General features: G+C 53.3%; 210 protein-coding genes, 1 tRNA gene and 2 pseudogenes (2 of these 213 cut by a window edge). 84 read left to right on the top strand and 129 right to left on the bottom strand.

Features of this window, described 5'->3' with window-relative positions; all coding sequences use genetic code 11:
• Positions 1-161, bottom strand: the 5' end (the start) of a protein-coding gene (locus tag ACO6S1_RS09435; protein ID WP_422346038.1) for a hypothetical protein. 331 nt of this gene lie to the left of the window's left edge; 161 of the gene's 492 nt are visible here — the first part of the coding sequence; the start codon lies at positions 159-161; the stop codon falls past the left edge of the window.
• 362 nt (positions 162-523) lie between these two features.
• Here ACO6S1_RS09435 and ACO6S1_RS09430 point away from each other — a divergent pair, with 362 nt between their 5' ends.
• Genes ACO6S1_RS09430 through ACO6S1_RS09345 form a run of 18 tightly spaced genes read left to right on the top strand, consistent with a single transcriptional unit; the run spans position 524 to position 18550 of the window.
• On the top strand, positions 524-832 hold the full coding sequence (locus ACO6S1_RS09430) for a hypothetical protein (protein ID WP_422346037.1): 309 nt from the start codon (positions 524-526) through the stop codon (positions 830-832).
• A gap of 30 nt (positions 833-862) precedes the next feature.
• A complete protein-coding gene (gene traL, locus ACO6S1_RS09425) occupies positions 863-1150 on the top strand; it encodes a type IV conjugative transfer system protein TraL (protein ID WP_332041246.1) in 288 nt (95 codons plus the stop codon).
• Between the two features lie 11 nt (positions 1151-1161).
• Complete coding sequence (locus tag ACO6S1_RS09420; protein WP_422346036.1) at positions 1162-1761, top strand: type IV conjugative transfer system protein TraE; 600 nt, start codon at positions 1162-1164, stop codon at positions 1759-1761.
• On the top strand, positions 1758-2582 hold the full coding sequence (locus ACO6S1_RS09415) for a type-F conjugative transfer system secretin TraK (protein WP_422346035.1): 825 nt from the start codon (positions 1758-1760) through the stop codon (positions 2580-2582). The genes ACO6S1_RS09420 and ACO6S1_RS09415 overlap by 4 nt, the downstream gene beginning before the upstream one ends.
• Positions 2579-3898: a TrbI/VirB10 family protein gene (locus tag ACO6S1_RS09410; RefSeq protein WP_422346034.1), complete on the top strand. Its 1320-nt coding sequence runs from the start codon at positions 2579-2581 to the stop codon at positions 3896-3898. Before ACO6S1_RS09415 ends, ACO6S1_RS09410 begins: the two co-directional genes overlap by 4 nt.
• Entirely contained in the window at positions 3895-4770 is an 876-nt protein-coding gene (locus ACO6S1_RS09405) for a DsbC family protein (RefSeq protein WP_422346033.1), read from the top strand. Before ACO6S1_RS09410 ends, ACO6S1_RS09405 begins: the two co-directional genes overlap by 4 nt.
• Positions 4767-5501, top strand: coding sequence for a conjugal transfer protein TraV (locus ACO6S1_RS09400; RefSeq protein WP_422346032.1), 735 nt, complete (start codon positions 4767-4769; stop codon positions 5499-5501). Before ACO6S1_RS09405 ends, ACO6S1_RS09400 begins: the two co-directional genes overlap by 4 nt.
• Positions 5498-8068, top strand: a complete 2571-nt coding sequence (traC, locus tag ACO6S1_RS09395) for a type IV secretion system protein TraC (protein WP_422346031.1) — start codon at positions 5498-5500, stop codon at positions 8066-8068. The genes ACO6S1_RS09400 and traC overlap by 4 nt, the downstream gene beginning before the upstream one ends.
• A complete protein-coding gene (locus ACO6S1_RS09390) occupies positions 8061-8462 on the top strand; it encodes a hypothetical protein (RefSeq protein ID WP_422346030.1) in 402 nt (133 codons plus the stop codon). Before traC ends, ACO6S1_RS09390 begins: the two co-directional genes overlap by 8 nt.
• On the top strand, positions 8459-8854 hold the full coding sequence (locus tag ACO6S1_RS09385) for a TrbI F-type domain-containing protein (RefSeq protein ID WP_422346029.1): 396 nt from the start codon (positions 8459-8461) through the stop codon (positions 8852-8854). The genes ACO6S1_RS09390 and ACO6S1_RS09385 overlap by 4 nt, the downstream gene beginning before the upstream one ends.
• Positions 8851-9360, top strand: a complete 510-nt coding sequence (locus ACO6S1_RS09380; RefSeq protein WP_422346028.1) for a S26 family signal peptidase — start codon at positions 8851-8853, stop codon at positions 9358-9360. The genes ACO6S1_RS09385 and ACO6S1_RS09380 overlap by 4 nt, the downstream gene beginning before the upstream one ends.
• Complete coding sequence (traW, locus tag ACO6S1_RS09375) at positions 9357-9992, top strand: type-F conjugative transfer system protein TraW (RefSeq protein WP_422346027.1); 636 nt, start codon at positions 9357-9359, stop codon at positions 9990-9992. The genes ACO6S1_RS09380 and traW overlap by 4 nt, the downstream gene beginning before the upstream one ends.
• An 11-nt stretch (positions 9993-10003) precedes the next feature.
• Entirely contained in the window at positions 10004-11023 is a 1020-nt protein-coding gene (gene traU, locus ACO6S1_RS09370) for a conjugal transfer pilus assembly protein TraU (protein WP_422346170.1), read from the top strand.
• A complete protein-coding gene (trbC, locus tag ACO6S1_RS09365) occupies positions 11020-11796 on the top strand; it encodes a type-F conjugative transfer system pilin assembly protein TrbC (RefSeq protein WP_422346026.1) in 777 nt (258 codons plus the stop codon). Before traU ends, trbC begins: the two co-directional genes overlap by 4 nt.
• Complete coding sequence (locus ACO6S1_RS09360) at positions 11793-13526, top strand: conjugal transfer protein TraN (RefSeq protein ID WP_422346025.1); 1734 nt, start codon at positions 11793-11795, stop codon at positions 13524-13526. The genes trbC and ACO6S1_RS09360 overlap by 4 nt, the downstream gene beginning before the upstream one ends.
• Entirely contained in the window at positions 13523-14398 is an 876-nt protein-coding gene (locus ACO6S1_RS09355; RefSeq protein ID WP_422346024.1) for a conjugal transfer protein TraF, read from the top strand. The genes ACO6S1_RS09360 and ACO6S1_RS09355 overlap by 4 nt, the downstream gene beginning before the upstream one ends.
• A complete protein-coding gene (locus ACO6S1_RS09350) occupies positions 14388-15830 on the top strand; it encodes a conjugal transfer protein TraH (RefSeq protein ID WP_422346023.1) in 1443 nt (480 codons plus the stop codon). Before ACO6S1_RS09355 ends, ACO6S1_RS09350 begins: the two co-directional genes overlap by 11 nt.
• A 17-nt stretch (positions 15831-15847) precedes the next feature.
• Positions 15848-18550 (top strand): conjugal transfer protein TraG N-terminal domain-containing protein, encoded by a 2703-nt coding sequence (locus ACO6S1_RS09345; RefSeq protein ID WP_422346022.1) that lies wholly within the window; start codon positions 15848-15850, stop codon positions 18548-18550.
• A gap of 4 nt (positions 18551-18554) precedes the next feature.
• Here ACO6S1_RS09345 and ACO6S1_RS09340 read toward each other — a convergent pair whose 3' ends face one another.
• Positions 18555-18770 carry a hypothetical protein gene (locus tag ACO6S1_RS09340; protein ID WP_422346021.1) on the bottom strand — a complete coding sequence of 72 codons (216 nt, stop codon included), beginning with the start codon at positions 18768-18770 and terminating at the stop codon, positions 18555-18557.
• 886 nt (positions 18771-19656) lie between these two features.
• Between ACO6S1_RS09340 and ACO6S1_RS09335 the strand changes: the two genes are divergently transcribed.
• Positions 19657-20205: an excalibur calcium-binding domain-containing protein gene (locus tag ACO6S1_RS09335; protein ID WP_422346020.1), complete on the top strand. Its 549-nt coding sequence runs from the start codon at positions 19657-19659 to the stop codon at positions 20203-20205.
• Positions 20206-20241: 36 nt separating this feature from the next.
• Here the strand turns inward: ACO6S1_RS09335 and ACO6S1_RS09330 are convergent, their stop codons facing one another.
• The 3 genes from ACO6S1_RS09330 to ACO6S1_RS09320 are packed head-to-tail and all read right to left on the bottom strand — an operon-like array spanning position 20242 to position 26760.
• Positions 20242-25017 carry an NACHT domain-containing protein gene (locus ACO6S1_RS09330; RefSeq protein WP_422346019.1) on the bottom strand — a complete coding sequence of 1592 codons (4776 nt, stop codon included), beginning with the start codon at positions 25015-25017 and terminating at the stop codon, positions 20242-20244.
• Positions 25010-25918 (bottom strand): nucleotidyl transferase AbiEii/AbiGii toxin family protein, encoded by a 909-nt coding sequence (locus ACO6S1_RS09325; protein ID WP_422346018.1) that lies wholly within the window; start codon positions 25916-25918, stop codon positions 25010-25012. Before ACO6S1_RS09325 ends, ACO6S1_RS09330 begins: the two co-directional genes overlap by 8 nt.
• A complete protein-coding gene (locus ACO6S1_RS09320) occupies positions 25912-26760 on the bottom strand; it encodes a type IV toxin-antitoxin system AbiEi family antitoxin domain-containing protein (RefSeq protein ID WP_422346017.1) in 849 nt (282 codons plus the stop codon). The genes ACO6S1_RS09325 and ACO6S1_RS09320 overlap by 7 nt, the downstream gene beginning before the upstream one ends.
• Before the next feature lie 259 nt (positions 26761-27019).
• Here ACO6S1_RS09320 and ACO6S1_RS09315 point away from each other — a divergent pair, with 259 nt between their 5' ends.
• The 3 genes from ACO6S1_RS09315 to ACO6S1_RS09305 all read left to right on the top strand — a co-directional run bounded on the left by ACO6S1_RS09315 (position 27020) and on the right by ACO6S1_RS09305 (position 32730).
• The gene (locus ACO6S1_RS09315; protein ID WP_422346016.1) at positions 27020-30913 is read left to right on the top strand and encodes a hypothetical protein; all 3894 of its coding nucleotides are present in this window, start codon (positions 27020-27022) and stop codon (positions 30911-30913) included.
• Between the two features lie 79 nt (positions 30914-30992).
• Positions 30993-31736 carry a hypothetical protein gene (locus ACO6S1_RS09310; RefSeq protein WP_422346015.1) on the top strand — a complete coding sequence of 248 codons (744 nt, stop codon included), beginning with the start codon at positions 30993-30995 and terminating at the stop codon, positions 31734-31736.
• A 358-nt stretch (positions 31737-32094) separates the two neighbouring features.
• Entirely contained in the window at positions 32095-32730 is a 636-nt protein-coding gene (locus ACO6S1_RS09305; protein ID WP_422346014.1) for a S24 family peptidase, read from the top strand.
• Between the two features lie 23 nt (positions 32731-32753).
• Here ACO6S1_RS09305 and mobF read toward each other — a convergent pair whose 3' ends face one another.
• From mobF to ACO6S1_RS09280, 5 genes are all read right to left on the bottom strand, one after another.
• A complete protein-coding gene (gene mobF / locus ACO6S1_RS09300) occupies positions 32754-35681 on the bottom strand; it encodes a MobF family relaxase (protein ID WP_422346013.1) in 2928 nt (975 codons plus the stop codon).
• A gap of 43 nt (positions 35682-35724) precedes the next feature.
• Positions 35725-37998, bottom strand: coding sequence for a type IV secretion system DNA-binding domain-containing protein (locus ACO6S1_RS09295; protein WP_422346012.1), 2274 nt, complete (start codon positions 37996-37998; stop codon positions 35725-35727).
• The gene (locus tag ACO6S1_RS09290; RefSeq protein ID WP_422346011.1) at positions 37988-38320 is read right to left on the bottom strand and encodes a hypothetical protein; all 333 of its coding nucleotides are present in this window, start codon (positions 38318-38320) and stop codon (positions 37988-37990) included. Before ACO6S1_RS09290 ends, ACO6S1_RS09295 begins: the two co-directional genes overlap by 11 nt.
• A 572-nt stretch (positions 38321-38892) precedes the next feature.
• The gene (locus tag ACO6S1_RS09285; RefSeq protein ID WP_390584802.1) at positions 38893-39114 is read right to left on the bottom strand and encodes a hypothetical protein; all 222 of its coding nucleotides are present in this window, start codon (positions 39112-39114) and stop codon (positions 38893-38895) included.
• A gap of 304 nt (positions 39115-39418) precedes the next feature.
• Positions 39419-39820 carry a single-stranded DNA-binding protein gene (locus tag ACO6S1_RS09280; RefSeq protein WP_390584805.1) on the bottom strand — a complete coding sequence of 134 codons (402 nt, stop codon included), beginning with the start codon at positions 39818-39820 and terminating at the stop codon, positions 39419-39421.
• Between the two features lie 403 nt (positions 39821-40223).
• Here ACO6S1_RS09280 and ACO6S1_RS09275 point away from each other — a divergent pair.
• Positions 40224-40996, top strand: a protein-coding gene (locus tag ACO6S1_RS09275; protein WP_156170621.1) for an IS5 family transposase whose coding sequence is annotated in 2 segments (ribosomal slippage) — positions 40224-40542 and positions 40542-40996 — 774 coding nt in all. Because the reading frame shifts where the segments join, the coding sequence is not laid out codon by codon here.
• Here the strand turns inward: ACO6S1_RS09275 and ACO6S1_RS09270 are convergent.
• On the bottom strand, positions 40964-43630 hold the full coding sequence (locus ACO6S1_RS09270) for a PAS domain S-box protein (protein WP_422346010.1): 2667 nt from the start codon (positions 43628-43630) through the stop codon (positions 40964-40966). The two genes, ACO6S1_RS09275 and ACO6S1_RS09270, sit on opposite strands and share 33 nt — an antisense overlap.
• A gap of 89 nt (positions 43631-43719) precedes the next feature.
• Between ACO6S1_RS09270 and ACO6S1_RS09265 the strand changes: the two genes are divergently transcribed.
• Positions 43720-44067: an Hpt domain-containing protein gene (locus ACO6S1_RS09265; RefSeq protein ID WP_390588783.1), complete on the top strand. Its 348-nt coding sequence runs from the start codon at positions 43720-43722 to the stop codon at positions 44065-44067.
• Here the strand turns inward: ACO6S1_RS09265 and ACO6S1_RS09260 are convergent.
• The 7 genes from ACO6S1_RS09260 to ACO6S1_RS09230 all read right to left on the bottom strand — a co-directional run bounded on the left by ACO6S1_RS09260 (position 44064) and on the right by ACO6S1_RS09230 (position 58640).
• Positions 44064-44681 (bottom strand): response regulator transcription factor, encoded by a 618-nt coding sequence (locus ACO6S1_RS09260; RefSeq protein WP_390588786.1) that lies wholly within the window; start codon positions 44679-44681, stop codon positions 44064-44066. The genes ACO6S1_RS09265 and ACO6S1_RS09260 overlap by 4 nt on opposite strands.
• A 389-nt stretch (positions 44682-45070) precedes the next feature.
• Positions 45071-48568: a hypothetical protein gene (locus tag ACO6S1_RS09255; protein WP_390588789.1), complete on the bottom strand. Its 3498-nt coding sequence runs from the start codon at positions 48566-48568 to the stop codon at positions 45071-45073.
• Positions 48568-53937 carry an SdrD B-like domain-containing protein gene (locus tag ACO6S1_RS09250; RefSeq protein ID WP_422346009.1) on the bottom strand — a complete coding sequence of 1790 codons (5370 nt, stop codon included), beginning with the start codon at positions 53935-53937 and terminating at the stop codon, positions 48568-48570. Before ACO6S1_RS09250 ends, ACO6S1_RS09255 begins: the two co-directional genes overlap by 1 nt.
• Position 53938: 1 nt before the next feature.
• Entirely contained in the window at positions 53939-55186 is a 1248-nt protein-coding gene (locus ACO6S1_RS09245; protein WP_390588506.1) for a hypothetical protein, read from the bottom strand.
• 213 nt (positions 55187-55399) lie between these two features.
• Positions 55400-56614 carry a tyrosine-type recombinase/integrase gene (locus ACO6S1_RS09240; protein ID WP_390588505.1) on the bottom strand — a complete coding sequence of 405 codons (1215 nt, stop codon included), beginning with the start codon at positions 56612-56614 and terminating at the stop codon, positions 55400-55402.
• Entirely contained in the window at positions 56611-57861 is a 1251-nt protein-coding gene (locus ACO6S1_RS09235; protein ID WP_390588504.1) for a tyrosine-type recombinase/integrase, read from the bottom strand. Before ACO6S1_RS09235 ends, ACO6S1_RS09240 begins: the two co-directional genes overlap by 4 nt.
• 425 nt (positions 57862-58286) lie before the next feature.
• Positions 58287-58640: a single-stranded DNA-binding protein gene (locus ACO6S1_RS09230; protein WP_422346169.1), complete on the bottom strand. Its 354-nt coding sequence runs from the start codon at positions 58638-58640 to the stop codon at positions 58287-58289.
• A 501-nt stretch (positions 58641-59141) separates the two neighbouring features.
• Here ACO6S1_RS09230 and ACO6S1_RS09225 point away from each other — a divergent pair.
• Positions 59142-60257 (top strand): hypothetical protein, encoded by a 1116-nt coding sequence (locus tag ACO6S1_RS09225; protein WP_422346008.1) that lies wholly within the window; start codon positions 59142-59144, stop codon positions 60255-60257.
• A 319-nt stretch (positions 60258-60576) separates the two neighbouring features.
• Here ACO6S1_RS09225 and ACO6S1_RS09220 read toward each other — a convergent pair whose 3' ends face one another.
• The 6 genes from ACO6S1_RS09220 to ACO6S1_RS09195 all read right to left on the bottom strand — a co-directional run bounded on the left by ACO6S1_RS09220 (position 60577) and on the right by ACO6S1_RS09195 (position 65261).
• Positions 60577-61932: a dihydrolipoyl dehydrogenase family protein gene (locus ACO6S1_RS09220; protein ID WP_422343426.1), complete on the bottom strand. Its 1356-nt coding sequence runs from the start codon at positions 61930-61932 to the stop codon at positions 60577-60579.
• A gap of 236 nt (positions 61933-62168) precedes the next feature.
• Positions 62169-62543, bottom strand: coding sequence for a hypothetical protein (locus ACO6S1_RS09215; RefSeq protein ID WP_422343425.1), 375 nt, complete (start codon positions 62541-62543; stop codon positions 62169-62171).
• A 32-nt stretch (positions 62544-62575) separates the two neighbouring features.
• Positions 62576-62923, bottom strand: a complete 348-nt coding sequence (locus ACO6S1_RS09210) for a MerC family mercury resistance protein (RefSeq protein ID WP_422346168.1) — start codon at positions 62921-62923, stop codon at positions 62576-62578.
• Positions 62924-63044: 121 nt separating this feature from the next.
• Complete coding sequence (gene merA / locus ACO6S1_RS09205) at positions 63045-64472, bottom strand: mercury(II) reductase (protein ID WP_422343424.1); 1428 nt, start codon at positions 64470-64472, stop codon at positions 63045-63047.
• A gap of 35 nt (positions 64473-64507) precedes the next feature.
• Complete coding sequence (locus tag ACO6S1_RS09200; RefSeq protein WP_422343423.1) at positions 64508-64852, bottom strand: heavy-metal-associated domain-containing protein; 345 nt, start codon at positions 64850-64852, stop codon at positions 64508-64510.
• A 10-nt stretch (positions 64853-64862) separates the two neighbouring features.
• Complete coding sequence (locus ACO6S1_RS09195) at positions 64863-65261, bottom strand: mercuric transporter MerT family protein (RefSeq protein WP_422343422.1); 399 nt, start codon at positions 65259-65261, stop codon at positions 64863-64865.
• Between the two features lie 64 nt (positions 65262-65325).
• Between ACO6S1_RS09195 and ACO6S1_RS09190 the strand changes: the two genes are divergently transcribed.
• Both ACO6S1_RS09190 and ACO6S1_RS09185 read left to right on the top strand, forming a co-directional pair.
• Positions 65326-65724 (top strand): MerR family transcriptional regulator, encoded by a 399-nt coding sequence (locus ACO6S1_RS09190; protein WP_422343421.1) that lies wholly within the window; start codon positions 65326-65328, stop codon positions 65722-65724.
• A gap of 281 nt (positions 65725-66005) precedes the next feature.
• The gene (locus tag ACO6S1_RS09185; protein ID WP_422346007.1) at positions 66006-67028 is read left to right on the top strand and encodes an IS110 family transposase; all 1023 of its coding nucleotides are present in this window, start codon (positions 66006-66008) and stop codon (positions 67026-67028) included.
• Between the two features lie 576 nt (positions 67029-67604).
• Here the strand turns inward: ACO6S1_RS09185 and ACO6S1_RS09180 are convergent.
• The gene (locus ACO6S1_RS09180) at positions 67605-69488 is read right to left on the bottom strand and encodes a winged helix-turn-helix domain-containing protein (protein ID WP_422346006.1); all 1884 of its coding nucleotides are present in this window, start codon (positions 69486-69488) and stop codon (positions 67605-67607) included.
• A gap of 226 nt (positions 69489-69714) precedes the next feature.
• Here ACO6S1_RS09180 and ACO6S1_RS09175 point away from each other — a divergent pair, with 226 nt between their 5' ends.
• The 3 genes from ACO6S1_RS09175 (at position 69715) to ACO6S1_RS09165 (ending at position 72356) form a co-directional block, all read left to right on the top strand.
• A complete protein-coding gene (locus ACO6S1_RS09175; protein WP_422346005.1) occupies positions 69715-70188 on the top strand; it encodes a hypothetical protein in 474 nt (157 codons plus the stop codon).
• Between the two features lie 97 nt (positions 70189-70285).
• Positions 70286-71515 carry an aromatic ring-hydroxylating oxygenase subunit alpha gene (locus ACO6S1_RS09170; RefSeq protein ID WP_422346004.1) on the top strand — a complete coding sequence of 410 codons (1230 nt, stop codon included), beginning with the start codon at positions 70286-70288 and terminating at the stop codon, positions 71513-71515.
• A 193-nt stretch (positions 71516-71708) separates the two neighbouring features.
• On the top strand, positions 71709-72356 hold the full coding sequence (locus ACO6S1_RS09165) for a hypothetical protein (RefSeq protein WP_422346003.1): 648 nt from the start codon (positions 71709-71711) through the stop codon (positions 72354-72356).
• Between the two features lie 337 nt (positions 72357-72693).
• On the opposite strand, the gene ACO6S1_RS09160 is transcribed toward ACO6S1_RS09165, so the two are convergent.
• Both ACO6S1_RS09160 and ACO6S1_RS09155 read right to left on the bottom strand, forming a co-directional pair.
• A complete protein-coding gene (locus ACO6S1_RS09160) occupies positions 72694-73575 on the bottom strand; it encodes an SMODS domain-containing nucleotidyltransferase (RefSeq protein ID WP_422346002.1) in 882 nt (293 codons plus the stop codon).
• Positions 73572-74915 (bottom strand): hypothetical protein, encoded by a 1344-nt coding sequence (locus ACO6S1_RS09155; RefSeq protein WP_422346001.1) that lies wholly within the window; start codon positions 74913-74915, stop codon positions 73572-73574. The genes ACO6S1_RS09160 and ACO6S1_RS09155 overlap by 4 nt, the downstream gene beginning before the upstream one ends.
• A 61-nt stretch (positions 74916-74976) precedes the next feature.
• On the opposite strand from ACO6S1_RS09155, the gene ACO6S1_RS09150 reads away from it, so the two are divergent.
• Together ACO6S1_RS09150 and ACO6S1_RS09145 are read left to right on the top strand one after the other, a co-directional pair.
• The gene (locus ACO6S1_RS09150; RefSeq protein ID WP_422346000.1) at positions 74977-76266 is read left to right on the top strand and encodes an SMODS domain-containing nucleotidyltransferase; all 1290 of its coding nucleotides are present in this window, start codon (positions 74977-74979) and stop codon (positions 76264-76266) included.
• 10 nt (positions 76267-76276) lie between these two features.
• Positions 76277-76879: an SLATT domain-containing protein gene (locus ACO6S1_RS09145; RefSeq protein ID WP_422345999.1), complete on the top strand. Its 603-nt coding sequence runs from the start codon at positions 76277-76279 to the stop codon at positions 76877-76879.
• Positions 76880-76933: 54 nt separating this feature from the next.
• Here ACO6S1_RS09145 and ACO6S1_RS09140 read toward each other — a convergent pair whose 3' ends face one another.
• The 3 genes from ACO6S1_RS09140 to ACO6S1_RS09130 form a co-directional block, all read right to left on the bottom strand.
• Entirely contained in the window at positions 76934-78145 is a 1212-nt protein-coding gene (locus tag ACO6S1_RS09140) for a tyrosine-type recombinase/integrase (RefSeq protein ID WP_422345998.1), read from the bottom strand.
• Positions 78132-79220: a tyrosine-type recombinase/integrase gene (locus ACO6S1_RS09135; protein ID WP_422345997.1), complete on the bottom strand. Its 1089-nt coding sequence runs from the start codon at positions 79218-79220 to the stop codon at positions 78132-78134. The genes ACO6S1_RS09140 and ACO6S1_RS09135 overlap by 14 nt, the downstream gene beginning before the upstream one ends.
• Positions 79221-80032: 812 nt before the next feature.
• Positions 80033-80254 (bottom strand): hypothetical protein, encoded by a 222-nt coding sequence (locus ACO6S1_RS09130; protein ID WP_422345996.1) that lies wholly within the window; start codon positions 80252-80254, stop codon positions 80033-80035.
• A 342-nt stretch (positions 80255-80596) separates the two neighbouring features.
• Here ACO6S1_RS09130 and ACO6S1_RS09125 point away from each other — a divergent pair, with 342 nt between their 5' ends.
• Positions 80597-80842 carry a DUF6437 family protein gene (locus tag ACO6S1_RS09125; protein ID WP_422345995.1) on the top strand — a complete coding sequence of 82 codons (246 nt, stop codon included), beginning with the start codon at positions 80597-80599 and terminating at the stop codon, positions 80840-80842.
• Between the two features lie 84 nt (positions 80843-80926).
• On the opposite strand, the gene ACO6S1_RS09120 is transcribed toward ACO6S1_RS09125, so the two are convergent.
• Positions 80927-81316, bottom strand: coding sequence for a single-stranded DNA-binding protein (locus ACO6S1_RS09120; protein ID WP_422345994.1), 390 nt, complete (start codon positions 81314-81316; stop codon positions 80927-80929).
• A gap of 16 nt (positions 81317-81332) precedes the next feature.
• Positions 81333-81557: a hypothetical protein gene (locus tag ACO6S1_RS09115; RefSeq protein ID WP_422345993.1), complete on the bottom strand. Its 225-nt coding sequence runs from the start codon at positions 81555-81557 to the stop codon at positions 81333-81335.
• Positions 81558-81949: 392 nt separating this feature from the next.
• Between ACO6S1_RS09115 and ACO6S1_RS09110 the strand changes: the two are divergent.
• Positions 81950-82267, top strand: a pseudogene (locus ACO6S1_RS09110) (integrase); the annotation flags it as partial.
• Positions 82268-82350: 83 nt separating this feature from the next.
• Here the strand turns inward: ACO6S1_RS09110 and hpaH are convergent.
• Both hpaH and ACO6S1_RS09100 read right to left on the bottom strand, forming a co-directional pair.
• Entirely contained in the window at positions 82351-83157 is an 807-nt protein-coding gene (gene hpaH / locus ACO6S1_RS09105; RefSeq protein WP_422345992.1) for a 2-oxo-hept-4-ene-1,7-dioate hydratase, read from the bottom strand.
• A 20-nt stretch (positions 83158-83177) separates the two neighbouring features.
• Positions 83178-83951, bottom strand: a complete 774-nt coding sequence (locus ACO6S1_RS09100; RefSeq protein ID WP_422345991.1) for an HpcH/HpaI aldolase family protein — start codon at positions 83949-83951, stop codon at positions 83178-83180.
• Positions 83952-84113: 162 nt separating this feature from the next.
• On the opposite strand from ACO6S1_RS09100, the gene ACO6S1_RS09095 reads away from it, so the two are divergent.
• Genes ACO6S1_RS09095 through ACO6S1_RS09060 form a run of 8 tightly spaced genes read left to right on the top strand, consistent with a single transcriptional unit; the run spans position 84114 to position 91430 of the window.
• Positions 84114-84764: a TetR/AcrR family transcriptional regulator gene (locus ACO6S1_RS09095; protein WP_422345990.1), complete on the top strand. Its 651-nt coding sequence runs from the start codon at positions 84114-84116 to the stop codon at positions 84762-84764.
• A gap of 2 nt (positions 84765-84766) precedes the next feature.
• Entirely contained in the window at positions 84767-85651 is an 885-nt protein-coding gene (locus tag ACO6S1_RS09090) for a VOC family protein (RefSeq protein ID WP_422345989.1), read from the top strand.
• On the top strand, positions 85648-87120 hold the full coding sequence (locus ACO6S1_RS09085) for an aldehyde dehydrogenase (RefSeq protein WP_422345988.1): 1473 nt from the start codon (positions 85648-85650) through the stop codon (positions 87118-87120). The genes ACO6S1_RS09090 and ACO6S1_RS09085 overlap by 4 nt, the downstream gene beginning before the upstream one ends.
• A 10-nt stretch (positions 87121-87130) precedes the next feature.
• Positions 87131-87988, top strand: a complete 858-nt coding sequence (locus tag ACO6S1_RS09080; RefSeq protein ID WP_422345987.1) for a fumarylacetoacetate hydrolase family protein — start codon at positions 87131-87133, stop codon at positions 87986-87988.
• 28 nt (positions 87989-88016) lie between these two features.
• Positions 88017-89267 carry a cytochrome P450 gene (locus ACO6S1_RS09075; RefSeq protein WP_422345986.1) on the top strand — a complete coding sequence of 417 codons (1251 nt, stop codon included), beginning with the start codon at positions 88017-88019 and terminating at the stop codon, positions 89265-89267.
• Positions 89267-89710, top strand: coding sequence for a PaaI family thioesterase (locus ACO6S1_RS09070; protein ID WP_422345985.1), 444 nt, complete (start codon positions 89267-89269; stop codon positions 89708-89710). Before ACO6S1_RS09075 ends, ACO6S1_RS09070 begins: the two co-directional genes overlap by 1 nt.
• Positions 89710-90174: a DUF3237 family protein gene (locus ACO6S1_RS09065; protein WP_422345984.1), complete on the top strand. Its 465-nt coding sequence runs from the start codon at positions 89710-89712 to the stop codon at positions 90172-90174. The genes ACO6S1_RS09070 and ACO6S1_RS09065 overlap by 1 nt, the downstream gene beginning before the upstream one ends.
• Entirely contained in the window at positions 90171-91430 is a 1260-nt protein-coding gene (locus ACO6S1_RS09060) for a flavin-dependent oxidoreductase (protein ID WP_422345983.1), read from the top strand. Before ACO6S1_RS09065 ends, ACO6S1_RS09060 begins: the two co-directional genes overlap by 4 nt.
• Before the next feature lie 223 nt (positions 91431-91653).
• On the opposite strand, the gene ACO6S1_RS09055 is transcribed toward ACO6S1_RS09060, so the two are convergent.
• From ACO6S1_RS09055 to ACO6S1_RS09035, 5 genes are all read right to left on the bottom strand, one after another.
• Positions 91654-92586: a DUF2493 domain-containing protein gene (locus ACO6S1_RS09055; RefSeq protein WP_422345982.1), complete on the bottom strand. Its 933-nt coding sequence runs from the start codon at positions 92584-92586 to the stop codon at positions 91654-91656.
• 244 nt (positions 92587-92830) lie between these two features.
• Positions 92831-93568: an RES family NAD+ phosphorylase gene (locus ACO6S1_RS09050; protein WP_422345981.1), complete on the bottom strand. Its 738-nt coding sequence runs from the start codon at positions 93566-93568 to the stop codon at positions 92831-92833.
• Entirely contained in the window at positions 93540-93917 is a 378-nt protein-coding gene (locus ACO6S1_RS09045) for an MbcA/ParS/Xre antitoxin family protein (RefSeq protein ID WP_422345980.1), read from the bottom strand. The genes ACO6S1_RS09050 and ACO6S1_RS09045 overlap by 29 nt, the downstream gene beginning before the upstream one ends.
• Positions 93918-94020: 103 nt before the next feature.
• On the bottom strand, positions 94021-94446 hold the full coding sequence (locus ACO6S1_RS09040; RefSeq protein ID WP_422345979.1) for a hypothetical protein: 426 nt from the start codon (positions 94444-94446) through the stop codon (positions 94021-94023).
• A 20-nt stretch (positions 94447-94466) separates the two neighbouring features.
• A complete protein-coding gene (locus tag ACO6S1_RS09035) occupies positions 94467-95405 on the bottom strand; it encodes an ArdC family protein (RefSeq protein WP_422345978.1) in 939 nt (312 codons plus the stop codon).
• Positions 95406-95536: 131 nt separating this feature from the next.
• Between ACO6S1_RS09035 and ACO6S1_RS09030 the strand changes: the two genes are divergently transcribed.
• Entirely contained in the window at positions 95537-96703 is a 1167-nt protein-coding gene (locus ACO6S1_RS09030; RefSeq protein ID WP_422345977.1) for an ATP-binding protein, read from the top strand.
• 88 nt (positions 96704-96791) lie between these two features.
• On the opposite strand, the gene ACO6S1_RS09025 is transcribed toward ACO6S1_RS09030, so the two are convergent.
• The 3 genes from ACO6S1_RS09025 to ACO6S1_RS09015 form a co-directional block, all read right to left on the bottom strand.
• Positions 96792-98771 (bottom strand): ParB/RepB/Spo0J family partition protein, encoded by a 1980-nt coding sequence (locus ACO6S1_RS09025; RefSeq protein ID WP_422345976.1) that lies wholly within the window; start codon positions 98769-98771, stop codon positions 96792-96794.
• A 145-nt stretch (positions 98772-98916) separates the two neighbouring features.
• Complete coding sequence (locus ACO6S1_RS09020; protein ID WP_422345975.1) at positions 98917-103164, bottom strand: strawberry notch-like NTP hydrolase domain-containing protein; 4248 nt, start codon at positions 103162-103164, stop codon at positions 98917-98919.
• 98 nt (positions 103165-103262) lie between these two features.
• Complete coding sequence (locus ACO6S1_RS09015) at positions 103263-104171, bottom strand: DUF7146 domain-containing protein (protein WP_422345974.1); 909 nt, start codon at positions 104169-104171, stop codon at positions 103263-103265.
• Between the two features lie 409 nt (positions 104172-104580).
• On the opposite strand from ACO6S1_RS09015, the pseudogene ACO6S1_RS09010 reads away from it, so the two are divergent.
• Together ACO6S1_RS09010 and ACO6S1_RS09005 are read left to right on the top strand one after the other, a co-directional pair.
• Positions 104581-104973, top strand: a pseudogene (locus tag ACO6S1_RS09010) (lytic transglycosylase domain-containing protein); the annotation flags it as partial.
• Between the two features lie 18 nt (positions 104974-104991).
• Positions 104992-105207, top strand: coding sequence for a DUF5818 domain-containing protein (locus ACO6S1_RS09005; RefSeq protein WP_422345973.1), 216 nt, complete (start codon positions 104992-104994; stop codon positions 105205-105207).
• 153 nt (positions 105208-105360) lie between these two features.
• Here ACO6S1_RS09005 and ACO6S1_RS09000 read toward each other — a convergent pair.
• From ACO6S1_RS09000 to ACO6S1_RS08980, 5 genes are all read right to left on the bottom strand, one after another.
• A tRNA-Arg gene (locus ACO6S1_RS09000) sits at positions 105361-105437 on the bottom strand.
• Between the two features lie 41 nt (positions 105438-105478).
• On the bottom strand, positions 105479-105991 hold the full coding sequence (locus tag ACO6S1_RS08995) for a DUF1178 family protein (RefSeq protein WP_422345972.1): 513 nt from the start codon (positions 105989-105991) through the stop codon (positions 105479-105481).
• On the bottom strand, positions 105988-106824 hold the full coding sequence (locus tag ACO6S1_RS08990; RefSeq protein WP_422345971.1) for a carbon-nitrogen hydrolase family protein: 837 nt from the start codon (positions 106822-106824) through the stop codon (positions 105988-105990). Before ACO6S1_RS08990 ends, ACO6S1_RS08995 begins: the two co-directional genes overlap by 4 nt.
• On the bottom strand, positions 106825-107082 hold the full coding sequence (gene grxC, locus ACO6S1_RS08985) for a glutaredoxin 3 (RefSeq protein ID WP_422345970.1): 258 nt from the start codon (positions 107080-107082) through the stop codon (positions 106825-106827).
• 87 nt (positions 107083-107169) lie between these two features.
• Complete coding sequence (locus tag ACO6S1_RS08980) at positions 107170-107868, bottom strand: ComF family protein (protein WP_422346167.1); 699 nt, start codon at positions 107866-107868, stop codon at positions 107170-107172.
• On the opposite strand from ACO6S1_RS08980, the gene ACO6S1_RS08975 reads away from it, so the two are divergent.
• Both ACO6S1_RS08975 and ACO6S1_RS08970 read left to right on the top strand, forming a co-directional pair.
• Complete coding sequence (locus ACO6S1_RS08975; RefSeq protein ID WP_422346282.1) at positions 107757-108095, top strand: hypothetical protein; 339 nt, start codon at positions 107757-107759, stop codon at positions 108093-108095. The genes ACO6S1_RS08980 and ACO6S1_RS08975 overlap by 112 nt on opposite strands.
• Positions 108059-108814, top strand: a complete 756-nt coding sequence (locus ACO6S1_RS08970) for a methyltransferase domain-containing protein (RefSeq protein ID WP_422345969.1) — start codon at positions 108059-108061, stop codon at positions 108812-108814. Before ACO6S1_RS08975 ends, ACO6S1_RS08970 begins: the two co-directional genes overlap by 37 nt.
• Here ACO6S1_RS08970 and mutT read toward each other — a convergent pair whose 3' ends face one another.
• Entirely contained in the window at positions 108815-109225 is a 411-nt protein-coding gene (gene mutT, locus ACO6S1_RS08965) for an 8-oxo-dGTP diphosphatase MutT (protein ID WP_422346166.1), read from the bottom strand.
• 83 nt (positions 109226-109308) lie between these two features.
• Between mutT and ACO6S1_RS08960 the strand changes: the two genes are divergently transcribed.
• Together ACO6S1_RS08960 and ACO6S1_RS08955 are read left to right on the top strand one after the other, a co-directional pair.
• On the top strand, positions 109309-109491 hold the full coding sequence (locus tag ACO6S1_RS08960; protein ID WP_422345968.1) for a Flp family type IVb pilin: 183 nt from the start codon (positions 109309-109311) through the stop codon (positions 109489-109491).
• 114 nt (positions 109492-109605) lie between these two features.
• Positions 109606-109770: a Flp family type IVb pilin gene (locus ACO6S1_RS08955; protein WP_422345967.1), complete on the top strand. Its 165-nt coding sequence runs from the start codon at positions 109606-109608 to the stop codon at positions 109768-109770.
• A gap of 81 nt (positions 109771-109851) precedes the next feature.
• Here ACO6S1_RS08955 and ACO6S1_RS08950 read toward each other — a convergent pair whose 3' ends face one another.
• From ACO6S1_RS08950 to ACO6S1_RS08930, 5 genes are all read right to left on the bottom strand, one after another.
• Complete coding sequence (locus ACO6S1_RS08950; RefSeq protein ID WP_422345966.1) at positions 109852-111357, bottom strand: M48 family metalloprotease; 1506 nt, start codon at positions 111355-111357, stop codon at positions 109852-109854.
• A 131-nt stretch (positions 111358-111488) separates the two neighbouring features.
• Positions 111489-112436 carry an acetyl-CoA carboxylase carboxyltransferase subunit alpha gene (locus tag ACO6S1_RS08945; protein ID WP_422345965.1) on the bottom strand — a complete coding sequence of 316 codons (948 nt, stop codon included), beginning with the start codon at positions 112434-112436 and terminating at the stop codon, positions 111489-111491.
• A gap of 31 nt (positions 112437-112467) precedes the next feature.
• Positions 112468-113364: a tyrosine recombinase gene (locus tag ACO6S1_RS08940; RefSeq protein WP_422345964.1), complete on the bottom strand. Its 897-nt coding sequence runs from the start codon at positions 113362-113364 to the stop codon at positions 112468-112470.
• Positions 113365-113424: 60 nt separating this feature from the next.
• On the bottom strand, positions 113425-115275 hold the full coding sequence (locus ACO6S1_RS08935; RefSeq protein WP_422345963.1) for a hypothetical protein: 1851 nt from the start codon (positions 115273-115275) through the stop codon (positions 113425-113427).
• Positions 115276-115278: 3 nt separating this feature from the next.
• Positions 115279-115413 (bottom strand): hypothetical protein, encoded by a 135-nt coding sequence (locus ACO6S1_RS08930; protein WP_422345962.1) that lies wholly within the window; start codon positions 115411-115413, stop codon positions 115279-115281.
• Positions 115414-115517: 104 nt separating this feature from the next.
• On the opposite strand from ACO6S1_RS08930, the gene ACO6S1_RS08925 reads away from it, so the two are divergent.
• Positions 115518-116081 (top strand): shikimate kinase, encoded by a 564-nt coding sequence (locus tag ACO6S1_RS08925; RefSeq protein WP_422345961.1) that lies wholly within the window; start codon positions 115518-115520, stop codon positions 116079-116081.
• The gene (gene aroB, locus ACO6S1_RS08920) at positions 116078-117178 is read left to right on the top strand and encodes a 3-dehydroquinate synthase (protein WP_422345960.1); all 1101 of its coding nucleotides are present in this window, start codon (positions 116078-116080) and stop codon (positions 117176-117178) included. The genes ACO6S1_RS08925 and aroB overlap by 4 nt, the downstream gene beginning before the upstream one ends.
• 9 nt (positions 117179-117187) lie before the next feature.
• Here aroB and ACO6S1_RS08915 read toward each other — a convergent pair whose 3' ends face one another.
• From ACO6S1_RS08915 to radA, 4 genes are read right to left on the bottom strand one after another with little or no spacing between them, the layout of a single operon-like run.
• Positions 117188-118936 (bottom strand): monovalent cation:proton antiporter-2 (CPA2) family protein, encoded by a 1749-nt coding sequence (locus ACO6S1_RS08915; protein WP_422345959.1) that lies wholly within the window; start codon positions 118934-118936, stop codon positions 117188-117190.
• A gap of 24 nt (positions 118937-118960) precedes the next feature.
• Positions 118961-119401: an iron-sulfur cluster assembly scaffold protein gene (locus tag ACO6S1_RS08910; protein WP_422345958.1), complete on the bottom strand. Its 441-nt coding sequence runs from the start codon at positions 119399-119401 to the stop codon at positions 118961-118963.
• Complete coding sequence (locus ACO6S1_RS08905) at positions 119398-119910, bottom strand: CvpA family protein (protein WP_422345957.1); 513 nt, start codon at positions 119908-119910, stop codon at positions 119398-119400. Before ACO6S1_RS08905 ends, ACO6S1_RS08910 begins: the two co-directional genes overlap by 4 nt.
• Positions 119911-119919: 9 nt before the next feature.
• A complete protein-coding gene (gene radA / locus ACO6S1_RS08900; protein WP_422345956.1) occupies positions 119920-121284 on the bottom strand; it encodes a DNA repair protein RadA in 1365 nt (454 codons plus the stop codon).
• A 104-nt stretch (positions 121285-121388) separates the two neighbouring features.
• On the opposite strand from radA, the gene ACO6S1_RS08895 reads away from it, so the two are divergent.
• Positions 121389-123743 (top strand): patatin-like protein, encoded by a 2355-nt coding sequence (locus ACO6S1_RS08895; protein ID WP_422345955.1) that lies wholly within the window; start codon positions 121389-121391, stop codon positions 123741-123743.
• A gap of 8 nt (positions 123744-123751) precedes the next feature.
• On the opposite strand, the gene ACO6S1_RS08890 is transcribed toward ACO6S1_RS08895, so the two are convergent.
• From ACO6S1_RS08890 to ACO6S1_RS08875, 4 genes are all read right to left on the bottom strand, one after another.
• Positions 123752-124702: an MBL fold metallo-hydrolase gene (locus ACO6S1_RS08890; RefSeq protein ID WP_422345954.1), complete on the bottom strand. Its 951-nt coding sequence runs from the start codon at positions 124700-124702 to the stop codon at positions 123752-123754.
• Between the two features lie 33 nt (positions 124703-124735).
• Positions 124736-125350, bottom strand: coding sequence for a DUF6445 family protein (locus tag ACO6S1_RS08885; RefSeq protein ID WP_422345953.1), 615 nt, complete (start codon positions 125348-125350; stop codon positions 124736-124738).
• A 183-nt stretch (positions 125351-125533) separates the two neighbouring features.
• On the bottom strand, positions 125534-126175 hold the full coding sequence (locus tag ACO6S1_RS08880) for a glutathione S-transferase family protein (RefSeq protein ID WP_422345952.1): 642 nt from the start codon (positions 126173-126175) through the stop codon (positions 125534-125536).
• Between the two features lie 12 nt (positions 126176-126187).
• The gene (locus tag ACO6S1_RS08875) at positions 126188-127372 is read right to left on the bottom strand and encodes an acyl-CoA dehydrogenase family protein (RefSeq protein WP_422345951.1); all 1185 of its coding nucleotides are present in this window, start codon (positions 127370-127372) and stop codon (positions 126188-126190) included.
• A 149-nt stretch (positions 127373-127521) separates the two neighbouring features.
• Between ACO6S1_RS08875 and ACO6S1_RS08870 the strand changes: the two genes are divergently transcribed.
• The 3 genes from ACO6S1_RS08870 to ACO6S1_RS08860 are packed head-to-tail and all read left to right on the top strand — an operon-like array spanning position 127522 to position 130966.
• Positions 127522-128994: a peptide ABC transporter substrate-binding protein gene (locus tag ACO6S1_RS08870; protein WP_422345950.1), complete on the top strand. Its 1473-nt coding sequence runs from the start codon at positions 127522-127524 to the stop codon at positions 128992-128994.
• Complete coding sequence (locus ACO6S1_RS08865; RefSeq protein WP_422345949.1) at positions 128991-130511, top strand: ABC transporter substrate-binding protein; 1521 nt, start codon at positions 128991-128993, stop codon at positions 130509-130511. Before ACO6S1_RS08870 ends, ACO6S1_RS08865 begins: the two co-directional genes overlap by 4 nt.
• A gap of 32 nt (positions 130512-130543) precedes the next feature.
• A complete protein-coding gene (locus tag ACO6S1_RS08860; RefSeq protein WP_422345948.1) occupies positions 130544-130966 on the top strand; it encodes a DUF4112 domain-containing protein in 423 nt (140 codons plus the stop codon).
• Here ACO6S1_RS08860 and ACO6S1_RS08855 read toward each other — a convergent pair.
• The 10 genes from ACO6S1_RS08855 to ACO6S1_RS08810 form a co-directional block, all read right to left on the bottom strand.
• Positions 130963-131667 (bottom strand): ribonuclease T2 family protein, encoded by a 705-nt coding sequence (locus ACO6S1_RS08855; protein WP_422345947.1) that lies wholly within the window; start codon positions 131665-131667, stop codon positions 130963-130965. The two genes, ACO6S1_RS08860 and ACO6S1_RS08855, sit on opposite strands and share 4 nt — an antisense overlap.
• Complete coding sequence (locus ACO6S1_RS08850; RefSeq protein WP_422345946.1) at positions 131664-132053, bottom strand: hypothetical protein; 390 nt, start codon at positions 132051-132053, stop codon at positions 131664-131666. Before ACO6S1_RS08850 ends, ACO6S1_RS08855 begins: the two co-directional genes overlap by 4 nt.
• A gap of 110 nt (positions 132054-132163) precedes the next feature.
• A complete protein-coding gene (locus ACO6S1_RS08845) occupies positions 132164-132571 on the bottom strand; it encodes a hypothetical protein (RefSeq protein WP_422345945.1) in 408 nt (135 codons plus the stop codon).
• Positions 132572-132744: 173 nt separating this feature from the next.
• The gene (gene nadC / locus ACO6S1_RS08840) at positions 132745-133593 is read right to left on the bottom strand and encodes a carboxylating nicotinate-nucleotide diphosphorylase (RefSeq protein ID WP_422345944.1); all 849 of its coding nucleotides are present in this window, start codon (positions 133591-133593) and stop codon (positions 132745-132747) included.
• A 247-nt stretch (positions 133594-133840) separates the two neighbouring features.
• Complete coding sequence (nadA, locus tag ACO6S1_RS08835) at positions 133841-134854, bottom strand: quinolinate synthase NadA (protein ID WP_422345943.1); 1014 nt, start codon at positions 134852-134854, stop codon at positions 133841-133843.
• A gap of 54 nt (positions 134855-134908) precedes the next feature.
• On the bottom strand, positions 134909-135997 hold the full coding sequence (locus tag ACO6S1_RS08830; protein WP_422345942.1) for a Kelch repeat-containing protein: 1089 nt from the start codon (positions 135995-135997) through the stop codon (positions 134909-134911).
• The gene (locus tag ACO6S1_RS08825; RefSeq protein ID WP_422345941.1) at positions 135997-136698 is read right to left on the bottom strand and encodes a DUF4230 domain-containing protein; all 702 of its coding nucleotides are present in this window, start codon (positions 136696-136698) and stop codon (positions 135997-135999) included. Before ACO6S1_RS08825 ends, ACO6S1_RS08830 begins: the two co-directional genes overlap by 1 nt.
• Entirely contained in the window at positions 136695-137573 is an 879-nt protein-coding gene (locus tag ACO6S1_RS08820) for an MBL fold metallo-hydrolase (RefSeq protein ID WP_422345940.1), read from the bottom strand. The genes ACO6S1_RS08825 and ACO6S1_RS08820 overlap by 4 nt, the downstream gene beginning before the upstream one ends.
• A 113-nt stretch (positions 137574-137686) precedes the next feature.
• Positions 137687-139819, bottom strand: coding sequence for a M56 family metallopeptidase (locus ACO6S1_RS08815; protein WP_422345939.1), 2133 nt, complete (start codon positions 139817-139819; stop codon positions 137687-137689).
• Positions 139816-140184 carry a BlaI/MecI/CopY family transcriptional regulator gene (locus ACO6S1_RS08810; RefSeq protein WP_422345938.1) on the bottom strand — a complete coding sequence of 123 codons (369 nt, stop codon included), beginning with the start codon at positions 140182-140184 and terminating at the stop codon, positions 139816-139818. Before ACO6S1_RS08810 ends, ACO6S1_RS08815 begins: the two co-directional genes overlap by 4 nt.
• A 471-nt stretch (positions 140185-140655) precedes the next feature.
• Here ACO6S1_RS08810 and ACO6S1_RS08805 point away from each other — a divergent pair, with 471 nt between their 5' ends.
• Positions 140656-141093 carry a YidH family protein gene (locus tag ACO6S1_RS08805; protein WP_422345937.1) on the top strand — a complete coding sequence of 146 codons (438 nt, stop codon included), beginning with the start codon at positions 140656-140658 and terminating at the stop codon, positions 141091-141093.
• Positions 141094-141123: 30 nt separating this feature from the next.
• Here ACO6S1_RS08805 and grxD read toward each other — a convergent pair whose 3' ends face one another.
• The 7 genes from grxD to leuC all read right to left on the bottom strand — a co-directional run bounded on the left by grxD (position 141124) and on the right by leuC (position 145461).
• Positions 141124-141459 (bottom strand): Grx4 family monothiol glutaredoxin, encoded by a 336-nt coding sequence (gene grxD, locus ACO6S1_RS08800; RefSeq protein WP_422345936.1) that lies wholly within the window; start codon positions 141457-141459, stop codon positions 141124-141126.
• A 39-nt stretch (positions 141460-141498) separates the two neighbouring features.
• Positions 141499-141732 carry a BolA/IbaG family iron-sulfur metabolism protein gene (locus ACO6S1_RS08795; protein WP_422345935.1) on the bottom strand — a complete coding sequence of 78 codons (234 nt, stop codon included), beginning with the start codon at positions 141730-141732 and terminating at the stop codon, positions 141499-141501.
• A gap of 11 nt (positions 141733-141743) precedes the next feature.
• Positions 141744-142070, bottom strand: coding sequence for a DUF1476 domain-containing protein (locus ACO6S1_RS08790; RefSeq protein WP_422345934.1), 327 nt, complete (start codon positions 142068-142070; stop codon positions 141744-141746).
• 89 nt (positions 142071-142159) lie between these two features.
• Positions 142160-143161 (bottom strand): NADPH:quinone oxidoreductase family protein, encoded by a 1002-nt coding sequence (locus tag ACO6S1_RS08785; protein ID WP_422345933.1) that lies wholly within the window; start codon positions 143159-143161, stop codon positions 142160-142162.
• 37 nt (positions 143162-143198) lie between these two features.
• A complete protein-coding gene (gene leuD, locus ACO6S1_RS08780; RefSeq protein ID WP_422345932.1) occupies positions 143199-143792 on the bottom strand; it encodes a 3-isopropylmalate dehydratase small subunit in 594 nt (197 codons plus the stop codon).
• A complete protein-coding gene (locus tag ACO6S1_RS08775; RefSeq protein WP_422345931.1) occupies positions 143789-144022 on the bottom strand; it encodes a hypothetical protein in 234 nt (77 codons plus the stop codon). Before ACO6S1_RS08775 ends, leuD begins: the two co-directional genes overlap by 4 nt.
• 8 nt (positions 144023-144030) lie before the next feature.
• A complete protein-coding gene (leuC, locus tag ACO6S1_RS08770) occupies positions 144031-145461 on the bottom strand; it encodes a 3-isopropylmalate dehydratase large subunit (protein ID WP_422345930.1) in 1431 nt (476 codons plus the stop codon).
• Between the two features lie 112 nt (positions 145462-145573).
• On the opposite strand from leuC, the gene ACO6S1_RS08765 reads away from it, so the two are divergent.
• Positions 145574-146095 carry a sterol desaturase family protein gene (locus ACO6S1_RS08765; protein ID WP_422345929.1) on the top strand — a complete coding sequence of 174 codons (522 nt, stop codon included), beginning with the start codon at positions 145574-145576 and terminating at the stop codon, positions 146093-146095.
• On the opposite strand, the gene ACO6S1_RS08760 is transcribed toward ACO6S1_RS08765, so the two are convergent.
• From ACO6S1_RS08760 to ACO6S1_RS08735, 6 genes are all read right to left on the bottom strand, one after another.
• Positions 146070-146930: a DMT family transporter gene (locus tag ACO6S1_RS08760; RefSeq protein WP_422345928.1), complete on the bottom strand. Its 861-nt coding sequence runs from the start codon at positions 146928-146930 to the stop codon at positions 146070-146072. The two genes, ACO6S1_RS08765 and ACO6S1_RS08760, sit on opposite strands and share 26 nt — an antisense overlap.
• Before the next feature lie 41 nt (positions 146931-146971).
• Entirely contained in the window at positions 146972-147604 is a 633-nt protein-coding gene (locus ACO6S1_RS08755) for a glutathione S-transferase family protein (protein WP_422345927.1), read from the bottom strand.
• 127 nt (positions 147605-147731) lie between these two features.
• Positions 147732-149249, bottom strand: coding sequence for a SulP family inorganic anion transporter (locus ACO6S1_RS08750; RefSeq protein ID WP_422345926.1), 1518 nt, complete (start codon positions 149247-149249; stop codon positions 147732-147734).
• 123 nt (positions 149250-149372) lie between these two features.
• Entirely contained in the window at positions 149373-150059 is a 687-nt protein-coding gene (locus tag ACO6S1_RS08745; protein ID WP_422345925.1) for a glutathione S-transferase family protein, read from the bottom strand.
• On the bottom strand, positions 150056-151018 hold the full coding sequence (locus ACO6S1_RS08740; RefSeq protein ID WP_422345924.1) for an NAD-dependent epimerase/dehydratase family protein: 963 nt from the start codon (positions 151016-151018) through the stop codon (positions 150056-150058). Before ACO6S1_RS08740 ends, ACO6S1_RS08745 begins: the two co-directional genes overlap by 4 nt.
• Positions 151018-152181, bottom strand: a complete 1164-nt coding sequence (locus ACO6S1_RS08735) for an isovaleryl-CoA dehydrogenase (protein WP_422345923.1) — start codon at positions 152179-152181, stop codon at positions 151018-151020. Before ACO6S1_RS08735 ends, ACO6S1_RS08740 begins: the two co-directional genes overlap by 1 nt.
• A 134-nt stretch (positions 152182-152315) precedes the next feature.
• On the opposite strand from ACO6S1_RS08735, the gene ACO6S1_RS08730 reads away from it, so the two are divergent.
• The 3 genes from ACO6S1_RS08730 to ACO6S1_RS08720 all read left to right on the top strand — a co-directional run bounded on the left by ACO6S1_RS08730 (position 152316) and on the right by ACO6S1_RS08720 (position 157045).
• The gene (locus ACO6S1_RS08730) at positions 152316-153359 is read left to right on the top strand and encodes a quinone-dependent dihydroorotate dehydrogenase (RefSeq protein ID WP_422346165.1); all 1044 of its coding nucleotides are present in this window, start codon (positions 152316-152318) and stop codon (positions 153357-153359) included.
• Positions 153356-155104 (top strand): gamma-glutamyltransferase, encoded by a 1749-nt coding sequence (gene ggt, locus ACO6S1_RS08725; protein ID WP_422345922.1) that lies wholly within the window; start codon positions 153356-153358, stop codon positions 155102-155104. The genes ACO6S1_RS08730 and ggt overlap by 4 nt, the downstream gene beginning before the upstream one ends.
• Before the next feature lie 183 nt (positions 155105-155287).
• Positions 155288-157045 (top strand): AMP-dependent synthetase/ligase, encoded by a 1758-nt coding sequence (locus ACO6S1_RS08720; protein ID WP_422346164.1) that lies wholly within the window; start codon positions 155288-155290, stop codon positions 157043-157045.
• Between the two features lie 16 nt (positions 157046-157061).
• Here ACO6S1_RS08720 and ACO6S1_RS08715 read toward each other — a convergent pair whose 3' ends face one another.
• Positions 157062-157481, bottom strand: coding sequence for a hypothetical protein (locus tag ACO6S1_RS08715; RefSeq protein WP_422345921.1), 420 nt, complete (start codon positions 157479-157481; stop codon positions 157062-157064).
• 73 nt (positions 157482-157554) lie between these two features.
• Positions 157555-158277, bottom strand: a complete 723-nt coding sequence (gloB, locus tag ACO6S1_RS08710) for a hydroxyacylglutathione hydrolase (RefSeq protein ID WP_422345920.1) — start codon at positions 158275-158277, stop codon at positions 157555-157557.
• Between the two features lie 112 nt (positions 158278-158389).
• On the opposite strand from gloB, the gene ACO6S1_RS08705 reads away from it, so the two are divergent.
• The gene (locus ACO6S1_RS08705) at positions 158390-160132 is read left to right on the top strand and encodes a sensor domain-containing diguanylate cyclase (protein WP_422345919.1); all 1743 of its coding nucleotides are present in this window, start codon (positions 158390-158392) and stop codon (positions 160130-160132) included.
• Between the two features lie 13 nt (positions 160133-160145).
• Here the strand turns inward: ACO6S1_RS08705 and ACO6S1_RS08700 are convergent, their stop codons facing one another.
• Positions 160146-160586, bottom strand: a complete 441-nt coding sequence (locus ACO6S1_RS08700; RefSeq protein ID WP_422345918.1) for a VOC family protein — start codon at positions 160584-160586, stop codon at positions 160146-160148.
• A gap of 112 nt (positions 160587-160698) precedes the next feature.
• Between ACO6S1_RS08700 and ACO6S1_RS08695 the strand changes: the two genes are divergently transcribed.
• Positions 160699-161433, top strand: coding sequence for an SIMPL domain-containing protein (locus tag ACO6S1_RS08695; protein ID WP_422345917.1), 735 nt, complete (start codon positions 160699-160701; stop codon positions 161431-161433).
• 87 nt (positions 161434-161520) lie between these two features.
• Here the strand turns inward: ACO6S1_RS08695 and ACO6S1_RS08690 are convergent, their stop codons facing one another.
• Positions 161521-162618, bottom strand: coding sequence for an acyltransferase family protein (locus ACO6S1_RS08690; RefSeq protein WP_422345916.1), 1098 nt, complete (start codon positions 162616-162618; stop codon positions 161521-161523).
• 91 nt (positions 162619-162709) lie between these two features.
• Positions 162710-163591, bottom strand: a complete 882-nt coding sequence (locus ACO6S1_RS08685; RefSeq protein ID WP_422345915.1) for a LysR family transcriptional regulator — start codon at positions 163589-163591, stop codon at positions 162710-162712.
• Positions 163592-163710: 119 nt separating this feature from the next.
• On the opposite strand from ACO6S1_RS08685, the gene ACO6S1_RS08680 reads away from it, so the two are divergent.
• Complete coding sequence (locus ACO6S1_RS08680) at positions 163711-164484, top strand: DUF1330 domain-containing protein (protein WP_422345914.1); 774 nt, start codon at positions 163711-163713, stop codon at positions 164482-164484.
• A 35-nt stretch (positions 164485-164519) separates the two neighbouring features.
• Here the strand turns inward: ACO6S1_RS08680 and ACO6S1_RS08675 are convergent, their stop codons facing one another.
• From ACO6S1_RS08675 to ACO6S1_RS08640, 8 genes are all read right to left on the bottom strand, one after another.
• Complete coding sequence (locus ACO6S1_RS08675; protein WP_422345913.1) at positions 164520-165137, bottom strand: hypothetical protein; 618 nt, start codon at positions 165135-165137, stop codon at positions 164520-164522.
• Between the two features lie 152 nt (positions 165138-165289).
• Positions 165290-165796, bottom strand: coding sequence for a DUF3617 domain-containing protein (locus ACO6S1_RS08670; protein WP_422345912.1), 507 nt, complete (start codon positions 165794-165796; stop codon positions 165290-165292).
• A gap of 77 nt (positions 165797-165873) precedes the next feature.
• Positions 165874-166734: a tetratricopeptide repeat protein gene (locus ACO6S1_RS08665; RefSeq protein ID WP_422345911.1), complete on the bottom strand. Its 861-nt coding sequence runs from the start codon at positions 166732-166734 to the stop codon at positions 165874-165876.
• Positions 166709-167455, bottom strand: a complete 747-nt coding sequence (locus ACO6S1_RS08660) for an alpha/beta hydrolase (RefSeq protein ID WP_422345910.1) — start codon at positions 167453-167455, stop codon at positions 166709-166711. The genes ACO6S1_RS08665 and ACO6S1_RS08660 overlap by 26 nt, the downstream gene beginning before the upstream one ends.
• 59 nt (positions 167456-167514) lie before the next feature.
• On the bottom strand, positions 167515-167868 hold the full coding sequence (locus ACO6S1_RS08655; RefSeq protein ID WP_422345909.1) for a hypothetical protein: 354 nt from the start codon (positions 167866-167868) through the stop codon (positions 167515-167517).
• A gap of 148 nt (positions 167869-168016) precedes the next feature.
• Complete coding sequence (locus ACO6S1_RS08650) at positions 168017-168208, bottom strand: helix-turn-helix transcriptional regulator (RefSeq protein ID WP_422345908.1); 192 nt, start codon at positions 168206-168208, stop codon at positions 168017-168019.
• The gene (locus tag ACO6S1_RS08645) at positions 168205-168636 is read right to left on the bottom strand and encodes a hypothetical protein (RefSeq protein ID WP_422345907.1); all 432 of its coding nucleotides are present in this window, start codon (positions 168634-168636) and stop codon (positions 168205-168207) included. The genes ACO6S1_RS08650 and ACO6S1_RS08645 overlap by 4 nt, the downstream gene beginning before the upstream one ends.
• Positions 168633-169049 (bottom strand): hypothetical protein, encoded by a 417-nt coding sequence (locus ACO6S1_RS08640; RefSeq protein ID WP_422345906.1) that lies wholly within the window; start codon positions 169047-169049, stop codon positions 168633-168635. The genes ACO6S1_RS08645 and ACO6S1_RS08640 overlap by 4 nt, the downstream gene beginning before the upstream one ends.
• Positions 169050-169420: 371 nt before the next feature.
• On the opposite strand from ACO6S1_RS08640, the gene thrS reads away from it, so the two are divergent.
• From thrS to infC, 3 genes are all read left to right on the top strand, one after another.
• On the top strand, positions 169421-171427 hold the full coding sequence (gene thrS / locus ACO6S1_RS08635; protein WP_422345905.1) for a threonine--tRNA ligase: 2007 nt from the start codon (positions 169421-169423) through the stop codon (positions 171425-171427).
• On the top strand, positions 171424-171900 hold the full coding sequence (gene copM, locus ACO6S1_RS08630; protein ID WP_422345904.1) for a CopM family metallochaperone: 477 nt from the start codon (positions 171424-171426) through the stop codon (positions 171898-171900). The genes thrS and copM overlap by 4 nt, the downstream gene beginning before the upstream one ends.
• A gap of 111 nt (positions 171901-172011) precedes the next feature.
• Positions 172012-172551: a translation initiation factor IF-3 gene (gene infC / locus ACO6S1_RS08625; RefSeq protein ID WP_108811070.1), complete on the top strand. Its 540-nt coding sequence runs from the start codon at positions 172012-172014 to the stop codon at positions 172549-172551.
• A gap of 210 nt (positions 172552-172761) precedes the next feature.
• Here infC and msrA read toward each other — a convergent pair whose 3' ends face one another.
• The 6 genes from msrA to pabB form a co-directional block, all read right to left on the bottom strand.
• Positions 172762-173490 (bottom strand): peptide-methionine (S)-S-oxide reductase MsrA, encoded by a 729-nt coding sequence (gene msrA, locus ACO6S1_RS08620; RefSeq protein ID WP_422345903.1) that lies wholly within the window; start codon positions 173488-173490, stop codon positions 172762-172764.
• A gap of 27 nt (positions 173491-173517) precedes the next feature.
• The gene (locus ACO6S1_RS08615; RefSeq protein ID WP_422345902.1) at positions 173518-173676 is read right to left on the bottom strand and encodes a hypothetical protein; all 159 of its coding nucleotides are present in this window, start codon (positions 173674-173676) and stop codon (positions 173518-173520) included.
• Between the two features lie 178 nt (positions 173677-173854).
• Positions 173855-175057 (bottom strand): pyridoxal phosphate-dependent aminotransferase, encoded by a 1203-nt coding sequence (locus ACO6S1_RS08610; RefSeq protein ID WP_422345901.1) that lies wholly within the window; start codon positions 175055-175057, stop codon positions 173855-173857.
• Between the two features lie 288 nt (positions 175058-175345).
• Complete coding sequence (locus tag ACO6S1_RS08605; RefSeq protein WP_422346163.1) at positions 175346-175648, bottom strand: alkylphosphonate utilization protein; 303 nt, start codon at positions 175646-175648, stop codon at positions 175346-175348.
• A complete protein-coding gene (locus tag ACO6S1_RS08600) occupies positions 175648-176922 on the bottom strand; it encodes an O-acetylhomoserine aminocarboxypropyltransferase (RefSeq protein ID WP_422345900.1) in 1275 nt (424 codons plus the stop codon). Before ACO6S1_RS08600 ends, ACO6S1_RS08605 begins: the two co-directional genes overlap by 1 nt.
• A gap of 28 nt (positions 176923-176950) precedes the next feature.
• Positions 176951-178729 (bottom strand): aminodeoxychorismate synthase component I, encoded by a 1779-nt coding sequence (pabB, locus tag ACO6S1_RS08595; RefSeq protein WP_422345899.1) that lies wholly within the window; start codon positions 178727-178729, stop codon positions 176951-176953.
• 72 nt (positions 178730-178801) lie between these two features.
• Here pabB and ACO6S1_RS08590 point away from each other — a divergent pair, with 72 nt between their 5' ends.
• Together ACO6S1_RS08590 and ACO6S1_RS08585 are read left to right on the top strand one after the other, a co-directional pair.
• Positions 178802-180757, top strand: coding sequence for a S9 family peptidase (locus ACO6S1_RS08590; RefSeq protein WP_422345898.1), 1956 nt, complete (start codon positions 178802-178804; stop codon positions 180755-180757).
• Positions 180758-183409, top strand: coding sequence for a DUF2339 domain-containing protein (locus ACO6S1_RS08585; RefSeq protein WP_422345897.1), 2652 nt, complete (start codon positions 180758-180760; stop codon positions 183407-183409).
• Here ACO6S1_RS08585 and ACO6S1_RS08580 read toward each other — a convergent pair.
• On the bottom strand, positions 183406-184284 hold the full coding sequence (locus tag ACO6S1_RS08580; RefSeq protein ID WP_422345896.1) for a LysR family transcriptional regulator: 879 nt from the start codon (positions 184282-184284) through the stop codon (positions 183406-183408). The two genes, ACO6S1_RS08585 and ACO6S1_RS08580, sit on opposite strands and share 4 nt — an antisense overlap.
• A gap of 110 nt (positions 184285-184394) precedes the next feature.
• On the opposite strand from ACO6S1_RS08580, the gene ACO6S1_RS08575 reads away from it, so the two are divergent.
• From ACO6S1_RS08575 to ACO6S1_RS08555, 5 genes are all read left to right on the top strand, one after another.
• On the top strand, positions 184395-185435 hold the full coding sequence (locus ACO6S1_RS08575) for a zinc-dependent alcohol dehydrogenase (RefSeq protein ID WP_422345895.1): 1041 nt from the start codon (positions 184395-184397) through the stop codon (positions 185433-185435).
• A gap of 33 nt (positions 185436-185468) precedes the next feature.
• Positions 185469-185894: a response regulator transcription factor gene (locus tag ACO6S1_RS08570; protein WP_422345894.1), complete on the top strand. Its 426-nt coding sequence runs from the start codon at positions 185469-185471 to the stop codon at positions 185892-185894.
• A 94-nt stretch (positions 185895-185988) separates the two neighbouring features.
• Positions 185989-186540, top strand: coding sequence for a DUF4199 domain-containing protein (locus ACO6S1_RS08565; protein WP_422345893.1), 552 nt, complete (start codon positions 185989-185991; stop codon positions 186538-186540).
• 32 nt (positions 186541-186572) lie between these two features.
• The gene (locus tag ACO6S1_RS08560) at positions 186573-186947 is read left to right on the top strand and encodes a VOC family protein (protein ID WP_422345892.1); all 375 of its coding nucleotides are present in this window, start codon (positions 186573-186575) and stop codon (positions 186945-186947) included.
• Between the two features lie 65 nt (positions 186948-187012).
• Complete coding sequence (locus tag ACO6S1_RS08555; RefSeq protein WP_422345891.1) at positions 187013-187399, top strand: DUF1304 domain-containing protein; 387 nt, start codon at positions 187013-187015, stop codon at positions 187397-187399.
• 33 nt (positions 187400-187432) lie between these two features.
• Here the strand turns inward: ACO6S1_RS08555 and ACO6S1_RS08550 are convergent, their stop codons facing one another.
• Together ACO6S1_RS08550 and ACO6S1_RS08545 are read right to left on the bottom strand one after the other, a co-directional pair.
• The gene (locus tag ACO6S1_RS08550) at positions 187433-188095 is read right to left on the bottom strand and encodes an MBL fold metallo-hydrolase (RefSeq protein ID WP_422345890.1); all 663 of its coding nucleotides are present in this window, start codon (positions 188093-188095) and stop codon (positions 187433-187435) included.
• Between the two features lie 68 nt (positions 188096-188163).
• Positions 188164-189036 (bottom strand): LysR substrate-binding domain-containing protein, encoded by an 873-nt coding sequence (locus ACO6S1_RS08545; RefSeq protein ID WP_422345889.1) that lies wholly within the window; start codon positions 189034-189036, stop codon positions 188164-188166.
• A 116-nt stretch (positions 189037-189152) separates the two neighbouring features.
• On the opposite strand from ACO6S1_RS08545, the gene ACO6S1_RS08540 reads away from it, so the two are divergent.
• The gene (locus ACO6S1_RS08540; protein ID WP_422345888.1) at positions 189153-190643 is read left to right on the top strand and encodes an NADP-dependent isocitrate dehydrogenase; all 1491 of its coding nucleotides are present in this window, start codon (positions 189153-189155) and stop codon (positions 190641-190643) included.
• A 78-nt stretch (positions 190644-190721) separates the two neighbouring features.
• On the opposite strand, the gene ACO6S1_RS08535 is transcribed toward ACO6S1_RS08540, so the two are convergent.
• Positions 190722-191348 (bottom strand): TetR/AcrR family transcriptional regulator, encoded by a 627-nt coding sequence (locus ACO6S1_RS08535; RefSeq protein WP_422345887.1) that lies wholly within the window; start codon positions 191346-191348, stop codon positions 190722-190724.
• Positions 191349-191474: 126 nt separating this feature from the next.
• On the opposite strand from ACO6S1_RS08535, the gene ACO6S1_RS08530 reads away from it, so the two are divergent.
• The 3 genes from ACO6S1_RS08530 to ACO6S1_RS08520 are packed head-to-tail and all read left to right on the top strand — an operon-like array spanning position 191475 to position 195982.
• Positions 191475-193793, top strand: coding sequence for a TonB-dependent receptor (locus tag ACO6S1_RS08530; RefSeq protein ID WP_422345886.1), 2319 nt, complete (start codon positions 191475-191477; stop codon positions 193791-193793).
• Between the two features lie 8 nt (positions 193794-193801).
• Positions 193802-194707, top strand: coding sequence for an alpha/beta fold hydrolase (locus ACO6S1_RS08525; protein WP_422345885.1), 906 nt, complete (start codon positions 193802-193804; stop codon positions 194705-194707).
• Entirely contained in the window at positions 194708-195982 is a 1275-nt protein-coding gene (locus tag ACO6S1_RS08520; protein ID WP_422345884.1) for a spinster family MFS transporter, read from the top strand.
• 339 nt (positions 195983-196321) lie between these two features.
• Here ACO6S1_RS08520 and ACO6S1_RS08515 read toward each other — a convergent pair whose 3' ends face one another.
• The 18 genes from ACO6S1_RS08515 to ACO6S1_RS08430 form a co-directional block, all read right to left on the bottom strand.
• Positions 196322-196996, bottom strand: coding sequence for a transposase (locus ACO6S1_RS08515; protein ID WP_422345883.1), 675 nt, complete (start codon positions 196994-196996; stop codon positions 196322-196324).
• A 168-nt stretch (positions 196997-197164) separates the two neighbouring features.
• On the bottom strand, positions 197165-197326 hold the full coding sequence (locus ACO6S1_RS08510; RefSeq protein ID WP_422345882.1) for a hypothetical protein: 162 nt from the start codon (positions 197324-197326) through the stop codon (positions 197165-197167).
• Positions 197327-197334: 8 nt separating this feature from the next.
• A complete protein-coding gene (locus ACO6S1_RS08505; RefSeq protein WP_422345881.1) occupies positions 197335-198204 on the bottom strand; it encodes an RHS repeat-associated core domain-containing protein in 870 nt (289 codons plus the stop codon).
• A 97-nt stretch (positions 198205-198301) separates the two neighbouring features.
• On the bottom strand, positions 198302-198757 hold the full coding sequence (locus ACO6S1_RS08500) for a hypothetical protein (RefSeq protein WP_422345880.1): 456 nt from the start codon (positions 198755-198757) through the stop codon (positions 198302-198304).
• Positions 198758-199350: 593 nt separating this feature from the next.
• On the bottom strand, positions 199351-199845 hold the full coding sequence (locus tag ACO6S1_RS08495; RefSeq protein ID WP_422345879.1) for a tetratricopeptide repeat protein: 495 nt from the start codon (positions 199843-199845) through the stop codon (positions 199351-199353).
• Positions 199846-200116: 271 nt separating this feature from the next.
• The gene (locus tag ACO6S1_RS08490; protein ID WP_422345878.1) at positions 200117-200329 is read right to left on the bottom strand and encodes a hypothetical protein; all 213 of its coding nucleotides are present in this window, start codon (positions 200327-200329) and stop codon (positions 200117-200119) included.
• Between the two features lie 7 nt (positions 200330-200336).
• On the bottom strand, positions 200337-204479 hold the full coding sequence (locus ACO6S1_RS08485) for an RHS repeat-associated core domain-containing protein (RefSeq protein WP_422345877.1): 4143 nt from the start codon (positions 204477-204479) through the stop codon (positions 200337-200339).
• Positions 204480-205245: 766 nt separating this feature from the next.
• Complete coding sequence (locus ACO6S1_RS08480) at positions 205246-206166, bottom strand: hypothetical protein (protein WP_422345876.1); 921 nt, start codon at positions 206164-206166, stop codon at positions 205246-205248.
• A 535-nt stretch (positions 206167-206701) separates the two neighbouring features.
• Positions 206702-207085, bottom strand: a complete 384-nt coding sequence (locus ACO6S1_RS08475; protein ID WP_422345875.1) for a TrbC/VirB2 family protein — start codon at positions 207083-207085, stop codon at positions 206702-206704.
• Positions 207082-208113, bottom strand: a complete 1032-nt coding sequence (gene virB11, locus ACO6S1_RS08470) for a P-type DNA transfer ATPase VirB11 (protein ID WP_422345874.1) — start codon at positions 208111-208113, stop codon at positions 207082-207084. Before virB11 ends, ACO6S1_RS08475 begins: the two co-directional genes overlap by 4 nt.
• Positions 208110-209216 (bottom strand): TrbI/VirB10 family protein, encoded by a 1107-nt coding sequence (locus tag ACO6S1_RS08465; protein ID WP_422345873.1) that lies wholly within the window; start codon positions 209214-209216, stop codon positions 208110-208112. Before ACO6S1_RS08465 ends, virB11 begins: the two co-directional genes overlap by 4 nt.
• On the bottom strand, positions 209213-209896 hold the full coding sequence (locus ACO6S1_RS08460; protein ID WP_422345872.1) for a TrbG/VirB9 family P-type conjugative transfer protein: 684 nt from the start codon (positions 209894-209896) through the stop codon (positions 209213-209215). Before ACO6S1_RS08460 ends, ACO6S1_RS08465 begins: the two co-directional genes overlap by 4 nt.
• A complete protein-coding gene (locus tag ACO6S1_RS08455; RefSeq protein ID WP_422345871.1) occupies positions 209893-210720 on the bottom strand; it encodes a virB8 family protein in 828 nt (275 codons plus the stop codon). Before ACO6S1_RS08455 ends, ACO6S1_RS08460 begins: the two co-directional genes overlap by 4 nt.
• Positions 210717-211928 carry a type IV secretion system protein gene (locus ACO6S1_RS08450; RefSeq protein ID WP_422345870.1) on the bottom strand — a complete coding sequence of 404 codons (1212 nt, stop codon included), beginning with the start codon at positions 211926-211928 and terminating at the stop codon, positions 210717-210719. The genes ACO6S1_RS08455 and ACO6S1_RS08450 overlap by 4 nt, the downstream gene beginning before the upstream one ends.
• On the bottom strand, positions 211928-214300 hold the full coding sequence (locus ACO6S1_RS08445) for a VirB4 family type IV secretion/conjugal transfer ATPase (RefSeq protein ID WP_422345869.1): 2373 nt from the start codon (positions 214298-214300) through the stop codon (positions 211928-211930). Before ACO6S1_RS08445 ends, ACO6S1_RS08450 begins: the two co-directional genes overlap by 1 nt.
• Positions 214279-214512, bottom strand: coding sequence for a type IV secretion system protein VirB3 (locus ACO6S1_RS08440; RefSeq protein WP_422346162.1), 234 nt, complete (start codon positions 214510-214512; stop codon positions 214279-214281). The genes ACO6S1_RS08445 and ACO6S1_RS08440 overlap by 22 nt, the downstream gene beginning before the upstream one ends.
• A gap of 56 nt (positions 214513-214568) precedes the next feature.
• Complete coding sequence (locus ACO6S1_RS08435) at positions 214569-214883, bottom strand: TrbC/VirB2 family protein (protein WP_422345868.1); 315 nt, start codon at positions 214881-214883, stop codon at positions 214569-214571.
• Between the two features lie 283 nt (positions 214884-215166).
• Complete coding sequence (locus ACO6S1_RS08430) at positions 215167-216063, bottom strand: IS481 family transposase (RefSeq protein WP_422345867.1); 897 nt, start codon at positions 216061-216063, stop codon at positions 215167-215169.
• 410 nt (positions 216064-216473) lie between these two features.
• Here ACO6S1_RS08430 and ACO6S1_RS08425 point away from each other — a divergent pair, with 410 nt between their 5' ends.
• On the top strand, positions 216474-216887 hold the full coding sequence (locus ACO6S1_RS08425; RefSeq protein WP_422345866.1) for a hypothetical protein: 414 nt from the start codon (positions 216474-216476) through the stop codon (positions 216885-216887).
• A gap of 133 nt (positions 216888-217020) precedes the next feature.
• Here the strand turns inward: ACO6S1_RS08425 and ACO6S1_RS08420 are convergent, their stop codons facing one another.
• Complete coding sequence (locus ACO6S1_RS08420; protein ID WP_422345865.1) at positions 217021-217305, bottom strand: hypothetical protein; 285 nt, start codon at positions 217303-217305, stop codon at positions 217021-217023.
• 338 nt (positions 217306-217643) lie between these two features.
• On the opposite strand from ACO6S1_RS08420, the gene ACO6S1_RS08415 reads away from it, so the two are divergent.
• The 3 genes from ACO6S1_RS08415 (at position 217644) to ACO6S1_RS08405 (ending at position 222141) form a co-directional block, all read left to right on the top strand.
• Positions 217644-218081, top strand: a complete 438-nt coding sequence (locus ACO6S1_RS08415) for an ion channel (protein ID WP_422345864.1) — start codon at positions 217644-217646, stop codon at positions 218079-218081.
• Between the two features lie 34 nt (positions 218082-218115).
• A complete protein-coding gene (locus ACO6S1_RS08410) occupies positions 218116-220095 on the top strand; it encodes a hypothetical protein (protein WP_422345863.1) in 1980 nt (659 codons plus the stop codon).
• Between the two features lie 120 nt (positions 220096-220215).
• The gene (locus tag ACO6S1_RS08405) at positions 220216-222141 is read left to right on the top strand and encodes a S1 family peptidase (protein WP_422345862.1); all 1926 of its coding nucleotides are present in this window, start codon (positions 220216-220218) and stop codon (positions 222139-222141) included.
• A 54-nt stretch (positions 222142-222195) separates the two neighbouring features.
• Here ACO6S1_RS08405 and ACO6S1_RS08400 read toward each other — a convergent pair whose 3' ends face one another.
• Genes ACO6S1_RS08400 through ACO6S1_RS08390 form a run of 3 tightly spaced genes read right to left on the bottom strand, consistent with a single transcriptional unit; the run spans position 222196 to position 224775 of the window.
• Positions 222196-222519 (bottom strand): hypothetical protein, encoded by a 324-nt coding sequence (locus ACO6S1_RS08400; protein WP_422345861.1) that lies wholly within the window; start codon positions 222517-222519, stop codon positions 222196-222198.
• A gap of 29 nt (positions 222520-222548) precedes the next feature.
• On the bottom strand, positions 222549-224465 hold the full coding sequence (locus tag ACO6S1_RS08395) for a TIR domain-containing protein (RefSeq protein ID WP_422345860.1): 1917 nt from the start codon (positions 224463-224465) through the stop codon (positions 222549-222551).
• A 55-nt stretch (positions 224466-224520) separates the two neighbouring features.
• Positions 224521-224775: a hypothetical protein gene (locus ACO6S1_RS08390; RefSeq protein WP_422345859.1), complete on the bottom strand. Its 255-nt coding sequence runs from the start codon at positions 224773-224775 to the stop codon at positions 224521-224523.
• A 225-nt stretch (positions 224776-225000) separates the two neighbouring features.
• Between ACO6S1_RS08390 and ACO6S1_RS08385 the strand changes: the two genes are divergently transcribed.
• The 3 genes from ACO6S1_RS08385 to ACO6S1_RS08375 form a co-directional block, all read left to right on the top strand.
• The gene (locus ACO6S1_RS08385; protein WP_422345858.1) at positions 225001-227628 is read left to right on the top strand and encodes a TonB-dependent receptor; all 2628 of its coding nucleotides are present in this window, start codon (positions 225001-225003) and stop codon (positions 227626-227628) included.
• 72 nt (positions 227629-227700) lie between these two features.
• Positions 227701-229698, top strand: coding sequence for a tetratricopeptide repeat-containing sulfotransferase family protein (locus ACO6S1_RS08380; RefSeq protein ID WP_422345857.1), 1998 nt, complete (start codon positions 227701-227703; stop codon positions 229696-229698).
• Positions 229695-230686 carry the 5' portion of a BCCT family transporter gene (locus ACO6S1_RS08375; RefSeq protein ID WP_422345856.1) on the top strand. Its footprint extends 637 nt past the window's final position, so only the first 992 of its 1629 coding nucleotides appear in the window; the start codon lies at positions 229695-229697; the stop codon falls past the right edge of the window. The genes ACO6S1_RS08380 and ACO6S1_RS08375 overlap by 4 nt, the downstream gene beginning before the upstream one ends.

Below are 230686 nucleotides of genomic sequence, written 5' to 3'. Positions count from 1 at the left end.
TCGCGCTTACCTGCCAGAATACGCCGCATCGTGCCCCGGTCTATTTGAGCCTCGCTTGCAATGCGCACTTGAGAACGGCCTGATGTCGATGCTGCCTGATTGAGCAGCATAGAAATGCCGACTTTTATATGCGCCTCAGAAATTCCATTGGTTTCAGTCATGTCATTCATCCTGTCTTTAAGAGAACGAATCACCTGATATCTTGAAGGCGCACCTGTAGGAAAATGAAAAGAACATAAAAAGAACGAATAGGAAATTGCGAATCACCGAATCCCGGTTTCCTGTTTTGCAGAGAACAGTTTCTGTTCATATGAAAACAACCGCTGTGCTGGCCTGAACAGTTCCGGACCAAACGAGCACATCGACTGTTCAATACCGCTCAATTCCCCTCCAGATTGTCGTTTTTTGCTTGGAAGATATACGATTTTCCATTTCCTGTTTTCCTACAGGCGGATCACCGATGCACATAGAACATACAGCGAACACATGCTGTTTCATGTTTCTCAAGCGAAAGTGATTTTCCATGACCAATATTTCTCAAACACGCCGGCGCGTATCCGACTACTTCATTCCGGCAGCTGTTGGGCTATTATGTGCAACGGCTGCCTATGCAGGCGCGGACAACACCTTTGATCCTGCGCTGGCAAAATTCACCGATTTTCTTGAAGGCTCGGGCGGCAAGATCATTACCGTCCTTAGTCTTGCTGCCGGTCTCATTGGACTTGCATCCGGACGCTTTTCATTGGGGCAAATCGCGGTACCCGTAGGCGTCGGTATCGGCGTCGGGACCGGCGTTCCCATCGTCACCTCTGTTGTCACGGCAGTCATTTAACGACTGCGACCGGCAAGGAGGGCGGCACAAATGGCTGACAGATATCTTTTGCCCCGGCGGCTTGATGATCCCGAACTCATCGGATTTTGGACGATCGACGAGTTTCTTGGTCTGATCATCCCGTTCGCCTGGGGCATATTAGCGCAGCATATTTTTGTGGGAATCGCTTTAGCATTTGTCGCCTGGTTTGCCCTTCGAAAAGCAAAATCTGGTGGGGCAAGCGCGCAGCTCCTCCATGCTGTCTACTGGTATCTTCCCGGATCGTTTCTGGGATTGAAAGCCACGCCGCCCTCCTGTTGCCGACTTCTGGCCGGTTGAAGGAGGAGAAGATGGAAGCACAAATAGCACATCAATCAGCCCAGCGCCTGCTCCGGCAGCGCAACTGGCTGGCCCTTTTAGCTGCGGGACTGGCGGTGACAAGTCTGGTCGCCATTGCAGCTGGGTCAATGCAGTCGCGTGAAATCGTGCTGGTACCGGTGACCGGACAATCGCTGACTTTATCGAGCGCGGGCGTGTCCCGTGAATATTTAGAGCTCGTCACCCGCGATACCGCTCTCATGCTGCTTAACCGCAGCCCTGAGGGGCTGGATTACTGGATGGAGCAGATTCTCAAACTAGCCGACCCCGCAGCCCATGGGCGCCTCAAATCAGAATTGGTCAAAATCGTTTCCGAACAACGCGGCTCCGATATTGCCCAGGCATTTGTAATCCGTTCACTCGTAATCGACCCAAAGGAACTCAGGTCAGAAGTAACCGGAACGCTCAAGACGTTTGTCGGCGCGCAGGTAATCGCCAGCGAGGAGCGTAAATTTGTCTTTCGCTGGACCTACTCCGGTCTTCGCCTTGCGCTGACCGGTTTTTCGCAGGTCCCAACCGAGCGCGAACAACAAATTCAGCAAAAATCAATCGAAAAGGATGCCTCGTCATGAGCAGCATATTAACAACCCTGCCCGCCTGCCTGCTGGGCAGCGGCATGGCGAGCATCAGTTGGGGCGTTACACGGCTTCCCGATACCGGATTCAAAACTCTTGGCGCGGCATTACTTATTACCGCCCTTTCATTAAGCGCATCACCGGCATTGGCAGACCAGTTTATCGAGGCGGCGGACAATGCCAAGATTGACTGTAGATTGTCGCGCGACGAACTCACGCGCATAGCGCTGGTTGGCGACGAATTTTCAAGCGTTTCAAAAATTGCCTCGGGCTATCCTTATAATGATTTCGGGGTGACCCATGAACCGGTGCGCGGCGATATTTATATTTCCGTACCGCCCAGCTTTGCCAGCGATAGTGTTAGCTTTTTCGCCACCAGCAAACAGGGTTTTGTCTATAAATTTTCCTGTCGCACGGCCCCTGTGGAAGCGCATCAGCTTTTTATTACCAACCCCGCCCTTGCAAAACCGGAGGCGGCGACATGGGAAAACGAAAGAAGCGAAGAGCAGACCATCATCGCTTTGGTAAAAGCTATGGCAGAGGGCGCAGCGCCTCCCGGTTATAGCGTGCGCCAGCGGATGACGCGCCCGGTTCGAACGGGATCCATCGAAGTCCAGCTCATCGCGGAATATCGCGGCGCCAATTACAACGCGCAACAATTCATTCTCACTAATCGCGGAAAAACCACAGTCGAGCTCAATGAAGAAGAGCTCGCACCAAAATCCGCGCGCGCAATTTCCTTTGCCCAAAACACATTGGGGGCCGGAACGAGCACATCCGCCTTTGTCGTCACCGCGACCCGGGGGGCAGACCAATGAGCGAGGTCAAAACGGCAGCCCAAGCACCGGATAAAGAAGCAGAGCAGGGCCATGCCCGCGCCGGTCTCAACAAGCAGATCGCGCGGCGACAAAATATGTTGCTGGCCGGTGTTGGCAGTCTCGCACTGATCGCTGGCGGTTGGTTTCTTTTTGCCGGTGACGGCGATGATATAGCCGAAGACGAAAGCGGCATCGCTACCATTGACGCTGGCAGTCTGGTCAACCGCAATCTCTCGCAGCGCGAGTTTGTCGCGGCGTATGAAAACCGGCTTAATAAACTCACCCAAGATCAAAAGGCGCTCAAGGAAGCGCAGCTCCCAACTGATAAAATCGAAGAACAAATCGAAGCTCTTCGGCTTGAAAACAGCCAAATGCGCACCAACGGGCAAGCGGCCATCGATGTGATTTCAGCGGAAAACGCAGGACTCAAATCGCAGCTGGAAGAACAGGCCGCAACACCGCCGACGACAATTCCACCAGCCTATGGTCCGCAAGGCGGGGATTTTAACCGCCAGTCGGCATCGCTTGGATCACCCGATGGTACAGAAATCACGCCCGGTGGGTCTCCATCTGGCGCAGTTAAAATTCTCAATTTCGGAAGCACCGAACAGGAATCAAAGTCGGCCAAGAAGCGTACATCAGAAACATCACCGCTGCTGGTTGAAGACAGCCCGGAATATTTGCCGCCCAATAGCTATGCACCGGCAAAAGTAATCGTCGGCGTTGATGCCTCGGTTGGCGTTGCCAGTCAGAGCGATCCGCTTCCGGTGGTGTTGCGTATCACCGGCCCTGCCCGCTCGGTGGTCAAGAACGGCAAGTTGCTTACCACCAATATCACTGGATGCATTGTGAACGGCGCGGCGCGCGGAGATCTCTCAAGCGAAAAAGTCTATGTGAAGCTCGCCCGCATGACCTGCGATCAGCCCGGCGGTCGTGTCGCTGTCAGCGAGGTCAAAGGATTTATCACCTTTGCCGGTAAATCCGGCGTGCGCGGACGTGTTGTCAGCCGTGAAGGCAGTCTTGTCAGTCAGGCCTTGCTTGCCGGGATTGTCGGCGGGTTCGGGCGCGGCTTTTCGGCCAATGCCAACGGCATTTTTACCGGCCAGATTGGTACGGACGGGAAACGCGATAGCCTTTCGGGCGCGGACATATTGACCGGCGGCCTTGGCCAGGGCGCAGGGGATGCCGCCGATACCGTCTCCAAATATCTCATCGAACGAGCCGAACAATATCAACCTGTCGTCGAGATGCCGACCGGCATCGATGTCGAGATCGTCTTTCTCGACGGCGTCCATGTAAGGAGTGAACAAAAGTGAACTTTTCCAATTTCAAAACCGAGGTACGGAGTTTCAAGTCTCGGGCCGCCGCCATTACGCTTGCCGTCGCAAGCGGCGGGATGGTTTCCGGCCTTGTTGCAGCCAGCTTCATCTCTGCTCCAGCCAATGCGACAGCAGCACTTCAGGATGTTCGAACGGCTATCGAGCTGCGCCTCCCAAAAACGCCTATTACCAGCCTCACCTGCAAAGGCTTTGGCGGTCTGTGCGAGGTCGTATCGGAAAAGACATTATTCTATATTGATGAACGCGCGCGTTATCTATTTGTCGGGCGTCTGTACGATATGGAAAGCCGGGCCGATCTGACGGCTGCAAAACTGCTCGAGCTTAATCCGCAGCTGCTTGTCGCAGGAGCAGCAGGCGCAAATGCGAGAGGACCAACTGCAGCACGGCAGCCCGCGGGTAAACTTGCATCCAAAGTTCCCGTCGCGGACTTAATGCCGTCAGGCGCGGTCCATTGGGGGGCCAAATCCGGGCCAAAGCTTATAGTTTTTTCCGATTTGAATTGCAGCTATTGCAAGCGGCTGACGGTTGAACTTAAAAAAGCAGGCGTGCGCGTCGAAGAGCGGCCAGTTTCGATCTTTGGCGAAAAAAGCCGGAAACTGGCCGAAGCGGTGATCTGCTCGCGTGACCCTGCTAAGGCATTGCATCAAGCCTATTCCGGCGACGCGCCAAAACCACAAAATTCATGCGACACCTCGGGTCTTGATGCCAATGAGGCCTTTGCACGCAGCCACGGTTTTTCCGGAACGCCGGTCATGGTGCGCGCAAGTGACGGCGCGGTGCTCGAAGGGTATCGCGGCGCTGCCGAAATCCGCGCGTTCCTTGGCTCTAATCCAAAAGGTGCGAAATGAAACGGGCGCGCTTTCCATTGGGCGTGTTAGTGCTTTCATGCGTCTCACTGTCGTCCTGCGCTAGTCTGGGCAGCAATATTAGCGGCAGTTTTGATTGCAAGGCACCGGGCGGTAGCTGCGCACCAACATCGCAAATTGATGCAGCGGCGAATGCGGCATTGCTGGAACCATCTCCATCAAGCGGCAGGCGAAACCTGATATCGGCGGCGCAAACCGCGCGAACCGGCGAGCGTGTGCTTAAAATTGTGTTTCCCGGATTTGTCGATGCGTCAGGCAATTTGCATGAAGCCCGCAGCATGCATGTAGTTGCACGGTCTCCCGACTGGGCTGCCACATTGGCTGGCGGGGACATAAATATCGCCAAGCAAATGGCGCGCGATATTGCAGATCAAGCCAAGCAAGCATCCAAAGACAATTCTGGCGGCGCTCTTAGCGCAGACGATGGCGCCAGTGAAGCGCCGTCAGAATCAATGGACGCCACTGACCCATTTCTCAAAAGTTCTTATAATTTGCCCTCGCGTGGTTCGTACCCCTTGACCGTGCGAGAGGCAATTGCCGGTGCAAACATGCCGGCAATCGAGGGGTTCGATGGGCTCCCTCCCCCAGCAAGTCGAACCCCTCACCCTGTTTTGGAGGCATTCCCGAAGGATGGTCTACCGAGTATTGAGGCCATTGAAGCTGCCAAGATACGCGGGAGCAAAAGACAGCCCAGCCAGGAGAAGGGACAATGAACTTCTCCATGACTGGCGCGCGTGCCAAACTCTTATCGGGTCTGTTTGGCGATCAGAAAACTGCTGATCATCAAAGACCAAGAATCGCGCTCGATATGCTGTCAGACTGGCTGCCCTACCGGGTATTTGATTCAGGACCGCGCCTTTACCGCAATGCGCGCTCCAAAGGATTTATATTATCCGCCGCGCCGCTGATCGGCGCGGATGAACGCACCGGTGAAATTTTGGGGCAGTTTTTCTCCGAAGGCATGCCCGAAGGCGCATGCTTGCAAATATTACATTTTGCCAGCCCGCGCATTGGCCGGGTCGTCGCCCCCTGGTTTGCCAAACGCTATGCGCAGGGCGGCGTATATGAGGCGATGGCGCGCCATAGATCAAAACGGCTTTATGATCTGGTCTGGGAAAGCGGGTCTGCCCATGCGCCGTTTCATGCCCGCTGCCATAATCTAGTAATATCGCTGGGCGTTCCAGACACCGCAAATGTGGGTGACAATGAACTCGCGCAGTGCCGCGAGGGATTGATCGGCGTGCTAACCTCGCTCGGCATTGATGCAAATGAAATGGAACCGCAGGAACTCATCGCGCTCGTTGATGATCTGACCTCTCCTACGACGGCACCGCAAGAAGACCGAACCGAATATAATCCACTCGACGATATCGCCAGCCAAGCGATCCGCCGTGATATTGAACTCGAAGCCCACGATGACCGGATGATCCTGCGCACCGAACGGTTCCGGGAAATTGGCCGAAGCGCTGATGGCACACCTGAGATCGGCGCCATTTATCCTGATGCCTTTGACATCCGGCATTTTGGCGTCAGGCAAATGCCCGAACGGTGGGCACCGTGGGAATGCGCGCGGCTAATCGGCGACATGTTCACCGACAAATTGCGCTTCCCCTGCCCGGCTGCGACCATGCTTTGTCTGGTCTATCCCGACCGCCAGGGCGCGTCGGCAAAAGCCGGTTTCAAATTTATGCGCACAACCAGCCTCAGCCAGTCCAAAAGCGCGCGGTTCCTGCCCAAACTTGCTGAGCAATCTTCCGAATGGAGCCATGTCCAGGCAGAATTGCAGGCCGGGAAACGCCTCGTACAACTTTTTTACGGCGTGACCAGCTATTCACCGCTTGGCCTCGGCGATGCTCATGAACGCTCGATCAAGGCGATTTATAAGGCTGCCGGTTGGGACTTGGCCGACGAGCGTTTTCTCCAGCTCCACGGGCTCATTGCCGCCATGCCCATGACACTGGCCGATGGCCTTGCCCATGATCTCAAACGGTTAAAACGCCTTAAAACCATGCTCTCGACCAGCGCGGCTCATATTGCGCCGTTGCAGGGCGAGTTTCTGGGCGGGCCGTTACCACATCTGCTGCTGGTCGGCAGGCGCGGGCAGCCATTCTATTGGTCGCCATTTGAAAATGACGCGGGCAATCATAATGTTGCGATATGCGGTAAATCCGGTTCGGGCAAATCGGTATTGCTGCAGGAAATGTGCGCGAGCCTGCGCGGCGCGGGCGCGAAAGTCGTTGTGATTGATGACGGGCGCTCGTTCGAGCATTCGGTTAAATTGCAGGGTGGGCGCTTTGTCGAGTTTACCCTCAAATCCGGTTTCTCGCTCAATCCCTTCTCGATGATTGATGATGTGCGCGCTGCTAAAGACGATGATTATAAACTCGACTGCATCGCGATGATCAAAGCGATTGTCGGTCAAATGGCGCGGCACAGCGACCGGCTTACCGATACAGAGCGCGGTTTGATCGATCAGGCTGTCACTACAGTTTGGGAAGCGCTTGGTAGCGGCGGCACCGTCAATGATGTGGCTGCAGCATTTGCAGGGATTTCCAATCCTGTAGCGGATGATCTGGGCGTTGCCATCGGACCCTATATGAGCGGCGGAAGCTACGGCGGCTTTTTCGAAGGCCAGGCCAGTATCGCGCTCGATGATGATTTTACCGTATTTGAAATGTCTGATCTGGCGACGCGCGAGGATCTGAGATCTGTCATTCTTTGCGCGATCATGTTCATGACAAGCCAGGCGATGACCCAAAGCCCGCGCAGCACCAAGAAATTACTTCTCATCGATGAAGCATGGTCGCTCCTCAAAGGCGGCTCGATGGGCGAGTTTGTTGAAACCTATGCGCGTACGGCGCGCAAATATGGCGGGGCGCTGGCAACAGCCACGCAGTCGCTCAATGATTATTATAAATCGGACGGCGCAACCGCAGCGCTCGAAAACAGCGACTGGATGCTGGTGCTCCAGCAAAAACCGGAAACCATTGCCGATTTCCGCAAGAACGATCGCCTCGACATGGATGATCGCACCGAAACGCTGATCCGCAGCTTAAAGCGTTCGGGCGAGGAATATAGCGAGGTTTTTATCAAAGGTCCGGATAGCGAAGCGGTCGGCAGACTGGTTCTCGATCCTTATTCCGCCTGCATCTATTCGTCTTCGCCCGATGTTTATGCGGCCATCGAAGCTGAGCAGGAAGCGGGTGCTTCTCTAGCACAGGCGATTGCCCGCGTGTCCGGTGTTGGCGCCGACGATGAGAAGAGCAGACACAATGCCTGACAAAACCGACACGCTATTTGATCAATATCTTTCCCTTGGGACAAGCAAGGACCGGCGCTGCAAACGCGCACCTTTTCCACTAAAGCAGTTTTTTCAAAACGCTTGCCACATCATACTGGAAGCATCGCTGTTCGCGATGAGCTCGGTATTGATGGCGCTCGGTCTGCCGCTTTGCTTTTTCCTTATCTTGTCAGGTTGGGACTTGCTCGGGCTGTTCACGCATCTTGATAATTTATCCGTTCGCTATCTTCAAGCGGACGGGGTGCGCAGATTGGCGTTTTCCAGCGATCTTAAAATCATATTCTTTGGGTCTACTGCTCTAATTGCGGCGCTGCGGATGCCAGGATTTATCACGCGGATAGCGAGTGATTTTCCCGAAAGGAGCAAGACATGAGCAAACTGGCAATTTCATCAGAGCATCTCCCAAGCGGGCGATCCATTATTGTGGTGCTTCTGGTAACGGCTGCGATTTTGTGGATCATCTGGGTCAGCTTGCGTCTGATCGAACCCAACAAACAACAAATAGTGCAGGTTCGCATGTCCAAAATTATGCGCGATTTCGTTGACGCAGAAGCAAAGGGCAATGCTGATCCGGAAGTGACCCGCGAGGCCATTGCCCGGTATCTCAAAGCAACGGAAGCGGCGGTGGATGATTTTAGCCGCAGCGGCCATGTGATTTTGGTTGCCGAAGCCGTGCTTTCAAAGAACACGCCCGATGCCACGTTGCAACTTAAAGCCAAAATCGCCCAAAAACTGGAAAACGATAGCCGGGAGAAACCGCAATGAGCGCTCTCATATCCCGCCTGAAACGCCCGATCATTTTAGCAATGCTGGTGGCGATCCCGTTTCTCTATGCGCCGATAGCCAAATTTAGCGACGATCATGCGTTGCTGATCAACGCCTCTCCCAGCCTCCCCAATTGGGCATTCTGGCTGGACAAGAATTTTACCCCTTCTCGCGGCGTATTGATTTTTTTCGAGCCGCCACGTTCCAAACTGCTCATCAACCACTTTGGCGAGAAGCCGCAGGTTTTTGGCAAACGCATATTGGGCATGCCCGGCGATCGGGTTCGCCATGACGGCAAAAATGTCTTCATCAATGATCATCTTGTGGCGCGTACCAAACCAAAAACCCGCAAAGGGGCCGCGCTAACCAAAGGCCCTGAAGGCATCGTTCCGCGCGGCTGCTATTATGTCGGAACATCCCACAGACACGGCTTTGATAGCCGCTATGGTGAGATCGGTTTCATTTGCGCGCCCCGGATTATTGGCACCGGGAGGGCAATATTGTGAACAGACTATCGTTGCCTTTTCTCATTGCAGCCTTGCTGTCCTCACCGGCATTGGCGCGCGACTATGGCCAGCAGGGTACGCATTTCCCGATTATCGAACCGGATTTACTCGAACAAATTCAGTCGCGCCTTCAGGCCATGGACAAGAACGGTGACATCGACCGGATCAACCAGAAACTCAAATCCCGCACGATAGCGCGGGTAAACCGCCCCAAGCCAGTCGCGGGATTGGTGAGAGCGACAAAAGCCGCAACGCGCCTGTTCGATCCGACCATCACATTGCAGGCCGATATACTAGATCACGACAAACGCAGGATCTGGACCAAAGGAACCAGAGTAAATCCCCTCGATACCGTTCCATTGCGCGCGGCATTGATATTTTTAGACGGCGATGATCCAGCCCAGCTCGAATGGGCATTTGCGCAAAAACCAAAGACAGCAAAACTCATTCTGACAAACGGCGCGCCGCTTAAACTTATGAAAGCGCGCCAAAGGCGCTTCTATTTTGATCAGGGCGGAAAGCTGACCGAGCATTTCGACATCAAAGCACTTCCGGCGATGGTCGATCAAAAGGGCCGAATGCTGCGCATCCGCGAGTTTGCGCTGTCCGAAAAGCGGAGGTCAACCCAATGATAAAAGGCTTTTTGAATAGCTTCAGGTTGAAGTCCGTATTGCTATTGTTCCTGCTGGCATTCAGCCTGCTTGTTTCAGCGCCAGCGCGCGCCGATGCAGGCCCTGGCCGCTGCACCGGCAAATTTGTCAATCCAATCACCGATATCTGCTGGTCGTGTCTTTTTCCGCTTTCGATTGGCGGTCTTGATATCTGGCCATCGAGCAGACCTGATCCTAAAAACCCAACGTTGCCCGTTTGTCTTTGCGGTTTGCGCCCCGGCATTGCCATGGGGTTCTGGGAGCCAGTCCGGCTTGCCGACGTCAGCATGAAGCCTTGGTGCTTTGTCAATCTCGGCGGGCTCAAGATCGATCCCGGATTTGATATTGGCTATCGTTCCATCTCGGGACCGTCCGCAATTGGCGGCGCGAGCCAATATTATTCGAGCTGGCATGTTCACTGGTATGCCTATCCGCTGATCTACTGGATGGAGATTGTCGCCGATTTTCTCTGTCTTGAAGCTGGCTCGGTGGATATCCTGTATATCTCCGAGATCGATCCGCTCTGGCAAGACAGTGAACTAACCGCAATCATCAATCCTGAAGCAGTGCTGTTTGCCAATCCGCTGGCACTGGCTGCCTGCGCGGCCGATTGTGTTTCCGCCACGGTCAATCTGCCGCGCGATGAACTCTTCTGGTGCGCTGGCTGTCAGGGATCAATGTATCCAATGAACGGCAATGTCTCTGCCAGCATCGGCCATGTTCAAGCCTCGCGACTCGTACTGTCGCGCTTTGCTTTCAAATTACACCGCCAACTGGTGTCCTGGGGAACCATGGGCAAAAAAGGCCTGTGCGGCAAATATCTGATGCCGATCATGCGCAAGCAACAATACCGCCTCCAGGCAACCAACCCCAACCCGGCGACAAAGGGCCGTTATGCTTGCCCGCCCATTGGAGCCTCCACCACCTTTCAATCTGCCGGACAGGTCATTCCCGCCATTGGCGAGGACATGGGCTATCTAGTCTGGCGCAAACGGAATTGCTGTGCATTATGAAGAACTTCGTTCTCTTTTCGATTTTGTTCACGATCTCCGCATCCACCGGTTTTGCCGCCGCGCAAAGCGTGAACTCGGAGCCCCTTGATGTTGAAGCCATACGGGCATCAGCCAAAACATATGCCGCTGAAGCAGAAGCACTGGCTGAAAATGTCCGCCTGCGAAGCGAAAATTTGCGAAGTGACGCCCGTCAGACACAAGACCAGGCAAGGGCTAATCACCAACGATACACGAAGACTGTCGAGGGGGAACACTCCGCCAGCAGGGACAATAAAAAAGACGAAGTTTTCGATTTCGACCGGATGATTTCAGACCATGCAAAAATGGTTGAAGCCAAACTAGGCGACGCGGCGCGTTTCATTGCCTTTGCAAGCCTGTCGATGCCGCCGCAGTCTTTAAAAAAACTCGTTCGCGACACATCGGCGGCAGGCGGGGTCACTGTGCTGCGCGGTTTCCCCGGTGGCAGCGCCAAACAGCTTACAAAAATGCTTACCGCCATGGCATCAAATGGCGAGCAATTATCCGCGCTGGGTATTGATCCCAGACTGTTCCGGGCGTTTGACATCAAGGCTGCGCCCAGTTTTGTCATGGCCTCTTCCGATTTTACCCTGTGCGATGGCTTCGATTGCAAAAGTGCGGTCCCACCCCATGACCGGATGTCCGGCAATGTCAGCGTAGAATATGCGCTGGAAACATTTGCGGGCGGCGCTGGTCCCGGATCGCGTCTCGCTGCGTTGCACCTTGCGCGTCTAACCGATGGCGCTGAGCGATGAAGGTTTTGAACACAATACTGCTCGCTGTCACGGCCATCAGTTTTTCCGCCGGATCACCACTGGTCGCGCAGGAGCGCGGGGCGGCCAGAGAAGACGGAAAAGCTTTTGCCAATCAACAGCAGGAACGCGCGCGCGCAAATGCAAGCACGCAGCCCGATGCTTCGCGTATTCCCGGCTACACATCAAATCCTGCTGAGGCGGGTTATGCCGATAATCCGGACCGCATTGAAGGCGATGCAAGGGCCGTAGCGCACAGCCACGAAGGCATGAAAGCGATAAAAGACTCAAATGCCCGGCGCGCGAAGTTTGAGATAGATGAAATCAAAGCGGTCACTGCGCGGTCTAAATCGATCAACGAAGACCCACTTGCCTATACCAGCGGAATGGAAATTGGCGGGGCGGAAGGACGCTGCGTTCCGCTTCCACCTTCTCCCGGATCGCCGGGCCGCTATACAGCAACCTGTAATAGCGGGGTGTCGCTGGAGGAAAGAAACGAGAGTTGCAGCATCTATCTGGATGTAAGCGTCGAGCAGCGGACCCAATATCATTATCTGTGCAGCTATATCAGCCCATATGGTTTTGGCGGAGTCCCGTCTTGCGAGATATTTAACGCAAATGGATGCCGTAGGACCGGAATACGTCCAGGGCCATGTTTGCAATGGCATAACGACGGATATGGCCCGAGATACTGCGTTGAACCCGGCGAACCCTATGTTGAAATGAGCTGCAGCGCTCCTGTTGCAGGAGAAATGCCTTATGCGACGTCATCAGAAAACATTGTGCAGGAAAACCAAAATGATGCCGCCTGTCGGACTTTCGCGGATGATGCCGATTGCGAACAAACAACCGAAACTTGTAGCGACAGCGACCCTGTAACCCGCATCATAAACGGTGTGCCGGTGACAAAACCCTGTTGGGCATGGGAGCGGGCCTATCAATGCAATACCCGGCGCGCTGCCAATGATTGCGAGGAACTGGATAATAATCCCGCCTGCCAATTGCTCCGCGAGGATTGTCTAGGCGAAGATAATCCCTGCTCGACCACCGAACGGGTTTATGATTGCCCGCTTCCAGATACGGAAGGCTCCGGAAGCCAGTATATTTGTGACGGCGATGTCTATTGCATCGATGGATCATGCGAAACAATCGAACGTACGCCCAATGACGAATTCAAGGATGCCGCTGTTGCGCTTCATGCAATGGACGATGCACGCGGACAATTTGATCCCGATACATTGACGCTTTTTAAAGGCGAACGCGAGACTTGCGGCTCCAAAGTCTTTGGCGTGCTCAATTGCTGCAAGGGCAAAGGCTTCCCGCTCATTCCCGGCATCAGTTTGCTGGTTGCACTGGGCTGCAACATCCAAGAGATCCTTCTTCACCAGCGCGATGCCAATGGACTATGCGCCTATGTCGGCAGCTATTGCTCGAAGAAAATCCTCGGCATCTGTATCACCAAGAAGAAAGCCTATTGCTGCTTCACATCCAAATTGTCGCGTATTTTGCAGGAGCAAGGCCGCGCGCAGCTTCCCAAACCCTGGGCGAGAGCCAAAGACGAACAATGTCATGGCTTCACAATCGAGGAATTTGCGCAGCTTGATCTTTCCAGAATGGATTTTTCCGAAATCTATTCTGAATTTACCGGAGCTGCCCGCCTCCCCGACGAGCTCGAAGCGGCCAATGCCATCCAGCAGAAAATTCAAAACTTCTACGAGAGATCAGGCCCATGAAAAATATTTTTGGCTCTACGCTTCCCCTGCCCTTGACGCTCGGCGGATTGGCCGTGCTTGTCCTCGCAATCCTATTTTTTATTGATGCTGTGCTCAGTCCGGTATTCGCGCAAGGCGCTGCGGCCGACGCAATCAATCCTCCGACCAATGCGGCGCGAACCAGCGCGGATGAACTCTACTGCGAGAAACGCAAACTGGGTTACTGGTTCTACTGCACCAAGCCGAAACCGACTGAAACGGAGGGCCTGCCGCCAGAACCACAGACAAGCGCAAGCGAGAAACTCGATGCGGTCACGAAGGAATTGCGCGAGCTTAAAGCCAAAGCCATCCTCCAACCAACCCGCGAGAATGTTATCGCATACATACGTTTCCAGCGCGAACAGCTCGACCGCGCGTCGCTGTTTTCGGATGTTTGGCAGCGCGCGATCTGGCAGCAACCGGATTTGGATTATACCTTGGAGCGCCCGGTTTCGACGCTGGCCAAAAGGCAGTGGCAGGATGCGCGGAGCGCTTCGCGTGATACGCTCATGGCCAATCTTGGGAAACGCTACGGGCTGTTTTACTTTTTTGCGCAGAGTTGCGGGGCCTGCGAGGTCATGTCGCCAATCGTAAAATCAGTATCGGGTCGCTGGAAACTAACGGTTCGTGCGATCTCAACCGATGGCGGGCCATCGCGGCATTTCCAAAATTACACCGTCGAGGCCGGTCAACGCGCGCGCATGGGATTGAAGCCCAAAATTACCCCTGCCCTGGTACTGTGGGATAGCGCGCAAAGCCGCGCCATTCCAATCGGTTACGGCATTATCTCAGCGGATGAACTGCAGGACCGTATTTATTTACTCACATCAAAGGAAGCCGGACATGATTACTAAAAAAGCAATCGCTGCGATCACAGCCGCAAGTCTGATCGTTACACCTATTGCTGGGCCCCTTTCTGCCAATGTCGGTGATAGTATGGACCGGTTCATGGATGATATGGGCGGCGCTGCCAATGTCACCGGACCCACGGCGTTCGAAGGCCAGTCAGCCGGCTATTATAGTCTCGGCAATGTCTGGACGCGCTTTCCCCAGAAGACGACCAATATTGCGAACTTGCAGCTACCCTCTGCCAAAGCGGGCTGCGGCGGTATTGATATTTTTGCTGGCAGCTTTTCGTTCATCAATGCCAGCGAAATTGTCGCGATGCTCAAAGCCGTCGCGAACAACGCTGTCGGTTTTGCCTTCAGCCTAGCCATCGACACCGTGTGCCCGGAATGCTCGAAGATCATGCAAGAGTTTTCGCAAAAAGCGCAGCTCATGAATAATCTCAACATCAATAGCTGCGAAATGGCGCAGGGGTTGGTGGGCGGTATCTGGCCAAAGGGTGATCTAGCTGACAAGGCAATCTGCGAAGCTATAGGTAACTCAGAAGGTATTTTTACCGACTATGCCGCCGCCAAACATGGTTGCGGGACCAAGGGTCAGCGCGATTCAACGAACGATTCCGCAGGCGCGGACTATGCCGATGTAAATCCTGGCGTCGCGCGCAACTACACATGGCATATCCTCAAAAAATCCGCCTTTTTCAATCCTGGCGGCAGCTTTGACCGGGAACTCGCAGAATATGCGATGACGCTCATTGGAACGATTATATACGTGCCGCCCAGAGATGCATCTCCGGGCAAGTTCGTACCTTTCGCAGGCGATGCCTCCTCGACATTGGTAACTGCATTGCTGGACGGCACATCAGGTCAGACCATCAAGGTCTTTGATTGCGATGATGCCGATCAATGCCTCGATCCTACGTTTCGCAATATGAGCCTTGCTAGCTCAAAAGCCATTCGCCCTCGTGTCGCCGCACTGATCACCAGCATGGTGGAAGCAATTCGAGCAGATACGGCAATCGGCAATGCGGAAAAGGAATTGCTGCAGGTCGCATCGGTGCCGCTTTATAAAATTCTTACCGTTCAGGCGGCTTACGGTCGCGGCATGCCAACCGATGACCGCGAGACGCTTGCTGAGATTGCTGCGGTTGATCTGCTCTTTGCAGTTCTCGAACGGATTGTTGGCGAAGCGGGTCGTTCGATGTCCACCTTCATCGGCGCGGATGAAGCCAAGCTAGCCATGTGGCAGGGCCAAATGAGCGAAGTGCGCCGCGCCTTGGCAGACAGACAAGCAAATAGTCAGGCCAAGGTCAGCGCTATCATGCAGATCATTGAAAAAACTGCGATGATTGAGAATATGCTCTCGGCATCCATGTCGCCGTCAATGGCGGCAGCCCTCGACTGGTCGCGCGCGGTTCAAAACCGCTCGCTGACACCTTGAGCGGAGTATCAGCATAGATGGTCGAGATATTCACAATAGGCGGCGGAGAATATATCGTCAATGTCCTCAATGCCGTTGCGGCATGGACCGGAGCGGGCGGTTATAAAAGCCTGATACAGGTTGCTATGGTCATGGGGCTTGCATTGTCGGTGATAGTGGTCGCGTTCAACCAGGACTGGCGCGCATGGCTCCACTGGTTTTTAGGCGCAACGTTGATCTACATGTGCTTGATGGTGCCGCGCCTCGATGTCCACGTCACCGACCGCATCAATCCATCACTGGCTCCAGCCGAAGTTGCCAACGTTCCCTTGGGCCTTGCTCTTATGGCAAGCTTCACCAGCCAGGTCGGCGACTATCTGGTCCGCTCCTCCGAAACAGTGTTCGGGCTACCGACTGATCTCGATTATTCCAAAAATGGAATGATCTATGGCTCACGGCTATTTGATGCGACGCGCAGTTTGCGTATCTCTGATCCTGAATTTGCCGCCAATCTCGACGAGCATTTCCGGCAATGCGTATTCTATGATCTGCTTCTCGGCCGCTATTCGATGAAGGAACTGTCAGCGAGCGATGATATCTGGGCGGTGATTGCGCCAGGAAGCGCAGCGCGCGCGCAAAAGTTCCTGACCCGCAATCCCGATGACAGCGTCAGCGCCAATATCATAACCTGCCGCGCGGCTTACAATGATCTGAATTCCCAGTGGGTCGCTATGATTGATGAAATGGGGACTATCTTTGGCCGCCAGCTCTATCCCAAACAGACCGCGGCGCTGGCCAAAGCCAAGCTGTTTGCTGATCTGCCCATCGCATATAGCTATTTGAGTGGGGTTTCTAGAAACGCCAGCGAGATCTTCCGGCAAGTGCTGACCATCAATGCGATGAAACAGGCGATGCACGGCATGGCGGGCTCCAGCGGTACATCGAACGTCGATGTTTTTGCCCAGACCCGCGCTGATATTCAGACTGAACGCACATATTCATCGATTGCCCAAAATGCGATGAAATGGGTGCCCATCCTCAATATCGTTCTGACAGTAGTATTCTATGCGCTGTTTCCGGTGCTGTTCCCATTGTTCCTCATGCCAAAAACCGGACCAACGGCACTGCGGGGCTATATAACAGGCTTCTTCTATCTAGCTGCCTGGGGGCCATTGTTTGTCATATTGCACATGATCCTGATGTTCAAAGGTGCCTCTGATGTTGGCGGTGCAGCCGGCGGGACTGGGCTAAGTCTGGCTAACTTCTCCGGTATGGTTGATGTGAATAATGATATCGGCGTGCTGGCAGGATATCTGGTTGCTTCCATACCGTTTCTCGCCGGCGGTATTGCAAGAGGTGCGCTCGCAATCTCAGGCCAAGCCACATCCTATCTCAATCCATCTCAAAATGCGGCAGAGGAAGCAGCGCGCGAAGCGAGCACAGGCAATGTGTCGCTTGGAAATAGCAATATTGAAAATTCGAGCGCGTTCTCGAAACAATTTGCGCAAGGCTCGATCGCGCCGAATATCTCCTATGGCGCAGCGCAGACACGCGGGTTCAGCGCCAGCGGGACGCAAACGACAAGCTTTCCCGAAAATTCCTTTGATCAGGTTCCGAATTCTGCCTATCCATTCACACCGACATTGGGGCAGGATTTTACCTCGAGGCTTTCCACACTGGCATCCAGCAGCCGGTCACAAAGTGAGACCTTCTCCAATCTTGCCCAGCAATCGACCAGTTCGGCAATCACCCGATTCAACGAGCTCAGGAACACCTACAGCCAGGGGAGTTCTTCAGAAACCGCAGTCGGTACAAACGAAAGCAACAGCGTCAACAAGGCGTTCAGCGAAGTGGACTCTGCATCAAGAAACTTGCAGCGGCAATATGGACTGTCACGCAGGGCGGCCGACGATATTACAGTTTCATGGTTTTTGAATGGTGATGGAGCTCTGGGCGTTAAAGGCGAAAAGGGAGCTGGAAGTGCTTCTCTAGGTATCAAGGGCGGACGCAACCAAAGCTGGACAGATAGCGACATTGGAATTGCTTCGGAAGATCGCAACCGGATCATGGGCAGTCTAAACCAGATTTCTGATAGCAGGAACTGGTCCAATACCCGTGATGGATTTGTTCGAAGTGTCAGTTCCAGTAGCAGCTCGGCGATATCCAGCAGCGCATCTGGTCTCACAACATCGCTCACGGAAGCGCAAAGCTACACGGTCGAAGCGAGACGCGCAGAAGAACTCGCCAGCCGCCTCGAAGATCAGGCAACATGGTATGAGAGCAACAATGCCGCCGGATCGCTCAACCTGAGCCAAGCTTACCGTGAATGGGGCATGGCAGAGATGGAGAGTAATCGCGATTATTACGGCAATGCCCGGTTCGATGATATCAACTTCCAACTCAGCGCCGAAGGTCAGGAACTGCAAACACGCTTTGTCGCCGGTTATGCGGACCGGCTGCACGACGATATTGAAGACAAGCTGACATTGCCGGAATTTGCACCCGTTCAACGACCAAATATCGGAAGTGCCTCGGATGTACGCGGAAGCGTCTCAACAGGTAGCGGAGGTTCAGAATCGGTCGGTGCAGCGCCGGATGTCGGGGCAATCCGGGATGAAGTAGCCGGTGCTCAGTCGCGCGGAAAGACACGGATCGGGACTGTTGAGAACGCAATGAAACGGAAAACCAGAAATGCGCGTGGTGCGAGCGAGAAGGCGGCAGACGATATCAAGGAATGGTAGGTGATTAAATTGATATCCAGCCTTCATAGATTGTTACAAAAATCGCAAAAGCGAATAGTCCGAGAAAAATCGTAATTAGTTTTAATCGTCCCCAAGGATCAGCCCAAGTTTTTTTCCATGTATAAGCCGTAAGGCGGTTTTCTGCGAGCGCCTTGTCAATCTCTGACAAGCCGGGCCAGTTTTGTTGATCATCAGATTGAGTGTTTTTATCCTCGGTCATTTTTCAGTCTCCAAGATCATGATTCACCCGGAACCAAGCCCCCTCTTCTCTTCAACCATAGCGGAAACGCTGCGCGTCGTCATTTTGAAAATAACTGGTCAAAATCGGCCAATCCAATGTTCCAACTTGAGTTTGCAACCAATGCGGTCACTATCTCCATTCATGAAGTTAAGATATCTATGGGCGAAACATGGGTTTGATTGAATTACTACTATTGGGTTCGACCATCGTTAGCGCCGGGCAATCCTTCGAATGCACGCCTACCCGTGTCTGGGATGGCGATGGTCCAATCTGGTGTGCAGAAGGTCCAAGAGTTAGACTCTCAGGCATTGCCGCACGGGAAATGGACGGAACTTGTTCAGCTGGTCACCCCTGCCCGAAGGCATCTGCAGAGGCGGCAAGAGACGCTCTAGTGAAATTGGTTGGCAAACCTTCTGGACGGTCAAGGGAGGGTCATGTTCTGGTCTCTGGGCCCACATTAAAATGCCGGTCCGATGGTGGCGCAGGTGGCAAGCGCACTGCAGCATGGTGTGTGTCACCAAAATCCGGAGATCTATCGCGCGCGATGGTAAAAGGTGGTTGGGCACTCAAGTGGACCAGATATTGGAAGGCGCACCGCTGTGATGGATAGTCGGGTCTCCTTGAAAACAAGAATGGCAAATTTGCTGTTTGGCGCAGAAATCTGTTTTTTGCATGGATGATTATTGGGTGGCCGCTCTGGAGTTTGGTTTCATCCTGGATGAAATGACTCATGCGCCTTGCATGGCTATATTCGAAATGTTGTGGAATGGGAGAATGGAATTTGAAGTGGCTCACTCAATTTTGGCGATTAGTTGCTGTCGATAGAATAATGTAGATGTCGTCCTAGGGGGGTATTTGACGCGGCATGGCAAAACCAGATCAAAACAACGGATGTGGATGGGCGATCGCAGTGGTTCTGGGTCTTTTTGCGCTTGGACAATGCTCGAAGGACGGATCGAATGATCAATATGCTGACACTGAATCAACTCTATACGATCAGAGTTCAGAAATATCCTCAGAAAGCATTGAGATGTACGTGACCGCCGGATCGGTTAATTGTCGATCCGGTCCGGGAACAAATCACGGAAAGCTAAATTCCTTTTTATATGCGGAACCAGTAACGGTCCTTGAAACGCGGTCAGGTTGGTCAAAAACTGCGTCTACCGACTGTTGGATTGCTTCAAGATTCCTGAGTGAGGACAAGCCTGAACCCTCTCCGGCTGTTCAACCCCCCAGATATTCGGAACCATCGCGGTTGTTTGAAGCTCCAGCCCAATCAAGCGGATCATGCGGAGCGAAATGGAAATGTGGCCAAATGAATAGCTGCAGCGAGGCATATCACTATCTGAACAACTGCGGTTTAGGTCGTTTGGACGGAGATGGTGACGGCGTACCTTGTGAAAGTATTTGTTAGACAGTCAGATATCAATAATCTGCTGTCCGAAGATATTTATCGGACAATCGGCCAACATTCGCCACTTTCGATCATAGGGTGATAAGGTTCGACCAGAGGTTTCCCATAATAATCACGCAGATGATCGATTGCTATCAAACATGCCCGCGCGCAATTTGCATTGTATTCCTTTTTTATTAGTGCCTTGAATGCGTGTTGCCGAAAGTTCGTTAAAGGGGCAGCCTCCAATTCATAACTGTTGGACACTCCCTCTATCGGATTTTTCTTTACCGCTGCATTTTCAAGGCGATCGACTAAACTACGCCCGATGGGATCCCTGCTCGGTCCAGATACCAAGTCGAGCAGTTTCTCGGCTTCATGCTCATCCAAGCTTTCCGCAAATGCATCAGCAAGCAGCGCAAGCCTGTGAGGATCATCGACCTGTTGCATTAAGTCGTAAACACGCTGGCGGACCTGCCGATGATTGACAATGAGCGGGACTAGTGCTTCGCGAAGCCTGTAGCTATCTCTTGGTTGACCCTCGTCGGATTGTTCAGCAGTGATAGCCTCCAGCAGGATATTAGCGGCTTCTATGGTTCCGATTTGAGCCAGGGCAGCGGCCCAACGACCACTTGTCGATAAGGTCGAGTCAGCAGCAGCGAGAGTCGATAACGCTTGTACTGCTGTTTTCGAACGCGAATAGCCAAGCGCAAAAACCAGATCACCAATTTGATGTGGTCGCTTGGACCAATCCGGCAAGTCCGCAATGTTCGGTAGTGCTGCTTGTGCGTCATCGGCAAACGCAACAAGGCGCAGCCATGCATTGATCTTCCAATGGTCATTTTCCGAAGTCCAGCTTAAAGCTGCCACCTCAGAAACACTGTCCTTTAAACCCTGCAGAACAATGTTGGCGGGCAATGGCTCACCATTTTCACCAAGCGCCTTGCACAGGTCTACCAATGAACTGTCTTCTCTACCGCGCTCAATCAAGGTGATCAGGGACCCTACGCGATCGCCATAGTTCATGACTGTTACTGGTCCCGCCAGCTGAAAGGCTCGCGCCAAAGACGCCGAATCGCCGGATTTCACAAGCTGATCAATGCGATCCAGGATCGCTGCTGCCGCAGGACTGGGTGGAGATAAACGCCTCTCTTCCAGATTCGCACACCGAACCGCATAGTCATTCCAGGCCGGACCGATTGCATGATGTGGCCGCGGATCAACCTTCAGCAGCTGTCCCAGAACAATTGCGGCGTCATGTTCGCACTCCTCGTATGAGAGCCGTTTCATCATTTCCGCGATAACGGAGCTGCCGCCTATGGAAATCAGGGCATCGCGATATGCATTGTTATAGTACATGTAGGCTTCGCTGTGCCTTCTCCCCGTTAGGTTCTTAGACAATGCGGCTCTTTCTATTGCTTGACGCTGCCTATTCTCGTCCCACAAGCGCAGTGCATCCGCCAAAAGTGCGTCCGAGCCGACCCGGCCAATGAGCGATACCAGCGTGGCCAGATCTCCGCGTGATAGCGCTGGCTCGCCGAGCATTGGATCGAGCAATTGGTGTGTCCATGTAGCGAGGCGATCACAGACGCTCGGACCGACCGGGAAGCGGTTTCTATTGTCTTCTTCGTCGCGCCAACCCGACAAGATCGAAGCTAGAGCGACAGCCTCGAAGGTAGATTCTGGTGTACAGCGCACGATCTCATCGATGAGGAGTTCGAACCGCACATGACGCAAAATATCGCGGCAGGGTTGTATGGCCTTTTTCCAGCCATCAGAGCGAGCATTCGCAATTGCCACAGCTTCATCAATAAGACTGGCAATAGAATTGGAGTCTAACAGAACGGCGATCAACTCGCGGCGGTGAAAGTCATCATTCTCTCTTTTCGCCAATGCCAGAAATTCGTCCTGCCGATCGGTTTCAGCACTTTGTAAATGGGCTTTGGCATCGTAGGGAAGTCTATCGCCGCGCTCCAACCTATCGACGATGGCGGCAGCAAATTCGCTCGGATATCGCTCGGATAATTGTTTGTGCAACTCACTGCTTGCCCAAGCGTTGTCCAACTTCAGGTCCAACGCTGCATCTATAACTTTCTGGGGCGACGGGCCACCAAATTTCATTGCAAAATTGACCCACTCGATCCCTGTTGCGGATTCGAAGCGTTTCTTCTGAGATTTTGTCCATCGGGCGCTGTGCTTTTCGCTGAGGTTTTCCGGTTTTCGCCGGCGGACAATCTCAACCCACATTTTTCGATCCAACCCATCCAGCAGTCGGCTAAGATGTGATGTTTCACTGCGGAAATCCAGATAATCGATGACGCCAGATACGACGTCGGAGCTGGAGTCCTTTATCGCAGCTTGGGTTGCGAGGTCGAGACTGGCGATATCGCCCTGTTCGACAAGATCGATCAGGAGAATTCGCCGCGTTTGATCGTTAAGTTTGGGAAAGCTCTTTTCCCATCCTGGCTCAAGCGCCGTGGTTGGAAAATTATGATCGGCTTGTCGGATGTCAAAGACATGACTCTCGCCACCTTCGAGCGCTTGCCAAAGTCGGCTTCCGAACTGCGGTCTGCCGGTGACAAGCATGAACCGAATGGCACGTTTTTCATCTGTCACAGCCCATCTTTCGGCAAATGTCGCAATCCGGGTGTCCAAAGTGTCGCCAATAACATGAGACGTGCGATGCAAAATTTCGGCGGCCACGAAAGGTTCAATCCCTGTCATTGTTAAGATCAGGGAAGTCAGGGCCTCGCGCGGAGGGTCTTGCTTTCGCGCCAATCGGTCGACCGCAAATAGTACCGCAACACTCCAAAAGGGTGAATCGAGGATTTTGATCAAATCAATGTCTTGTGGGCCGCCGCAATGCGCTTCGATCATCTCGCCTATCCGGTGGGATGCGAACCATTCTTGCAAGAGCTGGTGTTGCAGGCCGACCGTGCGCTCATCTGGCGTCCCATGACTAACCAACAGATGGTGTGAAACAAGGTTGTCGAGCACATCCTGCGGAGAAACCTGCTGAACCAAGAGACCCTTTTCTTGAAGTGCCATACTTGTTTTGGCGATAACCGGCAGAAGGCTCTGCTCGTCGATGAGGACTGTTCCCGCTTCCATCAATGTCCAAGCAATTGCCTCAAGATAGACTTGTTGTTGACCATCGAGAGCAGCGCGCAATTTATCGCGACGTTGCTGAGAACCACCGGCAGATGCAACTAGCGAAGCTATTGCAGATTCACGGTCGCTCGGAAGGGCACCATCGGCACCTTGTTGCAAAATTGTGGCTAGAAATATCGGCGTCTTCAGCAACGGCCGAAGTGCCACGACTGCGCGTGCGCGGATCAGGATATCTGGGCCATCAGGACCGAGCAATTGTTCGGCAGCAACGAGTTGACGGTCACGGCCAAAAGGAAGGAGCTCAAGTATATTGTCGCAGTCAAGCGGTCCCGCTGTACCAATTCGACTTGTGAGGACGAGCAAGATTGAAGGATGACTGCGTTTCAGTTCTTCGAGTTGATGCCAAGCCCATTCTCTTTGACTCGCGTTGAGTTCGTTCCAGCCGTCCAACAGAAGGACAAGGCGTCCCGTACGAGCGAGGGTGGAGAAACCATCCACGGTCAACGCTTCGAACGGACCGTTTCCACAGACATTCGCGTCGATAGATGTCTCTTTTGCAGCCAGGGCCGGCAAGCTGCGAACGATGGGTATAAAGTCGCTGGATTCAAATAGGGCAATCGCGATCTGACTCAATGCATGCGTTTTTCCGCTACCCGGATCGCCGATCATTGTAACCATCCGCGCAGAACGTAAATATGCCTCTATAGACGCTAAATCGACACTGGTTTCCTGTTTATGGCTCTCGGAGCCTCGAGTTTTGACTGCTTGGAACAATGGTTCGATGATATTGGGTTGGCTCACTGTCTGGAAATTGGCGAGCTCTGTTTCGGCCGCTTTGCGTGCGATTTTCAGGGTCGCGTCGAACCCAGGTCCTTGGCCCTCAATCCTGAGGCCGTACCGTTCGTCCAGAATTTTGACGACGTGATCACGGTCTATGGGCGTCGGCCGGACGTTCAAACTCTTGGCTAATGACTCAAGCAAACCAAATAGTTGATCCGGCCTGGTCTCTGGTTTGGCAGAGATTAAACCTCGCAACTGATCAATCGCTCTAAGACGATCTGCACTGCGCTCACCAGTTGTTTCCAAACGCAAAATGATAAAATGACGCCAGAACCTATGCAGTTGGTCCGAATCCGGCGGATACTCCAGATGGGTTTCAAGCACGGTTGCAACGGACGCACGAACGGCTTTCGCATTATTGCCGATTTGGCCGGGTGCGTCGAGAGCCTCAGCAAAAGTATTGCCATCATTCGACAGGCGGGCGATCTCGCCCAGTTTCTCACAGGCGTAATAGCCGTCAGCGCTTATGATTTCAGCGGCACCACCCGCCCGATCGCGTCCTTCGGCGAAGGCGGGTAGTTCCATGGTATCCCAGGCGCCGCCGACGATCTCTGCAAAATTTGTGTTACTGGCCGCGGCTGAAAGCGTAAGTCTATGTTTTAGCTGTAGATCCAGCGTGGCATTGTCGCCTGTATCGCCGCGCGAATGGACCACCAGATCATCGAGCGGCCTGCCATTTGAACGTTGTTGTGCGGCGAGACCGATAACAGTCCCAGAAACTCCAGGAGCACCCGATTGGGCAAGCATCGCAGCAAGATAGATTGCGATTGCGTCGCCTTCGTAGTTCGTGCCGATCCCTCCTGTGGATTCCGCTGATGCATTCGCCTTTCGACTCAATTCTTCATTGCTCCATTCACTATCCGCCCGGTCGTTCTCAGACATCGTCTTTTTGCTTTTGCAACCGTTCCTGAAGGCTCGCAGCCTCTTTACGGAGTTGACGTCTGGCATCTGCGGCCAAGGCCGCTTCTTCGCCGTCCAAATTCTGCAGGAACCGAAACCCGTCGGTAACATGTTTTATGAGATCAGGGAGAGAAGGGCTTTCGTCCTTGCGTAACAACATACGCAAATCTTCTACATCATAGTCAGCGCCGTCAATTCGCTGGCAAAAACTTTCAAAGTGCAGCTTGTCTCCACCGGCCCAGAGTTTGAGGACGGCAAGTGCGCGAACTGTATCCTGCTCAATCGGGCGTTTCGCTATCTCGGACAAGTCGTGCAAATCGCGTATCTTGGTTCGCTGGCTTGCAGCCCTGACCTTTTCAGAGATGATCTCTTCATATGCCAGGCAGGGAATATCTGCAGGCTCGAATGGGAGCATCTTGAAATAGTCTTGCGGCAATTGCGGAACCGATATGACAGGTAGTATCGGGTCTTCTCGTGTGCTGATCTGGATCTTTATCCGTACCCCGTTCTGGTTCCCATCATGCGTGCATAAGGGGTTCGCCGACAGGCCATCTTCTATATGATACCAGTCCTTTTCCCGGTCGAAAGTGAAGTTGATGCCGTGATAAGGTGCTTCCACCAGGAGCGCAGCAATCTCCAGCAGCAAGTCGTCGCCATCAATGTCGCTGTTGCGGGTGAAATCCAGATCAGTGGACAAACGCCCGCGCGGGCCGAACACCATTTTCCTGAGCATCGTTCCGCCCTTGAAAGCGAGATGCTTCAGCAAGTCGCGTTCGTGGAAAAGCTGCAATATATGTGTCAGCAGGATGTCGATCTCAACATTGCCGATATCGCGGGCACCGGAACGGTGGGCAACATTGCGTAGCTCGTCGACGGTCAGCACTTGCCAGGTTTCCGTGTTATTTGGGGTACGTCTGCCAGCAGGTCCTTTTTTGATGCATGAACCAAAAGACCCCAGTCATTGACATAGCCAACATCATCGTCGCGGCGAGCCTTCCGCCCAAATTTTGATCGCGTAGAAGGCGCGATTGCTGCGCGCAGTTTCTTGCGACTTGAGCCGGGTATCGGCCATCCCACCAGATCTGCCAAAAAGCCCAAGCGTTGTAATAGAGATTGAGATTCCATGCGTATCGCATCATCGACTATGGCGGTGAATTCAAGACTTCGAGAGGCTCCAAACATAATGCGGGCGATCTCTCCCGGTCCGCCAGCCAAAGCGGGGCGGTCAAGGCAGTCAATGACTGTTTTGACCGGCTTGGATATCGTTGCTTGGCGTCCGTAGATTTCCACCTTCTCAAAACCAAAAAATTTGCGTTCGGCCATTTGGATAAACCGCACGCTATGCCCCTCGATGGTTACGGGCGCGCGTTGCTTGAGAACGGCTATCGTGACGCTATGCGGGCGCTGTGTCGTGAATCCATGGAAAGAGGCTGCCGACCACCAGCCGACATAAGACGGATCAACCGCCGCAGATGCCAATGCCAACAGATTGTTCTCGCCTAGATTTTCGGGACCATGCGAGGGTGGCAGCAGCATATAGCGACCGCCGACCAGTCTGGTGAGCCAGCCTTTGCGGATCAGGTTTTGAATGACTTTGCGGGCTCTGGCTTCTGATCTCAGCAGTGTAATGACTTCCGAGGCCTGTACGATTTCCTGACCCTGCTCGGTTAGCGACAACACAAGCTTTGTTTCATTCGGACCCAATGTGCGCAAGTTAGTTTGCATAGCATTTTATGCCTTTGAGGGTTATTCTGACATATCATCTAACCAAAAAAAATTAGTTTGCATAGCATTTTTGCCCTAAAAGGCATGAAATGCTATAAAGAATAACAAACCTGCTGATCACGAACCCATCGGCAAACAGAGGGGCAATATGGAACTCATGATTATCAACAGGTGTTCTTTGTCTCGTGAATAGCGCCGGGATTCCTAATTCAAACCGCAAACACCGCTACGTCTCCGTGACGGCGCGAAGGTAATTGCCATGGCAAAATCAAGCCAGAAGCGCCGCAACCGCAAGGGAAGCCGATCCCGTCCAGCCTCAAAATTGCCAAAGCCTGCAAGCCGCGCGGGCTCACATGCTGGACGTGGTTTTCGCTATCAGGACGCTATTGCCGCAAATCTGGCGGTAATAATTTGGGCCGATTTGCGGGTGCCCGCCATCGTCATTCCAGAAGGGGGCGATGACATAGAATTGCGAGGTTCCGACTCTGTCTTCGTGCAAGTAAAAAGTCGCCGAGAGCATCTGGGCCAATACCAGTCCAGCAAAACCGTTTCAGATATAAGTGACCTTTGGAAACGGCATGACGGGAGCGTTCCACACCCCGACCGATTGGAGCTGATACTTGAACGGGGCGTGGAAGGTCTGGCCAATCAAAATAATCCTGCCATCCCAACCAAAATTGATGGCGAGATAGGCAAGCAGCTTCACGGTCGGCCAAACGCGGCAAGCATGCTGGCAAAAACCAAATTGTACATTATGACCTCTCCACTGGACGCAGCAATCCAGACGATTTCTGATAAAACCGGCTGTCGTCCAATAGCCGCGCAGATTTGCTTTGCAGACCTATTAAAGCGCGTTGGTGATTTGGCAGATGCCAATGGCCTCTTGCAAGCCGATCAATATCAGGGGTTATCGGTTAGCGACACAGAAAGCGCAATTGCTGAAATTTTGAGTGTCTTGGACGTCGATGCCATTGAGCAAGCGATCCAACAAGGCCTGTGTGAGGCTGTGGATTTTTTAACTCCCCTTGACGATCCGAACTTCTACCTCGGGGTCGATGTAGAGCCAGGGCATGTCGTTGCTGGCCTAGTGTCCGAAAGGCCAGAGACGCGAGGCTCTATATCTCAGGCACTTGAAACACAGCGCGCTGCGCTGATTGTCGGACCATCCGGTTCCGGAAAATCTGCTTTGATGTGGGAAACCGCATACATGATGCGGCATACTGTACGCTGGTTTCGCGTAAGACGGTTGGCCGTTCAGGACATCCCTGCACTTCGTCAGTTGATCCGAACCATGAGGGCCTCCGAGGCCAGCCCGATTGGTTTCGTCATGGATGATGTGGGCCGTCAGGGACCGGAATCCTGGACCGCTTTTCTAAAGGAAATTACTTCTTTACCGGGCGTGCTTTTGCTCGGCTCCATTCGGGAGGAGGATATATTTCTAGTTGCGGAGCGATCGCGGGCTTCAGAAATCCGTGCTGATGCAGATAATGAGCTCGCTGAACGCCTCTGGCTTGAATTGAAAGAGTCTCAGAATACGGAATACCCAGGTTGGCTCGAGCCCTGGAAGATCAGCAATGGGCTGTTGCTTGAATATGTCCATATTCTCACTCGAGGAAAGCGATTGAACGAGGTGCTTGCCGATCAGGTGCAGGCCAGAATTGCTGATCCTGATAGAGACCTTGAATTGGATATTCTGCGCTTGGGCGCGTGGGCCGGTTCTTCCGGAACCCGGCTTGATACAAATAAAGTCACCGATGTTCTTGGCTGTTCAGATGCCGAGCTTTCGCGGGCTCTGCAACGTTTGATTGAGGAGCATTTGATCCGTGCTCCGGAAGCTGGAATGTTTGGCGGCCTCCACCAGCTACGCTCCGAAGAGCTGTTACAGCTATCGCATCAAATTCCGCCGCCTACTCATGCAGTAACATTTGGGCGCACATTATCTGCGGTTCCCGCGACAGATGTTGAATTACTTGTTGAAGATGCTGTTGCAAAACAGCGACTACCGACCGCCGAAGTCCTCGATGCTATTGCCGCACGTCTGCTTGCCAATCCCGACGCTGGGGTTCTGGCATCAGCCTTGCGCGGACTGGGCGGCGGACGAATATCTGCAGTGATCGACGAATGGTTCGCGACGCCGGAAGTGGAAGTCTTGCCGCGTACACAGATCGGAACTGCCGCCATGTTTGGCGTCGCTGATCTGGACTGGGGCAATCTCGATATTATTCCGGAGATACAAGCCGCTGCGACTTGCTTGGCGGAAATGAAGGGCGGTATTGCTGACGATCCGAGAAGTCAGTTATTTGACCAGTTATCCGAGGAGAATCTTCGAGCAATTGCGGCGAATATCAGTCTTACCGAACTGAACGACATCGTATCGGCTCTTATCGGGATACCGTTACCGGCTAAGCTTCACGCGATATTGGTTTCATTCGTGCCAAGTCTTGATGAGACCAATTTTAACATTCTCTCGGCACTTTTGGGGACTGTGGGTGCCCTCGACCGTAGCTTAGCAAACACTTGGGTCGACGCGATCGGGCAAGCTGAACTATTCGCGAGACTAGAAAGCGAACGAGCATGGGTAGCAACGCCGACGATCAGCTCCGAAACTGACGGAACGATCGTCAGTTGCGATTATTGGCATGTCGTTGTTTCACAGCAGCCTTCCCCGCATGATGATGTGGTCAAGCTTTGCGAAACTTTGCTCTCTATATGTCCGTCAGCCGATATTGCCGCTTCGCGGGCGATATATGCCAATGGCAGCGTGGCAGGGCTCCCAGAATATCCGACCGCTACCAAGCGTATAGCTCGGGAAAATCTCCCCGTTGAATCCGTGCCAGCATGGAACCGGCGATGGATTGATCTAATTGCGCGGCGCGTGGCAGCACCAAGCTACAGCAACTATCTCGAGCGCGCGATTTCAATATTGCATGAACTTGTGCCGACGCTGGATCGTGTTTTCGACATTCATTTGCGGGGACGCAATGTTCCACAACAATTGTCGGACACGCTTAACCGCCTCAACGGACTTACGGAAGCGCTGACGCCGCCATCGATTTCTTCAGAAGAAGTTGCGGGTGACACCGCTGGTGAATCCGACAAGGCTGTTACTCGTTTTCATAATCTGTTATTTTGCGGCACCGTAAATCTTGTGAAGCGCTTTGCCCGTTTGCCTGAACAGGCAGGCGCTTATATTGGATGGCTCAACGACCTCATAGCTGATGTGGATCGGGTAGTGTCCGAAGAACCTTGGGAACTGATTGCCAGCGAACCACCATCGATGCTTACGCGTTTTAAGGAATTGCTTATTTCAGTTCGCATATTGGCTGAAGGATCACACGAACGCAGCAAGCGCCCTGCTGAGATTTGGTATAAAGTCGGTCGTGCGGCACGCACAGGTAATGCCTTAGGGCGAGTATCTGCCATAGCGCGCTCGGCTACTGACAAGCGCGTCGCTGACTACAAAGCAGAAATCCGATCAGCGATAACGGCAGTAGGCGCACCCGCGACCGTCCATTTTCGCGATCGGGCCAGTGCGGTCCTGCCGCTGGTTAGTTTCGAAATTTTGGTGCTGCTCAACGTTGATACGGTGGTTGAAGCTGCGCAGGCTGTTGACACTTGGGCAGAGCCATTACGCGCTTCGGTTGACCATTTAATCAGCATGACAACTACTCCGGTTGCCAACGGATTTTCCATCAATCGGTTTACGCAGTCCGGCCATCAAACGCTTTTTCCAAATCCTGATGCAGGTGCAGAATGGCTTGAAACGCTGGATATTTCTCCGCTTCGATCAGATGCATTGGATGCGCTTGATCTGACCTTCAATGCTGCTGGCGAACTTGCCGCGCTGGACCGATGCGCATTAGCTACGTCTTCGCGTGCTCCGGAGGAAGGCCTTGCCCGCGTTTCCGTTCAGGAAGATTTGGATGCCGGAATGCCGGTCTTGAGCCGCCATTTGGATGAAGCCGCACCAGAAATCAAAGACGAGGTAATGGCACTTATCGAAACGATACGAACCGGCGAGATTGATTTTGTTGCCGAAACTCAGCAGCTAATGGCCGGTGGGCAGTCAGCAATAATGTCCGAACTGACCGTCATAATCGTTTATCTACTTGAACATCAGTTGGAACTGAATTCTTCTGCGGTTGAGGCATGAGAAACATGCTGCAATACGCATCCGATTTAATCTATCACCAACTTGAAAACTCAACTCAAACCCAATCGGAAATGACTTTATGATTGACGTATTTAGTAAAGGAATTGCCCGCGTCAAACATGCGAAAACCGGTCGCATTTATGACATATCTGCCGACGAACTCGATTGGGATGCAGTTGGTTCAGATGAGCGGAATATGGGGCCTGAAACTCACTATCAAGCTTTGCTTGAGCACCCGCAACTTGGCTTGATCAGTTGGAACATCTGGGAATATCCTATCGGCGCAGAAAATATGCAAGAAACGGATGTGGGCGAGCATATCTTGATCGAGAATCTCGACTACGGTTTGCAACATTTACCGGATGACGACGAATGGGAGGCCGATGATCCCGTTCCCCTAGCCGATCGCTTGAACGCATTGCCTCAGCAATTGGAGGAGCTAGAAAAAGCTATAAATCAACTCCGTAAAAGCGGATCGATGATAGGGCATAACCAGCCACCGGAGGAAATGCGCATTGATCTGGATGAGCATGATCTTGCCGAGGCTCAGGCCAGTATTGATGAGATAAAGGTTGAGCTGAAGCGTCCCAATCCGGCCGTCGAGGCGGATCTGGAAGTAGTGAAAAAAGCCGAAAGTCGTCTTTCTGTGATAGCTGAAAAGTTGAAAGGCTGGGCTAAAACAGCGGGTAAGTTTATTGGCGGCGGCGTTCTGGCCGGGATGGGTAAAGAATTATGGGAAGATCCGGTAGCGCTCCATAGCAAACTTCAAGCGATCATAAACACGCTTACGGATTGGTCTCAAAGTCTCGGCAACTTATTGTAGATTCGGACACGCTCGGCTTTCGCACACATGTAAAACTGTACATTTTCGTCCACTTTGAAAATCAGTTTGATTCTTGATGTGACTCTTGGAACAAATATTGCTCCACTTTCGCCAACGTCCTAGCCCGCGGCCTACGCCCTTCCCTCAAATCCAATACAAATCTCGGATCACCGACAGCGCGCCTGCCAAACCGGGTCGGCGACATATGCGTCTCTTTCAGGTGTATTTCGATACGATCCAACAGTTTCAATTGAGGCCTCCTCGAATCATAAATTACTTGTGTTCTTGTTATGTTCCTATTAGGAAGATTGCATATTGTCTAGGATAAATCCTATTGAGGGGTCGAAAGGCACGAAACATGGATGATGTACGAGAAACTCTGGATCGGTTGGTCCGCGAAAACGGGGATGACTATTCCGGTCTCTCAAAAATGCTTGGCCGTAATGCCGCCTATATCCAGCAGTTCATAAAACGCGGCACGCCGCGCAAGCTCGATCCCGAGGACAGGCTTAGGCTGGCGAGCTTTTACGGCATTGACGAACAACTCTTGGGCGGTCCGCCGCCAACCGGCAGTGACGGCATGGTCGAAGTCCCTGTGCTTGATGTCAATGTTTCGGCAGGACATGGCGCGCTGGCGACAAGCGAGGATAGGAAAACGCGTTTCTCATTCGATGAGCGCTGGCTGCGCAAACTGACGCCGGCTAGAGGCGTCAGCCTTTCGGTCGTCCGCGTCATGGGCGATTCCATGGAACCAACGCTGTCGGACGGTGATGACGTTCTCGTGGATGCTTCTGACCATGGCTCGCGGCTCCGCGATGGGATCTATGTGATGCGGGTCGATGACACGCTGGTGGTCAAGCGCATTGCGATGCGTCCTGATAGTCCGTTCATTACCATTGCCAGCGATAATCCGACCTATCCGACCTGGGAGAATGTTGATCGCAGCACGGTGCATATCGCAGGCCGTGTACTCTGGTTTGGTCGCGCGCTTTAAAAAGAATGTAACTCTCAACTAATCTAGATTCCCATGTCCAATGGCTTGCTATGCTCTTTCTCAAGTTCTCGTTGATCCTGTTGCGGTTCTTTGAGCGCAGTTTCATTTCCTTTTGCAAGACCCGCCGCCGCGGCGTTACCAAGACGCCGGGTCACTTCGAGCGCCGATGTTTTTGCGCCGTCATTTTTCTCCACTGCCGCTTCCAGTTTCTCGCGGTTGTCAACGATGAGCGTTAAACCATCCCGCAATCTGGTAATCGTCACCAGAAATGTCTGTTTGTTGGAAAGATTGCGTTCACGGCTATCCATGACCGCAATCCCGCGATCAGAAGTAAGCCCTTGGGCCATATGGGCATTGAGCGCATAAGCCAGATCAATGCGTTTTAGCATAGGATCTTTATGGGGCAGACGATGCTCGATTCCCGAAGATGTTCGCAAGTGAACATGATCATTATCTATTGCCGTAATATTTGCCTGATCCGCATTGAACAGCCCGCGTTTATGATCGCTGTCCGTCCAGCGAATTTTATCACCTGCATAAATATCGAGCTGTTTCTTTTCGTATAAAGCGATCTGATCCTCAGCGGCATTGGCACGAAGTTTGCCAACCTGGAAGCTCCGCTCCCTGCCCTTGCGATCTTTTAACACAAGCTGCTTTGCGCGCTCATCGACCGAAATCACATCATATTGCCCCTTGCCAAGACGCTGACTTCTATCCGGTGCTTTCAGTTCAATCATCATGCCCGGCGCATAGCTGTGAATATAACGCAGTTCCTCGCGGGTGCTGTTAACGCGGGAGAATGTTTCAAGATTCAGCCCGCGTTTTCCCAGTTCATTGTTCTGCTTAAGCCCGGTCTGGACCGCTTCATTGACATCTGTGCGCAGCGCCCGTCCCGAAGCATATATGGCGGTCGATTGACGTTCCAGCGGAGAAAGAGCAAGCCAGCGTTCGGCAGCAATTAGGGCGCTGCCCTCTTTGGTTTCGATAATATGGTCCTTCAAATAGGACATGGCCTCGCCGATATTTCCGGCCTGGGCTGAATATTGCGCGCGGCGTAATATTTTATCACGCGCGCGCAAATTGGTGATCATTTTTGCGGTATCAATGCCCGAGGCTTGCACAAGCGCGAAGGGCTTGCCGGCATCGACAGCACCCAGCTGCTTCTTGTCCCCGATCATCACCAGACGGTCGACCTCGAGCAGATTGGCGAGCCGGACCAGCTTTTCTTTTTCGACATTGGAGACCATCGAGGCCTCGTCGAGAACCAGCACATGGTTTTTCATGGCAGCTTTGGCTTCCGTGAGAGCCTTTTTATCAGTTCTCTCCTGGAGCAGGTTTTTGTGACTTCCAATGAAGCGCGCCAAGGTCATCGACGCAATCCCGGTATCGCGTTCGAGCATCTGGACGAGCGTATTCTGGACGGCGAGACCCAGAACCGTTTTTCCATTCTCGCCAAGAAGCTGTGAAACGGGTTTAAGAAGGCTGCTCTTGCCTGCACCGGCAATGCCCTGCACCGCGATAATCCGGTTGGACGATGATAATATCATCTGGCCTGCGGATTCTTGGCCTTTGTTAAGTGTCATCCCAAAATTGAGACCCGCGACCGCCTGCAACTGCTCGCCAGCCAATTCTGATGACAAAAGCGGCTCCGCCTTGCCCCTGCCCGCTTCTACCTGTCCAATTATGCGCTGCTCGATCTGCAAAGCATCGCGCGTGGTGACAAAATCACGGTCGCTTCCCTTGCCCCGAACGAGCTCACCTTCCCTGACAAGTGCCCTCACGCGGCGTTCGACATGGGCAATGGATGTGGGGAGACCAAAATCTAAAGCAGTCTTATAAGCATCAGATACCCCAAATGCTGCTTCGCGCTGGCTCAGATGGCGAATAGCCGAAGCGGTTGCCTGCGCTGCGGCTATCTCTTCGCGGGGTTTGTTCAGGATATGCGCTGGCACCAAAGGATCAGCGGAGGGCTTTGGCCCAAACCCCTGAATTTTTTCGGCAAATGCGCGCAGGAAGATCATCCCTTTTTGTGCCAGTGATAGATTGGGGTTTTGATCAATCTCCAGACCTGCTGCGTGGATATTGGCTTTGTCGATCAATCCGCCAAGATCGAGCTCCATCGCCTTTGCTGCTTCCTGCCAAGTCGCGGACAAAGCATCCCTGTCCTTGATAGTTTCTTTGGGCGCGCGGGTTGCTAGAGCGGCAATCTTGCCAGCTTCCAGTCCTGGCCCCCTGCGAGCATCAAGCACCTCCTGTCGGCGCGAAGAGAAGGCCATAACCGCTTCGCGCGATATGCCTACTGCTTCAAAGTTACCGTGTTTGCCTTGATGGGCGGGCTGATATCCCAGTTTTTCAACTTCAAGACGAAAGCGCGCCATGGTCATGCTGTTCAGAAGCGTGTTGTTCGACCATAGTTTGTCATTATGAAGCGCCCGCCATTTTGCGTCCGGGCCTTGGGTGACATTGGCGACAACCGCATGAAAATGAACATTGGGTTCCTGATTGCGATTGGTGTCATGCTGAAACAGTCCAATCGCCAGATTGCCCGTTCCAATGGCCTTAATTTTACCACTTGAAAAAACCCGCGTTTCGGCGACATTCTTCTCGGCCCATTGCAGCGTTTCGGTGACTGCTGTCCGGTACGCATCGATAATCCGCTTATCGCCGCCAACGAGAGCTATCAGCGACCAGCTTTTGGGCAGCGAAAAAGTAAGATCGGTTCCGGCGCGGTGATATTGTTTGTCGCTGCCAACACGCTCACCATTTGGCAATTCACCGCGCAGCAGAGCTTCAAAGGCCGGCGCGTCCACTTGGCCCTTTAAACCGAGACGCTCCGCTCCTTCTCCAATCCACTGACCGGACCGGTCGGCATCGGCTTTGGTATAATAATTATCCGCCGCAAAATAAGTTGCAGCGCCGCCCGCAGAGCGAACATTGGAAGCGGAGAGCATAGTCCATTCCTATCATTAGGGCGCGCCCTCCACCGCGCAGGTTTCACATGTCATATTCGCCGATATCGCGGTCCGGCTCATCGCGCACCGCGCCTTCACGCAGGTCGCGGCCAGCATCACGCGGCGAACCACTAAGCGACCGGGTCTTGTTTGCTGGATCGCTTGGATCAGGCAGATCAGGGTGCTGCAGTTTGTCATCTTTGGGAGACGGAGTTGGCGCCTGCTCTTCCTTGCCGTGAGATTTATCTGGACCATCGGTAGCGGGATCCGCTGTGCCATCCTTGAGTATTTTATCTCGAGGCTCATCAGGCAACTGGTCGTCTGTGATTTCTTCTGGTTCCCGAAAGACAAACTCCTTCTGATCGGCCGCAGATTGTTTGACGCCTTCTTCATTGTCATCAGCGTCCGCTGCTGGTTCTACCTCCCCGCCGTGGCTATTTTTATCTGCCCTGTCAGGCTTCGCAGGCGGCGGAGGTTCTTTACTGGGTACACTGGATTGACCCGTTTCATCTGGATCATCAAATGCCCGCGCAATAAATCCTTCTGCCACGCTGGGCCAGGATTGCGGGACAAGTTTAACCGGCGCAGCGGGAAAGCCATCGGGGAATTTGATATAGCCGTTGAGGCGCGGCAAGTTCATAAACTGATCGGGTAGCAGCAATGGCTCGACCTGCCTTCTGGGGGTTAGACTGACCGCATCACGGGCATTGTTATAACCGTAACTATAGCCTTCTTCCATGTCGCGAATTTGCCGGTGACCGATAAAGTCAGAACACCAAGTTGCCGTTTCCCGGTCAGCGGTTGCGAGGATCAATTTGGTGCGCGCAAGCGAGGACAATGTCATCGCCATATTCTCGCCGTACACCTCCTTGAGTTTAGCAAATGCATGAATGCCGGTCACGATAGCACCGCCAAAATTGCGGGCCGTCTGCAAACCTTTTTCCAGCGCGGGCAAACGGTGCAATGCGCCCAGCTCGTCGATCATGAACCACACGCGCAAATCGGATGTCCGGCTCATTGACATGAGGGTGTTCATCGCGGTGTCCATCCACAAGGTCAGCAGCTTGGAACAGATACTCATGTCCACATAGCGCGCGGATATAAATATGATCCCGCCGCGCGCGGATTCATCTTTTATCCAGTCGCGGATTGAAAACTGCGGGCCATGTTTGGGCAGCAGCATTAGGGCCTCGGCGTTTGCATTAAACACAGCCCGGATCGAAGTTGCCATGCGGGCCGCTTTGGGCGCGGTGAGTTGCTCCGCTACTGTGCCTTTCAAAAGCTTGTGCACATCTGTCAGGTCAGCAGTAATGAGCTTCTCGGCCAGCGCCTCGTTGGTGGGCGTTCCGGCTTTCATCAGTTGCATGCAGGATTGTACAAACAGCGAGCGCGCACCGATAATCCAGAACTGATCATCACCCCCACCATCTTGCGGCACTATCGCTTCAGCAGCGCTGTGAAATTCGGCAATAGTGCTGCAATCGTTGAACACGCTCCACTGCGGACAGCGGGCATCAAGCGGGTTTAATATAACATCGCGCGAGGCGTCATAAAAATGTTCGATAAAGGCGCCGGTTAGATCAAATATGACGGCGCGTTGTCCCTTCCTGCGGGCCTCATCTATCATCTCCAGCAAGGCTACGGTCTTACCGGTTCCGGTGGTCCCGATCAGCATCGCGTGGCTCTGTTCCAGCCGCCAAGGATAACGAACGCCTGCAAGCGCAGAGGGCTGGTAATATCCCGCTGCTGCAAGGTTTTCTTGCCCCGCTAAACGCCAGCGCCAGCCCAGTTCTGTTTTCATTTCTCGCCCTTGTTCAGACGCATTATGCCGCATGATTTCCGCTTGAAGCTCGGGCAAAGTAGCTAGCTGCGCGCCGCGTTCATGCTTGCTTTCTTTCGACCGCCCCCCAAAATATTCTGCGACCCAGTAGAACAGGATAAAGGCAGGCAGGAACAACAATGCGGAGATCGCCAAAGCTGTGCGGAACGCTGTCCATAATGCCTCCATTGCGCGCACGACCGGAGGGAAGTTCTGAACTGCTGAAATAGCCATTTCAATGCTCGCACCACCGGCGAGATCAAGATTAACCGGCTTGGTAGGATCAAACTCCATGAACCCGTAAAACGAGGCATAGAGGTTCATACCGGCAAGGTAGCGCTGATGGTCGGAAAGACCAGATGTCACCATCCAATACGAAACACCGACCAAGAGAACAGCCGCAATTATTAGAGGGGCTTTAAGTCCGCTAGCAAACATGAATCCAAAGTGCCCGAGAAGCTGGCTACCACGCGTGAAGTTTACAATATTACGCTTCATCACGGCCTACGTTCAAAGAGGCAGGAGCAAGCCCTAATCGCTGCAAACGCCGGGCATAAGCATCATGAGTTTTTTGTCGCAGCGAACTGTCCGGATGGGCGGTTAAAATGGCATCAAGCGCTACGGATGAAAATACGATCTCGCGGGCTTTGTCGAGGTCTTTTAGGGTGTCATTACGACCCTCATCCTGCGCAATATACGCCGCCATGACAAGATCGCGAATGAAGACGCTGACACATTCGCCGTGGTCGTCCGCTTCCGATCTGACCCACTGTGCAAGCGGATAAGAAAGATAGGTTTGTATGCAAATATGGTTGGTCATACTCAGGTTCCTTGACGTTCAAGAACCTGGTTCACCCTTCGAAAAGCCCAATAAGAATAAATCGTGAACAAGTTTAAGTCAATCAGATATATTTCGTTATTTATCAACACCCTATGGAGATTTGATTGGTCTAAGACTTGCCAAAAACCCACCAAGTCTTAGAGGATTTGTCTGTTACATCGGGTGGTTTTGGAGCTTAACCAGTTGATATAGAACAATATACCCAAGGCAGCGAGCTGCGTACGGTGTGCACGAAGTTGTTCCCCATATATACATGGTTTGATCCACCACCACCCCGACCGTTCAATGAAAGCAAAGGCACTGGTTTCACGCGGATTTCCTAGCCCAAACCGGGCTTGAAGGGAAGAGGTGCGAATGCAAGTTTGTTCTCACTGGAGGTCAGTTTGGTAACAAATAGCCATTTCGGAAAGCCAAACTGCTCATAACTTTCGTCGTCCAATCCTGCCCCGAACAGAGTACTGTCCTGCGGAACTCTACGGGCATTGATCGTATCTTTGCGAACAAGGAAAAGGGGGCAGGAACCGTTCCCGTTCCCTGCCCTGATCCCACAGTCAGAACTCGCCCGACTTTGCCCCATGGACCGTATGAACGACACGGGCTGCCAGGTGCGCCGGAAGTGCATTGTAGTCGCCCTCGTCCATCGCGACATATCCGAGCTCCCGGTCCTCAACGATGTGCTGATCGAAGAAGCTGTGCTGCGCCCGGCGCTCTGCCACAACCAGTGCGGTAAAGTAGCGATCCGAGTTCGAATTGTGCTGAGCAAGTAAAACCATTGTATCCTCCTGATGCCTACCGTTGACGGCAGGAGCAGGACGGATGGGCTTACGGCTGGCGGGTCAGGGATCGCCCGCATGGGCGACCGTGAAGCGGCGGTAGGGGTAACGATTTTGTCGGATCGCAGCGCTGCGAAGGGAAGGCAAAATGGTAGGACCCTACCGTCCTTGACGCGCTGGTTAGACGCCCATCAAAATGGGAATACCGTGAGCCAGCCCCCCGTCGAATAGTTTGGATAACACAAGAAGGGGCGCTGTCCGGTCTGGACAGCGCCCCTCTGATGGGGATCGGTGATGCTCGGCGTCAGTCGATCTCGGGAGCATCCTTGTTGTCGTCGTTCTCGTCGCTCGAGCCATTGCCGCGGGAGAGGAAGTCGACCTTGTCGGCGAGGATCTCGGTGCCGTAGCGGGTGACCCCGTCCTTGTCCTCCCACTGGGTGTAGTGGATGCGGCCCTGGACGGAAACCAGCTGGCCCTTGGTGCAGTACTGCCCGACGGTCTTGGCGAGGCCGTTGAAGCAGGTCACCCGGTGGAACTCGCTTTCCTTGGCAGTGTAGCCGTTCTCATCCTTGTAGGTCTTGCCGTCCTTGTCCCGCGCGGGGCGATCGGTGACGACGGTGATGCCGGTAACGTTGGTGCCGCCCTTGGTCTCGCGGGTTTCCGGATCGCGGGCGATGCGGCCGGTGAGAATTGCAATATTGGTCATGGTGATATTCCTTCAGTTCCTCAAACCGGAGACCATCTCCGGCTTGCGAACAGCTGAAAGAAGCAGGGCATGGGAGGACTGCACCGCAGGAGCGAAGCTCCAAGGGGAACCTGTTCATGACGGGTGGTGCGGGCAGGCGCGCGAAGCGCGACAACACGGCCGTCAAAGGAACGGGTTGCGGCTCCTCAGCTGACCTGGTTCAGGACTGTTCGCGACAAAACCCGGATGGGTATCGGGTGCGGGTCTGAAGGCTCGCGTGACCTTGCGTTAATCAGCATTCGGTAGACCGGTTTGCAGAGCACTTAGTTGCCAGTCCTATGCCCAATGCCTTAGGCCGTAAACTCATAAACTGACTTGCGCGGCGCGGGCGCGGTTGATTCAAGGCTTCGGGAAGGAGCTTTGGATGACGCGTCGTAGATTTGAACTGACCGATGATGAGTGGCTGGTGATCGAGCCGTTGTTGCCGAACAAGCCTCGCGGGGTTCCGCGTGTGGATGACCGGCGGGTCATCGACGGGATATTGTGGCGCTTTCGCACGGGCAGTCCTTGGGCTGATATTCCCGAGCGCTATGGCCCACATACCACCTGCTACAACCGTTTCGTGCGCTGGCGCAAAGCCGGTGTGTGGGACCGCCTTCTCGAAGCGGTGAGCCAAGCCTTCGACGGCGAGTTGGTCATGATCGACAGTTCTTCCATCCGGGTCCACCAGCACGGTGCGACCCTAAAAAGGGGGACCCAAATCGCTGCATGGGACGTTCCCGGGGCGGTTTGACAACCAAGATCCATGCCCTGGTTGATGGTCGCGGCCTGCCGATCCAACTGCATCTGTCCGAAGGCCAGGCGAGCGATTGCCGTGAGGCCGAGAGGCTGCTGGCCGCCGTGCCGAACGCCACCACCTTTCTCGCCGATAAGGCTTATGACAGCGATGCCATTCGCAGTCAGATCACCGCGCAGGGTGGCTTCGCCAACATCCCAGTCAAGCGCAATCGTCGCAAAGGCTTCGCGTTCAGCAGCTTCCTGTATCGCTACCGTAATCTGGTCGAGCGTTTCTTCGGGAAACTCAAAAACGCCAGAGGCTTGGCCACCAGATACGACAAACGAAGCGATAACTTCCTCGCTGCCATCAAGCTCTTCTGCACACGCCTATGGATCGCCGCTAATGAGTCTACGCCCTAGTTCCCGCACCAGCTCATCAAGGCGCAATGGCTTGGCAAGGTGTGACTGCATTCCCGCTTGAAGATATGCCGTAACATCTTCTGAGAACGCGTTTGCAGTAAGCGCAACGATCGGCAGCGCCTGTTCTCCAAAGCCCTCTGCTCGCAGTTCTTGCGCGCACTCAACACCGTTCATAACCGGCATCTCAATATCCATGAGAACGAGCTTGAACGGTCGCCCGGTTCGATCAGCCTTGGTAACGGCACTCACTGCTGCCGCACCATCGCTAACCAGTTCGAATTCAACCCCGATCTTTCTAAGCATGGCCGACACCATCGCCTGATTTACCGGGTGATCCTCTGCGACAAGAACCTTGCCATCGAAATCAAATGAATGCGCATCCGTTTCATCTGACACGGGATCACCGGCGGGTGCATCTGCAATTTTGAGCGGAACGCGCAATGTAAAAGTCGATCCCTTCCCCCTTTCGCTTTCGACAGCAAGTGATCCCTTCATCATTTCGGCGAGCGATCTAGAGATCGCCAGCCCTAGTCCTGTGCCGCCAAACTTTTGATGCGTGATGTCGCTTTCCTGAGCGAAGCTATCGAAAATGATCTCGGTGCGGTGCGGCGATATCCCGCAACCACTGTCCTCGACCGTGATCACAAGCTCGGCGTCTTGCTCCTTTGCTGTAAGTCGCACAAAACCGGAATCAGTGAATTTTACCGCATTGCTGAGCAGATTGCTCAGGATCTGTCTCAATCGCATCCGGTCGGACATGATCCAGCGGGGCACCGCGTCGCTAACCTGGACTTCCAGATCGAGCTCTTTTTGAATAGCGGTGGGGCGAACGAGTTTGGCAGTGCTGTTTAGGATATGCGGTAGATCAACGGGCTGCTCGGTGATGGAGAGCTGTCCTGCCTCGATCTTTGAAAAATCGAGCACATCGCCGAGTAGGTGCATCATGGATTTGCCCGAGTCACGGATCAGCTCGACATGCTCGCGCTGCTCATCATTGAGGTCGCTGACAGCCAAAAGATCGGCGTAACCCAGGACACCGTTCATGGGCGTGCGTATCTCGTGGCTCATATTCGCGAGAAAGGAAGACTTGCTCGAAGCGGAGCGCTCGGCGGCCTCGCGTGCCTCGCGTAGGTTGCTTTCAAGCTTCTTTTGAGCGGTTACATCCCTGAGACTGACAATGACCTCAGAAGGGTGTCCTTGGGCATCCTTGATAACTGCCCCTTGCGCATCCATCCAATGATAGTCGTGCGGAGAGAGCGGGGCCTGCGCTCGAAATGTAACCTCCGATCGCTCCTTGGTCCCCGAAGCCAACGAAAAGAAAGATTCGATAAATATCGGAAGATCGTCGGGGTGGCACTTCTCGATCATGGAAGCGCCGACAATGCCCTCAGTCTTGGCCCCGAGCATCTCCTCGGCAGCCGGCGAGGCGTAGATACAGCGTCCCTCAAGGTCGAGACGGAAGATTGGGTCGCGCGAATTTGCTGCAAGCATCGCAAGCTGATGCTCTTTCTGGCGAAGTTGCTCGGACATCTCCTCATTGCGCGTGACGTCGACGACGATCCCGATGTAGCCGTGTATTCGTTCGCCCACCGCAGTCTCAGCAGTCGCGACCACCTCAACGTGGCGAATACCACCGTCGGAATGCACGAAACGGAAGCGGCCTTGACCTTCCGAGAGCTCGATAACGGAGCGCCACGCCTCAATAACTTTCGACCTGTCGTCACGGTGGACAGCGTTCACCCATCCCTCGCCCATGGCCTCGGTCGGTCCGATGCCCGCAATTTCGCACCACTTATCATTCGCAAAAAATAGATTGCCCTTGGCATCAGCCCTAAAGATGCCGACCGAGGAAAGCGAGGCGAAAGCGGAAAACCGTTTCTCGCTCCGATCATAGTCGCGCAAGGCCTTGGCCTGTTCGGTCACATCGAACATTACCCCTACAAAACCAAGCAGTTTTCCGTCTGGCGAAAACTCAGCCTGGTTGAGTGTCTGGAACTCGATGACTTCTCCGTCGCTCGTGCGAAAACGATTAGTGCGAATTCGGGAGCTGTTTTCGGGGGAAAAACCGATCCAGGGAGGATCATCTTTGTAGACCTGAGCGTCGACCACAAAACGCTGCCAGCCAGTTCCCAACAATTCGTCTTGTGAGTAACCCAGCTTCTGCGCCCACTGTTGGTTCACATATGAGATGTTGCCCTGAGGATCTGCCTGATAGATCGCTACGGGTGCGGCTTCTGCAAGCCGCCGAAACTTGCGCTCTCCGGAACTTTCTCCCGAGATATTGACTGCTTCGCGCATCAAACGGCCGGTGGCGATAACTAATGCCTCGGCGCCAGACCCAAAGCTCGCTCGTGCGCAATTGAGAAGAACGGTTTGCTGCGAGTTATCGCCCAGCAAGACGATCGCTTCCGCCGAAACGGGCCGAACGCTCTCAGTTTCGCACTGCTCAACGATATCCCTAGGCCGAATGTCGTCGATCAGTTGAAATGCCTCAGAGAACGGAAGATCCCCGCCATCAGGAAGCGAGGTAACACACTCACGGAACGCCTTGTTGACTTCCAGAATTCGACCGGATCTATCGAAGATGAACGTCATATCGGGAAGTTCGTCGATTGAGGAGTGCAACAAGCTCATATGATCGCCTATACCTTCGTCTAATTGCATAGTGAAACCAGCGAGTTTAGACGTTTTCACAAGTTACTGCGATTTCGACGGAGCTTGATGTGACAGCGGAGGAACTTTTCGACCGAGAGGCAGTTATAGCGAGCGCCGATGCGATCGGTCGCGACGCACTCGAAGGTGTCCTCAATGTCCTTGCGGAAACCTGTTTGGAGGAATGTGAGCAGGTCCGCGCTCATCTTGAAACAGGCAACCACAATGAGGTGCGTCGATTGGCGCATGGCATAGCTGGTGCCGCAGGCAATTGCTCTGCGACAAAGCTACAGAAGCTAGCCCGCCAAGTGGAGCAATCCGAAAACCCCAATGCAAAACAGATCGATGCTCTGCGATCAGCTGCTGAGGAAAGCTCAGCCTGGGTTCGCAGCGATCTGGCCCGATTACTCAACGGCTAAGAGAACTTTGCGCCCGATTGCTGCAAGGCAAGAATTGCCTGGGATCGGTTGGTAACGCCCAGAGTTTTGTAGATTGCAGAAAGATGCGACTTTACTGTGGCTTCTGACAGGCCAAGTTCGTGCGCTATTATCTTGTTCGAGCTTCCTCGAGCGAGCTCAACCGTCACTTTGGTCTGAGCTGGCGAAAGCTGCTCCAACCCGCTGTTAGCTGGTCCATTGACTTGATCGAAGCCCGAAAAGTAACTTCCCCCGCGCAAAACAACGTCAATGGCGGACTTCATTTCAGCAATTGAAGCGCTTTTACTCAAAAACCCTTTAGCGCCCAGCCCTGCTACTTGTTGAGGGATCGGAGAGGCGTCGTTTCCACTTACCACCAAAATCGGCAACTTGGGATGGGTCGAGCGCACCAAGGAGACATTCGATAGCCCTTGATAGTCCGCTAGTGCCAGATCGAGAATAAGAGCTGCGAAATCTCGGCGACGCAGCTCAGACTGTACATCCGAAAGCTTCTCAACAGTGGTAACCCTAAACTCGCCACCAAGAGAGAGTGTTGCCTCCCGCAGCGCCATCAAGCAGATCGGGTGATCGTCCGCTATAAGCACGTCGCGTATCATGATTGCACCATCTTCCCGTTCGTTAGCTGGGCGCTATTACCAAAAGCACTTACAATGTGCACCTGATTATACGAATTTTTACGTCTTTGCTCCCGATGATCCCAAAAATTCAGGTTGGCCAACCATTAGCTTTGCGTGCCGTCCTCGCTGCCTGGCGCGCCATCAAATCGAGCTTCACAAGATGCTTGCTTGAATAGCGATCGCTTGCGGAATGGCAGCCCCAGCACCCGAGACTTTCTATCCATCGCTTGCACTTCAAAAATGCTGGCGTGCTAATTCCCGTGGAGTTTGATTGCGATCCACCGCTAGCTTGAATTGCCCGGAGTAGAGAAGTCTTGCATCACTAGCGGGAAGCGATCATCGGGTCCTGTCGCTTCCCGCTAGTGACCTCAGAACTTGCCAAGGAAGTTTAAGAACGGCCCATGGCTTGTGTAGCTTTGATCAGTAAGATCGTCCGAGAAGTCAGAGAGCGAATAGCCGACGCCGACCTTTACGTTGTTGTTAAGGTGGCGATAGACAGCACCTAGCGCACCAACGCGCAAGTCGTCAGCAGCCGTGACCCACAGAGCACGCCCTTCGAGTAGAACGTCCCACTCCTTCACAACGTTGTAATCGGCGCGCAGGACAGCAAGATGAGCGGTTGAACTGACAAATTCCTCGCTTTCACGCCCCAACGAGACCTTACCCGTTCGGTATCCGTATCTGCCCCCTAGGGTAAGCTTACGTGATACGTCGTAGTTCACATCAACGAGCCCGATATGACTGACCTGTTTGGGACTTTGCGTCTGGCCCGAGCCAGTGATTTGTCCAACGGGACCGAGATCTTCAAAGTAATTGAACCGCACGAGAGCATTGAGCTTCTCGTTATCCACCGGTCGATAAGCAAAGCCAGCAACGACCTCGGTAAACTCAGCAGCCGAAATCGAGGCGCTACTGTTGTCGGCATCCGCCAAGTTGAATCGACCGATAAAACGCCAATCCGGATTAACCGCGATGCTGACATCGTTTCGCAACAACCACACGATTTGATCAAGCCCGACAGGACTGGTCTCGCGTCGCAGCTCTAAAGAACTGCCCAGACGGATGTCTTCTTCGGTGTAGCCAACGCCAAATGTCGCCGCAGTCCGACGGAACAGGCCCGTTGTTGCGTCATCAATCCGGCCGGTCTCGAAGCTGCCTGTGATCGCAAGATTCTCGATCGGTTCATACGTCAGCCCAAAGCTGCGCGTCAGCGACGGTGCAACTCCGCCTACACCGATACGGTTCTCACCGTAGACTGAAAGTGCGTCAGAGAAACGCTGCCTTGCGCCAGCAACAAGCGTACCGCGGTTGGAGCGCGTGAAAACATTCTGACTGTCGAGCCCCGTGTCAGTGCGATCGGCAAACAGGCTGTAGCCAACATAGGCTTCCGAACCTTCACTTAGCCGGTGGTTGAGCTGGATGTCTGCACCTGCTCCGCCATCGCCTTCAGAGATTTCGCCTGCGATCGACATACGCTGGGTGATCTGCGCTTTTAAGCCAACACCGGCGCGGTTATTCCGCTGGCGGGTTGCATCGCGATCGAGCGTCATCTGGCCAAAGGCATAGGTCGACCAGTTGTCGCCTCCTGGCGCATAACCAAGCTCCAGAGCAAGATCTGTACGACTACCATCTTGAATGCTGTTGAATAGAAGACCCGGCGTGCGTTCTTCATGGCGCAAGCCCAGTTTGGTCGTGATTGAACCGGTGCCAGATGCGAAAGCGTTTTCAATATCAATCGTACCTGTGTCGCTCGATCCGGTATTGCCGGAAGAAAGCGATTCATAGCCTGCGGCGATTTGGCCGTTTGCTAAGGGCATCGCAGCAGAGACGCCCCAGCGCTCCGTCTCTGCCGGCGTCAAACGCCCCGCAGATGAGAAGCCTTGGTCTTGATGCTCAAAATAGCCACCAAGCACCACTCCGTCGCCTGCCTTTCCGGTGAGCTCGTTGACGTTGATCGCAACTTCGCTGCGCCAAGCTCTAGCTTCCACACCAGCAACGCCAGGCGTTACGATATCAGTGAAAGATAGACCGCCATCAACCGAGTTTGACTGGCCAAATCCGGGACCCTCGCTCTGCGCGATTTCGGCTTTAAAGTATGTGCCCGCAGTTGCCCGCACCAAAACGTCGGCTCCGAGCAGGGTTTGCGATGCATCTTCGACTGTGTCGCGCTGCGCGGTCACGCCAAAGCGAACGATGTCATTGAGCCAGCCCGATGCGCGACCGCCCAGCGTATAGCCGTCAAGGCTACCTACCGTCGGCGTAAATTCGTAGCGAACCACAAGGACGGGAACATTGCCAGTCGAGCTGCCCTCTCGCACAACGCCGCTGCCTGCGACAGTCGAAGCCAGCGGAGTGAGCAACGTGATCCGACCCTGGAACGGATCGAAGTCGTAATCCTGCTGCGCATAGAGATCGCGCGACTCGATCACGATACCGGTCTCGCGGTCGCGCACCTCGATGCGAACACGCTCGGAGCCAACCGACACGTCTTGACGTTGCAGGAAGTAGAGCGAACCACCTGTGCCGCGGAATTCTTCACGAGCAGGAACCGTGCCCGGGTCAGACGCGAAGCCAGTGATTTGGAAGGCCCGTTCGCCGAACTCAGTCGTTTCAGAACTGTTTAGATCGATCAGCGCACCAAACAGGCCGCGATCAAGCTGCGCCAATTCAGCACCATTGATATTGGTCGTAAAGTTACCCAAAACGAGCTGGTTCTCGTCCTTCTGCACACGCAGGTAGAAACTCCCTTGCGTCGGGGCATCTTCGACGAGCGTCGAGTCATCACCATAGGTCGGGTAAAATTGTTCACTGTTCAGTCGGCGCAACAACTGGCGTGGGTCTTTGCGATCGAGATTGCTGAAGATGTCTTCTAACAATTCTTCGCCGGTATCGAGCGAAGATGTGATGCGCCAATCATCACCTACCACGCCTTTGGCGTAAAACGCGCCGCGCCCAATTGCGTAGCTTCCATCAGCAAGCGTATCACCCGAAACCTCGCGCGACGGACCACTGCCGAAGCTTTGGCCTAATGTGATGTCACCTTGACCGACGATAAACCAATCGTCGCGTTCGATCGCAAAGCTCTGTGTTGCTTCCTTGACTGTTTCACCGTCGCGAATGACGGACACAACCAGTTCGCCATCCTCGCGCGAGACGATTTGTTGTGCAGCAAAGTCACCATCATTTGCTACTGGTACTGCCTGCCCGCCCACGAACACGGTTTCCGCAATCGGATCAGCGCGGCCGGTCACGGTTGCCATGACGCCTTCAAGCGCAATGTTACGCCGCTCAGCTTCGTCTACCAGACCGAACTCTGGCCGGGTCGGCGCCTTCTCGGCACCGATTTGCTCAGGCACACGCTCATTGAGCAGCGTCAACTCATGCGCCGAGCTTTCATCGAACTTTCCGTCCTTACCGTACACGCGATAGACGAAGTACAGCGCATCCGGGCTGGCATCGTCAGCTTGCCAGACGGCAGCTCCGAACTCGTTGACCTCAACTGAAGCCAGTGGCTCGCTGTCCGGCGATACGCCGGCAACGAAGATGCGAATTTCGGCCCGCTCCACAAACGAGGGATAGTTGTTGTAGGCCTGGAAGCGCGCTTCCTCACCGCGAACGACGGTACGTACACTGTCCACCAAGCCAACACTCATTACAGGCGAGACGATCAGAGTATCCGCGCGGAAACGGATTTGGTACGTATCCTCACCAAAGTGATTGGTTTCAGCCTGGGCAGTGACGCCCTCTTCCGATCCCGAAGCGGCTTCTTGCGCAGCCACGGTTGCTGGAATTGCACTGACCGCGAGAGCGATAACCGCTGTGCTTGCGAAGAGGTTGCCCTGAAGGGGATTGAGTGATTTAGTCATTATTCTTCTCCCCCCTGATTGCCATCTCGTGTTGTTGCATCGTCCTGTCGTGGGGGTGCGACCCCGAAATTGAGCTCGCCCATCTTGCCTCGTGTGAGACGGATCGAGCGCGGATTGTCAGTTGTAGGCTGCCAGCCAAGTGGCAAAGTGCGGGTGTCAAGCTTCAGCACGTAGTTCGAGCCGATCCGCGCATCAGGCACGGCAGCACAAGCAATGTGGTAACGTCCGAACTCATCAGTCGTGATCAGTTGGCCGTTCACAGCTGCCAAGCGAACAGCCGGTACGCCCGGTTCACCCTCGTCTTGGTACCCGTTGTAGTTGGCGTCTTCGTAAACTTTGCCGATTAGTTCCGAACAATCGAATACACTGCTTGGAACAATCCGAACTGCTGCCTGACCCCGATTTGAGATTGCGGTTCCCGAAGGGCCGTCAAGACCAAAGCCGGTGTTGACTTTTGTACCTTCCGTTACACCAGCACCCACTGTGAGCACCAAGTTATAGGTCACCGTTGTATTGGCCGGGATACTTTGATTGCGCCATTCCAACTGGCGCCCAGAGTTTGCCGTTTCAGGTTCGGTCGGTGTTCCGTTCACGAACGCTGATCCCAATACGTATTTGAAACCCGACGGCAGAAGATCGACCACCGTCACGCCGGCACGCGAAACATCTTCAGCATTGCGGACAGTAATCTCGTAAGGAACAAGATCGCCCGTACTGACATTACGCTTGGTGCTGGTTTTCGTGACGATTAGCGGATCGCGCGACAAGAATGGATCAACTGGGATATGGTTGTTGATCACATCCGGATCGCCGGTCTCCAGCTCGAACGTCAGGAAGTACGTCGGACTAGCTTCGGTCGGCGCAGTTGGATCTGGCGACACGCGTACAGGGCTGGCCTGTCCGGTAGGATCAAGCGGTCCAGGCTGAGGTGGTAGGACGGTTGATGCAAAGCTGAACCCAGACGGTGGAGTGATGGAGATCGTATACTCTGTCTCGCCCGTAGGGCATTGAGGCGCAGCACCGGGCACCAGATCAAAGCGATACTCGCCAGTCGAGCCTGTTGTCTGACTTGCCTGTGAAGGATCAAGGAAGCAGATTGGCGGTAACGCCATGCCATTTGGTCCAAGCAGAGTGGCCGTTGCGCCATCAACCGGAGTCCGGTCGACGCTGTCATAAATGACGCCTGACGGATCGATCGGGAGATTCTGATCGACCACGACCGTGTTCGATCCAAGATCGAGATCTTCGATCAGCCCATAGACTACATTGTTTTCAGGGTTGCGGAACCGGATCGAGTAGTCCGGTCCACTGAGCAAATCCTGGAACGAGTATTCACCCTCAGCATCGGTGACTGTCGTCGCGACAACATTGCCATCACGCAATATCTCAACGATCCATCCCGCTCGACGCTCATCGCTTGAATCAAGCGCACCATCACCATTAACGTCGAGGAATACCGTGCCTTCAACAGAGCTAAGGGGTGGCTCAACAACAATTGTTACACTGCTGGTTGCGCAGTTGGTCGGGTTGAGCGTCTCGCAGATCTCGTACTCAATTGCGTAGGTGCCTGGTGGCACGTCTGCACTCACAGAGACAGTTCCCGTCGCAGGATCGAGTACGATACCCGGATCACCTGGCCCTGAGATAATCGACAATGTCACATCATTGGGATTCACCGGCTCACCGTTGAGCGTGTCGTTATCAAGGACATTGACAGCGTTCGGGTTTCCAATACCGCCTGCGACGGGGTTAGGAGTATCCGCACCAGCAGCGATTTCCGGTGGCTCGACGACGATTTCCACCGTGCTCGTCGCACAGTTAGTGGGATTCAAAGTCTCACAAATTTCATAGGTGATCGTGTATGTGCCAGCAGGGGTTCCTGGAGGAACGTCAACCAGCCCGGTTGCAGGATCCATAGTCGGAACAGGCGCGCCAGGCGTAACTGGTGTCGCCGGAGACGTGATTGTGGCCGTGACATCAGCAGGATCAACAGGCGCACCATTGATGGTGTCGTTGTCGAACGCGTTGATGATACCGCTCGCACCATCTGCTCCATTGACGGCAGGCGGCGTGTCTGGACCCACAACGATCGGGGCCGCATCGACCGTGATCGTCACATCGTTCTGAGCGCAGTTGGTCGGGTTGAGTGTCTCACAGATCTCATAAGTGATCGTGTACGTGCCAGCAGGCGTGCCAGCAGGCACATCGACCAGACCCGTCGCCGGGTTCAGCGTCGGCACCGGATCACCAGGATTGGCCGGGGTCGCCGGGGTCACCACCGAGATGTCAACATCAGCCAGCGTCGCAGGCGCACCATTGAGCGTGTCGCCATCGAGCACATCAGCAACGCCGTTCGCGCCGCTCGCGCCGTTCACACCGCTCGCGCTGTCAGGATCAGCCACGATCGGCGCAGCATCCACCGTCACCGTGATCGTCGCCGTCTGGCAGTTCGATGGGTTCAGCGCCTCGCAGATCTCATAATCGAAGCTGTACGTGCCAGCAGGCGTACCAGCAGCAACATCAACATTGCCGCTCGCCGTGTCGAACGTCAGACCAGCTGGAACGCTCGATCCCGCCGCCACTGCCAGCGTCGCATTCGACGGGCTCGCCGCTACGCCGTTGATCGTATCAGCAGTGAACGCATTCACCACCGCCGTCGCGCCAGACGCACCGTTCACACCGCTCGCACTGTCATCAGTCGCAACGATCGGGGCCGCATCGACCGTGATCGTCACATCGTTCTGAGCGCAGTTGGTCGGGTTGAGTGTCTCACAGATCTCATAAGTGATCGTGTACGTGCCAGCAGGCGTGCCAGCAGGCACATCGACCAGACCCGTCGCCGGGTTCAGCGTCGGCACCGGATCACCAGGATTGGCCGGGGTCGCCGGGGTCACCACCGAGATGTCAACATCAGCCAGCGTCGCAGGCGCACCATTGAGCGTGTCGCCATCGAGCACATCAGCAACGCCGTTCGCGCCGCTCGCGCCGTTCACACCGCTCGCGCTGTCAGGATCAGCCACGATCGGCGCAGCATCCACCGTCACCGTGATCGTCGCCGTCTGGCAGTTCGATGGGTTCAGCGCCTCGCAGATCTCATAATCGAAGCTGTACGTGCCAGCAGGCGTACCAGCAGCAACATCAACATTGCCGCTCGCCGTGTCGAACGTCAGACCAGCTGGAACGCTCGATCCCGCCGCCACTGCCAGCGTCGCATTCGACGGGCTCGCCGCTACGCCGTTGATCGTATCAGCAGTGAACGCATTCACCACCGCCGTCGCGCCAGACGCACCGTTCACACCGCTCGCACTGTCATCAGTCGCAACGATCGGGGCCGCATCGACCGTGATCGTCACATCGTTCTGAGCGCAGTTGGTCGGGTTGAGTGTCTCACAGATCTCATAAGTGATCGTGTACGTGCCAGCAGGCGTGCCAGCAGGCACATCGACCAGACCCGTCGCCGGGTTCAGCGTCGGCACCGGATCACCAGGATTGGCCGGGGTCGCCGGGGTCACCACCGAGATGTCAACATCAGCCAGCGTCGCAGGCGCACCATTGAGCGTGTCGCCATCGAGCACATCAGCAACGCCGTTCGCGCCGCTCGCGCCGTTCACACCGCTCGCGCTGTCAGGATCAGCCACGATCGGCGCAGCATCCACCGTCACCGTGATCGTCGCCGTCTGGCAGTTCGATGGGTTCAGCGCCTCGCAGATCTCATAATCGAAGCTGTACGTGCCAGCAGGCGTACCAGCAGCAACATCAACATTGCCGCTCGCCGTGTCGAACGTCAGACCAGCTGGAACGCTCGATCCCGCCGCCACTGCCAGCGTCGCATTCGACGGGCTCGCCGCTACGCCGTTGATCGTATCAGCAGTGAACGCATTCACCACCGCCGTCGCGCCAGACGCACCGTTCACACCGCTCGCACTGTCATCAGTCGCAACGATCGGGGCCGCATCGACCGTGATCGTCACATCGTTCTGAGCGCAGTTGGTCGGGTTGAGTGTCTCACAGATCTCATAAGTGATCGTGTACGTGCCAGCAGGCGTGCCAGCAGGCACATCGACCAGACCCGTCGCCGGGTTCAGCGTCGGCACCGGATCACCAGGATTGGCCGGGGTCGCCGGGGTCACCACCGAGATGTCAACATCAGCCAGCGTCGCAGGCGCACCATTGAGCGTGTCGCCATCGAGCACATCAGCAACGCCGTTCGCGCCGCTCGCGCCGTTCACACCGCTCGCGCTGTCAGGATCAGCCACGATCGGCGCAGCATCCACCGTCACCGTGATCGTCGCCGTCTGGCAGTTCGATGGGTTCAGCGCCTCGCAGATCTCATAATCGAAGCTGTACGTGCCAGCAGGCGTACCAGCAGCAACATCAACATTGCCGCTCGCCGTGTCGAACGTCAGACCAGCTGGAACGCTCGATCCCGCCGCCACTGCCAGCGTCGCATTCGACGGGCTCGCCGCTACGCCGTTGATCGTATCAGCAGTGAACGCATTCACCACCGCCGTCGCGCCAGACGCACCGTTCACACCGCTCGCACTGTCATCAGTCGCAACGATCGGGGCCGCATCGACCGTGATCGTCACATCGTTCTGAGCGCAGTTGGTCGGGTTGAGTGTCTCACAGATCTCATAAGTGATCGTGTACGTGCCAGCAGGCGTGCCAGCAGGCACATCGACCAGACCCGTCGCCGGGTTCAGCGTCGGCACCGGATCACCAGGATTGGCCGGGGTCGCCGGGGTCACCACCGAGATGTCAACATCAGCCAGCGTCGCAGGCGCACCATTGAGCGTGTCGCCATCGAGCACATCAGCAACGCCGTTCGCGCCGCTCGCGCCGTTCACACCGCTCGCGCTGTCAGGATCAGCCACGATCGGCGCAGCATCCACCGTCACCGTGATCGTCGCCGTCTGGCAGTTCGATGGGTTCAGCGCCTCGCAGATCTCATAATCGAAGCTGTACGTGCCAGCAGGCGTACCAGCAGCAACATCAACATTGCCGCTCGCCGTGTCGAACGTCAGACCAGCTGGAACGCTCGATCCCGCCGCCACTGCCAGCGTCGCATTCGACGGGCTCGCCGCTACGCCGTTGATCGTATCAGCAGTGAACGCATTCACCACCGCCGTCGCGCCAGACGCACCGTTCACACCGCTCGCACTGTCATCAGTCGCAACGACAACAGCGAAGATAGTATCACTATCCGTCGCACTGTTGTTGCCGGAAGTGGAATCATTAGCTCCAGCTGGGACAGCCACCGTGGCGGTATTCACCGCATCCTGTGCCAAAGCGGCAGAGGGCAGGCTGATCGCGACAGCTCCGGTCGTGGTCAAGAGAAGGCGTTTATAGTGAATTGCAGAATGTTTCATGTCAGTTCACCGTGCACGAGAATGAAAGAGTTGTGCTTTCGCCGTTGGCTAAAGAACCCAGCGTGATTCCCACTCCCGTAAGATCACTCACAGTGAAGCTTCCCGGAGGAACGCCACTGCCAGTAATCGTGACTGCATTTGCGGCTGGGCAAGACAGGCCAGTCCCAGGAGTGTCGGTGACAATTGCCCCAACGCTGGTGTCCGGGCCGTTGTTAGTGACAACAAGCGTGTAGGTGGTTGTCGAACCCGAAACGACAGTGTCGGAAGCCTGATCGACTTCTCCATTAACCCCTGGTGTGTTCGTCTTGGTAATGGAGAGATCAGTTTGCCGGGTAACATCCACAGTAACCGTTGCGATCTGGCAGTTCGTCGGAAAGCCGATTTCGCAGATCTCATAATCGAAACTGTAAGTGCCACCGGATGTGCCTGCATTTACGCTCACTTGTCCCGTCGATGTATCGAAGTTTAGGCCCGCCGGAACGCTCGATCCCGCCGCCACTGCCAGCGTCGTGTTCGTTGGACCGGCAGCCACTCCGTTCAAAGTGTCCCCGTCATAAGCGTTAACGACATCCAAAGCGCCAGAAACCCCATCGATACCACTTGCGCTATCCGAGACGGCAACAACTGCGCCCTGCGCAGTCTGGACGATGATAAAATTCAGGTTGAAGAAAGCGCGCGCATTTCGCCCCCCCTGAACGTCATCATAAAAGATTGAAAAAGATGAACTGGGCGTGGTCAGACTAAATGTTGCAGTTTCGTTCGTCGGGTTGTCGCCCGCATCATTCGCGAGAAATGTACCAACTGCACCCGCCGAAGACAGCCGCGATGCCTGATCAGCATAGGCCGGCGGGCTAGCAAATGAATGAACTTCAATTGTTGGAGATGTCCAAGTCCCAGGGACATTCGCTGCGAAACTATCACGAGGCGCGGTGCCGTCGATATCGTCAATATCTGGATAGACCACGCTATCGAACAAGAATCCGGAAGTCTCGAACCGAATCTCAATAGCGCGATCGCATGCCGCGATGCTGGACCGAGCAAAAACATCTGCAACGCCTGTGGCATCAAAAGCGAAGCAACTCGTATTTTGTGGCTCGCCGCGAACCGTGATCGTCCGTCCAGAACCATCAGTATAGATTGCAGTATATGGATCAGGAACCGACACAACCGTAAAGTTCTGCGCCGACACAATAGAAGGCGTCAGTAATGCCACTACAACAATCAGCAGAGTTCTACCCAACCTGCTCATAAACAGGTGGTCACAACAGCTTCCCATGTTCTTGCCCCTATCATTCGCGACCAAATCAGCCGGGTCGGATTGCTTAATCGTTCCTCGATCCGCAGCTATGTAGGTTGATATAGCCCGGTAGGGTTAACGGTCCGTAAATTACAACGCCGTGACCTACGTTTTCATACTTATTGATGACTTCTGACTCATACTTATCGACCAGAACCGCAATGTTTAGGCTCTAGCCCAATCAAAGAACGTCTCCGGACTACCCATCATTTCTTCGATCAGGTCGCCGATGCGCTGCCCGGCCTCAATGACCGGTCCGTCATCCAGATGAGCGTAGCGCGCGGTAGTGGTCACGTGCCTGTGACCCAACAACTTGCCGATCATCGGAAGTGTTTCCGAGCGGGCGGCGGCGTGGCTCGCGAAGCTGTGGCGCAGATCGTGCAGTCGCACACCATGCAGACCCGCCTCTTCGCGAACGTCTCTCCAAAGGCAAGTCAGATCAACGCTCTTTCGCGTTTTCGGATTGAAGAACACTTCCGGGCGGCGCTTGTGACGTGGAAGGCATTTGATCACGGTCCACGCGGCTTCGCCCAGCCAGACGGTACGCGGACCGGTTTTGCTGTCGGTCAAGAGCAAGCGGCGGCCCTTGACCTCGCTCCAGGTCAAGCCGGTGATTTCGGATCGTCGACATCCAGTCAGGATCAAGAGCTGCAATGCCGCGCAATGAACCGGTCTCGATTTGCGGTGTTTGTCTATCGCCGCGCCAAGGTGCCGAAACTCCTGATCGGAAAGGAACCGCTCGCACTTGCGCCGCTTGTTCATTCGGATCGAGGTGCACGGGTTTGAGCCTTCTGGCTTGATGCCCCACTCTTCGGCCTTGTTCATCATAGCGCGCAGGATCTCACACGACCGGTTTGCCGCTCCTGGGCCTCCTATCTCTGTTACGCGGTTGAACCACTCCTGCACGCTGGGCTGCTCGATCTCGTCGAGGAACAACCGCGCAAACGCCGATTGGAGATAGTTCTGCCGATACAGTCCATGCGTGTGCAGGGTTGATGTCTTCCAGGTTGGCGAGACTTTGCGCCAGTAGGTGTCGAGAAAGTCCGCGTAGAGCGGGACCTTGCGGCGTTTCTTCCGCTTCTCCGCTGGGTTCTGACCGACCTGAGCGCGCAGAAGCACGCGCCGCGCAACATCCATCGCCTGTGCTTCGCTCAGTATCTTGGCGTTGCCAATCGTTACGGTTCGCGTCCGTCCCTGCATCGCCGCCTGGACAATGTAGATCGTGCGTCCACTCGCGTAGTAGCGCGTCCCGAAACCCGGCAGTCGTTTCGACCAGACTATTCGGCGTAGTTTGCTGTCGCCTTTGGTTTTGCCGACAACGCCGATACGCGCCGTGGCGAGTTCTTCGGTGACGATGGTCTGAAGTGTTAGCGCGTTCATTGGCCTACTCCGATCAGGTTCGCGATCGATCCCGACACGCGCTCGGCAGCATCGGCGATGACCTCATCGGACAAATGCGCATAGCGCGAAGTCGTCTCGGCCAACGCGTGGCCGAGCAGCTTGCCGATCACCATAAGCGAGATGTTGTCGCGGATAGCGGTCGAGGCGAAGCTGTGCCTGAGGTCGTGTAAGCGGACATCGGGCAGAGCAGCCCGATTGCGGATTTCCGTCCAGTACATGCTCAACTTAGTTGGCTTGCTTGGGTTACGATCCGATGGAAAAACCAACCCCCTCGGCTTGCGATCCGGGATAGATGCAATCACTTCGACAGCCTGCCGGTTGAGATAGATGATTTTCGCGCCGCTCTTACTATCCGGTAACATCAGGCGCGGTTCTTGTACCCATTCCCAACGCAAGTTCTCGACCTCTCCGCAGCGCGCGCCCGTGTAGATCAAAAGTCGTATCGCAGCGACGACAGCCGAGTGTTCGGCTTCAAAATGGTTCAACGCGGTCGAGAGTTGGCCGTATTCACGGGCAGATAGGAAGCGTTCCTTTCGCTTGCGTTTGTAGCGCGGCGTCCCTCTGCAAGGGTTCGAACCACGGCTGCGGTATCCGAGTTGTTCGGCATAGCCCATCATCACCGAAAGGATCGGGATGGTCCGGTTGAAGGCACCTGTGCGCTCGGCGAAGCCATCGCGCCAGAACGAAACATCGGCCTTGGTGATTTCGTCGACACGGCGATCACCGAAGGTTGGGAGGATGTCCCGATCGATCCCGGTGCGGTTCCGCTGGCGCGTGCTCGGTTTCCAGTGGTGCGCATAGTCAGACCAGAAACGCTCAGCGTATTCTCGCATTAGGGGAGCTTCCTTCGCGCGAGACTTCGTGGTCTTGCGCGAAGGCAGGCCATCGAGGGCCACTTCCGCCAGTTTTTCCCGCGCAAGTCGACGCGCCTCAATCGCCGTATTCTGCCCAGTCGTTCCAAGCGAGGTGCGGCGCTGTTTGCCGCGCTGGCGAAACATCACGAACCAGGTTCGGCGGCCCGAGGGATGCACGCGCAGACCGAAGCCGGGCAGCTCGCTATCCCAATATTCAATCATCCGCTTGCCAGGCCTGCGCCGGGCGATATTGCCGTTTAGCCTCACACGCTGGATGCTCTGTTCACCCTCATCCTGGCGCTCACGCGGCACTGCGGAAAGCGCATGATTCGGGCTTGATTTTTGCGGTAACACATGGCCATTTCGGTCCATCAATCTGCTCCTCGCTTTTGAGGATCGAATTCGAGCAAGATACTGGTAAAAAATATCTTTCTGCATCAGCGATGCGTACGGTGTGCAGTCAAGTTCCCAGCTCGGCAGACCTGATCCAGTCTCGTTTCTCGGCCCTTAAATAACTGATTTAAAACAACTTTCCTTCAAAAGTATAAAATGGGCCTTTCTGGGATTAAGAGAGAAAAGGTCCAAAAAGGCCGTTTGGCAACCAAATAGCATGCAAAAGCCGAAAACTGCTGAGCAGTTTTTGTCGATTTTCTGCTGGATTGAAAGGTCAGTTGGTGCGGTTGTGATCGCATTGAAAGTGCAAACTGGCACATACCCTATCGCCAAATAGAAGTTAGAATTGCGGTAAAAAGAAAGGCCCGGTAGCGGATGCTACCGAGCCTCGTAAAGTTGCAATGTCAGTTGCGATTATCAGCAGATTTTGTTTTCGCTTTGGAGAGAAAATCAACCTGCTCAGCGATGATCTCACAGCCGTAACGAGTGACGTTCTTGTCGTCTGTCCACTTGGTATAATGGATACGTCCAGTCACCATTATCATGGCACCCTTGGTGACATGTTCTGCGACGCATTTTCCAATACCATTGAAACAGGTAATGCGGTGCCATTCGGTGTCTTGCTGGCGTTGACCTTCGCTGTCTTTGAAATTGCGGGTTGTTGCCAAAGAGATGTTAGTAATTGTTGCATCTGACTTAGTTTCGCGAACCTCTGGATCGTTGCCTACAAAGCCGACGAGTGTGACTGTGTTTTTCATTTGATAATACCTTTCGAAGCTAATTTGTTCGTCCAAGGGACCATCCCTTTGACTAAGCCCCGAAAGGTCCGGATGGGGTCTGGAGAGCACCGACTGACAATGAGGGAAACCTCGCTCGAAGGGGTGGTGCGGGCAGCAGCGCGTAGCGGTGCAACACGGCCCTGTAGATGCGCGGGTTGCTGTCCAGGCACCATCCGGACAGGGGCTGGTTTATGTCATGAAAGGGGATGTGCTTTTTGGACTATTGCCAGCTATCGATTGGTTTCTTGAAACACATCGCGATTGTGGTTTTTTGGATGGCCATTCGGAATTCTGGAATCGATGCTGAGAGTACAATCAAATTGTCTCAGCGGTAACTTAAAATTATTCAGTCGGACGGCAAGTATTGGGTGGAGTGCCGAATGGCGGCTTTTGGCGCCAATGACCGGAAATGTGAAGTCGTATTCAAATTCAGATAAACTAGGACTTGGGTGGTATTGAACGATACGCTAATCATGCGACATGGACACCACTGTAAACAAACCGCCTGACAAAGAGGAAATTTCTCGGCGAAGGGTTCCTTGTCTAGCTACATACCTGCAGCCTTTTCGGCTGGTCGATGCGACATCTCTTGAACCATGGAATGCTAGTATAGAGCAGATAAACAATCGCACATGGGATTATTCGGCACTTCATGAAATCGCTGGTGGAATAGATGTTGGGCTTGATGCTCCGTACCACCTTGTTGTGGCAAGGGATGGCGCTATCGCATTGCCGCCAATTCCAGAGCTTTGCTCTGATCAAGCCATCGTCGAATTTTTTAACCATACATTGTCAGCTTTGCTTTTAGGGGGATTATATTGCGAGGCAATTAGTGTCGACGGTCTAGATATGGGCTCCATCCTCGACTGGAAGTACGTGCGTAGCCACCGGTATGGAAAAGCTGCATCCAATCGATTTCATGAGCAAATTCGATACGGAAAAGCCAGCCCTCTAGAAGCAATACAGCTTTATCAACCTCGCACAGTTAAACTTGAATTATTGCAAGAGGCAATGCGTTTGGGCCTCGGCGTTTTGAAGCGAATTGATGAGCTTAAGGGAGAGTATTTGCTTAGAGGTGTGACCGGAATAGCCCGAAGGGACTGGGGATCGGCACTCGCAAATTTATGGATCGTTGTCGAGCAGTTGACGTCACACCTATGGAAACGAGAAATTGTTAGGCCAACAATCGCGCAAGACAAAACCGCATCTCGACGTGCTCAACTATCAGATACCAGAACTTGGACGGCATCCGCGCGTCTAGAGATGCTTTTCCAGAAAGAAGCTTTGAATCTGCCCACTTTCAGATTTCTTAGTGACGCAAGGAAAGCACGAAATGATTTGTCGCACGAAGGAAAATTGCCGTCTGAGTATAGTGCTATGAACGCATATAGTGGAGTGTGTGGGCTTCTTTTGGTGGTTCTAAATGAGGAGAGACCCGCGTTGCTCGACCTCAATCTTGCAGATCATGCGCTATCCGATCCATTCGCGCCACGTGGTCCTATTGAGGGCGAACCCCAATTCTGGATGGCGATTCCCAAGCTGCCCGGAGAGCAAGAACTCGAACTGGCTGAAGCTGCCCTGCGGAATCAGAAGTAATCTTTAGCGACCCAATTAAATACAAGGGACTCTCGGCAGCTTTATGATAGCTTTCGCGCAGCACATTCTGGTCACTAAACGACTGCAATTGGGGCGGATGCGGAATGACAGCCTATTATGTTCCATCCAATCAATTCTAATGACCGAAACTGGGTGGAAAGCGGTCATCCACGAAGAGCGATCTGTATGACCGTTTTTGGGCCGATTGCGGACTGGCGGCTTCCAATGTTCGGTTCTGCGAAAGCAGACATCATCGGTTTGTTTGCTTTAAAGGCCTCCAACGATCTAATTGCGATCTTCAAAGTTATAGCAGTTTACCTCACAACATCGAGCCAACATCAGAACCAACTGACGGATAGGCGCTGACCATTTTTTTCAGGTCGCTCGTGGTCAAATCAAGGCGCATCGCAAGACTAAAAAAATTGATGATTTCGGCATATTCCGGCCCCAGTAAATGCGCGCCCAATATTTTATCGGTTTCATCATCGATAATCACCTTGGTCGCGGCGCAAGTCTCTCCTACGCGAAGATTGGAATACCAACCGCTTGTGTCGTTTGTGGCAATACGCAGCTTGTAACCCGCAGCTTTTGCTTCTTCTTCCAGCATTCCCACCCGCGCCAATTCGGGTATCGTAAACACGACCGTTGGCACGCCTTCATAGTCTGGTTTGGCATGATTGCCTTTCAGCATATTTGACGCAGCCACCTTGCCTTCAAACACGGCCACCGGCGTGAGCGGCGCACCTTTGGTGTCCGCTGCATCCCCCGCTGCATAGATTGACGGATTGGAGATACTTTGCAGAAATTCGTTCACTTTGACTCCGTGGGCATTGGATTCGACGCCTGCCTTGCCCAGATCAAGACCATCGATCGCAGGAACGCGCCCCGCGCCATGCACGATCAAATCAGCTGAATATTTTTGGGTTTTACCGTCGACGTCGAGAGTCACCGAATAGCCGCTATCTTCTTGGGCGATGGAGATGAGATTGGTCTTCTGAACGACCTCAATTCCTACCTCTTTGCTTCGCTCGAGCAATTTGTCGACAAGGTCGGGATCAAAGCCCTTGAGCGGACGCTCGCCACGATCAATAATGTGCACGTCGCTGCCCGCGCGCGCCGCGATATGAGCGAACTCAAAAGAGATGAAGCCGCCACCAACAAACAGGATTTTTTTCGGAAGGCTCTCTAATTCCAGAAATTCCGTGCTATCGATGAGATACTGCGCCCCGGGCACGTCAATTTTCCGTGGCTTTGCACCGGTTGCAATCAGTATCTTCTTCGCTTGCAGCCGTGTTTTACCGTCAACCGCGATTATGTTCTTACCGATAAATTTTGCGCTGCCGTGCAGTGTTGTCACACCATTTTTATCAAGGCCGGATTCAATTTTCGGTGGCATTTTATCAGTGAATGTCCGCTTGAACGCCATCAGGTCCGACCAGTTGATGGCCAAGTTGCCGGGTTCAATGCCCTTGCCGTTCATCAAGGACGCAGCGTCGATTATTTCTGCGCCGCGCCTCAGCATCTTCTTGGGGTCACATCCCCTAAGCGCGCATGTGCCGCCATAGGGGAGTTCATCCACAACTGCGACGGACCAGCCCGACGAGGCGCATTTGTTGGCCGCGTTGACTGCCGCCATACCGACGCCGATGACGATGAGATCGAAAGACTGGGTCATGATTGGTTCCTTGATAAGTGATATTAGGACTAACGGGTGGAGCGGCTGCGGGTTCCGCGACGATTGATGGAGATGCCCTCAGGGAAGATGAGGTCAAGAGGGTAAACGCTGAAATTTGGCATCTAAGTCTCGGAGGACTTTGTTTCGATTCGCCATCGCACTTCTGCGATATATGCTTGACGTGAAAACAGATCGCGCTCGTTTCATCGCCTCACACTCCTTTGTAAGGCATGACCCTAACAGCACGCCGCGTCTGGCCTATCAAACAGACCCTTGAAATCGGTTTTTCCGCTCAAGCGATCAAGATAGAAGTCTGGATCTTTTGCAAAAACCTCTGCGCAATGGGGGCAGCGACAGAAACGAATTTCCTGCCCGTTGTGGAGCACAGGAACCGTGTAAGCGGTCGGCTTTTCAGCGAGACACGCAGGACAGACATGGATATCCCTAACCTCTTCGACAAAGCGCTTTGGATGTTTCTGGAAAATATCGGCGCAACCCTGGCAACAGAAGAAATACACGATCTCATTATAGATGGCCTGTGCCGCATGGTCGTCGGTAATTCCAAGCCGCACCAAAGAGCAGCCGCAGGTGGGACAAATTTTAACGTTCATTACGCTTGGCTTCCTATCGCGTTTCATATTTCTTATGCCGTAGCCTTGGGAACAGGGCATCGCCTTAACGGAGGTGATACGATGTCGAAAATTGAGGACCCAATCATGAATGCCAACCCAACATAGAATACGGCATTGCTCCAGCCTGCCGACCAGAATAGGTAGAATTTTGCCAATACCAAAACTGGCCCAATCAGGCTCAATATCCCGCGCCAAATGATGCGGTGGCGATTGAACAAATAAAGATTGGCAATCAGGGCAATGACGACAAAAATTGGCAATAGCCGGGTGATAATTAGACCTTCATAATGGTCCAACCATCCCAGGCCCAGCGAAGCCCCAAGGGCGGCAATGGCCGGAAAACAGTTTGCGCAACCCATTGCTGCGACAATGGCACCGATTGCGCCCGCGCCACTCCCGGTATTAGAAGCAACATTGGCCGCGCTTTCTGTCTCAATATCAGTTTTCATATGCTAGTCCTTTATCCACGTCCTGCCAGAACTATCCCGCGCAGCAGGAGAGCTTGGTAATATCTTTGTCGAATGTCTGGGCAGCTAACTTTAATCCTTCGACGGTGGTAAGATAGGGGAATATTGTTTCCCCAAGCGCTTTTGCCGTCATCCCGAATTTCAGGGCCATTACCAGCGTCTGGATGCTGTCCGAACCCTCGGGAGCCATAATCTGACCACCCAGCAATTTGTCGGTTTTTCTGTCGGCCACTAGCTTAATTAGGCCTCTCGTATCGCGAGCCGCCAATGCCCGCGGCACCTGATCCAACGGGACTACAGATGTCTTAACGTCAAATCCCGCTTCCCGTGCTTCGGCTTCACTCAAACCCACCCCTGCAATCTGTGGATCGGTAAAGACAACCCACGGCATGGCCGAATTATCATATGATTCCGACCCCATAGCTACCGCATTCAAGGCAGCAAGCTTGGCACCATAAGCGGCCATATAAACAAATTGATCGCGGTTGGTCACATCACCTGCCGCATATATATCTGGGTTGGACGTTTGCATGTTGTCACCAACAACAATCGCACCGCGCTTATCAAGCGCAACGCTGACGTCTTCGAGACTCAACCCTTCTGTATTCGGTGTCCGGCCTGTCATCACAGCTAGAGCGTCGGCGGTGAGTTCACGCCGTTCGCCTTCATGCTCGATACAAATCGTGACGCCAGACGCATCTTGCCGACAAGCATCGTAGGTGCTTCCGCAATATATGGTGATATCTTCGGCGCGGAAAGATTCAGTCAGTGCATCCGAGATTTCTGGCTCGGCACCCGGCAACAGACGTGAACGGCAAATGATCGTGACATCGACGCCCATCCTCGCCATCATCAAGGCCAGTTCTGATCCGATATAGCCGCCGCCAATGAAAATCAGGCTCTTGGGCAATATTTGCAAATCGAGTAATTCGGTGCTGTCGAGGGTTGAAACCTCGTCAATCCCTTTGATGGGAGGGAGAGAAGGACGACCACCCGTCGCGACAATGATCTTTGGTGCCTGTATCAAGCGTTCGCCAATTCGAACTCCGCCCTCGACGATGCGAGCTGGCCCTTCATCGAAATAATCGATGTTCTCATATTCGGGTAACAGATCGGCATATTTCTTTTGCCGCAATCCATCAACGAGATCATCTTTCGACGTTACGAGCTGTGCCCAGTTTTCTACTCGGGCATCCCCCGCGATTCCGGGAAAGCGACTTGCTGATTTGGCACCATGAATAGCCTCTGCGGCGCGTATCATCGCTTTGGATGGAACGCACCCGACATTGACGCAGGTGCCGCCAATCGCGCCGTGACCTATTAAGGCAACCTTTGCTCCGCTTCCCGCTGCTGTAATCGCAGCCGAAAAGCCCGCTGACCCGGCACCCACGACAGCAAGGTCGTAGCGTCCGCCATTATCTGACGCGCAATAGTCGTTCATATTAATTCATTTCTTTGGTTAGGATCTAAACAATCTTACTGTGCGGCGGCGATTTTCGCTGGGTAACCCGCATTTGTCGATGCAGAGGCAATGGCCGATTCATTGGTGCGCTTTGGATCAAACGTCACTTTTGCGGTTTTTGATTGAAAATCAACATCGACAGAAGACACGCCGCTAACCTTGCCCATGGCCTTCTTGACCGTGATCGGACAGGTCGCACAGGTCATCTTTTCTATATTGAATGTTTCGGTTTTCAGTGCACTCTGGGATGCCGCCTCTGCAACGGCCTGTGTGCCAGAAGTTGGAAACAATGCCATTGCTCCTAGTCCGCCTGCTCCAAGAGCTACAACGACTGAAAATATAATATAAGCGCGTTTCATAAATTATCTCCTAGTAGAAAAATGGTGCCCACCAATCGATTGTGATGGATAGAGCGATGAGTAATGTTCCCACCCAAAGGGCGGTTTTTGTGATGATTGATGATTGTGGTCGGGCACAATAGGACCCGTCTTTGCAGGCAGGTTTTGCGCGGAAATATACATGCCAGAAACCGGCCGCCAAAAATCCGAGGGTTACGGCCACAAAATACCACTTATAGGGTTCGAGCGCGGTAAGATTGCCAATCCATGCGCCGCTTACGCCAAGTGTAACAAGGACGAGCGGTGCAATACAGCAGGACGATGCCAATATGGCCCCGGCGATGCCGCCAACAGCCCACCAGCTACGTTTGTCCGGCGGTTGATCGGGCATTTCTATCTGAACAGTCTCTGGCAAAATGTTATCTTTCATTGCAATTGATCTTCGATGGAAACAACTATACTCTCTGTAGTAACTACAGGAACAAGGACTTTTTATGCAACCATCTGTCAAGCGCGGAAAACTGGCCAAAATCGCCGGCTGCAACATCGAAACGATACGATATTACGAAAATATCGAGCTGTTACGCGCCGTTGATCGCACTAGCAGTGGTCACAGAGTCTATTCGCTCGACGATCAGGCTAGGCTACGCTTCATTTTGCGAGCGCGGGAACTCGGTTTCTCAATCGCTGAACTGAGAGGGCTGCTCAGTTTGGTCGATTCCCACGAATATACGTGCGGCGAAGTGCTGGCCGTAACCAACGATCATATTGCCAGCATTCAACGAAAAATATCCGACTTGAAACGGTTGGAGCAAACACTGTCGGACATGGCGCAGAAATGTGATGGCGGAGAAGTGCCGGACTGCGCCATCGTCGACACAATGTTTCAATGAGGATGGCTCAGCCTGAGGCCCACTTTTTGGACAAAGCAGACATTCCAAACGGCTTATCATGACGACCACTCGCCACCCAGATGTGGTCATTATGGCGAGACTGCATCGAGTTCAGGCAATGACAGGCTCCGGAAACGAGCGTCGGCCTTGGGAATGACGACAATCGGGCGCAAAGCGGACATAGGATTTGCCCAGTGGGAATGACTGCAATTGATGACGTGGACGGCTCTCCATCTACCCTGCATTATTGGGTGCGGGGCAATTTGGAAAGGAGAGGAGTCATGGGAACGGTTACGATTATTGGTCTGGATATTGCGAAGTCTGTTTTTCAGGTTCACGGTGTGGATGCGCAGGGTGAGGCTGTCGTTCGTCGGCGCCTGACGCGCGGTCGCTTGTTGAAGTTCTTTGCCGGATTGCCGCCTTGCCTGATTGGCATCGAGGCGTGCTCCTCGTCGCATTTCTGGGCGCGTGAACTGGTGGCTTTGGGTCATGAGGTGAAGCTGATGCCCGCCCAGTATGTTAAACCCTATGTGAAGCGCGGCAAGAATGATGCAGCGGATGCCGAGGCGATTTGCGAGGCGGTGACGCGCCCGACCATGCGGTTTGTCGGCATCAAGACACCCGAGCAGCAGAGCGCGATGATGTTGCACCGCGTGCGTCTGATCTTAAACCGTCAGAGGACACAGCTCTCGAATGCGATGCGGGCTCATCTGGCCGAGTTTGGTATTATCGCTCCTGCTGGCCGCAATGGCCTGGAACGATTGTTGGATGTTATCGCAGACCCTGATGACTTGCGCCTTCCTGCCGATGCCCGGCTCTGCCTGGAGATGCTGGTGAGCCAGCTGCGGATGGTCAAGGAACAGATATTGGAGAATGATCGGCGCATATTGGCGCAGGCCCGCGAAACGGACGTGGGCCGCCGCCTGATGGAGATCCCGGGAGTGGGGCCATTACTGGCCAGCGCCTTTGTTGCAACGATCACTGACCCTGCCGTCTTCAAATCGGGCAGGAACCTTGCTGCTTGGATCGGTCTTGTTCCGCGTCAGAACTCGAGCGGAGGGATTATTCAGCTTGGAGGAATCTCCAAGGCAGGTAATCGCTATCTGCGGCAGATGCTGATCGTGGGAGCAATGGCCGTCATCCGTCAGGCCCTCCGTTATGCCGACAAGCATCCCTGGCTTTCGCAGCTTCTGGCGCGCCGAAAGGCCAAGGTCGCAGCTGTAGCGCTTGCGAACAGGAACGCGCGCACGATCTGGGCCATGATGATGAGCGGAGAACACTATCGCAATCCGGTTGCAGCATGATATAAGCAGCGCTGAGTAGAGCGCGCTAAAGAGGTTGGAAAGGAGCGACAGGAGTTGATGCAAAAAGCCGGTTGAAACCGCCGAAACGGGAAAACCCAGACCGCCCCAGCACATCGAGTGCGTGCAATTGATCGGGACCCGCTTCGCGCGAATGGCATTAGGGCCAGCGGCAATATGTGCCGCATACACAGGTCGGACACATGGCCGCTCCAACCAGCAATGCAGACGCACCAGTCAAACCCTCACCAACGGAGAGCCGTCCACACAGGGGCGGTTGCCGACCAGCCGCTTTTGTTTTCCATCTGATCAGCGCGAATGACCAATCTTGGGTGGGTAGCGGAAGGTCTGCTTTCTGATGTCAAACAAGCTAAACTGGACATTTCAAACAGCTCCAAAACATCGTTGGAACAATAGTTATTTGGGTTCAGAAAAAGAAATAACCGGGATCATATTCCCCCCAAAGAATTTCGGCTGGCCGAAGCGCAATCCGATATCTCGAACATTGATTCCTATTTAAACAGCTATGTTGCAATGACGGCCTGCGATTGCGAAGGACGAGTGTCTCGGAGGCCGCGATTATGCGAAATATTCGTCCTTGGGATAGTCACGATATTTCTCACACTCGGCGCGGAAGTCATAGGGGACTTGGTCGGCGCAATCGGGCCATTTTTGCAGTTCGAGCCAATATTCGACCAACCCATAGCGAGCGCAGAGTTTCACAAAGCGGGTGTCGTTACGCATCTCCGGAGTGGCGGCAGCAAACATGCCGCCCGTCCGATAGGCACTAAACCCAATATGGTCTTCACTGGCTCCGGCTGGACCCAGTTTGACCTGATCGATAAGATCGTAGACGGGATCAACCAACCCCAGATGAGCAGAGTATTCGAGCCATGCCGCATCAACATGACCGGTCAATTTCGCTGGCTGTGCTAGCTTGTTGAAAGCAGCCCAGATATCGTCGCTATTCCGGTACTGCATGCGCCTGACAAGATGCGTGGTTAGTATGTATTCACGCAAGGGATGTTGTGCCAATCGATCCGGTGAGATCAGCTGATTTGCGGCATCCCAATCCTGATCATGGACGCATGCCAAGATCAGAAAATGCGCGATATGATGATTGTCCGGAGAGCGTTCGAGCATGCTTTCCATCAACATTCGGCCACGCTCAAAATTGCCAGCGTACCAAGTCGTAATGGCTAGAATAAGATCAATATCGATGTCGCCGGGGAGGAGCGTGCTGCTTTCTTCGCCGACGCGCAGGGCTTCGGATGTGCGCCCAACTTGTTGTAGATGAAAGGAGAGAAGGAACCGCGCAGCACCGCTGAGACCGCTCGAATTGGCGAGGCGATCCATAAGACGTTGCTGTTCAAGAAATTGTCCGAAGGGCGGCAGCAGATACCATTGCCAAAGAATGGTCTGGGTCGATCCGGGATCCAGCGCAAGGCAACGCGCAATGGCATCTTGCGCACGTTTGCGTATCAAATCGCGATCATCATGGGGGCGCGAGAGCAAGAGTATCACCAAAGCCTCCCCGAGCGCCGCCCAGCCTGGCGCAAAATCAGGCGCATCGTGAGTGACAGATTCCAGCATCATCAATGTGCGCTGCATATCGTCAGATTTAACGTCCGATCCATCCGCACGTGCGCGCAAATATCGATCATATATCGCAGGCGCTATGGCCTGTACGGGCTTGGCAGAGAATGTCTTATCCATGGCGCTGGCAATAGCCTCGGAAATCTCGTCCTGAACGGCGAATATATCTGCGATGTTCCGGTCATACTGGTCCGACCAGATACCGGCTTGCGTATCGGTTTCCAGCAGATGTGCGGAAATGCGTATTTTGTCGCCCGACCGGCGGATTGACCCGTCAAGAATATGGGTTGCACCCAGAACCCTGTAAGCTTTTGCCTTGTCTGCGCCGCGATACTGAAAACTGGAGGTGCGGCCAATCACCGTGATATCGGACCCGCGCACGATACGGCCCAGTATTTCTTCCGACACGCCGTCGGAGAAAAACGTCATTTCTTCATCGCTGGACAGATTGTCGAACGGCAGCACCGCCAATATTATGTCTGATTTTCCGGCTGAAGCAGGTGGCATATTGGGATCGTGCTGCTTATTGGGTAAGTCCGCTATCGCAGCCACCAGCCGGTATCCGCGTTTGGGAATTGTTTCAATCACCACGCCATCAGACTCAGGTTGGGTGAAGGTCTTTCGCAAAACATGAATGGCCCGTGTCACGCCTTCATCGGAACCAAATTTCGCACCCCAGACTTCGTCGATCATCTCATCACGAAGCACGACGTCGCCGCATCTCGTCGCCAGCATCAGGCATACATCCATGATTTTGGGTTCGAGATGGATCGACTGTTTTGCACATTTGACAGTATTCCGATCCGGAATGACCTGAAAATCACCCAGTTGAAAGCCAGTAGATAAATCTAGCGCAAAGCGCCCCATAGTTCGGCCCCCCGCCCGATGAGAAAGTGCGACCTTTCACCCGCATTTTACACAAGTTTAGAAGAAGCACAATCAGGATGAATCTCACAGAATCAGCCTGATGAGCGTAAATTTATTCATTTAATTCAGAGACATAATATTTCCCTAATACTAAAATCATCTCTCCTACAGGACGCGCCCGAAATGGTTCTCCACAAGAAAGACGTTAACAATGAAGGAGGATGACATGAAAAAAGCACTTACAGGAATTTCTGCTCTGGTGGCACTGGCACTGGGTGCGACGGCGGCACAGGCGCAGAACGTGACGTTTGAATCGAAACTTGGGTCGCCCACACTCGTTGGCGGCATAGGCCCAGACAACGTCGGGGGAGGTGCCTATTGGACATCAACTTCAATCATCAATACCGAAGGCAGCGGCAAATCCACGAGTAGCAGTATCTGTGTTGGCATGGCTCAACCGTCGGGCGCGATATTTGATCGCCATGTTACCTGCACGTCAAAATCAGATAATGGCGAGTTGGGTATCATAATGGGTTGCATGAAAGGCGCTGAAGGTAGCGGCGAAATGACCTGCAACGGCCGTGTTGCAGGAAAGACCGGCGCGGTGAAAGGTCGCCAGGGACTGATTACCCAGCATTTCAAATTCAACATGGACGGCAGCGGCGGAACCGCGACCGGAACCGGGCAGTGGACCAAGTAACGGTTTGAACGAACATAATCTACCGCACTCAACGGTGCGGTAGATTACCGCTTTCGTTGCTCTGACGGGCAATGTCCACTTTCGAGAGGAACCAGATATGCACCACGATCTGCAAGTAAGCATCGCAAAGGAATTGCTGCGTCAGCTAGACGAGGACGAGAATGTGGACGCCGGGGTGCAGTACCGCATGCCGACAAATTCCTACGCCTGCCCGGAACTGGCAGACAAGGAATGGACCAGTTTTTTCCGCGAACATCCGCAGCTTATCGGACTGTCAGGTGACTTGCCTGAACCCGGCAGCTTTTTTACCATTGATGACTTCGGCATTCCCGTTCTGGCAACGCGCGACAAGCAGGGGGAATTTCATGCTTTTCTCAATGCTTGTCCTCATCGCGGAGCGAGAGTTGCTAATGAACAGAGGGGCAAGCGCCCAGTGTTCGTATGTCCATTTCATAGCTGGAGCTTTTCGCCAAAGGGCGACTTGCTGGCGGTTCCGGAAATGGATCATTTCGGCGCGATAGACAAAGCCTGTCACGGTCTGGTTGCCTTGCCGACGATTGAAAGAGACGGCTTGCTTTGGGTCCATCCGCAGCCCGATGGGAAGCTCAATATTGATGAGCTATTGGGGCCACTTGCGGACGAATTGGCATCCCATAACATAGCTCGCCTGAGTTTCGCAGCGGACAAGACCATCGATATGCGGCTCAATTGGAAGCTCGCAAATGATACGTTCGGAGAGACCTATCACTTTGCAAAGCTGCATAAGGATACGCTCGGACAAACCTTCTACGGCAGCAATTTGGCCTATGAAGAGATGGGGCAAAACCACCGTTTTGTGACGGCCAGAAAATCCATAGATGTGCTGCGCGATCAGCCAGAATCGGAATGGCAGCTCCTAGAGGCGGCTTTGGTTATCTATTATCTTTTTCCCAACATTCAGCTGGTCGTCGACGACAACCGAGTAACCTTGGTGAGGATTTATCCGGACAAGGAGAATCCTGGACGGTCAGTCACACGCATCAACATCTATTTCGACCCAGAATATATCGAAAAGATGGATGCCCTCGCTGATGATTTGAAAATTACTGCTGAAACCGTCTATGATAGTGATAGGCTGGGTAAGCCTTTGACTCCGGATGCTGTTTTGGAGGTTTTCTCGAGCACCGTTGAAGAAGAAGATTATGTGATGGGTGAGCACCAGCAGAAGACCGCCCAGTCAGGTCTTCTGTCTCATTCCATATTCGGACGCAACGAGGCCCCGCTCCATCACTTCCACAACAACTTCCGATCTGCATTGGGAATGGCTCCCTTGGAACGGGTGGAATGAGGCTATTCGCTAATCGCCTTCCCGAGAGACTTGTTTTCAAAGGGAACACTTGGAAAATCGCCCAACGCGTAGCGGCGCGGCTAACGTAGTAAAAGGGGGGTCGGGGATGCCACAATCAATAATGAGCTTCATGGGCAGTCTCGACACGCTCATTGCCGTTACAATCGGTGCATTCCTGGCTACTGGCGGCGCTTTGGCAACAGAACTGATCAAGGAACGCGGCGCGCGCCGTCGTCGGGAACGTGAGGCAGCGATATTTCTTGCCGATATCGTCTTGAGCGTTTTGAACTTCACCCGGCTTGCCAACCGTTCGCAAACGATAGGACAACCTTGGGGGCCATTTACCATAGGCTATTTTTTGGGTGCTCTTAAGCAGAAGGGGTTTTATGAGGCCAATCGGGTGAAGCTATTCGATCTGCGAGATTTGAAATTAAGGGGCCGCGCCGAAATACATATCCATGCACAATTCGCTTATGCCCAAAATATCATCGACCATAGTCAGGCAATTGAATCGCTTGAGGAAGAGCTTGAGCTGCTCGAAGCTAACGCGCCCGACGCCCGAAAGCATCTTATTGAGGAGAAGCTCAAGCACTCGCGGTTTATGCGCGAGGTTGCACTTAAAGGTCTCAGTTATAATCTTGATAAGTCGGAGGAACTGGTTGCCAGCCTTGAACCGGTTGCCGGAGTGAAATTTGGTAGCGTGAACCAGTTTGAGATCGCGGTCAGCAATATGCAAACCGCACTTTCAAAGTTTGCGAAAGAGTTTGATGTGATAGACGGTGAAGTCATCCCCAAAGAAGAGAATATAGAAGACAATGAAGAAGAGCTGGCAAAGCAATGACCGCCCATTCTTATGTTCGATTGGAAGGGAAACCCTATCCTGTCGCCCATCGCGGGCGTTCGCACTAGGCCAATTCTAGGCAACGCGAGCGATTGATATGATCGCGCTCGAATACATTATGTCTGCTTCTGGGCGGTGTTGTTTGGGGCAGGAACGACCGAAACTGGGGCGATTCCCGAAGGGCAGCTATTGTTCCCGTAGCGACTTCAGCAGACACAAACGACGTGACAACTTTAGTGTTAAGTCGCCCTGCCCTGATTCCGGGTAATCCACTATAATGCGCTTAAAATCGGAGGCTGTAAGGTCAAAGCTCCCTCAACTGACTCCAAACATACGCTTATGCGAACGTAGGTCCGAATATTTCTCTCCATTTTTCTCTACAGGAATATGGGCGTTTGTTTATTTGATGATCTATAGCACTCAACGTATTTTCGTATGCAATCTTTGCATGGCGCTGAAAATTGCCTTTCTTATGGACAAACGAATTGCTCCCCGGTGCTCTCCAGTAACTTCGATCTTTGTCAGAATTAGCAAGATATTTCATGAAGTCTCGGACCAGATAATCGTGATACATAAATGATTTGTCTCGGTACTCCCAAAGCAAGACAAACTGATAAGCAAGAGTGTCTATCAGCATTCCTCCGATCGGAACGTTGTGGCGTTGTTTCCATATTCTTGCCATTCGACAGATTGCCTTCAAATTCCCATTAGCTGTATATTTATCTCTCGCTAAGAAGGCCGCAATCTCTTTTTTTGGATAACAAAGCTTCCAACAACCTCCTGAATTTGAGTCAGGGAAGAGGTAAGCACCATCATTGCCGTTAAAAACCGGCAATATTTCGAATGTGATTCCGTCGTCGAAATCGACTGCGACCACTTGCCCATCCCCTCCTACTCTGGTGATTGGGTAGGTTTTTTGGATAGAAAATCGAATAGCTTGAAGGAGCGCTGATTGACCATTTCCAATATAGTTTTCGTACTTGACGAAGACTGGGGGTGAAAAATGGAATGCAACGTCAAGATCGCTAACGCCCTGAGCCGCAGAATCTCGTCCGTAAGAGCCGACATAGAAACTGTGCGCGCTTTCGGATTCCGTGTTCCAAAAATCTTTATTTAGTTGTTTTGTAATTCTTTTGTAGCGATAGGAGATAGTACCCACAAGATTAGCGGGTATTAGATAATTTGATCGAAATGCACGAAAGTCATCTGCTACGCTCATACTTCGTTACTGGCATCGTCTAACCATTTGCCATCGTCGCGCATCTGATCATTCAGACGCTGTGTAACGATTGCGGCTTCCGTTAATCTTACAGGGTCGTTCACGCGAAAATGCGAATTGGGGTTCCGCGCCAAAAGCAAAACGCCCATGTCGCGTTTGAACCAGTCTCGGTCGCGGAAAACTGGTTCGAATATATCAGACCAGTTATCCTTGCGCAGAATAATCTCCATTAGTTCGCCTAATGTTATGAAATGAATAAGTGGCGAATTCGGCTCATTCCCCTTCAGTGCCTGCTCCCTAGTCTTTTTTGCTTTAGCAAATATCTCACCCGCAACGCGCTGTTTGAACCATCGAGGACCAAATTTTTCTTCCATTTTCGAAATTATAAAACGGCGTATTGCCAATTCGATTGAGCCTACAAGATTGAATGTATCACCGGAAATATTAGGAGATGAAACCGACACAATGGTGCTGCCGATTGAAAATGTCCAAGAGGCTTTTTCCTCTTCAATCTTACCTGATACCACTCCACAGGAAATTCCGAGTTCCATAATCGTTTCAGCATCTCCTTCGACCAGCCCTTCATCAACATCTGCGTCACGATAAAAGTCGCGACGACTGTCTATGTCGCGCCAATAGGGTTTCGGAAGATCAACATTTGTGTGCCAACCGCCAAGGATGGATCGGGTCATAGCACTGTGCAACTTCCCTATTCCGTAAACATCTCCAATTCCGGCCAAGGCTGCAAACTTATCATTCGTCAATCCAAGCGATGGGATACGCCCCATGATAGTATCCAGATGTTCTCTCGCTTTTTCACTAAGGGGATCGAGTTTGCCAATATCCAAGATACCGCTTGAAAATAGATTGCCCTTAACAGTCTCCAGCGCCTTCTGCAGGTCACTATTTTGTCCCGCCACTAAGCCTAGGACGCCCTTATTCATATCGGCGAGCTGTTTCTGCCAAGTTGTCAGTCCGAACAATTCGTCCATGTCGATACCAGAGAATGCACTAAAGTTGGTTTTCTGCATATTACCAAATATGCCACTTTCTAACAGCTCTTTGCCGATATTTGGGGTACCAAATTGTTTCATCACATCAGCAAGTGGGGTCTGGAACTGTGCTCTGGTGATTGCCATTTCGGTTGCGCCATAACCGCCAATTGCTTTTCGGAGCGCAATGTCGCGATTGATACCATAATCCTCCATCATCTTTGACAGACTTGAGGTAGGCAGATCACGTTGTATCCCGGCGATTGAATCAGGATGAGTTTTCTTAGCTGTCATACACAGATTATCGGACTTCTCGGTATCGGGGTCAAGGAAAACAGCCTGGTTCAAGTTGACTCCACTTGTTTCATGAAAATTATTACTTAAGTAACTCTTTTAAGAGAGAATTCGTATGAGCATTGCCGATACCTTCAACGATTTCTTGTCAAATCTTGCAGTTGATAATGCAGACACGATTTCATCACGTTACGGAGAAATCACGGCTGCTCTAAATAAGAAATTTCGGGACACGGAATCAAAAACAGCCAATAGCTTGCAGGTTGGGTCGTACGGCAGAAAGACAGCAATCAAAGGAATTTCGGACCTCGATATGCTATACATCATGCCGGCGTCAAAATGGGATATATACAAGGACGGTGGACAATCAAAATTATTGAGAGACGCGGCAAACGCGATATCCAGCCGATATCCAACAACGCTAGTAAAAGTAGATCGTTTGGTCGTGCGTGTGCTTTATCAAAATTTCCATGTCGAAGTTCAACCTGTTTTTCAGCAGGCAGATGATAGCTTCAAATACCCAGACACCTACAACGATGGCAGCTGGAAAATAACGAAGCCCCGCGAAGAAATCGCAGCGATGAAAGAATTCGATGTACAGAAAAATAGCAACCTCCGCCGGTTGTGCAAAATGGCCAGAGCCTGGAAAAATAAGCACGGCGTAGGTATGGGAGGGCTATTGGTTGATACGCTGGCTCATAATTTTCTAAATTCTACGAGCTACTATGACGACAAGAGCTATTTGTACTATGATTTGATGAGCAGGGACTTCTTCGGATATCTAAAAGATCTTCCGAAACAGGATTACTTCGCGGCATTGGGAAGCGGGCAAAGAGTTTCCGTCAAAAAGCAATTTCAGCGAAAAGCTAAGAAAGCCTATAACCTTTGTGTGAAAGCAATAGAGGCAGAAGGCAAAACAACACAAAACTCCAAGTGGAGGAAGGTCTATGGGCGTCCCTTTCCTTCCGCGACTGAGACCTTGGCCAAATCCTTTATGGCAGAAGATGGTTCGCAGGCGCGAAATACCGAGGAGTTTTTCGAAGATCAATTCGCCTATGATGTCCGTTACAACATTAAAATTGATTGTGAAGTTACGCAGGACGGGTTTCGCCCTTACTTTCTGACTAATGCCCTCGCTAGCCGATTAAGATTGAAGCGAGACAAATCGCTCCGGTTCTTTGTAACAAGTGATATACCGGGCGAATACACAATGTTTTGGAAAGTTTTAAATCGCGGCCCCAAAGCAATTAAGAGAGATTGTATTCGTGGACAACTGATCCCTGACCGAGGAAAGCACACTAGGACAGAAAGCACGAATTTTTTTGGCGACCACATCGTTGAATGCGTTGCGCTCCAAAATGGAGTAGTGGTTGCGACTGATCGGATAGTAGTCCCAATTGATTAGGCAGGATTGAATGAACAAAGATGCACTTCTTAAGTCAATCGCGGAAACCGGTTACAACGTCGGCTTCGGCGCGAAGAAACATTTCGCCACATACGACATTGTTGAAAAGGTGCCTGGGTGGATCGGATTTGTTTCAATGGCATTTGGCATTTATGCCCTTGTGTTTGAAGTGCTGAACGAAAAGTGGCTGGCTGCAACATTGATAATTTTTGGGATCGCCGGGCTTTACATCTACTTCTACGATACGGAAAAAATGAAGTATGAAGACGCTGGGCGAAAATTGACGCAGCTTTTCAATAAACTCCGTGACTTATATCGTTCAGTTGAGACAGCGAATGACCAAGAGCTCCCAGCTTTATTAAAAAAACTTAGTGATATCGAAAGTGAATACTACGGCATAGGTATAAGTAAGCAGATCTTATTTAGTGGTTGGTATGCTCATTTTAAATTCTTTTGGGAACACCAGATCGATTGGATTGATGAGCAAAAAAATTTCCGGTTTTGGCGCGATAAAATTCCATTGAGCGCTATTTTGGTGTTGGTGACAATTGTTTTCGGGCTCCTAGGTCTCGCCGCAAATATGATCATTCCTTGTTTTGTTTCCACAACGTAGCGTCGCGTTTCAGTATCATCATTCGAAAACTTGCAGGCCTATGCACCATTGTGTTTATTCGTTTTGCAATTTGGCCGGTTCCATAGACTCTGGTGCCTGCATCTCAGATGCGATCACATCCCCAATCCTATCAACCGTCCTAAGCAGGGTGACATCATCCAGGTGTGCATATCGTTGAGTGGAATTGATCGCTAAATGTCCCAGTAACTTACCAATCATCGGCAACGTCTCTGATTGCCGCGCAGCAAGACTGGCATAGTTGTGGCGCAAATCATGAAGCCGCAAATCCTCAAGATCAATTTCCACCCTAAACTTTGTCCAAAAGCACCCGACCGCGTTACCCGGCCTTTTGTGTTCCATCGGAAACACCTGCGCATCACCTTTCTGGCGCGTGATGCCCGCTATAAGCGCCTGCGCATCTTTCCCGAGCCAAACCATACGCGGTCCGGTTTTGCTGTCGCTTAGTTTCAGACGGCGTCCATGCACCTCTGACCATTTGAGATTGACGATCTCCCCCCTCCTGCAACCAGTAAGTGCTAGCAGCATGATGATCGTCGCGATCATTGGTTTATCTTTGCGCGCTTCGATCAGTGCCTTTCCCAATCGCGCTGCTTCCTCTGGGGCAAGGAAGCGCTCGATCTTGCGCCCACGATTACGTTTGATTGCATTAAACGGATTGCTGCTCTGGGGAAGATATCCCCATTGCTCGGCCTTGTTGAACATAGCGCGCAAGATTTCGCTGGCGCGGTTTGCTGCTCCCGGTCCTGCTGCGCGGGAAAGTTGCGCATGCCATCTTATGGCATCAGCGGGTTCGATCTCATCGAGAAACTTGCCTTCAAAGGACTTGTTGAGATGCTTTCCGCGATAAAAGCTCTGGGTTTTTTGGGTCGATGGCTTCCAGTTGGGTGATGATGTTTCCCAATAATATTCCAGAAACTGCTCATAGCTTGGCATGTTGCGCGCGCGCTTCTTATCATCCGCCGGGTTCATGCCAAGCTCAATGCGCAAGATCAGACGCCGCGCCACATCCTTTGCCACCGCCTCACTGATGACGGCGGCATTGGCAATCGTGACCGTGCGCTGGCGTCCGCCGATGCGCATTTGCAGGATATAGACCCTCCGACCTGAAACATGTTTGCGCACGCCAAAGCCAGGGACGACTTTATCAAAGACTGTCTTCCGTTCCGGCTTGCCAAATTTATCAAATCGGCTTTCGACGCGGGCAAGCTCTTCGCCAATAACGCGTTTGAGGTCATAGCTGGTCATGAGACAACCCCATTTGAGAAGCGAGACCCGAACAAACACGCTCGGCAGATTCACAGATCACATCATCTGCCAGATGCGCATAGCGCGCAGTAGATTCTGGCAACGCATGTCCTAACAGTTTGCCGATGATCGCAAGTGGGACGCCATCTGCAATGGCAGTCGAGGCAAAGCTATGGCGTATGTCGTGCAGCCGGACATCTGGAAGCGCCGCTCGTTTCCTGATTTTGTGCCAATATTGGCTTAGTTTGATGGGGCCGTTAGACCGCTGCGCCTGAAAGACATAATCATCGGGTTGTCCCTGATTGAGCGCCTCAAACACATCAATGGCCTGCCGATTAAGATAAATGGTCTTGGGGCCAGTTTTGCTATCCGGCAGCACGAGGCGCGGTATCTGAATATAGCGCCAGCGTAGCATTTCAATTTCAGAGGCTCTCGCTCCGGTATAGAGCAACATAAGAATGGCGGGAACAACATCGAGGTTGGGAAGATCAAATTCTGCCAGCACCCTGCCCAATCGCTTATATTCAATTGGCGACAGATAGCGTTCCGGAAGATCGCGCTTGTAACGCGATACACCGCGACAAGGATTTGTTCCCTTGGACCGGTACCCCAATTGCTCGGCATAGCGTATCATCACGGATAGTATGGGAATGGTCCGGTTGAATATGCCGGTCCGCTTGGAAAGTGCATCGCGCCACCTGTTGATATCAGTGCGAACGATCTGGTCGATCTGTATTTTGCCAAATACGGGTACTAGCTCCCGAGCAATGTATCCCTGACAGGCCTTTTGGGTTGTTGGTTTCCAGTGCTGCGCATAGTCGCGCCAGAACTCGTGGACATATTCATCAAATCTGGGAACATATTTTTGCTTTGGTTTTGTGGGCAGTCCGACAAGCGCAGCCTCCGCTATTAGCTTTCGTGCTTCGGCTCTTGCAATATGGGCAGTAAGCACGCTTGCCGCGCCCAACGTCTTCATCCGTTGCTGTCCGCAATAGCGGTATTTGACGACCCAAGTGACTTTCCCGTTTATGCGCTTCCGCAATCCAAATCCGGGAAGCGCAATATCCCATGTCACGCCGACTTTCAGCGAAGCGCGTCGGGCAACATTCCCGTCCAGTTTTAGGCGTACTGTCTTGTGGCGACGGGCGACCCTCTGTAATTTTGACCCATCTAACTGATAGTCATTTGAGGAATCATATTTGTTAGTTTTCTGCCGTTTTCCATCCATTCATGCAATCTACATTGCGTACGGTGTGCACCCTTTTGTTCCCAGCTCGGCAGCCATTCTCCAGTGATCGAAGTCCTTCAAATCGTCTTAGTTTTTGTAGCCTAAAAAAGACGGCACCCTTGCACGGCGCGACGCCGCGCGGTGGTGTGCGCGCGCGGCAGTGCGCCAGCGCCCACCGGGCAAGGAGAGAGGCAAGAGTGCCAGCGGGTTAGCAAATAACACCGCACTCTGGGGGAGCGTAGTGGGAAAGAGTGCGACCTTACAAAAACCCGCTCATCATCAGCGGGCCACCCGGGCCGCCCTTGCGCCAGCGATCGTCACCGATAGGCCGAAACGTAGGCAGCGGCTCGGTGAAACAAGCCTTCAGGCTTGGGCCATAGAGCGCGATGCGGAGGCGCCCGCAGGCGCTCAAATCGCAAAAAAATAAGGGCAGCAGAATGGGTGTTCCGCCGCCCGAATATCACCCGATTTGGGTGTTCCCGTATCGACACCAGCCCGGGTCGCAAATGGCCAGAATCGATACGGAAATTCTGAATAAACTTTGTTCCTGACTGTTAGCAATTCACTACCGTTAATGATTGTATAGATTCGACTTTTGGTAAATAATTTCCTGGAATGAAAAGAGCAGAGACCTGATTGGCCCCTGCCCTTTCTAACATTTAGAATTCATCCAGCAGCGCCCCGTGGACGGTATGGACAACTCTGTTCATCGCCGATGTCGGTAGCACGTTATAATCTCCTTCATCCAAAGCTATATAACCTTGGTCATCGTCCTCCACTACATGCTGATCGAAGAAGCTGTGAAGAGCCCTTCGTTCCGCTGTTTCTACTGCCGCAAAATAACTTTGTGCATCAAATATCGTATCAACTGCCTGTGTCATATCTACCTCCTGAAATTTGCCAAAATTGACAGAAGGTCTGGTGATGCGTGAAGGGCTACCGGGTCACAGGACCGGCTGGAACAGACGGCCGCGAAGCGGCGATGGGGGAAACGATTTTATCGCGTAAGGCGGCGCAGCCGCCGGAGTGGTAAAATGGTGGGGCCCCGTCGTCCTTTACGCGGTAGCCCTTCGCGCATCATGCTTGGACTTCAAGTGAGAAAACCCTCCCCAGCACCATATTACGCCGTCCATATTATATCCGCGAAAAACCGTTTTCCTACAGGTGTGGATATATGCCACTATGAAATTTCAAGGGGTCAAAACTGAGAGAAAGGAAATCTCATGACCAGAAAAACAGGCGCAATAGCCGCACTCAAAAAACTCGAAAACGAACGCGCAAAGCTCGACGCAAAGCAGCGGGAACTGGAGACCAAGGCGGCAACCGAACTTGGGCGAATGTTGTTGGGAAGCGGTATCGAAGCGTTCAGCGCAAAAGGTCTTAAACGCATAGGAGCTGCGCTTGGGAAAATGAATGAAGAGCAGGCGCTAGCCGTGCTAAAAATTGGAGGTTCCGCTTCAGCTGGCTAGCCTCTACCTCCACGCAAAAAGAACAAAATAAGGCCCCGCCGGGAAACCGGCGAGGCCTGAATTTTTGGCGATGAGGATTGTTAATCACTCATCGATATCGGGTGCATCCTTGTTATCCTGGGACGCGCCGCGGGTGAGAAAGTCCACCTTGTCGGCAAGAATTTCGCAGCCATAGCGTTTGATTTTATCAGCATCTTCCCACTGGGTGTAGTGGATACGGCCTTCGATAGAAACCATCTGGCCCTTGGTGCAGTATTGGGAAACGTTTTTGCCCAGGCCGTTGAAGCAAGTGATGCGGTGGAATTCTGCATCCTTGACCGTAAAGCCTTTTTCATCCTTGTAGGTCTTGCCTTCACTGTTGCGGGCCGGACGGTCGGTTACGACTGAAAGATTGGTAACCGTTGTGCCGCTGTTTGTTTCCCGGCTTTCTGGATCGCGAGTGACACGTCCAACCAATAGTACGATATTTGTCATGGGTATTCTCCTGATATTAATCTTCAAACCGGAACCATTCCGGCTTGCGAACATCCGTTAGAAACAGGGAGAAGCGGGATTGCACCGAAGGGGAACCGGCTTTGTCCGGGTGGTGCGGGCAGCACATGAAAGGTGCAACACGGCCGGTAACAAAGCTGGTTGCAATGCTGCTGGCGCCTGGTTCAGGAAGGTTCGCGAAAAAGCCGATTTGGTCACGGCTGATTTGGTCTTCAGGAGACACTGGCAAGCCTCGTATTGAAGCCGTCAAACGCGGTTGATGCACGAATGTTTAACAGCTGGCTTGATGGTTATATATTGGGAACCCACCTGCAACACTGGCAATACTTAGGACGAAACAGGCTGCGCGTGAATGAGCCTTACGCCGCCATATTGGCGTCAACGGCATTAAGCTTTGGTTGCCCCCCGCATCATCCCGGTCTGTGGTTTTATCAGTCGGGCCCAATCCGCAAAAGATGGGATAGTTCCCAAATCTTCGATACCATGCTGTCCGCCGATTATAGACGCCTAAGATCCTTTGTCCGCTTCGCGCCCCAATCCAAGACGAAAATCCACAGATTCTTAGTCTCTGAAAGCGGACATTCTTAGTCGCCATTCCGGCCAAGGAGAATAAAGATGACGTACTCACAATATGATCCTGCGGCCCAAAATCGCGTGCCTTGGAACTTTGGTGCCAAGGTCGGACCCAAGCGCCCGTTCAATCAGAAACAGATTTGGGCGATCCGGTTCTTTCTTGATCGTGAAAAGCGCATTCGAGATCGAGCACTCTTTGATCTAGCAATTGATAGCAAACTCAGGGGATGTGATCTCGTTGAACTAAAAATCGGCGACCTGGTGAGCGGCACTGATATTCGGAAACGTGCAGCGATCACCCAGCGCAAGACGGGGAGGCCGGTTCAGTTTGAAATTGCATCAGACGCTCGAGACAGCTTATCCGGCTCCAACGCCCACCACGGGCTCAAAAAGAGACAATAGCTTTATGGATCACTGGATCAGAACATCTAGGCTAATCCCGCTCAAACGAAACGCACGCCAACGCCGCCCAGCGGTCCATAGTCTGCATGGAAGACGTCGCCTGCTTTCGCAAATACCGGGCGCGTGAACGAGCCGCCTAGTAAAATTTGGCCGGGTTCCAGTGATACGTCAAACGGAGCGACCTTGTTGGCAAGCCAGGCGATGCCGTTGCCGGGGTGGTTCAGGACACCGGCGGCCAGTCCGGTTTCTTCGACCACGCCGTTTTTGTGGAGGATGCATCCCACCCAGCGCAGGTCAATCGCATCGGGTTTCATTGGACGCCCGCCGAGGATAATCCCAGCATTAGCCGCATTGTCGGAGATGGTGTCGAGTGCGCGCATCGGCTGCTTGGTTTCCGGATCAACCGGCTCGACGCGCAGATCGATGATCTCCAGCGCCGGTGTCACATATTCGGTCGCGGCCAAGACTTCGGTCAGGCCGACGCCGGGACCTTTGAGCGGCTCGTTCAGAATGAACGCGAGCTCGACTTCGATCAGCGGAGTGATGAAGCGGTCCAGCGGAATGTCCCCGCCTTCGGCAATCAACATATTGTCAAGCAGCGTGCCATAATCGGGCTCGTCGATTTGGGAATTGATCTGCATCGCCCGCGAAGTGAGCCCAATCTTATATCCGATCGGTCTCCGTCCTTCTGCGCGCTTGATGTCGAGCCATGCTGACTGGATGGCATAGCCATCCGCCATGGTCATGTCCGGAAAGGTCTTGGAGATCTGGGGAATGCGCTTCCTGGTCTGCTCAGCCTGATGCAGGCGACGGGCGGTTGCTTGAATATCATCTGCTGAAATTGTCATTATCGTTCTCGATCCTGTTGTTATTCTGTCGCTGAAATCCGGCTCCGGGTGTCAGCGACGCTTGCGCGGCCTGCCATGATGAAATTCAGATCGCCGACGAGCGTTATCAGGCGGAAACCAAGTCCGGCCATTCGTTCGGCAAAGGCTGGGCTGGCAGAATGAATGCCAGCGACAAGCCCCTGTTTCTGACAGGCAGCTGCGATCCGTTTGTAGGCATCAATCATATGCTGCTCGTCTTTGTCATATCCTGCCGTACCACCTAGTTCGAGTGACAGATCGGAGGGGCCGACATAAAGGCCGTCGAGGTCGGGTGTCGCCGCAATGGCGTCGACATTTTCCAGACCTTCCTTCGTTTCGATCATCGCGAATTTGAGAATCTGCTGATTGGCATTCGCGCCATAGTCAAAGCCCGAATAAAAGATCGCGCGCGTCGGTCCGGAGCTGCGTGTTCCATCTGGCGGGTATTGGCAGGCTCTTACGAAAGCGGCCGCTTCGTCGGCTGAATTCACCAGTGGGCAGATCACTCCCATAGCTCCGGCATCAAGTGCCTGCCCGATCAACACCGAATCATTAGCGGCGATTCGAACCATCGGTGTGACTTCAGTCGTCGAAATGGCACGAAGCATATCGACCATTTCTGTAGAGCCGATAATCCCGTGCTGGGCGTCGATAGTGTAGCAATCCCAGCCGAGTGAAACCATTGCTTCGGCCAGCATGGCACCTGGGAAAACCGACCAGCCATTCAGCAGTGTTCCCCCGTTAGCTAATATCTCGCGAGCCTTTATGCTTCGCACATCCTTCTCCCGTATAATGAGTCACATCAATATCATTGCTCATTTTCTGATTAAATAAGGCTTAGATTAGCGTGACTTTAAGTTCAACATAAAAATGACTATACTCATTATTCTTGACAATGCCACCCGATTCTCTTTATCTCCTTGGCCAAGGAGAGTGAAATGGGTCAGGCAGCAACTGGGCGCCGTCAGCAGAACAAGCTGGAAAAGCGCGCCCGAATCACAGCTGCCGCGCGTGCGCTGTTTACCCACAAGGGTTACGAAGCCACGACGACTCAGGAAATTGCGGAAGCTGCCGGCGTGGCGGCGGGCACGATTTTCATCTATGCCAAGACCAAGGAAGCGCTGCTCACTTTGGTCTTTCACGACGAGATCATGGACCTTGTGGTAAGCGCCCATGCTGAAGCAAAAGATCTTCCGCTGGTTGCGGACAGGATTATCGCCTTCCTCGATTGTCTTGTACGCTATCACGAACGAGACATCGAATTGGCGCGAGTGCTGATCCGTCAACTTGGTTCGGCTGTAAGTGATGATCAAAAGGAAATTGCGGCCCAACCACTTACCACTGTTCTCGCTCGGCTTACCCTTTTGATCGAAGCTGCAAAAGCCGACGGGCAAGTTGATCCGGTGCATCCTTCGTTCGTCGCCGCGCGGGTGCTTTTTGGCATCTACTATCTGCATTTGGGCGGTTTTTTGAACGGCCACATCACTCGTCAGCAATTCGATCGCAACTTGCGGCAAGATGTAGGTCTGTTTCTGACAGGCCTCGCGGCACCAGACGCGAATGAAACGATGGGTGGGGAAAAGTCATGATCATGAACGGAATAACAGAATTGGGATATGTCCGGCTTGGGGTTTCCAGCCTTGCCGATTGGCGGCATTTTGCCGGAGAATTGCTTGGCTTGGAGGTATGCGAGACAGCAGATCCCGCGAAGCTGCTGCTGCGGACGGACCTTTGGCACAACCGTATCATATTGGAAGAAAATAGCGGCGATGACATTCTGGCGGCGGGATTGCGGGTTGCTGGCGAAGCGGAGTTTAACGGACTTCTCGAGAAACTGGCGACGGAGGGTGTTTCCTTTGAAGTCGCAGACAAGGCCGATGCCGAGGCAAATAATGTTCTAGCAATGGCGCGGCTTTCAGATCCGAATGATCTTGCATTGGAAATCTTTCACGGGCCGCGCGTCGACACGCACCGCCCATTTTATCCGGGTCGAGGCATGTTTGGTCATTTCGTTACGGGTGATGGCGGCTTTGGCCACATGATGCTGTCGCGAGGCGATCTGTCCGCATTGGCGAAATTCTATACGTTGCTCGGGATGCGCGGCGGCATCGAATATAAGGTGCCGATCCCCACCGGAGAGACGCTGGAATTGCTTTTCCTGCATTGCAACCAGCGCGACCACACGTTGTCCTTCGGAATGCCCGGCAAGCGTCGCCTTGATCATCTGATGCTCGAAGTAAGCACGCTGGACGATGTCTTTCTAACTTATGAGCGCCTCACCCAGGCCAATATCGACATCGCGATTACGCCCGGCAAGCACGCCAACGACCAGATGTTCTCTTTCTACTGCATTTCGCCATCCGGCTTTCAGGTTGAAATTGGTTGGGGTCCAAGGACCGCCTCGCATCAGAGCGAATATTATGCGGTCGACACTTTTGGCCACGATTTTACTCCAGCAGGGATGCCGACATTATGAGCAAAGAACAGACAGTCCGTCCCGCCCGGCATTATATAAATGGTAGTTTTCGCGATTCTGCCGATGGCGGTGTTTTCGATGTCGTGAACCCGGCCACCGAAGAAGTCATCACCGTCGCGGCGCGTGGGCAAGTTGCCGATATCGATTCTGCTGTCGATGCAGCGCGTGGGGCGTTTGACGATGGTGCATGGTCGCGGGCGCCAGCCGCCTTTCGGCGCAAGACCCTGTTCAAGGCAGCAGATCTTCTGGAGGCGCGATCCGACGAGATCATGCACCTGCAGACGCTGGAGATGGGCGGACCAATCGGGCCGCCTCACCCGGGTCCGCATCCGCTGGTTGAACGCTCGGCCTGGAATCTGCGCTTCTTTGCCGAGGAGCAAGAACTCGCAGGAGAGCGCGCATATAATCGCGACGACAATCTGCTGACCTATACGATGAGCGATGCCGCCGGTGTGTTCGGGTTGATTACCCCGTGGAATTCGCCGCTGATGCTCTCCACCTGGAAGATGGCACCTTGCCTCGCCTATGGCAATTCGGCGGTGCACAAGCCATCCGAGCTTTCGCCGCTGTCGATGGGGGTTTTGTGCGAAGTGTTCGAGGAAGCCGGAATGCCCGCCGGGGTCTATAACGTCGTGCTTGGTCATGGCCGTGAAGCAGGCGCACCGTTGGTTGAGCATCCTGATGTGCTTGGTGTTTCGTTCACTGGCTCTCCGGCCACCGCCAAGGATATTGCAGGCCGTGCCGCCCCCACCCTAAAGCGCACCTCGTTTGAGCTGGGCGGTAAATCCGCCAATATCATATTTGCCGATGCTGACCTGAAGAAAGCTATCCCGTCCGCTGCGATGGGCATTTTCATGAACAGCGGTCAGGCCTGTATTGCCGGTTCGCGCATTTTGGTGCAGCGGTCAATTTACGACGATTTTCTCAAAGCGTTCACTGAAGTGGCTGCCGCATGGACGCCTGGTAATCCGTTGGATAGGACTACTCGTATGGGTCCTTTGGTCTCGAAGGGCCAGTATGACCGGGTGATGGGATATCTGGATATTGCGCGGGATGAAGGCCGGATCTTGTTTGGTGGCGGTCGTCCGGAAGGCTTGGACAAGGGCTATTTTGTCGAGCCTACCGCCATTGTCGACGCCAGCCCCGACGCCCGCATCTCTCAGGAGGAAATTTTTGGCCCAGTTGGTGTCATCATCCCGTTTGACGATGCCGACGACGCGCTGCGCATCGCCAATAATTCCGACTTCGGACTGGCTGGTTATATCTGGACCGGTTCGCAAGACACCGCACATTATATGAGCCACCGCCTCGAAACCGGAATGATCTGGATCAATACCGGCTTCAATCGCGATCTGCGTCAGCCCTTTGGCGGCGTCAAAGAAAGCGGCCTGGGCCGTGAAGGTGGCGAGCTCAGCCGGCATTTTTACACAACGACGCGCTTTGCGTCCTTCCCGCTAACCCCCCGCTAAGGAGATGATCATGAATGTTTTGGAAGGTGAGCGCTTTGAGCAACGCCGCATCCTCTGTGACGGGCGTCCAGAATGGACGACGGTCGAGGGCGACGAACTCAAGCTTATGGACGGGCGACTGATAGCCGAGAGTGATGCCATTTACCTGCCACCTTGTGATCCCACCAAGATCATTTGCATCCACCTCAATTTTGACTCTCGTCGCGTCGAATTTCGTGCGCCCGAATTGACCACGCCGACCTATTTCATGAAACCGACGACGGCTCTGAACAGCCACCGCGGACTGCTCCACCGTCCAGCGGATTGCCAGTATATCAATTATGAGGGCGAGATTGCCGCGATCATCGGTCGCCCGATGAAGAATGTCGGGCCGGAAGACGCGTGGGATTATATCGCCGGATTTGCGCCAGCCAATGACGTTGGCTGTCATGATTACCGTGACACCGACGCAGGTGGCATGACGCGGGTAAAGGGCATGGACGGTTTCTGCCCCCTCGGACCCGGCATCGTGCGCGGGATTGATATCCGGCAGTCGGTTTTGCGCACATATCTGAACGGCAAAGTCGTTCAGGAAGATGCCGTGAAAGACATGACCTTTCCTATCAATTACCAACTGGCTGACCTGAGCCGCCACATAACATTATTGCCGGGCGATATCATATTGACGGGGACCCCGGCCAATTCGCGACCGATGCAATTGGGCGACGTCGTTGAAGTTGAAGTGACCGGAGTTGGCAGGCTTCAGAACCGCGTCGCCGAAATTCCGGCTCCTTCCCATCAGATTGGACACCAGCCGACGAATACTGATGCGGTTACCCGCGTCGCACTTGGCGGCGACTGGTGGGCAGCTCAGGATAAAAAACAGTAGCAAATTCAGCTTTTGGGAGAGAATTAAGATGACCGTTTCCACCTTGCCCGACAACATCCTCGATCCCGATATCTTTTCTGCTGGAAAGGGACCGCCTCACGCCCTGTTCGCCAAATGGCGTGAGACCGATCCGGTGCACTGGAATTCATCTAACCCGGATTACGCAACAACCATGCCCGGTACAACGGAAACTACGGGTTTCTGGGTGCTAACCCGGTACAAGGATGTTTCCGATGTTTCGATGGATCAGGAACGGTTTAGTTCATACGAAGCGGGTATCGTGGTGTGGAATTTCGACGGTGAAGAGCTGGAACGACAGCGCAACAACTTCATGGCGATGAAGCCTGCTGACCATAAAGCCGTCAAACGCGTCATCATGCCGCCCTTCATGCCCAAGGCGCTGAATAATATGGCACCACAGATTGATCGACTTGCAACCGAAATTGTGGATTCAGTTGCCCAGCGCGGAGAATGCGAATTTGTGTTTGACGTCGCATCACGCCTGCCGATTTATACTTTCTGCGAATTAATGGGCATTCCTGAGCATTATCGCGATAAGGTCGCCGATTATGGCAACGCATTGGCCGATGCGGAAACGCGCTCCAGCCACTCACTCGATCCCGCAATTGGCCTGTTCGCGATCGCCCAGGAACTCACCGAGGAAAAGCGGCACAATCCGGATGACCGACTGATGAGCGCCATGGTCAACGACACCACGCTCAACCTCGATCCGATGCAGATCAACCAGTTCTTTTTGGTCTTTGCGATGGCAGGCCACGAGACCACGCGCTCCACCGCAGCGCATTTCATCAATTTGATGGCGCGGAACCCGGACCAATATGACATTTTGCGAAGCGATTTAAATGCGCATATCGACAACGCCATCGACGAAGTGCTGCGCTATACTTCAACCACCACGAACTTTTGCCGAACCGCAATGGTAGATACAGAAATTGGCGGACAGCCGGTCAAAAAGGGTGACAAGATATATCTGTCATACGCTGCCGCCAATCGCGATCCGGACCAGTTCGAAGAGCCTAACAGTTTCGATATCAACAGAAACAATGCAAAACGGCACCTGGCATTTGGGGTTGGTCCGCATGTCTGTGTCGGTGCACGCCTCGCCCGGATGCAGTTACGCGCACTGATCACGGAAATCGTTACCCGCTTGCCCGACATCCGCCCTTCAGAGGAACCCGAATGGCTCCGTTCGGTCTGGTTTAATGCGATCATCTCCATGCCTGTTCAGTTCACGCCCGAACAGTCGAAATCCACCTGATGGGAGAAGCCACAATCTGGCACGAGGGAGAGGTCGATATAGCGACCTTGAATCAGCGCGAGCAGGATTCTCTTTCCAGCCATCTCGGCATTGAAGTGGTCGCCGCTGGCCCTGATTGGGTGCGAGCACGGATGCCAGTCGACCGCCGGACGCGCCAAATTCACGGACGCCTCCACGGAGGTGCTTCGGTCGCGCTGTGCGAGACGGCAGGATCCATTGCGGCAAATCTCACGCTCGACCCTTCACAATCAATTGCGGTCGGGCTGGAAATCAACGCCAACCATGTGCGTCCGGTAAAATCCGGCTTCGTTGAGGCGAAAGCCCAAGCGGAATCATTAGGACGAACAACCCAGATATGGGGCATCCGGGTTGAGGATGAAAATGGCAAACTGGTGTGCCTGTCCCGGCTTACCATGGCGGTGATCCCGTTGGAGCGAAAATAGTGGCACAACATGGCTTCGGACTTTCGATTGAACCATTCATGCGTCTGGAGATTGAGGTCGCGCAACCGCTAAATGCCAGTGTTGTTCACGGGATAGCCCGGCGGTGCATACCGATCATCGGAGGGACAGTATCGGGCCGATATCAGGGCACCATCCTTCCCGGCGGCGCCGACTGGCAGGAAATTGCCCCCGACGGCACATTGGAAATTTCGGCGCGCTACGTTCTCGAATTCACTGAAGGCAGGGTCGAAGTTACATCGAATGGCATTCGTTACGGGTCACAAGCTGTTTTGCAGAAGCTGGCTCGGGGCGAGCCGGTGGATCCAATCGATTATTATTTTCGCACTGCAATCCGGTTTCGAACCGACGGTGAAGCGCTCGTCCACCTGAACAACCGGCTGGCAATTTCTGACGGCGAGCGGATCGGCTCACAAGTGCGACTAAATATTCACGAGGTAGAATGACCATGCACGTAGCAATCATTGGCGGGGGCATTGTCGGACTGGTTTCAGCACTCAGCCTTGATGCCGTCGGCATAAAATCAACGGTTTACGAAGCCGTTACCGAGCCCGCACCGCTTGGCGTCGGGATCAATCTGTTGCCCCATGCCGTGCGGGAACTGGCTGAATTGGGGTTGCTCGAGGAATTGCTCGAAATCGGCGTCGCTATCGATGACCTGCATTATCTCACTTCCGATGGCCAGCCGGTCTGGCATGAGCCGCGCGGACTTTCTGCCGGCTATCGCTGGCCACAAATTTCAATCCATCGCGGTGACTTTCAGATGTTCCTGCTCGAGAAGGTTCGGCAACGGCTCGGCGATGATGCTGTCCATATGGGGCAGGAGTTTGTTGCTCTGAAGCAAGAAAGCGGACCAGCTCGCGCACTCCTTCGCGACCGGCGGTCAGGACAGGAACACGAAATCGAAGCCGACCTTATCCTCGGCGCCGACGGCATCCACTCGGCGGTCCGGCGTCATTTCTATCCGGATGAAGGGGAACCGAAATGGAATGGCATCACGCTCTGGAGAGCAACCTCGCCGGTCGAGGGGCCGCTTGGCAATGCGATGCTTTGGACGGGTTGGTCCGGTCAGAAATTCGTCGCTTACCCAATCGGCAATGACCCGAAAACCGGAGAACCGAGACTGAACTGGATTTGTGATGTCAAGGTGACGGATGATGGCGCCGCGCCGCCCCGTGACTGGAACCGCGTTGGCAACCGCGAGGACTTTCTGCCTCTATTTTCCCAATGGAAATGGTCTGAAGTAGACGTGCCCGCGATCGTCGAGCAATCGGGGCAAATATACGAATTCCCAATGGTTGACCGAGATCCGCTTCCCCGCTGGACCTTCGGCAGTGTAACGCTGGCTGGCGATGCTGCGCATCCGATGTATCCGATAGGTTCCAACGGCGCGACACAGGGCATACTCGATGCGCGAACCATTGCCTTCCACCTGGCGACCGCGCCCAGCGTAGACGAGGCTTTGGCCCGCTACGAAGACGACCGCCGCGAAGCCACCGCTCGCATTGTCCTGATGAACCGCCAGCAAGGCCCCGACCGTGTTCTTGATATTGCGAAAGAAAGATTGGGTGACTCCGGAAAAGACCTGGAAGCCGTCTTCCCGCATTCGGAGCGAGCCGAGATAGCCGACGGCTACAAACGCCTCGCTGGTTTCGATCCTAACATTTTGAACGAACGCGACAGCTTGTCGGTAGGACGCTAACAAGAAAGAAACCGTTTTTGGCGACTTGTTGATCAAGCGAATACATTCAAAGTCCGTTTTCGGATCGTTGCTGACCCAATGTCAATGCCCGCTTTGGGGCGTGAACTGAACGACTGCTTTCGCATTTGAGCGTTGTACAAGCGGACTGACCGCTATCGGCCCAATATCCGCCAACCGGATGATGGCGGACAACTGGACCAGTTAACTAGCCTATCGACCTTTCTTAACTGGGACATCTACCAAGCGGTCCGCGGCGATCAACGACAGTGATCCGGCGTGATTTTGCCTCAATCACAAGGCGTTCCAACACTCCGTTTCCGGGAAATGCGATCACATAGCGAGGTCTTAGTCCAAGCATTTGCTCGTTGCGCTTGAACCCGGCTCGTGCGCCCAGTCGGCGATCCAGTGAAAAGGTAAGCTGCGCGACGCCGCGACGCTCAGCCCAAGATGCGGCTAGACCGTCAGCACCTTTGCCATCGCCGCCGTGGACCAGCACCATGTCAGCAACAGAGTTATGCACCTTGTCGAGTGTGGCCCAGACATTGTTGGCAAAACTCTTCGCATCTTCGGTGCTGTCTTGCTTGGTGCGGCCACCAGCAAAGATGATTGGCGTACCCTCGGGCATCAGCGCTTTGCGTCTGGACTGGCTGCGTGCTTTCAGAAAGTCACGGCCCTGAATGACGGCAGAGGTCAGCATCGCCCCGTGATTGGCTCGGGAACTGGAAACCGGCTTCCAGGAGCTATGCGTTTCATCGAGGTAGAGCGCTGCTGCAACTTCACGCATTTCTTCAAATGCGATCATGGAAGCTTCTGCCGCTTGCGCGCGTTCAATCTGCTCTTCCAAGTTGCTGGTATGCACTTCTGATCCATCTGCGGATGCGATGAGTGCCCGAACTTCATCCGATGCACGGTCAAGCTGCGCTGATTTACGCTGCGCTGCGCGGTGGAACAGATTGACGAAGCCCCATCCAATATCTTCAGCGTCGGCTTCAAGAGCGGTATCGGTAAAGACAGCAAACAAATCCGACCAAACAGCTTTAAGTGTCTGCGAGATAGCATCCTGAGCTGGAAAATCCGAAGATGTGAATGGGGAATTGCTGATTGTGAGACCGGAAAGGTCAAGACCAGCGAGTTGTTGCTTGAATATATTGTCCATGATGTTCTCCTGATATGCGGGAGATGTGCGGCACCTTGCCGCTTTATCCCGCAAGAGCCCGAAAGGACCGTCAGGGCGCATGACGCACCGCCGACAGGCGGGGAACCTCGCGAGACAAGGCTGGCGCGGGCCACACGGGCCGCAGTCCTCGCGGGGTTGCGTCAAAGCCCTGATGGTCCAGGGCCTCTCTTGCGCAGGAGAAAAAGCGGTCAGTTGCTCCGGCGACAAGCAGGAGATTATGGGATCAATGTCCAGGCGATCTTGGCAGCCCGAAAATCTCCGGTTCAAAGGCGTAGCTTCCCCCGCCCGGAAAAGCCGCAATGGCGTTCAGTCGCCCCTGCTCAAAACGGAAATGCCAGGTCTGGCGATAATCCGGTGTCTTCCCGGCGAATATGGACGGGTCAAATATCGCGCTATTATATCCAGCATCCGGATCTCGCACCGAGACTGTGCGGATAAGCTGCACATCTGCTTTGCGAGCAACGTCGGCAAAATCCTGACAGGCTTTGTAATCATCCAGATGCATCCAGTCTGATGCCCGCGCGTCAAATGGCGGCCTGGAAAGATCAACTGCGCGTGAGGTCGAAACAGCAACGGAAAAACTCAGATGCTCGCTGGTCCGGTTGCCTGGCACAAAATCCGGTGACCGGCTGAAAAAGCGCAATCGCCAATAGGCGGTCTCTGCAATCGCTGTGGCTTCGGCCTCGCTGGCGTAGAATATGCCGGGACGCTCGTTCGCCCGCCGGAACCGGCTTGGGCTTTTATGACCGTATCGAAAGGGTGAAGCGAGAAGATAATGCAGACCTTGTGCAGACTTGGGAAGGTCCGGCTTTGCTTCTTCGGCAAGCTCTTCAAGGCGTACCTGATCTTCGAAGTTTTCCGCCAGACGATTGGTCGATATCCGGTGCTGCGCTTCAACCACCCGCCAAACGGTTTTGCGGTAGCGGCGAAATTCAGACGCGAGCGCGGTGGGCGTCCACATAGTCACATACCGTCAAAAGTCCCTTGAAACTGTCGATAAGATCAATCGGCCGCGCTTCAAGATCAAGATTATGCGATGCGAGCCAGGATTTGGCTGCATCATCATCACTGCCCATGAGCGCGTCCAGACTGCGGAACAGGCGCACGAGAAATTGCCCGGCTTCAAAAGATTTGGAGGCAGGATCAAGAAATGTCTTCCCCGAACGAAGCCGGGAAATGGTTGCTTCGGATAATCCCAGAACTGAACTCAGTTTGACATTGCTCAAACCCCAAAATGCTGCGATTTTACTGATCGCAGAGGTCAGCAACTTGTCATCATTTTCTTTAACACTCGGCGCACGACTGGCCACTGACGTTCCTTTCCTATGAATGATTTACTCTATATACTTTCATTTGCAATATTGCAAGTTTAAACCCGATGACCCGATGACCCGATGACCCGATGATGTCGGTTCATACCGCTTGAACAGCCTCATAAATAGCTTCGCCATTGGAAAACCTGCCAACGCAGCGGTATTCGCTAAATATTTCCAGAAACCGGGTTTCGACTTGGGCGATCCAGCGGTCAGTTCGTCCGGTCCGGGAGCAATTCATATCACTGTCCCAGTAACGATCATCATCGCGCGCCACCAGCCAGATAGCAGCGAGGGAGCCATATAAGGAAACACCCAAATCAGCATAGGCATTGCGCAGCAAGATACGGTCCTCGCGGCCGCGCCATCCTTCATGGCTTTTTAACGACGGAAAAGCATGGCTTGCGCAATATGTGACAAATTCCACCAATTCCTCATAGATCCAATCCCAGTCGTCGTCGTTTTCGCATTCAAGCGCGCGATATGCGACAATAGCGCCGGTGGGATAGCTGACACTGCGTCCCATGATATTTCTCCTCGGTTAGATTATGCGGCATCGGCCAAGTCGCTACGCCCAGCGTCAAACTCACCGGCCTCATGGCCTCCGAGGCGCAGGAGCATGTTTGAGGCTTCCTCCGCCCGCGCTGCAGCGGTGAGCATTGCTCGGTCGTCTTTTTTGAGCAACTTGAGCCAATGCGCGATGTAGCTCGCGTGACTATCAAGATGGGAAACTGGCAGCCCCAGTTCAGCACCCAAAATCGCACTTGAAAGTTCAGCTACCAACTCTTCTGCAGCATAGGCGGCGCTGCCAAAACGGTTTTTGAGATCGCGGTCCAGACGAGATTTATGTCCTGTCCAATGCGAGAGTTCATGGGCCAATGTTGCATAAAAATGGTCATAGCCATCGAATAGAGACGCTGGCGGCATTGTGATGCGATCGGGTAAAGGTTCATAAAAGGCCGAACTGCCCTGCTCCCGTATTTTGGCACCGATTTTCTCAAAAAATGCATCGAAAGCTGCTTCACGTCCTTCGGGTTCAACATCCTGGATGTCGGTCTCAGGATAATAGCGTTCGGGCAATCCATCGCACTGGTCTGCATTGAAAATGGCATAGGATTTGAGAACGCGGCGGGTTTCTTCCTGCGTTTCACCATGATCCGCTGCTTCGACTTCTTTGGTGTAGCTTTTGTAGAATATGGCGATGGACGATTTTTCGCTTTTGCGAACCTGACCGCCAAGCTCTGCGCATTGCCGGTAGGTCATCCAGTATGGAGCGCTATAGCCGTTTTCTTGCGCCATCATCCAAAGCCAGAAGACATTCATCCCGCGATAGGGCGTGCCGCAACTGCGCAAGGGCCGTGAGACTGGAAGTCCTCTCCAAGGCTGGATCCAGGGTTTTGTTCCAGCTTCCAGTTTTCCAATGATCGCGGCGGTGATCCTTGCGGCTGGCGATATCTTCGGTGAGCGATATGATCTTTTGGGCATGTGTATTCTCCTGAATATATCCAGCAAAAATTGCCGGATCAGACAGGCCCAAGCCCCCTCTCCTCTCTCATCAGGAAGTCAGACTAACAATATAACTTGCAATTCTGGAACTGTACTCCATAAATGCAAGGATGATTAACCGCCGAATCCACGATATTTTGCTCGAAAGACTGGATGAAAGTCCAGCAGTAGCCTTACTTGGGCCGCGTCAGGTGGGTAAAACGACTCTAGCGCAGAAAATTGGTGAAAGCGGCCCATCCATCTATCTTGATCTGGAATCGGATGCTGACCGGTCCCGATTAAGAGAACCGGAGCTTTATCTTGGCAATCATGAGGACAAGCTTGTAATCCTCGACGAAGTTCACCGTGTTCCGGATCTTTTCCAGAACTTGCGCGGATTGATCGACAAAGGACGTAAAAAAGGAAGGCGCACAGGCCGGTTCCTCTTGTTAGGGTCAGCATCTCTGGATCTGATGCGCCAGTCGGGTGAAAGCCTGGCCGGCCGTATTTCCTATCTGGAAATGCGTCCACTTGACCCGCTGGAAGTTAATCCGGATGATTTGAACGCACTTTGGGTAAGGGGCGGATTCCCGGACAGTTATCTTGCCAAAAACAATCAGACGAGCCTGCGCTGGCGCAGGGATTTTATCCGTAGCTATCTGGAGCGTGACATCCCGCAACTGGGGCCGAGAATTGCCGCTGAGACACTCAGGCGTTTCTGGGTCATGCTCGCGCATCATCAGTCCGGCCTGTTAAATGCTGCCGACTTCGCAAGGTCATTGGGAGTCGATGGAAAAACGGTTGCATCCTATCTCGACTTGATGGTTGATTTGCTGCTCGTTCGGCGTCTTGAGCCCTGGCACAATAATGCTGGCAAAAGACTGGTCAAATCTCCGCGTGTCTATGTCCGTGATAGCGGCATTGTTCACGCGCTACTGGGCATAGACAGTCTCGAAGCCCTGCTTGGCCATCCGGTCGCCGGAGCCAGCTGGGAAGGGTATGTTATTGAAAGCCTGATCGCTGCCGCACCCGAAGCAACGCTGGCTAATTTCTATCGCACGTCGGCAGGAGCAGAAATCGACCTGCTTCTGACGCTGCCCACAGGCAAACGATGGGCGATAGAGATCAAGCGCAGTTTGACTCCAAAATTGGAAAGAGGCTTTTATAACGCTTGTGATGACATACAGCCGGATCGGAAACTTGTCATATATCCAGGGTCCGAAAGTTATCCCCATTCCGCGGACATTGAAATTGCATCACTGTTGGAAGTAGCCCGTCAACTGGCCGCGGCTCGGTAATCGCCAATTATGAGATTTACGCGAAAAGAAGCGGCTTGCCTCGAGAGGCAAGCCGCTTCAGCCAGAAGACCACCTGTCAGGAGGAGGATCAGGCAGCCTTATCGGCTATCTCTGGAATATCTTCTGATGCGCCAGCTTCCGAAGCTTCATCTTCTAAAACTTCATCAACCGCTAGCGGATCAGCAAAGCGCATTGCATCTGGAATCCACCCCGTAGCGGCTTGTTTGACTTCAGCCTCTGCAATGAAGTTTCCTGAGAAGATGCGCTCGGCCGTTGCTGCAAGATCGGTTTTTTTGGATGCGCCGTAGCGGTTTGAAAGTTCTCGGCCTCCAACTTCTTCCATGCCGCCAAGCGTTTTGGCCTTGGGTACACGGTCAAAATAGTTGGCCGCAGTCGGACGCCACCAAGCCGCCATATCGATTTCCAAGATACCGCCCAGATAATCGTGCAGTGAAACTTGCCGGTCGCCTTCAACATTCAGGCTTGCAACCAGCGTTCGCGAGACTACATGGCCGAGCCACGCACTGCGCGCTTCATCACTCATTGCCCGAAATGCCACAAAACGCTCAACATCAGTAGTGCCAGCTTTCCAGCTTTCATCCAGCGATCCGCGCAATTCCGCCAGGGCTGCACTTGCCGGTGCGTCCTTTGCTTCAAAATTATGCGCCGGGCCATTTGCAACAGGGCCCTTGAGCGTCGATGCCTCCTGTGCCCGCCAGTCATGGCTGTCGCTATCCGCAAGCGTGAAGATCATAAAATCGAGCGCGAGCGCCGGATCGCTGGCCACATGAAGCGACAAGACATCGCGCCGCTGCATCGCCAGTTCATCGACAAGGCGTTTCGAAAGCGCTGCGCGCTTGGGTTTGGCGGCCTCGCCTTCCTCGACCAGCTCAACGCCCTCATCTTCGTGCCCGACATCAGCCTTGTTCGTATAATATTGCGGAACCAATGTTGGTACCCCGTCATTGCCAAGCGCCAGAAAAGCGCCAGCTTCGCTGCGAAGCTCATCTGCCAGAACTGGCTTGCGATCATTGAGTAAGCGCATTTCCTGTTCGATTTCCGACACTCGTTTCTCGGCTGCGAAAACGTCATCTTCGCTGCTGTCTTCATTTTCGAGGATGACAGCTTCGCCGTCATATTCGATTTCCAGTTCAGACAGACGCGCGATGGCTTCCTCACCAAGCGGTTCGAGCTCGGTAGGAAGCCGGTTCAAGCCTTCGACAAGCTCATGCGAGACATAACAATCAAGCGTCGGTTTTACCCAGGCGAGACCATGCTGGTCTTTGATCTCATCGGCCCGCCATTCCATTTTCTCAGCGGCGAGACGTTCAAGAAGAGAAACGTCAACCCAGCTTTCACTTTCATCATCATCGAAGAGTTCCCGGTCGATTTTGCCGCCTGCCTCGAGATAAGCATCGCGTCCAACCAGGATAGCGCGGGGATCGCTGGCCCGGACGCTGGCATCGAGAACCATGCGCCGGATGCTGTCAGGTGTAATTTGATAATAAGCTCCCGAGACTTCCTCGAACACCTGGGCCTGACGTTCGACATCCGAGGTCGCGCCGTAAGCTTTTGCAATATCAAGCGTGATGTCGCCGCTTGCCAAAGCCTCAAAAACCACTGGTGCAAGTTTGGCGAGCCGCAAACGCCCTTCGACAAAACGAACAGTCTGACCAAAGCGAATGGCAACATCTTCAACACTTGCGCCCTCATTCACAATATCCTGAAACGCTTCGGCTTCATCGGCTGGATTGAGTTTTACCCGCTGGAAATTCTCAGCCAGACTGATTTCGCGGATCTCATGCGCTTCGCCATTTTTGACCAGACATGTGATCGGCTCGGTCTTCTTAATCGCTTTGTCCTTGGCAAGAGCCTTCAACTGTTTAAGACGCCTACCACCTGCCGTGACCTCAAATTTGCCGCGGGCTATCGCGTTGACGACCAGGTTTTGCAATAATCCTCGCGCTGCAATATCCGCCTTCAGCCATGCATCGGCTGCGGGATCAGACCGCTTGCGGACATTTTTCTTGGATTCAACGAGTTTGTTGAGTGGAATAGATTTGAACATTTTTAACTCCTGAAGAAACGAACCAACGATTTTCGGCGACCATCGCCAAAACCGGGTTCAAAAGAGCCAAGCCTCCTCCCCTCTTATTCTTAGAGATCCCGCGTTCGCTTTCTGGTGGTTTGAGATTGAGGGAGAACGACAGCGCTCAGGCAGTCAGTTTCTCCAGTATCTGCGCTGCTTCATTGACCGGCACGAATAGGCGCGTGCGGTAGCGGATAATCTCGGTGAAACAGCCTTTGGATTTATACCAGACGAGCCGCTGGGCTGAAAAGCCCGTCAGTTCCAGTCGCTGGCTGCCATTGACCAGTGAGCGTTTGGCCATAAGGTCATCATGGCTTTGAACGGAAAACGGCTTGCCGCTTTGCATCACCATTTCCGCAATCCGGGAAGGATTTATTGTCTGGCTCATGTCGAGACCAAAGGCGCGAGCAAGATCTGCCATATCAAGTTCGGAAATTTCGCGGCCAATGATTGAACGCCCGTCGTGTGCTGCAATACGGGTGACACGGACAAACTCTCCTGGAATTTTATTCCAGACTGGCAAGAGCAATCCGGTGGCAAGATGGACGCGTTCATGGGCCGTTTCTGACGCGGCCTGTTCTTCCTCATCCAGCCAGCGTTGTCGGAAGCTTTTGAAATCGACCTGCTCCCAGAGGCTTTCCGACAATGCTTCGAGTGTCCAGTTTACCGTTTTTAGCGGCCTGATCAGCCGGCGACGTTCGATTGTCTCGCCCTCATCGGTAATCATACGCCGGGTGGGAACAGAAAGGGCGACACCCCCGGAGCGCGCATTGCGTAATAATTGAACTTGCGGCAGGCTGAAATCGTAAAGCTTGTAAAGCCGCTTGAAGCGAAGCGGTTTGAGCGGGCGCTGTGTTTCCAACGTCACAAGATGCGTGGTTGCCCCAGAGACGCTATCCGTTCGGAGCAGCTTGTCCGACACAATTTCAAATCTATCAACCGCAATGGTTTCCACGCCCATATCCAAAGTTCCCGCTTCACGCGCCGCTTCGACGCGGGCTTCGATCAGCGACAGATATTCATCAAATATTGCATTCTGCAAAGCGATGGGCAGTGCCAATATCCGGTTTAGCCAGCGCTGGATGGTTGGCAGTTTTTCAGCCAGATCACCATCGGGTGTTTCAAGCTTAAGGCCCGTGACATCCTGAAAACGGTCCAGTGATACGGCCTCCAACTTGCCTGCATAGAGCAGGTGGAACCAGCTAGTGAGCGCGTCGCGGGCATATTCGCTTTCAAGATTATCAGCCGGATTAAACAGGTTTTGCCCGCCGGTCTGCCTTTGGCCGCGGGTCAATGCGCCAAGGCTATCGAGCCGCCGGGCGATGGTGGAGATAAAACGCCGTTCGCCTTTGACGTCAGTGGTTACGGGCCGAAAGAGCGGCGCGGACGCTTGATTGGTGCGGTTGGTGCGTCCCAGACCCTGTATAGCATTGTCGGCCCGCCAGCCCGGTTCAAGCAAGAAATGCACGCGACGTTGCTGGTTTTGCACATCAAGATCAGCATGGTAGGACCGGCCAGTCCCGCCTGCATCGGAAAATATCAGCACGCGCTTCTCGCCGTCCATGAAACTCTGGGCTTCGATTAAGTTCGACCGCGCCGTGCGGCGTTCAACGCGTTGACGTCCGTCGCTGCCATTTACCAGCCTGCGGGTCCGACCCGTCACTTCGGCAACATGGTCTGTTCCAAAACGTTCAATTACCGCATCAAGCGCCGCCCAAATAGGCGGTAGCGCGCAAAGCTTTTCAATCATCGCGTCTCTTGCCTGAACCGCGCGCGGGCAAAGCACCGGATGGCCTTCCGAAGTGGACATAGGTTCTGATCGCAAGTTGCCGTCATCATCGCGGAACACCTGCATCAAACGGACCGGAAAACTTTTGGCCAGATAATCAATGACATATTCGCGCGGGGACAAGTCGATATCAAGCTGTTCGCGTTCTTCAGCGCTCAGATCGGCAAGCCTGCGGTTGAGCATGGCCTCGGCGGTTGATACCAGCTGCACAACGGCGGAATGTCCCTCTTCCAATGCCTGTTCGATCGCTGGGAGCAGGCTGGGAAGTTTCATGGACAAAAGCAGCTGCGCGAAAAAGCGCTGTTTGGTACCTTCGAATATCGAAAGCGCCGCCGCCTTGGCATTTCGGTTAAGCGTATCACCGCTATCCTCATCAACGATCCGCGTGGCTTCGAGCGCGGCCTCGAGATTTTTGTGAATAATCGCCCATGCCCCGGCATAATTATCATAAACCGATATCTGCTCTGTGGTAAGTTCATGCTCGAGAAGTTCATATTCAACGCCCGCAAAGGACAAGGCGCGGGCGAGATAAAGCCCCTGGGATTTAAGATCGCGCACAACCAGTTCCATCGCAGAAATACCGCCGGCGCGGATATCGCTTAGAAACTTATCATAATTTGGAAAGGCGGTTTCCGGTCCCCAAAGACCAAGGCGCGCCGCATAACCAAGGTTTGCGATATCCGAAGCTCCAGTTGCCGATGCATATAATACCCGCGCGCGGGGAAGAAGATTTTGGAGCCGCAGACCCGCAATGCCCTGTTCGGATCCTTTGATCTTACCGCGGCTTCCCGTTCCTCCTAATGCATTCGCCATAGCATGGGCTTCATCAAAGGCGATGACGCCATCAAATTCCTCGCCTGCCCATCCCAATATTTGATCAAGCCTTGTCGTATCCATCCGGCCCGACCGCAGCGTTGGATAGGTAACGAATAAAATCCCGCCTGACATTGAAACCGGTCTTCCCAGCTTCCAGCCCGATAGCGACTGGATATCAAGCGGTAGCCCGCCAAGGGCTGACCAGTCCCGGCGGGCGTCCTCGAGCAAGGTCTCGTTCTTTGTTATCCAGATATGGCGGCAATGGCCTTGCAGCCAACGGTCCATGATGACGCTGGCAATCTCGCGGCCCTTGCCTGCCCCGGTTCCGTCCCCGAGAAAGAAGCCCGTGCGGTAGCGAAATCCCTCTTCGGACGGTTCCAGCCCGGAGCCTTTGTTGATCGGTCTGTAAGTACCGGGAAGATCGCGGGCGAAGGCATTGACTGCGTAGATGAGCGTTTCGCACTGCGCATCGGAAAGAAGCTGTTTCTCCCGCCAGCCCATCGGAACCACCGGCTGATGCTGCGGGACCGGCGCAGCAACCGACCCCATCGCCACCGATTCAACCAGCGGGGTCGGATGAATGGGAGCCTTTGCGATAGCTATCCTGCTTGGCCGATAGGCAAGATAAATGCCCTTTTGCTCCGGTGTTGGCGCAGCATCTTCGAGCACCTCAAAGATGAGTTTTTCGGATATTTGCGTGCCGCCCAGGGGCTTTGCAACCGGAGCGACAGGGCGTTTCGAACGATTGCTCAATACCAGCGCGAGCGGCTTTGCATTGGACCTGGAAGTTTGCGCAGTTGGTTTGGAGGTAGCGCGGGCGGGCAAAGCACAGCAGGCTCTGTACAAACCCTCAAAACCAGAGATGTCGATTGGCTCTACGCATTGCTCGGAAGTGGTCTTGTCGATGACAACGAGACGCACCGTTATGCCGGTTCCCCGGCGTGCAAAAGATCGTATGATACGCGCGTCGAGACGAAGCGCACAAGATGCCGGTTCGCTTTTGGCAAATTTGGCGGCGCTGAATCCATCAGGCATGATCGCTACAAGCCGGCCACCCACCGCCAGACGCCGCCATGCAGAACGCAAGTGCCGCAGGGCTGAACGACCATCTTTTCCGCGTTCGGCGCTACGCGCAAATGGCGGGTTCATAAGAACAAGATTTGGATTGTGACGGGATGGAAGCAACTCATTGATCAGCTCGCCATCGTGCGCGGAGAGTGCAGCGCTTGGAAACAGCTCACTTAGACACGCACTGCGCAGGTCGTCGACTTCATTGAGGATCAGCTTCGCGCCAACAAGATGCGGCCAAATGGCAAGAATTCCCGTTCCGGCAGATGGCTCGAGTACGATATCTTCGGGCTTTATGCCCGCTGCCAAAGCCATAGCCCAGGCAAGCCGGGTGGGCGTTGAAAACTGCTGGAGGGCAATCTGGTCATCATGCCGGTTATGTTGTGGAGGAAACGCTTGCTCGAGGGCCACGAAGCATTTCTCGGCTTCAGCAAAATCGGAATTGAGGGAAATACTAAGATGCTCGCGAAGCCATAGCAGCTCAGCCAACTCGATGGCACAGCCGGACATTTTTACCGACCAACCATCCGCTGCATCGCTGCTACCGGTGAGTTTGTGGAATATCGCATTGATGTCTTTTCGTGTGACTTGGGAACTTGTCTCCAGACGACCTGCTATTTCGTGAGCGGCCTTGATTACTATTTCGCTTGCCTGATCCTGTGTATCGCCGAGTTGCAACTGCGCATTTTGTAGAGTCATAATGACTTTCCTCCGTTAGGCACGGCCAGACCTCAGACGGCCTTCTCGTGCATAATCAGGGAAAAGCCCCCTTTCCTCTGGGTCACAGGCGGAGGGTGTTAGGTGATTGCCACATTTGCTCGAAACAGTTCGTTATTCCAGTCATCACCGCGTCGGCCAGGCCGGCGCGCTATAATGGACCGGCCAGGCATCTGGAAATGTTCACGGGCTTTGGCTTCGGCAAGGTCGCCGCCAGCGTCGTGATCCACGAAGAGATGAAGCTGCTTCACGCTTTCCGGGATGGTCACGATCCCGAAGCGCTCATTGCCCAATGTTGCCCAGGTCGAGATGCCGGTAAGCTGGGCCGCGGACATGGCGCTTTCTGTGCCTTCCGCTAATCCCAGAACTCCATTTTTGGGCGCAAAAAGACGCACCGCTCCAGTACCGAGCGATCCCAGCGCGCGCTTGGGTTTTACAAAATCAGCCTGGCCTGAACCATCGGGAAGCAGAAAAGTCCGGTGAATGGCCATAATATGCGCATCGGTCCGCACCGCTGCCAGCATAGCCGGTAGAAAACGGACATGGCCTTTAGGACCGAGAGGCGTGCGTACGAGGAAGCGTAACTCAGGGGAAGTCATATCAATCAGCCGCGTTTCGAGATAAGTCCGCGCAATAGTTCCTTGCAGGAGCTCAGCCTGCCGCCAGAGCCGCTGAGCATTGGCGCTCGGTTTTATCTCTTTAGTTGGCGCGGGAGGAATTGAAATCGAGCTTCCGCTGAACAGACTGCGGGCGGGCACACCTTGGCGCTCAAAACCCGCAATCACGTCTTTTTGTGGACAGCCCGCGAAACAGTGAAAAAGAATCGCGTTTCGGCCGATACTGACCCCAAGTGACGGCGTATTATCGTCATGTGCCGGGCAGCAGCACATTCCTTTGCTATTTTTCCAATAGCCTGAAAATTTTTCACAAATCTGTCTGGCAGTATTCTCGAGGGATGATGTGGGATTAGTTTGGACGTTACGGGACATTTCGGAGTTCCTTGCATCTGCGCCAGTTCTCCCCTTCCCGGCAGCCTCCCCTCTCAAACATGTAAGAAAACACTTTCCTACAGCTATATGTTCTATTTATGTTCTCATCCGATTCGATGCAAGATGGATATGAATTTTGGCAAGAAAACACTCAATAGGACTGCTTACAATTGCGCTGTGTTCAAGCGTAGCTTGGGCGCAGGATGTGAGTTTACAAGGAAGCAATACCCCCACTGAACGGGAATCTCTGGATCAACCGGCAAGTGAAAAACCCCTGTTCCAGTTGTTTCAGCATGGAATGTGGCAGCCGGCAAAACAGCTAAAGCCGGTGACTAGAGCACCGACAAATCATGAAGATACCAGATCCAATCTACAACCGAGAAAACTAACAGGACTAGGCCGATCGGTCTCGTCTAGGCGGTCTACTTACCTGAGCTCCATCAGGGCGGCCGAAAGAAAACACGCCCTTCCCTTTGGGTTGCTCGACGCTCTAATTTGGCAGGAATCGCGATACAATCCGATGGCCGTTAGTCCAGCTGGTGCAGGCGGACTGACGCAGTTGATGCCTGGAACCGCGTCTGACCTTGGCGTGAAAAATCGGTTCAATCCCGTTGCAAATATTGATGGAGGAGCAAGGTATCTCAAGCAAATGCTGGATAAGTTTGGGGGAATTCACTTGGCGCTTGCAGCATATAATGCCGGACCGAATGCGGTGCAGCGAGCCAAAGGTATTCCTCGGTACCGGGAAACACAGAATTACGTGAAGAAGGTTCTTACACGCTGGACAGAATCGCGGCTGTAGGACAGAGAACGGTAAATTATGAACCATTCAAACTCAAACCGTCTTCGGCTGACTGGCAAACTCATCAAGGGATCACGGCACTACGTGCTGCAGTGTGAAGATGAGACGATGTGGCGCTTGAATTTTCAAGATCTGGATATGCCAGAAGAGAATAAAGATGTTATAATTGAAGGTTTCAAGACCGGAATCGATGCTGTTGACGTTGATTGGGTTGGGCCTAAGCACGCGCGCTGAAGTTCATACATTCAGCAATATGTCGGGTTACAAATGTCCCGCGGTATCTATCCAATTCCCAATCAGTACTTTTCAAGAATTTGGAAAAATGTTACCCCGAATGTTACCCAGGAGCAGAACTTGAAAATCTGGAGAAGCTAAGTCATTGAAAAATGGTGCGCCCGACAGGATTCGAACCTGTGGCCCCCAGATTAGGAATCTGATGCTCTATCCGACTGAGCTACGGGCGCTTGTCCGGCTTTTTAGCTGCTGCATAGCTGATAGACCAGCGTCAATTTTGCGTTTTTGGCGGGGTAACCGGCAAAGGTAGCGGCATTAGTTCTATCCCTTCTTCCTGCAACTCAGTGACTTCGTCTGCAGACGCTGTGCCATGAATTGCAGTCGCATCCTTTTCACCATAGTGAATGGCTCTGGCCTGTTCGGGGAAATCTGTACCCACCCATTTTGACTTTTCCAAAATCTTCGCCTGCGTTTTGGCGATCTTTTCAACCAGCTCAACATATTCTGGTGGAACGGTAACCACATTCTGTGGCGGCTGGGCTTCGCCCATCACATCACGCCGGTCCGGTTTTCCCGTCTTCGGAGGGGTTGGCTCCGGTCCGGATCGTCGATTGGCTTTGATGCCGACATTTGGCGCCATCACTGCTTTGTCAACTGCTCCCGCTCCGCAGGTTGGGCAGCTAATCAAGCCAGCCGAATGTTGACTTTCATAATCACGCGACGAGCCAAACCATCCCTCAAACCGGTGTCCGCCATCGCGGCAGATAAGATCAAAAACTATCATAAGGGATCCTTTGGGAAAGCGAATGTCCGGCGATTGGTGATCGCTGGAACACGGCTTCGTATCTTTGCAACATCATTCAAGTCAATATCACACAGGCCGACGCCAGTTTCGGTTCCCATTTCCAGCAAAACGTCGCCCCACGGATCAATTACCATGGAATGTCCATAAGTTGCACGACCATCTTGATGTGCACCCGATTGTGCCGCTGCAACAACAAAAACCCCTGCTTCAATGGCGCGTGCGCGCAGCAATATTTCCCAATGCGCCTTGCCTGTCGGCACCGTAAACGCCGCTGGTATCGACAGAATATCGGCACCAGCATCGGTTAGTGCCGTGTAGAGAGTAGGAAATCGAAGATCGTAGCAGATCGATAGACCAAGCGTTGCCTGTCCTACCGGAGCAACGATGGCTTTTGAACCACCTTGATATGCAGCGGATTCTCGCCATTTTTCACCCGTTTCAAGATCAACGTCGAAAAGGTGAATTTTATCATAGCGTGCCACGATATTTCCCAGAGGGTCGATCAGAAAGGATCGATTCACCCACTTATTCTCATCATCAACAGCCTTCAGAGCCAGGGAGCCGATGGCAACCCATATTTTCTGACGGGCAGCTGATCTCTGGGCTTCTTGCAATACCGGATCGTCCTGCTCAATTCTGATATGGGTTGCTGCTCGACTCCTGTCGCGGTCAAGCAATCCCGTCATTTCAGGAGTGAAAATAATATCAGCGCCCTGCGCCGCCGCTTCATCTACGCAATCCCTTATGACCCGTGCGTTAGCGTCAGGGTCTATGCCACTGCACATTTGGGCCAAGGCGATACGGCTTACCAATTATCCAGCCAATAGCGCGTCCAGTTTTCCTGCATCATCCAAAAATGCAAGATCATCCGAACCGCCAATATGACTACCATTGATAAAAATCTGGGGCACCGTTGTGCGCCCGCCAGCTCGCTGGATCATCTCCTCACGCTTCGCACCGCCCATCGTGATATCCGTCTCCTCAAATTCTACGCCTTTTTCTTTCAGGAGCGATTTCGCTCGAAAACAATATCCGCATGTGAATTTGGTGTAAATTTCGACCTGAGCCATAGCAGCATTCCATTTTTCTCGGTTAGCTTGCAGATGGTGCTAATTGACCGATAAATCAACTCTGTCGGCCCATGATCACCATTTTAGTCAGGACTGATCATAGCCTGTCAATACTCTTGACCAACAGAAAACCAGCACCTTTGCTGCTCCAGATTGTTTGAGCAGCTTGGCACAGGCGTCTGCGGTGGCGCCCGTTGTGTAAACGTCATCCACCAATATGATCGTTTTTCCTGACAATTGCGGTTTTGCATCTATTGAAATTTCAAAGACCTTGTTAACGACAGCACGGCGCTGTTTTGCGGACATATGTCGCAATGGCGGCGTAGCCTTTTTGCGGGTAAGAATCTCGCCTTTAATCGCCAGGCCACTCTGTCTGGAAAGCGCCTTCCCAATAAGCACCGACTGATTGAAACCCCGCGACCATAAGCGCCAGCGATGCAGCGGAACTGGAATGATAAGCGCATCTGACGGTATTTCGTCCAAAAACCGCAACATATGCCGCCCGATCAGTTCTGCCACACCCAGTCGCGCGCCATATTTCAGCCGTAGAGGTAACAGGCTGCTTTTCTCGTCATATCCAACTACCGCACGCACACCGTCATGATTTGGCTTTTTCTTTAAGCAAGACACGCACTGCGCGCCTTCCCCTTGAGCGAAGGCAAACGGCCGACCGCATGAAGCGCACCACGGTTCGTTCAGAAAGTCCAGGTTTTGCCAGCATGGCAGGCAAAAACGATTGTCCGCATCTACAATTACACCGCATATCGGGCAGCGTGGCGGCAGCACAAAATCAGAAACTGTTTTCAGCACACCCGACAAAAATCTCATTAGTTCTTGTCGCCCGTTCTTCGCAAAGGCACAAGACCATATGCACCACAAACCAGAGCCAAGAGAGTTGTTTGATCGCAAGCGAAGACGTCGCTTCCGTGATCGCGCTTTTCAAAGAACCCAAGGGACTGATTTTATCGGAAAAATCATGTCAGAGGAAATACTGGACAGGCTGTCTCTGGTAAAACGGGATTTCCAAAAATGCCTCTTGATCGGACAGGCCAGCCATTCGCTGCGCCCCGCACTAAAAAATATAGGCATCGAAACTATAGCCGCAGACGCCGGCTTTGATTCGGTCGCAGCGGTTCAGGGCATTCAATGCGATGAAGATCGCCTGCCCTTTGCGGACCATAGCTTTGATCTAATAATCAATATCGCCACTCTAGACGGAGTGAACGATCTGCCCGGTGCATTGGCTCTTTCTCGGCGTATCTTGAAACCAGATGGATTGTTACTGGCATCATTTATCGGTGCAGAGAGTTTGACGACGCTCAAATCAACATTGATGCAGGCTGAATCCGATCAGGTTGCGCCACACGTCCATCCGCAAATCGATATCAGGACAATGGGTGATCTTGTTTCGCGCGTTGGTCTGGCGCTGCCCGTTATTGACAGTGATGGCTTGAACTTGCGCTACAGCAGATTCGGCAAACTCATCGATGACATCAGAGATATTGGCGGTGGCAACATTCTGCATGGTGCGAATCGTCCGCTATCGAAAACTGTTTATGGTCGCGCATTACAGATTTTTCAGGGCCAGGCCGATACCGACGGAAAAATCACGGAGCATTTTGAGTTGATATATCTCTGCGGCTGGGCACCGCATCCTGATCAACCCGTGGCAGCACGCCGGGGTAGCGGTCAGGTATCTCTTCGAACAGCGCTGAACAAACCTGAGACCTGATCATAGGGCTATAAGCAATTTTTCGACCAGCGGATGATCGGCGGGAGGCATATCAAGATATCGTAAATCCTGTGCAGGAAGCCATTTGATATCTGGTGACTCGATGTTTTTTGCCTCGCCAGTCCATTGATGGCACGTATACAGCAATAGCAGCAGGTGTTTGTCGTCAAGCGCCTCACTGGCAAATGCAATTGGGCTTAATGATCCCGTTTCCACCGATACACCAAGCTCCTCTTTCAATTCGCGCACGAGTGCAGCCTCAGGCGTTTCACCCGCTTCGACCTTGCCTCCGGGAAACTCCCAGAGACCCGCCATAGGCTTTCCGTTCGGTCGCTTCTGTACCAGAATATTATCATTCTCATCGACCAGAGCGGCGGCAACCACAAACAGATATGTCGGATTATTTTCCATTTTTTTTTGCGATGTAAGGATTTTGTTAATCCCTTTCTGTGAAACACGGATCGTTCGCAACCTAACAGAACTTTTAAAGCGTTATGAGGGGTATAATGGACCAACTAAAAAAATTATATCGCTCGGAACAGGGGGCGACGGCTGTTGAATATGGTTTGATTTTGGCATTGATCTCTATTGCTACAATTGTCGCAATAAGTGGTGTGGCAAATACAACCGGTAATATGTGGAATGACGTTGCCGATGAGGTAGTTTCAAATTCCTAAACCGCCGTCGCATGTTAAACAATTTTAAAGGTTTCTAGCATAGTGTTTTGAATATCGGCCCGAAATTTGGGTTTGATTGGGTAAGTGAAGTTTGTCAAATATAGGAGACCAGACATGAAACTCGTACGTAAAATGTTTAAGAACGAAGAAGGCGCAACGGCTATTGAATATGGTTTGATTGCTGCTCTGATCGCTGTTGCAGCTATTGTTGCAATGGGTCAGCTGGGTAACACCCTGAGCAACACCTTCAACGAAGTTGAAGAAGAAATGGCTGGTTAATCTTCGGATTAATTAGGAAATTTGGGACGGCAGCCTGCAAAGGCTGCCGTCTTTTTTTGTGCCTGTGCCAATCAATCACAATCAATAGACAACGATCTTTACCTTTTGCCCGGCCCGCAAACCATCGGTAGAACGCATCCGGTTCAACACCAAAAACCGGTCCTTCTGATAACTGGAATAGGCCATTTTTTGTGAAAGACTGTCGATCGTGTCACCATTTCTAACGGTAACAACGTCAATTTTCCGCGGTTTAATTGCCGCGGCTTCGCTGGTAGCCAGTCTCTTCACACTCTCATACATCGGCGAAAACACTCCAGCTCTTCCTGCAGGTGCCAATGTCGCGAAATGAAAAGCGCTATTTTTCGAAAACTCATATGCAAATATTGTCACATCCACCTGGCCATTGCGGCTATTCACACGACCGGTTGCATAAGAGGCTGGCAGACCATTGACCGTTGTCCGCTGAATTTCTCCGTAGGATATGTTCTGGCTCTTGCTCGACAAGGCCTTGAACGCCGAGGCAATATAGGTTGCCATGTTTCCGTTATAGGGACCGGTTGTGAACTGGCCTTGGCCCGCAGAGCCGTTGATAGTGACAGCCGTGGTTCCGTTTTGCATCGCAAACCCGTTCGGCACAGTGAATTTCAGCCGCAAATCCGGATGAAGGAAGTCATTTCCCTCTATCACGCCCTGCTTGGGATCATCACCATAGGTTATTCCGTCGAGATTGGCTAAAAAGCTATCGCGATTGCGTTTTCCACCGGAAACGCCCAATTTATTTGCATTTCTGGCAGCGCGGGACACGCGTTGTGCGGGATCCGGATGGGTGCTTGCCCATTCTGGTACCGAACGAGCGTCTCTTCCGGCAACCCGTGCGTCAATAGCTGACTGCGCGGCCAGTGATGCCAGCATTGTCGAAACTCCCTGCGGATCATATCCAGCAGACGCAAGATACTGAATGCCGAGATCATCGGCTTCATATTCCTGCTTCCTTGAATATTTCAGCGTCAATAGCTGGCTGCCCGTGCCGAAAACTTCCTGCCCTAACTTTCCTAGTGCAGAATCCCCCAATAAAACGGCTGCACCGATTTGTCCCAAAGCACCTAGAATACTGTTTCTTCTGGCCGCTTTCTGCCTTTTTTTGCCGTGACGAGCCGCGACATGACCCACTTCATGCCCTAAGACGCCGGCCATTTCCGCTTCGTCATTCATCAAAGCCATTAACTGCCGCGTCAAATAGACATATCCACCGGGGATCGCGAAGGCATTGTTTACCGGGCTGTTGAGCAACGTGACGGTAAAATCACTTCGTGCATTGCCTAGTCCAGATTGCACCGCGATATCCTGGCCAACCCGAACTACATATGCACTTTGGGGGCCGGTATAGGCACCGCCAAACTCCTGCATCAATTGCGGATGAGCTTGTGAACCTTTGCGTTTGTCTTCCGCTGATATCGTCCTTACTTCACCAGTTTGGGCGGACGAGCTGCTACTCGCCGACTCAACCGACCCGGCGTCGGCACCCGAACCACCACAAGCCACCAGTGACAGGATAGCAACGCTCGACAGAACTTTTCTTGTTTTCATTCTCATCAGACTCTCCTTTGATTGCTGTGTATAACAACCGGCCATCCTGCGGAAGGGCAAGTCGTGTAAAACTGCGTCACCCCGGTCCAAACAGAAGATCGAACCGCGCCAATCAAAAAATCAATAGAGCCTCATAAAGTTCCGATTTTGAGGAACTTCTCGCGGCGCATGCCTCTCAATGTTTGCCGATCCAAATCCTTCAAGGCATCAATTTCTTCGGCGATCGCTTTTCCCAGCGTGGCAATACATAAGCCTGGATCACGATGTGCGCCGCCGACAGGTTCTTTGACAATTCGGTCAATAACGCCAAGCTTTTTGAGATTCTGGGCCGTAATTTTCATCGCATCCGCAGCTACGTCAGCCTTGTCACCAGTGCGCCACAATATCGATGCGCAGCCTTCGGGCGAAATTACCGAATAAACCGCATGCTCCAGCATCAACACCCGTTCAGCTGCAGCCAGCGCGACCGCGCCGCCGGAACCGCCTTCGCCAACAATGACAGCAACCATCGGTACGCCCAGCGAAAGGCATTTTTCCGTAGAACGCGCTATTGCCTCTGCTTGTCCGCGTTCCTCGGCCGATACGCCTGGAAAGGCGCCCGATGTATCAACCAAAGTGACAACCGGTAAGGAAAATCGATCAGCTATATCCATCAGCCTGATGGCTTTGCGATAGCCTTCCGGCTTTCCCATCCCAAAATTGTGCCGTAAACGGCTTTCCGTATCGTCGCCCTTTTCATGGCCGATCACAACCAGTCGCTGATCACCGATTTTTGCGAGGCCACCAATGATGGCCTGATCATCACCGAAATTCCGATCGCCTCCCAGCGGGACAAATTCATCAAAAAGTTCGGCAACAAAATTCTTGAAATGCGGCCGTTCTGGATGGCGTGCAACCTGCGTTTTTTGCCAAGGAGTCAAATTCGAATAAGTGTCACGCAGCATTTTGGCCGATTTGGCCTGCAATTTTGCAATCTCTGATTCAATGTCTAGTGAACCCTCATCTGCCGTCTCACGGAGTTCAAGGATCCGCGATTCAAGCGCGGCGATCGGTTTTTCAAAATCGAGAAATGATGTCATGATATTCGGTTAGAACCGCTAGACAAAAACGTCAACGCACGAGATTGCGGCATCCAAGCGGATGCCGCTGGTTCACCAGCTCAATCAGTCGTGCACTATCGACATGCGTGTATATTTGAGTTGTACTTATATCGCTATGCCCCAGCAACGTCTGTAATGCGCGAAGATCAGCTCCGCCCTCTAAAAGGTGGGTAGCGAATGCGTGCCGCAGGACATGAGGGCTTATTTTACCGGGATTAATTCCCGCTTTAACCGCCAGATCCCGGATAATCTGAAACAATCGAATGCGGCTCAGATGGCCAGTTCTGGATGGAAACAGGAATTTTTCCTCAGGATCCACATAGTGAATCCATCTTTTCACCGCCTGTCGCGCACGCTCGGAAATTGGTACTAGCCGCTCCTTCCCTCCCTTGCCGCGGATGATCAAAAAGGGGCGGTCGATCATCACCGATTTGCGCGGTAACGATACAAGTTCACTGGCTCTCAGACCTGAACCATATAGTAGCTCAACAAGTGCTGCGAGCCGGGCATCGTTCGGACGGATGTTTTTCGAGTCCAAGCCCTGCTCAATCGCCTCAAACAACTCAGCGATTTCCTGATGCGACAGGATTTTGGGCAATGACCGCTGACCAACCGGACGAGGCAGCGCGTCCGAAGGATCGTCCTCACGAAAAGCCTCGTCCAAAAGAAAACCGAAAAACCGCCGCAACGAAGAAGATTTTCGGGCTACACTGCTATTTTTCAAATCGCTCCAGGTCGATGCAATCTTTTGCAACTCTGGTCGACCTGCTCGCCAAAGCGCGCCTTTTGCAATGGCCGAGGCTTGCTCCAGATCGGTTCGATAAGCCAACAGCGTATTTTTCGAAGCACCAGTCTCTGCTGCCATCATTTCCAGAAATCGGTCAATATAGGCTGTGTCATTGCTCATGATCGCTTTACGATAGCGCTAGCATATACCAATGAAAAGCCTTGCTTCGGCCTGATTATATTATGTCCTTGTCAATGCTTCCGCTGCAATCATGCGCGCTTCGGGCTCCAATCCCACTTGTCTCAGGGAACTGGTGATATAATAGAGGTGCAGCGGTGACATGGAGTTCCAACCCCGGCCTTGCATCCCAACCGCCGTTAACAGTGCAACTGTTCCTGCTTGTTCTCGTTGTGCCGCAGAGCGGATCGATCTGGTCCATTTGGTAGTTTTCCCAAAATCCAAGTCCAGATTATCGCTAAAACGGTCGATAGTTGCGCGGTCCACACGCCCCAGGCCTGCAAGAGCCGCCACTAAAAATTTGCTCTTCAGCTGATCAGCGCTTTCGTCACTATCGGTAAATTGGTCAATCGCGTCATTGGTGATCGTAACGGCTTCATTGGGAGCTCCCACGGCCAGCAAAGCCCAGCCATTGCTACCAGCGTCAACTTGGCCGGCCCAGCGCGCAGCGTTCCTGTCGAGACCAGCCGACAGCATCGATGCGATCAAATCCGCACTGCTGTCTTCCAAATCAGAAGATGCCGGGATTTTCGCTGCCGCACGTGCGGTCAATATTTTTGCGGAATATGATGTTAGCGCGCCGTTTGAACGGCTCCACAAGGCTCTCATCGCATCAATTCGGCCGGTCGCGGTTGAACCGGTATAGGCCTGTCGCAAAGTTGAGGCGCGCGCTTTTAGATCGTCGCTAGCTTCCGGATCATCATAGGTTGCAGCATATAGAGCCACCATGGCCTTGTTAGACAAGGTACCGATTGCCGCTGCGGTATCCGCTGCTTTCATTCGCGAGTTGCGCGAAAGCATCGGTGCTCTCGCCCGCCATCCCTGTACATGTCGGCCAGCTTGTTCATATAGCCTGTCTGGCGGTTCGACGCCTGTGGCTGCGCCTAACCCAAAGCGCCAATTGTTAAAATACTGAATTTCATCCCATTTGATCGCGACAGCGCGACGACCTTGAAATCCCGCACCGACCGTTTTTTCGGCCAGCAGGTAATCGATACTTGTGGCAACCTTGCGCTGCTGCGCTTGATTGAGCAGCGCAGAAGCACGGCTTTGTTCGCCGGAAAAGGAAGCGCAAATGGGCCGGAACATAATCCAAGTTGGCGCATCACTAACTCTCGCACCGCCTTGAACATAGGGACAAATCCCTGCCGGATCGGCCGTCGCCAAATGCGATTGCATCGCTACTTCATATAACCGTGGTGTGAAATTTCCGCCGTCAACCTTTAACACGAGCGAACGCGCAGCCTCGGCTTCGCCGATCAACAACAAGCGCCATGCCCGCTCTGCGACCCAATCCGCAGGATTGACGTTATCCGGACTATCGACCTTGCTAAGCAACGTACGGCGGAGCAAAATTGATGCCCAGCGGGATATGATCGGGCCGTCCAGATTCTTGATAAGGTTTGTAAGATATTGACCGCCTTCGCCGCCAAATCCATCTGCCGCGATGCCACCAAAATTTTCTGTTAAAACGCCAATTTGAGCCATCGAACGACGAGCGCCCGGGGACAGATAATATTGTGGCTGCAAAGCATCATCAAGTTCACTCAGATCGCTATCCGGATCCAGGTCAGATATGGATGGCGGCGTGCTGGACGTGAGATTATCTGCTGTATCGGTGTCACGAACAATCGTTCCGCTCGACGATGGCAACGGCGATGCTCTGGTTACCGGGGCAGGCGTCGGAGCGGGACTGGGTGTAGTTGTAGGCGCCGGTGCCGGCGCTGGAACCGGATCACCAAAACCCGGTGGCAGTAAAGATTCAGGCGAGCTCTGCCCAAGAACCGGCAAGGATAATGCTAATGCAGCCATACCAGCGGTTGCAAGCGAGATATGTTTGAGGCGCAGACGCATCGCTTACTCTAGTTCTCCGCCTACCACCGGTTTTTCAACCGGTGTCAAATCTTGTTCTACATCCATCGAGGACAAAAGGAACACCGCGCCGATAAGGGCAGCCAGAACGACAATCAGGAAAACCAAACTACGCGGCATCTTTGTTTTACTAGCCTTCTTTCGTCAAAATCCCTGATGCAAGCGCATTGCATTTTGCACTCGTTCGCATCCTCTGTATAGCCTTTGCCTCAATGGACAAAAACATGAAAGACCCTTTTGACCGATCCACCGAAGAATCCGGTGAAGAGTGTGGTTTATCAATCGAAAAACCTTTGGTTTTGATTGGCTTAATGGGTGTTGGAAAAACAACTGTGGGGCGGAGACTGGCAAAAAGACTGAATTTGCCCTTTGTTGATGCCGACGAAGAGATAGAAAAAGCGGCCGATCTCAAAATTGCAGAGATTTTTGAGCGTTTCGGTGAGGATTATTTCCGCGATGGTGAAAGACGGGTTATCGCGCGACTCATGGAAGCGGACCGCCAAGTCATCGCAACTGGCGGCGGCGCATTTATGAACGATGAAACAAGAGAACTGATATTGTCTAAAGCAACAGCTATATGGCTTGATGCTGACATTGATATTCTGGTCAATCGCGTCTCACGCCGAGACACCAGACCCCTGCTCAGAAACGGGGATCCTGAAGCAATATTGCGCGAACTGGCCGCCAAGCGAAATCCGGTCTATGCAATGGCGCATCATCATGTCACCGGCAACGATGCGCCTCATGACCTGACCGTTGAAAATATAATCAAGGCACTCCGTAAATGAACCGAATTTCTGTCGACCTTGCAGGAAATGGATATGATATCCTGATTGAAGCTGGTGCCTTGGACAGTGCGGGAGCGCAGCTCAAACAGCATATCCGGAGCGACCGGGTTTTCCTGATAACCGACACAAATGTCGCCGCCAAATGGCTAGCCCCGCTGGAAACAGACCTGCAGAAATCCGGGATAAGGGCGATCAGCAAAATCCTTCCTCCAGGCGAACAGACCAAGAGCTGGACGGTTCTCGAACAGCTAACGGACTGGCTTTTGGATGAGGGTGCAGAACGGTCGGATACACTTATCGCATTGGGCGGCGGTGTAATAGGTGACCTCACCGGATTTGCCGCATCTATCCTGAAACGTGGTTGCAAATTTATACAAATACCAACCAGCTTGCTAGCTCAGGTCGATAGCAGTGTAGGTGGCAAGACCGCCATAAACAGCCGTGCGGGTAAAAATCTGATTGGTCGGTTCAACCAACCAGAATATGTTTTGATCGATCCGCTGGTACTGGGCACATTACCTGACCGCGAGTTGCGTGCCGGATATGCCGAAGTCGTCAAATATGGCTTGATCAACAACGCACCCTTTTTTGAATGGTGTGAGGAGAATGGGGCTGACCTGTTGGCCCGCAACCCCAAAGCGTTAGCCTATGCCATCACCGAGAGTGTACGAACGAAGTCAGGCATTGTTGCAGAAGATGAGAAGGAGCTCAGCGGTCGCCGGGCACTCTTAAATCTTGGTCATACATTCGGGCATGCCCTCGAAGCGGAAACTGGCTATTCCAGCGCGCTGGTTCATGGCGAGGCGGTTGCTGCCGGCATGGCATTGGCTTTCCATTATTCTGCCCGCCGCGAACATTGCGACGAAGCTGATGCGCACCGTGTAGAACATCATTTGAAGAATGCTGGCTTGCCTCACAGTTTAGAGAGCGCATCGGTCAAAGCATCTGGCGACCGATTGGTCCGGCATATGCTGCATGACAAGAAAATGGCAGCCGGAAACCTTCCATTTCTCTTGGCTAATGGCATTGGCCAAACGTTTCTCGCCAAGGATGTTGATCTTGAGGACGTGGCCGTATTTCTTGATCAAATGCAATAGAATCTGCACTTAGTCGCCCTTGTTCGCACCACCAAGTCCAAATCCGATATGCTTTCCGGCAAGCATATCGCCGGCGGCACGCTGCGCTTCGAGACGATCACAATCCATTTGCCGAAATTCGCGGTCGACTTCGTCAATCAGTGATTCATCGATATCAATAGCCGTCATGGTTTGACGGGCCAGATGGATCGCTGATTCAAAAACTTCCCGCTTGACCCCGTCGAGACCGACCTTTTTCACCTCCAATAAATGCACGCGATCATAGACGCGAACAAACAGTTTTGCCTCGGGGAACGACAGTTTGATCATCTCAAGTGACTCGGCGTTCAGTTCCTTGCCATCCATGCAGAAAACTATGGCGGCACAATCATCCGCCCCGGCTCCGCGCAATAGGTCAACCCGGGTTCCGTCACCGTAAAAAACCTTGCGACCAAATTTCTGGCTCACGCCGATTTGCTGCGGCTTAATATCGATGATCGTCACGGGTATGTTGGCGCCACTGAGCATCTGTGCAACGGTCTGGCCAAACCGGCCATGACCAACAACAATCGCAGAAGCTTTGCCCGCCAGCGATGGGTCATCAAGGTCTACATCGCCTTCTGTACGAGCAACATTAAAGCGCTCGACAATCAGCATAAGCAGAGGCGTCGTCGCCATTGAAACGGTGATAACCGCACCAAAAAGGCTGCTCGCCTCCGGCTGGATCAACAACGCCTGTTCTGCCTCGGCAAACAAAACAAAGCCAAATTCCCCGCCCTGACTAAGCAACATGCCCATTCCCAATGCAGGCAATGTATCCATACCGAACAGCTTGCCTAGGCAAAATATGATGACGATCTTGGTGACTACCAGCGCGATTGCCGCACCGAAGACAAATGCAGTGTTATCGGCAATCACGCCGAGATCCAGCATCATGCCGACGGCAAGGAAAAACAGACCAAGGAGCAAGGATCGAAAGGGGTCGATATCTGCTTCCAGTTCGTGTCGATAAGGAGAGTTTGCCAGCATCACCCCCGCGATAAAGGCCCCGAGAGCAGGTGATAATCCGATCAGCTCCATCAAGGCAGCGCTACCGAATACGGCGACCAACCCGGCAACGATAAACAACTCCCGCTCAGCGATCTTGCCGATCAATTCCAGAACAGGCTGCAAAATATAACGTCCCGCGAGAATCAATCCACCAATGGCTAGAACACCGAGAATAGCTGTTTGCCAGCCTGCTAGTGCGCCTGCTTCTGCCGGTGCGCGAGATAGAACCGCCACAACCGTGAGCAACGGGATGATCGACAAATCCTGAAATAACAGGATGGAAAATGCTTTTTCACCCGTTGGCGTATTGAGCCGACCCGAAGATTGCAACATGGGCAGAACCTGTGCAGTAGACGAAAGGGCGAGCGGCAATCCCAGCGCAATAGCGGCTCCAAAAGTGAAATTTGTTGTCGCCATGATCAGCAAAAACAGCGCCAATCCGCAGAAGGCAACCTGGCTCAATCCTAGCCCGAATATGGCGTTACGCAATCGCATGAGCCGTGCAGGTGCCAGCTCCAAGCCCACGAGAAACAACAGCAAGATGATACCTATTTCCGAAAATTCTAGGATCGTTTCACCTTCGCTGATCAGGCCGAAACCCTCCGGACCAATCAATATGCCCGCGATCAGATATCCAAGTACCGCGCCTATCCCGAATTTGCGAAACAGCAGCACCAATATCAAAGCTGCGCCCAGCATGATGAAACCACCAAAGAGCAGATCACTCATATGTGCTTCTGCGCCTTCCATAGCCTATACTGCCTCGTTTTCGGTTGTTGTCGCTTCGAATGCGGCCAACACTGCATCATAGGGCAACAGGATCGCTGCATGGCGCCCTTTATGGTCTTTCGCTGCCATAAGATGATCCATATTGGTCCAACCTCCAGGCCTATCTTCCGCGCCGGCCAAAAAACCGGCAAGCTGTTGTCTGACCTTTGCAATTTGATCTGCTGACTTGCCCATTGCCTCTGTTGCCAGAATAGCGGCGGAAGCCTGACCCAGGGCACAGGCATTCACCTCTATCCCCAATTGTGTGATTGCCCGATCATCAGACAACATGATATCCGCCACAACCCGGCTGCCGCAGGTACGCGATCGCACTTCCGCAGTTCCATGAGGTTTTTCTAGTCTGGACTGATGCGGAATGGAGACTGCCAGACGCAGAATATCACGAGTGTAAAGTGCCTCGCTCATTCCACGGCCTCGGCCATTTCACGTCGTTCGTTGACAAACTGCACCAGAGCATTGCCACTCGCGTTAAGCAGTGGATAGGTCCGGGAATCGGCGATCCATTCGGGACGCGGTTCAGAAGCACCATAGATACTGTCATAAACAAGCACGACCAGCAAATAAGCCAGCGTGGCGCCGATTAGACCTTTAATCATCCCGAAACCAAAGCCCAATACACGGTCAATCGGGCCCAGAAGAGACTTGCGCGATTTACGCCCGATGGACTTGGCGATCCAGCGCCCTAATGCATAAGTGACAATCACGATTGAACCAAAGGCCAGCACCGATGCACCACCCTCGTTACCCACGGGGGAGACAAGGAAATCTGTCACGGGCGTGTGAAAAAAACGCACCGCAAAGATAATCATCACCCAAGCGATCAGCGCGAGTGTTTCTTGCACAAATCCGCGCAAAAAGCCAAAAATAGCTGCGCCACCCATCAGTAATAGAACGAAAATATCGAGACCAGTCATATAGACTAGCTAATCGCGGCCAAGCATATGGTCAACGAGATTGGCAAGCTTCGCAAAGTTCACACAATTCACACCTGCCAGAGTGGCTTCTTTGGATGCTGGGATAAGCGCCCTGCCGAAACCGAGTTTCGAAGCCTCTTTGAGCCTGAGCGTTGTGTTGGACACCGGCCGTATCTCACCGGAAAGTGCTATTTCTCCAAAAATCACAGCATCGCTCGGCATCGGTTTTTCCGCATGGGCAGAGATTAAAGCAGCTGCTACCGCCAGATCTGCAGCGGGATCTGTCAAACGATAGCCACCAGCCACATTGAGATAGACCTCTGCACCCGAAAAGCTGAGACCGCAGCGCGCTTCCAGCACCGCCAATATCATCGCCAAGCGAGAACTGTCCCAACCAACGACGGACCGGCGAGGCGTTGCTCCGCTGGCCAGCCGAACAGTAAGCGCCTGAATCTCGACCAAGACGGGTCTCGTTCCCTCAAGTGCCGGAAAAACAGTTGCGCCAGTCACTTCTTCGCTGCGATCCGTCAGGAATAATGCTGACGGATTTTGGACTTCGCTAAGGCCCATTTCTTCCATCGCAAAGACACCAATTTCATCGGTGCCACCAAAGCGGTTTTTGATCGACCGCAAAATCCGGTACTGATGGCTGCGTTCGCCTTCAAAGCTCATGACCGTGTCGACCATATGCTCCAAAACGCGCGGTCCAGCAATATTTCCGTCCTTGGTCACATGGCCAACCAGCATGATCATCGTGCCATGTTCTTTGGCAAACTTGATCAGCTCCTGAGCAGATGCCCTAACCTGACTGACCGTTCCGGGTGCACCTTCAATAAGATCGCTGTGCATCGTTTGTATGGAGTCGATTACAACAAAATCAGGCGCATCCTTGCGCAATGTGGTCAAAATGTCTCGGACCGAGGTTGCTGATGCCAGTTTGACTGGCGCCTTTCCAAGCCCTAGCCGCCGTGCGCGCAAGCGTACCTGGTCGGCCGCTTCTTCCCCGGAAATATATGCGACAGAACATCCCGCATTGGCGAGATTCGCGGAGACTTGTAATAACAGAGTCGATTTCCCAATCCCGGGATCACCACCCATTAACGTAGCCGACCCAGCCACCAGTCCACCACCCACCGCACGATCAAATTCCTCTATCCCGGTTTTTTTACGCTCCGGCAGCCGAATTTCCGAGTCCAGCCCAACAAGCCGAACCTCCCTGCCCCCGCTCTGCAGATTGTGTTTGGCGGCAAAAACGGTGTCACCCGCTTCTTCAACAAGCGTATTCCAGTCTCCACAATCCGCACATTGTCCCTCCCAGCGATGCGCAATCGAGCCGCAATTCTGGCAGACATATTTTTTCTTCGGCTTGGCCATGACTACTTTCTAATAGAACAAAAAAAGAACATTAGAGTTTTCCATGGCTTTTTCAACCGCTTTCCTGCTTGCGCGATTCCCTACATGCTGTCACTCTTAAGACGATGCGCCAGAAGGAACTCAGACTCGCTCTTATTTGCTATGGCGGCGTAAGTCTTGCCATCTATATGCACGGTATAACCAAGGAGATCTGGAAGCTCGCCAAGGCCAGCAGAGATTTTCATGATAACGAAAAAAACGCAACCTGCAGCCGCGGAACCTACTATGATATTTTGGAATGGATCGAACAGGAAAGCACTGTCAAGTTAAGGGTTTTGCCCGACATCATTGCTGGTGCCAGTGCGGGCGGAATCAATGGAATATTTCTGGCGCAGGCTATCATATCCGGTGAATCTCTTGAGCCCCTGACCGAAATGTGGCTGGAAACAGCAGACGTCGATACGCTGCTTGATCCTGACGCCAGGCCACTATCGCGTTTTTCCAAATTCTGGGCAGAGCCGATTGCCTGGATGGCACTGGGTCGCAAAGGGGGCGCAGTCGAACAGACCGTTTCCAAGGAAGCGCGCGAAGAAGTGAAAATGAAGCTTTCCCGCTTCGTTCGTGCCCGCTGGTTTGCACCACCCTTTGGCGGCAAGATTTTTTCCGGCCTGATTCTCGATGCGCTTGCGACCATGAAAAAGACCGAGCGTGGTCCGAAATTGCTGCCACCCGGGCAACCGCTGGATCTGTTTGTCACGGTTACCGATTTTGTCGGACATCCCGAAAAATTGCAGCTGCACAGTCCACCCGAGGCTCTTGAGATGGAGCACCGGATCACCATCAGCTTTTCCACGCGGCGAACGAGTGGCGGCGATATCGCCGATCCGGCTGAACTCGTTTTCGCTGGTCGCGCGACAGCCAGCTTTCCTGGCGCATTTCCGCCGTTCACGGTCACCGAACTGGATAACGTGTTGTCCCAGCGCGATCTTGTCTGGGCCAATCGCGCGAATTTTCTGAAGCGGGTATTGCCGAACCAGAGCCGCGCTGGCACCGCTGACGACACCGTATTGATCGATGGCTCTGTTCTCGCCAACGCGCCCTTCGCACAGGCGATTGAAGCGCTCAAAAACCGGCCCGCCAAACGTGAAGTTGATCGGCGGTTTGTCTATATTGACCCGCGCCCGGATCTGGACGTTGCCAAAAGCGATCGCGCGCTTCAACGGTTGCAGGCAGCACAGGAAGCGGAAGATGAAAGCCTGCCCGGTTTCTTCTCCACCATCTTCGGTGCGATTTCCAACATCCCCCGGGAACAGCCGATCCGCGACAATCTTGATGACATCTCGCGCCGCTCCAGCCGGATCATCCAGATGCGGCAGATTACCGACAATTTGCGCACAGAGGTTGAGCAGAATGTCGAAGCCATTTTTGGCCGGACCCTTTTCCTCGACCGGCCAACCGCGGCGCGTCTCGCTGCTTGGCGGCGCAAGTCGCGGGACAAGGCAAGCAAGCTCGCCGGCTTTTCCTACAGCGCCTATGGTCATCTCAAACTCGCGACCGTGCTTGAAGATATTGCGCATACGGTAAGGCGGGCAAAAGCCGAACCGAATGTCCATAATCATCAGGCGCTGCGCGAGACTTTGTGGACCGAATTGCGTCAACGCGGGTTCGAAAATATCGGGAAGAAAGGCGGAGCCGGCCCGTCCAAACTGGCCGCCGATTTCTTTCGCCAACATGATCTGGGCTATCGCATCCGCCGGTTGCGCTTCCTGGCGCGGCGCTTTGCCGAAGATCTCGATAGCGCCCATCCGGATGATTATGATGTGATTGAGCAAATGCATGATGTCATCTATGATTGCCTTTCCCTCTATATCGAACGCGAGACGATTGAATATCTCGGCGATGATTTTGTCGCGCTGGCTGAGCATGCCGAGACCCACCCCTCGGCCATGCTCGACAGCCTCGCCAAAGCCCGCGATCTGGTCGCAGCCGACGCCCTGGTCGACGCCAAGCTTGCCGAAGCGATGGCCGGCTTGCCCAAGGCCGAGAAGCGCTCAATGTTGCTCGCCTTCCTCGGCTTTCCGTTTTACGACATCGCCACACTGCCCCTTTTACAGGGCGAAGGTCTGGATGAATTTGACCCGATCAAGGTCGACCGAATTTCCCCCGAAGACGCCAAGTCGATCCGCCAAGGCGGCGTCGCTGCGACATTAAAAGGCATAGAGTTCAATAACTTCGGTGCCTTTTTCAGTCGATCCTACCGCGAGAATGACTATCTCTGGGGCCGGCTCCACGGGGCTGAGCGGATGATTGATATCCTGCTCTCCACTCTGCCCGAGGCCAAACGTCCGGATGCTATCAAGACGCTCGAGTTCAAGAAAACTATCTTCCGCGCGATCATCGATGAAGAGGAACACCGATTGACCAAGGCTGGCCCGCTGATCATCTCGCTCCGCAAAGAGATCGACCGCGCGACGCCCTAGCACCGCATCTAATGCTTGTGAACGCCGTCTTTATGAGCCGGCATATCCAGACTCTTGTAAACAGCCTCAACAAACGCATCACCTTTGATGAAGGCGTCTTTGTTCGTATCCCATTGCGCAGCGGGCTTCATCGCCTGAACCTGCTCCAGAGTCTTGCCCTCGCCGCGCGCCTGTTCGACCGCACCGATCACGCTTTTCAGCATGTCGCGATAGCCCATCAGATCCGCCTTGGTCGCCATCGGACCATGGCCGGGGATGATTTTGGTATTGTCGTCCACCATCGTCAGCGCCTTTTCGGCTGCCGCCAGAACGCCCCTGGCATTGCCGCCGCTGTTCAGATCGATGAACGGCAGGGTCACTTTGTTGAAGTACAGATCGCCCATGTGCAGCACATTGGCTTTCTTCCAGAACACAATGCTGTCGCCATCGGTATGCGCATGCTGCATATGCTTCACATGCACCTCGTCGCCATTCAGGTGCAACTTCAAACCGTCATGATAGGTGACCACCGGCAGGGCCTCTTTCGGGGCAGCCGGGTCATTGCCGCGCCCGTCCGTCTGCAGACCCGCCATCCGTTCGCGAACATGGTCATGCGCCATGATCAGCGCGCCCGCCTTGCCGAAATTCTCGTTCCCGCCGGTATGATCATAATGCCAATGGGTATTGATCAGATATTTGACCGGATCCGCTCCCAGCGCAGCCACAGCCGCCTGAATCTTTGGCGTCAGCGGCGCAAACTGATCATCGATCAGCACCGTACCGTCAGGACCATAAGAAACACCGATATTGCCGCCCGCACCAAAAAGCACCGCAATCCCGTCGCCCAGTGTCTCGGTCTTTATCTCCACCTTCGCAAAGCGATCCGCTTCCTGCGCATTGCTCTCGGCACAAGCCGTCAACGCTAGCGGAGAAACGGCCAGAAGGGCGAGGGATAGTGTCTTGGTCAATAGGGTTTTCATCGGGGTTTCTCCTAAAATTTACAGGCTTGTAGCCTATCTTTTTGCTTTGGCAAAGAACATCAGATGCACGAGCCGTCCATTCTCTGGCGAGGTCCCAAAGGCTGCACCGCTATTGTGGAACAGCCAAGGGCTGAACAATATCAGCCGGTTGAACCGCATCGGGATCAACATGGTGCGTTCCCATTTGGCCTTATTCATTGTGTCCCTGTTCACAACATCTTCGATGAGCATATTAATGTCAGGATAGCCGGCTTTGGTCACTTCCACCGGGTCATTGGGCACGCGTTCGAGTCCGGTGCGTTTATGCCGGAAGAATTCCGTGCCGCCTTTGCAATGCTCTGGCAGCGACAGATAAAGGATGCCCGAATAGAAGGCCGGATCGATATGCACGCCGCTGCGGCCCTTATCTCCTTTGAGGGTGATCCGGCAATGATTATGGCTGGTTCCCGGCGCCGGTTCCACCGGTGCGCGAATAATGTCGGATATGCGGGCATCGAGGCCCTGAATGGCGAGCGGCGTGGTGGAGATATGGCCGGGATAATTGCCGCGTTTGAAAGACGCGTCATAGTCAAGCGCAAGTGCCGCCCGGCGCGCCGCCAGTGGATCGGACAGAAAGTCGTCGAGGATCAGGAGCGATGGCAGCATCATCGAATCAGTGCCTTTTTGTCTTGAGGGTCACACAGGGTCACACCCCCCAAAGGCAAATTTTCTTTTCCGGTTTTTGACCCGAAATTCCCCACAAGTGTTTGAAATAATTACCTTCTGAATCATGCCGCTGAAAATCTCCTATGATCGGACCATATCACAGATGCCGTTCTGTAGGACAGCTTTTCATTGCTGATTTTCGCTGTCCCACCGCGTTGCCATCAAACTCGGTCGCTTGCCGATTTTGTTCAGCCAATGGCGCAACGGCAGAAGCTGACCGATCAGATGATCGCCCTCGGACGTCATCTGGACCGGCCGTAAAATACAATAGACAAAAATATCCGCCAGCGTGAATTGCGCACCGGCAAAAAAGGGGGCTTCCTCAACCCGCTGACACACGATCCCGAGATGCTCGGCTATTTCCGGCAAAGCGGCTTCGATAATATCCGAGCGCAAGGGGGTTTTCAAAAACCGGTGCGCCAGCCGCGGCATCAGCAGCCCATGCTCCGCCACCGGAAACAGATAAGCATTCGCGACCGAAATCCAGCGGTCCATCTCGGCGCGCGTGGCAGGATCATCGGGTTGCAGCGCGCCGCCATTATGCGCATTGTCGATATATTGGCAGATTGCGACACTTTCATGCAGGTTCAGGCCGTCAATTTCGACGGTTGGCACTTTGCGAAACGGATGCCGCCGCTTATTCTCTTCACTGCCCGCTGGCGTCGCCGTAATTGTCCAGCTGATCCCCGCCTCTTCCGCCACCGTCTGAACAATACGGCTGTAGGTCGACATGATCGTGCCGTGAATGTGAAGGGTCGGTTGGGCCATCCGCTTGCTAGCCTAGAGCATCGCCATATCAACCGGCTGTTCCAGCAATGTGCGACCGGCCAATTCGAAGACAGCCGGGGCGGTCGCGATATGCTGGGTCGCGACATGGGCATCGCGAAACCGCCGCTGGAGACTGCTGCTGGAATAGACCGCGCCGCCGCCGCCCAATGTGTAGGCCGTCTTGCAGACATCCGCCGAAACTTCGGTCGCGTGCGCGCAGGCCAAGCGCAAATCAGAACGCGCCTTCACGGAAATATCGCCCTCCCCTTGTGCTTCCTGCCAGGCCTTGCCAACTGCGCTTTCGAGAAAGCTGAACGCCCCGCCAAGCTGCGCGGTGGCCCGCGCTATATCGAGTTGTACCGTTGCGCGCTGGGCCATGCTGCGGCCGCCACCGGGTGTCTTTTTCGTGATCGCGACCTGCTTGATTTCTTCCAGCGCAGCCCGCGCATTGCCAAGCGCAACCGAGGAAACCCCCAGCGCCAGCAGGCCGAATAACGGGAATTTGTAAAGCGCCCCCGTATCGCGCGGTCGGTCCGCGACAAAGGAAACGCTGCGGTCCTTGGGAATTTTCAGATCTTTGACGCTGAAATCACCCGACCCGGTGCCCTTCATACCGGCGACATGCCAGCTATCGATAAATTCGACATCGGCAACAGGAAAGAACAGCATCCGGTGATAGGGCGCGCCGTTATCAAATTTCTGCAGCTCGCCATCCTTGAAGATCATCGCGCCGCCGCCCAGCCAGCTGCAATTGGCGGAGCCAGAACCCCATTGCCACTGACCCGAGAGCAAATAATGGTCGCCCTTGTCTTCGGCCTTGCCCATGGGCGCAAACACGCCGCCAGTAATGACATCATCCGGACCGAAGATATCTGCCGCTGGTTTTTCGTCCATATAGGCGGCGCCCAAAGTGGACGTGACCGCTATCATCGCGCACCAGCCCGCACTCGCGTCAGCCTCTGCAATTGTTTCGATAATCTGCATGAATTCCAGCGGCGGCAATTCGAGGCCGCCCAGTGATGCGGGCTTGGACAGATTAAACGCGCCTGCCTCGGCCATCTTGGCGGCCAGATCAGCGGGCAAACGGCGCGCCTGTTCAGTTTCAGTCGCACGATCGGCAATTTCCGGCAACAGCTTTGCAATCGCCACTCCGGTATCGCCGCCAATCGCGCCAATATCATATTGCAAGCCCGTCATCTGCGATTCTCCAATTATCGGGGTCAGCATAGGAGTTACTATTTGTCGATCCAGCAAAAACATATACTAAAGAATCCATGCGCATATTGGCATTTTTGGGGTTCATCCTTTTGCTCACAGGCTGTGGGGGACAAGCGGATACGAGCAGCATGCCCGGTCCCGATCAAATCGTGCGCCTGTCGGATTCAGAAATAAAAGGCCTCGACCCGCAGAAAATATCCGACCTCTCCTCCCTGCGGATTGCCGCCGATCAGTTTGAAGGCCTCACACGGCTTGATGCTGCGGGCAATGCCGAGCCGGGACTGGCGGAGAGCTGGACGATTTCGGATGACGGATTGCGTTGGACATTCCGGTTGCAGGAAGGGTTGGCATTTTCCGATGGCACCGCTTTCGATGCACGCCTGTTTCCGCAGATTTGGGACCGTCTGCAAGCAGCGGAAACAGCATCGCCAACCCGGGCCTTGTTCGAAAATATCGCCGCGGTGTCGGCTGAAGATCCGGCAACCGTAGTCATCATGTTAAAATCACCCGCGCCCGCACTGACAATCTTGCTCGCCCATCCGGCCATGGCGGCCCTGCCGCTGCACCGCATCGAAGAGGCAGGCGATACATGGACCAGCGACCGGCCAATGATATCCAGCGGCCCCTATCAATTGGCGACATGGCTACTCAACGATCACGCCCGGATGACACGCAATTCCCAATGGCATGACGAGCCTGCGCCGACCGCTACGATCATCTGGAAACCGATGGACGATAGCCTATCGGCGATGCGTCTGTTTCTTTCCGGCGGCGCAGATGTCGCGGCGGATTATCCAGCCAGCCGGCACCAGTGGTTGATCGAGAATCATCCCGACCTTGCTCATAGCGTGCCCTATCTTGGTAGCTATTATTTCGCGTTTAACACCCGCAAGCCGCCATTTGACAATGCCGATGTCCGCGTTGCCCTGTCGATGGCAGTCGAACGTGAATGGATTGCCGAAAAAGTGATCGGGATCGGGAATATCCCCGCCTGGAGCCTTTTGCCGCCGGAACTGACCGGCGGTATCAGTGCCAAGCCCGTGTGGGCCGATTGGGATCGCGAACGGCGGCTGGCCACCGCCCGGCAATTGCTCGCGGAGGCAGGATATGGCCCGTCCAACCCCTTGCAGTTTGAAATCCGCTTCAACAGCTCCGCCGAGCATCGCCGTGTTTCGGTTGCGCTGGCTGCGATGTGGAAAGACCTGAATGTCAAAGCGAGCCTGTTCAACAGCGAAGCCGCCTTACATTTTGCGGCGCTCCGGCAGCATGATTTTGCGCTGGCCCGGTCCGGCTGGATTGCCGACTTGCCCGTGCCGGAAAATTTCCTGACCGTACATCAGGTGGCGAATGGCGCTGGCAATTATTCGGGATATGACAATCCGGCCTATGACGCACTTGTCGCCCGGGCGCTGGCCACGGCCGAAACCGACCGGCGCAACAGCCTCATGCGTCAGGCCGATGCGGTGCTGGTCGCGGACATGCCGATATTGCCGCTTTATTTTTATGTCACCCGCTCTCTGGTGAGCCAACGCATCGCGGGATGGCAGGATAATATTTCTAATGTGCATCCCAGCCGCACTCTGCGTATAAGCACGCCATGACGATGCCGAGCCGAACCACCATCTTTGCCATGCCGGCCCTTCTCGCGGCATCGATAGGGCTTGCCGGCTGCGGAATGGCAGGCGATGAAGACCGCGCTCACGTGACGGTCATTGAAGACCAAAACCCGGTCATAAAGCCGATTGGCATACAGCTGAATCACGGTTCCGCCATCGCGCGTGCGGCTATTGCCAAAGGTCTGGTTGGCTTTGACGAACAAGGCCGCGTCGTACCGGCGCTGGCGGCGCGCTGGATCGTTACCGATGATGGCCTGAGCTATATTTTCCGCCTCAATGAAGCACATTGGAATGACGGGCTGCCAGTCACGGCCAACCGCATCGCGACATTGCTAAGGGAACGCATTGAAGAATTGCGCATCAGCCGCTTGGGACCGGATCTATCGAGCATTGACGAGATTGTTCCAATGACCGGCCGTGTTATCGAGATTCGCCTCTCCACCCCGCATCCCAATTTCCTGCAGTTGATCGCCCAACCCGAGCTGGGACTGTTCAGGGCAGGGAATGGCGCTGGCCCGATGAGAATATTGGAAAATGACAATGGCTATATTCTCGGCCTGATGAACCCGCCGCTTCCGGAAGATGATGAGGATGAGCAAGCAGCACCAGCAACCGACGAAGAGGAGGTGGTGAGCGATCCCCGCCGTGTCACCTTGCACAGTGAATCGGCGGCCAAGGCTATCTCGCGCTATACAGCCGGTTATACCGATGTTGTATTAAACGGAAAATTCCATCACCTTCCCTTGCTCGATGAAGCCGGCGTCAACACCAATGATCTGCGGCTCAATCCGGTGGCCGGTCTTTTCGGGTTTCAGTTCTTGCGGGCCGAAGGTTTCTGGGCTGTGCCGAAAAACCGCGAAATCTTGTCGATGGCGATTGACCGGCCGGCGCTTTTGACCTCATTTCCGAAGGTGACCGCGTGGCAAAGCCGTCAAAAGATCATTCCCGAAGCGCTGGATGTCGAAGGCATTAACGCACGTCCGGATTGGTCGAGCATGACGATGCAGGATCGTCAGGCCTTTGCCCGCGAACATGTCACGCGCTGGGAAGCTCTGGAAGGGCCGGTAAACCCGCTGACCATTTCTCTCCCCGACGCGGCGGGGGCGGATATATTGTTTCTGCGGGTTCAGTCGGATCTGCGGCGCGTCGGGCTCGACGCCCGTAAGGTAGGCCCGGATGAAAATGCCGATATACGCTTGATCGATGAAATCGCGGCCTATGACAGTGCAAAATGGTTCCTCTTTCGCCTGACCTGCTCCGCAATGACGGTTTGCCTAAATGACGCAGACGCTAAAATGGCCGAAGCGGCAGCGGCCACCAGTTTGCCGGTCAAGGCGCGGCTCTATGCGGAAGCGGAACAGATGCTGGTCCGGCATTACAATTTTATTCCACTGGCCGTGCCGGTGCGCTGGTCAATCAGCAGGCCAGGCCAGCAGGGCTTTGCGGTCAATCCGCGCGCCTGGCACCCATTGAATCAGCTGGTCGGAATACCTATATCCTAAGTATGAAAGCGAAAAATTTCTCGGGAGGGTCTATGGCGATTTCAGAAGAACAATTGAAGCGCCTTGCCGAACAATTACCCGATGTCAGCCGCGATCCACAGGCGGTCCGCAACCGCGTCGAAGCCATGGAAAAGGTGCTCGAACGCGCTTTTGTCATTCCCGGCATTAACAAACCGATCGGCGTCGACTCATTGGTCGGCCTGATTCCCGTGGTGGGCGATATCGTCACCGCGGCAATGGGGGCCTATATCGTCTGGGAAGCCCGCAATCTTGGCATGTCCAAATGGCAATTGACCCGCATGGCGACCAATGTCGGCATCGATACCGCTTTGGGAGCAATTCCGCTGGCCGGCGATGTTTTCGACTTTTTCTGGCGATCCAATACGCGCAATTTACGGATTATCCGCAAGCATCTCGACAAGCACCATCCCGGCACCCGCACGCTGGAAGGTTAAGCACCGCGCCAGATTTTGACCGGCTGGTCATCCCTGACCGGTCGCATATTTGTCGGACAACGGACGGGCCGAAAACTCTTGCCGAGACAAAGCCGAACCTCCTCTAGCCAGCCGCGCCCGTTGACCTTTAATCGGATCATCTCTGGCCCCAGCCCTTCATTTTCTGCGGCAAAAGCATCGCGCAACGCTCTGGCTGTCAACGGTTTGCGCGAAAGCCGGTCCATATTGGGAAATTCCACCGCCCCGAACATGATCTGCGAAATCCGGAAATAGGTTTCCGGCCGCCGGGTCATGCACGTACCGTGTTTCGCCCATTCCTTGGCCATCAACCGGGTGGACGGCATCATACAGAAATTGCGCTTTACCAATGCTGGTGACAGCGCCTTTGTCGCGCGGCACCATTGCGGATAGCTGGCCCCTTGCGCGTCCGGCCACAGGCCGTGCAGAATGAAACCAAAGCTGCCATCATCACCGCCACATTGACTTTTGTCGCGGGCTTTGTCCTTGCGTAGCCGGCAATATTCCGGCGACCAGCTCATCGCCAGCGTATAGCCCGATACCGGCGTGATCCGGCGCGGTTCTTTGGCGGGTTTGCTTGCCGGAGCGGCGGGTTTGGCCAGCGCTGGTGCGCGGCATTGATAGGATTGGGCATGGGCCTGTGATGACAGAATCAAAATTAGCGACGGAATAAAATATTTCATTTAAACACTTCCGATAAATCTTGTTCAACCCCGCCGGGCAAGCGTCCTTTAAACTGAAACCAACTTCGGGCGTCAGCAGTGAAGAGGGCAACAACAGAGCCTAGAGCCATAGCATTTGAAACAACACCAAAAGCAATTTCGCTCCCAGAATAGCTTGGCAGTTCGACGACAGTTACCAAGATACCCAGCGACCACAGCACAGCATAAATCCACCTGGCTATGTTGCTCGCCCGGTAAGCGATAAAAAACCAGAATATCGCTTGTATGCCTAGGCCTATGAATAAGATGCCGGCATAAATAATCCCATCTTCTAGGCTTAATGTGCCGTTAGCTTGAAACTCCTGCAAAACGAGGTCGTCGTGATAAAAGATGTCGGCCAAAGCCATTATGAATGAACCGATGAACAACCGTTCAAACCATAGTATAGACTTGGGCCGCGAGCGTTTCATATCGATCGCAGACCTAGCCGCAAATGAACCGGCGTATCCAGCGTTTTCTAAGTCAACACAGTTTTACCGGCAAGCCATTGCTTCGCATCACTTTTGAACAGCATATAAATCGCCGCCGCCTTCAGGGCGAGGATGGTGAACAGGATCGTCAGACCCAACGTCCGGTAATTATCAACCGTCGCAAGCGACCAGATGACACCGATCACGAACATCCCAACCAACAGCCATTTCGCCATATTGCTAGCCTTGCGCGCTATCTTGAACCAGAGCCACAGGTTGATGAGAAAGGGGAAGGCAATGATCGTATAGGTTGCAAAGGCGTTCATCCCGTCGCTACCATCTCCATGATCCATTACCATTGACCAGGTATCCCAATTCAGGATGATATTAAGGACATTGAGCGCAAGCGCGCCCAAGAATAGCTGTTCAAATCTGATGATGGAATTTGGTCGCATGACGGCCTCCGGACTATGTCTAGAACCCGTGCTTCCCTGAACCGGCCTAACCAAGCCTTGGTCCAAATCCAAATGTTAGCTGCGGGTTAGGCCGAATGTGTCAAAAGCGATCACTCAAAACTTTATTGCAGATCAACCTGCTTATCCCGTTGGATTTTATCGTGAAGCCGGCCCTATACTTGCGCAAAATCGAGCCCGATGTCCGCCGCCGGTGCCGACTGCGTCAACCGTCCCACCGAGATAAAGTCCACGCCGGTGTCCGCCTTGTCGAAAATCGTCTCCAGCGTCACGCCGCCAGATGCTTCCGTCACGACCCGTCCACCGATCAGCGTCACCGCCCCCCGCAAGGTGGCCGGCTCCATATTGTCGAGCAGCAAATGGGTCGCTCCAGCAGCCAGCGCCGGTTCGATCTGATCAACCCGGTCCACTTCGACAATGATCCGTTCAATCCCGGCATCCACCGCGCGCTTGACTGCTTCGGTGATATTGCCGGCCACTGCGACATGATTATCCTTGATCATTGCGGCGTCCCACAGACCCATGCGATGATTTTGCGCGCCACCCATGCGGGTGGCATATTTTTCCAGCACGCGCAGGCCGGGAATGGTCTTGCGTGTGTCGAGCAAGGTACAGCCGGTACCGACAATCTTGCGCACATATTCGTTGGTCATGCTGGCAATGCCGGTGAGATGCTGCACCGTATTGAGCGCGCTACGCTCGGCGGTGAGCATCGCGCGGCCCTTGCCCTTCAGGCGCATGATATCGGTGCCAGCCTCAACCGCTTCGCCTTCCGCCGCGAGGATTTCGATTTCAACATCGGGATCGAGCGACCGGAAAAACGCCTCGGCAATCGGCAAACCCGCGATCACAGCGTCGTGGCGGCTATCCATGACGCCGGTGAAGATGGCGTCTTCGGGGATTACGGCCTCGGAGGTCACATCGCGCCCTGTGGGGCCGAGGTCTTCGGCGAGGGTGGAAGCCACGAAGGCATCGAGGTCAAAGCGATCTAAGGTGAAGGTCATTTGTCCCCACTAACCCAATCATGATGCTCGGGAAAGCAAGAATCAGCACCCCCTCTCCCCGTGAGGGAGAGGGTTGAGCAGACTTGGCAGCTTGCTGCTTAGTCGAAGCTGGATGAGGGGCAAGCAATCGCATGGCAGCAGCACGTAGCAGCGCTCCTCTACCCCTCTCTAAGACTTGCTAAATGATAAATCACTAAGCCAAGTCTTTTCTCTCCCTCAAGGGGAGAGAAATGCAATCGTCGGCAAACTAATCCTCATGCGCCAGATCAGCCGGTCCCAGATCACCCTGCCCTACGGTTGCACTCGCCATCTCCATCATCTTGTCGATTGACTTGCGGGCCTGCAGGCGCAGTTCCTCGTCCATCTCAATGCGGGGTTCCAGATCGCGGAGCGCGACATAGAGCTTTTCCATCGTATTGAGCGCCATATAGGGACAGATATTGCAATTGCAGTTACCATCCGCACCGGGCGCGCCGATGAAATTCTTTTCCGGCACCGCTTTTTCCATCTGGTGGATGATATGCGGCTCGGTCGCGATGATGATCGTATCGCCTTCAAATTCCTTGGCATATTTCAGGATCGCGCTGGTTGAACCCACCATGTCTGCATGATCCAGGATGTACGCCGGGCATTCAGGATGGGCCGCCACCGGCGCATCGGGATGCTGGGTTTTCAGTTTCAGCAGTTCCGTCTCGCTAAACGCTTCATGGACGATGCAAACACCGGGCCATAGCAACATGTCGCGACCGGTTTTCTTGGCGATATAGCCGCCAAGATGCTTGTCCGGGCCAAAGATGATTTTCTGGTCCAGCGGGATTTGTGAAAGGATATGTTCGGCGGATGAGCTGGTCACGATAATATCGGACAGCGCCTTCACCTCGGCCGAGCAGTTAATATAGGTCAGCGCGATATGGTCGGGATGTTCGTCGCGAAACGCCTTGAACTTGTCCGGCGGACAACTGTCTTCCAGGCTGCAACCCGCATCCATATCCGGCAGCACGACGATTTTCTCCGGCGACAGGATTTTCGCGGTTTCCGCCATGAATTTCACGCCGCAAAAGGCAATCACATCGGCATCGGTTTCCGCTGCCTTGCGGGAAAGCTCCAGTGAATCACCGACAAAATCGGCAATATCCTGAATTTCCGGCTTCTGGTAATAATGGGCGAGGATGATCGCGTTGCGTTCTTTGCGCAGACGGTGAATTTCCTCGATCACATCTACGCCGGCCAAGCTGCCGCCAATTCCACCACGTGCATCCATTGTCTTTTCCTTTAAGTAACTTACTGCCGCTATGCCACGAGGCAGCGGCGAAGATCAATCATCGATGCGGAATTTCATGATCCGCGCTGTCACGGCCTGATCCGCATCCATTCCCCCCATAATATAGTAATCATCGCCCGACTTTACGAGAGCGCGATGATCCATTCCGGGTTCGGCCAATTTGCCCAGTTCGGTCCACTGATCCGTCTTCAGATCATAGCCGAAGACCCGGTCTGTCGGTTTCGCGGGCTCTCCATCATAACCGATGCCATCATAATTATAGGGATTGTCGCCACCACCGGCAAACAGGATAAGGCCGCGATCACCATCGCCCATGGCAGCCATCCGATATTGCGGACCGCCGGGATGGGTCTCAATCGCGCGCCAGCTAATCCGCCCGGGGTCACCCGGATCGATATCGCCGCGCCAGGTAAAGGGAGCCGCGGCAAATTTGCGTTTGCCATCGACCAGGCCTGCGACTGCCACGCCATCTGTGATAATCATGCTATTGTTCGCCAGTCCGCCTGCATGGCCGAATACCGGCTTGCCGGGAAACTCGGTCGCCATGCTCCAGCTGTCCGACTTTGTGTCATAGAGTTGAACCAGACTGACATTGCCTTCATCATGCCAGCCGGACACCAGATAGATATAGCGATCCTTGTAGGGTAGCGCGACCATATCATCCACCGGTGTCGGCATATCGGCAAGGCGCTTGTAGGCCTTTGTCTGGGGATCAAAGGCAAAGACTTCCGGTGTGGACACCTCGTCGCCATTCTCTGCCACGGTATAACCGCCAAACAGATAGATCTTGTTCGCCAACGTCACGGCTGCGCTAGCCAGCCGGCCCTCACTCACGGGGACAGAAGCGATTTCTTCACAATCCTTGATGCTGATAATGCAGGCAAAGGCGGCATTGCTGGTATCTTTCCAGCTTTTGCCCGACTTCAGTCCGTTGAAGCTGTAAAGCGTCGGGCCGTCGGGCCCTTCCGCGGCCGCCACGGCGTTATTGCTGATCGGGATGGGTAGTTCAAATTCAGCCGCCGATGAAACCGGTTGTGTTGCGCGCTGTTCGGAAGACTCTTGCCCGCAGGCGCTTGTGACCATAGCGATGCCCAAAATCGCGGCCTGGCTCCAAATTTTCATCACTCCGCCCCCTGCTTTTCCTTGTCCGCCAAAACGTCCTTGATCGACCGGGACACGTCCCAGCGATCGGTATTGGCTGCGCCCCGCTCAAATGCGAAAAAGGCGTCTACTTTAGCATCCAGTCCGGCGGCGCGCAGTGGCAAGGCAAAGCTGCTCTCCACGGCCCGTCTTGCGGCATCCCGCGCCAATCGCATTTGCAACGGGTTTTTGGCCTGCTTGGCCAGTTCCGTGACACCCTTTTTGCGATTGGCCTGATCCAGCGTCTTTTCCGCATCGGTCAGCGCCATTAATATCCCGCCATCATCATAGCTCTGAATACGGTCAATCTGCACCTCTGGCCGCGCGATTTCGATCGGCGGCATTTCGACCGACAGCGTCCTGGTCTCCGCATCCCAACGGACATTGTCGGCATCCAGTTTGGCCAGATCTACCTCATAGCGTACCGATCCCGGCATGATCAGTGTCTTGCGCGCCGAGAGCCCCATGCGGGTCACTGTGGTCGTGACCGTCGCATTATAGCTGGCGGAAAAAACCGTCAGGCGGTTCTGTTCGCGCAATCCATCAAGGCTCGCGCTGGCAATTGACACGGGATCGGGCGTGAAACTGCTTTCAAACTTCGACAACAGCAACCAAGATAACCCGCCGAGAATGGCTAGCACGCCCGCCATGATCGCCAAGGGAATGGCGAAGCGGCGGTTCATGCGGACATTTTCCAGATTTCGCCATCTTCGGCGACAATCTCCCGGTTCTGCAGATCGATCAGATGCGCGCGCACAGACTGACCGGCGGCGCCTTTCAGTCGGGGATCAAGCCCTTTGTACATTTGCGTCACCATATCGGGAATTGCCGAGGGACCACCTTCCAGCAGTTTAAGTATTTGCCGCTCACGCTGTTTGCGGTGCCCCATCATGCCGCGGACCAGTTGCCGGGGTTTTTCGACCTTTTTGCCGTGGGCGGGATAATAGACCTTGTCCTCGCGCTCATAGAGCTTTTGCAGGCTCGCCATATAGTCGGCCATATCGCCATCCGGCGGAACGATGACACTGGTCGACCAGGCCATGACGTGATCGCCGGTAAACAGCGCACCGGATTCCTGCACCGCGAGACAAAGATGGTTCGAAGTATGCCCCGGCGTGGCTACCGCCTCGATTGTCCAACCGTCACCAGCCAAGGTTTCGCCATCGACCAGCACACGGTCGGGTTCATATGTTTTGTCGAAACTTTCATCCGATCGCGGCCCGTCATCCTGCAACACCAGCGGCGCGCATCCGATAATCGGCGCGCCAGTGCGGGCCGCGAGCGGCTTGGCGGCCGGACTGTGGTCGCGGTGGGTATGGGTGCACATGATCGCTGTGATCTTCGCATCGCCAACCGCCGCCATGATCGCATCGATATGGTCATCCAGCGCCGGACCCGGATCGATGACGGCGCGATCACTCTTGTTGCCCACAACATAGGTCTGCGTGCCGGTGTAGGTATAGGGGCTGGGATTGCCCGCTAGCACGCGCGCGACCAAGGGCTCCATCTGTTCGGATAAGCCGGTCGGGAAGCTGCTCGGGTCAAATTCTTTGTTCATCGTTAAGATGTGGCATATTCCGGCCATAAAACAACCATGAATATCAACACAAAATCGGGAGCAAGCCGCAAAAGGCCTGCTCCCGATCTTGTGACGACAGGCTTAAAGAGGAATCAGGTCATCGAGAGCTGGGCTTTGAGTTGCTTGATTTCCTGATCATATTTCTCAATCTTCAGTAATTGTTTTGAGCCCTTGTTTCCACATTCAGCGGCCTTTTCGCGTTCGCGCTCCAGACTCTTCAGTGCTTTATGCATAGCTGCTTTTTCGTTGGCACCAGTGCAGCCAACAACAGTCGCCCAAGCAATGTCACTGCTGCCGCCCTTTGATCCGGCAAAAGCAATTTTCTTGTTCATCGCTACACAATCGGCATTGGAGCTACGGGCATTATCAGCACGTTTGGACCGGCTGACCGACGCTTTGAAATTCGGTTTAAATGCGATTTGGGAGACAGCCCATATCCGTGCGGCCACGCTTTTGGCTTCCTTAGCTTCTTGCTCGGCTTCTCGTTCAGCGTCTCTGGCCTCGCGTTCAGCTTCCCTAACGGCAGCCGCTGCCTCCTGCTGGGCTTGACGGGCTTCCCGTTGTGCTTCCCGCGCTTCGTTGCGCGCTTCTCTGGCGGCGGCTCTTACTTCCCGGGCAGCTTCCTGCAAAGCGAGTTCCACCTCGCGCTTGGCTTCACGGCGCTCCTGTTCCGCTTCGCGCTTCGCTTCGAGGGCTTCCCAAGCAGCTTCTTTCCGCTCCTGCTCATATTCACGAGCCGCTTCCTCAGCCTCTAGCCGCGATTCTTCGGCTTCCTCGACCATTTCCCGAATTTCTTCTTTGTTCAGTTTTTTATTGGTCCGCAAGACCACTGTGCGGCCATTATATTTAATCCGGTGAACATGTTCATTGCCGCTTGCGCGCACCTTGGCCCAGTCTTTTTCGCCATTGAGCATGGTGATGTTGATCGTCCCTTTGGATTTGTCGTGCGCCACGAATTCCAACGCCGGCGGCGCAACTGGAGCTACCGGTGGAACCGGAGGAACGGGTGCTATCGGCGTCCATGATGTATTCATGCCCGGCTTAGCCGCGGTCTCCATGCGAAGCCGCTTGGCAATTTCTTTGTCCTTTAGTTTGCGTTTTGATTTGAAGTGAAAGCTGCCATCTTCATTTTCAACGGTATATTTATAACCATCGGCACTTTTTTCCGCGAAAACGACGCCGTTGCGGCCAACATCTGCGGTGGTGCTGACGGTACGAATTTTAACCCCGTTGTTGCGTTTATCAACATCAACGCTGGTATTATCATCTTCAAAAATGATTGCATCATCCTCGGGATGCGCTTCTGCTTCTACGGCATAGGTGACCGTTGCCGTCAGCGGGAGGGCAACAATGGTACTGGCCCCCACCATCAACGCGCCAACCCGTTTGCGGAAGTTTGATTTTTCTTTCTGGCCCAGCATTTTGAGCCGGTCCTTAATCTTGTTTTTCTGATTCAGCGGACTGGCTAGACCGAGCTTGTGTCCCGACACAGATTTCGCAATGGTCCGGCCGTACACAGCGCGCAATTCGCGGCCGTTGTTTTTCAGAATACGGGCATCACAAGCTGTCTCCTGATCCTGGCGGAAGGCAATCCACGCCAACCAGGCCACCGGATTAAACCAGTGCAAAGACAATATGAGCAGACCGACAAAATTGGCCGCCAGATCACCTGATTCATGGTGCGCAATTTCATGTTCCAGCGCCAGTTCGCGCTCACGCGGCGCATAGTCGCGAAAGAAATTGGTCGGCACAGCTACGTATTTTTTGAATAATCCGAAAGCCAGCGGTCCGCCAACAGCGGCCGTTTCAAGGATCTTGATCGAGCCATGATGACCGACCAGACGGCCATCGGAAACAATATCTTCGCGAAACTGGAAATAGGCTGCGAGTTTGCTGATAAACAGCATGCCAGCGCCGCCCAACCAAGCCACCAGAACGATTACCATCCAGTCGATTGAGGCCAGCGCGCTGACTGCAGCGGTTTCGGCAGGCGCCGTCATCACGATTTCTGAGAATATTGGTGCAGATGCCTCCGTTGCGCCTGTTTCAACAGGTGGCGGCGCTTCCAGCGTCAATGTCGGCATGAACAATCTTGCGAGCGGCAATGCCCAGAGCAAATAGGCGATATGGGCGCCGAAAAAATGGGCCACCGGTTTGCGAATTATAAGCACGAGCGCCATGAGCAAAGTCATCGACACCATGGTATCCATCATCCAGTCGGTCATCCCTTCAACTCCCTTAAAAGCTCTTCGATTTCCCTTAAATCGTCATCGCTTAGCTCATCGGCTTCAGCCAGATGGGCGACCAACGGTGTGATTTTCCCTCCGAAAAGACGGTCAACAAATTTACGTGAAACACCAGCCAGATAAGTATCCCGCTCAACCAGTGGTGAATATAGGAACCGCCGTCCGTCGCGCTCGGTGCCGATAACGGCCTTGGCGGCGAGGCGTGATAACAGCGTTTTGACAGTTTGCAGTGACCAGCCTTTTTGATGGGCAACCCGGTCGGCAACTTCGGTAGCGGTTAGCGGTGCCTTTTGCCAAAGCACCTCCATAATCTCATGTTCGGCGTCACTGATACGTTCTACCATATCCAATTTCTCCCAATTGAAATTGCCAAATTTGAACGGTTAAGACTCGCTACTGACTACATCTGTAGTTTCATCGACTACAAATGTAAATGTGTAATTTTACATTTGGGATAAGCTGTGACCGGAACGAAAATTATGATGACAGTATGTGTCATAAGCTGGGCCTCGCAGACATTATGTCGAGAAAGTTTACAACGCTGCAAAAGTTAACGACGCTTTAACCATCTAACTGTTTAAAAAATATGACGCGGAAAAAACTGGCACGCGCGGTGCATCGTTACGGGTGTTCCTATTGTTTCACACCCACGAAACACAAATGAGGGGGACAGCGTACTGGTCTCCGCAGTCCCTCCTCATTAGAAATTAGACAACCCTATACCCATATGAAAACGGCTCGGATCTCCTAATCCGGGCCGTTTTTGATTCTAACCATAGGTAGTTGGAGCATATTTGTTATAAGCTCGGTCATTAGTGACGAAACCAGACAAGGGCGAGTTATTGGGACAAGAACCAAAGAGCAGCGATGATCTAGCAGAAGATCGTACAGATTTAGCCGAAGAGCGGACCGATTGGGCGGAAGACCGCACCGTACTTGCCAATGAACGTACATTTGCCGGGTGGATGCGAACAGGTCTGGCTGCTGTTGGCATTGGCCTCGGGTTCAATGCGCTTTTTGGAAAACTTCAGCCATTTTGGCTACCACGCGCGATTGCGAGCCTGTTCATTCTGATCGGCATTTTCATATTCTACATGGCCCAGCGCAACGGATGCCGGGTACAAGAGCGACTGAGCAGCCATGACGCAACGCCAATGCCGAGCGCTAATCTAAAGGTTACAGCAGGGGCCATGGCTTTCGGAAGCCTTTGCCTGGGGGTTGGCATGTGGTTGATTGAAGTACCGGACGCTTAGACAGAAACATTCCGATTACCAAAATACGATTTAACTCGCGGCTGGTGCGACCTTTTTCTCGGCCATCAATTCGCCCAGTTCGCCAGCTTCATACATTTCCATCATGATATCGCTGCCGCCGACAAATTCGCCTTTGACATAAAGTTGGGGGATGGTTGGCCAGTCGGAAAATTCCTTTATTCCTTGGCGTATTTCCATGTCTTGCAGCACGTCGACAGACTCAAAACCGACGCCAAGATGTTCGAGAATCGCAACCGCTTTGCTGGAAAAGCCGCATTGCGGGAACAAAGGTGTGCCCTTCATGAACAGGACTACATCATTGGATGTGACCATCGTGTCAATTTTCGCGTTTACTGCATCGCTCATCTTCATTCTCCTTAGCAGGTTCTTTTAAAGGCCCCGCGCTTATTCCGGTACACCGGTGGTTAGTTGCAATGCGTGCAACTCTCCGCCCATTTTGCCCTTTAAGGCCGCATAAACGGCCTGATGCTGTTTGACCCGGTTCATACCGGCAAATGCTGGTGCCAATACTTTGGCCGCATAATGGTCGCCGTCGCCGGCAAGATCCTGTATCTCGACAACAGCATCGGGAAATGCTTCCAGTATCATCGCCTTGATATCGTCACTCGCCATTGGCATTGCAGATCGTCCTATTCGGCTTCTTCGATAAACTGGCGGCGCGCTTCCACCATCTTGTCGGAAAGCGCGGTGCGGATACCGGCATCGTCAATATCCACGCCTGCCGAAGTCAGATCGCCCAACAGCTTGCGAATGACATCTTCATCACCGGCCTCTTCAAAATCAGCCTGAACAACAGCTTTGGCATAAGCGTCGGTTTCTTCTGATGTCAGGTTCATCTTCTCCGCAGCCCATTCGCCGACCAGGCGATTGCGGCGTGCCGTCAGTTTGAATTGCAATTCCTCATCGCGTGCGAATTTGGTTTCAAACGCTTTTTCACGATCTTCAAAACCGGCCATAATTTTCCCTAACTAATATTGGTCCATAAATGGATCATGTTGAATAGAAATAGGCATTGGCTGCATCAGCGACAAGAGGCCTCAGCGGATCAATCCGAAACTTTCACGACAAGTTTACCAATCGCACCGCGATCAGCCATTTTCTGGATCGCTTTTCCAGCATCGGCAAAGTCGAAAACCTCCGACACCCGCGGCTGGATCATGCCCTGTCCCCACAGTTTGAACAAACGGTTTATATGGGACCGGTTGCCGGCAGGATCGCGCATCGCATAAGCGCCCCAGAACACCCCGCAAACATCACAAGATTTCAGCAACGTGAGGTTCAGCGGCAATTTTGCAATGCCAGCAGGGAAGCCAACGACAAGGAAACGTCCTTCCCACGCGATGGACCGCACCGCAGGCTCGCTATAATCGCCGCCTACCGCATCATAAATAATGTCAGCGCCATTGGGCCCGACCGCCGCCTTGAATTGTGCCGAAAGGGCTTTGGACTGATCTTTGTCAAAAGGTGCCCGCTCGTAAATTACCGTTTCATCTGCGCCTGCTTCTTTGGCAAAGGCCGCCTTCTCTTCGGAAGATACCGCGGCGACAACGCGCGCGCCAAAGGCTTTGCCCAATTCCACCGCAGCGATGCCGACACCGCCAGATGCGCCAAGCACCAAAAGGGTTTCCCCTTCCTTGATATGGCCGCGATCCACCAATGCGTGAATGGATGTACCATAAGTCAGGATGAGCGCGGAGGCATCTTCAAAGCTAACATTGTCAGGAATTTTGAAAACACTGTTGTGATCTACGGCGACTTTCTCGACGAGGCCGCCATGACCCGTAGTTGACGCCACACGATCGCCTACTTTCAGGCCAGTAACACCTTCACCAACTTCGGAAATGACGCCGGACACTTCGCCGCCCGGCGCAAAAGGCCGTGGTGGTTTAAACTGATACATGTCCTGAATGATAAGCACATCGGGATAGTTGATCGAACATGCTTTGACATCGATAACCACCTGACCCTTGCCAGCTGTCGGACTATCGACCTCGAGCATCTCAAGGCTATCTGGACCACCGACTTTTGTGGACATCAATGCTTTCATTATTTCTTCCTCTTCCCTTTTTATTTCGCGAGCGCGATCAAGCTATGACTGGCTTGTGCCAAACATGTGCAGAATCGACCCTTGCCTCATGCGCTTCTATGGCATCGGATTTAGCCATTGTCAGGTCTATTTCATCAAGCCCATCCATCAGGCATTGTTGCCGGAACGGATCCATCTCGAAGGTGAAGCGATCCTGAAACGGCGTTGTTACACTCATACTTTCCATATCAATCGTGATCGGATCGGTTTTGGCGACAGCCATCAACCGTTCGATAGCTGCCTGTGGCAAAGGGATCGCAAGCAGGCCGTTTTTAAACGCATTGCTGGAGAAAATGTCGGAAAAGCTCGGTGCAATAATCGCCTTGATACCCATGTCATCGAGCGCCCATGCTGCATGTTCACGGCTGGATCCGCAGCCAAAATTATCGCCTGCGATCAATATATTTGCATCGGCATATTCAGGGTCGTCAAAGACATTGCCTTCTTTGGCACGAACCGATTCAAACGCGCCTTTGCCAAGACCTTCCCTGGATATGGTTTTGAGCCATTCGGCCGAAATTATCACATCGGTATCGACATTTTTCTGACCAAAGGGAATGGCGCGCCCTTCAACTTTGCGGACAGGTTTCATGCGTTGTCCTCATCCGCATCATCGACCGGCTCATTCTCATAACGCGTACCGGGCTTAGGTTCGTTGACCTTGAATTCATCCAGTTTACGCATCTTATGCCGTCCCGCGTAGATCAAAGCCGCAGCAATCGCGGCCGATCCGACAGCCGCTCCGACTTTAGCGCCCGTGGTCCACTTGCTTTTCTTTTCTTCGCTACCGTCATCTTCGGGTTTCTTGTCGTTTTCTGCCATATCTAAATCTATCCTATCAGTTCACGAACATCGGTGAGCTTTCCTGTCACTGCAGCCGCAGCGGCCATCGCCGGAGACATCAGGTGAGTTCTAGCACCAGGACCCTGACGACCTACAAAATTGCGATTGGAAGTCGATGCGCAGCGTTCTCCAGGCGGCACTTTGTCGGGATTCATGCCCAGACAAGCCGAACATCCCGGCTCTCGCCATTCAAATCCTGACGCCTTGAAGATCACGTCCAGCCCTTCTGCTTCCGCTTGCGCTTTCACCAGACCGGACCCGGGCACTACTATCGCCCACTTAACGCCATCCGCCTTCCTGCGGCCTTCCAGAACCTTGGCCGCTGCCCGCAAGTCTTCTATCCGGCTGTTTGTGCAGCTTCCGATGAAGATGTTCTCAACCGAAACATCTGCCAATGCCTGTCCCGCCGAAAGCCCCATATATTCAAGCGATTTGCGCGCCGCATCCTGTTTGGACGGGTCAGCAAAGCTCTCTGGCGCCGGAACCAGGCCCGTCACCGGCAAAACATCCTCGGGACTGGTACCCCAAGTAACCGACGGAGCGACGTCGGCAGCGTTTATCGTCACTGTCTTGTCGAAAATCGCCCCGTCATCCGTCCGCAAGGTTTTCCAGTAAGCAACTGCGCGATCCCAATCCTCTCCTTTTGGAGCCATTGGGCGATCTTTGAGGTAGGTGAATGTCGTTTCATCAGGCGCGATCAGACCCGCGCGCGCGCCAGCCTCTATTGACATGTTCGAAACAGTCAATCGACCTTCGATCGACATTTTTTCAAACACCTCGCCGCGATATTCGATAACATGGCCGGTACCCCCTGCTGCGCCAATCACGCCAATAATATGCAGGATCAAATCCTTGGGACTGATAGCGGGACCCAACAGCCCCTCAACCCGGATTTCCATCGACTTGGACCGGGATAGTTGCAGTGTCTGTGTAGCCAGAACATGTTCGACTTCGCTGGTGCCAATGCCGAAGGCCAAAGCGCCCAAAGCGCCATGGGCGGCGGTATGGCTGTCACCACAAACCAATGTCGTGCCAGGAAGGGTAAAACCCTGCTCCGGTCCGATGACATGAACAATGCCCTGCTCTTTATCACTCGCACCGATATATTTGATGCCGAAGGCAGGCGCATTGGCTTCCAAAGCCTCCAGCTGCGCAGCGCTTTGGGGGTCGGCAATAGGTATCTTGTTACCATCGGCATCAATACGCGGGGTGGTCGGCAGATTATGATCGGGAACTGCCAGCGTGAGATCTGGTCGGCGGACCTTGCGACCGGCCTTGCGCAGCCCTTCAAACGCTTGCGGGCTGGTCACTTCATGCACCAGATGACGGTCAATATAGATGAGCGCTGTGCCGTCATCGCGCTGGTCCACGACATGCGCATCCCAGATTTTTTCGTACAGGGTTTTGGCTTCGGTCATGCAGTGCTATACCATCCTCTTGTGCAATATGGTGCTTCGTTTACCGAGATCAATTGCCTGTGCAAGTGAGAAGTCACTTCAAAAGCCCATCAAAAATGCCTATCTTCGTTAGATGAGCATTTTCGCAATCCTAGCAACCGTCCTGGGCGCGGTCGTCGCGATGGAATTTGTCGCATGGGGCGCGCATAAATATATCATGCACGGCTTCGGCTGGAACTGGCATCGCGACCATCACGAACCGCACGATAAGGTGCTGGAAAAAAACGATCTTTACGGCATTGTCGGAGCGATGATGAGTATTTCCATGTTCATTGTTGGCAGTCCGATGATCATGGGCAACTCCTTTTGGGAGCCAGGCACGTGGGTTGGACTCGGCATCTTGCTCTACGGCGTAATCTATACGCTTATCCATGATGGTCTGGTGCATCAACGCTATTTTAAATATGTCCCGAAACGCGGATATACCAAACGGCTGGTGCAGGCACACAAGCTGCACCACGCAACCATTGGCAAGGAAGGCGGCGTCAGTTTTGGTTTTGTATTTGCCCGCGATCCCGCGAAGCTGAAAGCGGAACTAAAGGTCCAGCGCGAAACCGGACAAGCGGTGGTCAGGGATTCCGCTGGCGCCGTTTAAACTCACCCAGTTTGAACATTGTCAGGGCAATGCCCGCAAAAATCATCGCGCTGCCAATGAAAAAACGCGTCGTAAGCGTTTCGCCAAGCAATAATACACCGCCCAGCGCCGCTATAGCTGGAACCGACAGCTGAGAAGCCGCAGCCGTACTAACCGACAGGCGTGGTAGCACCGCATACCAGGTGATATAGCCCAACCCTGATGTGATGGTGCCAGAAATGATCGCTAGTAAAATCCCGATTGATTGTATCTGCTCGCCATTGCCAAGAACAGGAATCAGCAAGAGACAAAGCAATGCCGCGCCAACAAAGTTCCGGGCAGTTGCCAATGCTGGTCGCGCGGCTCCTTTTCCCGCCCAACTATAGAAACCCCATGCTATGCCAGCCAGCGCCATGATCAAACCGCCGACCAGCGGCGGTGCGGTATCACCCGGCGCCAGAAAAACGGCCAGTCCGGCAATGGCCAGCAACAAACCCGCCGATTGGACCGGTGTTGGATAGATACCGCGCACTATGCCAATTATCTGCAAGCTTAACTGCCCGGCCGGAAACAGGATCAACGCCCCGATAGCCGCATCCAGCGAGACATAAGCGAAGGAAAAACTCACGGCGTAGACAAACAGCGCGACCGCCGGGACAATGGTATCGCTGCGCGGAAGCACGGCACGGCCATGACGAAATCCCAATAGCAGCGCCAGCATGACCGCGCCTGAAACCAGACGAATGGCGGTAAAACTTGCCCAATCGATTGTGTTTTCTGCCAAGGCGGCGCGATTGAGCAAGCTATTGCCCGCAAAGGCGCACAGCGTCAGAGCCAATAGAAGCGTGGTTAGCAAGCGTCCGCCAACAGGGTTTTGTGGCTGGTTACCAGACGGCACTAGCCCGCCAATATAGGCACAACCGGTCCGCCCAGCTCAATCGCTTTCTTGTAGCCAGCGCGGGACATCATGCGTTTGCCATAATCCATGCTCGCGGGGCGATTAGCCAGCATGCCGGCCGCCGTGGCGAGTTCGATGACATAGCTGATATTGATATCGGCACCGGTAAAGCTGTCGCCGACCAGAAATTCGCGGCGGTCGATATGATGCTCGACATAATCGAGCAGCTTGACCACTTCGCCTTCGACAAAAGGCGCATAGCCTTCGCCCAAGCCGCCAAAACGCGGGGCAAGCATCTGGACAATAACCGGATTGGCCAGCGTGCCTTCTGCGAAATGCAGCCATTCGAGATATTCGGCACGATCCTTTGAACCCGGTGCAGGAGCCAGTTTTCCTTCACCATATTGTTCGAGAATATATTCAATAATAGCCCCTGATTCCATCATCAGATGACCATCAATAATCACGGTCGGCGCTTTGGCCAGCGGGTGGATAGCCGCCAGATCCGCCTGCGCCCGCATGGTTTCGGGATGCCGTTGATGCCGCACCATCTCATATTCCAGCCCCAGTTCTTCAAGGAGCCAGATAATCCGGGTCGAACGGCTGTATTCCAGGTGGTGCAATGTGATCATGGCTTTGGCTCCTGTGGGGTTTGAACAGTTTGGCTGAATCAAAGCCTAGATGCAGTCAAAAGCACAAACAACCAAAACAATGATTATGCATGTTATTCACAAGCACAGAGAGTTCTGCGCTGGACAACTAGTGCCCGACGACACCCAGGCTTTCAAATGGCCGATCGTTATCACTATATTTCTCAACCAATGTCGCGCTGGCTTCGTTGAGTCCGATAAGCTCCACTGTCTTGCCCTCGTTTTGCAGGCGCTCAACAATCTTGTCGAGCATACCGGTCGCCGAGATGTCCCAGAAATGGGCGTCATGAACATCGATAATCACGGTATCGATACCTTCTTCGTTAAACTCCATCGCTTCATAAAGCATATCAACAGAGCCAAAGAATATCTGGCCGCCAAAGACATAACGGTGCGTTGTAACTTCGACAAAATCCTGAATGGTGACAAGCTGACGCACTTTCCAGGCGAAGAATATGCCTGAGAGCAAGACACCGGTGAGCACTCCGATGGACAGGTCATGCGTCGCGACAACCATCACAACGGTGGCGATCATAACAAAGTTGGATGGCCAAGGGTGGTGCGTAATTTCCGTAAAGCTTTTCCAGCGGAAGGTGCTGATCGACACAAAGATCATCACCGCGACCAGGGCGGGCATCGGGATTTGCGCGACAAGCGGTCCCAGGCCAACGATCAGGACCAGCAGCATAACGCCCGCGACAAAGGTCGAAAGACGACGCTGACCGCCAGACTTAATATTGATCACCGACTGACCGATCATTGCGCAGCCGCCCATGCCACCGATCCAGCCGGTTACAAAATTGGCGATACCCTGACCATAGGTTTCACGCTTCTTGTCACTGCGTGTTTCCGTCATATCGTCAACAATGGACGCGGTGAGCAGAGATTCAAGCAAACCGACAGCCGCCATTGCAAGCGAATAAGGCGCAATAATTTGCAATGTTTCCCAAGTAATCGGGATTTGCGGAATATGGAACCAGGGCAGACTGTCAGGCAATTCACCCATATCGCCCACAGTAAAGACATCGATTTTTATACCAAAATAATGTTCAAGAAGTCCGCTGCCATAGATACTAATGGCTCCCAATATCACGATCGCGGCCAATGGCGATGGTATTAATGTGGTGAGCTTCGGCAGTCCGTAAATAATCGCAAGGCCCAGCGCGACCATGGCATAGGTCTGCCAAGTCAGTGCTTCACCGGTAAGTTGCGGTATTTGCGCCATGAAGATCAGAATCGCGAGCGCATTGACGAAGCCGGTGATCACCGACCGTGAAACAAAACGCATCAACAAGTCGAGCCGCAGCAGAGCGGCTATCGCCTGAAAAATGCCCATTAATATCGTCGCAGCGAACAGATATTCGACGCCATGATCTCGCACTAGCGGAACCACAAGCACGGCTACTGCCGCTGTCGCAGCGCTGATCATCCCAGGTCGGCCACCAATCATCGAGATGATTACGGCAATAGAGAAACTCGCATAGAGGCCAACGCGCGGATCAACACCGGCGATAATAGCAAAGCCAATAGCTTCCGGGATCAGGGCAAGAGCCACCACCAAACCAGCCAAAAACTCAGTTTTCGGATTGGATAGCCAGTCGCGCTTAAAATCGCTGTGTATTGCCATGATTCGGTCCCCACCGATTGAAATGTCAGATTAAATTGCTGCAACGCACCATTGCTGAGCGGGGCAATGGCCTATTGGCTTGCCACCGTCAAGCGAAGCGCCACTCTTTGCAGGCAATGCAGATCAAACAGGCGTCCGGAAATCTTCGGTCACTGTTGCCACTGCGGCAATCTCATCTTCGTGACTGATTTCACGATGTGGCTCGGCGAGCGCTTCCTTCTCCCAAGCCTGCATGGCCGGATGCGCGATGATGCGATCCACCCAAGCCCGACCCGTCGGTCCGATATCGAGATCAAATGACCGCACGCGATAGGCCACGGGTGCATAAAAGGCATCGACGGCACTAAACTTTTCGCCAGCCAGCCAAGGCCCGCCAAAGCTTTCGAGGCCTTCTGCAAAAAGCTCCCCAATCCGGTCGATATTGCGCTGAAGCGGCGTCTCTATTTTATGCAGTTTGGCGCGAATTCCAACGTTCATCGGACAGATGTTGCGCAGCGGCGCGAATCCGCCATGCATTTCCGACGCGGCACAACGCGCCCAGGTCCGGGCTTTTTCATCCTTTGGCCAGACACCTCCATGCCGTTCAGCGAGATATTCGATAATCGCCAGCGAATCCCAAATCGTGCGGTCATCATCTTTCAAGCAAGGCACTTGGGCGTTGGGCGCAAAAGCCCGAAACCGATCATAATTTTCTTCTTCGAAATAGATGATATCATTTTCAAAAGGGATATCCAGCGCCATCATTAAAATCCAAGGGCGCAGCGACCAGCTCGAATAGTTCCGGTTTGCGGTGATCAATGTGTAACTCATATGGCCTCCTTTGGAGAGATGTAGCTGGGATCATGATGAAAGGGCATCGGGCGATTATTGGCCAACGCCTCCAATATTCTGGCGAAGTTAGTCTTCCCGCGAAATCCCAAAAGCTTCTCGGCTTTTCCCGCGTCATAAATGCGGTCAATATGGTCTGGCAGCACCCAGCCTTTATCCTCATATAAGGCTTGGGCTTCGGGAAAGTAGCGCGCAATAACGGACGGCGCATCTTCGACAAGCTGTTTACAATCTTCACGAACAAAGGGCGTTGGCGCTGACAGAATGAACGTTTCAAAGCCCATTCCCACAATCCCGTCCAGCGCAGCAATATGTGCTTCAACAGCATCTTCAACGGTCAATCGCCGGTTTAAAAACTCATTGGCTTTCAGATTGGGGCCGCTTGGCACTTCAAGCGTGTCATCGTCCTCCGGAAAAAAGCGTCCTGTGCGCAGCACGGCGACATTGATTCCGTACAGCTTGTGATAGAGTCGGCACAAATGTTCTGCCGATAATTTGGTCAAACCATATATATTGCGCGGTTTGAGGGGGCCGAATTCTTCGTCCAGCCAGACAGCCTGTTCGGCCCCGCCTGCACGGCCAGCACGCACGGTCTCGGAAATCATCAGGGACGTCGTCGAAGTAAAGATGAAGCGATCATGACCTGCCTGCACCGCCGCTTCCAGGAGGTTCAGCGTACCTGTGACATTGACATCGACAAAGGCGCTGTTCGGATAACGGACAATATCGGGTTTATGCAGCGCACCTGAGTGGATGACCGCCTGAATGCCATGGTCGCTGAAAATCTGATCGACCAGCGACCGGTCCGCTACCGAGCCGACGATATGAGTGTAGTCTCCAGCCGCGACGTCCAAGCCGATCACCTGGTGACCCATCGCTTCAAGCTTTGGTGCCAGAAACCTGCCCAACCAACCCGATGAGCCGGTTAGCAGCAGCTTCATCAGGCGCCTCCGATCAGTTCACGCCCGATCAGCATGCGGCGGATCTCATTGGTACCCGCCCCGATGTCGAGCAATTTGGAATCGCGCCAGTAACGTTCAACCGGCCAATCGGTTGTGTAACCGGCTCCTCCCAGTGCCTGAACGGACTCTTCAGCCACCCTGACGCTGCTCTCGGACGCATACATGACCGCACCTGCAGCATCGAAACGTGTTGTCTGACCGGCATCACATGCTTTGTTCACCGCATAAACATAGGACCGCGCGCTATTCAGCCGGACATACATGTCGGCAATCTTGCCCTGCATGAGCTGGAACGTGCCAATTGGTTTGCCAAATTGCTTGCGCTCTCGAACATAGGGAATGACCGTATCAAGACAGGCCTGCATCAGACCCAAGGGGATCGCAGCCAGCACTGCGCGCTCATAATCGAGGCCGGACATAAGCACGCCAACACCGCCATTGATCGGCCCCATGACATTTTCTTCGGGCACTTCGCAGTCGTCAAAGACCAGCTCCGCCGTCGGGCTGCCCTTCATACCGACCTTCTCGATTTTCTGACCGATGGAGAAACCCTTCATGCCCTTTTCGATCAGAAAAGCGGTGATCCCGCCAGAGCCGGCATCGGGCCGCGTTTTGCCATAAACGACCAATGTGTCGGCATCAGTAGAGTTTGTGATCCAGAATTTCGTGCCATTCAAGATATAACCGCCCTGCACCGCTTCTGCCTTGAGTTTCATCGAAACCACATCCGAGCCGGCACCGGCTTCCGACATGGCTAGAGACCCGACATGCTCGCCGGAAATCAGCTTCGGCAGATATTTCGCTTTCTGCTCGGGTGACGCCCAGCGGCGGATCTGGTTGACGCACAGATTGCTATGCGCACCGTAGGACAATCCCAGCGCGGCGCTGCCCCGGCTTACCTCTTCAACCGCAATAGCATGTTCCAGATAGCCCAGGCCAAGCCCGCCATCTTCTTCCTCAACTGTTACACCGTGCAGGCCAAGCTCTCCCATCTGTTCCCAAAGTTCGCGCGGAAACCAGTCGTCACGGTCCATTTTCTGAGCCAGTGGGCTAATCTTCTCATCGGCAAATCGCCGCGTGGTATCACGGATTTGATCCGCCATCTCGCCAAGCTGAAAATCAAATTCAGGGGTAGCAATCATATTGTCCTCGTCTTTCTGGGACGCGCATATCATATTTGATTGCGACTGCGACCAAAATTTCAGGCAAATTTTTACAAAGGAACCTGGTGCGCAGAGGATTGCCGATCTTGTCCAGCAATGCCATAGGCGCGCCCATGCTCTATGATCTTGCCCGCCCGTTTATCTTCGCACTCGAAGCTGAAAAAGCCCACAGTCTCACTATTGCCGGGTTAAAGGCCTTACCGCTCGGACCTGCGCCCAAATCTGACCCCGTGCTGGCCAGCAATGTTGCGGGCCTCGATTTTGTCAATCCCATTGGTATGGCGCCGGGTTTTGATAAAAATGGCGAAGTGCCGGGCGCGCTGATCCGCATGGGCTTTGGCTATGCCGAGGTTGGCACGCTGACCCCGCGTGCACAACCGGGCAATCCCAAGCCGCGGATATTCCGCTTGCCGGAGGACAAGGCGGTCATAAACCGGTTGGGATTCAACAATGAGGGTCAGGAAAAAGCTGCACCCAGACTCAAGCAGATGCGCAACCGGATGGGCAAGGGCGTGCTCGGTATCAATATTGGGGCCAACAAGGATAGCGACGATCGGATTGCCGACTATGTTATTGGTGTGGAAAACATGGCGCCACTGGCCGACTATCTTACAGTCAATATTTCATCTCCCAATACGCCCGGTCTGCGCGCTTTGCAGGATAAAGGCGCGCTGGAAGAATTGCTGGCAGCGGTCACGCAAGCGCGCGGTGATCACAAAGTGCCGGTGTTCCTGAAAGTAGCTCCGGATCTGGAACCAGCTGATATTGATGACATTGTCGATGTCACCATGAAACAGAAGATCGATGCGCTGATTGTTTCAAATACCACCATCACGCGCCCCAATCTGCGATCGGCCAATCAGGGTGAAACCGGGGGCCTCTCCGGCGCACCCTTGAAAGATCTTGCGCTCCAAAGGCTTAAGGATTTTCGCAAAGCGAGCAGCGGCAAGATTCCGCTCATCGGCGTGGGTGGCATAGCCAATGCCGAGGATGCTTATGAACGAATCCGCGCCGGCGCTTCGCTGATCCAGCTTTACACTGCGATGATATATGAGGGCCCGGCGATGGCCCGCGTGATGAGCTGCGGACTGGCGCGGCTGTTAAAGCGGGACGGATTTGCATCCGTTTCAGAAGCTGTAGGAGCAGACGACAAATGATTTGCCAAAAGAACAAGCCATCCATAAAACTCGGCACCATGAAAAAACTCCTGACTTTGCTCGCTTTTTTCCTGATCACTCCCCTTGCCGTTCCGGCCAGCGCGCAAAATGCGGGCACTGCCGCATCGGCGCATCCCGAGGCCACCAAGGCGGGTTTTGAAATGCTGCAAGCGGGCGGCTCTGCGACCGATGCCGCGATGGCGATGATGCTCGCGCTAACTGTCGTCGAACCGCAATCGAGCGGCATTGGTGGCGGCGGTTTCCTGCTGCATCATGATGGCAAAAGCGGCTGGATGGAGACGATTGACGGGCGCGAAATGGCTCCTGCAGCCGCCGCTTCGGATCGTTTTCTTGGCGAAGATGGCAAACCCCTTGGATGGCGCGACGCCGCGCCTGGTGGCAAGTCAGTGGGCGTCCCCGGCAATATGCGGCTGATGGAAATGGCGCATAAAAAATGGGGTAAACTGCCCTGGGAACAGCTGTTCGAACCCGCCATAAAACTGGCAGAAGAGGGCTATGCCGTCAGCCCACCGCAATATGACTGGATGAAACGGCTCGAAAAACTATGGGTTAAATTCCCTGACATGCAGAAACTTTACTGGCGCGATGGCGCGCCAGCACCACGCGGAACGATAATCAAGAATCCTGAGCTTGGTCAATTGCTGCGTGAATTGCAGGCCGGCGGCGCCGATGCTTTTTATACCGGCAAGACAGTGGCCGCAATTACGGCGGCCGTCGGCAACGCTCCCCAAAACCCTTCGATACTTACTCAGCAGGATTTTGACAATTACAGCGCGATCTTGCGGCAACCGGTTTGCTCCACTTATCGCGAATACAGGATTTGCGGCATGGGCCCGCCCTCTTCAGGAGCAACAACAGTCCTGCAAATATTGGGATCAATCGAACGCTTTGATATGGGAGCGCTCTATGAGAAAGAACCGGCCCGCGCCTGGCATGTCATTGGTGAAGCCATGCGGCTGGCCTATGCGGATCGGGAAAAATATCTTGCGGATCAGGATTTCGTTTCAGTTCCGGTGGCTGGCTTGATTGACAAGGGCTATCTCGCAAAGCGCTCACAGATGATCGCATTGCAACGCGCGCGGCCGGAATTTCCGGGAATCGAGACTTATCCGGCTGGCAACCCTCCCGGTTCCATGCCACGCACGGCTGCTATTTCATCGGAAGTTGCCGGAACCACCCATTTCACCGCCGTTGATGGGGAAGGCAATATTGCGAATATGACATCCACTGTCGAAGGACCGTTTGGCAGCCAATTGATCGCGCGCGGCATGGTGCTCAATAACGAACTGACCGATTTCACATTCGCACCGGAAAAAGATGGTGCACCGGTTGCAAACAGGGTGCAAGCGGGCAAACGCCCCCTTTCATCCATGTCACCGACAATTGTTTATAATGCAAATGGAGAACCGATTCTGGCATTGGGTTCGGCAGGTGGTAAACGGATTATCATGCATGTCGCCAAAACTTTGATCGGCGTGCTGGATTATGGATTGCCGCTAAAAGATGCCATGGCAATGCCCAATATCTATTTCGGCGGATCCGGGCTGCTCATTGAAAATGACAGTAACCTGATTGCCCTGCAAAATGACCTGGCCCGTCTCGGCCATACCGTTGTGACCAGCAACCTGCCGTCAAAGCTCGCTGGTGCGCAAAAAACCGAAAAGGGTTGGGTCGGTGCCGTTGATCCGCGCAGCACCGGAGAAGCAGTTAGCGAACTGCCTTAAATCCAAGATTTCTCGCACAATGGCTGGAAACCATTGCCCGAAACTTTTATCCACGCTAGCCTGTAGCAACAACAGGGGGCTGACCGTTTAAAGGTTCGGCCGCGCGAGAGGGTGAATAGAGTGTCGGCAAAAAAAGCGAAGAACCGCTATCTTGAATTTGATGGGTTTTCCAACCTTGTTTCCATGTTTTTTCAGCGCGCAAGCGAAGGCGGAGACAAGCCGTTTCTCAGCGCAAAAATAGATGGCGAATGGCGCGCAACCAGTTGGGCAGAGGCGGCTCGGCAAGTGGCAGCATTGGCCAAATCGTTCCAGAAATTGGGGCTGAAGCCGGGTGATCGCATCATGCTCGTGGCGGACAATTGTCCGCAATGGTGCATCGCCGATCTGGCGATCATGGCGGCAAAATGTATCACTGTTCCGACCTATACAACCAACACGCCAAACGACCACCAGCACATATTGGACAATAGCGGCGCGAAAGCAGTGATCGTATCCAATCAGAAACTGGCACAAAACCTGATTCCCTCTGTCATGAAATCAACCGATGCCGATATTGTTATTGGCATGTCGGATCTGCGGATTGGCCAGTCCGGCGATTTTGCTATTCACCAGTGGAATCACTTGATTCAGGGCACGGATGAGGATGTCGCGGAGATAAGCGCGGAGGCCGCGGACATAAAGCGAGATGATGTTGCCTGTATCATATATACCAGCGGAACCGGCGGAAAGCCCCGCGGCGTGATGCAACCGCATGGCGCGATCTTGCACAATGTCAAAGGGCCGGCAGAGGTTATCGAAAATGATTTTGGATGGGATGAAGAGGTGTTCCTCTCGTTTCTGCCGCTCAGTCATGCCTATGAACATAGCGCCGGACAGTTTTTCCCGATCGGCTTGGGCGCTGAAATCTATTATTCGGAGGGCCTCGAAAAGCTTGCTTCGAATATCGAAGAGGTCCGGCCGACCATCATGGTGGTGGTCCCGCGCTTGTTTGAGGTGTTGCGCCAACGGCTAATCAAAACGGTCGAGAAACAGGGCAAGATGCCGAATTATCTGCTCGGCAAGGCATTGGCTATGGGCGAACGGGCGGCCAGTGGCAAAAAACGCAAGCGCGACAAGCCAATGGATATTTTCCTGAACAAGACGCTCCGTCCCAAGGTGCAAAAACGCTTTGGTGGACGGATCAAGGCGATGGTATCAGGCGGTGCTCCCTTGAATCCCGACATCGGCGTGTTCTTCCAGTCATTGGGGCTGACCTTGCTGCAAGGCTATGGTCAGACCGAATCTGGCCCGATCATTTCCTGTAACAGGCCACGTACCGGCCTGAAAATGGATACGGTCGGCCCGCCGATGATCGACACGGAAGTCAAGATTGCAGATGACGGTGAAATATTGGTGCGCGGCGAGCTGGTCATGAAGGGCTATTGGCGTAACCAGGCGGAAACCGATCGGGTGATCATCGATGGCTGGCTGCATACCGGCGACATTGGCCTGATCGATGAAGCCGGACGGGTCGCGATTACGGACCGCAAGAAAGACCTGATCGTCAATGACAAAGGCGAGAATGTTGCTCCGCAAAAACTCGAAGGCATGCTGACTCTACAACCGGAAATATTACAGGCGATGATTGTTGGCGACAAGCGTCCCTATATGGTCGGGCTTGTCGTACCCGATCCTGAATGGGCCCTGGAATGGTCCCGCCAGGAAGGCATGGCTTATGACTTCCTGAAACTTCAGGCCAATCCAGCCTTCAAATCGGCAGTGAGGGAAGCCGTTGACCGGGTGAACAAAAACCTGACGGTGACCGAAAAAGTTCGCCGGTTTGAGTTTGCCGACGAGCCATTTGCAATCGAAAATGAAGAACTGACGCCGAGCATGAAAATCCGGCGTCATGTCATTCGCGAACGCTATCAGGAGCGATTGGACGCGCTTTACAAGAAGTAAGCGCTGATCATTATGATCAGTTAGCCGCGGTTTTGGTGTAAGGCACGAACGAACTGAACGAACAGCTGTCGATAAACGCGCCAGATGGCCGATCTTGCACCTGCGCAATCTCACCACGGCAAAGCTGCGATGAAGGCCTAACGGTTACCAGCGTGTGGCGATCCACATCCCGGCATCCGCCGTAGGGCTCATTCACATATATTGTCTTGGGATTACCGCTGCGCCCGTAGATCAGATATTTATCGCCAATGACCGTCATGTTTCTTTGGTCGAGGCGATTGATACAGCTCACCGGCTTGCCAGCTTCTCGCCCGGCAATTTTCTTGTCAAACTTGGACTGATCTTTCTCACTGAGCTTCACTTCAGCCGTGCCACTATTCGCAGCCGGGGCGGCCAGCATCAGTGCCAATGGTAATGCGAAAATGATCTTACGCATGACGTATCTCCTTCGATGTTCCCCCATCAAAGATATGTCATATCATGAATCCACCAGAATCAGAAATCAAGGTCTAAAAATTGTCTTTGGCTGTACGCCGCTCTGCCAATTGCTCGACGGAGGCCGCGCGCATGAAGGGATTGGTGGCCGCTTCCAGAGCAATGGTCGTTGGCACTGTTGCCTCCCCCTTGGCCCGCGCCGCCAATACGGCTTTCATACGCTCTTTCAAGGCCTGGTTTTCCGGTTCCGCTACAAGTGCATATTCACCATTGGCCTGCGTATATTCATGCGCGCAAAAAACTCTGGTTTCACCCGGCAATTTCGAAAGTTTTTGCATATTATCATACATTTGCTTGGCCGTGCCTTCAAACAGTCGGCCACAGCCCATGGCAAATAGCGTATCGCCAACAAAGACAACCTTTTCATCGGCAATATGAAACGCAATATGACCCGCAGTATGGGCTGGGACATCGATAACCTTGGCCTCTACCTCGCCAAGACGGACATTATCGCCCTCTTTGACCATATTATCGAGCGTTGGAATTCGCTCTTGCTCTGCTTCCGGTCCTGTAATGCGACATCCCGTCGCTTCCTTAATCGCAGCATTGCCGCCGGTATGATCAGGATGCCAGTGCGTGTTCCAGATCTGGGTGATCTGCCAACCCCGTTTGTCCGCTTCTGCGAGCACGGGGTCGGCCACGGCAGGATCGACGACCATTGTCTCCTGCGATACAGGTTCATGTACCAACCAGACATAATTGTCGGACAAGACGGGAATACGAATAATTTCAAGCATGGCTGGCAATTTACGACGCCGTCTCATCGCTGTCGAGGATTAACGGCAAAATAACCATTTTACCTTAATACACATAGACTTAGTCCAAGTATCGATTGGGAAGGATCGCGCATTGCGCATATTGGCCACATTTCTGGCATTGCTCGGTTTTTGTCTGATGCTGCCCGTGTCTGGTGCAACTGCCGCTTCTGCGCCATTGACGGACGACCTTTGTACGTTCGGAACCGGCCCGAATGGGAAAATTGCTGACGTTATTGCCGCGAGCGAAAAATTCAATTGTTCGGACAGCAAATATGATTTCGCTGGATCAAAGCTATGGGCCAAGTTTCCCTTCAAAGCCGACGCTGTTCCGCCAGGGACTGTGGAGATACAGGGCGATAACAACGGCCTGACCTCCATATCCGTACACGCGCAGCTGACAGACAATAGCATCATCTCCAGCTATTTTTCCGAGCGACAAGTCATTGATAGCTGGAGACCGAAAGGCCTTTACGGCTTGCCAGTGCCCGGGTCTGAGGATCCGGCGATCCGGGATCGAATTGAAACCGTCTACGTGTCCCTCGATAATCCCCGCGTGGTAAGTTCAATTACTTTGATGGAGCTAAAATCGAAACAGAAATGGGACGATTTGAAGCTGCCACTCTCTGCGATGTTTGCCCTTTTGTGCGGCATGGCGATCATGCCGCTTATCTACAACGCGTTTTTCTATGGCGCTTTGCGCTATAGTTTCATGTTGTGGCACAGCATCATGATTGCTGGCACGGTGGTTTACACATTCAGCTCTTCCGGTTTGATCTTTCTGGTGTTTCCGGAAACTAGCCTGATGACGAAATTCCTCCTCAACTACTGGACGCTTGCCCTTTGCATCGCAGCCAGTGGATTCTTCCTTGATCGCTTCGTGGAGTCGGGAAAGATCGCAAAATGGCTTCGCCCGGTACTGTTGATAAGCGCGGTGCTACCGGTCTTTGTAACAGCCTATATTTTTTACAGTCTGGACGGCTATGATAATAATCTGCGCAACTATTACCACGCCTCGTTCATTCCCTATTTGATCGCTGTTCTTTACACGATGGGCCATGCTTTGAGACGGGGAAGCAAAGCCATCTGGTTCCAGATTGCCGCATGGACACCGATCATCGCGTTCAGTGCCGACCGGATCGCCCGGGGCATGGACTTGTATATCGGCATTCCGGAACTTGACTATGGTCTGTATTTTGCGCTGGTGCTGGAAACGATCATCCTCGCTTTTGGTGTTGCAAACCGGATCATGAGACTCCGCCTGAGACACGAACATACATTGCGCGAACAGGTTGAACTGACATTGCTGGCAGAAACCGACGGCCTGACCGCAATCAGCAATCGCCGGGCTTTTGAAAAAGCGTTCAAGCAGAATCTGATTGAGCGCCGTTATGGTCACCTTGCCATCCTGGACATCGACTTTTTCAAGCAGGTCAATGATCAATATGGTCACGAAATCGGAGATGAAGTGCTGCGCATTGTCGGGCGAGAATTAAGTTCTACCCGACATTTTGCAGCTCGTATCGGCGGTGAGGAGTTTGCGCTGCTGATACGTCCTGATGAACGCGGCAATCGGAAAGGAAACCCGTCGTCGGAACTCACACGCATTTGCGAAATTCTGATCCGCTCCGTCGACACCAATGTTCCCGAAATTCAGCAGCCGGTGACATTTTCGGCCGGCGTCGCGTCTATTCCCAGACGGGCATCTCTCCGCGCGGTCATGGCCATTGCCGACCGGCGTTTATATGATGCAAAGAATAATGGACGGAATCAGGTCGTGAGCTTTGATTTGTCGAAACTATCGACCAATCCGGGAACCGGGACTGCTGCGGCTTAGCTGATATACCAGCTCACCATTCGCCTATATTTTCCATGCTCGCCCATGGCTCCTGAACCGGCAAATTCTCTCCGGACTGCAACAACTCAACCGAGATATTGTCCGGTGAGCGCACAAATGCCATGTGGCCATCGCGCGGTGGTCGGTTAATCGTTACGCCGGCATCCATTAATGTCTGGCAAAGTTCGTAAATATTATCGACGCGATACGCTAGATGACCAAAATTACGCCCGCCGTCATAGTCTTCACCACTACCATCTTCGGCGGGCCAGTTATAGGTCAACTCCACCTCGGCAACGTCTTTTTGACCCGGCGCGGCGAGAAAGATGAGCGAAAAGCGCCCCTTCTCGCTATCATAACGACGCACTTCTTCCAGACCCAAAAGGTTGAAAAATTTGATGGTTGCGTCGGGATCAGAGACCCGCAGCATCGTATGCAGATATTGAATTGGCATTGTGGACAAACTCCATTCATCGCTATTCAGAAACGGTTCATCGCTGATATCGCAAAGCCGAACCGGGTCGATAGAGGCAGTTTAGAACGCTTGGAACGAGAGGGAAAGAGCTATGACTGAGAATATTGAAGGTGCCAAATTCCTGGACAAGACAAACAATATATTACTGGTTAGCGCCGGTTTGTTGACGATCGGATTGATCGCCGGCGGTTATCTGCTTGGTGACGGACTGCTACGCTCCAAAATGGCTGATCGCAGTGTAACGGTCCGCGGTTTGGCGGAACGGGAAGTCACCGCCGATCTTGCGACATGGACCATTGCGTACAGCGCGCAATCCAGCAACCTGCAGGCAGCGCAAGCCGATATCGATCAGGATACTGCCGCCATAGGCAAATTCTTCACTGAACTGGGTTTCAAAGCGGATGCGCTCAAACCCACAGGTGCCAATGTGAATCAATATACCAGCAATGGCGTACCTCAATATACCATCCGCCAACGGCTCTCTTTGCGCACTAACGACATTGAAAAAGCACAGGCGGCAGTCGCCCGGCAGTTCGACCTTGTGCGTCGCGGTGTTGTTCTCGAGGATGGCTCCGGTATGAGCTACACATTCACCAAGCTTGATGAGATTAAGCCGGAAATGGTTGCCGAAGCCACAAAGGATGCCCGCAAGTCAGCCGAGCAATTTGCCGAGGATAGCGGCACAGATGTCGGTGGAATTAAGTCCGCCACGCAAGGCTATTTCTCGATTAACTCGCGTGATGGCGATGGCGGGGGCTATGGCGTAACTGATACGCCTTATAAAAAGGTCCGTGTCGTCACGACGGTCAATTTCTATCTCGATTGAGCGCGGCCGACCAATGTGAAGGAATGCGGGATATCTGTCGTCGGTGATCTAGCCAAGCACAATGATGAGTAGGTAAGGCTTGGTCTATCATATTGCGCCAGACGGATAAGCCTTTTTCTCCCGCGTCATCTTCCCGCGCAACCAGGGCAATGGCGTCAGTATTTTTGAAGCTATAATGCCGACAATCAAACAGATCGGGATCTGCACAAGAAAGATCAGGATATACCAGGGATCTGACTCGCTCCATTTAAGGACATGCGCGACACCACCAAAGAATTTTATCGTGATGGCGTGGCTGCAAAAAATCGTGAAGATATGCGGCTCCAGCCATGACAACCAGCCCGTGATGCGGGAATTGCGCATAACAAGCTCATAGGCCAATCGCCACATGAGCAGAGACATAGCGATACGCGGCACATGTTCGAAGAAACGGAACGCGAAGAAATTGTCCTTCGTCTGCGTAGGTAGATCAAACAAGCTTGTGATGATAAAAAATGCGAGAAGTGACAGCACCAATGGCCAACCAGGTGTCCAGCGTGCCTGGCCCGCCAGCGCCAACGCCATTCCCACCAAATAGAAGGTCGCTATCTGATTACGGAAAAGCAAAAATCCTGATGGCATTTGCTCCAGCAAGAATATCCCGAACATGACCAAATAGGATATTTTCGGGGATCGCCGATAAATTGTGAGAACCAGCCAAGCATAGCAGGACATTATGAATATTTCCCGCAGGAAATGAAGCGGTCCATTTGCCGGACTGGCGGTGAGCGCAAAAAAGCTGTTCAACCATTCCATAAGAGTATCTGGCGCAAGGCCTGTTTCGCCGCGCACCCGTTGTTCGACAAACAAAAGTAAAACAACTGGAATTGACCAGACAATCATCGGCACCAATAGAGTTGCCGGCTTTGTTTTCATCACGGCAATCGCATGCCGCCGGTCAAAGGAATGAACAATCAGCAGACCGGAAATCAGACTGAGCAGCGGCACAGATGCCCGGCCAAGAGAATCGACGACTAGGACAAAAAATGCTTCGATCGCAAAAGGTTGGCTCGCAGCCAGAATGCGATCGCTGCCCGGCCAAATATGGGTCGTCATCATGAAAATGATGCAGACAACCCGGGCAACCTTGATCAATTGCGATTGATCCTGACCGATACGGTTGGTCAACAAACTCGTATTTTGCACCCCAGATTCCCCGATTGTCCTGCGCCTGCTCTAAGTCGCTATCCCATGCTTGGCAATTGGCGTCGCGAAAAAGGGCGCATTGCTGGCTGACTTAAGCACTCCCCATTTTCCCTTCGATCAGATCTTGGTTCTGCAACAGGGCCGAAGCCAGAAAGCGCATCAGCAATTTTATCCGTGGGGTCGCTTTGAGATCGGGATGGGTCAGCACCCAGAAGTCAGCCACCGGAAAAGGCGGCGGCGATTGCGGTAAGCGCACCAGATCAGGATCAGGGTCACCCAGATAGCAAGCGTTACGAACCATACCATGCCCTTGTTTCGCCGCCTGATGGATCAGCGTTATGTCATCACTAGTCATTCTGACCGGCGCGTCCGGAAAAGGGCTCGTTGCAATCCAGGACGGAACTCCCGCCGGCGAAGGCAGGGTGATCCAGCATCGGTCAGAAGGTGCAGTCTTTTCAAGATAGTCATATCGGGCATAATAGCTCAGCGCGTAGGGAAACAGGCGGCGGCCAACCAGATGTTCCGGCGGTTTCGCAACACCCCTGATCACAACATCGGCCTCTGATCGGTCAAGATCAGCGAAGCGATATGTGCTTTGTAAAATCAATTCGATGCCGGGATATTGGCGGGAAAAATCGATAAGATAATCGAGCAACAAGAATTGCCCGAGGACATCGGGAATCGAGAGAGTAATCGGCCCTGACAATTCTGTTTCATTGGCCTTGCGCCTGCGGTCGGCGGAAAAGCTGATCCCTTCGATCTGCTGCGCCGCCTGGACAAGCTGCGTCCCCCATTCTGTTGGCTGATATCCACCCGCAATGCGCTCAAACACTGGCTGACCATAGCGGTCATTGATAATCGCCAGGCGCCGCGAAACGGTGCTGTGCGTCACGCCCAACAAATTTGCCGCTGACCGAACGGTGCCGGATCGATCCAGCGCCAATATGAATCGATAGTCGTCCCAATTTTCCATTGGTGCATTATTGCACCAATGGTTGACAATTTAAATCCATATTATCGATAAATAGGTCGTTATATGGTGCGATAACGCAACGACCAGTCATCATAACCAATAATAATGGAATCGAAAATATGCTATCCCTTCGCACAACCGCCGTCATGCTTTCACTGAGCGCGGCCTTCGTTTTTACTCCCGCCTGCAGCAAATCCACGCAGGAAGCACCCAATCAGGCAACAGCAGCGGCAACCAGTCTCAAGTTAAAAAAGGGACAGGTGCTTTCCATCATCCTGCCGCAAGCCAAGGCGGACGCCTCAGAGGCGCGGCAGCAATATTACAAGCAAGCCTTCACATTGGGCGCGAAATTCGGTTTGCAGCGCGAGGCAGTGCTGGCAATGGATGATGTGATTATCAGCGACTATAAACCATCCGGGCTGATCTTTTATTCCTATCCCGATGCCGCATCGGAAAAAGGCTTGTCGAGCGCACCGGAATGGCCAGCAATCAAGGCAATGCGACCCGGTATCTGGCAAGAGCTGAAAATCTACACCGCAGAGCTGGACAGTGATCTCGATCTAAATTTTGACCCTGACAAAAGCTATACATTGGTAGTCGCGTGGCTAAATCCCGAAAATCCAGACGACTATCAACGCTATTTGAAAGGCATCGAGCCAGCGGTTGCAGCCGCAGGCGGGCGGTTCATCTACAAGATGTTTAACCCGCAATATGAGGCAAATGGTTCGACCAACACCAACACCGCCCCCGGCCAGCTGACCTTTGTCGAGTGGGACACTTTGGACGGTTTTACGAAGGTCCGCACCAGCGCCGAGTATAAAGCGAATGCTCGCTACTTTGGCACGGGAACGACCAAGGTTGAATTTTATCGGATGAAAACACGGCCGCAATGATCCACCATTCGTCTATCTCATCGGGTTTTCCACGATCAAATCAAACGACACTGACCCGTATCAATACCCGGATCACTGATTATTGGGGATTTGATTTGATCTTCCGAGACCTGCGGCACACCAAAAACTGTCGGGTTGCTGTCATAATTGGCACCGTCAAATGACAGCAACCCAATATAGGGTGTTGTAATGCCGCCTCCGGCAACGGCTACACCGATATCATTCCATCCGTTACGCGTTGAATCCAATGAAACAATCGGCAGCCGGGCCGGGCGAATGCGGGCGATCAGACGGTATCGGAGTTCATCGCCATCATTGGTGATATTTTGAAAAATATAGCCCTTGCAACCTCCGGTGCCGCAATATCCGCTGCCTGAAAGATAAACGACCAGATCGCGTTTATTGGACCGAAGCTCGGCAAAGCCAAGTATAACAAGGTTTTTACGAAAAAAATCAGGTTGGTTTGCGTAAGAATCACGATGATCAGTCACCGTTCGGACAATTAGATTTTTCAGATAGTCCCGGGACTGGCTTCGATCGAAGACTGAATCGCAAACCGGGCCCTCGCCAATGGCCTGGGCATTTGAAGCAGTTTCTATCACCGATGGCCTATTGCAGCCCGCCAATGTCATGGCGATGAAAGCAAACATCACTGTCGATATTTTAGTCGTGCAAAGCGTCCTCATCTTACAACCGATTTGGTGGGAATGGAGTATGAAATCAGAAAGGGCAGCGCCTGTGCCGCCCCGGATGACCGAAGTCACTCAGGGGGTTGATTGCACGCCGCCTTTCCAGACTCAAATGGTTACCCAGGACAATCGCCTTGCCGTTTTGCGCCGATATTCATGGCCAATTTTGCAGTTTCGCCGCTGGCAGGATCCTTAATATCGAACGCCATCTCGCTATCATAGCCTTCTGGATTAGCCTGACCGCTCATCTTGATGTTGATATCGCCTTTGCCGGTGCCTTTACAGGTCATTTCCAGATCAATCGTGGTTGCCGAGCCTTCGTCCTTGAGCGTTTCACATTGGCCGCCCAGTGCACCTGACATCTGTTTGGCTGCCTCTTTCCACTGAGCGCCATTATCATCACCTTTCATGCAGAATAGTCCACCTGTGCCACCACCGGCAACGCGCTCCATCTGGGCGATTGTATTTTTCCTGGCTTCCTCAGACATGCCCGGAAAATCAAGTTCAGTAATCTTGACCGTTTGCTGATACTGGCCAGCCGTCGGGCTGCCATCCCCGCCGCTGCCGCATGCCGCCAGCATGAGAGGAGCCGACAAGATTGGCAGGAGATATTTCTTGGTCATGGAAGAATGCTTTCTGTTGTTGTTATCGCGGTTCTATCGGCCACTCTCACAATTGAAAAGCCCCGCGGTGTAAAACCTCAATCGCTTACACTGGTAACAAGCTGGGCGAGATATTTCTGCGCTGCCTTGGCTGACCGGCTTTCTGCGTCAATCTGAACTGCCTTTTCCCAATTGGCTTTGGCTTCAACCATGTCCCCCGCTTCATAAGCAATATTGCCCGCTTCAAGGGCTACAGCCGGATCACGGGCGGCAAGCCTGGCGGCGACTTCAATGTCCGCCTTGGCTCCAGGCAAATCATTCATCCGCCGCGCCAGGGTGGCCGAGAGCAGCCAGCCAAGCGGGTCCTGCGGTGCCAGCTGGTGAACCAGTACAAATTCAGCTTTGGCCGCTGCATAGTCATTGAGCGCAACATGTGCCCGGGCGCGATCCAAATGTACTTCACCTTTTTCCAACCCAATGAGGCTACCCTGTACAAGGGCGGCATTAAGATATTCGAGCGCTTTGTCCGGTTGATTACCCGCCAAGGCAGCATTGCCTGCCTGAGCCCAGAAATTGGCGACACGCGGATATTTGGCAATCTCTGCCTCTTGCGCCGCTTCAGCAAATGCCTTTGTTGCCGCTGCCCAGTTAAATTGCTCGGCATAAGCAAATCCGAGGCAATGACGAGCAAGAAAGCCGCCACCCTCAATTCGCCATTTATTCGCTTCGACGACGCCGCTGGCGGGATCATCCAGAGCCAGATCGACGCATTCGTTGAAACGCACTTCCGACATGGTCATCGGAGCGGACGGGTTGATCGTCTGCGGCACCGGCGACCCATAGGGCGTAGCTGATTGTGCCATCAGGAGAAAAAGAGACGTGAACATATCCGCTATCAAACCTTCATAATCGCAGCCTACCCGGTCGACTGTTTCAATCCAGCCGCGAAACCACGTCAATCAACAGAGTAATATCCTGATCACGTGACAAGCGGTGATCGCCGTCCTTTACCAAATGCACCTGCACATCGGCTGAACGTATTTTCTTGGCAATCTCCAAGGCATAGGCCCACGGTACATCGGCATCCTCCTGTCCATGAAGCAGCCGCACTGCGCCATCAAAGGCGATTTCCTTGTGGAGCAGGCGATTGGCTTCACCGGACTGCCAGAAGACGTTTGTTGTCACGTAAGGATCGTCGCCATAGTCGCTATGTTCCTCCAGCTTGCCTTCGCGCAGGATGGTCATTTTCTGCTCTTGTGTGAATCCCCAGTCGGTAAAATCCGGTGCAGCAGCGATGCCAACCATCGCCTTCACGCGCATCGGCCGGGCAAGTGCGACAAGCAGCATCAACCAGCCGCCCATCGAGGAACCAATCAATGTGATGGAACCGCTCGTAACCTTTTCCATCAGGAACAGCACATCGTCACGCCAATCGATAAGACTCTGCTCTTCAAATGCGCCGCCGCTGGCACCGCACCCAGCATAGTCGAGGCGTAGCATTGCGCGACCACTATCTGCTGCCCATGCATCAAGCGCCAGCGCTTTGCCGCCTTCCATATCCGACATATAGCCGGGGAGGAAAACCAGTGTGCTGCCCTTCACGCCGTCTTTCGCGGGCCGATAGCAATAAGCCAGATTAGCGCCGCCGGGACGCTGCATATAGAGGATATCGTCTTCCATGTATGTCTTTCGCTGATGTTATGTGCTTCTGCCTACGCAGGAGCTGGAATGACATCAACTCAAACGTGCGGCGAGCCGAAATAAACAATCCCGAGACACAGAAACGCAATGATCAGCATGCCCACACCGCTCAACATCGGCCGCTTGTATTTTGGCAACAATTTTGTCAGCTCTTCCGGCGGATCACCGGTGAAGCCCAGTTGCCAGTGCGGGCGCCCCTTGATCCCGTCGTCCAGGCCAAAAACATGCGAACCGCCTGTAAAGCCGCGATATACCAGATCGCCAAAATAATAGGCTTCGCTGCGCCATTGGTTTTCAAAAAACAGAAAGGTGTTGCCAATAGTTTCGATCCGCACGTGACGTTTGCGTGCGCCCTTGGCATCACGGTGCCATACGGGGGTCGAATTGCTCATAGCGGTTTGGCCAATAGCAGGGCGCGGTTTATATATCGTTACCGCGTGGGCGCCTCGTTGCCGCTTGCAATGGCGGGCAATAGAACAAGGTTTAACAGCACCCTGTAAATCAATGCCTTAATGATCGCGACTACTCCTCCTGCAACCGTTAATCCTGCTGAAAAATCTCTTCGATCGCCATATCAAATAACGCCGCAATCTTGAACGCGAGCGGCAGGGACGGATCATATTTCCCCGTTTCTATGGCATTGACACTTTGGCGTGAGACGGACAGTCGTTCAGCCAAATCCGCCTGTGACCAGTCACGCTCTGCACGGAGAACTTTCAATCGGTTCTTCATGCACGCCACCGGACAATGCCGCCAGCTATTCCAAAGTTCACCAGCCAGATGACGCCGAACCATTGCGGCCCCTCTGTCATCAAATCATAGACGTTCAGGAACTGCCATATGGTTGCCGCACATAAAGTAATCGCTGTGGCCAGCATGATCTGTTTGGCGACAAGGAAGCGCTGATATTCATCTTCCATTTCGAGCAGCAATCGGAACACAGTCCAGAAGACGCCGCACATTGGCAATGCCGTTAGGATCGCAAGAGCATAGACGAAAAGGCCTTCTGGCGGGTTTGCGGAATTTTTGAGTGACAAGCCCCAGATCAGAATGACCATATAGGCCGTCATAAAAATACCCAAGCGCCAGAAATAGCGTTTCATCGAAGGGGGGATTTTCGTTTCGGGCCTATCCCCGGCCCGGTTGCTATGATTGCTCATGCGTTCAAACCCCTGATTCGATAGAAAAAATATCCCAGACTCCAACTGGCCAGCATTATGGCAATGAGATCATCACCCATTAGCGGTCCATAGAGCAAATCCCAGGCCAGATTGACGAATAGCGTGGTTATAATTCCCACAATGGCACCATTGGTCATAAGCTGGAAATAATAGTCTTCGACCTTCCGCCGGTCCATTGCCGCTGCATAGGTAGCAATAAAGGCGATAACCAAGGTCAGACCGGAAAGAGCCAGAATTTTCATGAGCGGGTCAACCGCGATAACCGGTTCCGGATCAAGGTTTTCGGCAATCAGCATGGTGATGCTGACCAGCAGAAGAAACCCAAAGACCCAATCCGGCCTGATCGCGCGATAGGTGCGTTGCCAGAGATTGGGGGTGGATGGCTCACTCACCGGAACATCGCCAGAAACAATATAGCGAAACTCGCCCACATCGCGATATCTGCGTTTCGCGCCGTCCGACAGCCGCCGTTAAATCTCGTTCTCATCACATTCTCCTTCAAGTTAAATTGACATAATGTCATGTTACCTTGACTTTATGGTTGTGATTCGTCGAAATGTCAAGCACCCATTACATAGTGTCAATTGTCCTTGCATGACTGTCTTGACTTCGTTGCCAAAATCCTTTCCTACGTCCTCCGCCTTCGTTATGCCGGAGGTGGTTGACTTGGTCCGTCGAGTGACTAAGGCAATCTCGATCCAGGAATCGCTGTTTTCCGAGATTCTATGGTGAGAATTGTGTGAACTTTAAAGATTGAAACCCGATGACCAAGATGATCAAAATCACCCTTCCCGACGGCTCTGCGCGTGAAGTGGCATCGGGTACAACACCCGCACAGATTGCCGCCGATATTGGTCCGGGTCTGGCCAAAGCGGCATTGGCTGCGCGCATTGATGGCGAAATTCGTGACATCATGCAGCCGCTGGATGTCGATACCGAGCTGGCCTTGATAACGTCCCGCGATGAAGACGAAGCGCTGGAACTCGCCCGCCACGACTTTGCCCATGTACTGGCCGAGGCTGTCCAAAACCTCTTTCCCGGCACGCAGATCACCTTTGGCCCGTCCACGGAAGATGGTTTCTACTATGACTTTGCGCCTGCTGGCGATCCGTTTACCGATGATGATCTGCCAAAGATCGAAGAAGAAATGCGCCGGATCATCAACGCCGACAAGCCGCTGCGTCGCGAGGTTTGGGAACGTAATGATCTGATCGCGCTTTGGGAAAAAGAGGGTGAAAAGTTCAAAGCCGAATGGGCTGCTGAACTCCCGGAAGGCGATGAGATTAGCGTCTATTGGTCCGGCGAAGACTGGATGGACATGTGCCGCGGCCCTCATCTTGCTTCCACTGGCAAGCTGGATCCGCAAGCGTTCAAACTGATGCGTGTATCGGGCGCCTATTGGCGCGGGGACCAGCGCAATCCGCAATTATCGCGTATCTACGGTACAGGCTGGCTAAACAAGAAGCAGTTGAAAGCGCATCTCGTAAGGCTGGAAGAAGCGGCCAAGCGGGATCATCGCAAGCTGGGTCAGGAAATGGACCTGTTCCATATTCAGGCTGAAGCGATGGGCAGCATTTTCTGGCACCCCAAAGGCTATATGATTTGGCGCGAGCTAGAAGCTTACATGCGCCGCGCTATTGATGATGCTGGCTATAACGAAGTAAAAACGCCGCAAATCATGGATGCGCGTCAATGGGAGCAGTCGGGCCATTGGGGCAAGTATCGCGAAAATATGTTCGTCGTGCCTGACGAGATTCCGAGCGTTGACGATGATGCGCCGCTGGTCTCATCCGACGCCGACATGATGGCGATCAAGCCAATGAATTGCCCGGCCCATGTCCTGATCTTCAAGCAAGGCATCAAGAGCTATCGCGATCTGCCGCTGCGCATCTATGAAAATGGCTGTTGCCATCGCAATGAACCGCATGGTGCGTTGCACGGCCTGATGCGCGTGCGACAATTCACCCAAGATGATGCCCATATTTTCTGCCGCGAAGACCAGATTGTCGATGAGGTCAAGAAATTTTGCGAACTGGCCGACCGGATTTACAAAGAAATGGGCTTTGAAGGCTATTCGATCAAGCTCGCACTTCGCCCCGACGAGCGTTTCGGCTCCGACGCAATATGGGACCAGGCAGAAGCAGAATTGCGCGATGCCGTGCATGCCGCCGGCATGGCGACCGAAGAATATGGCTGGGAAGAACTGCCCGGTGAAGGCGCATTTTATGCACCCAAGCTGGAATGGCATCTGACCGATGCGATTGGCCGGACGTGGCAAGTCGGCACGATCCAGTCTGACCGCGTATTACCGGAGCGACTGGATGCCAGTTATATTGCAGAGGATGGTGCTCGACACCGGCCGGTTATGCTGCACAGAGCCATATTCGGTTCGTATGAGCGCTTTATCGGTATTTTGATCGAACATTATTCGGGCAAGATGCCGCTTTGGCTTGCCCCGACCCAAGCGGTTGTGGCCACGATCGTCACCGATGCCAATGATTATGCGATCTCGGTAACCGAAAAACTGAAGGCCGCGGGCATCAGGGTTTCTCCGGACTTACGCAATGAAAAGATCAACTATAAGGTGCGCGAACATTCGCTTGCAAAAGTACCGAATATTTTGGTTGTTGGTATGCGTGAAGCCGAAGAAGGCAAGGTAGCACTTCGCAAACTGGGCCAGAAAGAGCAATTGTTTCTGACCGTCGATGAGGCAGTTGCGATGCTCAAAGACGAAGCACTCGCACCGGATTTGAGAGGAGATGACGCATGAAACGGGCTATGATCGTTTTTATGACAGCAGCCGCAGTCACTTTGATCGGATGCAAGCCTGTTGACGAGAGCGGTTCAACCGTAGAAACTGCCGCTATGCCCCATCACACAAAGGCTAGCGACGAGAGCAGCGAAGCGGTCAGAGAATATATCCGTGCCAACGCAAAGATGCATGACAATATGGCCAAGGTTCATTCCGATCCCGACATCGCCTTCATGCAGGGCATGATCGCGCATCACGAAGGTGCGTTAGAAATGGCCGAAATCGTGTTAAAACATGGCAAAGACCCCGAAACAAAGGCGTTGGCGCAGCAGATTATTGACAGCCAGCGCAAGGAAATTGAGCAGATGCGTGAATGGCTCAAGAGCCGGGATGCCTTGCCAGAGCGAGAATCACTGCTGCCGAAGTCGTTGGAAAATACTGGCAAGGTGGCGGACATTCCGCAGGTCACACCGGCAGATCCGGAGAATTGATCTTGCCATTGATCAAGCGCCTCCCAGACACTAAATATGTATATAACAATTTGCGACCCTTGCAATTTCCCGCTATTGGCCGCTTCGTTCAAACTTTGAGGAGTATTTAACATAGCTGCACCACCACGCCGTCCCACACCGCCCGTCAAAGGCGGCCCGCGTTTCAACAATCTGATCATTTCCGATACCGTACGGGTCATCGACGATAAGGGTGAAAATCTTGGCGTCATGAACACTGGCGAAGCGATCGAGCGAGCAAAGGATGTCGGCCTCGACCTTGTGGAAGTGTCTCCCAATGCTTCACCGCCCGTCGCAAAATTCCTCGACGTCGGTAAGTTCAAGTACGAAGCCCAGAAAAAGGCCAATGCAGCGCGCAAGACCCAAAAGGTCCAGGACGTCAAAGAAATCAAGATGCGTCCGAATATCGACGATCATGATTATCAGGTGAAGATGCGCAATGTGAACAAGTTCATCGACAATGGCGACAAGGTCAAAGTAACCTTGCGCTTCCGCGGTCGTGAAATGTCACACCAACAACTCGGCATGCAATTGTTGCAGCGGGTTCAGGAAGACACAAAGGAAAACGCGAAGGTCGAAGCTTATCCAAAGCTGGAAGGCCGTCAGATGCTGATGGTCCTGTGCCCTAAATAGTCGGTAATTGCGATTAATTGGGGTGCGTGCGCGCTATCCAGATAAACGCAATGCCAACGGCGAGACCGGTCAGGGCGATAGCGATTTCGAAGCCTTGTGATACCATTAGGTTAACCGTTTCCATGAGCGATTCCCTTCATGGGTACCAAGGTCAAGCTAACAGCGGGTTAAACAGGCGCGACTTCCTGCGCAACTTTCTGCACGAAAAGGTTAAGTTACTGGCTTAGAGCGATATTGATTTGGGAAGTACCGCTTGAGATTAGCAATCTTCGGTTTGTCCCAGCGCACGATATAGCCCTGACGGGGGTTTTTCTGCATGAAATCCTGGTGATAAGTTTCCGCAGGGTAAAAGGTCTTGTAGGCCTCTATCTTGGTCACGATCGGCCGCTTCCAATATTTGCCTTTGTCCAGCTGCGCAAGATAGGCGCGCGCTGCTTTGGCCTGGGCCCCGTTAGTCGGGATCAGCGCGCTGCGATAATGTTTTCCGCGATCAGGTCCTTGGGCATTTAATGTCGTGGGGTCGGCGATTACCGAAAAGAACACCTGCATCAATTCGCCATAGCTCACGACGCTGGGGTCATAGACCACCCGCACCGCCTCAGCATGGTTGGTCAGACCGGCGCTAACCAGTTTGTAAGTTGCACTACGCTTGGTGCCGCCATGATATCCCGATGCCGCGCTAATAACCCCTTTTGTGTGCTCAAAAACGCCCTCGACGCCCCAGAAACAACCGCCAGCAAATATTGCTACAGCACGTTTGCCTTTTTCCGCAGCGTCGATTTTGGGAGCAGGGATAATTGTCGCTTTTTCAGCCGCATGAGCCTGGCTGATAAACTGGCCTTGGTCCGTAGAAGCAGTATCTTCCATACTCGCCCATAACACACCAAAGGTGGCAAGGCTGGCACCGGCGATAGCCAGCTTGGGAAAGATCGTGCTCATATCAAACGCCCCGTTTGTGAATCAATATCAGCTTATCATCTGCGAAGCAGTTGTCACTGTCGTTGACAGGTTCTGGCTCAATTCCTGCTGGTCCTCATTGGGCTGCATGAAAAACAGCGCCAGCGCGCCCAACAGAAAACCGCCACTGAGGCTGTAGGTCAAATCTGATTTCAAAAAACTCGGCATCTTTTTATCCTTGTGGTTACCCTGTGTTCGGAGCGACCCCTGAATTGGTTACAGCTTTAATATAGGATTGCTTTCTGCGCTGTGAATATCATCACAGGACGACATTCAGTTTCAGCAGGTGAAGAGATTCTTTATTTGACCTCAAGCGCCCGGCGCCTGAGGTAATCAAAAAAGACTCCTACTTCAACGCTACACAAGCCTTTTGAATCCGCGTGCACGCTTCCTGCAAAATATCTTCCGATGTCGCATAGCTCACCCGAAATGCCGGTGACAAACCAAAGGCCGCACCATGGACAGCCGCTACCTGCGCTTCGTCCAGAAAATAGCCGATCAGATCTTCATCCGTTGTGATCGTCTTGCCCTTTGGCGTTTTCTTGCCCATCAGCTCGCTCGCATCAGGATAGACATAAAAAGCACCTTCCGGCGTCGGACAATTCAAACCCGGCGTATCATTCAGCATCGACACGACCAGATCCCGGCGCTTCAAAAATGCAGCATTACGGTCGGCCAGAAAATCCTGCGGACCGTTGAGCGCAGCCACCGCCGCTGCCTGAGAGATGGAGCTGGGATTGGATGTCGATTGCGACTGCAACTTGCGCATAGCGCTGATCAGCCATTCAGGGCCGCCGGAATAGCCGATCCGCCAGCCGGTCATCGCATAGGCTTTGGAACAGCCATTGACCGTCAACGTGCGATCATAAAGATCCGGGCAAACCTGCGCGATGGTGGTGAACGGGAAATCGGCATACCAGATATGTTCATACATATCGTCGGTCATCACCATCACCTGCTGGTGCGGCAACAAGGCTTCACCGAGCGCCTTCAGCTCTTCCCCGCTATAGGCAGCGCCAGTGGGGTTGGAGGGTGAGTTGAGGATCAGCCATTTGGTTTTGGGCGTGATTGCGGCCGTCAACTGATCCGGCGTTATCTTGTAATTCTGGTCCGCCCCCGCCTCGACAATAACCGGCGTACCGCCCGCAAAATTCACCATGTCGGGATAGCTGACCCAATAAGGCGCTGGAATGATAACCTCATCCCCCGCATCAAGCGTCGCTACCAGAGCGTTGAACAATGTATGCTTGCCGCCGCTATTAATCGAAATCTGGGACGGCACATAGGTCAGGTCATTGTCGCGCAGAAATTTCGCGGCCACCGCCTCTTTCAAAGCCGCCGTGCCATCAACCGTCGTGTAGTTGGTATCCCCATCCCGAATCGCCTTGATCGCCGCTTCCTTGACGAAATCCGGCGTGTCAAAATCAGGCTCTCCAGCAGACAGGCCAATAATATCAAGGCCCTGCGCTTTGAGTTCCGTCACCCGGCCGGACATGGCCATGGTCGCGGAGGGTTGAATTCTGCCAAGGGCTTGGGAAAGTTTTGTCATAGGGAGGTCTTTCTGGAAGGCTTGCCGACGATGCCTAATATCATTGGGAGCCTGCTGCAACAGGGAGAATGGCTGCGCCATCATTTTAATCTGATTTTAATTCAGCATCCTTTGAGAAATTATACAAATGATACGCAAAACGGGGGTGGAATTGGGTTGAACGGAATGTCTGGCGCGACAGACCGAGCTGCCCCAATGGGGTGGCGATACCACCCAAAAAGGCCGAATTTGGTTCTAACATTGTCCCAGCATAACAGAGACTGATACGTGTAGGAAAGAAGGATCGGTTCAGTTGCGCTTTTTCACAAATTCGGCGCGCAGGACGAGGCCCTTTATCCCGTCATGCCTGCAATCAATTTCCTGCGCATCGCCGGTGAGGCGAATGGACTTGATCAGCGTACCGCGCTTTAACGTCTGCCCTGCCCCTTTGACCTTCAAGTCCTTGACCAGCGTGACCGCATCCCCATCAGCAAGAATATTGCCCACGGCGTCTACGACTTCTGGTCCTTTGGCTTTGGCTGCTGCCTCATCCGGACTCAACCACTCACCGCTTTCTTCGTCATAGACATAGTCGCCATCACCATCCGCCATCACAGAGAGTCAAGCGCCTGGCTCATATCCGCAATAATATCATCGATATGTTCGATCCCAACGGACACGCGCACGACATCCGGGCCAGCGCCAGCGGCAACCAGCTCGTCTCCCGACAATTGGCTATGTGTGGTGGAGGCGGGATGGATGATCAGCGAACGGGTGTCACCGATATTGGCGAGATGGCTGAACATCTTCACCGCAGAAACCAGCTTGGTGCCGGCGTCATAGCCGTCCTTCAGACCAAAGGTGAAAACCGCACCGCCTTTGCCGCCGAGATATTTCTGGGCCAGCGTATGGTAGTTGCTATCGGGCAAGCCGGCATAGGAAACCCAGCTAATCTTGTCGTGGCCTTGCAGCCATTTGGCCAGGGCAAGCGCATTGTCGCAATGCCGTTCCATCCGCAATGTCAGCGTTTCCATGCCGGTCAAAACCTGAAACGCGTTAAACGGCGCCAAGGCAGGACCCAGATCGCGCAACGACAGCGCGCGTGCGGCCAGTATGAAAGCAACCGGACCAAAGGCCTCGGTAAAGACTTTGCCGTGATAGGATGGATTAGGCTGGTTCAAAAACGCGAATTTCTCGCTCTTGGTCCAGTCGAACTTGCCGCTGTCCACGATCAGGCCAGCAATGCTGTTGCCGTGACCGCCGAGGAACTTGGTGCCGCTTTCAACCACAATATTCGCGCCGTGCTCGATCGGGCGGCAAAGCGCTGGCGAAGCCATCGTATTGTCGACGACGAGCGGGATACCCGCGGCGTGTGCGACATCGGCTATAGCCGCGATATCCTGAACCACGCCGCCGGGATTGGCGAGGCTTTCGATAAAAACGCAGCGCGTCTCATCGGTAATCGCACCTTTGACTTCATCCAATATATCGGCATCCACGAAAGTCACATTCCAACCGAATTTCTTGACGCTATGGGCAAGCTGGTTGAGCGAACCGCCATAGAGCTTCTTCGCTGCGACAATATGCGCCCCCGGGTCCATCAACACATGGAAGACCAGCAGCTGCGCCGCATGGCCCGAAGCAACCGCCAGCGCTGCCGCACCGCCTTCCATCGCCGCAATCTTGCCTTCCAGCGCGCCATTGGTCGGATTCATGATGCGGGTATAGATATTGCCCACCGCATCGAGATTGAACAGATCGGCCGCATGCTCGACATCGTCAAACACATAAGACGCGGTCTGGTAGATGGGCGTGATGCGCGCGTTGGTTGTGGGATCCGGCTCGGTTCCGGCGTGCACAGCCATGGTTTCCAGATGATCGGTCATGTCATTCTCCGTAAAGGGCTAAGTGTGTTTAGGCGAGCTTGGCTTTCACCAATCCTCTTAGGCTATTTCCCAGATAGAATCCGCTATCCAAATCTCCAGCCAGCAAGTCGGCTTCGATCGCATGGCCGCTGGCAATCAGCTGCCCGCGCAATATTCCGGGAAGTACCCCCCGCTTGATCGGCGGCGTTAAAAGCTTGCCGTCGCGTTCAACAAATATGTTCCAGATCGCGCCTTCGGTCAGATAGCCGTCCGCGTCATGGAATAGCGGATAGGCTTTGTCCTCGATATCCGGCGCGGCATAGACGCTGCGGTCACTGGTCTTGTGATGCAGGCGGTAATCTTGCGGATGGGCAGTCATCGGTGTCAGCGCCACCCGTACCGGTTCAGCCAGCGGCGCAGGCATCGGTTGCAGTTCAATCGCAATCGCGCCTGATCGTGACAGCATCAACCGGACCTTGGCCGGTTGATCCTGATGGAAGGTAATCGCCTGAATCGTGTTGCGCGCGGCATGGCGGTCAAATTCAAATTCCAGCGCGGCAGCACTGGCCTTCATCCGTTCCAGATGTGCCTCCAGCCGGACTATGCCGGTTTCCGGATCGAATGCCATCGTCTCAATCAGGTCCACAGCAATCGTGCTATCCACACTGTCACTCACCGCAGCAAATCTCCCCTTGGCAAGACATTCTCGCCACTCGTCGCCCCCGACAGAGTCTGCCACTATGCCAGAGCCAAGGCCGATGGAAAGACTTTCTTGTTCCGTATTGATATAGAAAGTGCGAATGGCGACATTGAATGCGGCATCGCCGCTCGCATCAATCCGGCCAATCGATCCGCAATAAATACCGCGCTGATCCTTTTCGAGCTCGTCGATAATTTCCATCGCCCTGATTTTCGGCGCGCCAGTGATCGAACCGCACGGATAGATCTGGCGCAGCAGGTCGACAGCATGGAGGCCGTCAGCCAATTGCGCCGTGACCGTCGACGTCATCTGATGGATTGTCGGATAGCTTTCAACCTGAAACAATTCCGGCACCGCTACAGAGCCAGGCTCCGCCGCGCGGGACAGGTCATTGCGCAACAGGTCTACGATCATCAGGTTTTCGGCGCGCTGCTTGGGATCAGTTTGTAATTCTTCGCGGACCGCTGCATCGGCCTTTTCATCGGCAACCCGCGCGGCGGTCCCTTTCATCGGCTTGGCGGTGATGCGGCCATCCTTCATCGCGAAGAACAGTTCGGGAGAAAAGGACAGCATCCAGTTTTCCCCGTCAAATATGGCTCCGCCATAGCCGGCTTTTGCACGGTCGCGAATGGCCGCATATAGCGCCAAGGGGTGACCGGCATGCGCGGCAAAGGAACGGAAGGTCAGGTTGGCTTGATAGATATCACCGGCACGAATATAATCCTGTACCTTGGCAAAGGCCCGATCATATTCGCCGCGCGACAGTCCGGGTCGCAGTTTGCCAAGCCACGCCCCTTTTGGGTCGGGCAGCTGTGCGAGTATCTCTTGCGGTTCGAAAAAGCTGTAATCCTTGAACAGGCCAAACCATAATAGCGGACAGGCCCGATCATCGGGAAGACGGTCAACAAGCCGGTCTTCCAAAGCCAGTCCGGCTTCGTAAGACAGATAGCCAGCCGCATGCAGCCCGCGCTGCCCGGCTTTGGCCAGCCTTTCCAGCGCGGGGGCCAAATCCTGGAATGTGCGCGCTTCGATTATCTCGACGGGATCTTTGTAGAGACGCGCAGGAGCCGCACTGCCATCTGCACGCGCGTCATCAAGCAGTATCAAGGGGCCATTGTCAGCGATCATTCCCCTCCCCTAATTGCTTTTCATACCGTTCGTCCATAAGCATAAACAAAACGAAACAGGGAAAGGCGCCAGATGCGCATTTTATTTTACGGCGCGTTGCTCGCTGCCTCATTGCAACTCTTCGTTCCGGCCGCCATCGCTGCCGATGATAAAGCCGATGCTATCGCTACAAAACCTGCTGCCTTGGTCGCTGATCAGGTCCCGGATATCCCGATGGCGATTGTCGAAAAGACCCGGCCCTATATGGAATTTCGCACAGCCGGCTTTGTCGATTGGGACCCGAAAACCAAAGCCATGATCGTGCGCACCCGCTTTGCCGATACCAGCCAGCTGCACCGCGTGGCCGAACCACGCCGCGAGCGGGAACAGCTGACCTTTGCCAACGAACCGGTCCGCTCTGCCAGCTATTCGCCCGATGGCTCGATATTGTTGTTCCAGAAAGATACCGGCGGCAATGAAGTGAATCAGATTTTCAGGCTCAAAGACGGCGTGCCAATAATGCTGACGGACGGAAAGAGCCGCCACAGTCTTGGCCCCTGGTCCAATAACAGCAATTTGCTGGCCTTTGGATCGAACAAGCGCACTGGCTTGTACAATGACATCTACCTGATGAACCCGGCAAAGCCGGACAACGCAACCATGCTGGTCGCCTCTACCGGCGGTGGCTGGTTCCCGATTGATTTTTCTCCCGATGACAAGCATCTGCTGGTGTTCAACTATGTCTCGATTACCGACAACCAGCTTTATCTGATCGACATTGCCAACGGGACGTCGCGCAAGCTGACCAACAGCAGCACACCGGTTGCTTATAATGGGTTGCAGTTCGCGCCAGACGGCCGGCTATGGGCCGCCTCCGATGATGGCAGCGATGTTCAGCGGCTTGGTACGGTCAATATCGAAACAGCGATGTTCGAACCGGTGATTGATGAGAAGATATGGGATATTTCCGACTTTGATATCAGCAAGGATGGCCGCTGGATCGCCTATGAAGTCAATCAGGCGGGTCAGTCGGTCCTGAAAATCTACGACATGCAAACGGGCGGCGTGCGGACTGTTTCCGATCTGCCAGCCGGTGTGATCGGCGGTATCAAATTCGCGCCCTGGGGGGAGCTGGGCTTTACCCTGAACGCCAACCAGACCGGCAGCGACAGCTACAGTATCGACCCCGAGACGCTGGCGATCACCCGCTGGACCAGAAGCGAGACTGGCGGACTGGATGCCAGCAACAACGTCGCGCCGGAGCTGATTGAAATTACCAGCTTTGATGGCGAGAAAATGTCCGGTTTTCTGTACCGGCCAGACCCGAAAAAGCATAAAGGCAGGCGTCCGCTGATCATCAATATTCACGGCGGGCCAGAGGGTCAGGCGACGCCCCGTTTTCTGGGCCGCAACAATTATCTGATCAACGAGCTGGGCGTTGCGATCTTCTATCCCAATGTGCGCGGTTCTACCGGCTTCGGCAAAAGGTTCGTTGCCCTCGACAATGGTCCGTTTCGCCGGGAAGACAGCGTGAAAGATATCGGCGCCTTCCTGTCTCACCTGCGTAAGGACAAACGTGTCGACAAGCGCCGGATTGCCGTAACCGGCGGCAGCTATGGCGGCTATATGACGCTGGCTTCGATGCTGCTTTATGGCGATAAGCTCAAGGCTGGAGTGGAAGTGGTCGGCATATCCAATTTCGTTACCTTCCTGGAAAACACGCAGCCCTATCGCCGTGATTTGCGCCGGGTAGAATATGGTGATGAACGGATTCCGGAACAGCGCGCCAAACTGGAAGAAATCAGCCCGCTGCGCCGCGCCAATGAAATAGATATTCCCTTGATGGTTGTCACCGGCGCCAATGACCCGCGGGTGCCGGCCAGCGAAGCGGATCAGATTGTCGAAGCTGTACGTGCCAATAATCGGCCAGCCTGGCACTTGCTGGCGAAGAATGAAGGACATGGCTTTCGCAAGAAAGCAAATGCGGACTATCAGTTCTGGGCATCACTGCTATTCTGGCAGAAATATCTGCTGAACGGAGACAAGTGAATGGAATTTCTGATCTTTGCCGGGATCATTGTCCTGATGGTGCTGGTATTGGACTCACGCAAAACCATTGCCCTGCTCCGTGATCGCATAACCATTCTCGAGAATCGCGACGGTCAGGCTGCCCCAACTGCCGATCGGGCCAAATTGGCCGAAACTGTAAAACCGGCAGAAGCAGAGCCAGCACCCGCCCAACCCGTCACGCGCGCCGCCAAAACAGCGGATAAGCCGGAAGCCATCACCACACCGGCTCCGCCGCAACCATCGCGGCGGGTCTATGAAGCAAAATCACCCCCACCGGCATCTCCGGCCAGCAAAGAACCAACAAAGCCCCGCCCCAGTGCCGCGAAACGGTTTGAAGATCTTATCGGCGGCAAGCTACCCATCTGGATCGGCGGCATTGCTCTCATCTTTGCTGGTTTCTTCCTTGTCCGCTTTTCCATCGAAGCGGGGCTCTTCGGTCCGGCAGCCCGCTGCGTCACCGCCGCTCTATTCGGGCTGCTGCTCATTGGCCTGAGCGAATTTGGCTACAAAATCCCCAAATTTGGCAAAATTTTCACCGATGACGTACGTATTGGCCACAGCATCGCAGGCGCCGGAATCGCGGTGCTCTATGCGACTCTCTACATGGCCAGCGAACTTTATGGCCTGCTCGACCTTTATACCGCGTTGGCCGGGGTAATAGCCGTCACAATATTGGCCTTTGTCCTGTCGCAGCGTCACGGTCCACCAACAGCGATCATGGGTTTGCTCGGCGGTTTTGCCGCGCCCTATGTCGCAGGATTGGGGCCGGAATCGGTTGCGCCATTGCTCATCTATCTCGGCGTGTTCACGGCGGGCCTGTTCGGCCTTGCGATCCATCGCGGCTGGGCGTGGCTCGCGCTGCTCGCCACAGGTGGCAGCGTGATATGGACGACGGCGCTGCTGTTTATGGACCTGAGCGGCGACGTGCCCTTTATCGGCGCGTTTATCGTCTTGCTGGCGATTGGCGGCGTGCTCACGCTGTCGCGCACCGGCACCAGCTTTGGCATTCCCAAGCCGGTGATGCAGGCCATCCCGCTGGGCGTTGGTTTGTTGCAGCTGGTCACGCTGGCCCCGCTCATCGAATTTTCGCTCGTCAGCTGGCTGTTCTTTGCGGTTCTCGCCATTTTCGCCATTGCTCTGGCCTGGCGCGACAAGGATCTGACTCCTGCCGTCGCTGGCGCGCTTGGCCTGTCACTCGCGATGGTTGCCACCGCTCTCTTTGACACCGGTGCGGAGCCGATGCAGCTGTTCGCCGCTATCGGTCTGGCAGTTCTATTTGGTGCAGCGGGTCATGTCTTTGCACTGCGCGAGAAAGACGGATGGATCTGGGCGCTAATCGGTCTGGCGGCACCAACCGCTATGCTGCTTCTCTTCTATGGATTAGGCGATCTGGATTGGAGCCAGAATAGCTGGGCTGCAGCCTGCCTGTTGACCGCAGCAACCACCGGCCTGATGGCGTGGCGGACGCGCGCGGATGCATCCGTTCTGCCACCACCGATGGCCAGCGGTTTGACCGCAATATTAGTCGCCATCGCTCTGTGGATATGGACACCGCAAAGCCTGGGTGCGCTCGTCGCCATCGCGGTGGCCGCGGCTCTTGCGTTCTGGGCACGTTTTATCAGCCGCAAGGCGATTGTCGTGCAGTCGGCTATCGCCATTGGCTTTGGCGGCCTGATCATGCTGGTCGACGGCTTTGGATTGATCGAGGCTCTTTTTGGATCATTGGTCGGCGAAATCGATCTCTACAGCTATTTACCAGCGGTCGGTCCTGCGGCGCTAGAATTGCTCCTCCCTGCCCTGGCGATTGTTGGCATCACTTATTACTTTCGCGACAGTTTTGGCAAAAGAGTCGCCAAGATCATCGCTGGCATCGGCATGATTGGTACGGGCGGGTTTATCTATCTGCTGCTGAAACAGCCGCTCGCCATCGGTCCCATTCAAGATTTCGTCGCTTATGGCTTTGCCGAGCGCGCGGTCTTTACCCACTTATTGGCGCTGGGCGGATGGCTGTTGCTCAGACAGACTTGGAATGAAAAACTGGCGACACCGATGAAATCATTGGGTATCGCGTTGGCAGGGCTGGCGATGGCCCGCTTCATCTATTTCGATATTCTGCTGCTCAGCCCGACGGGCGTCAAACAGGCCATGGGCCCTGCACCGATTGCCAATTTGGGAACTCTCCATTTTACCGCAGCGATGGTTTGGCTGTGGCTTTATGCACGGATGGAAATCGTGGCTACGGTCATGCCAAGACTGGTGCGACCACTCGAAATTGCCAGCCTCCTCGCCGCCATTGCCGCGGTAATGGTGACGGTGCGTCAGGCGGTCCATGGCACTGACATCGCGACCCCGCCGTTCACCTCGACTGAAACCTATCTGTATAGCGCCGGACTGCTCGTCCTTGCCATTGCCTGGTTGGCGCGCGGTATCCAGACCACGAACGCCCTGTTGCGGATTGCCGGCTTACTGTTGTTGACTCTGGTAACCTTCAAAGTGTTCCTGATCGATGCCGCGCAACTGGAAGGCATCTTGCGTATCCTGTCCTTCCTGGGCTTGGGCATCGCACTGATCGGTATTGGCTGGATCTATGGCAAGGTGATGCGGGCCGGTGAAGAAGCGGTAGAGGCCTAATCCGCCCCAAAGCTGTCCCGGCAGCTTTGGGTGATCCAAGCCCCTACGGCTTTTATCTGCGGATTGCGCCGGTTGTCGCGATGAAAGACAACCCATGGCTTGCGCGGCGGCGTTGGCGGCGCGGCAATGGCCATCAATCCGTGACGCCGCGCGAGAAAGTCGGGAAGCATGGCAATGGCTGCGCCGGACTTTGCCATTTCAAGCAAGGCGTAAACGCTGCTGGTTTGCGCGCATTGCGACTGTTGCAGACCATGTTCGGTCATCCAGCGCAGTTCCGGAATATCGCCAAACTTGTCGTTCAGTCCCACCAGTTTTTCGTCGCGCAGGCTGAGATCAGTGGGTGAGCGGCCTTGCAGATATTCTTTTGCGGCATATAGACCGGAGGTAATTTCGGGGAGACGCCGGGCGATCAGACCATCGTTTTGGGGCCGCGCCAACCGAATGGCAATGTCGGCTTCGCGCCGATTGAGATCGGCCAGCTCTGTGGACATTATCAAATCTACGGCTAGCCCGGGATGTTGTGCCCATAATTTTGGCAGATTTGGGGCAAGTATCGCGGATACCATGATTTCGGTCGCCGATATCCGGATCGGCAGCGCGCGACGATCGGATTTGAGGGAAAATGCCAATCGCTCCATCTGGAACAGATGATTGCCACCGGCCTTTGCCAGCACGAGCATTTCACCGCCCTCTTCCGTTAGGGTTATCCCGCCGGGACCACGCAAGATCAGTTGCAATCCCACCGCGGCCTCCAGCGCATCGATTTTTCGCCCTAATGTTGCGTTGGACATGCCCAGTGCGGTAGCCGCACCCATGAGTGAACGCTTCTCGGCCACTTCGATGAAGCAGCGCACCGTATCCCAGTCAATAGTCATAACCTGTCTATATACTGGCGATAGATTTTCATAAATGAAAAACGGTTATTCATATCTATCATTCCGCAGCGTGATGATTTGGCTGACGATTGGCGCAAAGGAACATCATCATGACCAGCATGCAGCAACTGACCTTCATCAAACCCGCACAGTTTGAATGGCACGAGGTCCCGGCACCAACCATTCAAAATGCCGGTGAGGCGATTGTTCGCCCGCTGGCCGTCACCCGCTGTGATCTGGATTTGTATATGGCCAGCGGCAGCTATCCGATGGAGGGACCCTTTGCCTTTGGTCATGAAATTGCCGGTGAAGTCGTCGAGGTTAGTGACGGCGTAAAGGGCTTTGTCCCCGGCGATCGGGTAATCGTGCCATTTCAGATTAATTGCGGTACGTGCGACAATTGCCGCCGTGGTTGGACCAATGCCTGCACCAGTGTCGAGCCTTTCGCGGCTTATGGTTTCGCACCTACCGGAGAGCGAAAATGGGGTGGCGGACTGAGTGATCTGTTGAACGTTCCCTTTGCCGATGCGATGCTGGTCAAAATTCCGGATAGCGTTTCAACGACCAGCGCTGCAGCAATCTCCGACAATGCGAGCGATGGTTATCGCACCGTGGCGGAACCACTCGCACAGCGGCCCGGCGCGGATATATTGATTGTCGGCGGTCTGGCACAAAGTGTTGGCCTGTTTTCCGTTCAGGCCGCCCGTGCGCTCGGTGCAGGGCGGATCATTTATCGTGATTTTGATGCCGGGCGGCTCGCCAAGGCCAAGGCATTAGGCGCGGAGGTGATAGAAACCCGATATGGCCCCGACCTGAGAGCAACCGAGGAATTCCCGATCGTTGTTGAGGCAGCTGGTCTGCCCGATGCGCTTGTTTTTGCGCTGCGCTCCACCCAACCGTGCGGGATTTGCAACAGTGTGTCAGCGGGCATGGGAAAACAGACCAGCATTCCGCTGCGCTCCATGTATATGAAGGGTATCAATTATAATATCAGCCGGGTCCATGCGCGCACCGAAATCGATCATCTGCTCGACTGTGCCCAATGCGGGACCATCAAACCGGATGAAGTCATTACCCGCTCCGTGCCCTTCTCCGAGGCTGCAGACGCCATGATGGAAAGCGATATCAAGATCGTATTTGAAAGGGATTGACGGGGTCACTGTCATCCATGATCATAATCATGAATGACAAAACCGGTTTTCAGTACGATCCTGATATATGCTCTGGCGCTCGCTGCTGCCGCCTTTGCGTTGCAATGGCTGGAATATCGATATTTTCTCAAGAACATGCCCACCGAAATCTATATTGCTCTCCTGGCAACTCTATTCGTATCGCTGGGTATCTGGGTCGGATATCGACTGACGTCCAAGCAGATTTCCGGACCATTTGAACGGAATGATCCGGCACTGAAATCACTGGGCATCTCGGACAGGGAGCTGGAAGTGCTCGAAGCGCTGGCGCAGGGACAGTCGAATAAAGAAATTGCCCGCACGCTGGGCATATCGCCCAATACCATCAAGACCCATGTCGCGCATTTGTTTGAAAAACTGGCCGTTGACCGGCGGGTTCTGGCCATTGAAAAAGCCAAATCGCTTCGTCTCATCCCTTAGAAAAATAGGATGATTCTGGCCCAATCACCCATCTGGGTGATTTTCATGCAGCGATTATTTCGTCATAACCTGCCGACAACGGGAGGATCTAATCATGACCAGAATCACCATCGCGATGTTAAAAATTATCTTAGTCTACGGCGTTATATCCGGCGGCATTGTCATTGGCACCATGATGCTTGGCTTGTTGACCAGCGGGGGGCAAGGTTTCTTCGCATCGGAATATTTCGGCTATCTGATGATGCTGATCGCCCTGTCGATGATATTTATCGGCATCAAACGTTACCGCGATCTGGAATTGGGCGGCGTGATCAAATTTCTGCCTGCCTTTGGTTTTGGACTCGCGATCGCTGCGATTGCGGGGCTCATCTATGTGTGCGTTTGGGAGATATATCTGTTCAGCACGGACTATGCTTTCATTCATGAATATACGTCGGGGCTGATTGAAGCCAAAAAAGCCGAGGGACTGAGCGGCGATGCGCTCGACAAGTTCGTCAGCGAGATGGAGGATATGCGAACCAGTTACGCCAAGCCCTATATCAGGTTGCCCATGACCTTCATGGAGATTTTTCCGGTCGGCCTGATCATATCTTTGCTCTCCGCCAGTCTGCTCCGCAATCCAAAACTCTTGCCAGCAAAGAACTGATCCCCACACCATATCAACGAAAGGAATTATCTATGCAATTGGGTGCTTTCTCCATCAGCCTCTCCGTCAAAGACCTGGAGGCTTCGGAGCAATTTTATGAAAAGCTCGGTTTCACGCATTTTGGCGGCGACAAAAGCCAGAACTGGTTGATCCTGAAAAATGGCGATACTGTGATCGGTCTGTTTCAGGATATGTTTCCGGACAATATCCTGACCTTTAACCCCGGGTGGAACAGCGATGCAGAAACGCTGAAGAATTTTACCGATATTCGTGACCTCCAAAAGGCGCTTAAAGAAAAGGGTGTGGAATTTTCAACCGAAGCCGATCCCGATAGCGAAGGCCCTGCCAGCTTCACCATCATCGACCCTGATGGCAATGCGATTCTGGTAGACCAGCATGTCGGATGATCCGTTATCGTTTAACAAACGGGACGGAAGCTGCTAGCCTAGACGGCGGTTAGGGAGGTAAGCAAATGCACCGCATCGCAACTCTGTTGATCGGCCTGATCGCCGTGCTCCATCTTTACATCGCCTGGTTTGAAATATTTGCCTGGACGACACGGGGACCGGAGATTTTCTCGACTTTTCCTGCGGAATTGTTCGAACCAACCCAATCCATGGCAGCGAACCAGGGCCTGTATAACAGCTTTCTGGCCATCGGACTGATTTGGTCGCTGTTTATCACCAACCCAGAATGGCGGTTCAAGGTCGCATCCTGTTTCTTGCTGTTTGTCGCTGTTGCCGGGATTTTCGGCGCGGCTACGGTGTCGCCAAGAATCATGATCGTACAGACCGTGCCTGCGATCATTGCGCTGATATTCGCCTATCTCAGTTACCGGAAAACAGCGCCCACGCCATAGCGCGCCATTGATGAGCAGCGGTCCGGCTATCGCCTATCGTGCAGCGAGCACATCATCCGCGACAAATGCATTGGTCTTGCGTTCATAGCCAAATTGGCTGGTTGGACCATGGCCGGGAATGAATGTTACATCATCGCCGAGCGGCCAGAGCTTCTGGGTAATCGCATTGATCAGATCCTGATGATTGCCGCGCGGGAAATCCGTGCGTCCAATCGAACCCTGAAAGATCACATCACCGACAACCGCCAATTTTGAAGGCTTATGATAAAAAATCACATGGCCGGGCGTGTGGCCGGGACAATGGATAACGTCGAGAACCAGATCGCCGACAGTGACCTGATCGCCATCGTTTAACCAACGATCCGGTTCAAAGCTTTTCGCCACCATTCCGTATCGCGCACCATCGCCGTCCAGTTGCTCGATCCAGAACAGGTCATCCTTGTGCGGCCCCTCAATCGGCAGGCCCAGTTCCTCGGCGAGCATCCCGGCTTGTCCGCAATGATCGAGATGGCCGTGGGTGATGATGATCTTTTCCAGGTCCACGCCATGCTCCGCCACCGCCGCCTTGAGCCGCGAAAGATCGCCACCCGGATCGCTAAGCGCTGCTTTGTTGGTTTTGGTGCACCATAAAAGCGTGCAATTCTGCTGGAGCGGGGTGACCGGAATGATCACCGCCTTTAAGGGAGCTTCTGTCATAACGGCTATTTGGCGGTGTCGTGCCCAAGTTGCAAGGCTTGAAGTTTTCAATCGGCAGCAGCGCCCGGTTAAAAGACGGCTTGCCCGCGCTCCAGTTCCTGAACCATCACTTCTCTCAGCCGAGCTGCGGGCGGATTGATCCCCGGAGCCTCCAGAAGCGCGATTTCGGTGTCGTCCAGCTGCGGCAATCCGGCTTCTTCATTCCCGACGATGCTGAGATCCGCAGGGACCATATCCTTGGGCAGAACCGTGATTCCCAAGCCTGCCCGAACCGCCGCCAGATTTCCGGCCAGCGCACCGCAGGTATAGGCAATGCGCCAGGGATGACGAATCTTATCCAACGCTTGCGTTGCCCGTTTGCGATAGACACAGGGTCGTGGAGAAACGACGAGGCTCAGCATATCTGCCTCATGGATTTGCGATAGTGGCGGCGCTACCCAGACCAACGGTTCGCGCCAGACCTCCCGACCCTTTATCGCGGATGCCGGTTCACGCTTGACCAGGGCCAAGTCGAGACCACCTGCATCGAACCGCTCCAGAACCTGTAAGCTTAGCTCGCACGTCACTTCGATAGCCACGCGCGGATATGTACGGGCGAAATTGGCGAGAACCGACTGCAAATGGGTTGTCGCAAAATCTTCAGGAGCCCCAATACGCACAATCCCGGCCAATTCCGGTTCACGGATACGGGCAACAAGTTCATCATTGAGTGAAAGAATGCGCCGCGCATGATCCAGAATAAGTTCGCCATCCGGCGTTAACAAGAGCCCTTGTCGGGAACGCGCGAGCAATGTCACGCCAAGGCGTTCTTCTAACCGCTTCATTTGCAACGACACAGCTGATTGCCCCCGCAATAGCCGCTCTGCCGCTCCCGAAAAACTGCCGCAATCCACGATGGTCACAAATGTACGCAGCAAATTGGCATCGATGGTCGAAGGCATGGTCATGCCCAATAGTTATATTGATTTTTGTAATTCTACAATCATTATATATCAATTTTTGTAATCTTGTCTTGATTGCTATGCTGTGTTCAACACAAACCCACAGGAGCAAAATCATGAAACTCGACCTGCAGACACTGAAGGAGAACGCACCAGTCAATATCGTCAACCCAGTACCCGTAACCGTTGCAGAAGGTGACGGGATCGGTCCTGAAATCATGCAGGCCACACTCGATATACTGCGCGCCGCCGGGGCAAATATCGACGTCGACAAAATTGATATTGGCGAGCGAGCCTATCTGTCGGGCAACAGCTCAGGCATTGACGATAACGCCTGGGACAGCTTGAGACGCACAAAAGTATTTCTCAAGGCACCGATCACGACCCCGCAGGGCGGCGGCTATAAAAGCTTGAACGTCACCATTCGCAAAACGCTGGGCCTGTTCGCCAACATCCGGCCATGCACGGCCTACGCGCCATTTGTCGCAACCCGACACCCTGAAATGGATGTAACAATCATTCGAGAGAATGAAGAAGATCTCTACGCGGGCATCGAGCATCGCCAGACGGACGAGGTCTATCAATGCCTGAAGCTGATCAGTCGGCCGGGCTGTGAAAAAATCGTTCGCTATGCATTTGAATATGCCCGCCTGCATCACCGCAAGAAAGTGACTTGTTTCACCAAAGACAATATCATGAAGTTCACCGACGGGCTTTTCCACAAAGTCTTTGACGAAATAGCTGTGGAATATCCTGATATTGCTTCGGATCACATGATCGTCGATATTGGCGCTGCCAGACTTGCCGATACGCCAGAAATGTTTGACGTGATCGTGATGCCGAACCTTTATGGCGACATATTGAGCGACGTCGCTGCCCAGATTACCGGTTCGGTCGGACTAGGCGCCTCGGCAAATATTGGCCAACATTGCGCTATGTTTGAGGCCATTCACGGATCGGCACCGGACTTGGCTGGACAGGATCTCGCCAATCCTTCCGGGCTATTGCTGGCTGGCATTCAAATGCTGGTCCATATCGGTCAGCCTTTGGTTGCCGGGCGGGTTCACAACGCTTGGCTCAAAACCATAGAGGACGGCATTCATACAGGCGATATCTACACTGTCGCCAATTCCAAGGAGAAAGTCGGGACGCAGGCTTTTGCTTCTGCCGTCATTGCACGCCTTGATCAGGCACCTGAGAATTTGCCAGTGGCTTCCTATCCAGAGGATGCAAAGGGAATTGTGGTACCCAAAGCCGTACGCAGACCACCAGCACAAAAAATGTTGGTCGGCGTGGATGTGTTCGTACAGTCCACCGATGATGTTGCGGCCATTGCAGAACGGCTGCAGACAAGCGAAAGCGGATTATTGAAGCTCACCATGATTACCAATCGCGGGGTAATGGTTTGGCCAAAGGGGATGCCCGAAACATTCCACACAGACCATTGGCGCTGCCGTTTCGAAGGACAGTCTGGCAAGTTGTTCAATAAAGCCATGGTGCTCGAACTTTTGTCCAAAATTCACGATGCGGGCCTCGATTTTATCAAGACCGAGCTATTGTACACGTTCGATGGCGAACCCGGATATTCCCTTGGTCAAGGACAATAGCCAGTCGGGCAAGCTATTTCGGCTTGATCTTGCTGAGGGTGCGGATGATGCAGACAGCATGCATCTGCGCATCCACAGCTAGGTTTTGGCCGACGCGATGCCGGTAGCAAGTATTTGATTGGCGATTTCGGCAATTTCAGTTGAGGATTTCTCCTCGCTCCAGATACCATATCTGAGGCCCAGAAAAACATTCATCCCCATAATTGCCCAGGCATGGGCCTCCTCAAGATCGTTGCGGAGGTCCCCTGCTTTTTCGCCTTCTTTCAAACGTTCGAATATGCGCGCTGCAGTAGCTTCATAATGTGCGCGATAGCTATCGGGATCAACAAATTCTGCTTCGTCGATTATCCGGTAAATTTCCTTATGTTCGCGGGCAAAGTTCATGAACGATTCCAGTGCCTGCTTTTCCCGCTCCAGCGCATCCTGCCATTCAGTCATCGCACTGGCGGCATCGCTTTTGACGCGCGCACTCATATCCTTCACCAACGCGCTGAACAGTTCGTCCTTCGAATCAAAATAGGTGTAGAAACTCCCCAAAGCCGTCCCGGCCCTCTGGGTAATTCCGGTGATCGAAGCTTCGTGAAAGCCCTTCTCGCCAAATTCCAGCGCCGCGGCATCCAGTAATTTCCGCTTTGTTTTCAAACCGCGAGCGGTGCGTGGTTGCTTGTCCTTGGACTCGACATGATCGGAATATTCTGTGGCCATGATGTCACGGCTAACGGCATTTTGCCGGATTGGCAAATTTCAAAGTTGAAATATGGTTCATGTTTCAGTAAAGCCATTTCAATGATCTGGAATCGCCAGACTTAAAATAACAGGAGAAGGGTTCTCATGAGATTTCAACACAGCGTTAGTTATGCAGCTTTGGTTTCGGGCTTGGCGACGGCACTACTGGTTCCGACAGCGGCCCATGCGCAGGCCGGCGAAGCAGCGACCCAGGACACAGATGACGGCACAATTGTTGTCACTGCACGCCGTCGCGAAGAGCGTCTGGTTGATGTGCCCCTTTCCATTACTGCGATCAGCGGCGACGATCTTGCTGCCTCGGGTGTGCAGGACATCACCGAAATCGGTCAGGAAGTTCCCAACCTGACACTGGAAGTGTCACGCGGCACCAATACCACCCTCACCGCCTTTATCCGCGGCGTGGGTCAGCAGGACCCGGTTGCCGGATTTGAAGCTGGCGTGGGTCTCTATGTTGATGATGTCTATTTGAACCGGCCACAAGCCGCGGTGCTGGACATTTACGATGTCGAGCGCATCGAAATACTGCGCGGGCCGCAGGGCACCCTATATGGCCGCAACACCATTGGCGGTGCGATCAAATATGTCTCACGGCGCCTGCCCGAGGATATATCGGTCAAGGTCAAGGGAACCTATGGCTCCTATGATCAGGCGGACCTGATCGTCACCGCTTCCACCCCGATTACCGACAGTCTGCGCATTGGTGCCAGCGGCGCGCGGCTAAGCCGCGGCGGCTTTGGCGATAATCTGGTGCAGCCGGGTGTTGAAAATTACAACAAGGACGTCTGGGCGGCGCGTGGCAGCATTGAATATGATGATAACGGATTTTTCGTGCGCCTGTCCGGCGACTATATCCGCGACGAAAGCGACCCGCGTCAGGGCCATCGATTGATCACCAGCCTGCTAACCGAAGCGCCGGTTCTGGATGATGTCTTTGATACGCGGGCCGGTTTGACCGTTCCCGAACAGCTGGTCGAGGCCTATGGCGGATCACTGCTCATCGAAGCACCCGTATCGGACAATATTACCTTCAAAAGCATCACCGCCTATCGCGAAGACAAGTCGTCGTCCAATATCGACTTTGACAGCTTGCCATCCGAAGATCTCGACGTTCCGGTTATCTACGAGAATGACCAGTTCAGTCAGGAATTCCAGATCCTCTATGAAAGCGACAATCTGAATGGTGTGCTGGGTGCTTATTATTTGGATGCCAATGCCTTCAACGTGTTCGATGTGTTGCTGTCTACAAGTTTTCTCGGGTTCAATGCCCAAACGCTAGGCGATGTCGACACCAAAACATGGTCACTCTTCGGCGATTTTACCTACGATATTTCTGACCAGCTGAGCCTTTCGGTTGGCGGCCGCTATACCAATGACAAGCGCAGCGCACGGATTTTGCGGACAAGCTTTCTTGGCGGATTTTCCGACGAGTTTGGCGGCACGGGTGTTCCGATTGCAGTAACATCAGACTTTGACGGTAGCGATACATTCAAGGAATTTACCCCGCGCGCATCGATCAGCTGGAAACCGGATGAAAACCACAATATCTATTTCACCTATTCGCGGGGATTCAAAGGTGGCGGGTTCGATCCACGCGGCCAGACCAGCCAGACGCCTGATTTTGATCAGGACGGAACTGTTTCTGCCGACGAAATATTCGACTTTCTCAAGTTTGATCCGGAAACCGTCGACAGTTATGAACTGGGCTGGAAAGCATCCTTGCTCGACAACCGCCTGAACGTCAGTGTCGCTGTGTTCAAGGGCGATTATTCCGATGTTCAGATACCAGGCTCTGTCGGCGTTGATACCGATGGGGATGGAACCAACGACAACTTTGCCGGCATCACCTCCAATGCCGCCAGCGCGGACGTTAATGGCTTCGAATTTGAAGGCCGCGCTCTGGTCGGCAAGGATTTTGCCGGCGCTGGCAGCCGGTTCAATGTCAGCTGGTCGCTTGGCTATCTCGATGCGAAGTTCAATACGTTTATCGACAATCTTGGCAATGACGTCGCCGACGAACGGGTGTTTCAGAACACGCCGGACTGGACCGGCAGCATGTCGTTCAATCTCGGCCTACCAGTCGCCAGCGGGATGCTCGATCTGATCAGCTCGATATCCTTCCGCAGCGATGCCAGCCAGTTTGAATCGCCCAATCCGTTTCTCGACCAAGACGGCTTTGCATTGGTCGATGCCAGCCTGGTCTATACCGATGACAGCGATCTTTTCTCCATCGGCGTCCATGGCAAGAACCTGTTCGACAAACGCTACAAGGTGGCAGGCTATAATTTCGTCACCGGCGGCCAAAATGGCGTGCCCTTTGAGTCCACTTTAGGACAGGAGGGTACATTGACCGCTTTCTTCGGCGACCCCCGGCGCGTTTTCATCACCGGCGAAATCAAGTTTTAAGCCGGGCCGTGGCGAACAACTCCCCTCAGGCGGATCGCGAACATGGCGATCCGCCTGTTTACAGGGATCATTTCTACCGCAGCGGTGACGATCGCTTGACGCTTTACGCGCGCATCTACGAGAGCGACGGACCGCCGCTGTTGCTGATGCATGGACTGACACGCAACAGCGCGGATTTCGAAGGACTTGCCGCGCATCTGGCCGGGACCTACCGCCTGATCATACCCGACCAGCGCGGACGCGGGCGGTCCGACTATGACCCGGATCCGGCCAACTATATCCCGACGACCTATGTGGTCGACATGATGGCGTTGATTGACGGTCTGAACGTTGATCACGTCGGCCTGATCGGGACATCCATGGGCGGCCTTATGGCTATGATGATGGCCGCGATGGAACCGGAACGCTTCAACATGCTGATCCTCAACGATATTGGCCCGGTCGTCGAGCAGGAGGGCCTGGACCGGATTCAGAGCTATGTCGGCGCATTACCGCCGTTCGATAGCTGGCAGGACGCTGCGGATCATTGCCGCAAAGTGCATGGCGAAACGATGGTCGGTTATGATGAGCAGGACTGGCTTTGTTTCGCAAGGCGCACATGCCGGGAACAACCTGACGGACATATTGTTTTCGCCTATGATCCTGCGATCGCACAGGGTCTGTCGGGCAATGAACAAACCGCTGTTCCGCCTGACCTCTGGCCCATGTGGGACATTCTCACCGCCATGCCGACGCTGATCATCCACGGCGCGCTTTCTGATATAATTTCTCCGGTGACCATAGCGGAAATGCAGAGCCGCCATTCGGGGGCCATCAGTGCGGTAGAGATTGCCGATCGCGGCCACGCGCCTATGCTCGATGAACCAGCTGCCGTTGCCGCAATTCGTCAATTCTTGCAAAACACGGTCCGCTAGATGGCGAGCAATGCCACTATCCCCGCGCGCGCCACGTCGCCGAATGTCGCGCTCGGCATGTTGCTGGTTGTCTATATTTTCAACTTCGTTGATCGGCAGATATTGGCGATACTCGCCGGCCCGATCCAGGCCGACCTCGACCTCAGCGACACGCAAATGGGGCTGCTCGGCGGCATTGCCTTTGCCCTGCTCTATTCCACGCTGGCCGTGCCGCTCGGCTGGATAGCGGACAAGACCAGCCGCAGCTGGGTCATCACTATCTCCCTTGGCGTGTGGAGCGGATTTACCGCCCTGTGCGGCTTTGCACAGGGCTTCTGGTCCATATTCCTTGCTCGCCTAGGCGTTGGTATCGGCGAAGCGGGCGGCGTCGCGCCGTCCTATGCATTGATCGCCGATTATTTCCCCAGCGAAAAGCGTGCCCGCGCGCTGTCCATCTATTCGCTGGGCATTCCGCTGGGCTCGGCCACCGGCGTCATCGCTGGCGGTTATATCGCCGCCACCGTCGATTGGCGGCTCGCCTTCATCGTTGTCGGGCTGTCCGGCGTCCTGATCGCACCGATATTCAAATATCTGGTTCGCGATCCAGCCAAGAAACCGGAACAGCTCACCAAACCCGAAACGCCACCCCGCTTTATCGATGTCCTCAAGCTATTGTCCAAAAAACGCGCGTTCTGGTTTCTATCCTTCGGCGCCGCCTCCAGCTCGATGCTTGGCTATGGCATCGCCTTCTGGCTGCCAAGTCTGCTGCAGCGCAGCTTTGGTCTGGACCTGATTGATACCTCGCTCTTCTTTGGGTCGATATTGCTCCTCGGCGGCGTTGCAGGGGTGATTGGTGGCGGCGTGCTGGGCGATTGGCTGGGGAACAAAGACAAAGCGGCCTATGGACTGGTCCCGGCCACCGCATTCCTGCTGGCAGTACCCTTGTTCGCAGCCGGAATTTTGAGCAATTCAGTGACCCTCGCCTTCCTTCTCTTTCTGATCCCGCAAGGCCTGGCCTATATCTGGCTCGGCCCGGTTTTGTCTGCGGTGCAGCATCTGGTGACGGCGGAAACGAGAGCCACGGCTTCTGCTTTATTTCTGCTGATCAACAACCTGATCGGCATCGGCGGCGGCATATTCTTCCTCGGCGCTTTGTCCGACAGCCTGACACCAATCTATGGTGAGGATGGCCTGCGCTACTCCATGCTGATCTCCCTGATCTTTTATGTGGTCGCCGCCGCACTTATGGCCCTCGCCGCAAAACCGCTGCGCCGCGAATGGGTGGAGGAAAGCTGACGGGCGTCTGAGGTTCAACGCCTACCAGTCACACACCTCCCCGTGCTCCGCACTTGATGCGGAGCCTAGGATGGCTGTCGCGCCCGTCTACCCTGGGCTCCGCATCAAGTGCGGAGCACCAACCTCTAGCTTCGTCCGCTTATCTCTTCCCAAAGTTCACACAATTCACACCCCCTCCTTTCTCCCTTTCACGCTCCAAAGTTCACACAATTCACACCGGTTCTTCCAGATCATCAAATATCCCGCTGCGCTCGAGTAATCCGCTGCGATCAGCCCGCTCCCATTGCAGATCATCCCATTCTTCCCGCTCGAATTACGGTGACAGTTTACTAAATACACTTAATTCTCGCTATTCTGAGAAGCCTTCGGGCCGCGCTTTTGTGCTGTCAGGGTCCGGCCTGTCTGTTTTTCCAATTCCTTCAGCCAGCGATCATTGCCCAGTGGCCGTCCCGTTGTTTCTGACTGACGCAGCGCTCGGAATGCCGCCTCGTCGCCCTCCTCTGTCCCCATAAACTTGCGGAAGCTGCCATAGCGTTCCAGAACCGGCGCCACTCTCACCAGCCCATCATCCTTGCCCTTCAGATGAGCTTTTACACTGGACCAATCCCAATCCTCTGCCGCATCCACCAATCGCGCCCGCACCGGGTTATGCGAAACATAGCGCACCGCATTGGCCAGATGTTCTTCATCCATGACAACCGAGCCAAAGCGGCCCTGCCACAGATGCCCGGTCACCCGCATACGGGCGTTGATATATCCCGTATAGCGCCGATGGGCATCGGCAAAAGTCGCGCGCAATCCATCTGCATGGCTGGGCACAATGATGATATGAACATGGTTTGGCGTCAGGCAATAACACCAAATTTCCGACCCCGCCTTTTCTGCCGCCTCGCTCAGCAAATGTTTGTAGAGCGCATAATCATCATCACTGAAAAATGTTTGCGCACGCCGGTTGCCCCTTTGCGTCACATGATGCGGGAGGCCGGGGATCACAATACGGGGTAGGCGCGCCATTCCAGCAGGCTAGGAAGATGGTGTGGGCAGGACAATAGACCAGACTTGTCAGTAACGGACAAGCAGCTTCAGTTTAGTGTATTTAGTAAACTGTCACCGTAATTCCAAACGCCCCATGCTGTCATAGCCGTAGATTGCCGAACGCTCTGTTCTTCCTCCAGAAACATATTAATCTTCATCAAAAAGAGTGAGCATTCCAACAAATATCCACGAGATTCCAATGGCGACTGCTGCAATCATCAGATTCACATCAAAAATATTGCTGACTACTAAGCCAATGATCGTCACGACCAACAACCAGACGATGGTACTAAAAATGTGTTTTTTCATTGTGCACTTCAATCATTGTTGTTTGATACCGCTGAAACTCCACTTACCGTCACGGCTGCGCCAATGGCATTAACAGACCTATTGGTTCGGCCAGCCGCCGCCTTCACCGCATCGTCTGATCCATATTTTTTCCGTAGAGCGGGATAGCTCTTGATTCGATAGTTAGACAGAGCGCCGTGGCCCCTTGCCACCCTCTTGATGGCATTACGCCGAGTCACTGCTTGAGCACCATCTTTAGCGGTCACAGCCAAGATCTTTGAGCCGCCAGCGTATACCAATCGTCCACCTCCAAGCCCTAAGCTAGCCCATTCGCCACCCTCATAGAATGGTGAACATTCATAAACCTCATCATTCGCTCCAATCAAACCACGGATCCAATGAGTGGCCCCAAAAGTTGCGCCATCAGATACACCGGCAATGAAGTTAATTGTATTCACTCGATATGAATCCGGCAGCCCGGTATAATGCTCCCAATAGGTCTTTAGGCCAAATGGGTCCATCAACCGCAGCGGGTTATTCATCGCGTAGCTGTACAGCGATGGCCCGCCCGCAAGACCGATCGGATCGGCCTGGATATAGCGGCCGGTGACCGGGTCATAATCGCGGTAGCGGTTATAATAGAGGTCGGCGAAGGTGCGGCTTTGGCCTGGAAAGCCCGGAGCGCTGTAACCGGCGGGCATGGCTATCTCACTGCCGCTGGCATCGGTATAGACCGCAGGTACACCCATATGATTGCCGTGCACCCAGCTGAGCTGCGCCGCGCCATTGCCGTCATCGGCCACAACGCTGAGCGGCATATAGCCGCCTAAGCCGTCATCCCCGCCGAACAGACCCGTATCGCCAACCGCCGGGCTCATCCAGATAAACTCGGCGTGCACATCATTGGCATCGACGCCATATTCCCCAGCACCCGGCCATTAAGATTTGGGATAAAGTAGCTTACCCAGCCACTGTTTCCTGAATTGTGACCGAAAATCAAAGTGGATCAGGCAATGCTTCTATGACCTCGCGAAAGGTTCGAGCCTGCGGCAATTTTTCCATCGTGCGCTCAACCATCCTACTACCAGGATCATCATGACTGTATCTCGCTTTTACAGCACGCAGCACTTCCTTTTTGAACTCTTCGAGACTTAGCTGTTTTTCGGATATAATGACCGGCGTTACCCAAGTCATCCAATATTTCTCACGAAAAAAAGCAGCAAGACGACTTTGCGACGGTATTTCCTCAAAGCGGTCAATTGCGAAGCTTTTCCCGGAAGCGTCCAGTATTCTCTTGATTTTGCAATATTTGTTTATTCGACTGAAGCTTTGCTTCCACATTTTCCAAACAGGTTTCGCATACGCATCATGCAGAAAAATGGAATCATCTGTCCAGAATATGGTGGGCGTCTGGATCGGGCTGTGATTAATCGCCTGAGGAAATTCAGTCATCGCTATCTGCTCCAGCCATCCCTATTCCGACAGCTGTTGTGGGCGCCACAGTCCAAGTCGGAACTCGCAACAATTGTTGTGTAGGGAAAGACCATTTGTTGGCGACACGCGAACCTTTGGGACGCCGCCATTATGATCCGCAGCCAGACCCATATAGGCACTTCCAAGGTTACGCCTGGAGCATTTCATTCGGCTTTTGACTTAAGCCAATTTCTGACTCTGAAAAGGAGTGAGCCTATACCCAGTCCTGACAAGTAAGAGTAAATCATATCGTTTCCATTTAAGTTACTATAAATAGCAGTTATAGAAAAAATAGCGATATTCAAAATAAACAGTGCAATATATATTAGTGACCATATCAGAAAGTTAACACCTACTTTTGAAGACCATATTTTTTTGAATATTTTTCAACCCAGGAAATCATATTAAGAAAAAATCCGATAATGAACGCAATCATCATATACAGTAAATAGCTCATTTTGCTTTTCCCAATAAAGCTGCCAAGATGTTTCTGATCGCAGAACTAAGCCCAACTGGTAGCTTCGCAAACCGCGATAGAGAATGGGCAAAACAACAATAAAGCTGGCCCGACCTCAGTCTAGTCGCCTGTCACGGCAGGCCTCTAATAACTCTGCCTTTGAGCGAAGCCGATCAATCCAAGTCTGCTCGTTATCATCAACAGCGCTTAAATCTTCCTTGGCTGCCTCAAAATCACCAATTTTGCAGTAACAAAACGCCCTATTAAAACGACACCAGCTATCAAAGTAAGAAAAACGAAGTTTTTCACCAATCTCAATCGCATTCGACAACGAAAAAATAGCACCTTCAAAATCAGATTTCTGTATGCAATATCTTGCTTTCGTAGCGTGAGTACTTGGTTCGTCAAAACGAATTCTAATTGCTTTATCTATGTCTGACATCGCGTTTTCAAGATCGCCACTCGTATGATACACATCAGATCGAAGAGACCATGTCCAAACCTCATTAGGAAATTCGATCAAGAGACTATTGACTCGATCCAGTGCTAGATCCGGCTGCTGCCGGGCGAGAAGAATAATCTCTTTCCTTATTTTTTGCTTATCCCTCATCAGGTCTCCAATTCTTTGGACGGCTACTTTTTGGTTTGTAGGGGTCATGCTCGTAATCAGGTCGATTCCCGCCGCATGCACGACTGACTAGACCTTTCATACAACGTTGAAGGTCAAAACTGCCACCTGTAAATCCTGGATTGGGGGACAAACTACCTTGCACAATTTATAATTTTCATCTGCATGGCTTTTGCAAGTCAGACACAGCTTGCAGATTCCTTACCTCAGTTAAGACGTAATACAATTTTGAGGAAAGCCCGACCTGAACGTATCAATCATCTCCTATATCGAGCTCAGGGAATCTTCTTTTCAGGGGCAAAAGAAGGTCTGCATACATCGACGTAACTACTGCAGCTGATGCTTTGCGCAGCTCAGTCCTAAGCTTCACATCCTCCACCTGATCCAATAACGGCGTCAAATCGTTAAAGACCTCGTCGTGTTTACGGATCTGATCAACAATCTTCTTTGCAGTACTATATTTCATATTAATCCTAATAGTTGTAACATCCTTGGGCTGCAGCGCACTCTCGAACACAAAGCCTGACTCTACTGCTGTAATCGCGACCTTGTCCTGGAAGGCTATTTCGGTCGTCTGCATACTTATTGTTGCAAGTTTCCTGACATTGCCACACAACTTTTCTGCATCTTTCATCATCCGGCTCGGAACTACCTCTCGGAACGGAAATGCCACCACCACCAGAACGCCCACCACCGCCGATGTCATAATTCAATACAGACGGACAGGAATTGGCAACCGGATTGTACGGGTTGTCATTATTAAAGTCATAGACCTTTGCTAAAAACCATGTAGCTCCAGCCGCAACTGCTGCACGGCAAAGCGGGTTAACTGCGCATTTTATGGCATGAGCCCCGCCGATAACGAGCGGCACAGGCACTTCCCCTGTCGGATCGGTATACCTAAGCGGGTTGTTCATCGCATAGCTGTAGGGCGATGGGCCGCCTGCAAGACCGATCGGATCCGCCTGAATATAGCGGCCTGTTGTCGGGTCATAATCGCGGTAGCGGTTATAATAGAGATCGGCGAAGGTGCGGCTTTGGCCGGGAAAGCCCGGAGCGCTGTAGCCGGCTGGCATGGCTATCTCGCCGCCGCTGGCATCGCTATAGACAGCAGGCACGCCCATATGGTTGCCGTGGACCCAACTGAGCTGCGCTGCCCCATTGCCGTCATCGGCAACAACGCTGAGCGGCATATAACCGCCTAGGCCGTCATCCCCGCCGAACAGACCCGTATCGCCGACCTCAGGAATCGTCCAGATAAACTCAGCATAAACCTCATTGGCACTGCCGCCATATTCCCCCAGCACCCGGCCATCGGGGGCGTAGACAAAGCGGCGGGTTTCATTGCCGCTGATCGAGCTGCGCGTCGTCGCGACACGGTCGTCCATACCGTTATAGACATGGGTCAGTGATGGCTCGGTGCTGCGGTCATAGCCTATGAGCCGACCATAGCCGTCATAGCTTGCAGACACAGTGGCCGCAGCCGGGCGCGCCTCTGCGGTCATATTGCCGCGCGCATCATATTGGAAGCTGCGCGTGCCCGCTGGGGTCACGAGCTGGGCAAGCTGGTTGGTGCCGGTGTTGTAGCTGTAATCCTGACTTCCACCGGACCCATTGGCGACGGTCAGGTTCAAACGCCCCATGCTGTCATAGCCATAAATTGCCGAACGCTCTGGCAGGACAGCATCATCAATGCTGGTCACATTACCATCGGGATCATAGACATAGGACAAGTCGGACAAGGTCGTTCCGCCTATCCCTGTCCGGGTGAGCCGCCTGGACTTCAGCCTGCCATCCAGTCCGCGGTCATTCTCAACGATTAGGCTATTGCCCAGTGTCAAATTCTCCACCGCTCCAAAAGGCTGATAGGTCATCCCTGATGCCAGAGTGGTCCATGCAGCCGCAGGCGAAGCGCGCGTGGTGACGCTGTTCACACGCCCTTTGGCATCACGCATATAACGCACTGCCCGGCCAGAAGGATAGGTAATCTCACTGATACGGTCGGCAAGATCATAGCCATAAGCCAGAACCGCCGCCGGACTGGCACCCAATGCCTGCTGGCGGGTTGTCAAATTTCCCCGGTGATCATAGCCAAAGCGCGTCTCGCCGCTGCCGTCTACCACTCTTGTCAAACGACCCAGCTGATAAGAACCAAGCCCGCCGCTGTCATAGTCATAGGTCACCGTTTCTGAGGCAGGGCGACCGACGGGGACTTTCGCCGTCAGCCGTCCCAATATGTCGCGTGCATAGTCGATCCGTTGCCCGCGCCCATCAATCGCCGCCGTCATTCGCCCAGCAGCATCGTAATAATAGGTGCTGGTCCCACGGTCGGGCGAAACCTCCTGTATCACCTCACCAAAACCATTGCGCGTGAAAGTGGTTGTTACGTCTATGGCATCCTTAAAGCTTAGCTGCCTGTCCCGCTTGTCATAGCTCGCAGTTTCAACGCCGCCATCGGGATTGGTCGTCGTCACCAGGCGACCCAGCGCGTCAAAGGCCATGCTGGTTGCGAAACCGCGCGGATCGGTGATACCGGTCAGATTGCTTTCCTTGTCATATTGGAAAGACCGGCTGCGGCCCGCTCGCAGAGTCTCGGTAAGCATACGGCCCAGCGCATCGAAACTATGCTTGATGGACTGTGTGGTCGTGCCATCGCCGCGTTTGACTTTACGCGAGACAATATTGCCCATCGGATCATAAGCAAAGTCTATCCGTTCGCCATCCGCTGACCGCAATGCGGTCGCTCGACCTATGCTGTCATAATCTATGATCAGCTTCGCCGTCTGTGGAAGCGTGATGCCAACCACGCGGCCTTCACTGTCATATTCAAAGCTTGTTACCGCATCGCTTGCCGAATCCGTCGGGTGCGCGTTGTTGAGCGATATCAGTCGGCCAAGGCCGTCATAGCTAAAATAGGTCACCAACCCATTAGGATCGGTCATGCTCGCGGCGCGCCCATTAGCATCATGCCCCGCAAACTGTGTCACATGACCAAGCGCGTTGGTCATACTCATCAAATTGCCCGCCGCATCATAGGCGAATGTGGTGATATCATCGCGCCCCTGTGCATCTAAGCCCAGCGGCCCATTAATCTCGGCGAGCCTACCCTGCGCCGTCCAGCTGTAGCTGGTGGTCTGCGATTGGCCTGCTGAGGCATAGGGTTGACTATGGGTCGTGGTGTCGATTTCCGTTCTCGAAATCAAACGGCCCTGCGCATCGTAAGTGCTCGCAATACGCAACCCTTCTTCTTCCTGTACAACGGGTAAATCCCATTTCGGGTGCCATGTTATCTGGACTGGCTGCTCTGCACTGTTGCCAGAAGCGTCTGTAACCAGCGTCGGACGACGGAAACCAGCATCATTGACATAGCTGGTAATCGTACCGCGCCGGTCGGTGATCGATGCAATCAGATTGCCCGAATAACCATAGGTCATTTCATCGGCGGGAACCGTGCCATTGGCGCTGCCCTTAACCGAAATCAGCTTCGTTGTACTGTAACTCTTTCTGTCGACCGGTTTCTCAAATTCATAGGTTGTCACATGACCCAGTGGTCCTGTTACGGTTCTAAGCATTTGGCTTGAGGATGGGTCGCTGCTCGCAAACTCATGCCTATTGGCGCCTTCAGCGAATTCGGTAGAGGCAACATCGCCGAATTCGTCATAGGTATAGGTCGTCAGTCGCCGCCCCAGATGATCCTCAATACCGGTAAGGGCAAATCGGTATAACGTATTTTCATACAAATATTTACGTGACCACAAGGTCGTCCCAGCAGCATCTTTCCTTTTGACAATGTGCAGCCGGTTTTTTGCTAAGGCTTTAACTCCCGTATCCCAGGTGATCGAGCTTCCAGAACCGGGGCCGCCCAGGCCCCCAGCAGTAGACGCTGTACCCAGAAAGTTTTTGCCTCCGTTTCCATCGTCATAGTCATATTCCAGATAACCGCCATCAGGCAAAGTCAGCTTTTTGATGGCTCGTTCAGTGACGCCCACACGGCTAGGAATATCATGTGTTACAGACCATTCAAAATCGATCTGCCTTCCGAAACTGTCCCGCAAGCGATAGGGAACAGGCGAGTCACCTTCATAGTCAAAATACTGCTCGTAACCACTTGCCTTGACGTGTTTCACCGCGACCGCTTGCCTCACGCCTATCTCGTTAGCGCTGGCTGTTGGCCGACGATAGAGCGTGTAATCTCCATTGGGAAATTCTAAGCGAAACTCTCCCATACCAGGTGCTGATACCGGTGCCGTCTCGATAAAATCTTTACGACCCATCCCGCTGGGGATCGCCACTTCAAAACCTAACTTGAGTCGATGCTCGCTGCTCTTCGCTCTATTGGCGTTAAACACGACATCTGCAGGATCATCGGTACTGGCAAAGGCATAAATTCCACCACATTCTGACAGATATTCAACTTCGCTATCAGCTGTGCTCGCAAATTTTAGCGGTCCAGGAATTACACCTTGCCAATGAGCGCCAAATCGATCGGGTTCCTTAAACGAAAAACGCCCACCACCACGCATACGCGATCGATATTTGCGGTTAACTGTTAACAGCCCATCTTCACTGGCATAGTCTTGCTCTGCCCAGGTTTTTGTTCCTGTAGCGATTGACACGGGATGCGCCGTAGACGGCGATCCCGGTGAACTCTTGCCGCGCTCTAGGGTTCCGCAACGCTGCTCCGTCCAGCTGTTCCCTCCCCCTCTTATACATTGCCCTGGCGCAATATATTCAAAACCACTTTGGCAACGAAATTTGACCCAGCCAGGGTTGATAGGAGTGCCTGTCCATTGGCAGCGATATGAAGTGGCGGTGTCGCGCCGCGCACCCAGGAAGGTAGAATTTGGAACCCAGTACTGATGCTGCCGCGCGCAAGCCTCAAGCGGCGTTTCATAGAGAGCGGTGCCACCGCCACCCCACTGCCAACCGCCCCCAAACTCTGGAGGTATCGGGACGGGCACGGCCTCACTCGCATGCAGCACTGCTGGGCTACAGATACAGACAAGCGCAGCAAAAAACGAAAGTACACTCTTAATCCTAAAGAACATTCTCAAGTCACTCACTCCAGGGAAAACAGCCATATGTTCCAGAACCCCATGTGGTTGGCGTTGTAGTCACCGGAACCCCTGCCTGCGTTAGGCGGTTACCGTTCTTGTCATAAGCTATGTGGATGCAATGATTGTTTGCACTCAACATTGCAGTCAAAACGGGCGGCGATAGAGTAGAAAGTACGGTTATAGGATTCGCATGTGCATGCACTGCAAACATCGCCATAAAGCCAAAGCTGACCAATAGCGCCGTACGACCGATAGACCTTCTTGTTGGGTTCCAACGCATCAGCTACCTCCTTCAATTGACTAAAATAAAATCAACAACGGATATTCACTCTGTTCGTATGAATGCGCGGACGCCATCAAATGCTACGTTGTTTACAGTGCCATCGGCTCGAGCCGCCCAGAGTGTGAGTGCCATTGAGCGGGTCGATGGCGGCATCCGCGCCGCTACATCCAAATAACGCCAGGAGCCTGAACCGAGTGAACGTGGCGGAGCAGATGTTGTCGCAACGCTAATCCGGCTGCCAGCCGCATCGCGAAATTCAATATAAAGATACGGACTCTCCCCTTTCGTCCATGTGTCTGCCGCATAGGCCTCCATTTTAGCAAAAGCTGTGCCGGCATCGATTTCCGTTTCAAAAGTCGATAGATCTATAACCTGAAACATTTTTGGACTCGAATTTGAAGACGCCACAAAGACATATGTGCCCATCATGGGAGTTACGGTATGAGGGGAGGTATTGGCCGTGATAGCGGTAAAGCCACCACCGGTCATCGTCCACCCATCGGTCGTTCCTGTCTCAGCGCCCGGATTGACTAGCGCCAACTCAACCCAACCCTGGCCAGAGCCCGAACCTCCGCCTCCAGCACCATTGGCCGCTGCAGTGATCCGACCCTTGGCATCGACTGTTAGATTTGGGTTAACATAAAAGCCTGCCGTGACGCCCGTTTCGCTAAGCTCCGTAGCGGTCCCGCCTGATGTTGTGACATCACCGGTCAAATTCCCATCGGTTATCGTTTGATTACCGCTGAACACTGTGATTGAACCCGCTTGAGGCACCCCCGTAGGCTTTACTCCCTCATCAACGCATGCGGCAATTGCATTGAAATTGTCCATAACCTTGGAAGCATCCGACACTTCACCATTAGCGATAACGTTTGGAACCGTACATGCCGCCATCACGGGGCCCGCAAGAAAAACAGAATAACCCAAAAAACTGACAAACGCAATAAAAAGACATTTCTTCACAATATTTGCTCCCGCCTAACAAATTATAGAAACGAATCGTAAAATGTGTGTAATCTTAATTGTACAATTATTATTGAGTCAATAATTTGTTATAATAAAAACTATAATATAGATTAATCATAATTATTTGTTCACAATATTGTGCATTTTTCATATGCTACACAAGTTACAACTTTTTTATTGTTTTCCATTAATTTATTAATATCTATCAAATTTAATATAATAACTGCTGTATTAATGCACGTCACCGAAATAACTTTTATCGATCTCGATCTTACCCGCCATCAGCTTCGATGTCTCGGCGGCTCGCGCCTCCCATACCACTTCCCATAGCCCAGGGTTCCGGTTCATGCCCACAATCTCAGCTTGTCGCGCGGGTATTCGTCGCGTCGCGGCGATACCTTATCTGTTCTTCTTGAACGGTTCCGACTAAGCTATTGCGGGCGAGGTTTCGCAACCATCCGGCAAGCATCGCCTCTCCAAACCAAATATTTTTAGCCAATTTTTACGAGTTTTGCTATCGACCTTATAATCGTTACTCGGCCGACCTTATGACTGCCGCACCAGCGTAGGGATCAAAGGCATTGGAATTGCCCCCATGGGCTTTAGGTAAATTGGGATAGATTGGCGGCGGTGGCCCGGCTGCCAATGGTGGCGTTGCCACCTCATTGCCTCCAACCGATCGCAAGCCCTCGGCAATTCCTCTCGCGCCGAAAAGCAAAAAACAACCCAGTAAGACCGAAAGTGCGCGACGGATATTGATCCGCCCCATCAGCATTGCAAAACCTAAAAGCGCCACGGCAACAATCGCAATGAACGTTGCAATCGGGCCGAGCAGCACGCCATCGATCCAATGCGCAGCTTCTAGGAGAGCATAGTCGTGCTTTGGCGCCAAGACTGATCCCGCGCCGATACTCATGAATCAGCCCGGTCGCGGAACAGTTTGGTAGATTGAACCTCTAGATTTTCATCGTAGATGAAAGTTTCGGGCGTGGCCATTTCCGCGACGCCGCGCTTGCCGTTTCTGCGCTCTAGCTGAACGTAAATATCGATTGTCGAGCGCACATACCTAACAACATCGGTCCATGCCAGCCTTGTGCCAGACTGAAGGACTAGCAATGCTAGTTGATCAATTGCATGGACTGGAGAGTCTGCATGAATCGTCGTAAGTGATCCAGGATGACCTGTGTTAACTGCGCGCAAGAATGTAAAAGCTTCCGGCCCACGCACTTCGCCTAGTATAATCCGATCAGGTCTCATTCTCAGCGATGCATTCAACAAATCATCCGCATTGACCCGCGCTTCGCTCAGTTCGCTTCGGGCAGCCAAAAAGCCAACCGCATTAGGGTGAACAATATCTAGTTCCGGGGTGTCTTCGATAAAGATCAGGCGTTCTTTATCAGGAATCTCTTTTACCAGCGCGTTAGCGAAAGTCGTTTTGCCCGATGACGTGCCTCCTGAAATCAGAATGTTCTTTCTCGCTCTAACGCCTTCGCGAAGCAAGCTAGCGCTATTGACCCCATCCTGCATATTTGAGCTCGGAGAGAGCAGTTCTGGTGCTCCCGCAGCAATTTGAACAAACGCATCATTGGCTTCGTAATCTGACAATGAGAGCTTTGCTGACACATGCTTTCTAATGGCTATAGCAATGCCGCCTCTGGTCGCTGGCGGCGCTACAATTTGAATGCGTTCACCGCTTGGCAGCGCTGCCGAAAGTATGGGAAATTCACGGCTAATCCCTTGACTGCTGGCTGCGGCCACCTGCCGGGCCAGTTGCTCCAGTGATCGTTCTGTCAGTTCCAGCGCTTCTAAACGCTCGATCTTCCCGCCAAGACTTTCAAACCAGATTTCCTGCGGTCTATTGATCCAGATATCAGTAATGTCCGCGCGATCCAACAAAGGAGTAAGCGGAGACAGAAATTTTGCAAGATAGTAGCTTACTTTCATCGCTTATTTTCAACCGGGGTAAAATCAAGGTCGCGCGCGACAAAAACAGATAATGCCGCACCCTGTTTAACGCGAAGGGTGGGCTTAAATCGTTCTTCGTTACTTTGCGGCGCTGCTTCTCTCACCGTGTTGGGCAATGCGACAACAACGCCGCCATCTGAGATTTCGCGTGTCAGCAATATAGCACCGACATCAAGCGAAGTACGCAAGATAGCATCCGCAAACCTCCCAAGAAATTTGGAATCCACTCTTCCTCTTACGCCTGCACGGCCCAAACGGTCAGCTGACCCAGAATCTAAGGCAATCGAAGCTCCATCTGGGCGCAACAACCGCACCCACTGCACCAATATCCGATTCTGCCCGCTCTTAAGATCAGCATCATATTCACCAATAAGCCGGCTACCGCGAGGAACTAGTATCTTTTGGCCATCGAAACCGTAAACATCGCGTGAGACAATGGCTCTGGCCTGCCCAGATCTTGTCGAGTCCAGCGCTGTCTCAAGCACCACAGGAATAACTGTACCGCGCACTATGGTATTGGAGGGATTAGAAAGCTGGCCAGCCTGCACGCGCGATGTGCTACCGCCAATGGCCGAGTTCCTGCGCTCCCCAACACCTGATGGACTAGTATCTGACGGAGGGGACTGGCGTGACGAACGGTCAAATGCCAGTACCGGGCCAGATGGTGCAGTTCTTTGCGGCAGTTGAGGTGTTGGTAATGGCTGAATAGCTGGTTGGTCACGGTAAATAATTTGTGGTTCACTTTGCTGAACTGGTCGTATGACCGCAGATGCTATTGGTGGAGCCGGAATTGGCGTTTGAATATTTTGTTCAGCATCAGCAAAATCTTGCGGGATAAACAGACGCGGAATAGTTGTTCCTGCTGTATCAAATCCAGTGTCGATGACACGCGTTTCAGGCGCGGTGAGAGCCTGGCGCCTGGCATTGAGCGCGGTAAAAAGTAGCAGCGCTACAATGGCTAGTATTGCGATGAAGATTGCCACACTGAGATTGCGTTCTTTTTTGGCAACAACCGGACGAAGATCTTCTTCGCCGCCCGCCGAGGAGCCTTTTTCGGAATCAGAATTTCGCGCCTCGGTCATTTGACAGGCGCCTTACGTCGGGCCGTCGCTTTTTTCTTATCGAGCCGAAAAATGATTTTGGGATACACGCGGTCAATTACAAACATGCCGCCACGTATTTGACCATCAACAACTTGCTCTTTTCCTGTGGCATCTTTTGCAAAAACTGCTGGCATCATAGCTGAGGCGGGCCAGCTAATATATGTTTTGCGGCCATCATCCTCCATTCCTGTCGGATAAAGCGCGCGCGTGCCGCTCAAGCGGTAGAGGCCTTTGATACCGCTCGCATCATCAGGACCAATAAACTCGTTTCCTGTATCCAGAGCGGGATAGTCAAAACGCACAATGTAAGAACTGGCACCGGAACCAGCGGTGAGATCAAAAACGTAAATGCGCGCGTCAGTGATAATGGTCATATTTGTAGCAAGCGCACCCGCGCCTGCCCTTATGAAGACCATATCGCCCCGACCGCTCGGGTTAACCTGCCAAGCGCTATTGTCTCCCAACGCAATACTCTGAACTTCTTCGCTTGCTGCAAAAATTATGGCTGTCTGATAACCTGGCTCAACGTTTAGGGAGTAGACCATGTCGGTTTGAAAAATCAGGGTCTGGAATCTGGGGTCGCCCGGCGGGCCGGAAGGATTAAACTGGGCTGCTATCGGAGCAGGCATAAGCAAAAGAAGAAATGCTAGCCATTTCATGGCGCTTGCACCGGCTCTGCTGATTTTGCGTTACCAGAACGTAACCTGCGCTCTCGAGCCGCTCTTGGATCCGGTGGCGGAGCATTATCTTCTTCGATAGCATCTTCTTCGATAGCGGTTTGCGCGCCCGTCTCATCTCTTACAGGCAGAGTTTCAACATCGCTTGAGTAACGCGTCACCTGAAAGCCGAGTGGATTGATAAGCCGGTCTTCGACCGTCATGGGTCCACCTGAATAAGTCCAGCGCAACACTGAAACACGCGCGCCGAGATCCCGCGCCTGCCCGCTCTGATCAAGGCGCGTGAGATTATATCGCACCATGGCGGTGGAATCAGAGAGCATGGACACGCTACGGACTTCGACATCTAGACGGGTTTGACGTGGTAATCGCGCTAACGGACTTGATGGATTACCGGCCTGGACACTACTAACATATCCTGTCCTTACCTTTCCGGTCGACCAGAGATAAACCTTCCGATAATCACGCTGTAATGTATCAATATCAAAGCCCTCACGCGCCAGAACATATTGTACTAGAAATGACCGTGTTAAGGCTTCATCTGGTTTGATCGTAGCGTTTTGGAGAGGGCGCAGTTCCTCGACATAACCGGTTTGTTTGTCCACTAGCAGCGTATAAGGCTCTACGGTTTTAAGGGGTATCAATATAATCAGCGCGATCGCTTGGGCAATTGCGACAAATGCTAAGATAGCAGCGATTACCAGAGCCCATTTACGTGAGTTAACGAGGGAGCGATTACGGTCACTCGACCAAGTTTCCGCTTCTTTATAATATTTATCGACCTTCTCGCGGATATCTTTTTTCATGTTCTGTCTCGCTGCGCAGCAGCTCTGGAGACGCGCGTCGTCGTTCTTCTGTAGTTGCTTCCAAGTCCGCTGCCAGGATAGCTATTGCCAGAGCCATAGCGGCTAGCGCTCGCAGTGTTCGTTGCTGGGGCGCTACTACCGGTTCGGTTACCAATAGCCTCTCGGCGCTGTGATGCTTCTACACTCTGCGTAATTTGGTAAGCTCTCGATGCCCCCGAAACTTGCTTTGTCGGCCCTGCTGCTGCGGATGCTTTTTCTGCTCGCGTGACAGGTTTAGCGACAGACGGAATATTGGTTTCTTTGCCCTTTATGTTAAGGATCGAAATATTTGAAAAGGCCACGCGCGCCATGAGCGCGATGATAGCAAACAGCACTAGTAAGAAGGCAGCATTAATAGCCAAGAGTTCACTCGGGGCAGCAGGGGCTGCGGCATCGCCGATGCGCAAATACAAGGTACTGGAAAGCCATGGCTCGAGCAACGCTAATTGAACCGACAATGCGATGGTGACTCCGAGCGAACCAAGCGCAACCAATGCCAAGCCCTTCAGCCATCCGGCAAATAATCCCCTGGTCGCATCAAATAGCAGAAAGCCTGCAAATATCGGCGCCAGCGCGAGTAAAAGGCCGCCTGCAATGCGCAATAGCCCGAGGGATCCTATAGTTCCGGCAAGATAGATAATACGGGCAAAGCCAAGCGCAAAATCATCTCCAACCGCAATTTGACTAAACTGGACTGTATTTGTGGCTGCTGCGGAATTCGCAACTTGCTGAAGGCGCCCGCTGCCTAGAGCCGTTAAATCCAAAATGGCACTATCAACAGTCTGTAGTCGCGATACCAGCGTTCCATTGGCGCCGGGAAGCTGCGCCGCCCCGGCGATAACATTCGCCACCTCGGCAGGGCCGTGCAACACGGTATTATAGACCAGTATCTGATATGCAGGCCAGCTTGTTGCCAGGAGCAAGACAATGCCGATCTTCAAAATGCCCGTCACAGCATCGCGCGGTTGCGTGTCGTAACCAAATAGCAGCCGAAAGCCGAACAGCGCGATGAAGATAGTCAGTAAGGACGTGAGCAAAGCGTCATAAGGAGATCCTGGTCCGCTAAGTCCCAAAAAACCCAGACTTCCAATTGTCTGCGCCTGGCAGTCTATGTGAAAAAGCGTAGATTCAAGAAATGCATTGCCTGTACTGATACTATTACAAGCCATTATGCGAGCTCCAACAAACGTGGCAGCCAGTCTGTATCTGAGTTCGTTTCTTCGGCCATAAGCTCGTCAAATATTCTGACCGTCCGCTCTCTTCCAGACAAAATAGTGAGCATATCCTTCTCACCTGATAAATCGAGCCGGGCTACCACGCTGTCGTTACCGTGACGGATGAGAAAACAATGCGCGCTGTCCGGTAGAGATTTAACCAGTTCATATTCATGATCCGAGAGCCCGAAGCCATCCACATAATCTTCATATCGCGCGCGCGGGTTAGCCATGAAAATTTGCGTTGCCGCTTGCTCAATAATTGCGCTGGCTATTTGGCTTTCGAGGGCATCCTGCGCACTTTGCGTTGCAAAGCCGACAATGCCATTGCGCTTACGGATGGTTTTTTCCCAATCCTTGATACGTCGTACAAAAACCTCATCGTCGAGCGCCTTCCAGCCCTCGTCCACAACAATGATGGAAGGGTCGCCATCCAGACGTTCTTCAACGCGATGGAAGAAATACATTAGAGCTGGTGTTCGGACCACAGGGTCATCGAGAATGGCGGTCATATCAAAGCCAACAGCACTAGCCCCTAAATCGGTTTGATCTTCCGCATTGTCAAAAAGCCAAGCTCTTTCACCATCTCCCCACCAAGGGCGAAGCCGGGCAAAAAGATCATCGCTGCGCGGTCTAGCATATCCTCTGAACAGCTCCGTTAAGTGGGCAAGCCTTCGGCTTTCCTTTGGCGATGCAAAATTTGCATCGACGGCCTCTTTGATGTGCCCCAGTTCATCTGTATCTACGTCACCTGCAAGCTGAGCAATCCAGTCTATAAGAAACTGCCGGTTTTCAGGCGTTTCTTCAAGCTGAAGCGGATTGAGGCCAGACGGTTCTCCGGCACGCAACCGGTCATAATTTCCGCCGATAGCCCGAATAAAAAGTTCTGCACCGCGATCTTTATCAAAGAATATGATGCGAGGATTAAAGCGCCGCGCCTGTGCTAACAAAAAGTTCAATACCACCGTCTTACCTGACCCGGAAGGCCCGATGATCGTAAAATTACCAAGATCTGCCTGATGGAAGTTGAAAAAATACGGCCCGGCTGCCGTCGTTTCCAGTAAACTAACAGCGTCACCCCAATGATTGCCCGTGGCCTGACCAACCGGGAAGTTATGCAGACTGGCCAGGCCTGCAAAATTGCGCGTCGAGACCAAGCCCCTGCGCGTGATGTACTTGAAATTGCCTGGAAACTGCGCCCAAAAAGCAGGCTCTAACCCAATCTCCTCCCGCACGGCGATCATACCCAGATCAGCAAGCAATGCGGTTGTTTCAGCGACAGCGCTGTCTAGTTTCTCTAAACTGTCAGCCCGTAAGGCAATGGTTGTGTGATGCTCGCCAAAAGCAGCTCGTCCGGCGGCCACCTCATCTTTTGCAAAAAGAAGTTCTTCGCGCAAGCTAACCGCTTCATCCTCCGCTGATCGCATTCGGCGGATGGAGAGGTTCATTTGCTTGAGCGTTTCTTGCTGCTCAACAAAAGCAAAAGATTGGGAGATCGTCATCTCAATGGGCAACCGGTAGAGCTCATCAAACATGCCGGGCATTGTTGCAGATGGGTAATCTTTGATGGAAATGACAGCGGCAAACTGGCGAGGCGCAATAGACGATGGGCCCAGCTCTACCGTCTGTTGCCCAAAGCTAATGCGGCGTTCTCCCAGATAATGGGATATTTCACCGTGAGGCAGGCCAACCGGGCGCATATCACCGTTCAGGATGCAGGACAGAAACTCTAATGGCTCGGACCGAGGCGAACCGTCCACTTCATAAACACTAAGCAGACGTGGCTCATAGCTGCCGAGTGCAGCCATCAAAGCATCGCGAGCGGCATTGAGTTGGCGAAGATCGTTATATGCAGATGAACTTTCCTCCTGCATTGATTTTGAGAAAAATGATCGGATGCGATCAAATGTTCCAGCACGTCCTTGTAGTGGTCTTCTGACCAAAGTGAGGAAGAGATCATTTACATAAAGCTGGCGCGCTTCCATTCGCGCGCGCCATTTTGCGTCCAGGTCTTTGGAGAAATCATCTGGGAATTCTGCATCCAGATCAGGCTCTACGCGGCGGCGGATCACATGGTGATAAAGAGCGTAATTAGACGAACCAACCGCCCGCAAGACTAGGTCGCGCAGTTCATTCCTGTAGTTCAATTCGTCACTGTCTGCGGTCTCGAAAAGCAATCCTCTTATGCAAATTGTTTGCATAAGATAACCATCGCGGGTTTCTATCGTGTGATCATCAATATGCCGAGTATAAGGGAGATGTGCGCCAACCGAAGCTTCACGTTCAACTGTTTTTACATCTTTTGCTATGGCTGGTAAGAGTTGCATTGCCACAGCCTGAAGTTGCGAACGCGAGGACAGCGGCTAACGCGCGTGATCCAGATGTCAAATATTCGCGGTTCGCGCAAACAAAGCACGACGCCAATTAGATGGATGATAATTGCAGCAACCAGTGCCCAGAAGCTTTTGAAAATGAGAAATAGTTCAGCGGCGACGATACCGTTAAGGATAAAAAAACTGTAAGTTACTCCGGCAAACATTTGTGGTCTGGTTAGTGCAACGAATACGGTTGTCCGCGCAATACTACCTGACACGCTTACTGACCCATGGTCGCGGCAGATTGAATACCTGCAACTATGCTGGCGGCGCCGAACAGAATGAAGCAACCTAAAATGACAACCGCGCCGTGTCGCCAGTTAACCCGTCCGGTCAGCATCATGAAACCAACTGCTGCAATTGCTATGACTGCAACAACAGTAGCAACCGTGCCAAGCAAAGTTCCTTGAAGCCAATTGACTGCAGATACGATTACTCCGGAACCTTCGGGGTCAATAGTCGATTGGGCGAACGCGGCGGTGGTATGAAAAAGCATGGCAATGCCACTCAACATTTTGACAAAAGCCTTAGTCATTGTATTCCATCGAACCTCGCAGCAATACATGTAATCAATGACAATAAATTACAAACAAATTCATAGCAACAAGTAAGTGAATTAGATAATTAGTTTTATTAGTGTATCTTTTAAAATCTTAATCAATTTTTATAAAATTCAATAATTTATATGAAAATTTTTTAGGCTTTGATTGTTTATTGATCGAAAAACCTGCAACTAGTCCTCGAATACGAGGTTCAGTTCCCGACGAGATCCATGAACTGTAACATCGGGTGACTGGCGAGACATTGTCTATCTTCGATTATAGCCTTTCCCGGAGAGCTTCATAGGGTGTTTTCCCATTGAAGGCGCCGTGCGGTCGATGGAAGTTGTAGAAGCGCTCCCACTGGTCGAGTTTGTCTTCCAGATCGACATCACCTTTATAGCTTAGCAGTTGGTAAAACTCCTGCTGATCAGAGCGGTGAGATCGTTCCACTTTGCCGTTCAGTTGCGGTGTGCCGCGTTTGATATAGGCATGTCGGATACCGAGGTCCTCGACGTGCCAATGGAACTTGGCCTGGAACTCGTGGCCATTGTCGGTTCTGATTTCGCGAATGCGGAACGGGAACTTGTCGATGATGTGATCGACGAAGTCGATCGCATTGGCTTGTGTATGTTTTTTATAGACTTTCAGGGCGCGAACGCGGGTCGCATCATCAATCGCCGTATATTGGAAACGGCGTATCTTCTCGCCCTTTTTTCCAATAAAAGTCAGGAACTTGACGTCCATCTGGATATGGTGACCCGGGACCTGTTTGTTGTAGCGCTTGGTGTGGACCTTACGGAGGCGGGTTCCGCGCGGGAGCCGATTTAGGCCATTGCGTTTGAGGATCCGATATATCGTGGCGTCGGATAGTTTTATCCCATGATAGCGCGCCAGATACCACATGATCCGTTCGGGTCCGAGATGATATTTACGCCGCAGATGAAGAACTTTCTCTGCCACTTCAGGCGGTGTCTGGTTGGGCGGGTTTTTAGGAATTGTTTTGGCATTGACCAGCCCAGCTTCACCGTCGCGCTCATAGGCGCGCTTCCATCTGTAAAAGCTGGCCCGGCCAATGCCAAAATAGCGGCAGGTCTTGGCGACATGCCCTATCTTCTCTGCATGCTGCAATATCCGTAATTTACGCTGTACTTCGCGCTCGTCTTCCTTGGTCATTCGATCATCTCCTTCCTGCATCAGGAATTTACAGAAGATGTCTCACGAGTCCCTACATATCTACAGAACGCGGGAAGCGTAATCCGACGATCGTTACGATCTATGAGCTAGCTATGGCTATGAAGGTTGGGCATTTGGAGTTGGTGTCACCTTAGCAGACAATGTCTGCTTTATCCCGAAAGCGGACACTAGCTTTCATCTTGCCGTATGTCTGAAAGTGGGGGTGAAAGCGGTCTAGATGTCTGGGTCCCTTTCCACGGAAGTTATCCTTTGCGCAGGCGAACGCCTTCATGTGTTAGCACTTGATTTCTTCAATAATATGTGTTGGTTCGCGAGATGAAACATCATCTTTGGATGGAGCAGGAGCGCCTTTAATCGGGTGAGGCTAGTTTTGTGGGAGGAAGGTCGCGATGAATAATTTGGAGATATTATTATATGTGGTGCTCGGAGTGGCAGCCATCGCTTATGCCTACATAATTGGCGTAAGATCCCAAAAGGGCAGCCCAATCATTGCTATTGCTCTAGCCATGGTGTTCTCAGCCTTCACAGCGTTGCAATTGACGCGCGAGGGCATTCCCATGTTCTTCGCCAATCACGCTGCTAATCTTACAGGGCTTCAGGTTTGGTGGGACATCGTTATGTGCGCCGTTATCGCATTCTTCTTCATTGCACCGCGTGCTCGCAAGCAAGGGATGGGGCTATTGCCCTGGGCGGTGTTTGTTCACGCAACCGTGAGCATCGGACTTTTGGTGATGTGCGCGCGGCTATTTTGGTTGGAGAACAAAGCGAATAAGGACGAGACAATAGAGCTAAACGACGCTTAGCTTCGTGACGACCGCAAGGGCCGTTAACAGAACGGCAGCTAGTGCGGTTGTTATGTCCGCTTTTGCGCCCAAAGCGGACACTAGTCGTATTGTTCAGGCAGTGGGAGACACTTCTCCAACGATCTCGAAACAATTAGTTTTTGGCTTTTTCAAAGTGGATTGTGCCGTCGGACATGCCCGTTAGGCCAGACAGATACATCTGGCAGTATGATTGAATGTATTGAATGTTGGCGCTGCCGTGTTGTCCAAACTCGTTTCCAATTTCGTCAGTGATCGAGCTGAAGTTTGCGATGGCTTCAGCTCCCTTTCCATCCAGCATTAACAACGTAGCAAAGTATGATCTATGTCGAAGTTTAGGGGTAAAAACGGTTTCGAGCTTCATATATTGTTTGATGGCTTTGTCATATTCGCCAGCCAAGTAATGACGCCGCGTAGAGGCCCAAAAGTAAATAGATTTGAGGAGCCTTAGCATCTTTTTAACACCGCCTCCTGAACATTTGCTTACGAAAAGAGTGAGCATTCTTACTACAGATGCCTGCGAGAGAGACTAGAAAAAAGTAACACTCTCCTAACGTCCGCTTTTGCGCCCTAAGCGGGCACTATGACTAGCGACGGCTTCATCCCGAAAGCGGACATTAGACGCCTACGATATCGACATCATGATCAGGACCCACATGCCTCCCAAAGCTACTCAGATCAAATCGCTGCGCTTTCAGCGCGCTTGACAAAAACTCCATATGAATCAATGCCATTATCATGAACGAGCTCATTGTTCCTCTTTTCGTTTCGGCGTTATTGATCGCGATGTGCCTTTATCTGCACTTTAAGGTTTTACGCAAAGCGTCGCGAAAAATTCCGCAATTGCAGGATAATATTCGTTATCCCATATTGACCGTCATGACGTTGATCTTCGCAACCCATCTGGTCGAAATCGTCTTGTTCGCGATTGCCTTTTGGATAATGACCATAACGGGACTGGGAAGCCTGAACGGTGCGCACAGTTCAACAGCGGCAGACTATTTGTATTTCTCCATAGCATCTTACACTACGCTCGGTATCGGAGATATCACACCAGAAGGTTCTATGCGGCTTGTCGCCGGAATAGAAGCCTTGACCGGATTGCTTCTGATCGCCTGGAGCGCGTCATTTACCTATCTTACAATGGAACGCATATGGTCCCCTCAGGAAGAGTAAGCGGTCACCAGATGCGATCGGGTGACACCTCGTCATGAGCGGTGTTGCGCCGCCAGATCCCCCTCAGGTTCGCGTGAGTGTGGGCGTGACCGGCCATCGTCAGGCGCATCATGGCTATGCTGCCCATCAAGCAAAGATAGAAGCCGTTATGGCTGAGATTATGGATGTGATAACAGAAGCGAGCAAAAATACGTCCTTGCTATTTGGTCCTGAAGCCCTTGCACCGACAAGGCTTCATACGCTGTTGGTCGACGGGACTGATCAGGTTGCTGCGCATCTGGCCATTAAACGGGACTGGGGGGTTATCAATCCGCTGCCATTTGGCAAAAACCTGAATCTTGCGATCAATGCGCTGCCTGAAAACGCCAATGACGCAAGGGCATTATTGGCGGACGGTTTGGCAAAGGACCCGGCCACCAATCAGCGTGCGGCGGAGATTAAGGCCATTTCGGAACAGGCACATATATTCGAACTGGCAGATCAGGATGAAAAGATAAGCGCACTGTTCTTGGCAAAACTGGATGCTCCGAATGATTTTGCCAAAGCACAGGCCTTTGAACTGGAGAGCGCTCGCCGCGCCGCCTTGGCTGGACAGATTCTCATCGAACAATCCGATCTTGTTATCGCGGTATGGGATGGGGAAAGCACAGCCAATATTGGCGGAACAGGCTACACCGTCGCCAAGGCGCTGGATCTTGGTTCGCCGGTGATCTGGGTTGACCCGCAAAGTCCAGAAGACTGGCAAATCCTGTACAGCTCAGAATCTCTGGCCGCCCATTCCCAGCGCAGCAATGCGCAAGATCGAAAAACAACGCTGGTACAAATCGTAACCAACATACTCGCTCCAGGAGATACTCCGAAAGGTGGCCTGCTGGCTTTTCTGGATGAAAAATGGCACGATAAGAGCGCCCGCCTGACCCATGCCTTTCGGCGCGTGGAGGCGATGTTCGATGGTGGTGGAAGGCCATTTCGAAAGCTGGTCCAGCGCTATGAGAAACCAAATGAAATTGCGAGCGGCAGTGGTACAGAATTGTTGAATGTGACGAAAAGCCTTCCCTTTTCGGATCCGGAACTACCGGCAAAAATAGACAGCATAGCGATGCAGAATTTTGCCTGGGCAGATGGGATCTCGTCGCGTCTGTCGGATCATTATCGTGGCGGCATGATCGTTAACTTCATCTTGTCTGCTTTCGCGATTGTCGGCGGGGTCCTCTATCTTCCACTGGTTTCCCCCGATCAGAAATGGATTTTTGCACTGTTCGAATTCTTGCTGCTGCTGGGGATTGTGATCATAACCTTCCGCGGGCAGAAATACCGCTGGCATGGTCGCTGGTTTGAAACTCGCCGTGTCGCTGAATATTTTCGGCATAGCCCTCTCCTGCTGATACTCGGTGCAGCGCGCGCACCGGGGCAATGGCTTCAGGGGACCGAAACATCCTGGCCTGAATGGTATGTCCGCCAATCACTGCGGTCTATCGGGCTGCCCAAGGCCAGGATCACGGCACCCTATTTGCGATCGACACTAGCAGCGCTTTTGGAATGTCATGTGGTTCAGCAGCGCGACTATCATTCTGACAAGTCAAAGCGCCTCAAGGTGGTGCACCATAATCTCGACAGGCTGTCCGAATTCCTGTTCGGCCTGGCGGTGCTGTCGGTAGCGATCTATCTTTTGTTAAAGGGCGCCTCAGCGATGGACCTTGTCGACAGTGCGATTGTGCTAAAGCTTTCCAAGACTTTTACCGTTTTGGGCGTGTTGTTTCCCACTTTTGGTGCTGCAGTGGCTGGCATAAGATATTTTGGCGATTTTGAGAGATTTGCCGCTATTTCGGAAGTTACAGCAGAGAAACTCAATGCCATCCATAACCGCGCCAGTTTGCTTTTGGAGGCCCCCGATAGCGCGTTGGACTATGGGCGCGTAACCGCACTGGTTCATGCCGCCGACGAAGTGGTCACATCAGAAATTGAAAATTGGCAGGCCGTATTTGGCGGGAAAAATATCACTGTCCCGGTTTGATCGAACACCCAGCACGTTCAGCATCGATTTCTTATTATTTTACAACTTGTTGCAATATATGATACCGATCGAGCAGGATGGGGTCGCGCAACATCCATTGGTTTGGATAGGGGGCGTGATATGGGAATGCAAACAGGCACAATCTGCGAAGAAACAGACAGCCGGTTGAAAACCCTGTTGCTGGCAGGCTTTTGCGCCCTGCTGCTCGCCATGTCCTGGGTATCACCAGCTTCAGCGATCATAGTTCCAACGACCAACCCGAACCTTACCGATGGGAAGATTACAATTGGTTTGCGTGAAGAACTGGGTAAAAACGCTCCAGAGATCGAGAGAATATTGCGAAAAAACCCACATGTCCGGGTTGGCTGGCCGAGCGAATATGAGGTTAGCGCAGATCCTGAATCGCCAGAAAATTTCTATCTTATCGACATGGAATTTTACGGTGCGAGCGAGACCTATCGGCGATGGGATCAGGGGCCCTATACGGACCAGCGGGACACCCGCACGCCCATTTTTGTCGGTCGGCTGGATGATGGAAGTTTCGCCACAGATCTTGACGCCGAAGTGCGGAAAATCATGAGACGAAAAGCATTGTTAAGTATAGAGAATATGCCGGCATTCAGGAATGGAGCCACTCTTGACATTCGCTATAAACCGAGCAGTGAAAACCCTAAACCGGAACGCTTCTTAAGCCTGCTGACCGAATTTCCTCTTTCGCTGAAGGTAGAGGTTCTTGAAGGCAACGCAAAGCCACAATTTGTCTATGTGCTTATGATCAAGCCTGACAATGAGCTACAATGGGTTTTTGAGACTGCTAGCGACGATCCGATTAAATCCGGTCAAAGTGTCTATGTGGATTATGGGGAAAAGGGGTTCAGTTTCGATGCCCCGGGCCGCCACGAGTTTCTGACGATATCCTCGGACGATCCGATAAACCCTGAGTTTTTTGCATCAGCCAGGACAGGGAAAATTGATCCCAATGACTGTTCGAGCCTGTTGAAGAAAATCTTATGCGGAACGATCACAGGCATCTATGATCCGACCCTCCCGAAAGTCATTCGTGTGGGTACGGATTCGGGCTGGAGCATAACCCGAAGCAGATATTACGGTTCTCGGCCGCCTGTTGAGGCAGTGGGCGGCGGAGAAATTGTGGGCGATGGATTTGCGCCGTGGCAAGTTCAAATCTACTCCAATCAGACCTATACAGCGTCCCAGATCGCGGCCGACAAAAAATTAGGATCGAAGGGCAAGCTTCTTTGGAAACAAAAGCCGTTTCAGCGCTATCATCGCTGTGGTGGTACGTTGATCGCCCAAAATATTGTCCTGACCGCAGCCCACTGCGTAGCGAAGGGACCGACAGCGGGCCAAAAAGTTCTAAAAGTGCGTGAAGTGCGGGTTGGAACCCAGAATCTGGAACGCGGCGGAGAAAAATACAGGATCGTATCGGTCGTTGTCCATGCGGGATATAGACCCGGCAATCCCAAGGATGACATTGCGCTTGTGCGGATCACTCCCAAATCGAAAAGAGTACCGCAAAAACCCATTTTGCTGACGGGTAATGTCCGTGGATTCCGCTCAACCGGCGCGGGTGATCGGGTACAGATACTGGGCTGGGGATATACTGGTGTCATCAAAAGAGGTGTAAGAGGCAATGACCGGCTAGTGGCGGAAGATGGCAGTCGGCAAGTCAATGAGGCAAAGCTCAGAATTGCAGAGCTAGCGATATTGGGGTCATCAGAGTGTCGGGGACGCAAGGGCTATCGCAATGTAGTGGTCAAAAAACTATGCGCAGAAACCCCGAAGACATCTGAGAAACGCAAAACTGCCTTCAGCTGCACCAACGACAGCGGCGGTCCGGTGATACGATGGCACGGCCGGAAGAAAGTTCAGGTGGGCATAATCGTCTGGGGCATCGGGTGCGGCGACATTGAGAACGGCAAGCAAAACCCCTCTTTATTTGTCGATCTGGCTCAATACACCAACTGGATAATCACAGCAAAACGACGCATTAGCCAACTGGAAGGGGATGTCGTGACGCATCGTTAGGCCATAAAAAAGGGCCCGATTTACGAGCCCTTTTGAATCTGATTTTATCTTGCGTTATTGGTCGTTGGAGCCCTGATCATTGGAACCCTGATCATTGGAACCCTGGTCGTTGGAGCCCTGGTCGTTGGAACCTTGATCGTTGGAACCCTGGTCGTTGGAGCCCTGGTCGTTGGAACCTTGATCGTTGGAACCCTGATCACTCGGTCCCTGATCGTTTGACCCTGCTTGATCATTGGAAGCCTCTGCGCCGCCCTTGTCAGCCGCCATGGCATCATCTGCAACGACCTCTTCAACCGTCGCATCATCTGCAGGCGTGTCGCAGGCCGCAAGGCCCAGCGATAGAGCTGTAATTGTTCCTATTGCTAAAATCTTACGCATTTTCCATCCCCCTATAATTTGTACGCAAATCATATAAACCCAAGCTGTAATAGCAAGTCATTAAATCTTGGATCATCCCGCAGCGGGTCGAGAAAGGGATCGTTCAGCAAATAGATCAAGCCTGAGTCACCAAGTTTTTTTGCCTCGGCCAATGTTTGAAAAGCCTCGTCAACCTTGCCCCATTGCGCCAGAACTTCAGCTTGCTGGTACAGTCCATTGTCACCGTGGGCGGTAATCAGATTTTCAAAATTCAATTGGGCCCCATCCAGGTTCCCTTCTCGGTGATCCAGTATCGCTTTTCCGGTAAACGCGATCAGACTATTGGGTTCCAGTTCATATTCTACTCGTGCTTTGGCCAGATCGCCAAGCATGAGATAGGAATCGCCGATATCGCCGTGCACGCTATTCCTCTGGGGATTGATTTCCAATGCACGTCTGGCCGATTGAATGGCTTCATCATATCGCTTGCCTGCATATTTTATACCGCCCATTGACCGAAATATCGTGGCGTTGAGTGGGTCAAGTTTTGAGGTCTGTTCGATGACGCGATACGCTTCTTCAAAACGACCGGTCCGCGCACAATAGATGGCATATCGGCTAAACACATCAACGTTGCTTTTGGCCAGGGAATAGGCTTTTTCATATGGCGTACGCGCCCCTTTTACATCCAGACGCCCATAGAACAGGCCATATCCCAGGGCATTATATCCCGCAGCAAATTCAGGCGCGATTTCGGTGGCGCGTGTCGCCTCCGCCACCGCCTCGTCATACAGCTTCACACGCTCGATGCTATTTGCATATTGATTGGCGATGACAGCCAAAACTCGGGCCCGTGCCGCACGGGGCGCAGCATATTCCGGATCGATGCCGATGGCCTCATCAAATTTTGCGAGAGCCGCGCGTTCGCTCGTTTCATCTATATGAAGCTCGAACAGATCCTGACCTCTTAGGAAGGCATCAAAAGCCGCGATGTTTTCCGTGCCGCCCGGTTGCCTTGCTTGATCGGCATCGGCATCACTGCCCAGCGCAACCGAAAGAGCAGCCGCGACAGCAGCGGCTATTTCTGACTGGACCTTGAATATGTCGGCAATTGGCCGCTCAACGGTTTCAGTCCATTGGCTCAATCCGGTGCGTCCATCAATCAGATCGGTCGCGATTTTGAATTGGCCTGCCGCCTTTTGCACATTGCCATCAAGCAAAAAGGACACACCCAGTTGCTGCGCGATGGTTTTTGCATCGACTTGATGATCGCGAAAATTATTGGATGATGTCTGACCGACAATTTGCAGCAACGGATTGCGGGACAATTGGGCGCGAATTTCGGAGGTCAGGCCATCAGAAAAATAGGCTTGTTCAGGATCACCGCTCAGATTGGCGAAGGGCAATACTGCGATGCTACTGGGCGTAGCTTCATCACCAGAACTCAAAATACCGCTCTGCCAAACTGACAAACCTCCAGCCAGCAATGTAACCGCACCGCCGCCCAACATTACATTTCTCCGCCCTATCCGTGGGGGTGCCGATACGAGCGGCGCATCTGGCTGATCTTCGCCGTCATGAAGAGCGGCAACCGCCTTCAGGATTTTTTGCATTTCGGGGCTGTCGGGCTTGGACTTGGAACGCGATAGATCGATGCACTGAAACTGCCCAAAGCCCAGTGGCGGATCGCTTCCATCCAGAGAGATCGGAACGAGTCGTCCGCTATCGCGTCCGCGCGTGGCTTCATCATGAACCCAATGGGATGTGATCGAAGTCTTTGACCACAAGACAATGACAGCCTTAGCGCCGGCCAGCTCTGCTTCGGTTGTATTGGCAAATCGCTCACCGCCTTCAAGCATGCCATCCCACCAAACGGAAAACCCCGCTTGCTCCAGAGCTTCGACAATCAAAAGCGCGTCTTTTTGATCTTTCCGAGAGTAACTCAGGAAAACAGTATGTGATGCCACCAGTTTTTACCCCGTTAAGCCACTTTGTGGCCCCATGTAAAATCAGCATACGCTTTCATCCGTTTAGTAACAAGGGACGTGGTGATTGCGCCCAATCCGCTGCAAGACTTGCACACGTGCTGTTGTTCAAGGCGAGATTTTCGCCAATTGAAGTGATAATGATGAAAATGAACATCACGAGATATGCAAGAACCCTTGCACGGATCATTCTAATGTCCGCTTTTGCGCCCATACCGGACATTAGCGTTGTGTCCGCAATATCCCGAAAGCGGACGCTGGCCTTGGTGGGTTGGACGATCACAATACTCAACCAAAAGCAGTTGCTTAAGACTGATCCATCTTGGTCTTTGGGGGTATCGAAAGTTACATAACCAACACTACGGTTCACAAAGCCGTAATGGTTGCTATAAGGGCCAAGATTTGAAAGCCGAGGTCGCAGGGGACATCTTTTTTTTGGCTTTGCAATGGGTTCGATAGGTTTTCATCGGTCGAATGTGTTTTTCCCTAAAATTTAAAAAAACCACACGAGGGTTATTTGATTTATTTAAAAACGGGCGCATCGCTTGCGGTCATCGCAGCTATGGGCTGTGCATCGGCACAAGCTCAGGAAACAACCAATAACGAACAACAAAGGGGTGTACAGGAAATTGTCGTCACAGCGACAAAACGTACTGCAGATTTGCAGGATGTTGCAGTTGCTGTTCAGGCATTGGGTGAAGAAACACTCGATCAACTGGGCGTAACAGTCTTTGACGATTACCTGCAGCAACTGCCCGGCGTCACTGCTGGCGGCGGTGGACCTGGTCAAAGCACCATCTATATTCGCGGCTTGGCTTCGACCACGCCCAATCTGACAACAGCCGGCGTTGCTGGACTTGCACCCAATGTGGCGCTCTACCTAGACGAACAGCCGGTATCACAACCAGGCCGCAACCTCGACGTTTATGCAGCCGATCTGGAGCGCGTGGAAGTGTTGTCCGGGCCACAAGGGACATTGTTTGGCGCCAGCTCGCAGGCAGGCACTGTGCGCTTGATTACCAACAAGCCGGTTCTTGGACAGTTTCAGGTAAAAGCGAAAGCCGGTGTATCGTTCACCAAAAGTGGCGATCCCAGCAACAATATCGAGGTCATGGTGAATGTCCCGGTTACCGATAGCTTTGCGATCCGCGCCGTTGGTTATTATGACAATAAAGGCGGCTATATCAACAATGTGGCCGGAACCCGCAGTACCGCCGACAGCGCCCGATTCCGCGCAGCCGGAACGGTCCGCGACAATGGCGTTCCTGTCAGTGCCGCTCGTAACGGGTTGCAAGCCGGTGCCGATCTAACCGGCGTGAATTTCATTTTGGCGGACAATTCAGCTCTCGTCGAAAAGAACTTCAACGATACCCAATATCTCGGTTTCCGGGTCAGCGGTAAATATAAATTCTCAAACGACTGGAGCCTAACCGTCGCCCATGCCCGTCAGGGATTGGATTCCGATGGCGTTTTCTTTGAAGACCCGACACTGGGTGATCTGGAAATCCAACGCTTTGAACAGGATGAAATCAAGGATGATTTCAACAATACCAGCTGGACATTGGAAGGCCGGATTGGCGCATTGGAACTGGTCTATACTGGTGCTTACACCAAACGTGAGACAACACAGCGGGTCGATTATTCCGACTATCTGTTCGTTGGCCAATATCTGCCTTATTATATCTGTGACGGGTCGGTTTCTTATCCCGGCGCTGCGCCAACAGGCACGTGTCAGGCACCAAATCTGCTCGTAAATTCGCGGACAGAAACCGAAGTGATGACCCATGAGCTCCGTTTCAATACACCGGCGGATTATCCGTTGCGCTTGACCGCTGGCGGTTTTTACAGCGATCTGGAATTGCTCGAACGCAATGATTTCAAATACCCCGGCAGTACAGCAATCGATTTGTTCGGCGGCTCTTTTCCGGCTAACTTTTCACAACCAACCGCTTTCAACACCGATAGCAGCGCTTATCCAGCCGGCGTCATATTCCGCAACGATGTGCGCCGTACCGACAAGCAATTCGGTATATTTGGTGAAGCCACATTCGACATTTCGAATCAATTCGCAATCACCTTGGGTGCGCGTTATTATGACGTCGAAGTGGATTTAGAAGGCAGCGCGAATTCGTCTTTCTGTAATTCAAGCGGCGTGGATGAAAATGCCTTTGGCACCAACATCAGCGATCTTTATGATGGCGATGGCAGCTTCACATTCATCGGCAGTTGCACTGACGCCCTGCGCCAGACGTTTACCCTCGGTCAATCGGTAGCCGACATTGAGGCTGCTGGACTAAGCCCCGCACAAGCGCAGCAAGTGTTCAACTCGCTGAGCGCACCGGACAAGGCGACAACCGATGGCTTTATCTTCAAGGCCAATCTGACATGGACGCCAACCGATGATCTGTTGTTCTATGCAACCTATTCGGAAGGCTTTCGTCCAGGATTGCTGAACCGTCCCGGCGGCGCGCAAAGTCCCGGCGGCTTTACCGTTCCATTCGCTCTGGAAACCGATGAAGTGACCAATTATGAAATTGGTTGGAAAACATCGCTCTTCGACAATCAGGTGCGTTTCAACGGTAATGCATTTTTCGTCGATGTGAAGAATTTGCAGACCACAATCTTTGATACCAGCATCACCAACTTGTTCTTCTCGGACAATGCGGCGAACGCAGAGATATTGGGCCTTGAGGCAGATATCACCATCGCACCTTATGCTATTGATGGTTTGACCGTGAGTGCGGCATTTTCCATTCTGGATACGGAGATTACCGACGTTCTCACGCCAACTAATGATGTGATTGAAGGACGCAGCCTCGCTTATGCGCCGAGTTTTCAAGGCAATTTGCGGGCTCGCTATGAATGGAATGCCTTTGGCGACTGGACAGCCCATGTCCAGCCACAGATGACCCATTCGGCTTCTTCCGCGACCGACATTATCGAGATTAACCGGATTACGCTCGACAGCTGGACGACATTTGGTCTGTCGGCTGGTGTTAGCGATGACAAATGGTCCTTCGAGATATTCGGCGACAATCTAACCGACGAACGCGCCGAGATTAGCGGCAGTTTCGTTTACGATCGTTCGCGTATCACAGTGAACCGCCCGCTGACCGTGGGCGCACGGGTTTCCTTCACATATTAAGGAAAAATACAACAGGGGGAGGCTAGCCAGGGGTTAGCCTCCCTTTTTTGAAGGATAGCAAGCCGCGAATACATGTCTGAAACAGCTCTCGATATAGCCGAATTGCTAAAGCAGGCGCGCACTCAAATGTATGAGGGGCGCTTCGATGCTGCGCTGAAAATCGCTGTGGTGGTGTTGCAGGGTGAGCCCGAGAATATTGACGCTCTGTACATGAAAGCGGTTTGCGAGCGCTATTCTGGACATACTGACAAGGCACTGGCCAGCGTCAATCAGCTGAAGACCCTCTCCCCCGATTTTGGTAGGGCCTATCAGGAAGAGGGTCATATATTCAGAGCCAAGGGCGATGATGAAAGCGCCCTCGCCGCCTATCGCCGGGCCTGCCAATGCAATCCCGTATTGCAAGCCAGCTGGAAAGCACAAGCCGATATATTCGAAGGCTGGGGCCAACGGGATGCCGCGGCAGAAATGCGCGGCCAAGAGCAACGCATAGCTGCCATGCCCAAGCAATTAGTCGGCGTGTCGCATCTGTTGCACGAGGGCAAGCTGATCAAGGCAGAGAATGCCTGTCGCCATTTCCTGCAAAAAAATCCCCGGAATGTTGAAGGCATGCGACTGCTCGCCGATATCGGCGTGCGATTGGGCATATTGGAAGATGCCGATTTCCTGCTCGAAAGCGCGATTGAATTTGAACCGGACAATATCCAGGTGCGCATCGATTATATCCAGATATTGCGCAAGCGTCAGAAATTTTCCGAAGCGCTCAAGCAAAGCGAGCTGCTCTATCAGCGTGACACTGCAAACCCGGTTTTCCAATCCCTCTATGCGATCGAGTCCATGCAGACCGGTGACTATGAGCAGGCCTTGGATCTGTTTGAAAAGGTTTTGCAGCGGCTTCCCAGTGATCCGGTCACATTGACCTCCAGAGGGCATGCCCTGAAGACATTTGGCCGCCATGACGAGGCTGTTCTATCCTATCAAACAGCCGTTAAATCAGACCCGGGATATGGCGATGCTTATTATGGTTTAGCCAATCTGAAAACCTATCGGTTTAGCGACGAAGAACTCAGCCTGATGGAAGCGCAAGAACAGGGCAACCAGCTGAGCTACCAGAACCGCATCCACATCTGTTTTGCCCTCGGCAAGGCTTATGAAGACCGCAAGGATTATCACACATCCTTCGGCTATTATCAGCGCGGCAATGAATTGAAGCGCGTACAGTCACGTTATGATGCCGATCAGATGACGGCAGAGCTCGATAACCAGATCACAGCCTGCACACCTGCCCTGTTTGAAAAGCAGTCTGGCAAAGGTTACGACGCGCCGGATCCGATATTCATCCTGGGCCTGCCGCGGGCCGGGTCGACATTGCTCGAACAGATATTGGCATCCCATAGCCAGATAGATGGCACGCTGGAACTGCCTAATATCTTGTCGCTTGCGCACCGATTGCGCCGACAGAAACAGGCAAGCAATGATTCCCTATATCCCGAAAATCTGCACGATCTCGAGGCCGATCAATTGCGCGCCATGGGGCAGGATTTTATCGATAGCACCCGCATCCATCGGCAGGACGCGCCCTATTTCATCGATAAAATGCCCAATAATTTCCGCCATATCGGCCTGATCAAGCTCATTCTCCCCAACGCAAAAATCATCGATGCGCGCCGAGAGCCCATGGCTTGCTGCTTCTCCGGATTTAAGCAGCTCTTCGCCGAGGGCCAGGAATTCACCTACGGATTGAACGAAATTGGCCGCTATTATCGCGACTATGTGGGCCTGATGGATCATTGGGACAAAGTGCTGCCCGGAGCGGTGCTGCGTGTCCAGCATGAAGATGTTCTGGATGATCTGGAAGGCCAAGTGCGGCGGATGCTGGATTATCTGGGCCTGCCATTCGAACAAGCCTGTATCGATTTTCATCAGACAAAACGCGCCGTTCGAACAGCCAGTTCAGAACAGGTACGCCAACCCATTACCAAAGCGAGTGTCGATCTCTGGCGCCGCTATGAAACACATTTGCAGCCGCTGAAAGATGCGCTGGGACAAGAAATATTGGAGCCTCAGCAATGAGCGGAACGAAAACAGCAGCAGTGACGACGGCGACTGCAGCGGATGTAATCGATACGGATTATGAAACCGATTATGAAGCCGGTCAGGATAACGTCAATCCGTTCGGGCTGGAAATGCATAATCCCGTGTTTTTTATCAGCGCGGTTCTGATCATCACCTTTGTTTTGCTAACGCTGATGTTTCCCGAGACGGCAAAAATCGGACTGGAAGCGAGCAAGGCGTGGACGCTGCAAAATTTTGACTGGTTCTTTGTTATAGCCAGCAACATCGTCCTGCTTTTTTGTGTGTCCGTTGCCGCTTCGCCTTTGGGCAAAATTCGATTGGGCGGCCCGGATACCAAGACGGAATTCGGAACAGCTTCCTGGATTGCCATGCTGTTCTCCGCAGGCGTTGGTATTGGCATGGTTTTCTACGGCTCGGCTGAGCCCATGGCCTATTATACCGATTGGGGCGGAACACCGCTTAACGTCGAGCCGCGTACACCCGAGGCGATGCGCCTCGCGCTCGCGGCCACGGTCTTCCATTGGGGACTGACACCCTGGGCAATTTACGCGGTCATTGGTCTGGCTCTGGCCTTTTTCGCCTTCAACAAGGGACTACCACTCACTATCCGCTCGGCTTTCTACCCCATTTTGGGCGATCGGATCTGGGGTTGGCCGGGACATTGTATCGACATTCTGGCGGTCATTGCGACCATGTTTGGCTTGGCCACATCCCTCGGCCTTGGCGCACAGCAAGCCGCAACCGGCCTCTCCTTTCTCTTTGGCGTCGAAGCGACCTTAACCTCCAAACTGCTCTTGATCGCCGTTATCACAGCTCTGGCCGTCGTTTCGGTTGTCCGGGGAATCAATGGCGGCGTAAAACTGCTGAGCAATATCAATATGGTTCTCGCCGCATCACTGCTCGCCTTTGTCTTTGTGGCGGGGCCAACCATGGCGATATTCACCGGCTTTGGCACGGCCATCGCGAGCTATGCCGAATATGCCAT

The organism is Parasphingorhabdus sp., assembly GCF_965233695.1.
GTDB lineage: Bacteria > Pseudomonadota > Alphaproteobacteria > Sphingomonadales > Sphingomonadaceae > Parasphingorhabdus.
Note: the sequence above shows the minus strand (reverse complement) of the source record. Positions and strands in the feature narration are given on the sequence as shown.

Bases quoted from the DNA above. Each gene is read 5' to 3' on its own strand.
- ACO6S1_RS08930 (WP_422345962.1), bottom strand. From the start codon at position 115,413: ATGCCGCGTAGTTTGGTTTTCCTGATTGTCGTTCTGGCTGCCCTTATC.
- msrA (WP_422345903.1), bottom strand. From the start codon at position 173,490: ATGAGCACGATCTTTCCCAAGCTGGCTATCGCCGGTGCCAGCCTTGCC.
- ACO6S1_RS09290 (WP_422346011.1), bottom strand. From the start codon at position 38,320: ATGACCAACCATATTTGCATACAAACCTATCTTTCTTATCCGCTTGCA.
- ACO6S1_RS08565 (WP_422345893.1), top strand. From the start codon at position 185,989: ATGACCAGAATCACCATCGCGATGTTAAAAATTATCTTAGTCTACGGC.
- ACO6S1_RS08670 (WP_422345912.1), bottom strand. From the start codon at position 165,796: ATGACCAAGAAATATCTCCTGCCAATCTTGTCGGCTCCTCTCATGCTG.
- ACO6S1_RS08535 (WP_422345887.1), bottom strand. From the start codon at position 191,348: ATGGCCACAGAATATTCCGATCATGTCGAGTCCAAGGACAAGCAACCA.
- ACO6S1_RS09255 (WP_390588789.1), bottom strand. From the start codon at position 48,568: ATGACTAAATCACTCAATCCCCTTCAGGGCAACCTCTTCGCAAGCACA.
- ACO6S1_RS08765 (WP_422345929.1), top strand. From the start codon at position 145,574: ATGAGCATTTTCGCAATCCTAGCAACCGTCCTGGGCGCGGTCGTCGCG.
- ACO6S1_RS09330 (WP_422346019.1), bottom strand. From the start codon at position 25,017: ATGTCTGAGAACGACCGGGCGGATAGTGAATGGAGCAATGAAGAATTG.
- ACO6S1_RS08700 (WP_422345918.1), bottom strand. From the start codon at position 160,586: ATGCCAATTCAATATCTGCATACGATGCTGCGGGTCTCTGATCCCGAC.
- ACO6S1_RS09190 (WP_422343421.1), top strand. From the start codon at position 65,326: ATGCAACCATCTGTCAAGCGCGGAAAACTGGCCAAAATCGCCGGCTGC.
- ACO6S1_RS08880 (WP_422345952.1), bottom strand. From the start codon at position 126,175: ATGGCCCAACCGACCCTTCACATTCACGGCACGATCATGTCGACCTAC.
- ACO6S1_RS08490 (WP_422345878.1), bottom strand. From the start codon at position 200,329: ATGAAATATAGTACTGCAAAGAAGATTGTTGATCAGATCCGTAAACAC.
- ACO6S1_RS08600 (WP_422345900.1), bottom strand. From the start codon at position 176,922: ATGACCGATCATCTGGAAACCATGGCTGTGCACGCCGGAACCGAGCCG.
- ACO6S1_RS08810 (WP_422345938.1), bottom strand. From the start codon at position 140,184: ATGGTAGAACGTATCAGTGACGCCGAACATGAGATTATGGAGGTGCTT.
- ACO6S1_RS08915 (WP_422345959.1), bottom strand. From the start codon at position 118,936: ATGAGTGATCTGCTCTTTGGTGGTTTCATCATGCTGGGCGCAGCTTTG.
- copM (WP_422345904.1), top strand. From the start codon at position 171,424: ATGAAACGGGCTATGATCGTTTTTATGACAGCAGCCGCAGTCACTTTG.
- ACO6S1_RS08475 (WP_422345875.1), bottom strand. From the start codon at position 207,085: ATGAGTATCGGCGCGGGATCAGTCTTGGCGCCAAAGCACGACTATGCT.
- nadA (WP_422345943.1), bottom strand. From the start codon at position 134,854: ATGGATGCACGTGGTGGAATTGGCGGCAGCTTGGCCGGCGTAGATGTG.
- ACO6S1_RS08755 (WP_422345927.1), bottom strand. From the start codon at position 147,604: ATGATCACATTGCACCACCTGGAATACAGCCGTTCGACCCGGATTATC.
- ACO6S1_RS09295 (WP_422346012.1), bottom strand. From the start codon at position 37,998: ATGAAGCGTAATATTGTAAACTTCACGCGTGGTAGCCAGCTTCTCGGG.
- ACO6S1_RS09355 (WP_422346024.1), top strand. From the start codon at position 13,523: ATGAAAAATATTTTTGGCTCTACGCTTCCCCTGCCCTTGACGCTCGGC.
- ACO6S1_RS09280 (WP_390584805.1), bottom strand. From the start codon at position 39,820: ATGACCAATATTGCAATTCTCACCGGCCGCATCGCCCGCGATCCGGAA.
- ACO6S1_RS08660 (WP_422345910.1), bottom strand. From the start codon at position 167,455: ATGGAAGACGATATCCTCTATATGCAGCGTCCCGGCGGCGCTAATCTG.
- ACO6S1_RS09380 (WP_422346028.1), top strand. From the start codon at position 8,851: ATGAGCGCTCTCATATCCCGCCTGAAACGCCCGATCATTTTAGCAATG.
- mobF (WP_422346013.1), bottom strand. From the start codon at position 35,681: ATGCTCTCCGCTTCCAATGTTCGCTCTGCGGGCGGCGCTGCAACTTAT.
- ACO6S1_RS08400 (WP_422345861.1), bottom strand. From the start codon at position 222,519: ATGCGTAAGATTTTAGCAATAGGAACAATTACAGCTCTATCGCTGGGC.
- ACO6S1_RS08435 (WP_422345868.1), bottom strand. From the start codon at position 214,883: ATGACTAAGGCTTTTGTCAAAATGTTGAGTGGCATTGCCATGCTTTTT.
- ACO6S1_RS09130 (WP_422345996.1), bottom strand. From the start codon at position 80,254: ATGACACAGGCAGTTGATACGATATTTGATGCACAAAGTTATTTTGCG.
- ACO6S1_RS08845 (WP_422345945.1), bottom strand. From the start codon at position 132,571: ATGCGACCAAATTCCATCATCAGATTTGAACAGCTATTCTTGGGCGCG.
- ACO6S1_RS08955 (WP_422345967.1), top strand. From the start codon at position 109,606: ATGAAACTCGTACGTAAAATGTTTAAGAACGAAGAAGGCGCAACGGCT.
- ACO6S1_RS09170 (WP_422346004.1), top strand. From the start codon at position 70,286: ATGCACCACGATCTGCAAGTAAGCATCGCAAAGGAATTGCTGCGTCAG.
- ACO6S1_RS08645 (WP_422345907.1), bottom strand. From the start codon at position 168,636: ATGAGCAATCATAGCAACCGGGCCGGGGATAGGCCCGAAACGAAAATC.
- ACO6S1_RS08750 (WP_422345926.1), bottom strand. From the start codon at position 149,249: ATGGCAATACACAGCGATTTTAAGCGCGACTGGCTATCCAATCCGAAA.
- ACO6S1_RS08460 (WP_422345872.1), bottom strand. From the start codon at position 209,896: ATGAAATGGCTAGCATTTCTTCTTTTGCTTATGCCTGCTCCGATAGCA.
- grxD (WP_422345936.1), bottom strand. From the start codon at position 141,459: ATGAGCGATGCAGTAAACGCGAAAATTGACACGATGGTCACATCCAAT.
- ACO6S1_RS09410 (WP_422346034.1), top strand. From the start codon at position 2,579: ATGAGCGAGGTCAAAACGGCAGCCCAAGCACCGGATAAAGAAGCAGAG.
- ACO6S1_RS08695 (WP_422345917.1), top strand. From the start codon at position 160,699: ATGACTGAGAATATTGAAGGTGCCAAATTCCTGGACAAGACAAACAAT.
- ACO6S1_RS08860 (WP_422345948.1), top strand. From the start codon at position 130,544: ATGGCGATTTCAGAAGAACAATTGAAGCGCCTTGCCGAACAATTACCC.
- ACO6S1_RS08945 (WP_422345965.1), bottom strand. From the start codon at position 112,436: ATGACATCATTTCTCGATTTTGAAAAACCGATCGCCGCGCTTGAATCG.
- ACO6S1_RS09430 (WP_422346037.1), top strand. From the start codon at position 524: ATGACCAATATTTCTCAAACACGCCGGCGCGTATCCGACTACTTCATT.
- ACO6S1_RS09060 (WP_422345983.1), top strand. From the start codon at position 90,171: ATGACCATGCACGTAGCAATCATTGGCGGGGGCATTGTCGGACTGGTT.
- ACO6S1_RS08715 (WP_422345921.1), bottom strand. From the start codon at position 157,481: ATGCGTAAGATCATTTTCGCATTACCATTGGCACTGATGCTGGCCGCC.
- ACO6S1_RS09150 (WP_422346000.1), top strand. From the start codon at position 74,977: ATGAGCATTGCCGATACCTTCAACGATTTCTTGTCAAATCTTGCAGTT.
- ACO6S1_RS08885 (WP_422345953.1), bottom strand. From the start codon at position 125,350: ATGATGCTGCCATCGCTCCTGATCCTCGACGACTTTCTGTCCGATCCA.
- ACO6S1_RS08615 (WP_422345902.1), bottom strand. From the start codon at position 173,676: ATGCCGAGTTTTTTGAAATCAGATTTGACCTACAGCCTCAGTGGCGGT.
- ACO6S1_RS09345 (WP_422346022.1), top strand. From the start codon at position 15,848: ATGGTCGAGATATTCACAATAGGCGGCGGAGAATATATCGTCAATGTC.
- ACO6S1_RS08775 (WP_422345931.1), bottom strand. From the start codon at position 144,022: ATGGCAGAAAACGACAAGAAACCCGAAGATGACGGTAGCGAAGAAAAG.
- ACO6S1_RS08585 (WP_422345897.1), top strand. From the start codon at position 180,758: ATGGAATTTCTGATCTTTGCCGGGATCATTGTCCTGATGGTGCTGGTA.
- ACO6S1_RS08960 (WP_422345968.1), top strand. From the start codon at position 109,309: ATGAGGGGTATAATGGACCAACTAAAAAAATTATATCGCTCGGAACAG.
- ACO6S1_RS09040 (WP_422345979.1), bottom strand. From the start codon at position 94,446: ATGGGACGCAGTGTCAGCTATCCCACCGGCGCTATTGTCGCATATCGC.
- ACO6S1_RS09310 (WP_422346015.1), top strand. From the start codon at position 30,993: ATGATTGACGTATTTAGTAAAGGAATTGCCCGCGTCAAACATGCGAAA.
- ACO6S1_RS09090 (WP_422345989.1), top strand. From the start codon at position 84,767: ATGAACGGAATAACAGAATTGGGATATGTCCGGCTTGGGGTTTCCAGC.
- ACO6S1_RS09415 (WP_422346035.1), top strand. From the start codon at position 1,758: ATGAGCAGCATATTAACAACCCTGCCCGCCTGCCTGCTGGGCAGCGGC.
- radA (WP_422345956.1), bottom strand. From the start codon at position 121,284: ATGGCCAAGCCGAAGAAAAAATATGTCTGCCAGAATTGCGGCTCGATT.
- virB11 (WP_422345874.1), bottom strand. From the start codon at position 208,113: ATGAAAGTAAGCTACTATCTTGCAAAATTTCTGTCTCCGCTTACTCCT.
- grxC (WP_422345970.1), bottom strand. From the start codon at position 107,082: ATGGCTCAGGTCGAAATTTACACCAAATTCACATGCGGATATTGTTTT.
- pabB (WP_422345899.1), bottom strand. From the start codon at position 178,729: ATGATCGCTGACAATGGCCCCTTGATACTGCTTGATGACGCGCGTGCA.
- ACO6S1_RS09095 (WP_422345990.1), top strand. From the start codon at position 84,114: ATGGGTCAGGCAGCAACTGGGCGCCGTCAGCAGAACAAGCTGGAAAAG.
- ACO6S1_RS08685 (WP_422345915.1), bottom strand. From the start codon at position 163,591: ATGGAAAATTGGGACGACTATCGATTCATATTGGCGCTGGATCGATCC.
- ACO6S1_RS09025 (WP_422345976.1), bottom strand. From the start codon at position 98,771: ATGTTCAAATCTATTCCACTCAACAAACTCGTTGAATCCAAGAAAAAT.
- ACO6S1_RS09400 (WP_422346032.1), top strand. From the start codon at position 4,767: ATGAAACGGGCGCGCTTTCCATTGGGCGTGTTAGTGCTTTCATGCGTC.
- ACO6S1_RS08970 (WP_422345969.1), top strand. From the start codon at position 108,059: ATGTCAGAGGAAATACTGGACAGGCTGTCTCTGGTAAAACGGGATTTC.
- trbC (WP_422346026.1), top strand. From the start codon at position 11,020: ATGAAGAACTTCGTTCTCTTTTCGATTTTGTTCACGATCTCCGCATCC.
- ACO6S1_RS09390 (WP_422346030.1), top strand. From the start codon at position 8,061: ATGCCTGACAAAACCGACACGCTATTTGATCAATATCTTTCCCTTGGG.
- ACO6S1_RS09250 (WP_422346009.1), bottom strand. From the start codon at position 53,937: ATGAAACATTCTGCAATTCACTATAAACGCCTTCTCTTGACCACGACC.
- ACO6S1_RS08735 (WP_422345923.1), bottom strand. From the start codon at position 152,181: ATGATTGCTACCCCTGAATTTGATTTTCAGCTTGGCGAGATGGCGGAT.
- ACO6S1_RS08680 (WP_422345914.1), top strand. From the start codon at position 163,711: ATGCTATCCCTTCGCACAACCGCCGTCATGCTTTCACTGAGCGCGGCC.
- ACO6S1_RS08925 (WP_422345961.1), top strand. From the start codon at position 115,518: ATGAAAGACCCTTTTGACCGATCCACCGAAGAATCCGGTGAAGAGTGT.
- ACO6S1_RS08540 (WP_422345888.1), top strand. From the start codon at position 189,153: ATGAAACTCGACCTGCAGACACTGAAGGAGAACGCACCAGTCAATATC.
- ACO6S1_RS08975 (WP_422346282.1), top strand. From the start codon at position 107,757: ATGAAGCGCACCACGGTTCGTTCAGAAAGTCCAGGTTTTGCCAGCATG.
- ACO6S1_RS08830 (WP_422345942.1), bottom strand. From the start codon at position 135,997: ATGAAAATTTGGAGCCAGGCCGCGATTTTGGGCATCGCTATGGTCACA.
- ACO6S1_RS08935 (WP_422345963.1), bottom strand. From the start codon at position 115,275: ATGCGTCTGCGCCTCAAACATATCTCGCTTGCAACCGCTGGTATGGCT.
- ACO6S1_RS09335 (WP_422346020.1), top strand. From the start codon at position 19,657: ATGGCAAAACCAGATCAAAACAACGGATGTGGATGGGCGATCGCAGTG.
- ACO6S1_RS08875 (WP_422345951.1), bottom strand. From the start codon at position 127,372: ATGACGGGCTTGCAATATGATATTGGCGCGATTGGCGGCGATACCGGA.
- traC (WP_422346031.1), top strand. From the start codon at position 5,498: ATGAACTTCTCCATGACTGGCGCGCGTGCCAAACTCTTATCGGGTCTG.
- ACO6S1_RS09350 (WP_422346023.1), top strand. From the start codon at position 14,388: ATGATTACTAAAAAAGCAATCGCTGCGATCACAGCCGCAAGTCTGATC.
- ACO6S1_RS08890 (WP_422345954.1), bottom strand. From the start codon at position 124,702: ATGAAAACCCTATTGACCAAGACACTATCCCTCGCCCTTCTGGCCGTT.
- ACO6S1_RS08380 (WP_422345857.1), top strand. From the start codon at position 227,701: ATGTCTGAAACAGCTCTCGATATAGCCGAATTGCTAAAGCAGGCGCGC.
- leuC (WP_422345930.1), bottom strand. From the start codon at position 145,461: ATGACCGAAGCCAAAACCCTGTACGAAAAAATCTGGGATGCGCATGTC.
- ACO6S1_RS09200 (WP_422343423.1), bottom strand. From the start codon at position 64,852: ATGAAACGCGCTTATATTATATTTTCAGTCGTTGTAGCTCTTGGAGCA.
- ACO6S1_RS09125 (WP_422345995.1), top strand. From the start codon at position 80,597: ATGACCAGAAAAACAGGCGCAATAGCCGCACTCAAAAAACTCGAAAAC.
- mutT (WP_422346166.1), bottom strand. From the start codon at position 109,225: ATGGAAAATAATCCGACATATCTGTTTGTGGTTGCCGCCGCTCTGGTC.
- ACO6S1_RS08575 (WP_422345895.1), top strand. From the start codon at position 184,395: ATGACCAGCATGCAGCAACTGACCTTCATCAAACCCGCACAGTTTGAA.
- ACO6S1_RS08605 (WP_422346163.1), bottom strand. From the start codon at position 175,648: ATGGCGGATGGTGATGGCGACTATGTCTATGACGAAGAAAGCGGTGAG.
- ACO6S1_RS08910 (WP_422345958.1), bottom strand. From the start codon at position 119,401: ATGAGCGAGGCACTTTACACTCGTGATATTCTGCGTCTGGCAGTCTCC.
- ACO6S1_RS08465 (WP_422345873.1), bottom strand. From the start codon at position 209,216: ATGACCGAGGCGCGAAATTCTGATTCCGAAAAAGGCTCCTCGGCGGGC.
- ACO6S1_RS08560 (WP_422345892.1), top strand. From the start codon at position 186,573: ATGCAATTGGGTGCTTTCTCCATCAGCCTCTCCGTCAAAGACCTGGAG.
- ACO6S1_RS08870 (WP_422345950.1), top strand. From the start codon at position 127,522: ATGCCCGGTCCCGATCAAATCGTGCGCCTGTCGGATTCAGAAATAAAA.
- ACO6S1_RS08570 (WP_422345894.1), top strand. From the start codon at position 185,469: ATGACAAAACCGGTTTTCAGTACGATCCTGATATATGCTCTGGCGCTC.
- traL (WP_332041246.1), top strand. From the start codon at position 863: ATGGCTGACAGATATCTTTTGCCCCGGCGGCTTGATGATCCCGAACTC.
- ACO6S1_RS08510 (WP_422345882.1), bottom strand. From the start codon at position 197,326: ATGAAAAAACACATTTTTAGTACCATCGTCTGGTTGTTGGTCGTGACG.
- ACO6S1_RS08580 (WP_422345896.1), bottom strand. From the start codon at position 184,284: ATGACTATTGACTGGGATACGGTGCGCTGCTTCATCGAAGTGGCCGAG.
- ACO6S1_RS09235 (WP_390588504.1), bottom strand. From the start codon at position 57,861: ATGGACCGAAATGGCCATGTGTTACCGCAAAAATCAAGCCCGAATCAT.
- ACO6S1_RS08865 (WP_422345949.1), top strand. From the start codon at position 128,991: ATGACGATGCCGAGCCGAACCACCATCTTTGCCATGCCGGCCCTTCTC.
- ACO6S1_RS09210 (WP_422346168.1), bottom strand. From the start codon at position 62,923: ATGGGTTGCGCAAACTGTTTTCCGGCCATTGCCGCCCTTGGGGCTTCG.
- ACO6S1_RS09180 (WP_422346006.1), bottom strand. From the start codon at position 69,488: ATGGGGCGCTTTGCGCTAGATTTATCTACTGGCTTTCAACTGGGTGAT.
- ACO6S1_RS09120 (WP_422345994.1), bottom strand. From the start codon at position 81,316: ATGACAAATATCGTACTATTGGTTGGACGTGTCACTCGCGATCCAGAA.
- ACO6S1_RS08450 (WP_422345870.1), bottom strand. From the start codon at position 211,928: ATGGCTTGTAATAGTATCAGTACAGGCAATGCATTTCTTGAATCTACG.
- ACO6S1_RS08545 (WP_422345889.1), bottom strand. From the start codon at position 189,036: ATGCCTTCGACCATCGATGCCAATTTGCTGCGTACATTTGTGACCATC.
- ACO6S1_RS08495 (WP_422345879.1), bottom strand. From the start codon at position 199,845: ATGAGGGATAAGCAAAAAATAAGGAAAGAGATTATTCTTCTCGCCCGG.
- ACO6S1_RS08795 (WP_422345935.1), bottom strand. From the start codon at position 141,732: ATGCCAATGGCGAGTGACGATATCAAGGCGATGATACTGGAAGCATTT.
- ACO6S1_RS09050 (WP_422345981.1), bottom strand. From the start codon at position 93,568: ATGTGGACGCCCACCGCGCTCGCGTCTGAATTTCGCCGCTACCGCAAA.
- ACO6S1_RS08440 (WP_422346162.1), bottom strand. From the start codon at position 214,512: ATGTTTGCCGGAGTAACTTACAGTTTTTTTATCCTTAACGGTATCGTC.
- ACO6S1_RS08950 (WP_422345966.1), bottom strand. From the start codon at position 111,357: ATGAAAACAAGAAAAGTTCTGTCGAGCGTTGCTATCCTGTCACTGGTG.
- ACO6S1_RS08520 (WP_422345884.1), top strand. From the start codon at position 194,708: ATGGCGAGCAATGCCACTATCCCCGCGCGCGCCACGTCGCCGAATGTC.
- ACO6S1_RS09320 (WP_422346017.1), bottom strand. From the start codon at position 26,760: ATGCAAACTAACTTGCGCACATTGGGTCCGAATGAAACAAAGCTTGTG.
- ACO6S1_RS09075 (WP_422345986.1), top strand. From the start codon at position 88,017: ATGACCGTTTCCACCTTGCCCGACAACATCCTCGATCCCGATATCTTT.
- ACO6S1_RS08425 (WP_422345866.1), top strand. From the start codon at position 216,474: ATGAATAATTTGGAGATATTATTATATGTGGTGCTCGGAGTGGCAGCC.
- ACO6S1_RS08610 (WP_422345901.1), bottom strand. From the start codon at position 175,057: ATGACAAAACTTTCCCAAGCCCTTGGCAGAATTCAACCCTCCGCGACC.
- merA (WP_422343424.1), bottom strand. From the start codon at position 64,472: ATGAACGACTATTGCGCGTCAGATAATGGCGGACGCTACGACCTTGCT.
- ACO6S1_RS09220 (WP_422343426.1), bottom strand. From the start codon at position 61,932: ATGACCCAGTCTTTCGATCTCATCGTCATCGGCGTCGGTATGGCGGCA.
- leuD (WP_422345932.1), bottom strand. From the start codon at position 143,792: ATGAAACCTGTCCGCAAAGTTGAAGGGCGCGCCATTCCCTTTGGTCAG.
- ACO6S1_RS08410 (WP_422345863.1), top strand. From the start codon at position 218,116: ATGAGCGGTGTTGCGCCGCCAGATCCCCCTCAGGTTCGCGTGAGTGTG.
- ACO6S1_RS08455 (WP_422345871.1), bottom strand. From the start codon at position 210,720: ATGAAAAAAGATATCCGCGAGAAGGTCGATAAATATTATAAAGAAGCG.
- ACO6S1_RS09305 (WP_422346014.1), top strand. From the start codon at position 32,095: ATGGATGATGTACGAGAAACTCTGGATCGGTTGGTCCGCGAAAACGGG.
- ACO6S1_RS09070 (WP_422345985.1), top strand. From the start codon at position 89,267: ATGGGAGAAGCCACAATCTGGCACGAGGGAGAGGTCGATATAGCGACC.
- nadC (WP_422345944.1), bottom strand. From the start codon at position 133,593: ATGACCTTCACCTTAGATCGCTTTGACCTCGATGCCTTCGTGGCTTCC.
- ACO6S1_RS09225 (WP_422346008.1), top strand. From the start codon at position 59,142: ATGGACACCACTGTAAACAAACCGCCTGACAAAGAGGAAATTTCTCGG.
- ACO6S1_RS08550 (WP_422345890.1), bottom strand. From the start codon at position 188,095: ATGACAGAAGCTCCCTTAAAGGCGGTGATCATTCCGGTCACCCCGCTC.
- gloB (WP_422345920.1), bottom strand. From the start codon at position 158,277: ATGCTTGAAATTATTCGTATTCCCGTCTTGTCCGACAATTATGTCTGG.
- ACO6S1_RS08740 (WP_422345924.1), bottom strand. From the start codon at position 151,018: ATGAAGCTGCTGCTAACCGGCTCATCGGGTTGGTTGGGCAGGTTTCTG.
- aroB (WP_422345960.1), top strand. From the start codon at position 116,078: ATGAACCGAATTTCTGTCGACCTTGCAGGAAATGGATATGATATCCTG.
- ACO6S1_RS08995 (WP_422345972.1), bottom strand. From the start codon at position 105,991: ATGATAGTTTTTGATCTTATCTGCCGCGATGGCGGACACCGGTTTGAG.
- ACO6S1_RS09285 (WP_390584802.1), bottom strand. From the start codon at position 39,114: ATGGTTTTACTTGCTCAGCACAATTCGAACTCGGATCGCTACTTTACC.
- ACO6S1_RS08850 (WP_422345946.1), bottom strand. From the start codon at position 132,053: ATGGCTTTGGCCGACATCTTTTATCACGACGACCTCGTTTTGCAGGAG.
- ACO6S1_RS09385 (WP_422346029.1), top strand. From the start codon at position 8,459: ATGAGCAAACTGGCAATTTCATCAGAGCATCTCCCAAGCGGGCGATCC.
- ACO6S1_RS08790 (WP_422345934.1), bottom strand. From the start codon at position 142,070: ATGGCCGGTTTTGAAGATCGTGAAAAAGCGTTTGAAACCAAATTCGCA.
- ACO6S1_RS09005 (WP_422345973.1), top strand. From the start codon at position 104,992: ATGAACCATTCAAACTCAAACCGTCTTCGGCTGACTGGCAAACTCATC.
- ACO6S1_RS08940 (WP_422345964.1), bottom strand. From the start codon at position 113,364: ATGAGCAATGACACAGCCTATATTGACCGATTTCTGGAAATGATGGCA.
- ACO6S1_RS09145 (WP_422345999.1), top strand. From the start codon at position 76,277: ATGAACAAAGATGCACTTCTTAAGTCAATCGCGGAAACCGGTTACAAC.
- ggt (WP_422345922.1), top strand. From the start codon at position 153,356: ATGATTTGCCAAAAGAACAAGCCATCCATAAAACTCGGCACCATGAAA.
- ACO6S1_RS08855 (WP_422345947.1), bottom strand. From the start codon at position 131,667: ATGAAATATTTTATTCCGTCGCTAATTTTGATTCTGTCATCACAGGCC.
- ACO6S1_RS09035 (WP_422345978.1), bottom strand. From the start codon at position 95,405: ATGCCCAAAAGATCATATCGCTCACCGAAGATATCGCCAGCCGCAAGG.
- ACO6S1_RS09055 (WP_422345982.1), bottom strand. From the start codon at position 92,586: ATGGACAATATATTCAAGCAACAACTCGCTGGTCTTGACCTTTCCGGT.
- ACO6S1_RS08905 (WP_422345957.1), bottom strand. From the start codon at position 119,910: ATGACTGGTCTCGATATTTTCGTTCTATTACTGATGGGTGGCGCAGCT.
- ACO6S1_RS08895 (WP_422345955.1), top strand. From the start codon at position 121,389: ATGCGCCAGAAGGAACTCAGACTCGCTCTTATTTGCTATGGCGGCGTA.
- ACO6S1_RS08815 (WP_422345939.1), bottom strand. From the start codon at position 139,819: ATGACCGACTGGATGATGGATACCATGGTGTCGATGACTTTGCTCATG.
- ACO6S1_RS08430 (WP_422345867.1), bottom strand. From the start codon at position 216,063: ATGACCAAGGAAGACGAGCGCGAAGTACAGCGTAAATTACGGATATTG.
- ACO6S1_RS08590 (WP_422345898.1), top strand. From the start codon at position 178,802: ATGCGCATTTTATTTTACGGCGCGTTGCTCGCTGCCTCATTGCAACTC.
- ACO6S1_RS08730 (WP_422346165.1), top strand. From the start codon at position 152,316: ATGCTCTATGATCTTGCCCGCCCGTTTATCTTCGCACTCGAAGCTGAA.
- ACO6S1_RS08445 (WP_422345869.1), bottom strand. From the start codon at position 214,300: ATGCAACTCTTACCAGCCATAGCAAAAGATGTAAAAACAGTTGAACGT.
- ACO6S1_RS08650 (WP_422345908.1), bottom strand. From the start codon at position 168,208: ATGAAGAACCGATTGAAAGTTCTCCGTGCAGAGCGTGACTGGTCACAG.
- ACO6S1_RS09195 (WP_422343422.1), bottom strand. From the start codon at position 65,261: ATGAAAGATAACATTTTGCCAGAGACTGTTCAGATAGAAATGCCCGAT.
- ACO6S1_RS09360 (WP_422346025.1), top strand. From the start codon at position 11,793: ATGAAGGTTTTGAACACAATACTGCTCGCTGTCACGGCCATCAGTTTT.
- ACO6S1_RS09185 (WP_422346007.1), top strand. From the start codon at position 66,006: ATGGGAACGGTTACGATTATTGGTCTGGATATTGCGAAGTCTGTTTTT.
- ACO6S1_RS09270 (WP_422346010.1), bottom strand. From the start codon at position 43,630: ATGAGCTTGTTGCACTCCTCAATCGACGAACTTCCCGATATGACGTTC.
- ACO6S1_RS08825 (WP_422345941.1), bottom strand. From the start codon at position 136,698: ATGAACCGCCGCTTCGCCATTCCCTTGGCGATCATGGCGGGCGTGCTA.
- ACO6S1_RS08785 (WP_422345933.1), bottom strand. From the start codon at position 143,161: ATGAAAGCATTGATGTCCACAAAAGTCGGTGGTCCAGATAGCCTTGAG.
- ACO6S1_RS08720 (WP_422346164.1), top strand. From the start codon at position 155,288: ATGTTTTTTCAGCGCGCAAGCGAAGGCGGAGACAAGCCGTTTCTCAGC.
- ACO6S1_RS08500 (WP_422345880.1), bottom strand. From the start codon at position 198,757: ATGACTGAATTTCCTCAGGCGATTAATCACAGCCCGATCCAGACGCCC.
- ACO6S1_RS09080 (WP_422345987.1), top strand. From the start codon at position 87,131: ATGAATGTTTTGGAAGGTGAGCGCTTTGAGCAACGCCGCATCCTCTGT.
- ACO6S1_RS08415 (WP_422345864.1), top strand. From the start codon at position 217,644: ATGAACGAGCTCATTGTTCCTCTTTTCGTTTCGGCGTTATTGATCGCG.
- ACO6S1_RS09240 (WP_390588505.1), bottom strand. From the start codon at position 56,614: ATGAACGCGCTAACACTTCAGACCATCGTCACCGAAGAACTCGCCACG.
- ACO6S1_RS09160 (WP_422346002.1), bottom strand. From the start codon at position 73,575: ATGAGCGTAGCAGATGACTTTCGTGCATTTCGATCAAATTATCTAATA.
- ACO6S1_RS09030 (WP_422345977.1), top strand. From the start codon at position 95,537: ATGATTAACCGCCGAATCCACGATATTTTGCTCGAAAGACTGGATGAA.
- ACO6S1_RS09420 (WP_422346036.1), top strand. From the start codon at position 1,162: ATGGAAGCACAAATAGCACATCAATCAGCCCAGCGCCTGCTCCGGCAG.
- ACO6S1_RS09260 (WP_390588786.1), bottom strand. From the start codon at position 44,681: ATGATACGCGACGTGCTTATAGCGGACGATCACCCGATCTGCTTGATG.
- ACO6S1_RS08655 (WP_422345909.1), bottom strand. From the start codon at position 167,868: ATGAGCAATTCGACCCCCGTATGGCACCGTGATGCCAAGGGCGCACGC.
- ACO6S1_RS09340 (WP_422346021.1), bottom strand. From the start codon at position 18,770: ATGACCGAGGATAAAAACACTCAATCTGATGATCAACAAAACTGGCCC.
- ACO6S1_RS08530 (WP_422345886.1), top strand. From the start codon at position 191,475: ATGAGATTTCAACACAGCGTTAGTTATGCAGCTTTGGTTTCGGGCTTG.
- ACO6S1_RS09215 (WP_422343425.1), bottom strand. From the start codon at position 62,543: ATGAACGTTAAAATTTGTCCCACCTGCGGCTGCTCTTTGGTGCGGCTT.
- ACO6S1_RS09015 (WP_422345974.1), bottom strand. From the start codon at position 104,171: ATGTCCCGTAACGTCCAAACTAATCCCACATCATCCCTCGAGAATACT.
- ACO6S1_RS08405 (WP_422345862.1), top strand. From the start codon at position 220,216: ATGGGAATGCAAACAGGCACAATCTGCGAAGAAACAGACAGCCGGTTG.
- ACO6S1_RS09230 (WP_422346169.1), bottom strand. From the start codon at position 58,640: ATGAAAAACACAGTCACACTCGTCGGCTTTGTAGGCAACGATCCAGAG.
- ACO6S1_RS08515 (WP_422345883.1), bottom strand. From the start codon at position 196,996: ATGGCGCGCCTACCCCGTATTGTGATCCCCGGCCTCCCGCATCATGTG.
- ACO6S1_RS09020 (WP_422345975.1), bottom strand. From the start codon at position 103,164: ATGACTCTACAAAATGCGCAGTTGCAACTCGGCGATACACAGGATCAG.
- ACO6S1_RS08820 (WP_422345940.1), bottom strand. From the start codon at position 137,573: ATGAACAAAGAATTTGACCCGAGCAGCTTCCCGACCGGCTTATCCGAA.
- ACO6S1_RS08555 (WP_422345891.1), top strand. From the start codon at position 187,013: ATGCACCGCATCGCAACTCTGTTGATCGGCCTGATCGCCGTGCTCCAT.
- ACO6S1_RS09140 (WP_422345998.1), bottom strand. From the start codon at position 78,145: ATGACCAGCTATGACCTCAAACGCGTTATTGGCGAAGAGCTTGCCCGC.
- ACO6S1_RS08745 (WP_422345925.1), bottom strand. From the start codon at position 150,059: ATGAGTTACACATTGATCACCGCAAACCGGAACTATTCGAGCTGGTCG.
- hpaH (WP_422345992.1), bottom strand. From the start codon at position 83,157: ATGACAATTTCAGCAGATGATATTCAAGCAACCGCCCGTCGCCTGCAT.
- ACO6S1_RS09245 (WP_390588506.1), bottom strand. From the start codon at position 55,186: ATGAGCAGGTTGGGTAGAACTCTGCTGATTGTTGTAGTGGCATTACTG.
- ACO6S1_RS09175 (WP_422346005.1), top strand. From the start codon at position 69,715: ATGAAAAAAGCACTTACAGGAATTTCTGCTCTGGTGGCACTGGCACTG.
- thrS (WP_422345905.1), top strand. From the start codon at position 169,421: ATGACCAAGATGATCAAAATCACCCTTCCCGACGGCTCTGCGCGTGAA.
- ACO6S1_RS09315 (WP_422346016.1), top strand. From the start codon at position 27,020: ATGGCAAAATCAAGCCAGAAGCGCCGCAACCGCAAGGGAAGCCGATCC.
- ACO6S1_RS09085 (WP_422345988.1), top strand. From the start codon at position 85,648: ATGAGCAAAGAACAGACAGTCCGTCCCGCCCGGCATTATATAAATGGT.